The organism is Bradyrhizobium sp. PSBB068, from assembly GCA_016839165.1.
Lineage (GTDB): Bacteria > Pseudomonadota > Alphaproteobacteria > Rhizobiales > Xanthobacteraceae > Bradyrhizobium.
Genome location: CP069300.1, coordinates 6,728,445 through 6,959,130 on the forward strand (window position 1 = coordinate 6,728,445; position 230,686 = coordinate 6,959,130).

A 230,686-nucleotide genomic window follows, 5' to 3' on the forward strand; every position below is an offset into this window, starting at 1 on the left:
ATTGATCCGAACACCGGCGTGGTATCGGTCGCCGACCCCACCAAAGTCAACTACGTGACCAGCCCGGGTCACGCCTACACCATCACGGTTCAGGCGAACGACGGCATAGCGACGAGCTCGCAGAGCTTCGTCATCGCGGTCACTGACGTCGCGCCGTCGACGCCGGTCGACAGCAACGCAGTCCCCAACAAGATCGCGGAAGGAGCCGCCGCCGGCACACCGGTCGGCATCACGGTAGTCGCGGCCGACATGAATGCGGTGACCTACAGCCTGACCGGCGATAGTTCGGGCGGCGGCTTCAAGATCGACCCCAACACCGGCGTGATCACCGTCGCCGATCCCAGCAAGATCGACTACACGACCGCTCCCGGTCACGCCTACACCGTCACGGCGACGGCAAGCGACGGCACCCTGTCCAGCTCACAGACCTTCACGATCGCGGTGACGCTGGGCGCCGCCACGCACTTTGTCGTGAGCATCCCGGCCAACGGCACAGCGGGGACGCCGGGCTCGGTCACCGTTACCGCGCTCGATTCCCTGAACCACGTCGTCACCAACTACACCGGCACGGTTCATTTCACGTCAAGCGACGGCCACGCCGTGCTGCCGGCCGACGTCACCTTGACCAACGGGGTCGGCAGCTTCAGCGAGACGCTGGATACCGCCGGCAGCCAAACGATCACGGCGACCGACACGGTCGATCACACCGTCACCGGGACGTCGAATGCCGAAATCGTGACGCCGGGCGTCGCCACGCATTTTTCTGTCAGTCTCCCCGCCAATGGCACAGCAGGGACGCCGGGCTCGATCATCGTCACGGCGCTTGATGCCTTCGGTAATGTCGCCACCGGTTATACAGGAACCGTCCACTTCACCTCGACCGACGGCATTGCCGTGTTGCCGGCTGACACGACGCTGACCAACGGGGTCGGCACCTTCAGCGAGACGCTCGATACCGCCGGCAGCCAGACCATCACCGCGACCGACACGGCGCACGGTGCGATCACCGGCACCTCGAATACCGAGACCGTGAAGGGGGGCGCCGCCACGCACCTTGTCGTGAGCATTGCCGCCAACGGTGCGGCGGGGACGCCCGGCACGGTCACCGTCACCGCGCTCGACGCCTTCGGCAACATCGCTACCGGCTATTCCGGCACGGTGCACTTCACCTCGACCGACGGCCACGCCGTGCTGCCGGCCAACATGACGCTGACCAATGGCGTCGGCAGCTTCAGCGAGACCTTCGAGACCGTCGGCAACCAGACCATCACCGCGACCGACACGGTCAGCGCGGGCATTACCGGCACCTCGAACCCGGAAACAGTGGCGCCGGGGCCTGCGACCCATTTCACGGTGAGCATCCCGGCCAACGGAACCGCGGGCACGGCGGGTTCGGTCACCGTCACGGCGCTCGATGCCGGCAACAACATCGTCACCGGCTATTCGGGCACCGTGCACTTCACCTCGACCGACGGTCAGGCGGTGCTGCCGGCCGACGTGACGCTGACCAACGGGGTCGGCACCTTCAGCGAAACCCTCGATACCGCCGGCAGCCAGACCATCACCGCGACCGACACGGTCCACAGCACGATCACCGGCACGTCGAACGCCGAGACGATCACGGCCGGCGCCGTCACCCATTTTGCGGTGGCCATCCCGGCCAACGGAACGGCCGGTTCGGCCGGTTCGGGCACGGTGACCGCACTCGATGCCTTCAACAATGTCGTCACGGGTTATTCGGGCACCGTCCACTTCACGTCGACCGATGCCGCCGCCGTGCTGCCGGCCGACATGACGTTGACCAACGGCATCGCCACCTTCAGCGAGACCTTCGATAGCGCAGGCAGCCAGACCATCACCGCGACCGACACGGCGCACGGTGCGATCACCGGCACCTCGAATACCGAGACCGTGAAGGGGGGCGCCGCCACGCACCTTGTCGTGAGCATTGCCGCCAACGGTGCGGCGGGGACGCCCGGCACGGTCACCGTCACCGCGCTCGACGCCTTCGGCAACATCGCTAGCGGCTATTCCGGCACGGTGCACTTCACCTCGACCGATGGCCACGCCGTGCTGCCGGCCAACATGACGCTGACCAATGGCGTCGGCAGCTTCAGCGAGACCTTCGAGACCGTCGGCAACCAGACCATCACCGCGACCGACACGGTCAGCGCAGGCATTACCGGCACCTCGAACCCGGAAACAGTGGCGCCGGGGCCTGCGACCCATTTCACGGTGAGCATCCCGGCCAACGGAACCGCGGGCACGGCGGGTTCGGTCACCGTCACGGCGCTCGATGCCGGCAACAACATCGTCACCGGCTATTCGGGCACCGTGCACTTCACCTCGACCGACGGTCAGGCGGTGCTGCCGGCCGACGTGACGCTGACCAACGGGGTCGGCACCTTCAGCGAAACCCTCGATACCGCCGGCAGCCAGACCATCACCGCGACCGACACGGTCCACAGCACGATCACCGGCACGTCGAACGCCGAGACGATCACGGCCGGCGCCGTCACCCATTTTGCGGTGGCCATCCCGGCCAACGGAACGGCCGGTTCGGCCGGTTCGGGCACGGTGACCGCACTCGATGCCTTCAACAATGTCGTCACGGGTTATTCGGGCACCGTCCACTTCACGTCGACCGATGCCGCCGCCGTGCTGCCGGCCGACATGACGTTGACCAACGGCATCGCCACCTTCAGCGAGACCTTCGATACCGCAGGCAGCCAGGCCATCACCGCGACCGACACGGCGCACGGCGCGATCACCGGCACCTCGAATACCGAAACCGTCGCGCCGGGCGCCGCCACGCATTTCGTGGTGACCATCCCGGCCAACGGCAGGGCGGACGTTCCAGGCACCGTCACAGTCACCGCACTCGACGCCCACAACAACATCGCCACCGGCTATTCCGGCACGGTGCACTTCACCTCGACCGATGGCCACGCCGTGCTGCCGTCCAACATGACGCTGACCAACGGCACCGGCACCTTCAGCGAGACCTTCGGAACCGCCGGCAGCCAGACCATCACGGCGACCGACACGGTGAGTGCCGCCATCACCGGCACTTCGAATTCGGAAACGGTGGCGCCTCCGGACGCCCCGCCGGTCGTCACCGCGGGCCACACCCTGAACTACCTCGAGGCCCAGCCCGCGACGGCAATCGACCCGGCATTGACCGTCACCGATTCCGACTCGGCCAATCTGACGTTTGCGACCGTCCAGATCACCGGCAACTATTTCGCCGGCCAGGACGTGCTCGCCTTCAGCCCCATTGGTGCCATCACCGGGGCGTTCGATGCCGTGCACGGCACGCTGACGCTGACCGGCAACGACACGGTCGCGCACTATCAGGCGGCGCTGGATGCGGTGACCTATTTCAACACCAGCAACAACCCGTCGGCCCTGGCCCGCACGGTCACCGTCATCGCCAGCGACGGCATCGTCGACAGCACGCCAGTGACCGACACCATCAATGTCACGCCGGTCAACAACCCGCCGGTGGTGACGATCGGCGCGATCACCAACTTCAGCGAGCCGCCGGTCGGCACGCCGACCACGAGTTCCATCCCGGTCACGATCGCTCCCAACCTCACGGTTACAGACGTCGACAGCACCAATTTGATCAGCGCGACCTTCGTGCTGAACGACCTCAAGCCTTCTGACGCGCTCTCGATCGCGGGCCACGCCGGCTCGAGCGGCGACATCGGCAACATCCACTTCGCCATCACCAGCACGGCCACCACCGAAACCGTCACGCTGACCGGCACCGACACGATCGCGCACTACAATGCCGTGCTCGATGCCGTGCAGTTCAACAACACCGGCGAGCCCCCCGATACCACGGTGCGCTCGTATACCGTGACCGCACAAGACGATGGCGGCACCGCCAATGGCGGTCACGATACCGGTTCGGCGAACGCAACCCAGACCGTCACCGCGATCGACGATCCGCCAACCGCGACCGTGCCGTCGGATTCGTCGGTCGGCACCGCGTTCTCGCACACCAACCTCGCGATATCGGGGCTCTCGGTCGGCGACATCGATTCCGCAGGCCGCAATGAAACCGCAACGATCACGTCCAACCACGGCGCGTTGATCTTCGACACCACCGGCCTTGCCAGTTCCACCAACAACGGCAGCCACAGCGTTACGCTCACCGGCACGATCGCGCAGCTCAACACCGCGCTGGCAACGCTGAACTACAACAGCGACAGCGGTTTCACCGGCTCGGACACCGTTACGCTGAATATCAACGACAACGACCACACCGGCACCGGCGGCCCGCTCACGTCGGGACCGCAGAGTTTCCACGTCGGCGTCGTCCCGCATGTGTTCTACATCGACAACTCGGCCACCACGAGCCACAACCTCGGCACCCAGGCCGACCCGTACACCTCGATCGCGGCCTTCAACGCGGCGAATCCGGCAGGCGCAGGCGACTACGTCGTGCTCGAACACGGCACCGGCACCTACAGCGAAGCCAACGGCATCAGTCTCGCCAACGGCGTCAATTTGATCGGCGGCAGCCATCCGCTGCAGTTCACCAATCCGGTGACCGGCGCAACGGTCACCGCCAATGTCGGTTCCGGCACCGATCCGGTCATCCAGGTCACCGGCGCTCACAACGGCATCGACCTGCTCGGCACCACGGGCCACACCATCACCGGCGTCAACATCGATACCTCGGCCTCGACCGGTATCGGCATCAGCGACGACGGCAACAATGTCGGCACCGTCACGATGTCCGACATCACGGTCAAGACATCCAGCGGCGCCGGCTTGAGCTTCACCCATGGCGGCACGATCACCGTCACCGGCAGCAACAACACCATCGCGTCCACGACCGGCACCGCGCTCGATGTCGAGCACACCAACATCGGCGCCGGCAATCTCACCTTCAAGAGCATTTCCGCGACAGGCTCGTCGGGCAGTGCCGGCATTATCCTCGACACGACAGGAACGGCCGGCGGGCTGCATATCACCGGCACCGGGAGCGCGGGTTCCGGCGGCACCATCAACAACAAGACCGGCGCGGATATTCTCACCGGCACCGATGCCGGCGGGCAAACCACGTCGGGCACCGGCGGAACGGGTATTTTCCTGCACAACACCGCCAACGTGTCGTTCACCGACATGTCGCTGCACGATTTCAGCAACTTCGCGATCTACGGCAACAACGTCACCGGATTCACCTTCGCCAGCGGCAGCATCAGCGGCGTCAACGGCACCAATAATGCGGGGAACCAGGAAGAGAGCAGCATCCGGTTCGACAATCTGCTCGGTACCTCGTCGATCACTGGGTCGAGCATTTCCGGCGGCTTCGACGAGAATGTCGACCTCTACAACACCAGCGGCACGCTGAACCGCCTGACGATGGATAGCGACACGTTCGGCTTGGTCGGCTCCGCCGGCAACGACAACGTCCGCGCGCAGGTCTTCAACTCCGCGACGGCCAACTATACGCTGACCAACAGCACATTTGCCGGCACGCGAGCCGACTTCATCGCGATGGTTGCCAACAACAATTCGTCGATGGACGCCGTGGTCCGGAGCAACACGTTCCACAACGGCGAAACCATCGTTCCGGGCGGCGGAACGGCGGTCCATATTGCCAGCGGATCCGGCGGCAACGTCTCCGCCGCGACCACCACGTTCGACATCTCGCACAACATCCTGACCGACGGCGGCGCCAACGCCTTCGACACCGCGGGCATCTTCGTTTCCAAGGGCCAGGACAACGGCACCATGTCCGGCACGATCGCCAGCAATCAGATCGGCCCCGCTCAGGTGAACTCGAATTCCGACGGCATCTTCGTCCGCACCGCCGGCAATGGCAGCCTGACCACGCTGATCCAAAACAACACCATCACCGGCGTCGGCGACAATGGCATCCATCTACAGAACAACGACGGCAGTTCGACCCTGAACGCCACGGTCTACGGCAACTCGGTGTCGTCCCCGACCTCGACCAATCCGTTTGCGGCCATGCTCGTCGACAATGGCGCCACCGCGGGCCCGCCCGCCGACACCAGCACGACGAATATCGTCATCGGCATGGGCCCCGGCGGCACCGGCAGCAAGAACACGCTGAACCACAGCTCGCTCTACGCCACCGACGTCGAGCTGAGCAACTTCGGCAGCAGCACCCATCTGAACCTTTCGACGAACGGTTCGACGGCGAACAATCCTGCTGGCGTGATCACCGCCGACAACAGCAGCACCACGGGCGGCATCACCGTCGACACCACGGGCGGCAACGGCTTGACGACGCTGGTCTCGACGCTGCCGGCGCTTCCCGCGGTGGTCGCACCGCTGCTTGCCGAGGCGGGTGGCGTCGAGGCATCCAATCCCACCACGGGCGAGATGCACCTGACGCAGGATGAGCTCACCTCGGTGGTGTCGGCGGCGATCGCGCAATGGGCGAGCGCAGGCGCCAACGCGACGCAGCTCGCCCTGCTGCATGCCGCGACCTTCAGCATCGCCGACCTCTCCGGCCAGATCGTCGGACAGGAAGGCGCCGGGCATATCACGATCGATACCGATGCCGCCGGCCGCGGCTGGTTCATCGACCCGACGCCTGCTGACAATTTCGAGTTCACCCACGCCGTCAACGCTGCCGGCACCGATCTCCTGACCGATCCGTCGAGCGCCGCGGCCGGTCATCTCGATCTGCTGACCACCGTGGTGCACGAGCTCGGTCACGTGCTCGGCCTGCCCGATTCCATCTCGCCGTCCGATGCCAGCAGCCTGATGTATATCGGCCTCTCCGACGGCGAGCGCCGACTGCCCACGGCTACGGATGTCGCTCAATCCAACCTGGCGTTGCAGAAGGCCATGCCGGCACAAGACACGACGACCTCGGGTCAGCAGACGACGACGGTCAACGTGAGCAATGGGGATAGCTTCGACTTCTCGTCATTGACCAAGACGTCGTCGCAGACCACCACAAACCATGTGGACCCGATCGCGAACACACAGACCTTGTCCGATCTGTTCAGCGGGCTTTCCAATGCCGCGCCCCCTTGGTGGGTCGGCCACGAGGCGACGTTCGCCGCCATGGGCGGAACGCCGACCGATCACCTCCAGACCCATCACGATCTGGTGGTTTGATCGAACGCCGCGGCGACTCGAACAATGCCTGCCGGACCATCCGGCAGGCGTTTCGATCTTGATCGGATCGCATACGCATCGATGCGGGTTGCGAAAGCTCCACGTCATCGCGACGACATCCATGTGTCACGCATCTAAACAAAAAATCACAGAACTCATATGATCGTTGAGGTTGCACTTGGCGCAAAACACGCTATCGTGCATTTCGCTGTCGCACGACCGCATTTGCCTTGCATTTTATTCATTGCATCACTGACGAGACAGATCGTCTGACGGAGGATCGATGTCCCAGCCGTTTCTCTCGGAAATCAAGATGATGTCGTTCAGCTTCCCGCCGAAAGGCTGGGCGTTCTGCAACGGTCAGCTGATGCCAATCAACCAGAACCAGGCCTTGTTCTCGCTGCTCGGCACGACCTATGGCGGCAATGGCCAGACCACCTTCGGGCTGCCCAATCTGCAAGGCAAGGTGCCGATCCATATGGGCTCCGGCTTCACGCTGGGCCAGACCGGCGGCGAGACGACGCACACGCTGACGACCTCCGAGATGCCGCAGCACCCCCACATCTTCCAGGGCACGACCAACCCCGCCGACAATGCGGTGCTCACCAACAATCTGATGGCGCAGTCGGCCAATCTCTACACCACGCCCAGCAATCTGACGACGCTGGTCGGGAGCACCGTCGGCAATGCCGGTGGCTCGCAACCTCACGAGAACATGCAGCCCTACCTCACGCTCAGCTTCTGCATCGCATTGCAGGGCATCTTTCCCTCCCAGACCTGAAGGACGCCCATCATGAGCCAGCCCTACGTCGGCGAAATTCGGATGTTCGGCGGCAATTTCGCGCCGGCCGGTTGGATGCTTTGCCAGGGACAGGTCGTGCCGATCGATCAGTACGACACCTTGTACAATTTGATCGGGACCACCTATGGCGGAGACGGCCAGTCGACATTCGCGCTGCCGAACCTGCAGGGCCGCCTTCCGATGCACCAGGGCGCTGGCTTCGTCATGGGGCAGACCGGGGGCGTCGAACAGGTGACGCTGATCACCCAGCAACTGCCCGTCCACAACCACCCGATGGCCGCATCGCTGAACAATGCGACCGGCAACACGGTGACCGGCAATGTCGTGGGCAGTGTGGGCGCGACCCAGATCTATCGCGAGGCCCCGGCCGCCTCTGCGATGGCGAACCAGGCGTGCACGTTCGTCGGCGGCAACCAGCCGCATAACAACATGCAGCCCTACCTTTGCATCAACTTCATTATTTCACTGTTCGGCGTTTATCCGAGCCAAACCTAGGACGGGACCATGTCTGATCCATTCTTGGCCGAGATCCGCATATTCCCGTTCAATTTTGCGCCCAAGGGATGGGCCTTCTGCAACGGCCAGCTGATGCCGATCTCGCAGAACACCGCGCTGTTCTCCTTGCTCGGCACCACTTACGGCGGCGACGGCAGGAGCAACTTCGCGCTGCCCAACATGCAGGGCAATTCGCCGATGCAGCAGGGGCAGAGCATCACCGGCTCCTCCTACATCCTGGGCGAGAACGGCGGCACCCCCTCCGTGACATTGCTGCAAAGCGAAATGCCTCAGCACAACCATCCGATTCAAGGCAATATCAATCCGTCGGATCTCGCCACGCCCAGCCCGGCGCGATCGCTGGCGCGCGCGAACCCGGGCCAAGCCTACACGGCAACGCTGAGCAACATTGCGCAGTTCGCGCCGGCCAGCTCGATACTTCCGAACGGCGGCAGCATGCCCCACAACAATTTGATGCCCTATCTCACCTTGAACTTCTGCATCGCGTTGCAGGGCATTTTCCCGCCGCGCAGCTGAGCTGGACATGGCGGATGGCTTGAGCACAGATAGGGTTTCCGCGGCGTTCGGGTGGACACGCGCGGCGGATGCCGGCTTGACCTTCCGTCATATCACCGAAGCCGACCTGCCGTTCCTCGCGCGGCTCTACGCCTCGACCCGCACCGAGGAACTGGCGGTCACCCCGTGGAGCGCGGAGCAGAAGGCCGCCTTCCTCGCCATGCAATTCCAGGCGCAGCACGCGCATTACCAGCAGCATTATCCGACCGCCGACTGGCTGGTGACGATGCGCGGCGGCGAGGATGTCGGCCGTCTCTATCTCGACCGCTGGCCGAGCGAGCATTGCGTCATCGATATCGCCTTGCTGCCGGAATATCGCGGATCCGGCCTCGGCGGCGCGCTGATGCGCGACCTGCTCGACGAGGCCGCCGCGGCCGGCAAGGCGATGTCGATCCATGTCGAGAAGTACAATCCCGCGATGCGACTCTATCGCCGGCTCGGCTTCGTGACCGAGGAAGACAAGGGCGTCTACGACCTGATGCGCTGGCGCGCACCGGAAGCTCCCGGCGGTCAGGTGAAGACCGCCTGATAGCCGTTGCCGTCTTCGAGCGGGCCAATCGGCACCAGGAAGATGTCGATCACGCCGAGCGCCGGATGCCGCACCGGATAGATCGCCTGCGGCAGCCAGGCCCCCTTCGGCCCCGCGAACAGCAGCGAGAACGCGCCGCCCGGCCGGCCGCTGTTGCCCGCGGGCTCGACCTTGGCGAGCTTCAGCACCACCACGCGATCCGCCGCCCGCAACTCGAACCCGGCATCCTGGTACGGCGTGAAGTCATCAATATGCAATTTCGCGAGATCGACGGTGGTCATGCGCACGTCCTTGTTGCTGTCGACGTGTAACACACGTCGCGACGATACCGTCAAGGCTTCTGCCGTGCTCTCTCGCGGTCATTCCGGAGTTGCTCTCTCCCTCGTCATTCCGGGGCGACGCAAAGCGCGTCGCACCCGGAATCCATTTCACCAAAAGTGATGCGGCCCGATGGATTCCGGGCCCTCGCTTCGCGAGCCCCGGAATGACGGGAGGATAGAGGGGCGGCCCTTGCGCGACGCTGGAGCCACAATCCCGTTCATCACCGAATGCGGTGGCTATGGGTCCTGGCTTTCGCCAGGACGACGGCGGTGGATGCGGAGCCTCCGACCGTGCCACCGAGGTCCCTGATGACGACCCCGATTTCCTCCGCTAACCTCCACCCAAACGACCGCCGGCAAGGCGGACCATTTTGAGGGAGAGGCGCGTGCATCGAGGCCGTGTCGTATTCGGCGCCATGGACGAGGTCGTGTTCGGGCGGCCCGCCCGTGAGGCCGTCGTCGAGCAACTGGACCGGCTGGGCGCGCAGCGCGCGTTCCTGATGGTGTCGGGCACGCTGAACCGCGACACCGACGAGATCGAGAAAGTCCGCGCGGCGCTCGGGTCCCGCTGCGTCGGGACCTTCGACAAGATGCCGGCGCATACGCCGCGCGCCGCGGTCATCACGGCGACGGAACAGGCGCGCGATGCGCAGGCCGATCTGATCGTCACCATCGGCGGCGGCTCGATCACCGATGGCGCCAAGGCGGTGCAGCTCTGCCTCGCCAACAATGTCACCACATCCGACGGCATCGATGCGATTCGCACCCGTGGTGGCGTCTCGCCCGAGATGAATTCGCCGGCCGTGCGCCAGATCAGCGTGCCGACCACGATCGCCGGCGGCGAGTTCTCGTCGATCGCGGGCGTCACCAACGAGGTCAAGCGGCAGAAGGAGATGCTGCGCCATCCGCTGGTGATGCCGCGCGCCACGATCCTCGATCCGGACCTGTCGGTGCACACGCCGGACTGGCTGTTTCTGTCGACCGGCATCCGCGCGGTCGACCATTGCGTCGAGGGCATCTGCTCGCGCGAGGCGCATCCTTACGGCGATGCGCAGGCGCTGAAGGGACTTGAGATGCTGGCGGCCGGCCTGCCGCGGGTGAAGGCCAACCCGAAGGACATCTCGGCGCGGATGGATTGCCAGATCGGCACCTGGCTCTCGACCGGCCCGCTCGCCTCCGGCGTTCCGATGGGCGCGAGCCATGGCATCGGCTATGTGCTCGGCGCCGAGTTCGACGTGCCGCATGGCTACACCTCCTGCGTGATGCTGCCGGCGGTGATGCGCTGGAACAAGCGCGACAATGCCGGCCGGCAGGCGCTGGTCGCCGCCGCGATGGGGCGTCCGGGCGAGGACGCAGGCGACGTGCTCGACCACTTCATCCGCGATCTCGGCATGCCGCGCAGCCTGGCCGAGGTCCGTGTCGGCCCTGAACATTTCGACCGCATCGCGGCGGGTGCGATGCGCACGCCCTGGGTGCCACGCAACCCGCGCAAGATCGACGGTCCATCGCAGGTTCGCGAGATTTTGCTGATGGCTGCCTAGGGCATGATCAAGTTGCGAGTGAGGGGGAAATAAAGCTCAATGTATACCGGCAAGCATGCTTACCTGCGTCCGCTGCAACCCGCCTTCATCATGGCCGGGACCGGCGAGATCGTCACCTATCGCGAGTTGGAGGCGCGCAACAACCGCCTCGCCCATCTGTTCCGCAACCGCGGCATGAAGCGGCTCGACCATTATTCGATCTTCATGGAAAACAACAACCGCTACCTCGAGGCCTGCGGCGCCGGCGAGCGCGCGGGCCTCTATTACACCTGCGTCAATTCCTACCTCACCGCGGGCGAGCTCGCCTACATCCTGACCAACAGCCAGTCGCGAATCCTGATCACCTCGAAGCTCAAGCTCGACATCGCACGCGAGGCACTCAAGGAGTGCCCGCAGGTCGAGCTCTGCATCGTGGTCGACGGCGACAGCGAGAGCGATCGCATCGTCGGACTGCGAGAAGCCACCGCAGGACTGCCGGCAACGCCGATCGCGGACGAATATGCCGGCACCGCGATGCTCTATTCCTCAGGCACCACCGGCCGGCCCAAGGGCATCGTGCGGCCGCTGCCGGAGCAGCCGCCGTCGCAAAACCTGCCGCTGTTCGATTTCCTGACCAAGCTCTGGCACTACCGCGAGGGCATGGTCTATCTGTCACCAGCGCCGCTCTATCACTCGGCGCCGCAGGCCGCGGTCAATCTGACCATCCGGATGGGCGGCACCGTCGTCATCATGGAGAGCTTCGATCCCGAACGCTATCTCGCGCTGGTCGAGAAGTGGGGCATCACCCACAGCCAGCTGGTGCCGACCATGTTCTCGCGCCTGCTGAAGCTGCCCGAGCAGGTGCGCACCCGCTACGACCTGTCGACGCTCGAGATCGCGATCCATGCCGCTGCGCCCTGCCCGGCGCTGGTCAAGGACGACATGATCAAGTGGTGGGGGCCGATCATCCACGAATATTACGGCGCGACCGAAGGCCTCGGCTTCACCGCCTGCAACAGCGAGGAATGGCTCGCACATCGCGGCACCGTCGGCAGGGTCCTGCTCGGCGACCTGCATATCCTCGACGAGAACATGCAGCCCTGTCCGAAGGGCACGCCGGGCACGGTGTGGTTCAAGACCGCGACGCCGTTCGAGTATTTCAACGATCCGGCCAAGACCAGCGAGGCGCGCTCGGCCGACGGCAGCATGAGCACGGTCGGCGACGTCGGCTATGTCGACGACGACAACTTCCTCTACCTCACCGATCGCGCCACCTTCATGATCATCTCCGGCGGCGTGAACATCTATCCGCAGGAATGCGAGAACCTGCTGATCACCCATCCCAAGGTCGCCGACGCCGCGGTGTTCGGCGTGCCCAATGTCGATCTCGGCGAGGAGGTGAAGGCGGTGGTGCAACCGGCCGAGGGCATCGCGCCGGGGCCGGAGCTCGCCGAGGAGCTGATCGCGTTCTGCAGCCAGTCCTTGTCGCGCCAGAAGGTGCCACGCTCGGTGGATTTCGAAGCCGAGCTGCCGCGGCTGCCGACCGGAAAGCTCTACAAGCGCCTGCTGCGCGACCGCTACTGGGGCAACAAGACCTCGCGGATCGTGTGAGCCGAGCGATGCGGCTGACGACGCTGATCCGATCGGGCACGCGCCGCCGCGCGACGGACTCGCCCCTCGCGCTGATTTCGCGCTATGCTCCGGGATTGCAAGCCAGCTTCGCCGGAGGCCGCCATGCCGTCGCCCCAGCCGCGCGAGCCGGAGCCGGTGCAGGCCGGCAGGCTCGAATTCACTGCCGCCGAGATTGGCGCGCTCGCCCACCTCTATCGCGGCGAGGTCTACCGCAGCACAGTCTGGCGCACCCGCCTCGACAGCTCGACCAACTGGGCTGTTGTCACCACCGGGATCGCGCTGTCCGCGACCTACAGCAATGCGGAGGCATCGCCTCTGCCGATGGTGCTGGTCGGCCTGCTGGTGACGGTCTTCCTGCTGTTCGAGGCGCGACGCTACCGCTACTTCAATGTCTGGCGTGCCCGTGCCCGGCTGCTCGAAACCGATTTCTACGCGCCGATGATCCGCGGCGAAGACCCATCGCCGAATGCGGCCTGGACCGAGCTGCTGGCCAACGACTATCGCCGCCCCAGCTACCACATCAGCTTTGCCCGCGCGGTCGGCCGGCGGCTGCGCCGTACCTACGGCTGGATTTTCGCGATCCAGGCCATCGCCTATTACGGCAAGCTGGCGATCCATCCGCTGCCGTTGGTGGCGGTGACCGACATCTGGGACCGCGCCTCGATCGGGCCGCTTCCGGGAGCCATCGTGGTCCTTGCCGGCGTCGCCTTTCATTCGAGCTGGGCGCTGTTCGCCTTCGTCACGCAGCGCATTGAGGTCGCCGAACGACGCACACGGCACAATCTGATCGCAATGGGTTGAGATGCAGCGGGCCGCGTTGCCGGTGGCGGGGTTTTGCCCTAACCTCGCTTCAACAAGAAAAATCAGGGAGGAGCTGCCGATGGACGTGATCCCACTGCGCGAGGGGTTTGGCGCCGAGCTGCGCGGCGTGACGCTGTCAGACGTTGCCGCCAGCGATGCGGCCTACGCGGCGGTGCGCGCAGCGTTCGAGGAACATTCGGTGCTGGTGTTTCGCGACCAGGAGGTCAGCGACGACGTCCAGCTCGCCTTCTCGCGCCGCTTCGGTCCGCCCGAGACGACCAAAGTCGGCTCGATGGGCACCGGCTCGCATTTCGTGATCCTCTCGACCTTCGGGCCCGACGGAAAGGTGGTGCCGTCGGATCACCGACAGCAGCTGCGCGCCAAGGCCAACCAGCTCTGGCACACCGATTCCTCCTTCAAGCGCGTGCCGGCGCTGACCTCGATCCTGTCCGCGCGGATCATCCCAGAACATGGCGGCGAGACCGAATTCGTCTCGATGCGGCTCGCCTTCGAGCGGCTCGACAAGGACGTGGCGAGGCGGCTGGAGAACTCGTTCGCCTGGCATTCCTACGCGCATTCGCGCAGCAAGGTGGCCGCCGGGCTCGCGACGACGGAGGAGGTCGACGCGCTGCCGCCGGTGTGCTGGCGCATGGTCTGGCGCAATCCGGTCAACGGCCGCGGCGCGCTGTATCTCGCCTCCCATGCTTACGGCGTCGAGGGCATGGATGCCGATGCCGGCAAGGCGCTGATCGAGCAATTGACCGAAGCGGCGACCGCGCCCGGCGTCAGCTATCTGCATCAATGGAAACAGGGCGACGTCGTGATGTGGGACAACCGCGCCACCATGCACCGCGGCCGCCCCTGGCCGGCGCATGAGGGCCGCCTGATGATCCGCACCACCATCTCGGCGACCGACGCCGATGGTGTCGCCAACATGCAACTCCCCTCGCCGCAGGCGACGGAGTGAAGCGAGTGGTGATGCGACACCGCCATCTTGAGGAGCGCGAAGCGCGTCTCGAAGGATCGACGGCCCGGCTGGTGGCCGTGCATCCTTCGAGGCTCGCTCCGCTCGCACCTCGGGATGACGGGAACGAGCCAACCGCGACACTAGCAATCGGCGACAAACTGTCGCTGATTGCAGTCAGCTTCACGCCACACGCTTCAGCGTTAGCAATCAAATTCCAACAGAGACTCGTCACCACATAGCAGAACGGCCGGAGTTCCACATCATCAGACCCAATATTCCCGGTCCCCGGGAATTTTATGGTCAGTTGTCATCCGAATTGCCAATCCCTTCGTGACCCTCGCCGGTTGCCCGACAGCCTCACCGTGGTATCGTCGATGCCAATCGGCCATTGAGACCGAAATTCGTGGAGGGGACCATGCGGAGCGTGCAAGCGCTGGCCGTCGCGGTGTTATCTGTGCTGACCGTCGGCGACGTTTCACGCGCAACCGAGCCGAAATCCGGCGGCATCTTCAGGATCTATCACCGCGATAGTCCCGGCAGTGCCTCGATCCACGAGGGCGCGACCTATTCGGTGAACATTCCGTTCATGCCGATCTTCAACAATCTCGTGATCTTCGATCAGCATGTCGCGCAGAACAGCACCAGCACGATCCGGCCGGAGCTTGCCGAAAGCTGGGCCTGGAGCGGCGACAACAAGACGCTGACCTTCAAGCTGCGCAAGGACGTGAAGTGGCATGACGGCAAGCCGTTCACGTCGGCCGACGTGAAATGCACCTTCGACATGCTGATGGGCAAATCGCCGCAGAAGTTCCGGCAGAACCCGCGCAAATCCTGGTACGATCAGGTCGACGAGGTCACGACCAACGGCGATGATGAAGCGTCGTTCAAGCTGAAGCGGCCGCAGCCGGCGCTGCTGTCGCTGCTCGCCTCGGGCTATTCGCCGGTGTATCCCTGCCACGTCTCGCCGGCGGAGATGCGCACCAAGCCCGTCGGCACCGGGCCGTTCAAATTCGTCGAGTTCAAGGCCAACGAATCGATCAAGCTCACCAAGAACCCGGATTACTTCAAGAAGGGCCTGCCCCATCTCGACGGTATCGAATTCACCATCATCCCGAACCGCTCGACCGCGATCCTCGGCTTCGTCTCCGGCAAGTTCGACATGACGTTCCCGACCGAGGTCTCGATCCCCCTGCTCAAGGACGTCAAGTCGCAGGACCCAAAAGCGGTCTGCGTGGTGGAACCGAACAACGTCTCCACCAACATCATCATCAATTCAACCGCCCCGCCGTTCGACAATCTCGACATCCGCCGTGCTTTAGCGCTGGCGCTCGATCGCAAGGCGTTCATCCAGATCATGTTCGAGGGCCAGGGCGACATCGGCGGCACCATGGAGCCGGCGCCCGCCGGCCTGTGGGCGATGCCGAAGGAGATGCTCGAATCGATTCCAGGGTATGGGCCCGACGTCGAGAAGAACCGCGAGGAAGCCCGCAAACTGATGCAGAAGGCGGGCTATGGTCCGGACAAGCATCTGCAGATCAAGGTGTCGACCCGCAACATCGCGGTCTATCGCGACCCCGCGATCATCCTGATCGACCAGATCAAGAGCATCTATATCGACGCCGAGCTCGACGTGGTCGACACCGCGCAATGGTTCCCGAAGATCGCGCGCAAGGACTATTCGCTCGGCCTCAACCTCACCGGCAACGCCGTCGACGAGCCCGACCAGTCGTTCTACGAGAACTATGCCTGCGGCTCGGAGCGGAATTACACCAACTATTGCAACAAGGACATCGAGAAGCTGTTCGACCAGCAGTCGGAAGAGACAAACGTCGACAAGCGCAAGAAGCTGGTCTGGGAGATCGACAGGAAGCTGCAGGAAGACGTCGCGCGGCCGATCATCTTCCATGCTCGCACCGGCACCTGCTGGAAGCCCTACGTGAGGAATGTCACGATCATGTCCAACAGCTCCTATAACGGCTACCGTTACGAAGACGTCTGGCTGGACAAATAAGCCACAAGCGAGATCAGGGAGAGAGCCAGGGTGTTTGCCTATATCGTGCGGCGGCTGTTCCTGATGCTGGTGACCCTGTTCGGGATCTCGGTCATCATCTTCGTGCTGCTGCGCGTCGTTCCCGGCAACATCGTCGATATCCTGTTCGATGCTGCCGGCTTCGTCGATCCCGCCGACAAGGCCAATCTGGAGCGCGAGCTCGGGCTCAGCCAGCCGATCGTGATCCAGTATCTGCACTGGATCGGCGGCCTGCTGCACGGCGATCTCGGCTATTCCTATGTCTCGGAGAAGCCGGCGCTGGAGGAGATCCTGCCGCGGATTCCGATCACCGCGCGGCTCGCGGGCCTGGCGCTGCTGTTCTCCGCCTCGATCGGCATTCCGCTCGGGGTGATCAGCGCGGTGCACCAGGGCTCCAAGCTCGACTACGCGCTGCGCGTCGTCAGCCTCAGCGGCCTGTCGCTGCCGTCGTTCTGGCTCGGGCTGTTGATCCTGATGGCCTCGGTCTCGCTGTTCGGCACCATGCCGATCTTCAATCCGAACCCGAAGACCTGGCTCGAGGCGTTCAGCATCTATGCGGTGCCGGCGATGGCGGTCGGCTTCCGCAGCGCGGCGCTGACCATGCGCATCACCCGCTCCTCGATGCTGGAGATCCTGCGCCAGGACTATATCCGCACCGCGCGCGCCAAGGGCGCCTCCGAGGCTTCCGTCAACTATCACCACGCGCTGAAGAACGCCGTGCTGCCGGTCATCACCGTGATCGGCATCGAGGCCGCGTTCCTGATCGGCGGGCTGATCGTAACCGAGACCGTGTTCAACATCCCCGGCATCGCTCGCTTCCTGGTCGAGGCGCTGCGCTGGCGCGACTATCCGATCGTGCAGAACCTCGTGATGTTCATCGCCGTCGTCGTGGTGGTCGTGAACTTCATCGTCGACATGATCTATGCGGCGGTCGACCCGCGTATCCGGTTCGGAGACTGACCTGATGGCGTCGATCAATTTCGACAGCGAATTGCGACGCGCCGGAGCCAACGCCACCGGCGGCTGGGGGCGGCTGGCCTTCCTCGCGCAGCGGCATGTGCTCGGCACGATCGGCCTGATCATCATGCTGCTGTTCGTGCTGACCGCAATCTTCGCCAATGTCATCAGCCGCTACGACCCGCTCACCGTCGATTCCACGCACCGGCTCGCCGCGCCCTCCGCGCTGCACTGGTTCGGCACCGATTCCTTCGGTCGCGATGTCTGGAGCCGCATCATCCATGGCGCGCGAATCTCGCTTGCGGTCGGCATTGGCTCGACGACGCTCGGCGCCACGCTCGGCGTCATCGTGGGCCTCGCCTCGGGTTATCTCTCCGGCTGGGTCGATCTCGTGTTCCAGCGGGTGACCGACATCCTGCAATCGCTGCCGCTATTGGTGCTCGCGCTTGTCATGACCGCCGCGCTCGGCCCGTCACTGCCGAACGTGATCCTTGCGATCGCCATACCCTTGATCCCGACCGTGGCGCGCGTGATCCGCGCCAACACACTGGCGCTGCGCGAGCAGCCGTTCGTCGAGGCCGCCAAATCGATCGGCATGAGCGATATGCGGATTGCGCTGCGCCACGTGTTGCCCAACACCATCGCCCCCCTGATCGTGCTCGCCACCGCGCAGCTCGGCTCGACCATCCTGACCGAGGCGTCGCTGTCGTTCCTCGGCCTCGGCATTCCCGAGCCCTATCCGTCCTGGGGCCGCATGCTGTCGGAATCTGCCGCCGAATATGTCCGCACCGCGCCGTGGCTCGTGATCTTCCCCGGCATCGCGATCAGCCTCGCCGTGTTCGGCACCAACCTGTTCGGCGACGCGCTGCGCGACATCCTGGATCCGAGGCAGCGCGGCTGATGAGCGAGACGATTGCGGCAGAGATGGTTCTCGACGTGAAGAACCTGCAGACGGTGTTCTTCACCAATTCCGGCCTATTCCGCGCGGTCGACGACGTCTCGTTCTCGGTCTGCCGCGGCGAGACGCTGGCGATCGTCGGCGAGTCCGGCTGCGGCAAAAGCGTCAGCGCGCTCTCGATCATGCGCCTGGTGCCGGATCCGCCCGGCCGCATCGTCGGCGGTTCGGTGACGCTCGAGGGTACCGACCTCCTGAAGCTCGACGATGCCGCGATGCGCGGCATCAGGGGCAACCGCATCTCGATGATCTTCCAGGAGCCGATGACCTCGCTCAATCCGGTGATGCGGATCGGCGACCAGATCATCGAGGCGGTGCGGCTGCATCAGAAGGTGAGCAGCAAGGAAGCTTGGAAGCAAGCCGTCGACATGCTGCGGCTGGTGCGCATTCCGGAGCCCGAGCGCCGCGCCCGGGAATATCCGCATCAGCTCTCCGGCGGCATGCGCCAGCGCGCCATGATCGCGATGGCGCTGGCGTGTCGGCCGGCGCTGCTGATCGCGGACGAGCCGACCACCGCGCTCGACGTCACCATCCAGGCGCAGATCCTGGCGCTGATCGTCGATCTGCAGCAACGGCTCGGCACCGGGCTGATCCTGATCACCCACGATCTCGGCGTCGTGGCGCAGACCGCGCAGCGCGTGATCGTGATGTATGCCGGCAAGAAGGTCGAGGAGGCGACGGTTGAAGCTCTGTTCGAGACGCCGCAGCATCCCTACACGCGCGGCCTGATGGCCTCGATCCCCGCGGTGCCCTCGCCCGACCGGAGCGAGGACGTGCGGCTGATCGAAATCCCCGGCATGGTGCCGTCGCTGACAAGGCTGCCGCCGGGTTGCGCCTTCGCGCCGCGCTGCAAACTCGCGGTCGACCGCTGTCGCCAGGAATATCCGCCGCTCGATGAGGTCAAGAGCAATCACTGGGCCGCATGCTGGCGCGCCGGCGAGATGGCGAAGGCGTCATGACCGAGCAGCGCCCGCTCCTTGAGGTCACTGACCTGGTCAAGCACTACCCGGTGCGCGGCGGCGTGCTGCGCCGGCAGGTCGGCACCGTACACGCGGTCGACGGCGTCAGCTTCGCACTCGGCGCGGGCGAGACGCTCGGCCTGGTCGGCGAATCCGGCTGCGGCAAGTCGACGGTCGCGCGCACCGTGCTGCGGCTGGTCGAGCCGACCAGCGGCGCGATCAGGCTCGATGGCGAGGACATCGCGCCGCTCAGCAAGTCGGCGCTGCGGCCGTACCGCCGTTCGATGCAGATCGTGTTCCAGGATCCCTTCGCGTCACTCAACCCGCGCATGACGGCGGGCGACATCGTCGGCGAGCCTCTCACCGTGCACGGCCTCGCGCGCGGCGTAAAAAAGCAGGATCGGGTCGCGGAACTGTTCCAGCAGGTCGGCCTGCGGGCCGACCAGATGAAGAACTTTCCGCATCAATTCTCCGGCGGCCAGCGCCAGCGCATCTGCATCGCGCGTGCGCTGTCGCTCGGGCCGCGGCTGATCGTCTGCGACGAGCCGGTCTCCGCGCTCGACGTCTCGATCCAGGCGCAGGTGATCAATCTGTTGATCGACCTGCAGCGCCAGCAGAACTTTTCCTATTTGTTCATCGCACACGACCTCGCTGTTGTCGCCCATATCAGCCACCGCGTGGCCGTGATGTATCTCGGCCGCATCGTCGAGATCGCCGACAAGCACGAGCTGTTCGCCAACCCGCGCCATCCCTACACCCAGGCCCTGCTCGCCTCGGTGCCGATCGCCGACCCCAAGGCGAAGCGTTCCGCACCGCTGATCGACGGCGACGTGCCGAGTCCGATCAATCCGCCGCCCGGCTGCGCCTTCCACACCCGTTGCCGCTACGCCATCGATCGTTGCAGGACGGAGCGCCCAGGATTGCAGGCGACCGGCGCGAGACATCAGGTGGCCTGCTGGCTGAATGATGGAACGGGGCGCGACGAGTAACTCAGCCGTCGTCCCGGCGAAGGCCGGGACCCATACGCCGCGGCCATGGAAACCGGCAAGCGGCCGGAGATCGTGCCGCCAACCAACATTCGTGGTTATGGGTCCCGGCCTTCGCCGGGACGACACCTGTTATGCGGCAGCCTCGATCTCCACCACGATCTTGCCCGTCGTGACCTGTTCGCCCTCGGCGACATCGATCGACGACACCGTGCCCGCGATCCCTGCGGTGTGGACATGTTCCATCTTCATCGCCTCCAGCGTCATCACCGGCTGGCCGGCCGCGACCTTGTCGCCAGCCTTCACCAGCACCGCGACGACCCGGCCGTTCATGGCAGCACGCACCATGCCGTCGCCGCCGGCGACTGACGCACTCTCCGGTGGCGCAAGCGTGAGGTCGCGGGCCGACAGCATGACGCCGCGATGCAAGACAAAGAGCCGATCGCCATCGCGCAGGAATTTAGCCTGCTCCATCAGGCCATCATGGTGGAAGCGGATGCTGTCTTGATCGAGCTCGTCGATCACGAAGCTGAAGCGATCGCCGTTGCGGCTCGTGAGGTAGTTCCCGTCGCGTTCGCGGACGATCTCGATCTCCTGCACGCCATGGCCGAGATCGATCCGCAAGCCGAGCGGGAATGTCGCCGACAGCGACCGGCCGCGCTGCCATGGCGGCGCATGCGGATGGGTGACGTAGAACAGCAGCGCCGCAAGCGCGAGGTCGCTGCCGCGATCGGCCCGCGGCGCCAACAGCGCATCACGGTTGTCGCCGATGAAGGCCGTGGTCGCCTCGCCCTTGGCGAAGACCGGATGACGCAGGCAGTCGATCAGGAAACCTTGATTGGTGGTGACGCCGAACGCCGTGACCTGCTCCAGCGCGCAGATCAACTTGCCGCGCGCCTCGTCTCGGGTCGCGCCGTGGCTGATGACCTTGGCGATCATCGAATCATAGAACGGCGGGATCTCCGAGCCGGATTGCAGCGCATGCTCGACACGGATGCCGTCAGGCATCTGCCAGCGCGCCATCGTCCCGGATTGCGGCATGAAGTCGTGCGCGGCATCCTCCGAGCACAGCCGCACCTCGATGGCGTGCCCGGAGAAGGTGACGTCCTCCTGTCTCACGCCGAGCGGCTCGCCCCTGGCGACACGGAGCTGCAGTTCGACCAGATCGAGCCCGGTGATCGCCTCGGTAACGGGATGCTCGACCTGAAGCCGCGTGTTCATCTCCATGAAGTAGAAATTGCCGGCGCGGTCGAGCAGGAACTCCAGCGTGCCGGCGCCCTCGTATCCGATCGCCTTGACCGCCTGCACCGCGACCGCGCCCATCAGCGCGCGCAGCTCCGGCGTCACCGCGGGCGACGGCGCCTCCTCGATCAGCTTCTGGTGCCGCCGCTGCACCGAGCAATCCCGCTCGCCGAGATGGATCGCATTGCCATGGCGGTCGCCGAACACCTGGATCTCGATGTGGCGCGGATCGACGATCGCGCGCTCGAGGATCACATTGGGGTCGCCGAACGCGCCCTGCGCCTCGGATCGCGCGCTGCGCAGCGCATCCGGAAACGCCGCGGCGTCCGCGACCAGCCGCATGCCGCGGCCGCCGCCGCCGGCCACCGCCTTGATCATGACGGGGAAGCCGATTGCCTTCGCTTCCGCCAGCATCGCGGCATCGCTCTGGTCGGCGCCCTGATAGCCGGGCAAGCAGGGCACGCCGGCCTTTTGCATGATGTCCTTGGCGCCGGCCTTGTTGCCCATCGCAAGGATCGCTTCCGGCGACGGGCCAATGAACACCAGACCCGCATCGCGGCAAGCCTGCGCAAAGTCTTCGTTCTCGGCGAGGAAACCGTAGCCGGGATGCACCGCGGCGGCGCCGCTTGCCTTGGCGGCCGCGATGATCGCGTCGATCTTCAGATAGGATTGCGCCGGCAGCGCCTCACCGATCCGCACCGCCTGGTCGGCCTCGCGCACATGCAGCGCGTCGCGGTCGGCGTCAGAGTAGACCGCGACGACGCTGTAGCCGAGCCGCCGCGCCGTGCGCATGATGCGCAGCGCGATCTCGCCGCGGTTGGCGATCAAAACCTTGAAGAACGGCGTCCGCTTCACGATGGTACCGCTCATGGCCGCGCCACCGAGAACTGCATGCGCTGCGGGGTCCGCGCCTCAGCCTCGCGGCAGATCGAAAGCACCTCCGACAGCACCGTCCGCGTATCGCGCGGATCGATCACACCGTCGTCGAGCACGCGGGCGCTGGTCGAGAACACGTCCATTTGGCTGTCGAACACACCGGTGATCTGCGCCTTCATGGCGTCCAGCTTCTCCTTTTCGATCGGCTTGCCGCGCCGCGCGGCCGCCGCCTCCGTGACGATCGCCATGGTTTCGGCGGCCTGCTCACCGCCCATCACGGCGGTCTTTGCATTCGGCCAGGAGAAGCAGAACCGCGGATGGAAGCCGCGGCCGCACATGCCGTAATTGCCGGCGCCGAACGAGGCGCCGCAATACAGCGTGATCTGCGGCACCGTTGCCGAGGTTACCGCCTGGATCATCTTGGAGCCGTGCTTGATCATGCCGGCCTCCTCGTAGGCGCGGCCGACCATGTAGCCGGTGGTGTTGTTCATGTAGAGGATCGGTGTGCGCGACTGGCAGCAGGCCTGGATGAAATGCGTCGCCTTGTTGGCTCCGGGCACATCAAGCGGGCCGTTGTTGGTGATGATGCCGATCGCTTGGCCCTGGATGCGGGCATGACCGCAGACCGTGGCAGGTCCGTAATTGGCACCGAACTCGGTGAAATCGGAATCATCGATGAAGCGCGCGATCGCCTGGCGCATGTCGACGGGTCGTTTGTGATCCATCGGCATGATGCCGAGCAATTCCTCGGCGTCGTAGCGCGGCGGCTTGAACGCGGCAGGTTCTGGGCTCGGCCGGTCCCATGGCAGCTTGGCCATGATCTCGCGCGCGATGCGCAGCGCATCGCGGTCGTCCTCGGCTAGATAATCGCCAAGTCCCGAGACTTGGGTGTGCATCTCGGCGCCGCCGAGTTCTTCCTCGGTCGCAATCTCTCCGGTGGCGGCCTTGAGCAAAGGCGGTCCGGCAAGGAACGCGCGGGTGCGGCCACGCACCATCACGATGTAGTCGGAGAGCCCGGTCTGGTAGGCACCGCCCGCGGTCGAGGAGCCGTGAGTCACGGTGACGACGGGCAGCCCGGCCGCCGACAGTCGCGCCAGATTGCGGAAAATGTTGCCGCCGCGGACGAAATCCTCCACGCGGTAGCGCAGCAGGTTGGCGCCGGCGCTTTCGACCAGCTGCACATAGGGCAGCTTGTTCTCCAGCGCGAGCTCCTGCACCCGCAGCGTCTTGTCGAGACCGTAAGGTTGCAGCGCGCCGGCGTCGATGCCGGCATCATTGGCGCTGACCATGCAGCGGATGCCGGAGACGAAGCCGATGCCGGCGACCAGTCCGCCGCCGGGCACGCTCCTGTCGGCATCAGCCACATCGAACATGTAGCCGGCGAGCGTCGACAATTCGAGGAAGGGCGAGCCGGGATCGAGCACCAGCGCGACGCGCTCGCGCGGCAGCAGCTGGCCTCGCTTGTGGAAGCGATCCTTGGCGGCGGCGGAGGCCGTGCGCGTGCGCTCCTCCAGCCCGCGCATCCGTGCGATCAGCGCCAGCATGCCGTCGCGATTGCCCTGGAATGTGTTGCTGCTGGTGGAAATCGTGTTCTCGATGATGGCCACTAGGCGCGCTCCACAAAATGCCCGCTATACTGCTGCCGCAGTTCGACCTTGCGCAGCTTGCCGGTCGCGGTCATCGGCATCTCCTCCAGGATACGCACCAGCTTCGGCACCTGGAAGCCGCCGAGATGCTTTCGGCAATGCGCCTCGATACCGGCCTCGTCGGCGACCGCACCGGGCTTCAGCTTGACGAAGGCTGAGACCGCCTCGCCCCATTGCGGATGCGGCAGCCCGACCACGGCTGCGTTCTGCACGGCGGGGTGCGCGAGCAACGTCTCCTCGATCTTGACGGAGGCGACGTTCTCGCCGCCCGACTTGATCATGTCCTTCTTGCGATCGAGGAACAGCACCTCGCCATTGGCATCGATCAGGGCAACATCGCCGGTATGATGCCAGCCAAACTTGCGTGCCTCCTCGGTCGACTTCGGGTCCTTGTAGTAGCCCATCATCACGTTGGGGCCGCGATGCACCAGCTCGCCGATCTCGCCGCGCGGCAACAGATTGCCGTTGTCGTCCATGATCGCGGTCTCGTTGACAACAAGCGACTCGCCCCAGTAATTGCCGAACCGGTCGAGCTGCACCTCCGGCCGCGACATCGTCGTCGCCGGATACATCTCGGTCTGGCCGCTGGTCAGCACGAAATTCGGACAGAGGTCGGCGATGGCACGCTCGAGCAGCGGCTTGCCCATCGGCGCCATGGTGTAGATGCAGCAGCGCAGGACCGACAAATCGTATTCGCGCCGGCGCGGATGATCGAGGATCGCCTGGTACATCAAGGATAGGCCGACGAACACCGTGAGCCTGTCGCGGACGATCGCCTCCATGCAGACCACCGGATCGAAGCCGCGCATCAGCGCCATGCGACCGCCGACCGAGAGATAACTCAGCAGCAGCACATGGCCGGCGCAATGGAACAACGGAAACTGCCCGGTGATCCCGTCATGACGCGACAGCTGCATCTCGATGCAGTTGCTCATCACGGCCATGACCACGGCAAGGTGACAATGCATCGCGCCCTTTGGCCGCGACGTCGTGCCTGACGTGTAGATGATCATGGCGAGATCGCGGTCATTGATCTCGATCTCCGGCTCGATGTCGGACTGCCCTTCCAGCAGGCCGTTGAATTCCTGCAGTCCGGTCTTGCCCGCGTTGCCAGCCAGGTCGACCGCGATCATCTCCATGCCGCGCGCCTCCAGCGCGGCGCGCCGGTCGGCCTGGGCATGGAGGTTGTCGTCGATGATGGCAAAGCGGACTTCGGCATGGCCGAGGATGTAGTCCATGTCCGCCGGGCCGAGCATGGTGTTGATCGGCACCCAGACCAGGCCGGCGCGGTGGATGCCGAACAGCGCTTTGACGAACTCGACGGAGTTGTTGCAGATCGTCGAGATCTTCTCACCCGGCTTCAATCCACGCTGCACCAGATGGTTGGCGAAGCGATTGGCGTCGCGTTCGAGCTCGGTGAAGGTGACCTGTCTGCCGCCATCGGTCAGCGCGACGCGATCCGGAAACCGCCGCGCGGCGCGCTTCAGCAGATCGCCGATCGCGACCCGCCCGATGCGGCCTGGGCCCGTGACGCCGCCGGTTGCTGCGAGATTGTCCATGCCTTGCTCCTTGCTCGCTGTCATTCCGGGGCAGCCCGAAGGGCTGAGCCCGGAATCCATGGCGCCAAAGGACGTGCGGCCTGATGGATTCCCCGATGCGCAATTGCGCATCTGAGTTTCACGCTCCGCGCGCCCCGGAATGACGTCAGTGCCTGACCCCGAAAATCTGCCGCGCCTCCGCCGGGCTCGCGATCTCGCGGCCGGCGCGGCGGGCGCAGGCGGCGAGCCCTTCGACGAGCTGTCCGTTCGACGTCACCTTGGTGCCGTCGCCGAGATAGAACGTATCTTCCAGCCCGCTGCGCAGATGGCCGCCGAGATCGGCGGCGCGCTGGTGCAGCGGCCAGATCTCGGCGCGGCCGATCGCGGTGACCTGCCAATGCGCCTCCGGCGCCTTCAGCTTCAGGAGGATCGGCAACAGCTCCGGATCGGCCGGCATACCCGAGGCGACCCCCATGACGAAATTGTATTCGAGCGGGCCGGAATACATCCCGGTCTGCCGGTACATGCCGACGCAGCGCACGATACCGACGTCGAAGCATTCGAATTCCGGGATGGTGCCGGCCGTCTTCATCACGTCGAGATAATCCTGCACCTTCTCGACCGCGTTATCGAACATCATCGGCGGCCAGGCCCAGGTGTTGTCGGCCTTGACCTTCAGATAATTCAGCGAGCCGGCGTTGCAGGCGGCGATCTCCGGCTTGGTCTCGCGCACGCAGTCGAGCGCACCCTGATAATTCGGACCCGAGGTGCCGGTGGTGTGGTTGATGATCACGCCGGGGCAGGCCTCGCGGATCGCCTGCTGGATTTCCTTGCTGACGCCGACGTCCCAGGACGGCAGATGGCCCTTGTTCGGCTCCTGCTGACGCAGATGAATGTGCATGATGCTGGCACCGGCGTTGAACGCGGCCTTGGCCTCGCGCGCCATCTGCTCCGGCGTCACCGGGACATTGTGCTGCTTCGGGTCGGTAAGCACGCCGTTCAGCGCGCAGGTGATGACGGCCTTGTCGCTCATGGGTCTCTTGTCCGCTTTGCAGTGCACGTGCGCTGCTGATTTTCCCATGATGAGAAATTTGCCGACCGGCCATCTTGCGTTGACTGGCTGTGTCGATGCGCTCACGACACAATCCGCCATCAGCCGGTTAACACAAGACGCCACGCCCACGTGACGCGTAGCCTTGCTGCAAAGCAAAGCGGCGCAACAAGCCGGCATCACGGGGAGAACGACATGGTCTCGATCAACCGGCGCACCTGGCTGACCGGCGCGGCAGGTGCGGGACTTGCCGCAGTCGGAGGTCTCAAACCTTCGTTCGCCGAAGACATGCCCGGCGTCACCGCGACCGAGATCAGGATCGGCAGCACCACTTCACTCAGCGGCCCGGTGTCGGCGCTCGGCGTGCAGGCGCGCTGCCAGGAAGCTTATTTCAAGATGCTGAACGAACAGGGCGGCATCGCCGGCCGGCAGATCAAGTACATCTATTACGATGACGCGTTCAATCCGGCGAAGACGGTCGAGCAGGTGCGCCGCCTGATCGAGAGCGACAATGTCGCCTTCCTGTTCAACATGCTCGGCACCGCGCCGAATTCGTCGGTCGTCAAATACATCAACGCCGCCAGGGTGCCGCATCTGTTCCTGTCGGTAAACGGCGACAAATGGGGCGACTACAAGACCTATCCCTGGACCATGGGCTTTGCGCCAAGCGCGCGGACCGAGGCACAGGTGTTCGTCAAATATGCGCTGAGCCAGCACAAGGACGCGAAATTCGCGGTCCTCTACCAGAACGACGATCTCGGCAAGGATTTCGTTGCCGGCGCAAGGGACGTGCTCGGCGAGCGGTTCGCGACGTCGGCCGTCGTGGCCTCGCACGAGGTCACCGATCCGACCATCGATTCCCAGATCGTCGCGCTGCGCGGCGCCAATCCCGACGTGCTGATCTCGGGCACCACGGCAAAGTTCTGCGCGCAGTCGATCCGCAAGATCTATGAGCTCGGCTGGAAGCCGATGCATTTCATCGCCAGCGGCGCGGCATCGATCTCCTCGACCATTGCGCCCGTCGGCCTCGACAAGTCGCAGGGCACGATCTCGTCGGCTTATGTGAAGGACGTCGCCGATCCGGCCTGGGCCAATGATCCCGGCGTGAAGGATTTCCTCGCCTTCATGGCGAAGTACTTTCCCGACGGCAACCCGAAGGAGGGCTACAGTCTCTACGCCTACACGGTGGCGCAGGTGCTCAAGATCGTGCTCGAGCAGTGCAAGGGCAACTTCAGCCGCGACAACATCATGGCGCAGGCGAACAATCTTAGAGATGTCGAAGTGCCGACGCTGTTGCCCGGCATCAAGGTCAACACCAGCCCGACCAATCATCACCCGCTGCAGCAGCTGCAGCTGCAACGGATCGAAGGGCCCGGCTGGCTGCGGTTCGGCGAGGTGATCCAGGGCGCGAATTTGTAAGGGTAGAAAATCCCAGGTGTCGTCCCGGCGAAAGCCGGGACCCATACCGCGTGATCTATCGATGGATCGGGATGGCAGACACCTGTCGAACCGACAGGCTATGGTGGTTATGGGTCCCGGCCTTCGCCGGGACGACAGCGGAGCTACGTCAGCGCGCGCTCCTGCCCCGTCCGGTAGATCGCAAGATCACGCGAGCCGGAGAAGATCGCGCGCGGCTTTAAGCCATAGAAGCGGCGGATCGAGTGGCTGAAATGGGTACTGTCCGGATAGCCGATATCCTGCGCGAGATGCGCGAGGTTGATGTCCTGGTTGGCGAAATGCAGCAGATGCCGCGCCCGCTTCCAGGCGCGGAAGGAACGGAACGAGATCCCGGTCTCCTCCTTGAACAGATGCAGGAAGCGCGACGGCGAAAGCCCGGCCTCGGCGGCGCAGCCTGCCGCAGTCACCGGCTCGCCGGAGAACTGCCCGATGCGGCCGATCGCGCGCACGACGCGCGGATCGAGCACGCGCTGCGGCAGCGCGTCACCGAAGCACATGGTGTCGAACTCGGCATTGGCGATCGCGTCGCGATGCTGCATCTCGCCGAGCGTGGCATAGGCGTTGCGAATCCGGTTCGCAAACAAATGAGAATCGGGTCCCTGCAGGCGGCGGGCGACGGCTTCGAGCGTACCGTCAGGCACGCTTTCCGGCTCGATCGCGACGCAGATCGCCGAACGATATTCGCTGGTGATGGTGTGGCGGAGGTTCGGCATCGTCACCGCGAGTTCGCCGTGGGATTCACGGCCCTCGCTGGTCGACAGATGCAAGCCATCGCGGATCGCGACATAGACATGGAATGCGCCGGGACAGCGTTCACGCGGGCGGCCGAGCAGCCCGGCATAGAACACCCGTTCCGGCGTAATCAGCATCCGGTGGCCGGACTGCTGCTGGCCGGATTTCTGGCACTTCGCGTCCACGATCGCGTCCATGGCGGTTCCTCCTCGCGCGGCTCTTGGGGCCGCTGCGGCCGAACCACCATAGCGCAAATTGGCGGCCTGTCACCGACGCGCTGGATCAATTCCCGGACACATCGACGCTGGCGCGGTCAAGGCCGCGCCCGCGGCGCAACATTCTGTTCCTGCCCGGCTTTCTGCTCCGATGCCACCGCGCGCTTGTAACCGTCGCGCTGCTGCAGCCGCGCCCAATAGGCCGCGACATTCGGCCCGAAATCCTTGGCAAGGCCGATATTGCTGGCAAGCCGGAGCGCATAACCATTGGCGATGTCGGCGGCCGTGAAGCGTTCCGCGCAGAGGAATTCAGACTTGGCGGCGGCGGCTTCCACTGCACGCAGGCGGCCCAGGAACCATTTTGCATAGTCACCCGAAACCTGCGGGTTGCGCCGCTCTTCCGGCTCGAGCTGGCTGTAGCGGAGCACCAATGTCTGCGGAAAGGTCAGCGTTGCATCGGAAAAATACATCCAGTTCAGGAACGCGCCATAGGCCGGCTCGTCGATGCCCACGATCAGCGGCGTCGGGCCATGTTTGGTGCCGAGATAATGACAGATGCCGGAGGACTCCGTCATCCTGGTCTCGCCATCGACCATGAACGGGATGGTGCCGAGCGGATTGATGCCGAGATATTCCTTGGCGAACACCCGCGGCGGGAACGGCAGCATCTTCAGCTCATAGGGCAGCCCGAGCTCCTCCAGCATCCACAGCGGGCGGAACGAGCGCGCGGCGTCGCAGTGATAGAGCGTGATCATCAGGCGTTTCCCTTCTTCAGGCCAGGCAGCGTGCCCATCATCTTGCACAATACCATGAGCATCACCTCATCAGCGCCGCCACCGATCGAAGTCAAGCGGCTGTCGCGATAGGCCCGGCTGACCGGGGTCTCGTTGGTGAAACCCATGCCGCCCCAATATTGCAGGCAGGCGTCGGTGAGTTCGCGGCCGAGCCGGCCGGCCTTCAGCTTGGCCATGGTCGCGAGCCGCGTGACATCCTCGCCCGCCACCAGCGCCTCGGCCGCGCGGTAGATCAGCGAACGCAAGAGCTCGACCTCGGTCTGCATCTCGGCGAGCTTGAAGTGCACCACCTGGTTGTCGAGGATCGAGCCGCCGAACGCCTTGCGATTGCGCGTGTAGTCGATGGTCGCGTTGATGATGAATTCATGCGCCTTCAGGCAGGCGGCCGCGCCCCACAGCCGCTCCTCCTGGAACTGGATCATCTGGTAGGTGAAGCCCTGGCCCTCCTCGCCGATCCGGTTGCGCTTCGGCACCCGGACATTGTCGAAGAAGATCTGCGCGGTATCGGACGAGCGCATGCCGAGCTTGTCGAGCTTGCGCGCGACCTGCACGCCCTTGGTCTTCATCGGCACGCAGATCAGCGACTTGTTGCGGTGGACCTGGCCGTCGCTGGTGTTGGCGAGCAGGCAGATCCAGTCGGCCTGGGTGCCGTTGGTGATCCACATCTTGCCGCCATTGATGACATAGTCGTCGCCGTCGGAGCGGGCGCTGGTCTTGATCGAGGCAACGTCGGAGCCGGCGCCGGGCTCGGACACGCCGATGCAGGCGACCTGGTCGCCGGCGATCGCCGGCACCAGGAATTCGCGCCGCACCTCGTCTGAGCCGAACCGCGCCAGCGCCGGTGTCGCCATGTCGGTCTGCACCCCGATCGCCATCGGCACGCCGCCGCAGGTGATGGCACCGAGCTCCTCGGCCATCATCAGCGCATAGGAATAATCCAGCCCCTGGCCGCCGAACTCGACCGGCTTGTTGAGGCCGAGGAAGCCGAGATCGCCGAGCTTCTTGAACAGCTCATGCGCCGGGAAGATATCGGCCTTCTCCCACTCGTCGACATGGGGATTGATCTCGGCCGCGATGAATCTTTGCAACGCGCGGCGCGGTTCGTCGTGGTCGGCGGTGAAGAGCATGGTCGTTGTCCATCCTTTCGTCATTCCGGGGCGGCCGCGAAGCGGACGAGCCCGGAATCCATTTCACATCGAATCTGTGGCCTGATGGATTCCGGACTCGCGCTACGCGCGCCCCGGAATGACGGTGGTTGAGTGAGAGGCATTCACAGCCCCATCTGCCTCGACGCGAGATCCTTCATGATCTCCTCGGTGCCGCCGCCGATGGCGTTGACCTTGACCTCGCGGTAGATACGCTCGACCTTGATGCCGCGCATGAAGCCGGCGCCGCCGAAGATCTGCACCGCCTCGGAAGCGCAGTGCGCCATGGTCTGCGTGGCCTGGTTCTTCATCATGCAGATCTCGGCGACCGGGCTTTCGCCCTGGCCGAGCCGCCACGCCAGCATTTCCAGCATCGCCTGCGAAACCGCGACCTTCTGCGCCATGTCGACGATCTTGTGCCGGATGACTTGATGTTGCGCGATCGGCTTGCCGAAGGTCTTGCGCTCCTTGGCATAGGCGATCGCTTCGTCGAGGCAGACCCGCGCATACGCCGTGCAGCTTGCCGCCATGCCCATGCGCTCGCTGTTGAAGTTGTACATGATCTGCTTGAAGCCCTGGCCCTCCTCGCCGATCAGGTTCTCGACCGGCACGCGGCACTCGTCGAAATGAAGCGTCGCGGTGTCCGATGCCCACCAGCCCATCTTCTTCAGTTTCGTACGGGAGAGGCCCGGCGTATTGCCCTCGATCAAGAGCAGGCTGACGCCGCCGGGGCCCTCGCCGCCGGTACGGACCGCGACCGTCAGATAGTCGGCGCGCATGCCCGAGGTGATGAAGGTCTTCTCGCCGGAAACAACATAATGGTCGCCGTCGCGCCGCGCCCTGGTGCGCAGGCTCGCGACATCGGAGCCGCCGCCCGGCTCGGTGATCGCAAGCGCCGAGATCTTCCTGCCGGCGAGCACCTCCGGCAGCACCCGCGCCTTTACCTCGGGGCGGGCGGCGCGGGCGATCGGAGGCGAGCCGATGGTGTGGCTCATCAGGCTCGCGGAGACGCCGCCGGCGCCGGCGCGTGCCAACTCCTGCGAGGCCACGATCTTCATGAACTGGTCGGCGGCGGTCCCGCCATATTCCTCGGGAAAACCGAGCCCGAGCAGCCCGATCTCGGATGCCTTGGCGTACAGCTCCCGCGGAAACTCGCCCTCCTCATCCCATTGATGGGCAAAAGGCTCGATTTCCCTGGCCACAAAGCGCCGCATCACCTCGCGAAAGGCCTCATGCTCGCCGGTGTAGAACGGGTTTGCCATCCGCGTGCTCCGTTGATTCCCGGGCTCAGACGATGTCCGGATTTTTCCCTGTTCACTTGCGTCGAGTGGCTGTCCGGGGGAGCGGGTTTCCATCTGGCCGCCCCCAGCCACTAAACGCAAGACAGTATCCCGATAGCCCCCCTCCACTGCCAATCTGTGGCATCAATCGAGCCAGGAACAGGCGGCGCAAGACTGCCGTTCCGGAGGAGGGACACGTGCCGGTTCGCTACTACGACTGGATCGCGCATCATCGCCGGCGCACGCCGGACAAGACGGCGCTTGTCGATCTCGCAAGCGGACGCCGCTTTGGCTATGCGGAGCTCCACGACCGCGTGTCACGGCTTGCCGCCCATTTGCGCGACGGCCTGAAGGTCGCGCGCGGCGACCGCGTCGCGGTGCTGGCGCTGAACACCACGGATACGCTGGAGGTGCAATTCGCCTGCTTCCGGATCGGCGCGGTCTTCCTGCCGCTCAACACCCGCCTCACGATTCCCGAGTTGCGCTACATCACCGGCGACGCCTCCCCCAAGGTGATGATCCATGACGACGACCTCGCCGAGACCGCGCTTGCGGTCGCCAAGCTCTGCGATGTCGCCGCGACCGTCCGGCTCGGCCCGGGCGGCGCCTATGAGGCCGGCATCGCGGCGGCCAAGCCGCTCGAGCGGTTCGAGGAGGTCACGCTCGATGACATCTCGACCATCATGTACACCTCGGGCACCACCGGCCAGCCCAAGGGCGCGATCATCACGCATGGGATGACGTTCTGGAATTGCGTCAACCTCGGCGGCCCCGCCTATATCTCACCGGCCTCGGTGCTGCTGACCGTGCTGCCGCTATTCCACACCGGCGGACTGAATTGCTACACCAACCCGGTGCTGCATGCCGGCGGCACCGTGCTGATCATGCGCGCCTTCGATCCCGGCGAGGCGCTGAAGCTGATCGGCGATCCCTCACAGGGTATCAACGTGTTCTTCGGCGTGCCCGCGATCTACCAGTTCATGGCGCAGCATCCTTCGTTCGCCACGGCAGATTTCAGCCGCCTGATGATCGGCGGCGTCGGCGGCGCGCCGATGCCGGTGCCGTTGCTCAAGACCTGGGAGGCGCGCGGCGTCGCGCTGCAACAGGGCTACGGCATGACCGAGACCTCACCGGCGGTGATGGTGCTCGACCGCGAGGATGCCGCACGCAAGGCGGGTTCGTCCGGCAAGCCGGTGCTGCACACCGAGGTCCGCATCGTGCGCCCCGACGGCAGCGATGCCGCGATCGGCGAACTCGGCGAGCTCTGGGTCAAGGGCCCGAACATCACGCCGGGCTACTGGAACCGGCCGGACGCCAACGCTTCCTCGTTCACCGACGGCTGGCTGCATACCGGCGACGCCACGCGGATCGACGAGGAGGGCTTCTACTACATCGTCGACCGCTGGAAGGACATGTACATCTCCGGCGGCGAGAACGTCTATCCGGCCGAGGTCGAAAGCGTGCTGCATCAACTGGCGGCCGTGGCCGAAGCCGCCGTGATCGGCATCCCGAACGAGCAATGGGGCGAGGTCGGGATGGCTGTGATCGCCGTGAAGCCGGGCCATACGCTGACGCCCGCCGAGATCCACGCGCATTGCCAGGCCAATCTGGCGCGGTTCAAATGCCCGCGCCTGATCGAATTCATCGATGCTCTGCCGCGGAATGCGACAGGCAAAATTCATAAGCCGACGCTCCGGCAGCAATTCGGCCAGCCGAAGCCAACTGATACTGCCGCATGATCGGGGGACGCGAGTTACGTCTCCGTGGCCATGTCGAGAGTTGCCCGTGACCGTCTGCCGGGACCGGCCATGGGTTCGTTGCGTTGAGTCCCCACCAAATAGATCGAGGAAATTGCCTTTATGAAAGCCACAAAACTGTCGCTGCTGGCCGCCGCCGCGGCGCTCTGCCTGCTCTCCACCCAGGCCGCCTTTGCGCAAAAGAAGTATGACACCGGCGCCTCCGACACCGAGATCAAGATCGGCAATGTCGAGGCCTATAGTGGTCCTGCCTCTGCCTACGGCGTCATCGGCAAGACCGAGGAAGCCTATTTCAAGATGATCAACGATCAGGGCGGCATCAACGGCCGCAAGATCAACTGGATCTCCTATGACGACGGCTACTCGCCGCCGAAGACCGTGGAGCAGATCCGCAAGCTGATCGAGAGCGACGAGGTCTTCCTGGTGTTCAACGCCCTGGGCACGCCGACCCAGACCGCGGTGCAGAAGTATCACAACGCCAAGAAGGTGCCGCAGCTGTTCCTGGCCACCGGCGCCAGCAAGTGGAACGATCCGAAGGATTTCCCGTGGACCATGGGTTTCCAGCCGAGCTACCGCGTCGAGGCGCGGATCTTCGGCAAGTACATTCTCAAGGCCAAGCCGGATGCCAAGGTCGTGATCTTCTATGCCAATGACGATTTCGGCAAGGACTACCTGGTCGGCCTCAAGGAGGTGCTCGACAAGTCGTCCGTCAAGATCGTCGCCGAGGAAAGCTACGAGACAACGGAGCCGTCGATCGATTCCCACATCGTCAAGCTGAAGGACACCGGCGCCGACGTGTTCGTCAACATCTCGACGCCGAAATTCGCGGCACAGGCGATCAAGAAGATCGCCGAGCTCGGCTGGAAGCCGATGCATGTGATGACCGACGTCTCGATCTCGATCGGCGCCGTGATGAAGCCCGCCGGCCTTGACGCCTCCGAGGGCGTGCTGTCGGCCGGGTACCTCAAAGACGCCTCCGATCCGCAATGGAAGAATGACGAGGGCATGAAGAAGTTCATGGCTTTCGCCGAGAAGTACCTGCCGGGCGCCAATCTGTCCGACGCCAACCTGGTCTATGGCTACGCCGCGGCGCAGACCATGGTGCAGGTGCTGAAGCAGGCCGGCGACAACCTGACGCGTGAGAACGTGATGAAGCAGGCCGCCAGCCTGAAGGATTTTGCGCCGGACACGCTGATCCCCGGCATCCGGATCAATACCAGCGCGACCGACTTCGCCCCGGTCGAGCAGCTCAAGATGATGCAGTTCAAGAACGGACAGTGGGAGCTGTTCGGCGACATCATCAGCGCCGAGACCGGCGGCTAGCGCTACATGCCGACGAGCTGGCAATATCGCGAGGCCGCCCATCCGGGCGGCTTCGTTGTTTTGCGACTCTCTCACCGTCACCCTGAGGAGCCGCGAAACGGCGTCTCGAAGGGTCGACGGCCACCAGCCGGGCCGTGCATCCTTCGATGACGGGGCTAATTCTGTTGACGTTAGCCCGGCAGGAAGATCGCAAACGGCTCGTCGATCGTGCGGCGCAGATGCTCGCGATAGAGGGCGTAGCTGGCATCGTCAGCCGACACCCGGCCGAGGCTCGGCTTCGGCACGTTCTTGATCGGCAGGAATGCGATCGGCGCGGCGACCGGCGTCAGCAGCGAGCCGCGGCCGGCAAGCAGCGTCGTGATGATGCCGTACATCTCACCGGAATTGCGCGGGCGCGAGACCGTGATCACGCGATGCTGGCCGTGCCTGTTGGTCACGAGATAGACGAAACCCGATTCATTGGGCACCGCGACCTCGCCATACTGGGTGTAGTCGGCATCCTGCCGCTCGCCCTCGCGGAAGCCGAGCGATGACGACGCCTCGTCCCACGCGATCTCCGTCCGATAGGCATAAACTGCGCCTTGCTCGCCGAACGACGGCCGCACCGTGATGTAAGCCCCCTCGATCCGCGCCACCGCGCGGCGCGAATAGGAGCCGAGGCTGTCGGGTGCGATCCCGCCATTGGCGGGGGCGGCTACCGTGATCGCCTCCGGCAGCTTGCGCAGGGACACACCGAGCGCCTGTTCAAGCCGCACCGTGGTCGCGAGCGTGAACGGGCGGCGGCCGCCGAGCACCTTTTCCAGCGTCGACACGCTGAGCTTGGCCTGCTCGGCCAGGGTCTGCCGTGAGATTCGGCGGCGCGCGATTTCCTCGCGGATGGTCTCCGCGACCTGCTGGCTCTGCTCGGCGGAAAGCTGCTTGTCCGGCGTCGACATCGGGTTCCTGCGCTGATTCCTCGTGAACCTGCGCAGTCTAGCAGACCGGACAATCCATCACAAAACCGCACAAAACCGCCTTGGACGGCGGCGGGCCGCGCCGGACGGCGGCCGATCATTGCCGATCATTCTGCTCGCGCCAAAACCGCCGTTCTCCATGATCGCGAGGCAGCGAAAGTCTCGCTCGGGAGTGACGACAATGACGATTTACGATGCATGTGAGAGCAGTCCGCAGATCCGCCTGTCGCGCCGGATGCGCATTGCGCTGTTCTTCCTGGTGGAAAGCGTCGCCGCGCTGGTGATCGGCTTTGCGGCGCTGTTCGTGAGTTTCGATCCGGTGTGGTCGGCCGAACTGCCGCAGCAGGCGGTGTTGCGGCCGAGCGATGCACGCTCCGGCTCGCTGCTGTTCAAGACCGACGACGGCTATAGGGAAGCATTGAGGCTCGGCGTCGATGTCGATCTCACGGTGTCGGGCCCGACCATCCGCGCCCGCGTCACGCAGATCTTCCGCAATCCGACCAAGGACTGGGTGGAGGCGACCTATGTCTATCCGCTACCGTCCGGCGGCGCGGTCGATACGCTGAAGATGGTGGTCGGCGATCGCGTCGTGGTCGGCGACATCAGGGAGCGGCAGCAGGCCCGCGCGATCTACGAGCAGGCCAAGCAGAACGGCCAGAAGGCTGCGCTCACCGAGCAGGAGCGGCCGAACATCTTCACCAACTCGGTCGCCAATATCGGTCCGGGTGAAACCGTGCTGGTACAGATCGAGTATCAGGAGCCGGTGCGGCAGAACGGCAACGAATTCTCGCTGCGGGTGCCGATGGTGGTCGGCCCGCGCTACAATCCGCGCCCGGTGGTGCAGAGCGTCGACCTCCGTGCCGATGGCAACGGCTGGGGCGCCACCACGACCGATCCGGTGCCGGACCGCGACCGTATCACCTCGCCGGTGCTTGATCCCGCCGCGAATGCGTCCATCAACCCGACCAACATCACGGTTCACCTCAACGCCGGCTTCCCGCTCGGCGAGGTGAAGAGCCATTTCCATCAGGTCAGGATCGACAGCCCCGACAGCACCACGCGCGTCGTCAAGCTCGCCGAAGGCCCGGTGCCGGCCGATCGCGATTTCGAGCTGAGCTGGAAGCCGGCTGCAGAAAAGGCGCCGTCGGTCGGGCTGTTCCGCGAACATATCGGCAGTTCCGATTATCTGCTGGCCTTCGTCACCCCGCCATCGGTGGAGCAGGCGCAACAAAAGCCGTTGCGGCGCGAAGTGATCTTCGTGATCGACAATTCCGGCTCGATGGGCGGCACCTCGATCATCCAGGCCAAGGCAAGCCTCACTTACGCGCTCGGCCGCCTGCAGCCGACCGATCGCTTCAACGTGATCCGCTTCGACGACACCATGGACACCCTGTTCCCTTCGCCGGTCGCGGCCAACAGCGCCAATATCGGCAATGCGACATCGTTCGTCAGCGCGATACAGGCCCGCGGTGGCACCGAAATGGTGCCGGCAATGCGCGCAGCGCTGTCCGACACCAACCATGACGACGCCGACCACGTTCGCCAGGTCGTGTTCCTGACCGACGGCGCGATCGGCAACGAGCAGCAATTGTTCGAGACCATCAGTGCGCTGCGCGGCCGCTCGCGGATCTTCATGGTCGGCATCGGCTCCGCGCCGAACACCTATCTGATGACGCGCGCCGCCGAACTCGGCCGCGGCACCTTCACCCATATCGGCTCGGTCGAGCAAGTCGACGAGCGTATGCGCGACCTGTTCGCCAAGCTGGAGAATGCCGCGGTGACCACGCTCTCCGCAAAGTTCTCCGATGCCGCGGCCGACCTGACGCCGTCAGCGCTGCCCGACATCTATCGCGACGAGCCGCTGGTGCTGGCCGCGAAGCTCGACAAGCTCGCCGGCTCGATCGAGATCAAGGGCCGCATCGGCGACCGCCCGTGGAGCGTGACGCTGCCGGTCGCGAACGCCGCCGAAGGCAAGGGCCTCTCGAAACTGTGGGCGCGCCGCAAGATCGCGGATGCCGAAGTCGCACGCACCACGCGGCAGCAAAGCCCTGAAGACGCCGACAAGACCATCCTTGCGCTGGCGCTGGCGCATCAGATCGTCACGCGGCTGACCAGCCTCGTCGCGGTCGACAAGACGCCGAGCCGCCCCGAAGGCGAGCCGCTGAAGCTTTCCGAGCTGCCGCTCAACCTGCCCGCCGGCTGGGACTTTGCAAAGGTGTTCGGCGAGCGTCCAAGCCTGCCGGCCGCGCCGACCGAACGCCGCGCCGACGCAGGCGACGGCAAGCTGCAGCTCGCTGCGCTGAAGCGCTCACCGGTCGCAACGCAAGGTCCCGGCACCATCCAGCTGCCGAAGACCGCGACCGATGCGGAATTGAAGATGATCGCGGGTGTGATCCTGCTCACGGTCAGCCTTCTGCTTCTGGTGTTCAACCGGCGTCAGACGTCACCCCAATGACGTCCGATGAAAGGAGCAGGTGCCCCCCGACCTCCTCCTTTCCAAGAGCGCGCGCGGCCTTCCCACCCGTCCCCCAGGGGCCGCGCGCGTCACTTCTTCCTCAGCCGTCATCGCGAGCGGCGCAAGCAATGACGAGGAAAATGAAGATGCGCCGCTTCATCCTGCCGCTCACCTTCGCCCTCATCGGCCTGATCCTGTTCGGCCAGGGCAGCTATATCCACGCCAAGGCGCTGGTCGCGCAGGTGCTGCTGGAGCGCGCCTTTGCAAAGAGCATCGAAACCGGCCTGCCCGTGAAGCCATGGCACTGGGCCGATACCTGGCCCGTGGCCAGGATCGAGGTGAAGCGGCTGCACGTGTCCACGATCGCGCTGGCGGGCAGCAGCGGCCAGGCGCTGGCGTTCGGCCCCGGTCATGTCGAGCAGAGCGTCGACGCCGGCGAGCGCGGCGTCGCGGTCTACTCCGCGCATCGCGACACCCATTTCCGCTTTCTGAAAGATGTCACAATCGGCGACGAGATCGACATCACGCGAAGCGACGGCAAGACGTTTCGCTACCGGGCCGACCGCAGCGCGGTCGTTCGCTTCGATCAATCCGGTATCGATCCTATCACGGATCAACATGAACTGGTGCTGTCGACCTGCTGGCCGTTCGACGCACTGACATCGGGGCCCGAGCGTTATCTGTTGCACGCGCCCCTGATCGAACAGGGTTCCTGATCCACATCAATTTCGCCTGCCGGGATATCGCGCGCGACGCCCTGACTTGCGCCAGCGTGAGTTGCTACCCCCTTTCCCTCGCCATAAAAACAATGAAAAATCATCTCCTGCGGTGACGCACCGTGGGCCAGAGGAAACAAGCAGAACAAGGATAAGGGCAGGCTCCATGGAAGCTATCGCACGCACCGCGTCTCATCCGTCCCACAAATGGGCGCCGCCTGCTGACGCCAGCGACATCGTCAAGAGCATCCATGCGATGCTGCACCCGCGCAACATCGTGCTGGTCGGCGCCACCGACAAGCCCGGCAACTACGCCGAGCGGATCTGGAACAACCTGGTCAAGTACAAATATGCCGGCGGCCTCTATCCGATCAACGCCAAGCGCGAGATGATCTGGGGCGTCACCTGCTACAAGGATTTCGCCAGCCTTCCCGAAAAGCCCGACCACGTGCTGGTGCTGGTGCCGGCCCGCTTTGCCGTGCAGGTAATCCGCGACGCGGCCGCCGCCGGCGCGCGTTCGGCAACCATCGTCACCTCGGGTTTCAGCGAATTGCAGGACGAGGAGAGCCAGCGCCTTGCGGCCGAGCTGAAGCAGGCGATCAAGGAGACCGGGCTTGCAGTCACCGGTCCGAATTGCCTCGGCAATCTCAGCGCCGGCGAGAATTTGTTCACCAATATCGACGACCGCATCGTCACCATGGAGCAGGGCGCGGTCGCGATCGCCGGCCAGTCCGGCGCCATCGTGATGGCGATCCGCCAGGCGCTGGAGGATCGCGGCGTCGGCGTCGGCTACATGGTCACGACCGGCAATGAATCCGGTCTCGAGACCCCGGATCTGATGAGCTATTTCGCGGCCGATCCGAGCATCCGCGTCATCGTGGTCTATCTCGAAGGCGTCAGGAACACAAAGGTGTTCCGCGACGCCTGCAAGGCCGCACGCGCCGCGGGCAAGCCGGTGATCGCGCTGAAGCTCGGCGCCTCCGAAGGCGGCCGCGCCGCCGCGATGGCGCATACCGGCGCGCTGGCCGGCTCGATCGAGACATTCGACGCGATCTCGACCCGCGAGGGCGTGATCCGGGTGCGCGGACTGGATGAACTGATCGAAACCACCGAGTGCTTCGTCCATGCCGATCCGCCGAAGGGCAATCGGCTTGCGGCCGTGTCGCTCTCCGGAGGCAAGCGCGGACTTTTGATCGACGCATTCTATTCCGCCGGGCTGAACTTCGCGCCGCTGAGCCCGAACGCGTCCGAGCAGCTGGCGAAGATGCTCGGGCCCGGCAGCATCGTCGGTAACCCGCTCGACGCCGGCTTCGCCGCGGTGGTCGACCCGTCCGTCTACATGAAGTCGATCAAGATCATGATCGACGATCCCGACACCGACATCGTCATCATCGATGCCGAGCTGCCCAAGGCGCCGCACGAACTGCGCGAGCGCAATCTGCGCATCGTCGACGAGATGGCGGGCCACGCCAACAAGCCGGTGATCTATATCAGCGCGATGTCGATCGGCTTCACCGACTTCACCAAGGGACTGCGCAAATCGCTGCCCAATATCGCCGTCCTGCAGGGCCTCGACCGCGCGGTCGGCGCGATCAAGTCGCTGATCGAATATGCCGGCCTGCGCAAGGAGGTGCCCGACATCGTGTCGAGCTCGAAGGCGTCGGCGCGCGCGATGTTGGAGAAGGCGCTGAAGGCCGCCAACGGCGCTGCCGCGCTCGACGAGGTCGCCTCCAAGCAGCTGCTCAAGGCCTACGGCATCCCGATCTCGAAGGAAGCGGTCGCGCAGACCGCGGCCGATGCCGCAAAGATCGCCAAGCAGATCGGCTTCCCGGTGGTCGCCAAGGTGGTCAGCCCCGACATCCTGCACAAGTCCGACATCGGCGGCGTCGTGCTGAACCTCGCCAATGCGGCCGAGGTGAAGAAGGCGTTCAACGACATCACCGCGCGGGTGAAGAAGCTGAAGGGCAAGCCGAAACTCGAAGGCATCCTGATCGCGCAGCAGGTCAAGGCCGACCTCGAGCTCGTGGTCGGCGCCTCGCTCGATGCCGAGATGGGCCCGGTGGTGCTGTTCGGCACCGGCGGTGTCGATATCGAGCTGATGAAGGACGTCGCGCTGGCCGGCGCACCGCTCGATGCCGCCGAGGCAAAGCAGCTGATCGGCAAGACCAAGGCCGGCGTCAAGATGAAGGGCTATCGCGGCAAGCCCGCGCTGCACGAGCCGTCGGCGGTGAAGGCGCTGGTCGGGCTCTCCAATTTGATGGCCGACGCCAACGGCCGCATCGCCTCGATCGACGTCAACCCGTTCCTGATCAATAGCAAGCTCGGCGTCGCCGTCGACGGACTGATCGTGCTGAACAACGCCGCCGCGAACAAGGCGGTGGGGCATTAGGCTTCGCTGCACACTCTTTGTTTCGTCATCCTAGGGTGCGAGCGGAGCGAGCCGCGAAGGGTGAATCGGCCGCAGTGGGGCCGTTCATCCTTCGAGACGCGCAACGCGCTACTCAGGATGACGGAATTGAAAACGCGCTAGAAGCTCGCGCCCCATTGCAGCGCGGTCTGCATCAGCCAGTCGCGATAGAGCGTCAGCGGTGTCACGCCGGTGATGCCGCCGCAGCCGGCGGTGCCGTTCGGACCGGTGGACCAGCTCACCACGCCGACGATGACGGGCCCGCCCGGCTTGTCCTCGAACACGGGCGCGCCGGAATCGCCGGTGCAGGCCCCGAGCCCGTCGCGCACGCCTTGTCCGACCGGATCGACGAGACGGATCTGCAGCGTGCCGGGCTTGCCGCTCGCGATCAGTCCGGCGACGCGAATGCTGCCGCCGCTCTTGCCGTCGCCGCGCACGGTGACGCCGACGCCCGCGACGGTGAAGCGGCCGCCGACCTGGATCGGAATGTTGGGCATGCCGAGCGCGGCCGGCGCCTTGCCTGCGACCGGTGCCGTAAGCTGCAGCAGCGCCACGTCAGCGGTCGCGACATGATCGGTCATCGCCTGCATCCGGAAGCCGGGATGAATCGCAACCGTCTTGACGTCCTGCAGCTTGGGCTGCCGGTCCGCACCGTACTCGACGATCTTGTAGTCGGCACCGGGCTGGACGCAATGCGCCGCGGTCAGCACGACCTTCGGCGCGATCAGCGCACCGGTGCAGAAATTGCCGCGCGAACCAACGATGGTGACCACCGCGCGCGCGACACCGTCGGTCGACGGCGCGCCGCCACCGACGATCGCGAAGGCCGGCGTTGCCATCAACAGGGTCAGAAAGGCTGTCGCTCGAATCAAGCTCGTCATGGAACCCCGTCGATCTGTTTCGGAATTGAGCACCGAGGCGCGGCATTGCGTCGCTCACCCTCGGCTTCGGAGAACACGCATTCTTGTACAGAGCATCCGGGCCTTCACGCGTCAATTATCTAAATATCTAGTCGACGATGACTACGGCGTTGAACTCGCCGCCAGATTTGCTGCAGCACCTTGGCGTCCACACGTATCGTATCGTCGCCTTGCCGCAACGTCCGACACGTCGTATCGTGCGTCGCTGTCAGCACGACGCACGAATGTGAACTGCATCTCTTGATCCCGCGTGGATCAGGGCCGTAATTTCGGCCAGATAACAACACAACCTCTGGCAGCATACCGCATACTTACCTTCATGACTTTCTGGATGCCGGTGCCGTCGACCACCAGACAGACGGCTTTTCCATCCGCCATTTCGTTGAGTTCGAGGATAATGATGAGGATCGCGGTCGTCACGCCGATCAGGCTGTTCAGCGAGGGGCTTACCTCGAGTTTCCGAAACCACGCGGAATTTGCCGTCGAGGCGGCGGTTTCCGATCTTGCCGGCCTGCGCGCGACCCTCGGGGCCGGTGGCGTGAATGTCATTCTGATCGATGTCACACAGGGCATCGATCTCGACGAGGTGCGCGTGATTGCGAGCGAGTATTCCGACATCGCCCTGGTCGCGCTCGGTCTCAACGAAGACCGACGCGACGTGGTTCGCTGCGGTCGCGCCGGGTTCAGCGGTTACATTTCCCGGAATGCCAGCTTCGACGAGCTCTGTCGCGCGCTGTCGGACGTGGCATCAGGGCGGCTTGCCTGCAGCGCCGAGATTTCCGGCGGCCTGCTGCGCGCGCTGTTTTGCATGGACCGCCAGACGGATACGATCGACACGGACCAGGGACTGACGCCCCGCGAAAGCGAGGTTCTCAAGCTGATCGGACAGGGCATGTCGAACAAGGAGATCGCACGCGATCTCAGTCTCAGCCTTGCGACCGTCAAGCATCACGTCCATCACGTGCTGCAGAAGCTCGGCCTGCCGCGCCGCGCGCAGGCGATGCGGCGGGTGCGGGAAGCGCCGTGGATCGCATCCTCGGCGCCGGCTCTCGATCGCCGCCGCGAGCTCGACTGACCCCAGCATCTTGAATTCCGTGTTCGGCCGGCCGCGGGAGCGTGACACTCCGGCGGCAGGGTGCCGCACGTCCTTGCGCATGCATGGACGGCGCGCCGCGCGATCGATCCCAACTAAATCCTTCGATCGATCTTTCGTACCGCGCGATCGATCTCGTGGATCGGTTCTGGATCGATTTCTGGATCGATTGATCCGCATCACCGGCTCGATCCTTTCTGATCCACCGCGGCGAATAGGCCTCTCGCCGCACACCTGCCACAACAGCGCCAACGCAACGACATGCCGCTCTTTTCGCTCGCTGCGTGAAAGCAATTTGGTGTGGAAGAGGATCGACTGCGTGAATTCGCGGCAGATCGGTCAGGAATGATTTCATGAATCCAGTTGCCGACATCGCTGGTCTGACTGCCTTGTGGCAGAGAACGTCGGGTGGCGACCCCGAGGTGAAGATCGCGATCATCGACGGCCCCGTCGATCTCAATCATCCCTCGCTCAGGCAGGCGCGTGTCGCCTTGGGCGGCGAGTTCGTCGCGCCGTCCTCGCCCACGATCCAGTCCGAGCACGGCACGCATGTCACCAGCGTGCTGATGGGCACGCCCGGCAGCCCGGTGCTCGGCGTGGCGCCGAATTGCAGCGCCACTGTGTTCTCGATCTATCGCGAGAATGCCGCCGGGCAGATCGTGCCCTCGTCGCAAAGCACCCTGGCGCTCGCGATTAATCAGGCGCTGGCCGTCGGCGCCGACGTCATCAACATCAGCAGCGGCCAGCAATCCACGACCGGACAGGCCGATCGCATCCTGGTCGATGCGGTGCGCGCCTGCGAGCGCGCCGGCAAGCTGATCGTCGCCGCCGCCGGCAATGACGGCTGCCGCTGCGTCCAGGTGCCGGGCAGCCTCTCGTCGGTGCTCGCGGTCGGCGCGTGCGATCTGGCCGGCAATCCGCTGGCGTTCAGCAATTTCGGCGACGCCTATCTCGAGAACGGCATCCTGGCGCCGGGCGAGAACATTGCCGGCGCCTCGCCGGTCCGCAATGTCAGCCTGCGCTCCGGAACGAGCTTCGCCGCGCCGATCGTCACCGGCGTCGTCGCGCTGCTGCTCTCATGCCTGCGCCAGAACGGACGCAAGGCCGATCCGCAAGCCGTCCGTGCCGCGCTGCTCGAAAGCGCGGCGCCCTGCCGCAACGACGGCAGCGCCTCGCGCTGTCTCGCCGGACGGCTCGACATTCCCGCGGCTGTCGCCGCCCTGCTTGGCGAGCAGGCGGACGCCGTCACGCCGTCGGGTGCCACGGCCGCGCCTCCCCGCTTCTGGGGAGTGTCCGCGCGCCCTTTCGTCCAACCATCATCCGCCGCTCAGCCAACTGCAACCAGAGAGGGTTCCATGGGAGATCTATCAGCAATGTCTGCACCATCGGCTCCGCGCATCTTCGGGCCGGACGGCTCGGTCCTGCGAAGCAGCGCCGGGATCATGCCAAGCGAGGCGCAGCCTGCCGCGCCGGCAGCACCTGCGGCCATGGCCGTCCCCGTTGATCACGGTATCGTCGCCGCACCGATCGCGGCGCCCGCGCCGTATCCGTATCACGCACCCCATGCAGGCGGCGACATGGTCTGGATGCCGGCACCGGCGCCGCAGATCGTCATGCCGCAGATGATGATGCCGCAGATGGCGATGCCGACGGCCGGCATGATGCCGCAAACCTGGCTGCAGCCGCAGCAATTGCCGGCGCTGATGCCGAGCAACGCGCTTCCCGTCGCAATGCCGCAGGCGCTGCCGATGTACGAAGCGCCCGCGGTCCGGACCAGCGAGAAGAGCTGCGGCTGCGGCGGCGGCATGCGTCCGCAGAGTGCTGCGGCCGAATCGACCGGTCAGCTCGCTTTCCCGATCGGCCGGCTGTTCTACGATTTCGGCAAGGAAGCCCGGCTCGATTACTTCGTGCAGGCGATCGCCAACTGGCGCGACAGCCTGGTCGGACGCGGCGATCCGGCATTCGGTCCGGATCGCGATCACTCCGGCGATACGTCGGCGCCCTACAATCCGGCGATCATGGCGCGCTATCTGCTGAACCAGGCCGAAGGCGAGACCGCGACACCGGCCGGCGCCGGCAACAACTTCCCGGATGCCGACGCCATCACCTGGACGATGACGATCGATTCGATCCCGATCTACGCGATCAAGCCGCTCGATGTGTTCGGTCTTGGATTCTTCGCCGCGCTGATCCTGGCGCTTTGGCACCAGGAAGTCTCGCACGATGATCCAGCGACGACCCGCACGGTAGTGACCGCGACCGCGGCCGTCGCCGACGACGCGCGGCCGGCGCCGCGGCCGGCATTCCCGCCACCCGGCGGCGTTGCGCGGGTTTCGATGGCCGGCTGGGTCGACAGCACCAACACGACCAAGCTGCTCAACGGCACCGTCGTGCCGACGCTGGTGACCGATTGGCGCGGTTTCTACCAATGGGATCTGTTCACGCTGTTCGGGCCACTGCCCTGGCCGGACGGCGCGGAAGGCTTCCTCGAGCGGATCTACAACGAGTTCCGCAATGTCGGTCTCTCTCCGCAGGACCGCGCGCTGAACTATTCCGCGATGAATGCCTACAACACGCGGAAGATCTTCATCGACGCCGCCAAGAAGGGTCTGCGGCTCGATACCGTCGAGGTCGACCAGAGCGTCATCTGCCGCCCCGACTCGATTTGCCACGACGTGACCTACCGCTTCTTCAATCCGACGCAGGTCCTGACCCAGGCGCGCGAAGTCTATCAATACACGATCGACGTCAGCGACGTGGTGCCGGTGGCGGTCGGGCCGCTGCGGCAGTGGCAGGTCTATTGACGCGATTGCTCCTCTGCGTCCGGAGGAGAGCAGAACGTGGCGCGAATTTGCGTCACGTGGTCCAGGGGATCGACGCGATGAGCGATCCCCTGGGCGACGTCCAGCGACGGCTGCCCCGGTCGGTGCCTACCTCCCGTAGTTGCCGTCAATTCAAACCGAAAGAAGGAGCTGAACATGTACGCAAGGAACGACTTTGAGACCTTCGGCAGCGTGCGTAGCCCGATCCAGTGTGAGGGCATCGAGCGCGGTCCGAAGCGGATTGCCGAAGTGGCGACCAACGGGTCGGTCAACCCGCAGGGTTGGCAGGACATCGTCGGCGGCGTCGTGCAGGCGCTGCCGGGCGTCCTCGGTGCTTTCGGCATCTGATCGCCAAACTCGGGGCCCGGCGCTGTCGGGCCCCACCCCACCTCGAGGAGGCCGACATGATGCAGAAGTCCACTGCCAGGAGCCCACAGCAACAACAGCAGAACGGTCGCCGGATCGAGCCCTCCGGAAAGATCGTCGTGTCGTCGGTCGTGAGCCACGCCTCGTTGCTCGCTGCGATCAGCGACCGCAACCCGATCATCGCCAAACGCACCACATCCGACGAGGACCAATCCTGACGTCCGAATCCTGAAATCGTCGTCATCACCCAACCTATGGAGCCGATGCCATGGCAAGAACGCCCCGCCAATCCGGATCCGGCAATGCCGCCCCGCCGCCGGCGGAATCAACAGCCTCAGCCGTTGCCGAAGCACGGCGCCCGCTGGAAGCGGCCGTTGTCGCCCGTCCGAAGATCGCCACCACGCCCGCGCCGCCGACCACGCCCGCCTACATGGCGCCGCCGCAGGGCCCCGGCGCCCCGCAGCAGATGCGCCATGACGGCTCGCCGAGCTCGGAGGAGAGACTTAACACCGCGATGAAGATCCTGCTCGATCCGACCGCCCGCGCGCTGCCGAGCAAGGTCTATTCCGGACAGGCGCGAAACTGGACCCGCCGACCGTGACCGTTTGAGCGCGCCGAGCCGCGCGTCGATCCGCTACCCGGATATGCAACGGCCCGCCCGATCCGGCGGTGCGGCCGTTGCCGCCCGTCGGAGGACAGACATGGACCAGAACAGTAGTCCCCCTCGCATCAATCTGCAGCGCGCGGCCTGCACATTTGCAGGCCTCGGAACACTCCTGTTTCTCGCGGCCGGCACCATGCGCTGGGCCGGCGGCTGGGCATTCCTCGCCGAGATCACGATCGGCGGACTGATCACCGAGGCCTGGCTTGCGAGGCACGATCCGGGACTGCTGGCGGAGCGGCGCACCGCGCGCGGCCAGGCCGGCTGGGATCGCGTCATCACGTCGATCATGCCGCTGTTGTGGCTGACATGGCTGCCGCTGATGGCGCTGGATGCGGTGCGCTACCAGACATCGCTCGTCCCCGTCTGGCTGCAATGCGCGGGCGCGGCGATGATCGCGGCGTCGTTCTACGTCGTCTACCGGACCTATCGCGAAAACAGCTACGCCGCGCCGGTGGTGAAAATTCAGCGCGAGCGCGGGCACGCCGCGGTGACCACGGGGCCTTACGCCTATGTACGCCACCCGATCTATGCCAGCGGCCTGCTGACCTATCTCGGCACGCCGCTGCTGCTGGGATCCTGGTGGGGCCTCGCCATCGTGCCGGTGATGATGGCGTTGCTCGGCCTGCGCTCCATGATGGAGGAACGGATGCTCACCGCCGAGCTCGACGGCTACGCCGAATATCTCACCCGCGTGCGCTATCGCCTGGTTCCGATGGTCTGGTGAGCCCGTTCCACGTGGCGGAGTTTGCCGCAAACTGGCGGCTTGCCTGATCGGCGCCAATTCCAATAAAGAAGGCGCAAGGCGCGTTTCCCTGTCTTCGGCCAAGCGGCCGGACGACCCGAGGCGAAGCCGCCGCTTTGCAACGGGCAGGACTGTGATGATCGAGGCAGTGATCTGGGATTTCGGCGGCGTCTTGACCACCTCGCCGTTCGAGGCCTTCGCGCGCTATGAGACCGAGCGCGGCCTGCCTGTCGACATCATCCGCCGCACCAACGCCGCCAACCATCTCGACAACGCCTGGGCCAAGTTCGAACGCGCCGAGATCGGCATCGACGCATTCGATGCGCTGTTCGCGACGGAATCGAAGGCGCTCGGCGCCGAGGTCCGCGGCAAGGACGTGCTGCCGCTGCTCTCCGGCGACCTGCGCCCGGAAATGGTCGAGGCGCTGAAGCGCATCAAGGCGAAATTCAAGACGGGCTGCATCACCAACAATCTGCCATCGAACGCCATCGGCAGCCACAGCGGACGCACGCTCTATGTCGCCGAGGTGATGGCGCTGTTCGACCATGTCATCGAGTCCGCGAAGATCGGCCTCCGCAAGCCCGATCCACGCATCTACCGGATGATGCTGGAGACGCTGCAGGTGAATCCTGGCAACTGCGTCTATCTCGACGACCTCGGCGTCAATCTGAAGCCGGCGCGCGAGATGGGCATGACCACGATCAAGGTCGCGAACGCCGCGCAGGCGATCTCCGAACTCGAAGCGGCGACCGGCCTCACGCTGAGGTGAAGCGGGTTCTGCGCCTATTCACGCCGCATTCAGGCGACGGCTTCTAGTTCTCGGTCTCCCCTGGGGTCACGGCGCGCTGGTGAAATCGCAATGTGATCCCTTTCCTGGTCTGAGCAGGACGTTCCGGAAAACCGACGTCCAATTCTCCTGATCATGCCCGCGGAGGCACATCCCATGAAACGTCTTGTCGTCGCCCTTGTCTCGGCCGGCTCGCTGCTGGTCTCGGCCGCAGCGTTCGCGCAGTCAACCTCAAGCCCCGCAGCGGCGCCGACTGCGGCTCCCGCACAAGAGAGCACGGCGGCAGCCCCCGTGCCCGGCGCGAAGCGCGCGGCCTGCCAAAGCGCGGCGAAGGCGTTGAAGGGTCAGGAGCGGCACGACCAGATGCAGCTCTGCATGGCGCAGGCGCATCTCGACTGCCTGAAGCAGGCGATCGACCAGAAGATCGTCGGCCCGCAGCGCAAGGATTTCGTCAAGAGCTGCGCGAGCTGAGGGCGAGCAGCTTCCGGGGTATTGCGCTCGGCGGAATACCCCGGAACCATGCGCTAACTCCAACCTTGGAGCCATGCCGTTGCGGGCCAAACGAGCCTTGTGCTTTGCCCGCAACGAGCGCAGAACAGGTCCGAGTTCAAGGCAAATTCGGAGCTGATCCTCGTGGCTGACACCAGGCCCACCGCCTCGATCGAGGCTGTGGAAAGCGGCCTCGCCGCACAAGGCTACATTGCGAGCCGGCAGATCGCGACCGCGGTCTATCTGTCGCAGCAGATCGAGAAGCCGATCCTGGTCGAAGGCCCCGCCGGCGTCGGCAAGACCGAACTGGCGAAGGCGATCGCCGCCTGGCGCGGCATGAAGATGATCCGCCTGCAGTGCTATGAAGGCCTCGACGAGGCCAAGGCGCTGTATGAGTGGAAATACGCCAAGCAGCTGCTCTACACCCAGATCCTGAAGGACAAGCTCGGCGAGGTGCTCGGCGGCGCGCAGTCACTGGCCGCAGCGCTCGACCAGCTCCACACCTTCGGCGACGTGTTCTTCTCCAAGGAATTCGTCGAGCCGCGGCCGCTGCTGCAGGCGCTGGAGCAGCCCGCCGGCTGCGTGCTGCTGATCGACGAGATCGACAAGTCGGACGCCGAATTCGAATCGCTGCTCCTGGAAATCCTCTCCGACTTCCAGGTCACGATCCCCGAACTCGGCACCGTCTCCGCGGTGGCGCCGCCGACCGTGATCCTGACCTCGAACAGCGAACGCGATCTCGGCGATGCCTTGAAGCGGCGCTGCCTGCATCTGCATATCGGCTTCCCCGAGCAGAAGCTGGAGGAGCGCATCGTCGAGAGCCGGGTGCCCGGCATCTCGCAGACCCTGCGCAAGCAGATGGTCGGCTTCATCCACGAGATCCGCTCGCTTGACCTGAAGAAGCTGCCGTCGGTCAGCGAGGCGATCGACTGGGCGCGCGTGCTGGTGCTGCTGCAAGCCAGCGAGCTCGACCACGAGATCGTCAAGGACACGCTCAATGTGCTGCTGAAATACGAGGCTGACATCGAGGCCGCGACGCCGCAGATCTCGTCCTTCATCGCCAAGGCGTCGCGCCAGGGCGTCTTTAGCTAAATCAACATGCGCGAGAACCTGCATCGCTTCTTTCGTGCGGCGCGGGGAGCCGGGGTCCGGGTCTCGCCCGCCGAAAGCATCGATGCGATGCGGGCGGTCGCCCAGGTCGGCTTCAACGATCGCGACATTTTGCGCGACACGTTCCTGCTGACGCTCGCCAAAACCCAGGACGAGAAGCGCGCGCTCGGTGAATGCTTCGACCTGTTCTTCAGCCAGCCCGAGCCGCAGCAGGAAAGCGCCGAGCAGAACAGGACCGACGACAACGGCGAATCCGGCGCCAACCCGTCGGCAGACGAGCATGGCGACACCTCGGGCGGAGCGGCCGACGCCGATGTCGGGCCACTGGCGCAGATGCTGCTGTCGCAGGACCGCGCCGCGATCTCGACTGCGATCGCCAACGCCTCCGGCGCCGCCTCGCTGCCCGACATCCGCTACTTCACCCAACGCGGCATCTTCCAGACCCGCATCCTCGATGCGATGGGCATCCAGCGCCTGCGCGACGACATCGACGAGCAGACCACGCGCAATCCTGCGCTCGCCGAGCGGCTGCAGGACGCGCTCAACGGCCTGCGCGGCACGGTTCGCGATGCGGTCTCGCAGGCGCTGCTGCTCTACGGTCGCGAAGAGGCCGAAAACCTGCGCAACGAGATCCTGCGCAATGCGCCGCTGGCGCGGATCGAGCCGCGGCAGGTCGAGCAGATGCGCGCGCTGATCCGCCAGATCGCGCGGCGGCTGCGCGAGCGCTATTCCAAGCCGCGCAAGCGGCAGCGCCGCGGCCATCTCGACGTCCGCCGCACGCTGCGCCGGAATGCGGCCTGGGGCGGCGTGCCGTTCCTCACCGCTTGGAAGCGCAAGCATCGCGACCGGCCGAAGATCGTGGCGCTGTGCGACGTCTCGGGCTCGGTCGCCCGCGTCTCGGACTTCTTCCTGCTGCTGATCCACAGCCTGCACGAGGTTGTCGACGACGTCCGCTCCTTCGCGTTCTCCGGCCATCTGATCGAGGTCAGCGACATCCTGGAATCAAACTCGCCGGAAGAGGCGATGAAGGAGATCATGTCCAAGGTCGGCTTCGGCTCGTCCGACTACGGCAATTCCTTCGCCGATTTCGAGGACAATTGGATGAGCGCGATCACGCCGCAGACCACCGTGATCGTGCTCGGCGACGCCCGCAGCAACAATCTCGATCCGCGCGCCGACATCCTGCGCCGGATCGGCGAGCGGTCGAAACGGCTGGTGTGGCTCAATCCCGAAGGCCGGATGGTCTGGGGCTTCGGCGATTCCGAGATGCCGCGCTACGCGACCTTCTGCACCGTGGTGCGCCAATGCGCGACCGCCCAGCAGCTCGAGCGCGCCGTGTCGGATATCGTCGCGACGTATCAATAGGCCGTCCGGTCCGCAACGCCTAGATGACGAGCGATTCGGTGTGGAACAGCCACCCGACGAATGCAGCCAGCATCAGCGCGATCGACGCTGCGACGCTGACCAGCTTGATCGTCGTAATCGCCTTCAGGGCCGAGACGGACCGCGCCGCCGCATCAGGATCGCCGCGCAGCAGCAGCCATGCCAGCAGACAATCCTCGATCAGGTCGCTGAGCAGATACACCGCCGGCACGACCAGGCCGAGCCACGCCGCGGACGGATAGATCTGGGTGAGCCAGTGCGATGATGCGGCGCCCATCGCACCCGCCAGCGCCAGCATGACGATGAGATCGAACGGGAACAGGATCGGGAAGACATACTTCATCCGCAGATCGGACTGCACCAGTGCCCCGAGCTGGTCGCCGCTGTAGCTCAGCGTCTTCTCCGGAAAGCGGGTGCTGAATCGGTTGGCAAACACGCGATCGGAATAGCTGCCGACCCACCAGAACAGTCCGAACGCACCCATCACCAGTCCCGCGAGAATGATCGTCACGAGAGCTTGATGGCTCATGCCGATCCGTTCCTGTCGATGATGAGGAAGCTGCGGCAACCCGCAGGCAAAATGATCGCGCGCACCAGCGAAGTCCCGAACGGGAGGAAAATGTCAACGCACCACAGCAATTATTGAAGTTGAGATTCCCACCTTTTCCAAGGTGTTGCAATTGAATTCTACGGATATCGCCAAGCGCGACTATGCAGCTGGTGCCAATGGCCGCGATCGGATCGGGCGGCGCGGCATCGGCGGCGTTCACACCGCGTACACAGAACCGTCTTCAATTGAAGATTGAATCTGCCGCGCATCCTGCCCTACATAGGAACCGCGAACTTTCACGGCGACCGCGGGGAAACGGATGCCGAAGGATATTGTGATTTTGTGCGACGGCACCGGCAACGAGATCGGGGCCAATATTTCCAACGTGTTGAAGCTGTTTCGTGTCGCCGACAAGGATGGCCGGCAGCGAATCTACTATCATCCGGGCCTCGGCACGATCGGCCTGCAGAACAGCTGGGGCCGTTTCAAGCAGGAGGCGCGGGGCCTGTTCGGGCTAGCCTTCGGCGCCGGTCTCGACAAGGATACGCTCGACGCCTACCAGTTTCTATGCCGGCTCTGGGAGCCCGGCGACCGGGTCTGGATGTTCGGCTTCAGCCGCGGCGCCTACACGGTGCGCGTGCTCGCCGCCTTCGTCCATGTGATGGGGCTGTTGCCGGTCGACCAGCTCGACCTTGCTGGCTATGCCTTCGGCACCTACAAGAAGGCCAGCGCCGACGCCCAGAAATCCGACGGCACGTTCGACGAAGCGCCGCTGAAGGAAGCCTGGCATTTCAGCCAGATCGCCGGCGGCCGCAACATCGACATCGAGTTCGTCGGCGTCTGGGACACGGTGGCCTCGATCATCGTGCCGCGGCAGGACGATTTCCTGTTCGACATGCAGACGCTGCTGTTCACCCGCACCAATTCCAGCGTCAGGCGCTTCCGCCAGGCGATCTCGATCGACGAGCGCAGGCGCATGTTTCGCCTCAACTACTGGAAGGAGCCGCAGAAGTTCCGCTCCGATCCGTTCGATCCTTCGACGGCGGTCGAGCAGGACATCCGCCAGGTCTGGTTCGCCGGCGTGCATTCCGACGTCGGCGGCGGCTATCCGGAGGACCAGAGCGGGCCGTCGAAGTTTCCGCTGATCTGGATGCTCGAGCAGGCCAAGGCCGCTGGGCTGCACATGGATCAAGCACTGATCGATCATCTCGCCTGGGGCACCCCGTTGCCGCCGCACAGCCATGACTATGTGCCGCCGAGCGCAACGGCCCCGCTGCACAATTCGCTGACTGCCGCCTGGGAGATCCTGGAGTGGATTCCAAAGCGCGACAAATGGAAGGAATGGCCGGAGCGGAAATCCTTCCTCGGCTTCTATCTGCCGCGGGGCGAGCCGCGGCCGATACCGGAAGGCGCGACCATCCACGCCTCGGTGCTGGAGCGGATGCAGAAGGATCCGGCCTACCAGCCGATCAACTTGCCGAAGACCTACAATGTCGAGCCAATGACGCCGGCACCGCCGCCACCAACTGCGACAGCCTGAAGATACCGCTCGCGGAGTGACGCTGGACAAGGAGCTGGCGCCGAACGGCGCTGGAACTGTGACGCTCGCCGCCGCGCCAGCGATCGCGGCAATGCCTGCGATGATCCGCTGTTGACCGGCCCAACCTGAATTGAGTCCTGAATTGAGTTTGCTGTCGGGACGTGTATTAACACGTTTCGTTCCGGTATCGTTCGCCCGGACGAGTTCGATCACCGCCTGTTGCCCCCCAGGAAATTCCGGGGAAATCGCAAGGGATCATGACCGCCCAGCCCGCCCCCGATCGCACATCCGATCCGTCTCGCGACGCGCGGTCCGTGCTCAGTTCCGTGTTCGGCCTGTCGGGCTTCCGCGGCGCGCAGGAGAAGATCGTCCGCCACGTCACCGCGGGCGGCAATTGCCTGGTGCTGATGCCGACCGGCGGCGGCAAGTCGCTGTGCTACCAGCTGCCGTCGCTGCTGCGCGACGGCTGCGGCATCGTGGTGTCGCCCCTGATCGCATTGATGCGCGACCAGGTCGCGGGCCTGACCGAAGCCGGCGTCAACGCCGCGGTGCTGAACTCGACGCTGTCCTATGAGGAAGCCTCCGAGGTCGAGCGGCGGCTGATCGCGGGCGATCTCGATCTGCTCTATGTCGCGCCGGAACGGCTGCTGACGCCGCGCTGCCTCAATCTGCTCGGCCAGGCGCAGATCGCGCTGTTCGCGATCGACGAGGCGCATTGCGTGTCGCAATGGGGCCACGACTTCCGCCCGGAATATATTGGCCTGTCGGCGCTCGCCGAGCGCTTCCCCAAGGTGCCGCGCATCGCGCTGACCGCGACCGCGGACGCAATGACGCGGAAGGAGATCGCCGAGCGGCTGTCACTCACCGACGCGCCGGAGTTCGTCGCAAGCTTCGACCGGCCCAATATCCGCTACGAGATCGTCGACAAGCAGAATGCGACCACGCAGCTGAAGAACTTTATCAGGGAACGCCATGCCGGCGACGCCGGCGTGGTCTATTGCCTGTCCCGCGCCAAGGTCGAGGACGTCGCGGCGGCGCTCAGCGAGGCCGGCATTGCCGCGCTGCCCTATCATGCCGGGCTCGATGCCGGTGTGCGTGCCCGCCATCAGGACCGCTTCCTCAACGAGGACGGCATCGTGATCGTCGCCACGGTTGCGTTCGGCATGGGCATCGACAAGCCCGACGTGCGCTTCGTCGCGCATCTCGATCTGCCGAAGAGCATCGAGGCCTATTACCAGGAGACCGGACGCGCCGGCCGCGACGGCAAGCCGTCGGCGGCGTGGATGGCCTACGGCCTCTCCGACATCGTGCAGCAGCGCCGCATGATCGATGAGTCCACCGGCTCGGATGCCTTCAAGCGCGTCTCGATCGGCAAGCTCGACGCGCTGGTCGCACTCGCCGAGACGGTGCATTGCCGGCGGCAGCGGCTGCTCGGCTATTTCGGCGAGACCAGGACCGAGCAAAGCTGCGGCAATTGCGACAACTGCCTGACGCCGCCGCGGGTGCGCGACGGCAAGGTGCTCGCGCAGAAGCTGTTGTCCTGCGTCTATCGCACCGGGCAGCGTTTCGGCGCCATGCACCTGATCGACGTGCTGGTCGGGCGGCTGACCGAGCGGGTCAAGCAGTTCAACCACGACCAATTGTCCGTGTTCGGCATCGGCCGCGAGCTCAACGAGAAGCAGTGGCGCGCGGTGCTGCGGCAGCTGGTGGCGATGGGCCATCTGCGCGCCGACAGCGACGCCTTCGGCGCGCTGAAACTGACCGACAGCGCCCGCGGCGTGCTGAAGGGCGAGACCGCGGTGATGCTGCGCGAGCAGCCGGAAGGCGCGCGCAACCGCGCGGTGCGCGGCAAGTCGCGCCGCGGCGAGCTCGTGCCCGCAGCCGACAGCCCGGGCGGGGTCGCAAACCCCGCGCTGCATGCGGCGTTGCGCGCCTGGCGTTCGGAGATCGCGCGGGCGCGCGGCGTGCCGGCCTATGTGGTGCTGCACGATTCGACCATCGACGGCATCGCCGCGATGCGTCCGGACACGCTGGGCGACCTGCGCAACATCGCCGGCATCGGCGACAAGAAGCTCGAGCACTATGGCGACGAGCTGATCCGGATCGTGCGTGGGACGGAGGGCTGATCTGACCTCGTCATGTTCTCTTCGTGGTCATTGCGAGGGGCCCGCGACAAAATATCGAAAACAACCCCATGCAAAGCAGCAGGCAGCCGCCGGCACCCGAAAAAGCGCTTGACGCGTCGGGCAACTCAGTGGTATTTTCTATTATTCCGAAATATTGCCAGCGCCCACGATGCAGTAGCTAAGTCGTCGTCGAGCGGCCCGATCACCTCTCAACGCGACAAGGGGCGTTCCCGGTTGGCCCAATAGGGACACTGCGGACAAACCTCCCCTTGGGGATAGTCAATCCCCTCCTCATGCGGACACCCCATCATCGTCGGCACCGAGGCAACCGTGCGCACGTCCTCCGCTCGAAGGAAAGTTGCGATCTCCTCCATGATCGCCGGATCATGGCGAACATCGCCGGTTTCAGAGAACCATCTGCGCAATGCGAAGGGAGGCGCTCCCTCCGCGGTGACCACCGCGACGGCGACCTTACTGGCGCGAAGGTTGTCGGGTCCATAGAATGCCACCGTGCCGACCAGATAGCCCCGAAAACCTGATTTGCTCTTCTTTTCCAGCCACTTCTGTGGCTTCCATCCGAGTTTCATGGCTATTTCTTTGCGGGCGACGATCGGACGACAGTATGCAATCTTCTTGGATCGCACGACCTCAAGAGGCCTGTTTGGACGCCAAAAGTTTAGCAAAGTTACGCTTCGCCTTATGGCGCGTCATGAGATCGGCGAGGTAGACCGAATGTTGAGCGGCTCCGTGAAGCCGTCTCATCCGCTTGATCATGGCGCATGCGTCGACATAATTGCCCTGTCCACCCATCGCAACTTTGCGTTCCACCAACCGGGCGTAGGCCTTCGATGCCTCGGCGGGGAGAGCCGCTTCGCTCGCCTCGGCGAGCTCTTTCATGACGATTTCGCGGCATCCGTGCTCACTGACAGCCACCCATGCGTCCGCAAGCAATCCCTCTGCCAGCAGCACGCGAACAAGAACGTCGGCCACGCCGAATATGCCCCATTCCGCTTGCCGGCGAGACTTTTCGGCTCTGCCCCTCAGTGCGGCGAGGGCCTTGTCGCGGACGAGGACCTGAGCCTCGCGATCGCCGGCGGTGGATTTCAATCGCTGATATAGCTCTACGCTGGGCTCCCTGACGAACTGCTTCCAGAGCAATCCGTTGGCATCTTCGCCTCGTCCATTGCGCTGAAGGAGACTGCAGGCAAAGAAAACCAGATCCCTGTCTGGCTTATCCTCGAATTTCCAAAGCCCCTCTTCGGCCCATTTCAGCGCCTCCTGTTCCCTTCCGTGGTCCAGGCACACCTGAGCGACGTCGAGATACCTATGCGCGGTTGATAGATCACTCGCTCGAATAGCGATGATCCCATCAATATCCTGGTCTCGTTCGGCGAAACGCTCCATCATGGTTCGGAGCGCATATTCTGCGCTGGACCGAATCTCCGTTCGTCTCCCTCGCCCGGATTTCACCTTCTGCCATGCCTCGGTTGCGAGTCTGCGATATTCTGCAAGCCCGGCCGCGCCGAGGACGTCTGAATAGGTCTCACTTGCGCCAAAGAAGAAATCCCAGTCGGAGTCGACTTCGCGCTTGAACAGCGTCCTCGCCAACTCGATAGGCTCAGGCTTCGACTGCTCGCAAGCCGCAAGGTGAATTGCGCAGGCCCGCGCGTAGCAAGCTCCTCCACCGCCATCGGAATCATCAACCTTGGCCAAGGCCTCATCCATTCGCGCAAAGAAATGTTCGAGCAATTCGAGGACAAGCGATGCTCGCCTGCGTTCGAGCAGAACCGAGATGCGATCAAGAACGCGGTCAATTTCACGAGCCCACTCACGCATTCCGCGATATTCGACGGTGCCACGGACCCGCGTCACGTCTGTGATGGCTTTCTTGAGTTGTGCAGCCAGCGTGGCATCGTCGGCGGTGTCGAGCGCGGCCGATAGCTCCAGCTCCCCAAGCAGCATGGGATCGCGCCGGACGAGTTCGAGAACCATCTCGACAAGACGATCGACACCCTTTGAGCGCAGATGGTCACGAAGCTTGCCAAGTCGGCTCGAGGCCTGGGCAAACGCACCCGGTTCCAGGTTGTTGACAGTCAAGGCAACCGCCGTCAGATGCTTGCAGAAGCCCCAATCGGCAAATGCCTGGCATGTACAAACACCGGAAAAACTCTTGCCTCGTCCGGCCAACTCGCAGCGATAGAATTCGGTACCGGACACCTGCGCGACCACGCGGGTCTCGTCGATGGTTATGACCTCCACGCGGCCATCCGCGTGATAAGCGCAGCCCCGAGCGAAGACTTTTTCACCAGCGACCTCCTGCAACGCAGCCATATCGAATCGATCGGTCCGAACCACGGCTTCAACGTCGGGGGCCGATCGCTTTCGGGGGCGCACCATATTCACAGCCTGTCGCTCTCGGGAGGTCGATCGCCACAATATATCCGACCGCACCAGCCCAGACGAGATTCGAAAAGCCGTCCAGAACGCAGAGAATGACGACCGCCGCCAGTTCGGCCATCCCCGCCGCATGTCCGCGCAACCTGAGGTCCCGTCTGCCGACCTGTTTCGCCATCCGCCACTGCTGCTGTTCGTGGCGTCACACAACTTCTCCCAACTCGCCTATGCTGTGGATGAAACTGTTCCCGTCGCTGCGCAGGGTCCAGCGCCTGGAATGAGGCAGCACCCGGATACCGCAGCCCTTCGCCCCGCGGCATAGGAGCCATACCCGGCCCGGCCACGCATGCGCTTGCGGGCCGTGCCGCGCTCGCCCTAATCTTTGCATTGCCCGCCCAACGAGGCGCGGCCAAGACATAACGACGACAGAGGGAAGAGACGGGCCATGATTCAGCAGAGCCCTCAGGAGAGCGCCGCGCGCACAACTGCGCGCCCTGCCGAAACTGGAACGTTCGATGCCGTGGTGATCGGCGCCGGGTTCGCCGGCATGTACATGCTGCATCGGCTGCGCGGGCTCGGCTTCACCGCGCGGGTCTATGAGGCAGGCGGCGGCGTCGGCGGCACCTGGTACTGGAATCGCTATCCCGGCGCGCGTTGCGACGTCGAGAGCCTGCAATACTCCTTCTCGTTCTCCGAGGAGCTCGACCAGGACTGGAGCTGGTCGGAGAAATATTCTCCGCAGCCCGAAATTCTCGCTTACGCCAACCACGTCGCCGACCGCTTCGACCTGCGCAGCCAGATCGTGTTCAACACCCGCGTCATCGCGGCGACCTTCGACGAGCAGGCAGGGAGCTGGCTGATCGAGACCGATCGCGGCGACAGGGTGAGCGCAAAATTCTGCATCATGGCGGTCGGCTGCCTGTCGGCGCCGAACCGTCCGGCCTTCACCGGCATGGCGGATTTTCGCGGCCCGATCTATCACACCGGCGAATGGCCGCATGAAGGTGTCGATTTCACCGGCCTGCGCGTCGGCGTCATCGGCACCGGCTCGTCGGCGATCCAGTCGATCCCGATCATCGCGCAGCAGGCCTCCGAGCTCACCGTGTTCCAGCGCACCGCGACCTGGTCTGTTCCGGCATGGAACGAGCAATTGTCACCGGAATATCTCAGGGAAGCCAAGGCGCATTATCCGGAGCTGCGCGCGAAAGCGCGTGCGCGCCCGACCGGCTTCTATTTTCAGTTCAACGCCCAACCCGCATTGCAGGCGAGCGAGGACGAGCGCGAGCGGCTGTATGAGGAAGCCTGGCAGCGCGGCGGCCTGCCCTTCCTCGGCGCGTTCGGCGACCTGCTGTTCGAGAAGGCCGCCAACGACACCATCGCCGATTTCGCGCGCGAGAAGATCCGCGGCATCGTCAAGGATCCCGCCACCGCCGAGCTGCTGTGCCCTCGCAACGTGTTCGGCTGCAAGCGGCTTTGCGTCGATACCAACTATTTCGAGACCTACAATCTGCCGCATGTGAAGCTGGTCGACGTGTCGACGACGCCGATCGAGCGCTTCACCACCGAGGGCATCGTGGTCGACGGCACCGAATACAAATTCGACGCGATCGTCTCCGCCACCGGCTTTGCCGCCATGACCGGTTCGTTCGACAAGATCGCGATCACCGGCCGCGGCGGGCAGACGCTGGCCGAGAAATGGCGGGCCGGCCCGCGCGCCTATCTCGGCCTCGCCTCGGAGGGTTTTCCGAACCTGTTCATGATCACCGGTCCCGGCAGCCCGTCGGTGCTCGCGAGCATGATCCAGGCGATCGAGCAGCATGTCGACTGGCTGGCGGACTGCCTTGGCCACATGCGCGACATCGGCGCCGACACGATCGAGGCGGTCCGCGACGATGAGGATGCCTGGGTCGCCCATGTCAACGACGTCTCCACGGTCTCACTGCGCTCGACCTGCAGCTCCTGGTATGTCGGCGCCAACATCCCGGGCCGTCCCCGCGTGTTCATGCCCTATATCGGCGGCTTTCCGATCTATGTGCAGAAGTGCAATGAGGTGATGAACTCGGGCTATGAGGGCTTCGTGCTGCAGGGCGGACGCAACGGCAATGCGCCGCCGCAGGTCCGCTTCACCGGGCGTTGGCAGGTGCCGCTCGACATCGAGGTGATCTCGCCGGCCGCGGTTGCCGCCAGGCGCGTCCCGGTGGTCTGAGCCGCAAGCGGTATCCGCGCCGGGATTGCGCATGATAGTGTCGCGCCGGCTCGCGTCGCATCGCGCGCCGCACGGGGGACGATGGCCGATACGGCATTGCAGGGATTGGTCGAGCGGATCGGCGCGGATCACGTCGTGCGCCGGCTTGGGCTCGAGGCCGCGCACGAGAAGCAACTGATCGGCCAGGGCACGCTGGTGTTCAATGTCGAGAACTGGCGCCTGGCGCCGTGGGTCGTCACGACTGCGCTCAAGCTGGTCGGCCTCCATGGCCGTGCGCGGCGCAATGCCGACCGGGTCGAGGTGCGGCGCAATCTGGTGATGTCGCCGCGGCTGCCGGCGGCCTTCGACGGCTTCACCATCCTTCACCTCAGCGATCTCCACGCCGACATCAGCCAGGGCGCGATGCGGCATCTGGCAGACATCGTGCGCTATCTGGCTTGCGACATCTGCGTGCTGACCGGCGATTATCGCGGCAAGACGTTCGGCTCGTTCGAGACCAGCCTCGCGCTGATGAAAGACGTCTGCGCGCGGATCAAGCGGCCGCTCTACGGCATCCTCGGCAATCACGACAGCATCCGCATGACGCCGGCGCTGGAGGCGATGGGCATCCGGATGCTGTTCAACGAGCACGAGCCGATCACGCGCGACGGCGCGACGATCCATCTCGCCGGGATCGACGACGCGCATTTCTACCGCACCGACGACATCGCAAAGGCTGCCGCGGCGATCCCGCGCGAGGCGTTCTCGATCCTGCTCGCACACACCCCGGAATCCTATCGCGCGGCTGCGGCGGCCGGCTTCGACCTGATGCTGAGCGGCCATACCCATGGCGGCCAGCTCTGCCTGCCCGGCGGCGTCGCGATCAAGCTGGAGGCGCGGCTGCCGCGCCGGATGGGCAAGGGCGCCTGGCGCTTCGGCGAACTCGCCGGCTACACGTCGACCGGCGCCGGCACCAGCCTCGCGCCGGTGCGGCTGAATTGCCCGGCGGAGATCACGGTGCATACGCTGCGGCGGCTCGGATGAGCTCTGATACTCCTGCCCTAGGTCGCAGGCGCGCATTGCTAAAATATCGAAAACAACACATGCAAAGTAGCTGGCGAGTTGCCGGCCCCTCGCGGGAAAAACCTGTGGCACGCGATCGCGAATGGAACTGCCTCCTCACAGGAGGCGGAGGGTTCGAGCACGATCTCTCTTCCGAGCAGCTTGTTCATGCCCAAGAATACAGTGCAAGATGCTTGAGCGGCTAGGTATGGAAGATTCCATTAACCATAACGCGCTCGGATCAATCTGCTGTATCTGGCTTCGGCTTACCCCACGGCCAAGGCTGAGGTTTCTCGGGCTCGGGCTCGGGCGCGGGCGCGGATAAAGGAGGAGATGGAAGGTAACCGACCGCCGCGCACGGCATCCTGGTCAGCCAATAGCCGTGCGGCCGGAGCCGCACGAACCGATCCTGCATGCGCCAGAGCATCGTACTGAACACCATCTCGGGGTCTTTCCCCTGGATTGTCATCCCATCCCGCGTGACCGCCTTGAATAACTCGTCACGGGCCATCGGGCGGCCGTTTTGAAGTAGAACCTTTTCCGCCTTATCCCCAACCATATGGCGCGGTGGGTTGAGTAGCCGCAGGCGCGGCGCGGGCGAGGGAGTTTTCTGAAGTTCGAGCGGTAGCTCTGAGGGGTATGATTGGAACACCGCGTAGTCCGCGATAAAGGTCTTAATCCTCTCTAACTCCTTACGTTTTTCTTCGATCTGTGCTTGCAATTGATTAATGGCGGCCGCGATCTCGTCTCGCCGCTTCTCAGCGTTCTGTAGCGCGGTATCAGCCACGGATGTTCCTCCTGTGTTCTAATTCGAATGGTATAACGCGCGGATGGTACATTCAAGAACGTTGTATGCGGGGCTGAATCGTGATTAACTGTGAGCAGTCGAATCCTATTCCGGAAACGACTACGGCCACCCGCTCGGGTGGCCGTGTGTGGCTCTGACACCAACCAGCGTAGCTCGACGCCGGGAGAAGATCGAGGAAGTCGTGTCGTTTTACCTGCGCTTCGGCAGAGAAATGGAGAGGGCTGCCACCCGTCTCCAGCCGAGGCTCGGAATATGCCCGACTACCGGGGGGCGGAGAAATCCGCCCCCTTTTTTAGTATGTAAGGTTTTCTCAGGCAAAAGTCAAACTGGATTTAGCGATTTTTGCTGCGAATCCAATATCTTAGCTTAAGAGTCAAAACCTAATTGTTTACAATTGGTTAAGAATCACATCGCCAGCGACTTTGCGCTACATTCCTAGCGATTTCCGCTCGCCGTTCTGGGGATGCTTTTCAGCTGTGGCCTTGCTGACCTCAAGGCTCCGCGACGAGCTAGAGCGACGGCAGCCGGGGTCGTCTCCGACGTCTCGGCTTTGCCGCGAGGCGGCGCGCTATTGCGGCTCCCGAACCGAAGACGGCGCCGGCTCATCCGGATCGCTGAACCAGTAGTGGGATGCGAGGGCGTGGACACCGACGCCGATCAGGAAGATGCCGGCGTACAGCTCGATGGTGTGATTCAGCCCCAGCAGACGGGCCCGCAACACCGCGCCCTGCCCCTGGCAGGTCCAGAACCAATGCCCCACGGCGACGATGCCAAGGCCAAGCGCGGCGATGGCCCGGCCGGCCGCATTCATCATCCTCACGCGATGGTCTCCCGACTCGCCCGGTCCGGACAGAATATCGGGAGAAGATGACTCCGACCTTACTCGTGCAAATGCAGCGCGTAGTCCGGTGAAGCGCAGCGTAATCCGGGCTACGAAGCCATGAAATCAGAAGCCCCGCCGGCCTCAGCCGTTGCGGAAGGCGTAGGCGTAGCCGTTGAGCGCCGGGGCGCCGCCGAGATGGGCATAGAGCACCTTGGATCCGGCCGGGAAGAAGCCCTTCTGCACCAGGTCGATCATGCCCTGCATCGACTTCCCCTCATAGACGGGGTCGGTGATCATGCCTTCCAGCCGCGCGCTGAGACGGATCGCCGCCTTGGTCTCTTCCGACGGCACGCCATAGGCGGGATAGGCGTAGTCCTCGATCAGCACGACATCGTCCTTGACGATGTCGCGGCCGAGCTCGACGAGCTCAGCCGTGTTCTGCGCGATCGACAGCACCTGCGCCTTGGTCTGCGCGGGCGTGAACGAACCGTCGATGCCGATCACGTTGCGCGCGCGGCCATCGGCGGCGAAGCCGACCAGCATGCCGGCATGGGTCGAGCCGGTCACCGTGCAGACGACGATGTAGTCGAACTTGACGCCGAGCTGGCGCTCCTGCGCGCGCACCTCTTCGGCAAAGCCGACATAGCCGAGCCCGCCATATTTGTGCACGGAGGCCCCGGCCGGAATGGCGTAGGGCTTGCCGCCGGCCGCCTTCACCTCCTCGATCGCCTGCTCCCAGCTCTTGCGGATGCCGATGTCGAAACCTTCGTCGACCAGGCGGACGTCGGCGCCCATCACCCGCGAAAGCAGGATGTTGCCGACGCGGTCATAGACCGCATCCTCGTGCGGCACCCAGCTTTCCTGCACCAGCCGGCACTTCATGCCGATCTTGGCTGCGACCGCTGCAACCATGCGGGTGTGGTTCGACTGCACGCCGCCGATCGAGACCAGCGTGTCGGCGTTGGAGGCGATCGCGTCGGGGATGATGTATTCGAGCTTGCGCAGCTTGTTGCCGCCGTAGGCGAGCCCGGAATTGCAATCCTCGCGCTTGGCATAGAGTTCGACCTTGCCGCCGAGATGCTTTGACAGCCGATCGAGCTTCTCGATGGCGGTCGGCCCGAAGGTGAGCGGATAGCGCGCGAATTTTTCCAGCATGCTGGCGTCCTCTTTGGTGGTCCGAAACGGCGGCAATCTTTATCACCCTCGACGCGAAAGGTGCGCTCTAACTCGGCAGGTGAAATCGCCCAAGATTGCGCAATTTCTCACCGATGCTAATATTTCTCTCGAAATATCCGACAAAAATGAGAGATTCTTCCATGCCCGCCGAGCTCGACCGCATCGACCTCAAGATGTTGCGATTGCTGCAGAAGAATGGCCGACTCAGCAATGCCGAGCTGGCCGATCAGGTCGGCGTCAGCCCCGCGACCTGCCATCGCCGCACGCAGGCGCTGTTCGACGAGGGTTATGTCAGCAGCGTGCGCGCCATGGTGGCGCCGCGCAAGCTCGGCAAAGGCACGCTGGTCATGGTCGGCGTCGTGCTCGACCGCTCGACGCCGGAAAGCTTTGCCAGCTTCGAGCAGGCGGTGGCGAAACTGAAATGCGTGCTCGACTGCCACCTCGTCGCCGGTGACTTCGACTACTTCCTCAAGATCCGCGCCGGCGACATGGAGGATTTCAACCGCATCCATGGCGACCAGCTGATCGCACTGCCCGGCGTGCGGCAGACCCGGACCTTCTTCGTGATGAAGGAGGTGGTGGACAATGCGGCGCTGGAGTTTTGAGCCTGCACCAGCGGCCGCCCATGCTGACGCGCGTCATCGGCTCCGGTCTTATCCGTCACGTCGAGCGCCGAAATCGCGCCCTGGCACGAAGCGGAGGTAAGCTGCAGGATCCGCCCGGCTCACCGAGAAGAGTAATCCTTTCATCCGACTTGATGGGGCGTGCAAACGAGCGCAGTCTTCCCAGGAATCTCCACGGGGTTGCTGGCGGGGGAGGTTCATCCGCGGGTGACGGCTCATGAACGCCACGGCGATGAAATTGGTCATAGCGTTGGTGGCACTTGCCGCCGCCGGCACGGCCGTTTTCGTGTTTGGCGTCCGCCAAAGCCAGCAAATTCCGGGCACGGGCACGCCTTTGATGGCGGCGGCGCCATCCGCGCCGGGGGCTCCCGCACGAGACCAGCGCCAGGCGGCGTTGGCGAAGGTGCAGACCGACACCGCAGCCCTGGCCGACGCGCTCGCAGGACCGACGCCGGCACCTGATGGCAACACGTTGCCGGAGTTCGACGTCGTCAACGTCGAGCCGACCGGCGAGACCGTCGTCGCCGGCCGGGCGCTGCCTGATGCGACGGTGGAATTGCTGCGCAACGGCGAGGTGTACGATCGCGCGGTGGCGGACAAATCCGGCCAGTTCGTCATGGTCCCGCGCCCGCTGCCGCCGGGAAACCACGACCTGACCCTGCGCATCATGCGTGACGGCAAGCAGGTGACCTCGAAGCAGAGCGTGGCGGTGGCGCTCGAGGCCGCGGCAAGGGAGCGTCCGATGGTGGCGCTGATGACCCCGGACACGCCGGTCCGGGTGCTGTCGCAACCCGGCGCCACGGCATCGGCTGCGGGGAAGATGGCTATTGAGGCGGTCGAGACCGAACCGGGCGGCAAACTCCATGTGAGCGGTCAGGCCGCTCCCGGCGCGACCGTCAGGCTCTACCTCAACGGCAGCCCGATCACGTCTGCCACGGCCGACCAGACGGGACGCCTCTCGGTCACGATCAACAAGGGCGTGACGCCCGGCGACTATCGGATCCGGCTTGACGAGGTCGACCCCGGTTCCGGCAAGGTCCGCGCGCGTGCCGAGGTGCCGTTCAATGTTCCGGACACGACGACGACGGCATCGATCCCGGCGTCGGCAGCGTCGTCCACCGGTGCAGGCACGGTCACGCCGCAGCTCGCGACGGCAGCCACCACCGCTTCTGAAGCGAGCTCGCCGTCCACGGTGATCGTGCCGAAGATCACCACGACCACCGTGACCCGCGGCGACAGCCTGTGGCGGATCAGCCAACGTGCATTGGGCACCGGGCAACGCTACGCGGTGATCTATCGCGCCAACTCGCAGCAGATCCGCAATCCGAACCTGATCTATCCGGGCCAGGTCTTCGTTCTACCGACACGGTAAGGCCGGAACGCCGCCAGGCCAGCGCGGCAACACCATTTCACCGAGGCCATGCTAAGGACGCAGAGGCCGGGTGAACGGCCTGCGCGCGACAAACCCCAGATCTGGCGTAGCCGTGCGCGCCACCCTAGATGAGCCCGCATGCCCCACCCCGCCCTCGAGGATTTCGTCGCCGGCCACCAGCGCCTGTTCGTCCTGACCGGGGCCGGCTGCAGCACCAATTCCGGCATTCCCGATTATCGCGACAGCGACGGCAACTGGAAGCGGACGCGGCCGGTCACGATCCAGGCATTTCTGGGGGAGGCGACGACGCGGCAGCGCTATTGGGCGCGCAGCATGGTCGGCTGGCGGCGGTTCGGCCGGGCGATGCCGAATGGTGCGCATCGCGCGCTGGCAAACCTGGAGCAACAAGGGCGTTGCGAGCTGCTCTTGACCCAGAATGTCGACCGCCTGCACCAGGCTGCGGGCAGCCGGCGCGTGATCGACCTGCACGGCCGGCTCGACGTGGTGCGCTGCCTCGGCTGCGGCGCCACGATGCCGCGCGAGCGGTTTCAGGGCGAACTTGCACGGCTGAACCCTGCCTGGCTCGCGCTCGATGCCACTGATGCGCCCGATGGCGACGCCGATCTCGAGCAGGATTTTTCGTCATTCGTGGTGCCGGCCTGCGAGGTCTGCGGCGGCGTGCTGAAACCCGACGTGGTGTTCTTCGGCGAGAACGTGCCGCGCGACACGGTCGCGTCGGCACAATCCCATCTCGAGCAGGCCGACGCGTTGCTCGTCGTCGGCTCCTCGCTGATGGTCTATTCCGGCTTCCGCTTCGTCCGGATGGCGGAGCAGCGCGGCCTGCCGATCGCCGCCGTCAATCTCGGCCGCACCCGCGCCGACGAGCTGCTGACGCTCAAGGTCGAGGACCAGTGCGAAGCGGCGCTGGCGTTTTTGCTGTAGTTGGCTGCGCTAACGGTTCGTCACGCCCGATGGCGCGGCGATTTGGCCATCGGCAGGTTGGCGTTCCAGTGGGTCCAGCTGACGCTGGCGAGGCTGCCGAGATCGGTCGCCAGCGGGCGGCGGGTGCGGCGCTCGTACTCGGCGATGCAGCGGCCCGATTCACCGATCTTGCGCTGCAATTCGTCGATCGTCATCTGGGTCGCGCGGCCGCAATTGGCCTTGCCGAGTTGATCGACCTCGATCTGCTTCAGCGCCGCACGCAGCTTCTTCAGCTGCGCGCGCTGCCAGGCAATGTGACTGTCGCTGTCTGCCGTCATGTGGCCGCCACCATCTTTGATCGTTGCACGCCGTTGGGAACCTCGATGTCGACCTCGAGCATCGAGACGAACTTGCCGCGATCCATCCGGACCACGACCTTGTCGGGATCGACGTCGATATGCTTGGACACCACGCTCAGGATTTCCGAACGGAGCGTTTCCAGAAGATCGGGCGCACCGCTCCGGCCGCGCTCATGCGACAGCAGGATCTGCAACCGCTCCCGCGCGACGGGCGCTGATGCAGCGCGGCCGCCGAACAGCCGCATTACGTTCATCATGCCGCCCTCCGTCGCAGCAGCCGGTCCATCAGCCCCTTGCGCTCGACCGGCACGATCATCTCGACTTGCTCGCCCATCAGGCGTCGCACCGCGTCGGTATAGGCCCGCGCCGGCGCGCTGCCTGCGGCGTTCAGCGTGACCGGGCAGCCGACATTGGAGGCGCGCAGCACGTCCTGGCTTTCCGGAACGATGCCGAGCAGCGGCGTCGCAAGGATCTCCAGGATATCGTCGATCGACAGCATCTCGCCGCGCGCGGCGCGGCTGGCGTCATAGCGGGTGACCAGCAGATGCTTCTCGACCCGCTCGCCGCGCTCGGCGCGGACCGTCTTGGAATCCAGCATGCCGATGATGCGGTCGGAGTCGCGCACCGACGACACTTCCGGGTTGGTGACGATGATGGCCTCGTCGGCGTAGCGCATCGCGAGCGTGGCGCCGCGTTCGATGCCGGCCGGGCTGTCGCACAGGATCCAGTCGAACTTGGTCTTGAGGTCGGCGATCACGCGCTTGACGCCCTCTTCGGTCAGCGCGTCCTTGTCGCGGGTCTGTGACGCCGGCAGCAGCCAGAGATTTTCCAGCCGCTTGTCGCGGATCAGGGCCTGCGGCAGTTTTGCAACTCCCTGCACGACGTTGATCAGGTCGAACACGACCCGCCGCTCCGCGCCCATCACGAGGTCGAGGTTGCGCAGGCCGACGTCGAAATCGATGACGACGACATTCTGGCCCATTTGCGCGAGCGCCGCGCCAAGCGCGGCGGTTGAGGTCGTCTTGCCGACCCCGCCCTTCCCAGACGTCACGACCAAAACCTTGGCCATTCTCTCTCTCCTTGTAGTCAGTCGGTCAGTTCAATGGTGTGATGCGCAGCATTTCGCCCTCGAGCCACGCCTGGGCGGGCCGGTTGCGCAGGCTGTCGGAAATGTCATCCGCGGTCTGGTAGTAGCCGTCGATGGCGAGCAGTTCGGCCTCGATCCTCTGGCAGAAGATCCGCGCCGCCGAATTGCCGTTGATGCCGGCCATCGCGCGGCCGCGTAGCGTGCCGTAGACATGGATCGAGCCGCCGGCGACGATCTCGGCGCCGGAGCCGACCGAGCCGAGCACGGTGACGTCGCCTTCGGCAAACACGATCGACTGGCCGGAACGGACCGGGCTCTCCAGCAGCAGCGACGGCAGCTTGCCCTTGTCCTTGTCTTTGTTCTTTTCCTGCGCCGGCGGCGCCTTCGGCTCGACATGGGTGATCGCGCAGGCGCGGCCGCCGGTCAGCAGCGGCGGCATGTTGGCGCCGAGCTTCGATTCGTCGACCCCTTCGATGCCGAGGATGCGGATGTTGCGTTCGGCGAGGCTGCCGATCAGATGCGCGATCGCGGCCTGGCTGAGGTCGACCGCTGAGAGGTCGAGCACGACGGGCTTGCCGGCGAAGAAGCCGGGCGATTTCGCCAGCGTCACGTCGATCTCGGCGAGCCACGACACGACCGGCACGACCGGCGAGAAAACGAACGCAACATAGGAGCGCCCGCGCATGCGGACCTGCTGACGTGCGACCTGTTGAGTTGCGTCCATCGCCCCTGACTCGGTTGTCTTGTCGAATGGTTAACAATCGACCCGCATGGTTAACCAAAGGTTAACAGGGCTGGGTGTTTTCACGGATTTGAAACAGATGGCAGTTTGGCTACGCTCTCCCAAGCTGCGGAGCGCTGACGAACACAACTGCAAATGTGCGCCGACGAAGCTCAAGCAACTGGAGGCTCGAGAAGACCCGGGGCTCCGCGAACCAAATTTGAGCTGGATCAAATTTCACCGGACCGGCTCACTGACAATGACGCCCGCGTTCGCAGGATCATGTCATGGCCAAGTCGCGCTGGACCGAGATTTTGCGCTGCCCGAAGTGCCCGCGCACGGGGTGCGCCGAGCTTTGCGAGATCGGCCCCTTCCGCAATCGAATCGAGCGCGTCTCGGAGGATTTCGAGATTCGCACCGACGAGCGGGGCAATGATTTCCAATGCAAGTTTTGCAAATTGCCAGCCCTGCCATAGCTGCGGATGCTCTCAATTGCATCCGCCGCTGTGGCATTCGCGCCGACTGTCAGCCAGACGACGCTGGTCAACGCCTCCCCGACGGCGCTCGCTCGGCCTGAACGGATGCATCGAACACCGCGCGGCATGACGGGCTGAGCTGCTCGACCTGCGCCGCCATGCAATCCCTGATCTTGCTGCGGTTCGGGATGTAGGCGCCGCAGAGCCGCATCGCGTCGCCCATGCAGGCCTGGCGCTGCATCGATTCGTTCGGGTCGGACTGAGCCAAGGCGGGCGTCATGGCTGGCGCCATCGTTGCGGCGACGAACACGAGGGCAAGGCGAAGTTTCATGGATCACTCTCTCACTGGCGGTTGAAGGGTCGTCGAGACCGAGGTCACGACTGCGGTTTGCGGCCGTTGCCGGCGGCGGGTTCGCCGTCGTGCGACGGCGGAAGGTGCAGAAGCGTTGCGATCGTGGTGTCGAGCAGTTGCGCCCATGCAGTCTCGGGATCGATCTCGGGCGCGAGCCGGCCGAGCAGCGTCGGAAAAGTCGGCGGCTGGTTGAGTGCGGCATTGAGCAACGCGAAGAACAGCGCCGGATGGCTGCTGCGGATGATGCCCGCCGCGATGCCGGCCTGAAACAGCTCGCGCGCACTCTCATAGGCCGGACGCAGCAGCTTCTCGGTCACCCGCGTGGAGCGCTCAGGCGTCTCCGCAGCATGGCGAACCACGAAATTCCTCAGCTGCGGATGCGCCGCATAGAACGTGGCGATGGTGATGATGAGAGCGCGAAGCCGGTCACCGAGCGATCGGCTGGTATCGGTCGCGATCGCATGCACTTCGGTCATCACAGGCAGCGCGAGCACGACGATGCGATCGAGGCAGGCGTCCCACAGCGCGGCCTTGTTGCCGAAATGGACGCGCACGAGATTCGGCGCGACGCCGGCCGCCGCCGCGACGCTGCGCAGGTCGGCGCCGTCGAAGCCCTGGGCCGCAAAGGCCTCGGTCGCCGCGATCAGCAGCGCCTGGCGGCCATCCGGCATGTCCTTGCTGCGGCGTCCCTTGGGCCGGGACATGGGCGCGATTGCTGCTTTGCTGGTATCGATCATCGTTCGCTTTATATGTTCGATCGTACATATAAGTGCAGAGATCGACCGTTCAAGGGGGGCTGACGAAGCGAATTATGCTCAGAAACCCTTTTAAAGTCAGTGACTTGGTTCAAACACCCCTTGGTTATCGCCGAACCGGCCGAGCCCGAACGAAAAAGGTCGGCGTCGATTGACGCCGGCCCAAGCCATCGCGTGCTCTCGCGAGGCAAGACGGGAGCCCTCGAGCTCGGAGGCCCAGGTCTTCCCGATCTGCTTCACGACGCTGTCCGGCAGCAGCGCCTGACCTTCGGACGACATCGAAGTTCGAAACGGCAAGGGATACCGCTGTTCGCGGTCCGCTCTTGAGCGTGATGGAACGTCGCGACGGAGCCTATTCCGCCTTGATGTTGGCCGACTTGACGATCGGCCACCATTTCTCGACCTCGGCGGCTTGATGGTCGCGCAGCGCGGCGGAGCCCTGTTTGTCCGGCGGCGGAATCTCCTGCCCGAGTTCGGCGAAGCGTTGCCGGACGGCGGGCTCCGCGAGTGCCGACATCACCGCCTTCGACAGCGTCGACACGATATCGGCGGGCGTGCCCTTCGGCGCCCAGATGCCGTGCCAACAGGCGATATAGAGACCCGGCAATCCGGCTTCATCGACGGTCGGAATATCGTCTGCCGATGCGAGGCGCGACGATGCCGTCACCGCGAAGGCTTTCACGGTCCCGCTCTTCACCTGCGGCAGCGAGTTCGAGGCCTGGTCGAACATGATGTCGATATGCCCGGCCATCAGATCGTTCAGCGCGGGGCCGGCGCCGCGATACGGCACGAAGGAGAAGTTCGTAGCCGTCAGCTGCTGGAAGAACACGCCTGCGACATGCGCGCCCGAACCCGGGCCCGCGGTACCTGCTGTCGCCTTGTCACCATTGGCCTTGAGCCAGGCGATCAGCTCTTTCAGATTCTTCGCCGGCAGATCGGGCCGGCCGATGATCAGCTGCGGTCCACTCGCGATCAGCGCAACGGGAGCGAATTCGCGCACGTCGTATTGCAGCTGATAGATCGCACCGTTGAGGCAATGCGTACCCCAATGCCCGATCGTGATCGTGGAGCCGTCAGGCGCCGCGCGCGAGGCGCGCAGCCCCGCGACGGTGCCCGAGGCGCCGGTGACATTCTCGATGATGACGGGATGGCCGACCGCATTACGCATATATTCGGCGAGGATCCGCGCCAGCACATCGGTCGGCCCGCCGGCGGCGAACGGCACGATCATCGTGATCGGGCGTGCCATGGTTTCGGCGCGCGCGCGCCCCGATGCCAGCGGCAGCGCAGCCGCGCCGAGCACGAGCCGCAGCAATGGCCGGCGAGACATGTTGGGCATGTGCGTTCCCCCTCGTGCTTGTCATAGAGCCCTGCGCCTGCAAGCTCCAGCCCTTCGACGTGGCCCGGTCCAGCATGAATTGCGCGGTCGCGCGGCCGGCGCTGCGGATCGCCGGGACCCGGACATCGCATTGAATGTCGGCCATCATCCGCGCCGGGCTGCGGAATAACGGCCTTCTGCCGGCATCTTTGTGGCGGTCGGCGCTCATCGACGGGTCCCGGCCCGATGGCGACAGGGTCGTTTCCGCATGCTAACGTACATCGAAGGTTATGGCGCGACGGTATGACGGGCATGGCAGTGCAGACTGACCCCGTGTTGTCCACTCAAGTGATGCCTCCCTTTGAGCGGGCTTGTCGCGCTGTCCTTGCTGCTGACGTAGTTGGCTACACCCGACTGATGGAAGCGGCCGAGCTCGAAACCCATCAACGCTATCGCACGCTCCGGGTCGAAGTCACCGATCCGACCATCGTCTCTCATCGCGGTGAAATCGTGAAGAACACCGGCGACGGATTTCTCGCGGTCTTCGAGAGCCCGCTGGATGCCGTCGAATGCGCGATCGAGCTGCAGCAGGAAATCCTGGCTCGAGAGAGCCAGCACTCTCCCGAGCGCCGTATCGCATTTCGCATTGGCATCCATTGGGAGCCCGTGATCTTCGATCTCGACGACGTCTACGGAAGCGCGGTCAATATCGCCGCGCGTCTACAGACGACGGCGCCGGCAGACGGGATCGTGGTGTCGTCGGCCGTGCTCGACAATCTTGATGGCGCCGGAGATCTGAAATTCGACAGTCTCGGCGACCTTCGGCTGAAGAACCTGACCCGAGCTGTCCCCGCGTTCTCGCTGCGATTGCCGGGGGTGGATCGCGGCGCGGCAGTGGGGTTCGCGAGCCCGCCCTCCAGACGCGCAAAGCTGCCCTCAATCGCCGTCCTGCCGCTCGTCAGTCTTTCAGACGACCCCGGCGATAATTATTTTGCCGAGGGATTCGTCGACGACATCATCGCGACGCTCAGCAATATCAAGCATCTCCTGGTCGTTGCCCGCGGATCGACCATGATGATCGACCGCCGCGCCGTCGATTACGGAACAGTGGCCGGCGAACGACTTGGTGTGCGGTATTTGCTCAGTGGCAGCATCCGCCGGGCCGGCGGTCGAATCCGGCTCGCTGTCGAGCTCGGTGACTTGTCGACGGCATCGGTCATATGGGCGGAAAAGTACGAAACCGATATCGAGCATATCTTCGGCGTGCAGGACGAAATCGCCCTCATGATCGTGGGTCGCATCTCGACGCATGTGCACCAGGCCGAGGTGAAGCGCGCGCTGCGGAAGCGCCCGCACAATCTGAACTCGTACGATTACTTTCTGCGCGCGCTTGATCTGCTCTACAAGCTGGACTTCGCCAGCTTTTCGATGGCGCGGACGCTGCTGGAGCGGGCGCGCGAAGAGGACGACGGCTATGCGGCGCCCTATGCGTTTTCGGCGCGCTGGCACATGCTGAACATCGCCGAGGGCCGGTCGACCGATCCCAACGCCGAGATCGCCGAGATCATCCGGCTATCCAATTGCGCAATCGAACGAGATCCATCCGACGCGCTGGCCCTTTCACTGCAGGGACACGCGCGCAGTGCGTTTCATTTCGACTATGACACGGCCCTGGACTGCTTTGACCGCGCGCTTGCCGCATCGCCGAACAATCCCTGGGCATGGATGTTCAGCAGCGCAACATACGGCTTCATCGGCCAAGCGACGTCAGGAATCGAACGAGCCGAACGCGCCATTCGGCTGTCCCCGCTGGATCAACAAGCCTTCACCAGTTACTCGCGGCTCGGCCAGAATCATTATTTGAACGGTACCTATGAGGAGGCCATTCGCTGGTCGCGAAAGGCACTCAGCCTCAATCCGCGATACGGAAACGCGATCCGGATCGCCGCGGCAAGCCTCGTGGCGGTCGGCAGGCATGAGGATGCCACGTTGTTGGCAACACATCATCGATCGGTTCTGCCGCATTTCACGGTGTCTGATTACGCGCCGCGTTGCCCTTTCAAGGCGGAGCAAGCTTCACTTTACGTACAACGGCTGGAAGCCGCCGGACTTCCTGTCTGAATTTGGAGCGTCTCATTGACAAGATGATTATTGGAGCTGGGAGGTCGCGATGCAGTTTCATGTATTTGATGGCGGCGGGGACGGTGGCGGAGACGGTGGTGGCGATGGCGGCGGAGATGGCGGGGGAGGCGGCGGTCAAAGTTATGGCGCGGGCGGAGCCTATATGGGTTCGCCACCAGCACAGGGCGCACCTTTCCTGATCTTCGATCCGCTGGGCGGTGAAATCTGCGAGAAGGACCTCGATTTCAAGGTGGTTTTCCCCTGGTCGGGGTGGGAGCCCGACCTGTTTGGCGTGATCGCGCTGGCTGAGTTCGGGCAGACCAATTGGCGTCGCTCCATTCGAGCTCCGGATCCGCCCCATCGTCATGCGGATATTTTTACCGAGATCGATCAGTTGGCTGCAATGGCGCGCGACGAGCGCCCTCGCCTGATCGGTGAAATTCTCGATCAGAATGCCCGACTGCGCGGCTATTTTGCCGAAGTCCTGATGATGTCGGCGTGGTCGCATCCGAACTCGCTCAAGATCATCGAGATGGCGATCCGGGTTGCCCAGATGGTGGCGATCGACTTCAAGCTCCGGTTCAATCGGGCTCGGCCGCAACAGGTCTGTCCCGCTCTCGTTCCCTTGATCAATTCGCCGGGGCACGCCTCGTTTCCGAGCGCGCATTCGCTGGAAAGCCACCTGATCGCCCTGGCGCTTGCGGAGATCCATCCCCGACACACCAGGCGGATGCTCGTCGCATTGGCCGATCGCATCGGGCGCAACCGCGAGGTGGCAGGCGTCCACTACCCGAGCGATACCCACGCGGGAAAGGTGATTGCCCACCAGGCGTTCGAGCTCCTCAAGGACTGTCCGACATTCAAGGCGGTGTCGGCCGAGGCCAAGCGTGAGCCTGGCAAGGCCGGGACGCTCGTCCTGCCGCCCGGACGTTCGGCCTCCAAGAAGACGCGGGGGAAACGATCGTGACACCGGCAGCAGACCAAACGGCTTCACTCGTGAACGCGACATGCGTCCCGATCAAACTGCCCCCGTTCAGGCGATCGAGGTGGCGCCTGCTCGACTTCAAGAACGAATACCAGGAAAAGACCAACTGGTGCTGGGCCGCCGTCGCGGCCAGCGTCGCCCATTTTTATCGTCCCGCCAGCAGGGTGACCCAATGCGACATTGCGAACGGACAGCTGGGCCGAAGTGATTGCTGCGCGGGCGACAAGGACGCCTGCAATGTCTACGGCTACTTGATGTCCTCGCTGTTCCGCGTCGGCCATTTCAGGAAATGGACGGCGCGCCGTTCCGCGTCCTTGCGAGAGACCGAGGAAGAGATCGGAGGCAGGCGCCCGCTATGCGTGCGCATCGTCTGGAATGGCGGCGGAGCCCACCTGGTCACGATCAAGGGTTACTCCGCGGCGGTCGGCGTGCCCGCGCAAGATAACTACGGCCTGGCGATTGCGGACCCTTGGTGGGGCCTCTCGGATATCGACGCCGCGCAATTTCCGCGCGGCTATGTCAACTGCGGCACCTGGACGGACACATACTACACCAGGAGGGCAACGGCATGACGATTCCGGCAGCTGACCTTCCCGACGATGCCCGCGACGCCGTCCTTGCCGGCATGGCCAGACGGGCGCGCACGCGGGGCTTTGCGACGCCCAAGCTCAACTTCGCGCATCGCAATCATCCCGAAGACCTGCAGCTTTGCGCACCGCATCGCATGGCGTTGCTGCCGTTGAGCGCGTTGCGCCGTCTGGCGGGGCCTGACCGGTGCACGGCCAAGGCTCCAGCCGCAAATGAGCTGCCGGCACTCAGTTCCGTAGCAACCATCCTCGGCTGGCGGTTTCTCATCTATGACAAGAATGCTCTTGAGCCGATCGCCGCAGCTCATGCCGTCTTCACCGACCAGGGCGGCTATCGATTGGCCGAACTGAACGAGGGACCATACGTAACCAACTTTCCCAAAGCGCTTCAGGCACCCGCCGTGCGTCGCGCGATCTCATTCGACAGTGACGATGACGAACCTTGTGAGCCGCTGTTGCTGCTCGCTCCGGCCATTTACTTTGCCGGACTGTGGATCCGATATCAGGACAGCCGCAAGGACTTCATCCGGCCGATGGACTCCTCCCTCCTGCCGGCCTTTGCCAACGCGAAACCTGCAGAGGTGCTCGCCGTCCTGCTTCAAGCATCGCTTGCAGTTCCAACCGACGGCGCTTCGGCAGGGTGACACCCGCAGCCCAGCACAACTCGGCGAGTGAACGGCAAGAACCATTCGTTGCGCGGCGACAGCGCATCGCCCGCCCCTGGATGCCGATCAGCTCCGCCTTAAGGCCCGATGAGAATAGGTTGAGCTGGAACGGCGTCGAAAGTTCACCTCTCCCTTGGGAGAGGTCGATTTGCGCAGCAAATCGGGTGAGGGGCTGCGGTCTATCGAGAGAGCAAGAGCCCTCACCCGGATTGCTGCGCAATCCGACCTCTCCCCACTGGGGAGAGGTGAAGCGAGACCGCGCCAAGCCGATTCAACCAAAACTCATCCCGCCTTAGTCATCGAACTCGCACGAAAGCGTCATCCCGCCGTCAATTGACGGCGACAAGTTGTCGCGGCCAGCGCTGGCAATTCCAATTCAACGGAAACAGAGAGGGGCAATTTCATGCGTTGTTTTCATAACAATTTCTTGTCGACTGCCGCGATCGCGGCGACCATGCTCGCTTGCGGCGTCGCAGTGGCGCATGCGGACGATGACGATGGGCATTCGCGGCGACATGGCTACAAGCATGTCCTGCTGATCAGTGTCGACGGCATGCACGCCGTCGATTTGAAGCGTTGGGTCGAAAGCCGCCCCGGCGGCAACTTCGCCCAGCTCACCGGCAAGGGCGTCGTCTATCCGAACGCCTACACCACCGCGCCGTCCGATAGTTATCCGGGCATGCTCGCGCAGGTCACTGGCGCCACGCCGAAGGGCGGCGGCCTGTTCTATGACGACAGCTATGATCGCACCGAGTATCCGGCCAAGGCCTTCTACACCAGCCAAAATCTCGCGGACCCCGGTTGCGTGAAGCCGGCAGGCACCGAAATCACCAACTTCGAGGCACTCGACAAGACCTACGATTATTCCAGCGGGCTGGTTGCCGACTACACCGCCGGCGGCACGCTCGGTCAGGTCCATACGCAGCTCGATCCGGATCACATGCAGCGCAAGCTGGTGAACGGCCAGTGCGTCCCGGTCTATCCGCACGAATACGTGCGCACCAACACGATCTTCGAGGTCATCAAGCAGGCCGGCAGGCGCACGGCGTGGTCCGACAAGCATCCGGCCTATGAGGATCTGGCGGGCCCATCCGGCAAGGGCCTCGACGAGCTGTTCACGCCCGAGATCAACTCGCAGGACACGATCGACAAGGGCGCCAAGCCTGGCGACGACTACACCAAGAGCTTTGTCGGCGTCCGTTCATACGACTCGCTGAAGGTGCAGGCGGTGTTGAACTGGATCGACGGCTACAACGGCACGCGAACGCAGCATCAAGGCGTCCCCGCGATCTTCGGCATGAACTTCCAGGCCGTCAGCGTCGGCCAGAAGCTTGCGAAGGCCGGCAACGCCGATACCGACAAGTCGCTGGTCGGCGGCTATGCCGACGCCAAGGCGACGCCCGGCAATGCGCTCACGCAGCAATTCCAGTTCGTGGACGATGCGCTCGGCAAGTTCATCAACGAACTCAAGGCGCAGAACCTCTACGATTCGACGCTGATCATTATCAGCGCCAAGCATGGCCAGTCGCCGATCAACCTCGCGGACCGCGTGGCGATCTCCGACTCGCTGTACAGCAAGGCGCCCGGTTTCGGCGCCAACGGCTTCGAGATCTGCGATGACGCGGCGCTGGTCTGGCTGTCGCCGGAACTGCAACAGGCGACCAATCCGGCGACCGGCAACCCCTACTATGCCGACGCCAAGGCCTACATTCTGGCCCATGCTGCCGACCTGCATATCCAGAAGCTGCTCGATCGCGATGAACTGACCAAGCTCTATGAGGATCCGTTCCACAACAGCCGGGTGCCGGACTTCATCGCCATCACCGATCATGGCGTCATCTGCACCGGCGGCAGCAAGCTTGCCGAGCATGGCGGCTTCTCCAAGGACGATCGCAATGTCCTGCTGCTGGTCTCCTCGCCCCGCATCAAGCATGCGAGGACGAACGAGGAGACCACCTTCACCACCCAGATCGCGCCGACGATCCTGCGTGCGCTCGACCTCGATCCGCGCAGCCTCCAGGCGGTTCGCGAAGAAGGCGTCGAGGCGCTGACGCTGAACGAAGACGCCGAGCGGTTCTGACCGCCACGGCGCAACGCACCGAAGGCCTGCACCGGCCCATCGTGACCGGGCAGGCCGGACGGCCTCGTCCCATCTATCGGCGCCCCGCGCACGGGGCGCCGATTTCCGGATCATGCTCTGGAGCGTTTTCGAGCGAAGTGGATACCGGTTCGCGTGAAGAAAACGCGTCAAAACAACAATCTAAGGCGCGATGAGTTTTGGTTGAATCGGCTTGGCGCGATCTCGGTCCACCTCTCCTCGTCGGGGAGAGGTGCACCTTCGACGCCGCTCCATCTCAAGCTAACTTCATCATGCTGTAGAGCCTCGTTCCGATTCAATCGGAACGGAATAGGCTCTAGGCAGGAAAGCAGGCCGCCGGCGTCAACGTGAACGGAGCCAAGATGGCCGGCGCGCATCGTCTGCGGGCTCAGGAGCCGAACTTCGCTCGCAGCATGGGGCCAAGCAGGTTCGAGTAGTCGTCCGTCCAGAGTGCGCTGGCCGGGTCCGGCGACATGGCGATCCAATGCTGTGCCGCCGCGCCGGCATCCTCAGCCGTGCGCGCAAGCATCACCACCCGGGACGCCGTCCTGAGCGTGGTCATGACGTCGCCCGTGGGATGCCCTTCCTTGAACAGTGCGATCAACCCCTGGGACTGCGCGACATTCGCCATGATCGGCGCCAGATCGAGATGGCGGTTGGAGATATGCACCAGAATGACGCCGTGCGGCGTCAGCTTCGACAGATAGCCGGCGATCGCTTCACGGGTCAGCAGGTGGACGGGAATGCCGTCGGACGAGAAGGCGTCCAGCACGATCAGGTCGTAGCGCTCGGGTGAGGCCTGCAGCGTGAGACGCGCATCGCCGAGCACGAGGTCGGCCTTGGGTGCGCAGCGCGAGAGGAACGTGAAGAATGCGGGATTGCTCGCGATCCTGATCACCTCGGGATCGATCTCGAAGAAACTCCACTCCTCTTCGCCGCGCAGGTAGCATGCGAGCGAGCCGGTGCCGAGGCCGACGACCGCAACCCGTTCGAAGCCGTTCTTGAACCTGTCGTTGGCGCCGCGTGCCGCCGCGATCCCTTCGGCCAGCGGGCCGCCCGGATAGTAGTAGCTCTGAGGCTCGGGCGCTCCCGCGACCGGCGTGCCATCCTCGTTACGCAACCGCTCTGCGCCATGCATCGTGTTGCCGTGGAACAGCAGCCGCGCGCTGCCGTCCGAGAGGTCGACCACGGTATGGACACCGAAGAAGCTGCGCGCGGTCTCGATCGGGGCCATGCCAGGACGCCAGAACGTCGTCAGCATCAGGCCCGTGATCGCCAATCCGGCGAATGACACCGGCCGTTGTCGCAGGAAGAGCATGCAGGCCGTGAGCAGGATCAACAGGGCCTTGAACGGAAACTCCAGCGAGGCCGGCAGCTGCAGTTTGGTGACATACCAGACCATGGCGAGCGCGATCGCCAGCGCCAGCCATGGCGAAGCCTTCGTCAGCGCCCGGCGCGCACCGCCTGCGAACATGCCCGGCAGTGCCAGCAGCGCGAGCGCGATCAGGATCGGATATTCGTAGTTGCCGGAAAAAATCTTCGGCGCCAGCAGTCCGGCGAAGGCGCCGCCCAGCACGCCCCCGAATGAGGTGCACAGGAAGAACTCCGTCAGGCGTTGCGGGTGCGGGCGCCGGGCGTAGAGTTCGCCATGGCAGAGCAGCGTCAGCAGCGTGAACACGACGAGGTGGAGCGCGATCGTCGTCAGCCAGAACACCTTGGCGCCCACGAGACTGATCGCAAGTGGGGCCACGGCGAACGGAACGAGCCACGCCACGGTCGCGTGGCTGATCCACGGCCGATCGCGGAACACGACAACGAAGGTGAACAGATAGAGCGCCAGCGGAATGACCCACAGAAACGGGGTTGCCGCGACGTCGGTCGTCAGATGCGCGGTCACCGCGATGACCAGCCCGGATGGAATAGCCGCAAGCGCGATCCAGCGCAGCCGGTCGGTTGCGCTGACGATCGACGTCTGCGGCGTCGGCGCCGCGCCCGTCACGCCATTGCCTCGTCCCAGGACGAAGGCGACTGCCGTGACGAGGAGCGCGAAGACCGCGAAGCCGACCGACCAAGCGCCCGCCTGCATTTTCAGCGTCAGCAGCGGCTCGACGACGACGGGATAGGCAAACAGGGCCGCGAACGAGCCGAGATTCGACGCGGCATAGAGCACGTAGGGATTGCTGGCCTCGCGATGGCCGCTCGCGGCGAACCAGCTCTGCAGCAAGGGTGCGCTGGCCGACAGCGTGAAGAACGGCAGGCCGATCGACGCAGCGAACAGCCCGAACAGCCAGAGCGCCGTTCCATCTGCCGGCGGCGCCCCCCAATTCGGCGCGATCGCGATCGGCAAGGTCATCGCCGTGACGGCGAGCAGGAGCAGATGAACCAGCCCCGCGCGCTGCCGCCCGAACAAGCGGCCGAGCAGATGGGCATAGGCATAGCCGGCAAGCAGCACGGCCTGGAAGAACACCATCGCCACCGACCAGACCGAGGGCGCACCGCCGAGCTTCGGCAGCACCATTTTCGCAAACATCGGCTGGATCAGGAACAGCAGCAGCGCCGACAGGAGCAGCGTCGCCACGCTGAGGATCGGCAGCAGGCGCGTATCATCGACAGAACGCGCCGCCTCGGGAGGCGTTCGATCTGGCGCATTCTCGACGACTGACATCCGCTCGTTCCGGCAATCCCGCCGCGCAGGGTAGCTTCGCCCCGCTTAAACAGGCGTTAAGCGGAGCTCGGGAACGAGATCGACACATCACGGTATGCGCATCGGCGGCGAAGCCGCATTCCGTCGGTATGTCGGCACACCCATGCAGGGTTATCCCACTACCGGCGCATCGAGACAGTGGCGAGAAGACCGGAGAGCAGCGAAGCAGGCTATTTTGAGCGATGGCGGAGAGAGTGGGATTCGAACCCACGGTACGGTTTCCCGCACACACGCTTTCCAAGCGTGCGCCTTAAGCCACTCGGCCATCTCTCCGGGAGGCCTCTCTTGAAGGGCTGAGGCGGATTTTGCAAGGGAGCGCGGGGTCGAACCGCGAAATTTCCCCAACGGATTGAAAATATTGGGTAAATTCTCGGCAACGTCGGCCGCGCGCGGGGCCATCGCAGACGGCTCTTGCCAGCGCCGGCGAGTGGCCGGCGCAAATCAAGCCGATTGGCCCGCCTCCATCATTCCCCTCTGTGCCATTGCACAGCCCAAGGCGCTCAGGGAAGGCCGACAGTCGCTCAGTGATATCGCGCGGCAAAATCCGCCGCGCGGCGCGGCCACAGGGATGTTGGCTCGGGCAGCGCTGCGGCTCCGGCATTGTGCGTATCCTGCAGCGCCTCGATGAAATCGGCGAACCATTGCTGGATGGTGCCGCCGTTGAGCTTCTCCATCATGGCTTCCCAGCGCATCCGCCGCTCGGTCAGCGGCATTGCCAGCGCGGTCGCCAACGTGCGCGCCATGCCGTCGATGTCGTGCGGATTGACCAGCAGCGCGGCGTCGAGCTCGTTCGCCGCACCGGCGAATTTCGACAGCACCAGCACGCCGGGATCGGCCGGGTTTTGCGCGGCGACATATTCCTTGGCGACGAGGTTCATGCCGTCCTGCAGCGGCGTTACCACGCCGACCTGCGCGGTGCGGTAAAGCCCTGCGAGCACGCCCTGGCCGAAGCCCTTGTTGAGATAGCGGATCGGCGTCCAGTCGACCTCGCCGTGCACGCCGTTGACGTCGGTGACGAGCTTCGCCACCTCGCTGGCGAGATTGCCATAGGCCTCGATCGCGCCCCGCGAGGGCGTTGCGATCTGCAGCATCGACGCCGATCGCTTCAGGTTCGGATACAGCGACCACATCTTGTCGAACGCCTTGATGCGGTTGACGAGGCCCTTGGAATAGTCGAGCCGGTCGACGCCGATCGCGAGCTTCTCGCCGTTGAGGCTGCGCCGTAGCCGCGTCACGTCGGGATGCGTCATCGCCTTGGTGGCCTGCTGCGCGAACTTGCCGGGATCGATGCCGATCGGAAATACCGCGGCCCGGGTGCGGCCGAACGACGAATTGATAATGCCGTCGCGCACCTCGAAATCGAGATCGTGCTGCACGTAGCTGAGGAAATTCTCGCAATCCTCGTCGGTCTGGAAGCCGATCAGGTCGTAAGACAGCATCGCCTCGATCAGCTCACGGTGATTGGGCACGCCCGCGATCACCGCGCGCGCCGGCCACGGCGTATGCAGGAAGAAGCCGATCGGCTGCGTGACGCCGAGGTCGCGCAGTTCGGCGCCGAGCGCGAGGAAATGATAGTCCTGGATCCAGAACACGGAATCCGGCTTGCGGAAACGCAGCAGCGCGCGCGCCATGAACGCGTTCACCGCGCGATAGCTCGCGTAGTCCTCGTGCGAAGCGCGAATCAGATCGGCGCGCGAATGCATCGCGGGCCACAGCGCCGAATTGGCAAAGCCTTCGTAGTAGCCGCCATAGTGCGCGGCCGGCAGATCGAGCATCGCCAGCGCGCCCGCACCGAGAGCTTCGACCTCTGCAAAAGGTTCCTTGTGGTTCCCGTCGCGGACCCGTCCGCTGGAACCAACCCATATTGCCCCTGTCTTTTCCACCACCGGCAACAATGCCGCAGCAAGCCCCCCCGTCATGGGTTCATTGGGTTTTCCGCGCGAAACGCGGTTCGATACGACGACGAGGTTCACCAGGTCCCCTCCTGTTGGTCAACTCGCGTATTAACAACCATTCATCAAGATGGTTCCTGATCAAGGAATCTCCCAAATGAAACCAAATTCTGGCGAAGACGCATGGAACTCGCGGGAACTCGCGAAAAGAAAAATTCATGCGAGGCAAACGCCACGACGCAAAACAACCGCATTCGATTCGAGCGCGCGACATAGTTGATTTGGTTAGGACAGATTGACGTCCCTATCATCGTCGAGCAGCCGCGCGAGGAACGCGCGCACATCGCTCGGGCCTTCGAAATGTCCGTCGACGCCGAGCGCGTGACGGCCGACGGAGAATGCGAGACCGTTGAAGTCAGGCATGATCGCGAACACCGTCTCATCGGTGACGTCGTCGCCGATGAAGAACGGGCGGCGTCCCCTGAACGGCTCATGCGTCATCAATTGGCGCACGCCGGTCGCCTTGGTGAAGCCGGAATGCTTGATCTCGCAAACGCTCTTGCCCGGCAGCACCTCGATCGGCGCATTCGGCAGCTCGGCGCGGATCAGCGAAACCGCTTCATAGATCGCCTTCTCCGCCTGCGGCGCGAGGCGATAGTGCAGCGCCAGCGAGTAACCCTTGTCCTCGAGCAGAATGCCGGGGCTGAGCTTTGCGATCGCGGCGAGGCGGCGCTTCAATTCCTTGTCGAGCGGCGGCGCGTGCGCGGCAACCGCCTCGCTGTCCGGCTGCAGCCGCATCTCGGCGCCATGGCCGCCGATCGCGGGGAATGCTTCGGGCGCGAAGATCAGGTCGATGTCGTTGAGCGAGCGACCGCTGACCAGCGCCAGCGCGCCGCCGGTGCGGTCATGCAATTGCTTCAGCGTGGCCGCGAGCTCCGGCGGCACCCAGACCTCGCGCGGGGTCGGGGCGAAATCGAGCAAAGTGCCGTCGATGTCGAGCAGCACCGCGGTCCGATCCAGCGGCGGAATCAGCGACGCCGGCGCCGGCATGCTGCCGGTCGTCCCGCGAGGTGCGATTTTATCATCAGGCGGCATTTCGGCCAATTCATGCTTCGTCATAGTCTACTCCACAAATGCCAATGGCCGCGCGACGGATTCGAGCGATTTTCGCTCGGCCGCGACGGCGTAGCGCCATGCGACGGCTGCGGCGGCGATCATGAGTGCCGACCCCAGCAGGTAGCCGGCGAACACGCTGTTGCGCGATCCGGTGTCGATCAGCACGCCGAACAGCGCCGGTCCGATCACGCCGCCGATGCCGGTGCCTACGGCATAGAAAACGGCGATGGCAAGCGCGCGGACCTCCAGCGGAAACGTCTCGCTGACGGTGAGATAGGCGGCGCTCGCCGCCGGCGAGGCGAAGAAGAAGATCACCATCCAGGCGATGGTCTGGGTCTGCGCGCTGAGCACGCCGATCGAGAACAGATAGCCGGATAGCGCAAGCAGCACGCCCGAGGCGCCATAGGTCAGCACGATCATGGTGCGGCGGCCCAGCGTGTCGAACAGGCGGCCGAGCAGCAGCGGCCCGAGGAAATTGCCGGCGGCGAAGGGCAGGATGTACCAGCCGACATTGCTGGCCGCGATGCCGAAGAAATCGGTCAGGATCAGCGCGAAGGTGAAGAAGATCGCATTGTAGAAGAAGGCCTGCGCGGCCATCAGCGTGAGCCCGACCAGCGAGCGTTGCCGGTAGGTCAAGAACAGCGTCGCCGCGACCTCGCGCAGCGGGGTGTGATCGCGCATCTTGAGCTTGATCTTCTCGAAACCTTCACTCGGCTGTTCGTGGCCGAGCACGGCTGTCTCGATACCGCCGACGATCCTGTGGGCCTCCTCGGGGCGTCCATGGATCATCAGCCAGCGCGGGCTTTCCGGGATCCACATCCGCATCAACAGCACGACGAGGCCGAGCGCCGCGCCGGTGAAATAGGCGATCCGCCAGCCATGATCGGGCGCAAGCAACGCAGGGTCGAGCAGCACGATCGCGCTCACCGCGCCGATCGCAGCCCCGATCCAGAAGCTGCCGTTGATGACGAGATCGGTCCAGCCGCGATAGCGAGCCGGCACCAGCTCCTGGATGGTCGAGTTGATCGCGGTGTATTCGCCGCCGATGCCGGCGCCGGTGAGAAAGCGAAACAGCGCGTAGCTCGCGACATTCCACGACAGCGCGGTCGCGGCGGTCGCCGAAAGATAAACCGCGAGCGTGATGAAGAACAGCTTCTTGCGCCCGATCCGGTCGGTCAGCCAGCCGAAGCCGAGCGCGCCGAGCACGGCACCGGCGAGATAGGCGCTGCTGGCAAGGCCGACGTCGGCGTTGGAGAAGCTCATCGTCGGGCTCTCCTTCAGCGCGCCCGACAGCGCCCCGGCCAGCGTCACTTCGAGCCCATCGAGAATCCAGGTGATGCCGAGTGCCAGCACAACGCGGGTGTGAAAGCCGCTCCAGCTGAGGCTGTCGAGACGAAGCGGAATCGAGGTCTCGATGATGCGGTCATCGCCCGGCACGGCGGCAGCCACACCCTCGTGCGTCGTCGCAGAGCTCAATCGTGTCCGCTGCAGTGTCATCAGTATGGACCAATGAGAAAAACCCCGGAACGTTGGGTTCCAAGGTTCTATCTCCCAGGATTGCGGCAAACGGTGTGCCCGCCACGCGACGTCAACGCCGCAGGCTAGCTGAGGTTCCCGCAATGCGGCATGGGAATCGGGATTACGGCACGCCGTTCTCCGTCGTCGTCCCGGCGAATGCCAGGACGCATACGCCGCGGCCTTCGCAAGGGGCGAGCGGCGAGTTGCCGGCACACCAACGAACAGTGGTGGTTATGGGTCCTGGCTTTCGCCAGGACGACGGTGGATAGACCGGCGTGCTTACGCCGCGCGGATGTTCGCCATGAAGCGATCGAGCTCCTCGCGCAGCCGCGAACTCTCGACCGACAGCGAACGCGCCGAGTTCAGCACTTCCTCGGAGGCGGCTCCGGTCTCGGCCGCACCGCGGTTGACCTGGGTGACGCTGGATGCGGTTTCCTGGGTGCCTTGCGCGACGTTCTGAACGCTGCGCGCGATTTCCTGCGTTGCCGCGCTCTGCTGCTCGACCGAGCTTGCAATGTTGGTCGCGATCCCGGAGATCTGCCCGATCGTGCCGCCGATCTCCTTGATCGCGGCAACCGATTCCTGCGTCGCGGCCTGCATACCCGTGATGTGGGTGGAGATCTCGTCGGTGGCTCTCGCGGTCTGGCTCGCCAGCGACTTCACCTCGGAGGCAACCACCGCGAAGCCGCGGCCGGCATCGCCCGCGCGCGCGGCCTCGATGGTGGCGTTCAGCGCCAAGAGATTGGTCTGCTCGGCGATCGCCGTGATCAGCTTGACCACGTCGCCGATCTCCTGCGCGGCGCGCGAGAGCTTGCCGATCCGCGCATCGGTCTGCTCGGCCTGGCGCACCGCGGAATCGGCGATCTGGCTGGATTCCTTGGCGCGGCGGCCGATCTCATCGACGGACGCGGACAATTCCTCGGTCGCAGACGCCACCGACTGCATGTTGCTGGAGGCCTCCTCGGAGGCGCCGGCGACCTGGCTCGACAGATTCTGCGTGGTCTCCGCGGTCCGGGTCAGGGTACCGGCCGCGGATTCGAGCTGCACGGCGGACGCCGACACGTTAGAGACGATCGAGCCGACGGCGGATTCGAATTCGTCGGCGAAGCGAATGAGCTCCGCGCGCCGCGCGGTCGCGCTGGCCTTGTTCTGCGCTTCCTGGGTCGCGGCGTCGCGCTCGGCCTTGGCGACCGCCTGGACCTTGAACTCTTCCACGGCACCGGCCATCTCGCCGAGCTCGTCGCGACGGCCGAGGCCCGGCAGCACGACGTCGAAATTGCCCGCCGCGAGCTCGCGCATCGCCGCGCACATCGCCGCGATCGGACGCGAAATGCCCTTGCCGAGCAGGAATGCCCAGCCAAGTCCGAGCACGAAGCTGCCGGCCGCGAGCATCAGGATCAGTTGCTCAGTTTCACCGATCATCGCGTGCGATTCGGTTTCGAGCCGCTTCTGGTCGGCGAGCAGATCGGACTTCATCGCCGCCGCGCCCTGGCTGATCGCGGCCGCGGATTCCGTCATCTCGACCGTCAGCTCGTCGATCGACTTGGCATTCGCGATCAGCTTGGCGAGCGCCTCGCGGTATTCCTCGAGCAGCGCGGTGATGTCCTTCACGCTCTGGGTGATCCGCTCGTCCTTCGAGCTGATGCCCTTCACCAGATTGTCGGCGAATTTCAGCCGGGCAAGTGCGCTGGAGGCGACGGTCTTGTCGCCATTGACGACGAAGCTGTTGACCGCGCCGGTGATCGACTGCAGCTGGTCGGCCACCTTCTTGGCGCCGAACTGGATCGATTGCAGCTCGGAATCGTCGGCGTTGCTCGGCAGATCATCGAGCTTGTAGCGCATCGAGGTTGCGCTGCGGGTCAGCTTGTTCTGCGCGATCTGCGCACTGTCGTCCTTGATGCGGACGATCTCGGCAAAGATCTTGGTGAAGGCGCGGAATTCACGCTCCAGCCTGGTGATCTGGTCGAGCCGGGCCGGATTGGTGGTGCCCTTCATCGACGCCGTGATGGCGTCCTTCAGGCTGGCCTCGGCGGCGAGTGCGGCCTTGGCGTCATCCTCCTTGCCGGTCGCGACGTAGTAACGCGCCAGCGAACGGTAGGAGATCAATTCGCGATCGATGTTGCGGGCCAGATCGGCTTCCGCGACGCTCTGGCGATAGGAGCCGACGCCGGCGGAGACCCGCTCGAAGCCCAGATAGGCGAAGCCCATGGTGGCTGCCGACAGCGCCAGCGTGACGGCAAAGCCGAGCATGATCTTGGCGCGGAATCGGAGGGTTGGGAGTCTGATCGAGAGCGATCGCTTCAGTCCCGGCATTCCAACCCCCGTCTTCATTCTGAAAACCACGCGGGGTCCGGCGGCAACCCGCCCCAGTCCCCGGAGGGCAAAACTAAGGCAGAATCGATAAGGCCCGGTAAATGGGCAGCAATTCGCCCCGTAGTGATCCGGTACTACCTTGGTCGGCCCAAACCGAAGATTGACGCGTGGCGGCAGCCCGATAGTTTAGAATGGATCAAGCCTGACCCTGCCCGGGCCAGGAGAACACATCGGGAGGTGTCCCATGTCATCGCGTCGAGCGGCGCCGTTGGCGCTTGCGGCGAGCACGGCTGCCGGCGAAGTCGCCCGGCCAATGACATTCCCCCTCACGACCTAAGAGATAAAGGCTGGCTGGATCGCGAACCATCGCGGCATGGCCCGGATGCCCTTGAGACCCGCGCGGGCAGAACCAGCCGCGCCAAGAAAAGCAACAGATTCTGGTCAGGGAGAACGCCTTTGGCGAAGCAGAACGGCAGCGCCGCCGACAGCATTGTCGTGGTGCAGGCAAAGACCAACGGGCCGCGGGAAGCCGCCGACGAGATCGCGCGCCAATTGGCGGCGGCCGATCTCGCCATGCTCGTGGTGTTCGTGTCACCGTTCTATGACCCGCAACAATTCATTGCCGAGTTGTCCGGCCGGATGCCCGAGGTGCCGATCTTCGGCTGCACCACGGCCGGCGAATTGTCGCCTGGCGGCTGGGACGAGGACAGCGTGGTCGCGATGGGCTTTGACGCCGCCGATTTCGTCATCGCCGCCCGGCCGCTGTTCGATCTCGCGACGTTCCGGGTCGATCATGGCCGCTCGATCTGCACCGAGTTGCAGAGCGAATTCGCGCAGCGCACCGAGCATTGCGATCACACCGACGAGTCCTTCGGGCTACTCTTCATCGACGGCATGTGTCAGCGCGAGGAAACCATCATGTCGGCGATCTACGCATCGCTCGGCGACATCCCGGTGGTCGGCGGCTCCGCCGGCGACGGCCTGCGCTTCGAGAAGTCCTGGGTCTTCCACGGCGGCGCGGCCCATACCGACGCCGCCGTCCTGATCCTGATCCGGACCCGGCTGCCGTTCCGCCTGTTCAAGTGCGACCATTTCGAGCCGACCTCGACCAAGATGGTGGTGACCGAGGCCGACATCGAGCACCGCATCGTCAAGGAGTTGAACGCCGAGCCGGCCGCGCTGGAATATTCCCGCGCCGTCGGCCTCAGCGACAACAAGCTCGAACTGTTCTCGTTCGCGGCGCATCCGGTCCTGGTGCGCGTCGGCGGTGCCTATTACGCACGGTCGATCCAGCGCACCAATCCCGACGGATCCCTGCAATTCTTCTGCGCCATCGACGAAGGCATGGTGCTGACGGTGGCGCGCGAGCGCGATCCGATCGACGTCACAAGCCGCCTGCTCAAGGAGCTGACCGAGGATCTCGGCGAGGTCTCGATGTTCATCGGCTTCGAATGCGTGCTGCGCCGGCTCGACGTCGAGCAGCGCCAGCTTTCCCGGGAGATGTCGGAACTCTATCGCCGCAATAAAGTGATCGGCTTTCAGACCTATGGCGAGCAGTATCGCTCCATGCATGTCAACCAGACGCTGACCGGCATCGCCATCGGTAAGCGCGCTGTCGCGCCGCAATGACCGACAGCAAGACCACGCGCATTGCGGCCCTCGAACGCGAAGCCGAAAAGCTGCGCAAGATCAACGCGGCGCTGATGTCGCGCGTCGAGCGCTCCACCGACCAGCAGCTCAACGCCTTTTCCCTGTTCGAGACCGCGATCGCGCTCGACCAGCAGGTGCGCGACCGCACCCAGCAGCTCAAGCAGGCGCTGCAATCGCTGGAGAAAACCAATGGACGCCTGCTGCAGGCCAAGCAGCAGGCCGAGGCGGCAAGCTCGCTGAAGTCGTCGGTGCTGGTTTCGGTGACGCACGATTTGTTGCAGCCGCTGAATGCGGCACGGCTGACGCTGTCCGCGCTGACCGAAACGGCGACCGAGCCCAAGAGTGTCGCGCTGACCGACCAGATCGACCGTTCGCTCGCGACGCTCGAGGACATGCTGCGGACACTGCTCGACATCTCGAAGCTCGATGCCGGCGTGCTCCGGCCCGAATTCGGTCCGGTCGCGATCGCCTCGCTGTTCGAGCCGCTGGAACAGGAATTCGTGGCGACTGCCGCCAAGCGCAACCTCGACTTCCGGATCATGCCGTCGTCGGCGGTGGTCCGCTCCGATCCGCTGATGCTGCGCCGGATCCTGCAAAACCTCTTGGCCAATGCACTGCGCTACACCCAGCGCGGCACCGTGCTGATGGGATGCCGCCTCAAGGGCGACGATATCTGCATCGAGGTGCACGACACCGGGCCGGGCATCCCGGAAGCCCAGCGCGAGGCGATCTTCGTCGAATTCCAGCGCGGCGACGCCGGCGCCGGCGACAAGGCCGGCATCGGGCTCGGCCTTTCGATCGTGCGCCGGTTTGCCGACCTGCTCGGCCATGACATCAGGCTGCGCTCGCGCGCCGGCAAGGGCTCGGTGTTCTCGGTCACCGTGCCGCGCACGTTTGATCCGGTAGCGATCCCGGTGCGCGAGCAGGCCAGCGTCGACTATCGCTATGGCGGCATGGAGGGTGCGAAAATCCTGCTGATCGAGAACGACCTCTCCAGCGCCGAGGGCCTTGCTCATCTGCTGGAGAAATGGGGCTGCGACGTCGCGGTGACGATCTCCAAGACCGAGGCGCTCGAGCGTATCCACGCGCTCGACGGCGTTCCCGACGCCATCATCGCCGACCTGCATCTCGACAACGGCGAGACCGGCATCCAGGCCGTCGACGTGATCCGCGGCGAGATCAACGCCAAGGTGCCGGCGATCATCGTCACCGCCGACTACTCGGCCAAGGCAGCCTCCGACGTGTCGGCCTTTGGCCACGAACTCCTGAAGAAGCCGATCAAGCCCGCCGAGATGCGCTCGCTGCTGTCGTTCCTGCTGGCGGCGGAGCAATCGGGCCCGCGGCTATGACCAGAGCGTTTGCGAACGACCTGGATACCGGTTCGCGTGAAGTAAACGCGTCAAGACAACAAACCTGGAACCCCGTTCCGATGCGATCGGAACGGAATAGGCTCAAGGGCCTGATGAGATCAGGTTGAGCTGGAACGGCATCGAAGTTCACCTCTCCCTTGGGAGAGGTGAAGGAAGACCGTGCCAAGCCGATTCAACCAAAACTCATCCCGCTTTAGGCGCCGTGCGACGGCGGCGCCGCCGTCACCGGCGCATGGTCGTGCTTGCCGAAGTCGAGTTTCGACAGCGCGATGATGGCCTCGGTCCGGCTGCGCACGCCGAGCTTCCGCAAAATCTCCGAGACATGCACCTTTACGGTGGTGACCGAGATATCGAGCTCATAGGCGATGTGCTTGTTCTGCAATCCGCGGCAGATCATGTCGAGCACGCGCAGCTGCTGGGCGGTGAACTGGCCGAGCTGCTGCACCAGCTCCCTGGTCTCGGCCTGGGCTTTCCGCGCGGCAGCGGCGTCGCGGAAGCGCGTCGGCAGGCACACCTCGCCTTCGAGGATGCCGCGCAGCAGGCGCGCCAGCTCGACCTTCGGCGTCGACTTAGGAATGAACCCGGAAATGCCGAGCGAGATCGCGCCGCCGATGATCCGGGAATCGTCATGCGCGGATACGATCACCAGCGCGCTGCGCGGCGCCGCGGCCCGCACCCGGTAGGCCCCGAGCAGGCCCGTGGTCCCCGGCATCGACAAATCGAGCAGGATCAGATCGAGGCCATCGCGCGCGGCGATCACGTCAAGCGCGCCATCGATCGAGGTGGCCTGCAATACCTCGGCATCGGGAAACTCGGCCCCGATCACGCCGATCAGGGCAGCACGGAACAGCGGATGATCCTCGACGATCAGCAGTCGAGGCGCACCCGCCTTGCCGAGCGGCGGCTCGCCCGCCAGGGGCACGGTCGTGGTCAACGCTGCGCCGCCCTCCCTCGGATCGCTGATGACAGCCATTGTGCGCACGACGTTATCTCAAAGCTGACCGGCAGCCTATAGGGCGCACCCCGGATGCGTTCGCCGTGCAGTGCAGCAAGGCTAAAGCATGATCCGGAAAAGTGCGAAGCGGTTTTCCGAAAGATCATGCTCAAACAAAGGTCTAAAGCGCGATGATGATTCAACCAAATCTCATCGCGCTTAGGGCGCCTTTTCGGCCTTCGCACCCAGGCCGGCTTCAAGGGCGGGAAGCGGAATCTTGCCGAGCTCGATGATCGCCTTGTTGCGGCTGAACAGCTTCAGCTTGCGCAGGATCTCGGTGACATGCGCCTTGACGGTGGATTCCGCGAGCTTGAGTTCCGATGCGATCTCGCGGTTCTGCAAGCCGCGGATGATCAGGTGAAGGACACGAATTTGCTGCGGGGTCAGCTTCTGAATCCGCTCGCGCAGCGTCCGCGCCGTCTCGGACTGCTCCAGCGCGCCGACCGCGACGAAATCCCGCGGCGCCGAGACCGATCCGCTCAACACGCGTGCGATCGCCTGCGACAATTCGCCGAGCGAGGTCGATTTCGGCAGATAGCCGACCGCGCCCATTTCCAGCGCCTCGCGGATGGTGTGCTTGTCCTCCTCGCTCGAGACGATGGCGATCGGCAGCCGCGGATGGCGATCCCTGATCTTCTGGAAGCCGGAAAAACCGACGACGTCGGGCAGCAGCAGATCGAGCAGCGCCAGATCGATATTCGGCTCGCTGGCAAGGATGCCCAGCGCACCCTTGATCGAGGTCGCCTCATAGATCCGGGCATCGGGATGCGAGATGCGGATGGCGTTGCCAAGCGCCTCTCCGAACAGGGGGTGATCGTCGATGATCAGGAACCCCATCATGAGGACCCTCGCATTGGTATTTGCCGATGGCCGCTTCTAGTTCGACCCGCCGGTATCCTGCACGCTCTGCAGATAGGCATATACGTTTCTGAGCTCGTCGTCGCTGAAGACATCCTTCCAGGCCGGCATGCCCTTGGCCGGCCGCCCGTCATGGACGGTCTTCCAGAATGTCGATTCCATGTCGTCAGCATAGCGCTTCTTGAGCAGCCTGAGATCGATCTTTCGCTCGGCCTGGACCGCGTCCGGACCGTGGCAATGAGCACAGGTGCCATTGAAGACCTCCCGGCCCGCCTTGGCGTCTCCCTTGACTTCGCCGGTGGTCGCGGCGGTCTGAACCGGCTTCTCGGCAGCAGTCGCCTGCCCGATCGTGACCGGCTCGCTTGCTCCGGCGGACGAGGTGGTCGCCTGGCCGAACTTCACCGGGGCGCCGTTCGGCACGCCATATTTGGCAAACAGGGCGTCGATGTCCCCCTGCAGCGACGGCAGCACGCCGTCGACCTCATCGCGCAGCGCGCCGGACGCCTTGGCGAAGCCGATCGCGGTCGCCCAGAGCAGGCCGTCGCCCTCGGTCGAGACGATCTGATATTTGTCGCCGTAGCTGGTCTTGTTGAGCCAACCCGCCACCGGTGCCCAGATGAAGGCGATGTCCACCTTGCCCTGGTCGAGGGCCGCCATGCCCTCTTCCGGGCTCAGCACGGTGACCTTCTGGATGTCGTCGCGCAAAGCCAGCAGGTTCTGCGGCGTCGACTGATACTGCACCGCAACCCGCAACCCCTTGAGGTCGTCGATACCGGCGAGCTTGCGATCCGTGGCGCCGACCAGCGCATAGCCTTCATGGGCGATCGGCTTCGAGAAGATCACCGCCGGGCCCATGAAATCGTCGATCAGCGGCAGGCCGACCATGGCATCGCAATGCTTGCTGAGCAGCGTCTCCCGCACCGTGCGCTTGCCGAAATAGGACTTGTACCAATTATAGCTCACCGTGCGGCCGAGCTTTTGCGCCACCGCCTGGCCGATCTCGAGATAAAGGCCCGGCTTGCCCGGTTCGTCGCTCGAGAACGGCAAGTTGGTCGGATCGGCGCAGAGCCGTAGCGACGGCCTGGCCTCTTCCGCGCCGGCCGACAGGGCCGGCGCCAACAATGCGGCGGAGAGCAGCACGGTCCGGATCGCCATCCTCAACTGTACGCTACGCGTTGAGCTCGGCACGTCATTCGACTTGATGCCAGTCGCCTTCATGCAAGTCGCCTTGATGCAAGACACGGACAATGCTGCCTCCTTGCGACGGTCGTTACTGCAGGGCGAACACGAAGAGCGAGCCGCCTTCCGGCGCCGCGGCGACCATCTGCTTGCCGATGTCACCGAGGAAGGCCGGCAGCGCCGCGGTGCGTCCGACCACGATCGCGACATACTGCTTGCCGTCGACCGAATAGGTCACCGGACCGGCACCAATGCCGCTGCCGAGGTTCTTGCTCCACAGCACCTTGCCGTTCTTGGCATCGATGGCACGGAAGTCGCCGTGCAGATTGCCGGAGAACACCAGATTGCCGCCCGTCGTCAGCGTGCCGCCGTTGAAGGGCAGGTCCTCCTTGATGCTCCACACCTTCTTGTTGGCGATCGGATCCCAGGCCACGAGCTCGCCGAGGAAGCCGCCGGGACCCGCCTTGGTCGGGAATTCGGCGCCGAGATAGAACACGCCGCGCTTGTAGTTCACGTCGGAGACCGACCAGTCCATGCAGACATTGTTGGTCGGGATGTAGACGAGACCGGTCTGCGGGTTGAACGACATCGGCTGCCAGTTCTTGCCGCCGATCAGGTTCGGGCAGATGTCCTTGGCGGGATGGCCGGGGCCCGGACGCTTGTCCGGATCCTCTTCCGCCCGCATCGTGTTGATGTCCCACTTCTTGGCCCAATTGGCGAAGACGTACTTCTCGGCCGAGATCACCTTGCCGGTCTCGCGGTTGGCCACGAAGAAGAAGCCGTTGCGATCCGCCTTCATCAGGACCGGCGTCTCGGCGCCCTTGATCTTCAGGTCGGCGAGCAGCAGCTCGTTGACGCCGTCATAGTCCCAGGCGTCGGCCGGGGTGCCCTGGATGTGCCACTTGATCTTGCCGGTGTTGGGATCGATCGCCAGCGTCGAGGCGGTGTAGAGGTTGGTCAGCTTGCCGAAATTGCCGTCGCCGGTGGAGCGCACCCCGGTATTCCACGGCCCCGGATTGCTGGTACCCCAGTAGACGGTGTCGGACTTGGCGTCGTAGGAGCCGACCAGCCAGGCGGCGCCGCCGCCATGCAGCCCGGTATCGCCCTTCCAGGTGTCGCTGCCGGGCTCGCCCGGCGCCGGCACCGTGAAGGTCTGCCAGAGCAGCTTGCCGTCCTTGAGGTTGAAAGCCTGCAACGCGCCGCGCACACCATATTCGCCACCGCCGAAGCCGGTGATGACCTTGTCGCGGACGATGAGCGGCGGCGAGGTGATGACCGAGCCTTGCTTGTAGTCGACGACCGTCGAGGTCCAGAGCTCCTTGCCGGTTTCGGCGTCGAGCGCGGTCAGCTTGCCGTCGAGCCGGCCGACGAAGATCTTGCCGTCGGCATAGGACACGCCGCGATTATTGACGTCGCAGCAGGCGTATTGAAGCACGTCATCCGGAATGTCGGGCTGCCAGGTCCATTTGCGGGCGCCGGTCGCGGCGTCGATCGCGTAGACGTATTTCGGACCCCACGAGGTCGAGACATACAGGTTCTTGCCGATCACGACCGGCGACGATTCGTTGGAGCGCAGCGAGGCCAGCGACAGCGAGTAGACCAGTTGCAGCTTGCCGGCGTTCTCGGAATTGATCTGCTTCAGCGGGCTGAAGCGCGTATTGCCGTAATCGTGGCCGGCGATCGCCCATCCGTTCGGATCGGACACCGCCTTTGCAACGGAATCATTCGCATTCGACGCAGTAATTCCTGCCATCACCATGGCGACCAGCGACACGCCGGCAAAGAAAATCCCGCTCCTCAGCTTCATTGGCTTCCTCCAATATGGTTTCGTTGCCGCGATGGATGCATCGCGCGCGCGTCTCACTACCCAATTCGTGAACCAGCGATCTTCGGTCGCTATGTCGCGATGAAAATGCCAGCTACGCTTTTTTGTCGTTATAGGCGGAAGGTAGTAGCAATCGCCGCGGCGGTTTTTGATATGCCGCAAACCAGACCAGCAGGCGGAGAACCCGTTGCGCTGCCGCGCAATTTCGTCGCGCCGGAGCACGCCGAAAGCAGCTTGCAAATTGCCCATTGAACGGCTGCCTGCTAGGATCGCAGCCACAGCCCGGAGCCTTCATGACAGGGCCGCAACTACGACTTTGATCGCGGTTACGACCCACATGAAGCGTGGTCTACTGGGCCCATAACGAAGCTATTGGGAGAAACGCGTGTCTACAGTCAAACTGACGGTAAACGGCAAGGCGGTCTCGGTCGACGTCGAGGACCGAACCCTCCTCGTGCACCTGTTGCGCGAAAATCTGAACCTCACCGGCACCCATGTCGGCTGCGATACCAGCCAGTGCGGCGCCTGCGTCGTCCATGTCGACGGACGGGCGGTCAAATCCTGCACCATGCTGGCCGGCCAGGCGGCTGGCTCCAACGTCATCACGATCGAAGGCCTTGCCAAGGGCGACGAGCTGCACCCGATGCAGGCGGCGTTCCGCGACAATCACGGCCTGCAGTGCGGCTATTGCACCCCCGGCATGATCATGTCCGCGGTCGACATCGTGCACCGCCATGGTGGCAAGCTCGACGAGGAAACGGTTCGCCACGAGCTCGAAGGCAACATCTGCCGCTGCACCGGCTACCACAACATCGTCAAGGCGGTGCTCGACGCTGCCGGCCGCATGAAGGTGGCGCAGGCCGCCGAATAGCGCGCTACGCACCGCACACGATCAAGCTCATCACCGCCGGTCTCGATGGAAACGGCGGCAATTCGAATCTCCGGTCGGGAGGACCAGACCATGGGTGTTGAAGGAATTGGCGCACGCGTCGTGCGCAAGGAAGATCGCCGGTTCATCACCGGACAAGGACGTTACGTCGACGACGTTAAAATGGTCGGCATGAGTTACGCTCACTTCATCCGCAGCCCGCATGCCCATGCCAAGGTCAAGGGCATCAACTCGGCCGAGGCCATGAAGATGCCCGGCGTGATCGCGGTGCTGACCGGGCAGCAGATCGTCGACGACAAGGTCGGCAATCTGATCTGCGGCTGGGCGATCACCTCGAAGGACGGTTCGCCGATGAAAATGGGCGCATGGCCGGCGATGGCGCCGGAGACCGTGCGCTTCGTCGGACAGGCGGTCGCGGTGGTGATCGCCGAGACCAAGAACCAGGCCAAGGACGCGGCGGAAGCCGTCGTCGTCGATTACGAGGAGCTTCCCGCCGCGGCCGACATCAAGGCCGCGATCAAGCCCGGCGCACCGCAGCTGCACCCCGAGGCTCCCGGCAACATCGTCTATGACTGGCATCTCGGCGACGAAGCCGCGGTCAAGGATGCATTCAGCAAGGCGGCCAACGTGGTGACGCTGGACCTCACCAACAACCGCCTGGTGCCGAATGCGATGGAGCCGCGCGCAGCGGTCGCGCATTACGACCAAGCCGAGGAGCACTACACGCTCTACACGACCTCGCAGAACCCGCACGTCGCCCGCCTCGTGCTGTCGGCGTTCTACAACATCGCGCCGGAGCACAAGCTGCGCGTGATCGCGCCCGACGTCGGCGGCGGCTTCGGCTCCAAGATCTACATCTATCCGGAAGAGATGGTGGCGCTGTGGGCCTCGAAGAAGGTAGGTCGCCCGGTGAAGTGGACCGGTGACCGATCGGAGGCCTTCCTCACCGACGCGCATGGCCGCGACCATGTCTCGAAGGCGGAGATGGCGTTCGACAAGGACAACAAGATCCTCGGCCTGCGGGTGAAGACCCACGCCAATTTCGGCGCCTACATGTCGCTGTTCTCCTCGGCGGTGCCGACCTATCTCTACGCGACGCTGCTATCGGGCCAGTACGTGATCCCGGCGATCTATGCCGAGGTGATCGGCGTCTACACCAACACCACGCCGGTCGACGCCTATCGCGGCGCCGGCCGCCCCGAAGCGAGCTATCTGATCGAGCGCATGATGGAGACCGCGGCGCGGCAGTTGAAGGTCGATCCGGCCGAACTGCGCAAGAAGAACTTCATCACCACGTTCCCGTATCAGACGCCGGTCATCATGGCTTATGACATCGGCGACTTCCACGCCTCGATCGACGCCGCGATGAAGGCGATCGACTATGCCGGCTTCCCGGCCCGCAAGGCCAAGGCGAAAGCCAGTGGCAAGCTGCGCGGCATCGGCGTCTCCTGCTATATCGAGGCCTGCGGCATCGCCCCGTCGAAGGCGGTCGGCAGTCTCGGCGCCGGTGTCGGCCTGTGGGAATCGGCTGAAATCCGCGTCAACCCGGTCGGCACCATCGAGGTGCTCACCGGCTCGCACAGCCACGGCCAGGGCCATGAGACGACGTTCTGCCAGATCATCGCCGAGCGGCTCGGCGTGCCGATCAGCCAGGTCTCGATCGTCCATGGCGACACCGACAAGGTGCAGTTCGGCATGGGCACCTACGGCTCCCGCTCGCTCGCGGTCGGCGGTACGGCGATCGTGAAGGCGATGGAGAAGGTCGAGGCCAAGGCCAAGAAGATCGCGGCACATGCGCTCGAGGCGTCCGAGAGCGACATCGTGATCGAGAACGGCGAGTTCAAGGTCACCGGCACCGACAAGTCGATCGCGCTGCCGATGGTCGCGCTCGCCGCCTACACCGCGCACAACCTGCCCGACGGCATGGAGCCCGGTTTGAAGGAGACGGCGTTCTACGACCCGACCAACTTCACCTTCCCGGCCGGCGCTTACATCTGCGAGCTCGAAGTCGATCCCGGCACCGGCAAGACCTCGTTCGTCAACTTCGTGGCGGCGGACGATTTCGGCCGGCTGATCAACCCGATGATTGTCGAGGGCCAGGTTCATGGCGGTCTTGCGCAAGGCATCGGCCAGGCGCTGCTCGAAGGTGCGGTCTATGACGACACCGGCCAGCTCGTGACCGCGTCGTTCATGGACTACACCATGCCGCGCGCCGACGACCTGCCGTCGTTCCAGCTCTCCCACACCACGACGCTGTGTCCGGGCAATCCGCTCGGCGTCAAGGGCTGCGGCGAAGCCGGCGCGATCGGCGCCTCTGCTGCCGTGATCAACGCGATCACGGACGCGATCGGCAACAACAAGCTGGAAATGCCGGCGACGCCCGATCGCGTCTGGCACGCCATTCACGGTTGAGGGAGGATACGATGTACGAGACCAACTATCACCGCGCATCCTCGATCGACGATGCCGTGGCGCAGTTCGCCAAGGGCACGGACTCCAGGTTCCTTTCCGGCGGCCAGACCCTGCTCCCTGTGATGAAGCAGCGCCTCGCTGCTCCGTCCGACGTGATCGACGTCGCCAAGATCAAGGACATGATCGGCATCGACGTGTCCGGCGATACCGTCACCATCAGGGCCGCGACCACGCATTACGACGTCGCGCAAAGCGACGCCGTGCAGAAGGCGATCCCGGCGCTCGCCCATCTGGCGTCGATGATCGGCGATCCTGCCGTGCGTCATCGCGGCACGATCGGCGGCTCGCTCGCCAACAACGACCCGGCGGCGGACTATCCGGCGGCGGTGCTGGCGCTCGGCGCCGTGGTCAAGACCAACAAACGGTCGATCCCGGCGGAGGACTTCTTCAAGGGCCTGTTCACGACGGCGCTCGAGGATGGCGAGATCATCACCGCCGTGTCGTTCCCGGTCCCCGCCAAGGCCGGCTATGCCAAGATGCGGCACCCGGCCTCGCGTTTCGCGCTGACCGGCGTGTTCGTCGTCAAGACCAAGGCGGGTGACGTCCGCGTCGCCGCGACCGGCGCCTCGCAAAGCGGCGTCATGCGGGTGGCGCCGATCGAGCAGGCGCTGAAGGCGAACTGGGCGGCCTCGGCGCTCGACAGCGTGACGATCCCGGCGAGCGGCCTGCTCGCCGACATCCACGGCTCGGCGGATTACCGCGCCAACCTGGTCAAGGTGATGGGACAGCGGGCGGTGACCGCGGCCGGCTAGCCGCTATCCCTCCTGAACCCATGCAGACGGCGCGCAGCGATGCGCGCCGTTCGCGTTTTGCTGGCATTCCAGCCGAAAGAGCTTGCCACGTCCCCCATTAGGCGAGAGAATTTAGCTAATCAGCTAATTAAAAATACCGTCAGACGGGCGGCCCCGGGGAGAGGACTTAATGAGGTTCGGCAGCACCACTTGCCACGGCCCCCAATCGCCGGACCGGACTTCTGACATCGAGCCGGCGTGACGCCCGGCGCGCCGATCCACAGACTCTTCGACCAGCTCCCTCACAGCAACAACGGAACAACAACGTGCTCGACAAGCCCGCCTCCCAAACCGCCGCTCGCACCTCGGGCCCGCTCACAGGCTTCCGCATCGTCGAATTCGCCGGCATCGGTCCCGGCCCGTTTGCCTGCATGCTGCTCGCCGACATGGGCGCCGAGGTCATCACGCTGGACCGGGTCGGCGCGGGCAAGAATTTGAAGGCGGTGGCGACCCGCGGCCGCAAGGTTATCGAGCTCGATCTCAAGAACAAGGCGGCGATATCAGAAGTGCTCGACCTGCTCAGCCATGCCGACGCGCTGATCGAAGGCTTCCGTCCCGGCGTGATGGAGCGCCTCGGCCTCGGCCCCGATGTCGTGCTCGGGCGCAATCCGAAGCTGGTCTACGGCCGCATGACCGGCTGGGGCCAGGAAGGCCCGCTGGCGAACGCCGCCGGCCACGACATCAACTACATCTCGATCACCGGCGCGCTCGCTGCGATCGGCACCAAGGAGAAGCCGGTGCCGCCGCTCAATCTGGTCGGCGATTTCGGCGGCGGCGCGCTCTACCTCGTGGTCGGCGTGCTCGCCGCGCTGCTGGAAGCGCAGAAGTCCGGCAAGGGCCAGGTTGTGGATACCGCGATGTGCGACGGCGCGGCCTCGCTGATGTCGATGTTCTACGACATGGCGGCGCAGGGCCGCTGGAGCGGCGGCCGCGACCAGAATTTCCTCGACGGCGGCGCGCATTTCTACGGCGTCTACGAGTGCTCCTGCGGCAACTTCATCTCGATCGGCTCGATCGAGCCGCAGTTCTACGCGCTGCTGCGCAAGCATGCCGACCTGACCGACGCCGACTTCGACGCCCAGATGGACCGCAAGGCCTGGCCGGCGCTGAAGGCGAAGCTGGAAAAGGTTTTCAAGAGCAAGTCGCGCGCCGACTGGTGCAAGATCATGGAAGGCACCGACATCTGCTTCGCGCCGATCCTCACCATGGAGGAAGCGCCCAAGCATCCGCACATGGCGGCCCGCCAGGTGTTTGTCGAACGCCACGGCGTCACCCAGCCCGCCCCTGCACCGCGTTTCTCGCGCACGCCGTCCGCCATCCGTGAGCCGGAGTTGGCGAGCATTGGGGATGTGACGAGCGCGTGGAAGGCAGGGAAGTAATTTCGCTGTCGTCCCGGCGAAGGCCGGGACCCATAACCCCGGAAGGCCGTTGTTGCGCACGACCGTTCCGCGGGATTGATATCCGACACACGCGATAGATTCCGCGGTATGGGTCCCGGCTTTCGCCGGGACGACACCTTTTGTTGTGCGCTACATAGCACGCTATGCTGTGCTCACGCCGCGTGGTCGACCTTGAGCACGCCGCGGCGGATCTGGTCTTCCTCGATCGATTCGAACAGCGCCTTGAAGTTGCCTTCGCCGAAGCCGTCGTCGCCCTTGCGCTGGATGAATTCGAAGAAGATCGGCCCGATCGCATTCGCCGAGAAGATCTGCAGCAGCACCTTGGTCTGGCCGCCGTCGACCACGCCCTCGCCGTCGATCAGGATGCCGTTGGTCTTGAGCCGCGCGACGTCCTCGCCATGCTTCGGCAGGCGGGCATCGATCCGCTCGAAATAGGTGTCGGGTGGCGACGGCATGAACGGCAGGCCGTCCGCACGCAACCGCTCGACCGTCGCATAGATATCGCGGGCGCCGCAGGCGACGTGCTGGATGCCCTCGCCGTGATAGATGTTGAGGTATTCCTCGATCTGCCCGGAATCGCCGGCGTCCTCGTTGATCGGAATCCGGATCTTGCCGTCCGGGCTGGTCAGCGCGCGGGAGAACAGGCCGGAGGCGCGGCCCTCGATGTCGAAGAAGCGGATCTGGCGGAAGTTGAACAGTTTTGCATAGAAACCGGTCCAGACGTCCATGCGGCCGCGATGGACGTTGTGGGTGAGGTGATCGACGTAATAGAGGCCCGAGCCGGCGGGACGCGGATTGACGCCGCCGAGCCAGTCGAACTCGGCATCATAGGCCGAACCCTTGGCGCCATAGCGGTCGACGAAATAGAGCAGGCTGCCGCCGATGCCCTTGATCGCGGGCACATCCAGCGTCTTCTCCGCGGACGACACATCCGCCGGCTCCGCGCCAAGTGCGATCGCACGCTCATAGGCGTGCTTGGCATCGACCACCCGGAACGCCATCGACGGCGCGCACGGGCCGTGCGCGGCGACGAAGTTGAAGCCGTGGCTGCCGGGCTCTTCATTGACGAGATAGTTGATGTCGCCCTGGCGGTAGACCGTGATCGCCTTGGTCTTGTGCCGGGCGACCGCGACAAAGCCCATCAGCTTGAACAAGGCGTGCAGCTCAGCCGGATTGGGATGGGCGTATTCGACGAACTCGAAGCCGTCGGTGCCCATCGGATTGTCGTCGGTGATTTCGGCTGGCGGCGCATCGTGCGGAAACGGACCCATGGCGGTAACTCCCTGATTTGCCTAGGGATCAGTCTCCGTCACTTGCTGCGCAACGTGCGTGCAAAATAGGGCTTGTTTTGCTAGTATCGCGCACGATTTGTGCATGAAATGGATATTCGGTGCATGCCAGAAGTCGACGCCTTCGACCTCAAAATGCTCGCCGCGCTGCAGGATGACGGCCGGCTGACGAACCAGCAGCTGGCCGACCTGATCGGTCTGTCAGCCTCGCAATGCTCCCGGCGGCGGATGCGGCTGGAGGAGGAGAAGGTGATCGCGGGCTACCACGCCGACCTCGCCGGCGAGGCGCTCGGCTTCGGCCTGATCGCCTTCATCCACATCACGCTGGCAACCCATTCGCCCGACAACGCCAAGCGGTTCCGCGAGCTGGTCAACCGGGTCGACGACATCCAGGAGGCCTATGCGCTGACCGGCGATGCCGACTACGTGCTCAAGGTGATGCTGCGCGACCTGAAGAGCCTGTCCGACATCGTCAACAACGTGCTGATGCCGCACCAGAGCGTCGCGCATGTGCGCTCATCGATCGTGCTCGACCGGCTGAAGGAGAGCACCAAGCTGCCGTTGAAAGCGTTACAAAGCTGACCTGGCACAAATCGAGGGAAATCCGTCATTCGCTTTCCCGGTCCGATCTGCGATCATTCCTTAACATCCGGCAAGAGAGGCGACGATGGCGCTGCAGCTGCGACCGAACTGCGAATATTGCGACAAGGACCTGCCGCCGAGCGCAACTGACGCCCGGATCTGCTCCTATGAATGCACGTTCTGTGCGGATTGCGCCGAGACCAAGCTCGGTAATGTCTGCCCGAACTGCGGCGGCGGCTTTGCGCCGCGGCCGATCCGCCCGGCCAAGCCCTGGCGGGCAGGCGTCTGCACCGTGAACCAGCCGCCGTCGGACAAGCGGGTGCATCTGAAATACAGTCTCGAGGACTGCGCGGCGCATACGGCGAGGCTGAAGGATATACCACCTGAACAGAGATAGCGCGCCTTACAAGTTCAATCCTGTTAGCAGGACCCATCTTCGGTGTCGCTAAGCTTGCGCGCACATCATCCAAGCTTAGAATAGCGAAGGAAGAATCCACAACCCTCCGGTGCATAAAGTGGCAAAAAGACAACGCGGCATCTCTACCGGCAAGCCACTTGATGCGGAAGACAAAGAACTATTCGATTCCGTCCGGGAGAGTGGAGTCAAAGCCACATGCTTCTTTAACAATAAGGGCGGCGTGGGAAAGACAACGCTCGTTGCAAATCTGGCCGCGGAACTAGCACTTAACTTTGGAGCGCGGGTTCTCGTCGTCGATGGCGATCCACAATGCAATCTTACTCAGTATGTTCTGGGTGAGGACGAATGGATCGATATCTATTCAGCAAATGACCCCACGTCCGTCTACAGCGTGATCCGGCCCCTTTCCCTAGGAAAGGGGTATGGCACCAGCCTACCTATCGTCAAAGCAGGAAATTTCGGCTTCGATATTATTGTCGGAGACCCACGCCTCGCACTGCAGGAAGACCTCCTTGCTCAAGACTGGCGCGATGCCAAAGCAGGCGGAATGCGAGGAATACGCACGACCTTTGTTTTTGCAGATGTGGTCGGAAAAGCGAAGGAAATGAACTATGATTTCGTGTTTTTCGACATGGGGCCATCGTTAGGAGCCATCAACAGATCGATTCTGTTAGCGATGGACTACTTCGTCGTTCCGATGGCCATCGATATTTTTTCACTTTGGGCCATAAGGAACATTGGTACGACCGTCGGAGTGTGGCAACGCGAACTTAAAACTGGGATTAGCTTGTCTGAGGACCCCTCTGAGATTCCAGCGGCCGATCAAGCTCGATCGCTACGATTCGTTGGCTACGTTACCCAACAACACAAAGAAAGGGGTGGGTCTGAGCCGGACCCTGCAGAGGAGAACGAAGCAACCAGAAAACGTATCGTGCAGGCGTACCAGGACATCAGCCAAAACTTCCCGGCTGAGATATCAGCTCACCTCGGCAAGTTCTTCGACGCGAAGAAAGTGGATCCTCACTTGGGTGATATTCGTCACCTCGGAAGTTTGGCTCCTCGATCTCAGAGTCAACATGCACCAATGATCTCCGTGCGGGGCACCGGCAGCTACACGCAGCTGCGAAAGCAGGCGCGAGACATCTATCGCGGGATAGCGATACGCTATCTAGAAAATGTTGTTGCGACCTGAGATTCGCGATGAGCGAATTTAATGCCGATCTTGTCGATGATCTCGCTCGCCGAAGAGTCGTTCTCTTTCTAGGTGCTGGAGTATCTGCGAGCGCCGCAACCCGTACGGGTGGAAGAATAAAGGGCTGGGAGGCCTTTCTCAACGAGATGAACGGCAAAGCCGGAGCCGCGGTCAAGGAACAGGTTACACGGCTCCTAGACCAAAAAGACTACCTGCTCGCGTGCGAAATCCTGCAGATGGACCTTGGTGAACGATGGGAACGCGAGATCGTGCAAGAATTCGGTCAAGCAGCGGAGCCCTCTCCACTCCATGAGGCGATAGTAGCGCTCGATCAGAGAATCATAGTCACAACTAACTTCGACAAGCTGCTCGAGATGTCTTGGCAAAGCAAAATAGGCTTTGCCACTCATTTCCCCCAGGTGATCACAGCTATCGACGCAAACATCTTCAACATCTTGAAAGATCAGTCAGGCAAATATCTAATCAAGCTTCACGGCACGATCGACGACGTACGAACCCTGGTCTTCTCGCGATCCGAGTATATCCGCATGGCATTCGGTAGTGCCGTGTATTCTGCCTTTCTGGAGACGCTTCTACTAAATTACACATTTCTCTTTATTGGTTTCTCCATGGACGATCCGGCGATTTCGTCTCTAATGGAGATGTATGCACTTCGTTACCCGAGAGCACGTCCCCACTACGTCATTTCTCCTGCGGGCTTGGAACCAAATATCATCGAGATAAATAAGCGCCTCCGAAAACTTGTGGTGATTGGCTACGACAGCTCTGACAACCACACAAAGCTGCCTTCGGTTCTTGGCGAGTTAGCAGGACTCATAAGGCCGAAGAGAAAAGAGATTGCAGCTGAGTTCTTGCTTCCGTGATAACTTCGTTCTATCCAGCGAACTCACTCCGCCGCGACGATCGTACCTTCGACTTCACCAAAGCCGACGCGGTAGCCGTCGCCCTGGCACCAGCCGCGCATGACAAGCGAGTCGCCGTTCTCGAGGAACGAGCGCGTCACGCCGTCGGCGAGCTCGACCGGCTCGGTGCCGTTCCAGCTGATCTCCAGCAGACTGCCGCGCTGGTGCTTCTCGGGGCCGGAGATCGTGCCGGACCCTAAGAGATCGCCGACATTCATCGCGCAGCCGCTGGAGGCGTGGTGCACGAGCTGCTGCACCGACGACCAGTACATGTATTTGAAGTTGGTGCTGCAGATCGTCTTCGCCTCGTTCATCGCACCGGCACGCAGGCCGACATCGAGCGCGAGATCGTAATTGTTCGGCCTCACCTGCTTCAGATAGGCCAGCGGCTCCGGCTGTTGCACCGGGCCCTGCATCCGGAACGGCTCCAGCGCCTCGCGCGTGACCACCCACGGGCTGATCGAAGTCGCGAACGCCTTGGCCTGGAACGGGCCGAGCGGCACGTATTCCCACTGCTGGATGTCGCGCGCGCTCCAATCGTTGAGGATGACGAAACCGAAGATCATCTCCTCGGCCTGCGCCTCGGTGAGCATCTCGCCCATCGCCGACGCCTGCCCGACGACAACGCCCATCTCGAGCTCGAAGTCGAGCCGCTTGCAGGGCCCGAAGCTCGGCACCTCTGCCGTCGGCGGCTTGAGCTGGCCGCGCGGCCGCTTCACCTTGGTGCCGCTCGCAACGACGGTCGAGGCACGGCCGTTATAGCCGATCGGCATGTGCAGCCAGTTCGGCTGCAGCGCATTGTCCTTGCCGCGGAACATGACGCCGACATTGGTGGCATGCTCCTTCGACGAATAGAAATCGGTATAGCCCGAAACCGCAAACGGCATATGCAGCTTCACGTCAGCCATCGGCACCAGCGCCCGCGCGCGCAATTCCCTGTTGTCGCGCAGCTCCGGATGATCCGAGCGGAGCAGCTCGCTGATCCGCGCCCGTGTCGCCGACCACACTTTCGGCCCGAGCGCCATGAACGCGTTGAGCGACGGCTGCGAGAACACGCCGAGCGGCCCGACATCGAGCCGAGAATCCTGCTCGAGCTCCCAGAGGTCGAGCACATAATCGCCGATCGCGACGCCGACGCGCGGAGCCAGTCCGTTCGCGGAGAACACGCCGTAGGGCAAATTCTGGATCGGAAAGTCGGACGTGGGCGCGACGTCGATGAAGGAGCGGAGTTTGGGGTCGTTGGGGTGGGGCATGGTCTCCTGCCGAAATAATTGACGCACTTTATCTCTCGTCATTCCGGGATGCGCCGTAAGGCGCAGGCCCGGAATCCATCAGGCCACGTGTCGCGCGGAGCAATGGATTCCGGGCTCGCGCTTCGCGCGCCCCGGAATGACGGCTGGCTACGGCCTGGTCGGATCGAACTTCTTCTCCAACCCCTTCCAGCAATCCGAGTAGTCATCCTGCAGCGTCGACGACGTCGCCGCATGCTTGGTCACGCGCTGCGGGAAACGCGTCTCGAACATGAAGGCCATGGTGCGGGTCAGCTTGACCGGCTTCAGCTCGCCGTTGCTGGCATGCTCGAAGGCTTCGCGGTCGGGGCCGTGCGGCAGCATCATGTTGTGCAGCGAGATACCGCCGGGCACGAAGCCCTGCGGCTTGGCGTCGTAGACGCCGTAGATCAGGCCCATGAACTCCGACATGATGTTCATGTGGTACCACGGCGGACGGAAGGTATTGTCGGCCACCATCCAGCGCTCCGGGAAGATCACGAAGTCGATATTCGCAGTGCCGGCGGTCTCCGACGGCGAAGTCAGCACCGTGAAGATCGACGGATCGGGATGATCGAAGCCGATCGCGCCGACCGGCGAGAAGGTGCGCAGATCGTATTTGTACGGCGCATAATTGCCGTGCCAGGCGACCACGTCGATCGGCGAATGCGGCAGCGTGGTCTTGAACAGCGCGCCGCCCCATTTCACGTAGAGCTCGGTCGGCGTGTCCTTGTCCTCGTAGGCGGCCACCGGCGTCAGGAAGTCGCGCGAATTGGCCAGGCAATTGGCGCCGATCGGGCCGCGCTCCGGCAGCGTGAAGGCACCGCCGTAATTCTCGCAGAGATAGCCGCGCGCCGGACCATTCGGGATCTCGACGCGGAACTTGACGCCGCGCGGGATCACCACGATCTCGCCCGGCTCGGCATCGATGCGGCCGAACTCGGTGACCAGCCGCAGATCGCCCTGCTGCAGCACGAACATCATCTCGCCGTCGGCATTGTAGAAATGCTGGTCGACCATCGATTTGGTGATGAGATAGACATGCGCCGCCATGCCGGCCTGGGTGTTGGCATCGCCCGCGGTGGTCATGGTCTGCACGCCCTGCAGGAAGGTCATGTCCTGCTTCGGGATCGGCGCCGGGTCCCAGCGCAGTTGCGCGATCGGCATATCGTATTCGTGGCACGGCGCGGTACGCCACAGCCCGCTATTTGCCTTGGCGAAGCGGCCGGAGTGCCGCACCGACGGACGGATGCGGTAGAGCCAGGAGCGCTCGTTGGTGCCGCGCGGCGCCGTGAACGGCGAGCCGGAGAGCTGCTCGGCATAGAGCCCGTAGGCGCAGCGCTGCGGCGAGTTGCGCCCCATCGGCAGCGCGCCGGGCAGCGCCTCGGTCTCAAAGCTGTTGCCGAAGCCGGACATGTAGCCCGGGGTCACTTGCCCCGAGCTGCGCACGATCTGATCAGGCGAGGTATTGATGTTCATGTCTATCCTCCTCCTTGCAAGGCGGCCCACATTTCCTGGTCGCGCTTGTCGGTCCAGATCACGGGATCGTCGATCCCGGATGCCTCGTCATAGGCACGTGAAACGTTGAACGGCAGGCAGTGCTCGTAGATCGCGAAGCTCGAGAATTTCGGATCCATCACCTCGCGCGTCGCCGCCATCGATTCCTTCAAGGAGCGGCCCTTGGCGACGGACGATTCGGCGGCGCCATAGAGCGTGGTGACGAAGTCGCGGGTCATCGCGATCGCATCACGCCCGGTCTCGAGGCCCTTCAGCGCATCGCCGCGGCCCGGCGCGATCGCCTTCGGATTGAAGGCGCGGATCTCGTTCAAGGTCATCGGCCATTCCCGCAGATGCGCATCGCCGCAATAGCAGGCCGAGTGGTATTCGATCAGGTCACCCGAGAACATCACCTCGGCATCCGGCACCCAGGCGACGATGTCGCCCGAGGTGTGACCGGCGCCGAGCTGCATCAGCCGCACCTCGCGCTTGCCGAGATAGATCGACATCTCGCCCTCGAAGGTCAGCGTCGGCCAGGTCAGGCCGGGAATGCTTGCCGCATCCTGGAACAGGCGCGGGAAGCGGCCGTATTCCGAATCCCAATCCTGCTGGCCGCGTTCCTCGATCAGCCGATAGGTCTCCTGCGAGGCCACGATGCCCTGCGCGTGATAGGCCGAGGCGCCGAGTACCCGCACCGCGTGGTAATGCGACAGCACGACATATTTGATCGGCTTGTCGGTGACGGTCTTGACCCGCTCGATCACCTTGTTGGCCATCGCGGGCGTCGCCTGCGCGTCGAACACCAGGCAGCCGTCCTCGCCGACGATCACGGCGGTGTTGGGGTCGCCCTCGGCGGTGAAAGCGTAGAGATCGGTGCCGATCTCGGAGAATGTGACCTTCTTCTCGGTGAGATCCGTGGTCGATGCGAAACCTTTGGCCATCAGTTCAATCCTGTCTTCATGCGCTCCCTCTCCCCGTTCTTACGGGGAGAGGGTTGGGGTGAGGGGCTGTCTCCGCGTAAACGGTGACAGATGCGTCCGCGGAAGCTCCCCCTCACCCGGAACGCATCTGACGATGCGTTCCGACCTCTCCCCGCAGGCGGGGCGAGGTGAAGCGGAAGCTGCCGTTCGATTTGAACCAAAATCATCCAGGCTTGGCCCGTGCTATTGTTGCTGCTGTTGCTGCTGCTGGCTCGCGTCCGGCATCCGCCGCTTCGCCAAAGCGATTGCCTCGCACAGCACGTCGAGATCGCCGATATGGTTGGCGAGCACCAGAACCAGCGCGGCATCTAGATCGGCGCTCTGCGCCTCGGTGAGGCCGCGATGCGCCTCGACGATGGCGCGGAAGGCGTCATCGGGCTTTGCGAAGTTCGAACTGGTCGACAGCGCCATCAGCAACACCTCAATTCAGGCCGGATGCGCGCGCCAGCGCCGCATCGAGCGCAGGCCGCGCCGCGTTGCGGAAGCGTGCCGCGACATAACCATCCGGCCGCAGCAGATAGGCGGTGCCGGGCTCAGCATCGTAGCGCTTGCCGGCAAGGCCGCGCGCATCGACCAGCCCGCCCTCACCGCCGACCCGGATAGTGCCGACGCCCTCGGGGACATCGACAGCCGTGCCATTGCCAAACTCCAGCAGCGTGAAGCGCGTCCCCTGCCTGATGAAAACATCGGTCAGATAGGTCGCACCACCGCCCTGCTCCGTCAGCGGCGCATCCAGCATCGAGGCGCCCGGCCGCGGGCCGCCGCGCCAATCGTCGCGATCGCCACTCGACAGCGGCGTGTCGTAGACCGACGGCACCGACAGCCGGCCGCCATTGACCATGCGCTTGCCGAACTCGGTATCCTCCGCGAGCGACAGCACGGCTTGCCGCAGCCGCGCCTCCTGCTTCGTCACCGGCGCCATGAAATCGGTCGAACGCGTGGACTCGCGGATGTTCTCGTCCGCCGCCGCGCTGCGCTCGATGTGGTAGCTCTCCAGCAGGCTTTCCGGCGACAGCCGCCGCAGCACGCGGTCGAGCTTCCAAGCCAGGTTCTCGGCGTCCTCGAGGCCTGAATTGGCGCCGCGGGCACCGAACGGCGAGACCTGGTGCGCGGAATCGCCGGCGAAGATCACGCGGCCGTGGATGAACCTGGCCATCCGGCGACACTGGAACTTGTACAGCGAAATCCACTCGAACTCGAACTTGTCATGTCCGAGCATGCGTTCGATCCGCGGCCGGACATTCTCCGGCTGCTTCTCGGCGATGGGATCGGCATCCGGATTGAGCTGCAGGTCGATGCGCCAGATGTCGTCCGGCTGCTTGTGCAGCAGCGCCGAGCGCCCGGCATGGAACGGCGGATCGAACCAGAACCAGCGTTCGGTCGGGAACGCCGCCGTCATCTTGACGTCGGCGATCAGGAACTGGTCTTCGAACACCTGGCCTGCGAACTCAGCGCCGACCATCTGCCGCAGCGACGAACGCGCGCCGTCGCAGGCGACGACGAACGAAGCATGCACCTGGTAGGAGCCTTCAGGCGTTGCGATGGTCAGCGCGACGCCGTCGTTGCGGCTCTCCAGCGCGATCACCTTGTTGCGCCAGCGCAGATCGATCTCGGGCAATTGCTCGACGCGGTCGACCAGATAGGCCTCGGCGTAGAATTGCTGCAGGTTGATGAAGGCTGGCCGCTTGTGGCCTTCCTCGGGAAGCAAATTGAACTGGTAGAGTTGCGAGGCGCCGTGAAAGATCTTGCCGACGCTCCACACCACGCCCTTCTCGACCATGCGGTCGCCGACGCCGAGGCGATCCCAGAACTCCAGCGAGCGCTTCGAGAAGCAGATCGCGCGCGAGCCTTCGCCGATCCGGTCGGCATCGTCGAGCAGCACCACGCGCTGGCCGCGCTGCGCGAGATCGATCGCGAGCGACAAGCCCACTGGCCCGGCACCGACCACGACGACCGGATGCTCCGCCACATTGGCGCCCGACCGCTCCTGGTCGGGGTGGCGGCGATAGCCGAACTGGGTTTTGGCCTGTGCCGAGTTGGCGTTTGCCATGCGTGACCCTGGATGTTCCCTTGCGCCGGCTTTTGGCTGCGGCTTGTGTGTGACTGGCTTGCGACCAGCATCTTGCGGGCCGGCCGCGACCTTGCTAAATTAGTCTCACTTGCAACTATCTTAAACCCCCAGTCGGGGCCGCCGTCAACTCAAATTGGAGGGATTTTTGGCTAGGACCTCTGCGAGCCAGCCTCCGATCCGGCAGCGCAGCGCCGTGGAAGCAGACACGCGCGACGATGCCGCACCGGCGAAGAAGCGCCTCGACCTGTTCCACTTCATGCCGTTCCGCCTCAACCGGGTGGCGGCCGAGGTGAGTTCGGCGCTGTCGAGCGAATATCAGGCGCGCTACGGCCTCGACATTCCGGAGTGGCGCGTGCTCGCCACGCTCGGTTTCCGCAGCGATCCCTGCAGCGCGCAATACATCGCGCACTGCACCCGCACGCATAAATCCACCATCAGCCGCGCAGTGTCGGCACTGATGGAGCGCGAGATCGTCGAGCGCGTCGAGAACGCGGACGACCGCCGCGAATTCCGCCTGCGGCTAACGAAGAAGGGCCAGGCGCTGTATGAAGAGCTGATCCCGCGGCTGTTGCGCAAGGAGCATGAGATCCTGTCCTGCCTGTCCGCGCAGGAACGCCGCGACCTCGGCCGCCTGCTCGGCAAGGTCGAGACCAGCCTCGAGCTGGTGCAGACCAGCGAAGAGGCCGACGCGAAAGACGTGTATTAGGCCACCCCCTCGTCATCCCGGGGCGACGCGCCAGCGTCGAGCCCGGAATCCATTGATCTACGGACCGTGCGGCCTGATGGCTTCCGGGCTCGTGCTTCGCACGCCCCGGAATGGCGGTGGAGGGAGCTACGCCTTGTCGATGTGCTTCGCGATCACAGGGAAATAATTATCCTTCGATCCCTTGTCGATCGCCTCCTGCAACACCGTACCGATCAGCTCGGCGCCGCGGATTGCGATGCCGGCGTCGGCGGCGAGCTCCAGCGCGTAGGACAGATCCTTCAGCGCATATTCGGTCGAGAACGCGCGCTCCGGAAATACGCCCGGCACGATTGCCTTCATGCCGTGGTTGCGCAGCGCGAAGCTGTCGGCGGAGCCTTTCGACAGGGTGTCCAGCAGCAGTTTTGGATCGACGCCGTTGTGCTTTGCCACCGCGACGGCTTCAGCCAGCGCGTTCACGGTCTCGAACAGCACCATGTTGTTGAGGATCTTGGTCACCTGGCCGGCGCCGACCTCGCCGCAATTGGTGACGTCGGTGGCAAAGCAGCGGATCAAGGGCTCGATCGCGGCATAGAGCGCGGGCACCGCACCGACCATCACGCTGAGCGTGCCGTCCTGCGCCGCCTGCCGGGTGCGCGCGATCGGCGCATCGGCCCAGGCCGCCCCCTTGGCCTTGAGCTGCCCGGCAAAGTCGCGGGTCTGGCTGACCGACGACGTGCCGAGATCGACCACGACCTGGCCGGCTCTCGCATGCTTCAGAATGCCGTCACCCTCGAACACCGCGCGCACATGCTTGGCGCTCGGCAGGCAGAGGAACAGCACATCGCTCTGCTTGATGACGTCGGCGACGGAGCCGGCGACCTCGGCGCCATCGGCGCGGAGCCGTTGCAACGGCTCGGCCGAAAGGTCGAATACGACGACGCGCTTCCCGCTCTTCTTGACCAGGTTGCGGCAAATCGGCTCACCCATCACGCCGAGGCCGATGAATCCGAGAGTCTTGGTGTCAGTCATATCGCTGCTTCTTTTTGACGTTTCTTGAGTGGTGGAGATGCGCCTCGCCCGATCGGCGAGGCTATTTCGCGAATGATCGCGACGGCGCCAGATGCAGCGCGAACGCATCGACCTTGTCGCTGGCGCGCGGATAGATCTCGCTGACGATCGGATCGTGGCCGGGGATGAAGCGGTCGGGATGGCCGGCGAGCCGCTCGACGGTCTCCCAGCCCTGCGCCATGTCGCCGACATTGTAGACGATCGGGAACGGGCTCTTCTTGTGCAAGTTCGCGTAGTAATGCGCGGCGTCCGACGCCAGAACGACAGGGCCGCGCGCGGTCTCGACCCGCACCACCTGCAAGCCGTCGGAATGGCCGCCGACGCGATGCACGGTGACGCCAGGCGCGATCTCGCCGTCGCCGGAATGAAAGGTGACACGCTCGCCATAGACATGGCGCACCATCTGGGTGACGTGTTCGATCGAGAACGGATGGCGCAGCATGCCGTTGCACATGCAGCGGCCGGTCGCGTAGCTCATCTCGCGTTCCTGCAGATGGAATTTGGCGTTCGGGAAGCGATCCAGATTGCCGGCGTGGTCGTAATGCAGATGGGTGACGATGACGTCACGGATCGCGTCGGCGCTGACACCGAAATTGGCCAGCGCATCGACCGGGTTGAGCGTCAGCTTGCGGGCGCGCGCCTTGGCCTCCTCGGCGTTGAAGCCGGTGTCGACCAGGATATCGCGGCCGTGGCCACGGACCAGCCAGACGAAATAGTCGAGATCCTGCGCCGTGGTGTCGTGCGGATCGGGGACCAGGAAATTGAGGTGCGGCGTGCGCGGCGACATCGTCGCATAGCGCAGGGCGTAGATTTCGTAGGCGTTTCCCATCGGTTTCGCTCTTGTTTGCGGTTGTGTTTTGAATGGCTTGCCGTCCCGAGCACAAAGCCATCGCCCTGCGCAAAGGTCAAACCGCGCGCAGTGCGACGAGCGCATGACAGGGGGCTGGAGCCACTGTGAGTGCAATCACACTATCGGTTCATAGGAACCGGCACCATGCCGCGATGGCGATGGCCGCCATGACCGGATGCTGTTGCACTGCGGTCTCGCGGCCGTCACGGCAATAAGCGATGCTGCGACAAGCCGTTGACGGGAGTTCGGCCGTGGTTTGATAATGGATTTTCGCTAGAGTAAGGTTCCCGGGGCGCAGGCCGAAAGCGGCGCCATTTCCATCGGAATGCCGCGATCTGGATTTGCCGCGATTATGAAAATCCGCCTTGCCTTGCTCGCCACGCTGATTTTTTCAATCGCGTCGCCCACCCTGTCCATCGCCGCCGGCGACCGTTTCGCGCTGGTGATCGGCAACGCCAAGTATCCGGACGCCGACGCGCCGCTGAAGGAGCCGGTCAATGACGCCCGCGACGTCGCCGACGAGCTCAAGCGCGATGGCTTCACCGTCGAGGTCGGCGAGAACCTGACCGGCGACGGCATGCACCGCGCCTTCGACCGGCTCTATGGCAAGATCAAGCCGGGCTCGGTCGCGCTGATCTTCTTCTCGGGTTACGGCATCCAGTCGAACCGGCAGAGCTACATGATCCCGATCGACGCCCAGATCTGGGCCGAGGCCGACGTCCGCCGCGACGGCTTCAGCCTCGAGACCGTGCTCGGCGAGATCAACAGCCGCGGCGCCGGGGTCAAGATCGCGCTGATCGACGCCTCCAGGCGCAACCCGTTCGAGCGCCGCTTCCGCAGCTTCTCGGCGGGACTCGCCCCTGTCATCGCACCCAACGGCACGCTGGTGATGTATTCGGCCGCGCTGTCGTCCGTCGTCTCGGACAATGGCAGCGACCGCAGCCTGTTCGTGCGGGAACTGCTGAAGGAGATCCGCACCCCGGACCTGATGGCGGAGGAAACGCTGAACCGCACCCGGGTCGGCGTGACCCGCGCCTCGCGGCAGGAGCAGGTGCCATGGATTTCGTCGTCCTTGGCTGAAGATTTTTCATTCATTCCGGGCGGCGCACCGGGAGCCCTGAGCGCTGCGCCCGCCCCCGCCGCAACTCCGTCAACTGAGGTCGCAACGGCACCGCCGGCTCCGCCTCCACCAGCCCCGCCCGCGGCAACGCCGACGCCGGCACCGGCGCCTCCTGCGGCAACCGCGCCGACACCACCGCCTGCACCGCCGAAGCCGTCAGTGGCGACCGCACCGCCGTCTCCGCCAAAAGCGCCGGAGATCGCACTGCCGCCACCCGCACCGCCTCCGCCCGTAGTGATCCAGCCCACGCCGGCTCCAGGCAATCCGCCTGCGCTTGCCGATGATCCGACGATCAAGAGCCTGAGCGACCGGCTGGGCAAGAACCCGGACGACGCGGCTGCGCTGTATCGCCGCGGCCAGGTCTATGCCAGCAAGGGTGCCTACGACCTCGCGGTGAAGGACTTCACCGATTCGCTGCGGCTGAACCCGAAGGATGTCGAAGCCTACAACAACCGCTGCTGGGTCCGCACCGTGATCGGGGACCTGCAGGCGGCGCTGAAGGACTGCAACGAGGCGCTGCGGCTGCGCCCGAACTTCGTCGATGCGCTCGACAGCCGGGGCCTGATGAACCTGAAGGGCGGGCAGAACAAGAACGCCATCGCCGATTTCGACGCCGCGCTGAAGATCAACCCGCGGCTGACCTCGTCGCTGTACGGGCGCGGCCTCGCCAAGAAGCGCAACGGCGCGGTGGCGGAGGGCGATCTCGACATCGCCAACGCCAAGGCGATGGACCCGAACATCGTCAAGGAATTCGCCGACTACGGCGTGCAATGACAGATCAGGCAAGGCCGGCCCGCGGCTCGAACCACGGATGAAATCGCGCGACTAATCAGAGGGTACGTGCCGGGCAGCGATGCCGGCAAAATCGATCTGACACGTTGCATGGAACCGCGCCAGCCTGCGCAGGAGGGACCGAGATGTTCAAGCCGTCGGCGAAGGCCGCAATCCTTTCAGTCGTGACCGTCGGCGCCATGCTGTCATTCGACATGGCGGTCGCCCGCGCCGGTGACAACGTCACCGAGGACCAGATCATCAAGGCGCTGACGCCCGAGAAGAAGCCGCTGACCCGCGGCCTCTCGGTCGGCCCGCAGACCTCGCCCGGGCTGAACGCCGACCAGGCCAAGTTCGTGCAGAGCGTTCGCGGCCGCGCCACCCGCTCGCTGTCCTCGACCGAACGCGAGGAAATCGCGACCATCGTCCAGGACAAGCCGAAGATCGATCTCGAGATCAACTTCGACTACAACTCCGCCGACATCAGCGCGAAGTCGCTGCCCTCGGTACAGGCGCTCGGCCGCGCCCTGACCAATCAGGATCTGAAGGGCTCGACCTTCGTGGTCGCAGGTCACACCGACGCGGCCGGCGGCGAGGAATACAATCAGGGCCTCTCGGAGCGCCGCGCCGACGCCATCAAGCGCTATCTCGTCGACAAATACGGCATCAGCGGCACCGACCTGGTCACCGTCGGCTATGGCAAGAGCAAGCTCAAGGACCCGAGCCACCCGATGGCGGACGTCAACCGGCGCGTGCAGGTCGTCAACGTCGAAAACAAGGACACCGCATCCAAATGATCCGGATGTGATGGGCGGTGGCGCGGCTCCTTTTTGAGGTTACAATGCGTTCCGCACCCCGGCGGGGCGCATTTGCTTTTGGGCCAATACTTCTGGGCCAAGCTCCGAAGCATCCCTCAGACGAGCGCCCAAGACAATCACTGTCATGACGCGCCAAGTTCCGGATTGATCAGGCGATGAACTTTTCCCAATACCTCAAGCCTGCGCTCGGCACCGTGTTTTTCCTGGCGCTGGCCATCGCCTACTACGCATTCGAGCACCGCTCCCATCCGGAGGAGAAGGAGACGCCCGGCCAGGCGCTGGTCGTGGTGACGAAATCGACCAATGCCTGCTTCTCCGACATGGTCCGCGTCACCGGCTTCATCGTGCCGCGCCGCGAGGCACAGGTGAATGTCGACCAGGACGGCTCCAAGGTCACCGACGTGCTGGTCCGCGAGGGCGACACCGTGACCGAGAACCAGGAACTGGCGCGATTGACCCCGCCGCCGCAGCAGGCGGCTCAGGGCAATGCCAAGCCGCTCGTGCTGCGCGCGCCGGCGGCCGGCCTCGTCACCGAGGTGCGCACCGCGCCCGGCGCACCGGCCTCGCCGCAGGCTCCCCCGATGTTCAAGATCTCGGTCAACAACGAGATCGAGCTCGACGCCGAGGTGCCGGGCTTCCAGCTCCTGAAGCTCAATCCGGGCGCCAATGTCCGGATCAGCCGCGACGACGCACCCGACATCGTCGGCAAGGTTCGCCAGATCTCGCCGCAGATCGACCGCGCCACCCAGCTCGGCCACGTCCGCATCACCATCAACAACAATCCGACGCTGAAGGTCGGCATGTTCGCGCGCGCCAATATCGACGCCAAGCGCTCCTGCGGCGTCGCGGTGCCGCGCACGGCGATCGACCGTCTGACCTTGCAGGTGGTGAAGGGCAACACGATCGAGACCCGCAGGGTGCGCGTCGGACTGACCTCCGACACCTCGACCGAAATCCTTGATGGCCTCGACGTCGGCGAAATCGTCGTGGCCGATGCTGGCACCTCGCTGCATGACGGCGACCAGATCAAGACCATGTTCGCCGAAGAACTCGATCGCACGCGATCACGGTAATCGGACACATCAATGGCTTTGAACATCTCGGCATGGTCGATCCGGAACCCGCTTCCCTCGATCGTCTTCTCGATCATCCTGCTGGTGCTGGGCTGGGTCTCCTTCACCAAGCTAGCCGTGACGCGACTGCCCAGCGCCGACATTCCGGTGATCTCGGTCGCGGTCTCGCAATTCGGCGCCGCCCCCTCGGAACTTGAGTCGCAGGTCACCAAGACGATCGAGGACGGCGTCTCCGGCGTCGAGGGCGTGCGCCACATCTCCTCCTCGATCACCGACGGCCTGTCGGTGACCACCATCCAGTTCGCGCTGGAGACCAATACCGACCGCGCACTCAACGACGTCAAGGATGCGGTCACCCGCGTGCGCGCCAACCTGCCGCAGAACGTCACCGAGCCTCTGATCCAGCGTGTCGATGTGATCGGCCTGCCGATCGTGACCTATGCGGCGATCTCGCCTGGCAAGACGCCGGAGCAGCTCTCTTACTTCGTGGACGACGTGGTCAAGCGCGCGTTGCAGGGTGTGCGCGGCGTCGCTCAGGTCGAGCGCATCGGCGGTGTCGAGCGCGAGATCCTGGTCTCGCTCGATCCCGACAAGCTGCAGGCAGTCGGGCTCACCGCCGTCAATGTCAGCCAGATCCTGCGCGGCACCAATGTCGACGTCGCCGGCGGCCGCGCCGAGATCGGCAAGAACGACCAGGCGATCCGCACGCTGGCCGGCGCCAAGACGCTGAACGAGCTCGCGGGCACCATGATCCCGCTGTTCGGCGGCGGCGAGATCCGGCTCGACGATCTCGGCACCGTCACCGACACCATCGCCGACCGCCGCACCTTCGCTCGCTTCAACGGCGAGCCTGTGGTGGCGCTCGGCATCAAGCGCTCCAAGGGCGCCAGCGACGTGGTGGTCGCGGCCGCGGTGCAGAAGCGGATCGACGCGCTGAAGGGCGCTTATCCCGACGTCGACCTCAAGCTGATCGACACCTCGGTCGAGTTCACCAAGGGCAACTACTTAGCCGCGATCTCCACCTTGTTCGAGGGCGCAATCCTCGCCGTGATCATCGTGCTGCTGTTCCTGCGCGACATCCGCGCCACGATCATCGCCGCGGTCTCGCTGCCGCTGTCGATCTTCCCGGCGTTCTGGGTGATGGACCTGCTCGGCTTCTCGCTCAACCTGGTGTCCTTTCTCGCGATCACGCTGTCGACCGGCATCCTGGTCGACGACGCCATCGTCGAGATCGAGAACATCGTCCGCCACATGCGGATGGGCAAGACGCCTTATCGTGCCGCGCTCGAAGCCGCCGACGAGATCGGCCTTGCAGTGATCGCGATCTCGCTCACCATCATCGCGATCTTTGCACCCGCAAGCTTCATGTCCGGCATTGCCGGCCAGTTCTTCAAGCAGTTCGGCATCACCGTGTCGGTGCAGGTGTTCTTCTCGCTGCTCGCAGCACGCTTCGTGACGCCGATGCTGGCGGCCTATTTCCTCAAGCATCATGACCACGACGACCCACCGCCGGGCCGTATCCTGCGCAGCTATCACAGCCTCGTCGCCTGGTCGGTGAAGCACCATTACGTCACCGTGCTGATCGGCTTTGCGGTGTTCGCCGCGTCGATCTGGAGCATCACGCTGCTGCCCCAAGGCTTCCTGCCCGCGCAGGACACCGCGCGCTCGCTGCTGGCCATGGAGCTGCCGCCCGGCTCGCAGCTCGCCTATACCGAGAAGGTCACCGAGGAGATCGTGGCGCGGCTGCGCAAGCGGCCCGAGGTGCGGAGCGTGTTCGTCGACGGCGGCCGCGTGCCGCCGGGCATCCAGGAGGTGCGCCGCGCCGCGCTGATCATCAACTACACGCCGAAGGCGGACCGCAAGATCACCCAGCGCGAGCTCGAGCTGTCGATCAGCAAGGAGCTCGATAACGTCCCCGACATCCGGTTCTGGTTCCTCGACGAGAACGGCCTGCGCGCGATTTCGCTTGTGGTCACGGGTACCGACAGCAACATCGTCAACAACGTCGCGAGCGAACTGGCGACGCAGATGAAGCGGATTCCGATCATCGCTAACGTGATCTCGGAGACCGCGCTCGATCGGCCAGAGCTGCGCATCCGTCCGCGCGCCGAGCTGGCGGCGCGGCTCGGCGTCTCGACCGAGAGCCTGTCGCAGACCATCCGCGTCGCGACCATCGGCGACGTCGGCCCGGCGCTCGCGAAATTCGACGCCGGCGACCGCCAGGTGCCGATCCGCGTCCAGCTCGAGGACAATGCGCGCAGCGATCTGCAGATGCTGGAGCAGCTGCGCGTGCCGCTCGGCCTGCGCGGCGAGCGCGGCGGCGTGCCGCTCTCCGTCGTCGCCGACATCCAGCTCGACCAGGGCCCAACCAGCATCAACCGCTACGATCGCGAGCGGCAGGCCACCGTCGCGGCCGACCTCGTCGGCAATGCCGCGCTCGGCGATGCCACCAGGCTGATCTACGACCTGCCGGTCATGAAGAGCCTGCCGAAGGGCGTCAAGGTCAGCCCGTCCGGCGACGCCGAGAGCCTCGCCGAACTGTCCGACGGCTTCGCCACCGCGATCACCGCCGGCCTGATGATGGTCTATGCCGTGCTGGTGCTGCTGTTCGGCACCTTCCTGCAGCCGATCACCATCCTGTTCTCGCTGCCGCTTTCGATCGGCGGCGCGATCGGGGCGCTGCTCCTGACCGGCAAGCAGCTCACCACGCCGGTGTGGATCGGCATCCTGATGCTGATGGGCATCGTCACCAAGAACGCCATCATGCTGGTGGAGTTCGCGGTGGAGGCGATCCGCGACGGCAAGGCGCGCGAGGAGGCCATGATCGACGCCGGCATGAAGCGCGCCCGGCCGATCGTGATGACCACGATCGCGATGGCCGCCGGCATGATGCCGTCAGCGCTGGCGTTCGGCGCCGGCGGCGAGTTCCGCTCGCCGATGGCGCTCGCGGTGATCGGCGGCCTGATCTTCTCGACCGTGCTGTCGCTGGTGTTCGTGCCGGCGATGTTCATGGTGATGGACGACATCGGAGGCCTGATCTGGCGCTTCGGCAAGCGGCTCGTGGTCTCGCATGCCGACCACGAGCTGACCCCGAGCGAGCCGAACGCCGACGAGAGCAAGCGGCAGGGCGGCCCGCCGAGCGTGATCTCACCCGCGGCGGAGTAAATCAGGTCCGCACTCCCGAAGTTGCGAGCCAGCTGCACTCCCGGTGTGGTAGAGTAGCTGCCTTTCAGGCCGGAGAGGAGGGCTCCCGATGACAGACCGCGAAGCAATCCATCGCTTGATCACTGAGGCATATGCCGCGCGCAACAAGGGCGACATCGATGAGCTGATGAAAGCATTTGGCCCCGGCGCCAGTTTCGAACTGGTTGGTGACAAAGAGGCTCTTCATCTGACCGGCGCCGTCGAGGGGCACGCGAATGTCCGGCAGGCGCTGTCGGATTTCATCACGGCGTTCCAGTTCGTGGATCGCAAGGTCACGAGCTTCCTCATCGATGGTGACCGCGTCGCCGTGCACTCGACCATCACGGTCCGCTTCATTCCGAAGGACATCACGGTCACGACGGAGGTCGTCGATCTCTTCAGGATCGAGAACGGCAAGATCGCCGAACTCGTCGAGTTCGGCGATACGGCACTCCTGAAGCAAATCACGTCACCCTAGCGGTCGGGTCAGTAGAGCCGCGTGCGATAAGCCTCTTCCATCGCCTTCTCGGCGACCTCGACCTCGATCGCGGCGGTCTGCTCGGCGATGATCCGGCCGAGTGTCGGGAAGCTGTTGCGTTCGACCTGCGCAGCGGGGCTCCACAGCTTCGAGCGCATCAGCGCCTTGCCGCAGTGGAAGTAGACTTCATCGACATGCACCTTGAGGCCGATGACCGGCGTGACGTTCTGCACCGTCAGCGGGGTCAGCAGATCCGGCTCCTGCGAAATCTCCGCCCGCCCGTTGATGCGCAGCGTCTCGTTGATGCCCGGCACCATGAAGATCAGCCCGACCCCGGGCGAGGCGATGATGTTGCCGAACGTATCGACCCGGTTGTTGCCGCGCCGGTCCGGGATCAGCAGCGTCTTGTTGTCGATCACGGAGACGAAGCCGGGCGCATCGCCGCGCGGACTGGCATCGGCATGGCCGTTGCCGTCGCTGGAGGCGATGACGAGGAACGGCGACAGCGCGATGAAGTCGCGGCAGAACTTGTCGAGATGGTGGAGGACCTTCTTCTCCGCGAGCGGGCTCACCTGCCCGAAATGCCCGCGAAGATCCTCCTGCGACTTGACCGGCGGCTTGCCACCCGCGCCCTGCTGATCCATGGCGAATCTCCCGTTCCCATTCCTCGCACCGAGGTAGAATGCTGGAACAGCATAGTCCAGACCGCCAAAGCGCGCATCCATCGGCGCCTCCGCCGCGATGCCGAGTGCGGCGCCGGCCGATATCTGCACGGCCCATCCTTGAATGGCATTGAGGTCGGCGAATTCGCGTCACGTGGTCGCGAAACGCAAAACCCCTGCGGTCAACGGGAAAGAGACCGCAGGGGTTTGCAGGTGGATGGCGTGAGGCCAGCAAGGCTGGGTGTCACCCCAAGGACCGGCACCGCAATGAAAGCGATAGCGGCCAAATCATGCAAGCACGTCTTTTAGGCAGGACTGCGACAACATTCGCAGGCAGAGCGCGCGAGAGAATCAAATCCTCGCGCACGCGTTGCATGCGATCCGCCTGGCTTCCCGTTCGTCGCGTTCGTTGCGCGAAGCCATTGCTCGCTTCGCTCGAAAACGTTTCTAATCGTTGCGCGCGACCGCCGTCAGCTTGGTCATGTTGTGCAGCATGATCCGGCCGCGTTGCAGGTCGACGATGCCGTCCTTGCGCCAGGTCTGCAGCTGCCGGTTGACGCTCTCGCGCGCAGCGCCGACGAAGATGCCGAGTTGTTCCTGCGAGATGTGCACCTCGGAACCGAAATCCTCGGCCAGCGCGCAGAGCCGGCGTGCGAGACGGACCGGCAACGGCTGCAGCACCGATTCCTCCATCCGCTCGCTCTGCCAGCGGATGCGCTGGCACAGCAACGCGATCAGCCTGACCGCGACCTTCGGCTCGCGCTCGAGGAAGCCGAGGAAATCCTCCCGCCGCAACACGAACAATTCAGTGGGCTCGCCCGCGGTGGCATCCGCGGTGCGATCCTGGCCGTCGAGGACGGCGACTTCGCCGAACAGATCGCCGGATCCCATGAAGTTCAGTGTGAGCCGGGCGCCATCGGAGGCGCCGGTTTCGATCCTTATCTGGCCGCGGCGGACCCCGAACAGGGCATCGCCGGGATCGCCTTTCTGGAACAGCACCTCGCCGGTGGCGAGCTGCCGGGTGTGGCAGAGGCCCGCAAGCCGCTGCAACTCGTCCGCACCGAGATCGGCGAACATCGGGTTCATCTTCAGAATGACCGCAAATTCGGCCTGTTTGCTCATTGTATTGCCTTCCAAATCCATCCGAGCGGTCCCCTGACGCCCGGTTAGCAAAAATCACCCTCATAAGAGTGTGTGAGAGGTCACATAAGTTCATGCTGGTAACGGATTATTTTTCCGACCATTGCAGCGAGGTCCGGTTTGCGGGGTAATCTCGCGCGATCGGCCGTGTCTCGCCGCGGCGGAACCCTGCTTGCGCGGCCTGGAACGACGACATGAAAGCACTGAAATTCGCCGGGGCCGCCATCGTCGCCGTGATCGCGATCGTCGCCCTGGTCGCCGCGGTCGGGATTCCGTCGTCCTTCGTGACGTCCGCCATCACGGAGCGGGTCGAGCGTGAGACCGGCTACCAGCTCAGCATCAATGGCGGCGTCAGGATTAGCCTCTGGCCGGCGGTCAATCTGACCCTCAGCGATGTCGTGTTGCAGGGCCCGCGGGAGCGCGAGGCCGACGACCGGTTCGCAGCAAGCCGCGTCGCAGCTGAAATGACGCTGTCGAGCCTGTGGTCGGGCCGGCCCGAGATCACCGACCTCGTGATAGAGAAGCCGGTGGTCAATCTGCCGTTGCAGCGCGAGCGCACCCGTGACCACAATCCGCCGGCGAAGTCGTCCGCGTCCAATGGTGGCAACATCACGATCCGGCATGTCGGCATCACCGGCGGCACCATCGTGTTCTCCAATGTGCGCGACCGGGTCGAGAACCGGATCGAGGCACTCAAGGCGGACATCTCGATCGGCGCTGACCGCAAGATCGTCGTCACCGGTGACGCGCGCACGGGCGACAGCCAGCTGAAATTCGAGATCCGCGCGACCGCGCCGCAAGCGCCGCTGGAACGCCAGAACGTGCCGGCCGAATTCACCATCGATGCGCCCGGCCTGTTGCCCGCGGCGATCAAGGCGAACGCGGAAGCGCGGCTGAACGGCACGGTGTTGATGTTCAACGGCGTGTCCGGCACGCTCGGCGATGGCGGCTTCACCGGCTGGGCCTCGGTCGATTTCGCCAGCAACAAGCCGCTGGTGAAGCTCGATCTCGATTTCCAGCGCATCTCGATTGCGATGCCGCCGGATCAGCCCGGCGCAACGCAGCCGCCGGGCACCAACAGCTGGAGCAACGCGTCGATCGATCTCGCTGGGCTCAATTATGTCGACGCGCAAGCGCGCATCTCGGCGGCAGAGCTCGTGATCGGCGACGGCCGCTTCGCGCAGGCTGCGATCGAGGCGTCGGTCGACAGCGGCGTGCTGAAGGCCAAGCTCGCCAATCTCGGCGCCTATGAGGGCACCGCCAACGGCGACGTCACGATCGACGCGAGGAGCACAACTCCGACCTACACGCTGCGGCTCGACCTCGCCGGCGTGCGGGCGCTGCCGGTGCTGAAGAGCCTCGCCGAGTTCGACAAGCTCGACGGCAGGATGCAGGCCAAGGTCGCGCTGACCTCGCAGGGCACGAGCGAGCGCGCCATCGTCGGCAATCTCGGCGGCACCGCCTTCGTCGTTTTCCAGGACGGCAAGATCCTCGGCCTCAACGTCGCGCAGATGATCCGCAACCTCACCACCGGCACATTGTCGGGCTGGCAGCAGGGTGAGGCGCTTTCGACCGATCTCAGCCAGCTCTCGGCCTCGTTCAAGCTCGACAAGGGTCAGGCGGTGACCACCGACCTCAATTTGATCGGGCCGCTGGTGAAGATGAGCGGGGTCGGCACCGTCGACCTCAACACCCGCCAGCTCGGGTTCCGGGTCGAGCCGCAGCTGGTGATGACCACCGAGGGCCAGGGCCGCGCCGGCAATCCGGTCGGCCTCGGCATCCCCGTGATGGTCGAGGGGCCCTGGGTCAGCCCGCGGATCTATCCGGAGATGCAGGGCATCCTCGACAATCCCCAGGCCGCCTATGCCAAGCTCAAGGAGATGGGCAAGGGACTGTTCGGCGCGAATGGCCAGGCGCTGAGCCAGCAGGGGATCAGCCAGGGCCTCAACGGGCTCACCAACCTCCTGAACGGCGCGCAGGCCGGTGGAAACGGCGCGCAGCCCGGCACCGGCCAGGCTCCGGGCGGCGCCGGCCAGGGCAATCCGCTCGGCGGGCAGCTCGGCGACACCATCGGGAACCTGCTGCAGCAAGGCCTCTCCACCCTCAATCAAGGCAACGCCGCACGCCCGAGCCGCAGCCTCGCCCAGCCCACCCCGGACGCACCACAGGCCGCCGCGCCACCGCCGCCCAATCCTCCGCCGGCCGACACCGCCGAGCGGCGCGACAACCCGGCGATGAACGACGTGCTGCGGCAGCTGTTCAATCGCTGATATTCCCGCATACTCGCTGTCGTCCTGGCGAACGCCAGGACCCATTACCCCGAATGGTGGCTATGGCGCCGCGCAGGGGCCGCGATCCCGCTCATCATGGATGACGGTGGTTATGGGTCCTGGCTTTCGCCAGGACGACGTGGATGGAGTATGCCGCCTACTGCGCTTCCGCTGACGGCTCCCCTTCCAACTCAAAACCTCCTATCCACGGCTAACCATGGGGCCCGACGAGCCGCCCCGCCCTGCCGATCCGTGCTAAACAGCGCAGGATACAGCGGCGCACCCGATGGATTGGAGGGGACGGACGAGGCTGGATGAACGGGGCTACGGACAAGGGCAAGAACTGGTTCCTGCGCGGCGGCCTGTTCGCCAAATACGTGCTCGCGCTGGTCGGCCTCGTCGTGTTCGTGCTGGCGGTCAACGGCGCGCTCGAGACCTGGATCAGCTACCGCGGCATCAAGAGCACGCTGACGGACGCGATGAGCGAGAAGGCGGACGCCACCGCCAAGCACATCGAACAGTCGATCTCCGATCTCGAACGCCAGATCTCCTGGGTGACCCGCGCCTCCTCCAACACGCTCGAGCTGCGCCGCGCCGACTATGCCCAGCTGCTCGGCCAGGTGCCGGCGGTGAGCCAGCTCACGCTGATCAACGGCCAGGGCCGCGAGGTGCTGCGGCTGTCGCGCCAGACCGTCACGGTGAACTCCAACACCGACCTCTCCCGCGACCTGCGCTTCACCGAGGCGGTCCAGCGCGGCACCGCCTACGCGCCGGCGTATTTCCGCGACGAACGGCCGTATATGTCGATCGGTGAGCAACATTCCGGCTTCAATGCCGGCGTCACCGTCGCCGAGATCGACCTGCGTTTCCTCAACGACTATTTCGGCGATTCCCAGGTCGGCCGCACGGCCTATGCTTATGTCGTCGACGCCAAGGGCCGCGTGCTGGCGAGTTCGTCGAAGGGCCCCGAGGTCGGCAAGGACCTCGCCGCGCTGCCGCAGGTCGCCGCAGTGCTGTCCGCGGACGGCCGGCCGATCGCCTCCGGCAAGGACGTCGACGGCAATGCGGTGCTGACGACAGCGACATCGGCGCCGAACCTCGGCTGGCACGTGTTCTATGAGCAGCCGACGTCGCAGGCGCTGTCACCGATCCGCGACCAGCTGGTGCGCATCGCGCTCCTGATCGCGCTCGGCCTCGTGGTCGCGATCATCGCCGGCACGATTCTGGCGCGGCGCATGCTGGTGCCGATCACGGCATTGCGTACCGGCGCGCGGCGTCTCGGCGCCGGCGACTTCGGCCACCGCATCAAAGTGAAGACCGCGGATGAGCTGGAGGAGCTCGCCGAGCAATTCAACAGCATGGCCGGGCAGCTGGCCGAGACCTACTCCGGCCTCGAGGCCAAGGTGCAGGAGCGCACCCGCGACCTCGCGCAATCGATCAACGAGCTGAAGGTGCTGGAGGAGGTTGGCCGAGCGGTGGCCTCCTCGCTCGACCTCAACGCCGTGCTGCCGACGGTCGCCGCCCGCGCGCTCGAGATCACCCATGCCGACGCCGTGCTGATCTATGGCTATGACGCCGCGCAACGCGCATTCACTCTGACGCAATCGATCGGCATCGACAGCGAGGCCGAAGGCCATCATCGCGCGATCGACGCTGATAACAGTCCGCTCGGCGAGGCCGCCGCGAAGGGCGAGCCGCTAGCGTTCCCGGATCTCGCTACCAGAGCGTTTTCGAGCGAAGTGGATACCGGTTCGCGTGAAGAAAACGCGTCAAAACAAGAATCCCAGCCCGAGCACCCGCTGCGCGATGTCGTGGTCGGCGCCGGCTTCCACTCGGTGCTTGTGGTGCCGCTGGTCGATCAGCAGGGCGTGCTCGGCGCGCTGGTGGTGCTGCGCAAGGCGGCCGGCGATTTCCCCGCGGGCCTGATCGGCCTGATGAAGACCTTCGCGCACCAGGCGGTGCTGGCGATGCGCAACGCGCGGCTGTTCACCGAGGTCGACCAGAAGAGCCACGCGCTGGAAGCAGCCAATTCCACTGTGCGCGAGCAGGCCGACAAGCTCAAGCAGCAGACCGAGCAGCTCACCGACTGGAACAAGTCGCTGGAGGCCCGGGTCGAGACCCAGCTCGGCGAGATCGAGCGCATCCGCAAGCTCGAGCGTTTCCTGGCGCCGCAGGTGGCGCAGCTGATCGCCTCGTCGGACAATCCCGAGGGCCTGCTCGAGAGCCACCGCCGCGAAGTCACGGTGGTGTTCTGCGATCTGCGCGGCTTTACGGCCTTCACCGAGGCGACCGAGCCGGAAGAGGCCATGAACGTGCTGCGCGAATATCACGCGGCGCTCGGCCAGCTGATCTTCAAATATGAGGGCACGCTCGACAAATATGCCGGTGACGGCGTGATGATCCTGTTCAACGCGCCGATCCAGCTCGCCGACCACACCGCGCGCGCCGTGCGGATGGCGGTGGAGATGCGCGACACCGTCGGCCCGCTGACCGAGAAATGGCGCAACCGCGGGCATAGTCTGGGGTTCGGCATCGGCATCGCGCTCGGCTATGCCACGCTCGGCCAGGTCGGCTTCGAGCAGCGGCTGGAATATGCCGCGATCGGCAGCGTCACCAACCTCGCCTCCCGCCTGTGCGGCGAAGCCAAGGCGGGCCAGATCGTGGTGAGCCGCCGCGTCTACGGCATGGTCGAGGCTTTCGTCGAAGGCCGCGCCATCGACGACCTCGTGGTGAAGGGCTTCAACCACCCGATCCTGGCGGCGGAGATCCTCAGCTGGAAAGGCGAGCCGTCAGCGGAAGCGGCGGCGGAGTGAGGCGCGTCACGGAACCGCTCCCGTGCCCGCCTTGTTTTCGCGCCAAACGGGTATATATTACCGCCGTTCGATTAGCCGTTGCGCCTTGTTGAATGGTCCCATCGGCCTTCCTCCAAAGACATCGCCAGTTGAATTGGTGACGCGTCCATCACGCGAAACGTCTGCTTTGGAGAAGAGACATGGCAACAGGTACTGTGAAGTGGTTCAACGGCCAGAAGGGCTTTGGTTTCATTCAGCCGGATGACGGCAGCAAGGATGTGTTCGTTCACATCAGCGCCGTCGAGCGCGCCGGTCTGTCGGGCCTCGCCGAAGGCCAGAAGGTGTCGTTCGAGCTGAAGACCGACAAGATGCGTGGCAAGACCAGCGCCGAGAATCTTCAGCTGGCCTGAGTTCGCATTCGCGCATGATGTTCGCATCAGCGCTCCGCGCTTGTCGCAGCAATCATGCCGCAGCGTCATTCCACGGATGTACTGGAGTGACTGCCAGGCCCGCTCGATCTGCACAGGTTGGGCGGGCCTTGGCGTATTTGAAGCAAGGATGACCATGGCCACCCGAACGTCGCCTGCTCCCACCCCCGAAAGCCGGGCGCGCGCCGAACGCCAGCGGCTTGCGGCCGAAGAGGGCGCCCGCGCCATGGCCGATGTCGAGCGCGAGGCAATCGCCGTGCGCCGGAACATGGAGCGCCTGCGCGCGCTGCGCGAAGCCCGCGATGCCGATGCCGATGCCGCGGCGCAGATCGAAACACCGACAGCCGCCAAGCCAACGCCCACACGACGCGTCAAGCGCATCGTGCGCTGACGGACTGCCGCGCGTGGCGGCGGCGGCGGAGTAAGCGGCACTCTCTCCCCACGTCGTCCTGGCGAAAGCCGGGACCCATAATCACCGCTATTCGTGCCGAGAGGGATCGTGGCCCCAGCCACGCGCCGCAACCACCATTCGGGGCAATGGGTCCTGGCCTGCGCCAGGACGACAGCGAATATGCGGCCCCGATTCTGATTTGACCCATCTCACACAGAAGAGGGCGCAGGAGAAGGCCGATGCGGCGCAGCCGGCTGGTTCGCCAGCGCCGCATCTGGTATTCAGGAGGCCCTCATTTTGGGAATAGTTTGCCGATGATTTCGTGCCTCAAGCAGTGGATGGGTTTCGCTTCCGTCTTCGCTCTTCGAGCTACGACGGACACATCGCTCTACCCATCCTACGGACTGCGCGCTTCGGTGGTGGCCGCCTCCGCGCTGCTTCTGCTAGCGGCCGCTCCCGCATCCGCCGCGGGCGAAGCCGACACGTTGCCGAAGGGCGCGGCGGTGACGGTGCTGAAGGCCTCGAAATACTGCTTCGGCAATATTGTCGAGGTCTCGGGTATCGTGCTGCCGCGCGACGAGCAGCAGGTGCGGCCGGATCGCTTCGGCTTGAAGGTTGCGGAGGTGAAGGCCGATCCCGGCGACACCGTCACCGCGGGCCAGGTGCTGGCGCGGCTGACCGACGGCACGAACGCGATCAACCTCACGGCGCCGGTGGCGGGCACGATCTCGGGCTCAACGGCGATCGTCGGCGCGCCGGCCTCGGGCAAGGACGCGCTGTTCTCGATCATCGCCAAGAGCGAATACGACCTGGTCGGCATGGTGCCGACCCGCGACATCGCCAAGCTGAAGACCGAGCAGACCGCGCGGCTGAAGATATCAGGCGCCGGCGAGATGGATGGCAAGGTGCGGTTGATCGCGCCGACCATCGAGCCGAACAGCCAGCTCGGCCAGGTGTTGGTGGCGATCGGCTCGAACCAGCGGCTGCTGGTGAATTCGTCCGGCCGCGCCCAGATCAAGACCGGGCAGAGCTGCGGCGTCGCCGTGCCGCTGACCGCGATCCTCTATTCCACCGCCGGCACCGTGGTGCAGGTGGTGCGCGGCGGCCGCGTCGAGACGCGGCGGGTCGAGACCGGGTTGATGTCGGCCGGCCAGGTCGAGATCCGCGACGGCATCCAGGAAGGCGACATCGTCGTCGCCCGCGCCGGCGCGCTGCTGCGCGAGGGCGATCCGGTGCGGCCGGTGGGCGCCAGCGCCGACGCGAAGTGAGTGGGCACCGGATAAACGGTGTCGTCCCGGGCAAGCGAAGCGCGACCCGGGACCCATAACCACCAATGTGAATTGTCTTGAAGCGCTGTGGCCTCAGCGCGCTTCAACAACGCAGCCCTGTGGTTATGGGTCCCGGCTTTCGCCGGGACGACGTGGGGAAAGAGCCCGACCTCAGCCGCCGAGCTTGATGTCTTCCAGGAGCGAGGACGACACGCTCGGCACCTGCTCGCCTTCGCTCGCGCGCGAGATCGCGACGCGGGTCTTGTTGAAGGCGGTCTCTGCGCCGGCCTGGGCGTTGAGGTTGTTGATCAGCTCCGAGACCAGCACGCTGTTGGCGCCCTTGCCGTCGTCGGCGACCTTGCCCGGCGTCGCCGAGGTCAGCACGATGGTGTTCTCCGGCGGGCTGATCGGCGCGAGGCCGTGCGAGAAGGCGCGGAAGCGGCGTTCATAGGGATTGCGGCGCGACGCATCGAGCACCACGAGTTTTGCTTTGGCGCCGCGCTCCTTCATCGCATCGAGCACGGACTCGACGCTGACGCCGGTGCGCCTGACGTCGGCTTCCTTCCAGATCGTGGCATCGACCGGGATCATGTAGCTCTCGCGGCCGACCTGCACACCATAGCCGCCGAAGAACAGCATCACGACGGTGTCGGGGCGGATCTTGGCTTTCATGCGCTCGACCGCGCGGAACATGTCGTCCTTGGTGGCATCCTCGACCACGTCGACGTCAAAGCCCTCGTGGCGCAGCGCGGACGACAAGGTGCGGGCATCGTTGATCGGCTGGGCCAGCGGCGCCGATGCGTCCGGGTAATGGCCGTTGCCGATGATCAGTGCGAGGCGGGAGGCACCGGACGGGATGCTGCCGGTGGTGCCGGCGGCGACGGCGCCCTTGGGCGACTCGAACATGCGCTTGTTGAGCGCGGCATGGGCGCCGATCGCCAGCGACACCGTGCCGGCCACCGCCACACAGACGGCGATGCTGCGCCGGGAAAGTTGAAGCTGCCTAAGGTTCATAGCGTTCCTAGTCCCAATCTTTATCCCGATGGCGTTCGAGCGAAATCGCGCCAGTTAGTCGCGTCAGTGACGATCAGGTGTAATGGGGTTGAGGTGTCTGTGCCGTTGAATTGAGCTCAATTTGCGGCGCCGCAACAAACACTCCCTTAACCCGGACGGGCGGCCGGGGCAACCCGGTTTGCCGCACCCTGCCGCCCGGCACAGGCCATTGACGCCGTTAAAATCCCGTTACGTGATCTCCGTCACATTTGTGTTCTGTATGGATTCATGTAGCTTTCCAAAGGCTTGCGAGTTTGGGGGAGAACCGGAGGAAACACCGTCGGGGACGCCGGCGTTAACCGGTTCCGCGGGAAAGGGATTCATGAGCCTTCACGAGATCGCCGGAGCCGTGTGCCGGTCGCTGGCCGTCAGGAAGGACGGCCCGTCGCTTTACGACGTTTGCGACCCCGTATTGCAGGCCTATCGCGGCGGCGATCCCCATCTCGGAAAGTTCTACCGGACGGCGCTCGGCAATCCGCCGCTGCGCGCGCTGCTCCGCCGCACCGGGCTGCCCGCGCTGCAGGACCCCGACCGCCTCGCCGGGCTGCGCGCGGCGCTCACGCAGGCTCGCGACGCCGTGGCGCCGGACTGGGCCGCGATCGGCGCCCCGGTCGCTGCCCTGATGGACGGCATCGCCGTGCGCCACCCTGCCCCGCCGGCCGCCGCCGCGCCGGCACGCCCGCCTGCGATCGCCGAGATCGATCGCGCGATCCGCAGGACGGCTGCGCATCTGCTCGGATCGTTCGCGACAAACGGCTTCATCCCGACCTACGCCGCGTTCAACCTGATCGGCGATGCCGACATCGGCGGACGCGAGATGCTGATGGCGCTGACCGGGCTGAACGCGCGCGGCTACAAGAACTCGACCTTGCTGTTCAGCCTGGCGCGGATCTTCATCGCGCATTCGCCGGCGCGCGCGCTGATCAACCCGCCATGGCGCGGCATCGCCGAGCCGATGTGGGAGCCGGTGCAGATCCGCCACCGATCGGCCTATTACGACGCATTCTTCACCGAAGCGCTGCTCAGCTTTGTCGAGACCGGGCTGGCGTCGCCGGATGAAGCCGGCGCGGCGCGGCGCGCGATCGCCGAGATGGTGGACTTCTGCCTGAAGACCAGCGCCGAGGAGGTGCCATCGCATGACGGCTCGAACGTGCGCGTCATCACCGCGCTGGCACCGGGCCGGCATCCGCGCTTCTCGCGCTTCTTTGCCCAGATCAAGCAGGACCTCGGCTTCGGCGTCTACGTGCCCGACTGCGACACCACGGCGTGCGCGTTCTCGGCCGCCACGCAAGCCGGCTGCGACGATCCGATCCTCGCGCAGCCGCTCGTGGATTTCTACCGCGGCTACCAGGTGCGATCGGGCGCCAACGAGCCTGTCGTCACCGTGCCGCTGAACGACAACATCGACTATGAGGGCGGCGTCGTCACCTGGATCGACAACCTTAGGGGCGAGCGGCCCTATGGCAACGACCTCGACCCGACGCTGAACCTCGACATCCTCGAGGTCTCGTTCCGCAACCTTGCCCGTTGGCAGATCATCGAGACGCCGCAGCGGCTGGAGACGGTGCATCGCATCATCGCCTTCCAGGAGAGGTTGGTCGAAAGCGGCGCGTTCAGGAATCCGCGCTCGCACATCTATTATCTGCCCGAGCTCTACTCGGCCTATTTCGGCCGCTGCTATGCCGCGTTCATCGCGCTGCCGCTGGCGGCGCAGCGCGTGATCGATCCCGGCAACGTGTTCGCGCTGATCCGCGCCCGCGTGCTCGGCTATGTCCAGGGCGAGCTGATCACCCATGAGATGAACCCGTTCGATGCCGCGCTGGCGCTGATGGCGCTGGCGCATCTTGGCGCCGAGGTCGCGAGCTTCACGCCGGCGCTGCACTGCATCGTGCAGGGCCTCGGCGAGGGTGGCAGAAAGGGACCCTACAAGGCCTATGAATGGAACAAGATGAAGACGCCGACACGGATACTGGTCGGCGGGCCGGAGGTGACGTCAGCGTTCGTGCTGATGGCGCTGGCGCTGGCGAGGAAGCGGATGGCTCATTCATAATCGGATGACGCGAAGTTGAGACTGGCGGAAACACGACAGCACTGGCACGGTTGCCCAATTGCCCGCACAATCGTTGGGCACTGAACGCCAAGAACCTGGCCGGGAAACGCCGATGCTGAAGACGCTGCTCACTGCTGGCCTGTTGCTGTCGCTGCCGACGCTGGCGGTCGCCGCCGACATCACCGGCGTGCCGAAGATCCGCGACGGCGACCAGCTCATGATCGGCAGCGTCAAGATTCGGCTCGGCGGCATCGACGCGCCGTCGACCGACCAGCTCTGCCTCAATACCAAGGGCGAGCGCTGGACCTGCGGCGTCGCCGCGCGCGACGAGCTGATCAAGCATGCCGGCAACAAGAGCTGGACCTGCCATGCCCGCACGGTCGATCGCCGCGGCCGCACCATCGCGCGCTGCGAGGTCGATGGCGAGGACATCCAGAAGTGGATGGTCAGCAATGGCTGGGCGCTGGCCTTCACCCGCATCTCGCGTGACTACGAGCCGGATGAGAAGGAGGCGCGCGAGGCCAAGGCCGGAATGTGGCAGGGCGCGTTCATTGCGCCGTGGGACTGGCGCGTGCGCAACAAGAAGACCCCCGTGCTCGGCGCCGCGAAAGTGCCGGAGAGTGCACACTCGATCCTGCTCGCCTCCGCTTCCGGTCCGGTCGCGCCCTCGCCCGACTGCACCATCAAGGGCAACGTCAACCGTTCCGGCGAGTGCATCTTCCACCAGCCGAGCAGCCGCTGGTACGCCAAGATCGAGATGAAGATCTCCAAGGGCACGCGCTGGTTCTGCTCGGTCGAGGAAGCCGAGGCCGCCGGCTGCCGCGAGACGCGGCGTTAGGGCGCTGACTGAGGCTCGACTTCGACAGAATGAGACTCGAACGCAACCGCATTGGCAGTGCGCACCCTCTCCCGCTTGCGGGGGAGGGCTGGGGTGGGGGTCTTGCCACGAGCGATACTCATCGCGTGGAGACAGCCCCCACCCGGATTGCATCTTCGATGCAATCCGACCTCCCCCGCAAGCGGGAGAGGTGAAGGACCACGGCATGACCGATCTCGAGATCAACCTGCTTGCGCCGCGCCGTCGCAAGCGCCTGCGCTATCTGCAGCTGCTGCTGTTCGTGCTCGCCACCTATTTGATCGCGGCCTATCTGGTGCTGCCGGCGCTGTGGACGCATCACGAGCATCAGAAGGGCCTCGCCAATTTGCCGATGGTGACCCGCACCGCGCAGGGAATTCCCGGCGACCCGATGAATGTCGGGCTGATCGGCGACGTCAGGGACGTCGTCTGCGCGATGCACGAGGCCGGCTGGTTTCCGGCCGATCCGGTGACGCTGAAATCCTCGATCGAAATCGTGGGTTCCGTGCTGCTCGATCGGCCCTACAGGGATGCGCCGGTGAGCAATCTGTTCTATCTCGGCCGCCGCGAAGACCTCGCCTTCGAGCGCCCGGTCGGATCGAGCGCGGATCGCCGCAACCATGTCCGGTTCTGGAGGGTGCTAGACCAGGGCCAGGAGAAGCGCCCGGTGTGGCTGGGCGCTGCGACGCTCGACCGCGGCGTCGGCATCAGCCACTACACCGGCGCGGTGACCCATCACATCGCACCCGATCTCGACGCCGAACGCGCCCTGCTCGTCGCCGACCTCGAGTCCGCCGGCATGGTCACCGCGAAATACCAGGTCACCGGCATCGGCCCGACCTTCAACGGGCATAATGGCGGCGGCGACCTCTATTACACCGACGGCGAAATCTGGGTGCTGCGGCTGGTCGAAGCCTGCAGCAAGAACCACGGCGCCGTCGCACAGATCCCGAGCCCCGCCGCGACCGAGTTCAAGGACCAGATCTGGCGCGCGGTGATGGAATCGATCGGCAAATAGGACGCGTGCCCCGCGGTTTTGGAAACGCTGGATTGCTTCGCCCGGCTCGCAATCCGCAGTGCGATGGAATATCCTCTCCGCTTGACCCCTCAGACGCATGATTTGCGTTGCTTTACCCAAAAGGAACAGGACGATGACCGTTCGCGCGGGCCGGGAATTTCTGGCCATCCCCGGGCCCACAACGATGCCTGATCAGGTGCTGCAGGCGATGCACCGCCCGGCGCTCGACATCTACTCCAGCGAGATGGTCGAACTGACCGAGAGCCTGCTGCGTGATCTCTCGAACCTGTTCGCCACCGCGGGCAAATCCTACATCTACATCTCCAACGGCCATGGCGCCTGGGAGGCGACGCTCTCCAACGTGCTGTCGCGCGGCGACAAGGTGCTTGTGCTGGAGAGCGGGCGCTTCGCGATCGGCTGGGGCATGGCGGCTGCCGCGATGGGCGCGGAGGTCGAGGTGCTGAAGGGCGACTGGCGCCGCGCGATCCGCCCGGCCGAGGTCGAGGAGCGGCTCAAGCGCGACAAGGAACACAAGATCAAGGCAATCCTCGCGGTGCAGATCGACACCGCCTCCGGTGCGGTGAACGACATCGAGGCAATCGGCAGGGCGATCAAGGCGGCCGGCCACCCCGCATTGTTCATGGTCGACACCGTCGCCTCGCTCGGCTGCATGCCGTTCGAGATGGACAAATGGTATGTCGACGTCGCAATGAGCGGGTCGCAGAAGGGCCTGATGACGCCGCCCGGCCTCGGCTTCGTCGCCGCCAGCGATCGCGCCTGGGATGCGCACAAGAAAGCCAATCTGCGCACGCCCTATTGGGACTGGACCGAGCGCGAGGGAAGCGAGCACTACCGCAAATATGCCGGCACCGCGCCGGTGCACCTGTTGTTCGCGCTGCGCGAGGCGATCAACATGCTGCACGCCGAAGGCCTGCAGAACGCCTTCGAGCGGCACCGGCTGCTCGGCGAGGCGGTGCGCCGTGCGGTTGCGGTCTGGGCGGAGGGACAGGTGCTCGGCTTCAACATCGCCGAACCCACCGAGCGCTCCAACACCGTGACGACCGTGACCGTGAAGGGCGCCGATCCCGCCGCGATCCAGCGCTATGCCAAGGAGAAATGCGGCGTGGTGCTCGGCACCGGCATCGGCGATCTGCAAGGCCAGGCCTTCCGCATCGCGCATATGGGCCACGTCAATGCGCCGATGATCCTCGGCACGCTCGGCGTCGTCGAGGTCGCGCTGACCGCGTTGAATATCCCGCACGGCAAGGCCGGCGCCGACGCCGCCATCCAGTGGCTCGGCGAGAACGTGAAGGCGTAGGCCGAGCGCAGGCAGCCGGTATCCTGAGGCACCGGCGGGGCCACACGCTCCGCTGTCGTCCCGGCGAAAGCCGGGACGACACTGAGTGTTTGGCGTCGCTGGTGAATGATCCGCTCACAAGGACGACGGGATGCCGTGCATGCAACGCATTGCTAAGGCCCCAACACTTTTCGTCGTCATCGTTTTCCGCTTTACTGCCGGCAACAGCCGGGCACGGATCCCTGCGACAAAACAAAATGGAGGGATCGCTTGGCATCGGTGGAATTGCGCGGCCTGGTCAAGCGGTTTGGTTCGTTTGTCGCGGTTGACGACGTCTCCCTCACGATCGATCACGGCCGGCTGGTCTGCCTGCTCGGGCCGTCCGGCTGCGGCAAGACCACGACACTGCGGCTGATCGCAGGCTTCCTTGAACCGTCCGACGGCGAGATCCGTGTCGGCGACCGCGTGGTGTCGTCGAAGGCGCGCACGCTGCCGCCCGAGCAGCGCAACATGTCGATGATCTTCCAGAGCTACGCGCTGTGGCCGCATATGACGGTGGCCGAGAACATCGTCTATGGCCTCCGTTTGCGCAAAATGGACCGCGACACGATCGCGAAGAAACTCGCCGCGATCCTGGCGACCACCAAGCTGGAACCGCTGGCGCAGCGCTATCCGGGCGAGTTGTCCGGCGGCCAGCAGCAGCGCGTCGCGCTGGCACGGGCGCTGATCGTCGGCCCCGAGACGCTGCTGCTCGACGAACCCTTGTCCAATCTCGACGCCAATCTGCGCGAGGAGATGCGGTTCGAGATCCGCCGCCTGCACGACGAATATCGCTACACCACGGTCTATGTCACCCACGATCAGTCCGAAGCAATGACGACCGCCGACCTCATCGCTGTCATGAATGCCGGCAAGATCGACCAGCTCGGCAGCCCGGAGGACATCTACGCGCGGCCGGAATCCGAATTCGTCGCGCGCTTCATCGGCGCGGCCAATGTGATCAAGGGCACCGCACGCGATGCGACCCATGTCGAGTTCGGCGGCACGATACTGGAAGTGGTCGGGGCGAGGCTCACCGCCGGCCAGGGTGCGCCGGTCGCGATCCGCCAGCATGAGATCCAGCTCTCGACCCGGCCGCCCGCCGCAACGCAGAACACGCTCAAGGCCATCGTGACGCGGCAGGTCTATCTCGGCATGAACCGCGACTACATGGTGGAAACACCAGACGGCACCTCGCTGCGGGTGACCACGCCGACCGAGACCGCGGTCGAGAAGGGGCGCGAGGTCTGGCTGAACTTGCCGCCCGAGCGCTGCCGGGCGCTCAGCCGATAACGAGAAAGAAACCGAGGGACGCGATGCGGAAGCAAATCTCCAGACGCCAAGTCCCGAAAAGTTCTGCGGCGCTTGCACTCGGCAGGATATTCGCGTCGCACGCGATGACCGAAGAGATCAAGACGCGCTATGCGCGGCTGTTTCGGGTGTGAGGATGCCATGTAACTTTCACGATCGTCATTCCGGGGCGCGCGCAGCGCGAGCCCGGAATCCATTTCTCCACCTGCGCCTGCGGCCCGATGGATTCCGGGCTCGCCGCTTCGCGGCGCCCCCAGGTGCGCAATTGCGCACCGAGAATGACCGGGAGAGAGGCTTCACATGACAACCGTCACCACCTCCCCCTCCGCAAAACCGCGCATCGACTGGACGCGCCCCGTGCTGTGGCTGTTCGCTGCGCTCCTCGTCCTGCTGATCCTGCTGCCGTTGTCGTGGCTCGCGGTGTTCGCCTTCACCGACAAGAACCGTCATCCAACGCTTGCGAATTTCGTCACGCTGTTCAGCAATCCCGACTTCCTCGATCCGCTGCTGACCACCGCGATCATCGCCACGACATCGGCAGTGATCTGCTGCATCGTCGCGGCGCCGATCAGCTGGCTGGTGTCGCGCACCGACATGCCGGGGCGGCAGATCATCCGCGCGCTGGTGACGGCCTCGTTCGTGACGCCGCCGTTCCTCGGTGCGGTCGCCTGGGAGTTGCTGGCGGCGCCGAATTCGGGGTTGCTCAACCAGCTCTATCGGCTGTTCGCCGGCGAAGACGCCGATGCGCTGTTCAATATCTATTCGATGACCGGGATCATCTTCGTGATCTCCTGCTACACCTTTCCGTTCGTGTTCGTGCTGGTGGCCAATGCGCTCGACACCATGCCGGGCGAACTGGAAGACGCCTCCGCGATCCTCGGCGGCAACGCCTGGACCACGGCACGGCGGGTGACCATCCCGCTCGCGCTGCCGGCGCTCGTCGCGGGCGCGTTGATCGCCTTCCTGCAGGCGATGACGCTGTTCGGCTCGCCGGCGATCCTGGCGCTGCCGGCCGGCTTCCACACCATGACGACCAAGATCTGGAGCCTGTTCCAGTATCCGCCGAAGCTCGAGCTCGCAGCCGCCGCCGCGGTGCCGCTGCTGGTGCTGACCATCCTGCTGCTGCAGGGCCAAAAGGCGCTGCTCGGCCGCCGCGGCTATTCGGTGATCGGCGGCAAATATGGCGCGCCGCGCCGGGTCGAGTTGCGCGGCTGGCGCTGGGCTGCACTCGGCTTCTGCCTCGTGGTGCTGCTCAATCCAGTCTTCCTACCCTATCTCGCGCTGCTCAACGCCGCGTTCTCGCCGAACGCGACCACGCTGGTGACGCCGTCGACGGCCACCCTGCACAACATCGTCTTCGTGTTCACCGAGCTGTCGTCGACCCAACTCGCGCTGAAGAACACCGTGATCCTCGGCACCGCAACGGCGACGATCGGCACCATCCTGGCGCTCGTCATCGCCTATGTCACGACACGCAAGGTGATCGCCGGCCACCGCCTGCTCGGCTTCCTCGCCACCGCGCCGGTCGCGGTCCCCGGCATCGTGCTCGGCGTCGGCCTGTTCCTGAGCTACACGCGGCGGCCCTTCGTGCTCTACGGCACGCTGTGGATCCTGCTGCTGGCGTTCCTCACCATCAATCTGCCTTCGGCCTACCAGCAATTGCAGGCGGCGTTCGCGACCATCCATCCCGAACTCGAGGAAGCGAGCCGCATCCTCGGCGCGACCCGGTTGCAGGCGCTGCGCCAGATCACCGCCCCCTTGCTCCGCACCGGCGTGATCGCGACCTGGTGCTTCATCTTCATCGGCGTGATGCGGGAACTGTCGGCCGCGATCGTGCTGTTCACCTCACAGACCAAGGTGCTGTCGGTCCTGATCTTCGATCTCAACGAAGGCGGCGACCTCGCTGCGATCGCGGTGCTCGGCATCGCGATGCTGGTGATCACCTTCGCCGTGGTGCTGGCGGTGAACCAGATCCCGATGTCCGGCGGCAATGCGGGCGCGAAGCTGCGGAACGGGTAGGACGCCCAGTCCGCGTGCGCGCGGACGGGCGCACCATCTGGCAATCGCCACATTCATCCCGATATAAAGCGGAACCCCGCACCATGAGGATCTTGTGACCCAATCGACCAAGCCATCGCCCCCCGTTGCGCCGCGCCGGCCGCATTCCTTCACCACCCACGGCATCACGGTGACCGACGACTATGCGTGGATCAAGGATCCGAAATGGCAGGAGGTGCTGCGCGATCCCTTGATCCTCGATCCTGATATCAGGACCTATCTCGAAGCCGAGAACGGCTACACCGAGAGCCTGCTCGGCCATACCGACGGCTTGCAGAAGCAACTGGTCAAGGAGATGCGCGGACGGATCAAGGAGGATGATTCCAGCGTGCCGTCGCCGGACGGCCCGTTCGCCTATTTCAGGAAATTCCGCGAAGGCGGCCAACATGAGCTGTTCGCCCGCACGCCGCGCGACGGCGGCGAGGCGCATGTCGTGCTGGACGGCGACGCGCTGGCGAAGGACCATAAATATTTCAAGTTCGGCAGCAGCCGGCATTCCAATGACCACCGCCTGCACGCCTGGAGTGCCGATACCAAGGGTTCGGAGTATTTTTCGATCCGCGTGCGCGACTGGGCGACCGGTGGCGATCTCGACGATCTCGTCGAGGAGACCGACGGCGGCGTGGTCTGGGCCGCGGATTCCAAGAGCTTCTTCTACGTCAAGCTCGACGACAATCACCGCCCGATGCAGGTGTGGCGGCACAGGCTCGGCACCAAGCAGGCCGACGACATCCTGATCTATGAGGAGCAGGATGCCGGCTGGTTCACCCATCTGCACGAGAGCGCCAGCGGCCGCTTCTGCGTGATCGCCGGGGGCGACCACGAGACCTCGGAGCAGCGGCTGATCGATCTCGCCAATCCCGACGCGCCGCCGCGCCTCGTCGCGGCGCGCGAGGAAGGCGTGCAATATTCGATCGCCGACCGCGGCGACGAGCTGTTCATCCTGACCAATGCCGACGACGCCATCGACTTCAAGGTCGTCACCGCGCCGCTCGCCGCGCCCGCGCGTGCCAACTGGCGCGACCTGATCCCGTATCGCGAGGGCGTCTATGTGCTCGACGTCGAGCTCTATGCCGGCCACATGGTGCGCTTGGAGCGCGCCAACGCGCTGCCGGCGATCATCATCCGCGACCTCAGGAGCGGCGAAGAGCACGCGATCGCCTTCGATGAGGCGGCTTATTCGCTCGACACCATGGGCGGCTACGAGTTCGAGACCACGAATCTGCGCTTCGCCTATTCATCGATGACGACGCCGTCGGAGGTCTATGACTACGACATGGCGACGCGGACCCGTGTCTTGCGCAAGCGCCAGGAGATTCCGTCCGGCCACAACCCGGCTGACTACGTCACCACGCGCATCATGGCGACCTCGCATGACGGCGCGCAGGTGCCGGTGTCGATCCTGCATCGCAAGGATTTCGTGCGCGACGGCAAGGCGCCGCTGCTGCTCTATGGCTACGGCTCCTACGGCATGGCGATGCCGGCCTCGTTCGCGGCCAACCGGCTGTCGCTGGTCGACCGCGGCTTCGTCTATGCGATCGCTCATATCCGCGGCGGCGCCGACAAGGGCTGGGGCTGGTATCTCGACGGCAAGCGCGAGAAGAAGACCAACACGTTCGACGATTTTGCCGCGGCCGGCCGGGCGCTGATCGAGACGAAATATACGGGCGAAAAAACGCATCGTCGGCCATGGCGGCTCGGCGGGCGGCATGTTGATGGGCGCCGTCGCCAACCGCGCCGGCGAGCTGTTCGCCGGCATCGTCGCCGAAGTGCCGTTCGTCGACGTGCTCAACACCATGCTCGACGACACCTTGCCGCTGACGCCGCCGGAATGGCCGGAATGGGGCAACCCGATCGAGAGCGCGAAGGATTTCCGCACCATCCTGTCCTATTCGCCCTATGACAACGTCGCGGCCAAGGACTATCCGGCGATCCTCGCGATGGGCGGGCTCACCGATCCGCGCGTGACCTACTGGGAACCGGCGAAATGGATCGCCCGGCTGCGCGCCACGATGCGCGGCGGCGGCCCGGTGCTGCTGCGCACCAACATGGGCGCCGGCCACGGCGGCGCCTCCGGCCGCTTCAACCGCCTCGACGAAGTCGCGATCGTCTATGCGTTTGCGTTGTGGGCGGTGGGGATGGCTGAGAAGGCGGAGGTGTAAGGCACCTTAGCCCGGCTACCCCCCCATCGTCGTCCTGGCGAAAGCCAGGACCCATACCGCGTGATCTTTCGAGCAAGGAAGTCGCAGTACCACGGCACATCCGGTCTTCGCCAAACTTCTCCCTGTGCTTATGGGTCCCGGCCTTCGCCGGGACGACGGCGGAATGCGCGGCGATCGCTCGTCGACAGCGACGGGGAATGTGGGGTGAGACCTACCGCCCCTTCGCCTTCCGCCAGACCGCAAAATCCTGCAGCGTCTGCTCGTCCGTCGCGGGATAAAGACCGAAGATGCCGCGGCCGTTCTGGACCTGCTCGGTGACGAAATCCTCGAACGCGGTCATCTCGAAGGTCTCGTCCGCGATCTCGTCGGCGAGGTGGGCCGGGATCACGATGACGCCGTCGCTATCACCGAGAATCACGTCACCGGGAAACACTGGCGCGTCGCCGCAGCCGATCGGAACGTTGATCTCGATCGCCTGATGCAAGGTGAGATTGGTCGGCGCGCTCGGCCGGTGATGAAACGCCGGGAAGCCGAGCCGCGCGATCTCGGCCGAGTCGCGGAAGCCGCCGTCGGTGACGACGCCGGCGCAGCCGCGCTTCATCAGCCGCGTCACCAGGATCGCACCGGCCGACGCCGCGCGCGCATCCTTGCGGCTGTCCATCACCAGCACCGCGCCCACGGGACAATCCTCGATCGCCTTGCGCTGCGGATGCGCACGATCGCGGAATACCTCGATCGTGTTGAGATCCTCCCGCGCCGGCATGTAGCGCAGCGTGAAGGCCTCGCCGACCATGGTCGGCTGATCCGCGCTCAGGGGATGCACATCCTGGATCATCTGGATGCGGAAGCCGCGCTTGAACAGCGCGGTGGCAACGGTGGCGGTGGAGACGGATTTCAGCTTGTTGCGGGTGGTGTCGCTGAGTTTGGGCATGGCTACGTTGCTCTCTCTTCTTTCGTCATTCCGGGATGGCCCGCAGGGCCAGGCCCGGAATCCATCAGGCCGCATAGCTTGAGGAGAAATGGATTCCGGGCTCGCGCTTCGCGCGCCCCGGAATGACAGGGACTAGTAAATCGACGGCTCGCCCACCGGCTTGCCGAAACCGGTCTCGAGGAAATCGAAGTCGCAGCCTTCATTGGCCTGCTTGATGTGCTTCGAGAACATCCAGCCATAGCCGCGCTCGAAGCGCTTTTCGGGCTGCTTCCATTCGGCACGGCGCTTCACCAATTCCGCCTCCGGCACATCGAGATCGATGGTGCGCGCGGCGACGTCGAGCGTGATGCGGTCGCCGTTCCGAACCAGCGCCAGCGGGCCGCCGATAAAGGATTCCGGCGAGACGTGCAGGATGCAGGCGCCGTAGCTGGTGCCGCTCATCCGCGCATCCGACAGCCGCACCATGTCGCGCACGCCCTGCTTCACGAGCTTGGTCGGGATCGGCAGCATACCCCATTCCGGCATGCCCGGGCCGCCCTGCGGGCCGGCATTGCGCAGGATCAGCACATGATCGGCGGTGACGTCGAGATCGGGATCGTCGACTGCCTTCTTCATCGACGGATAATCGTCGAACACCAGCGCAGGCCCGGTGTGCTTGAGGAAGCGCGGATCGCAGGCTGACGGCTTGATCACGCAGCCGTCGGGCGCGAGATTGCCCTTCAGCACGGCCAGCGCGCCTTCCCTGTAGATCGGGTTGTCGACGGTGCGGATGACGTCGTCATTGTGGACTTCGGCGCCCGCGATGTTCTCGCCGAGCGTCCTGCCCGTGACGGTGATGCAATCGAGATGCAGATGCGGCCTGATGCGGTTCATCAGGCCGGGCAACCCGCCGGCGTAGAAGAAATCTTCCATCAGATAGAGGTCGCCGCTCGGCCGCACGTTGGCGATGACCGGCACCTTGCGGCTCGCGATCTCGAAATCATCGAGCGAGATGTCCTGGCCGGCGCGGCGCGCCTGCGCAATCAGGTGGATGATCGCATTGGTCGAGCAGCCCATCGCCATCGCGACCGCGATCGCGTTCTCGAAGGCTTTTCGGGTCTGGATCTGCTGCGGGGTCAGATCCTCCCACACCATCTCGACGATGCGGCGGCCAGCCTCCGAGCTCATGCGGATATGGTTGGCATCGGCCGCGGGGATCGACGAAGCGCCGGGCAATGTCATGCCGATGGCTTCGGCGATCGCGGTCATCGTCGACGCCGTGCCCATCGTCATGCAGGTGCCGTAGCTGCGGGCGATGCCCGCTTCCATGTCGACCCAGTCCTTGTCGGAGATTTTTCCGGCGCGGCGCTCGTCCCAATATTTCCAGGCATCCGAGCCGGAGCCCAGCGTCTTGCCCTTCCAATTGCCGCGCAGCATCGGACCGGCCGGCAGGTAGATCGCCGGCAGATTCATGCTGGTGGCCCCGAGCAGCAGGCCGGGCGTGGTCTTGTCGCAGCCGCCCATCAGCACCACACCGTCGACCGGATGGCCACGCAGCAATTCCTCGGCATCCATCGCCAGCATGTTGCGGTAGAGCATCGTGGTCGGCTTCAGCAGCGATTCCGACAGCGACAGCGCCGGCAGCTCGAGCGGAAAGCCGCCGGCCATCAGCACGCCGCGCTTGACGTCGTCGACCCGGCTCTTGAAGTGCATGTGGCAGGGCTGCGCATCCGACCAGGTGTTGATGATCGCGATCACCGGCCGGTCGCGCCACTCCTCCGGCGCGTAGCCCATCTGCATCGCGCGCGATCTGTGGCCGAAGGCGCGCAGGTCGTCGGGCGCAAACCAGCGCGCGCTGCGCAATTGATCGGGAGTCTTGTTCTTTGTCGTCATCGCCATGTACTTCGATATTGCGGGGTCTCGACGTTGCTCGCACGCGCGCGGCCCCCGGCGCGTATGCCCTGCGCCACGCATATACAGGATTTCCTGACATGTCGTCCCGCGCCCGGCGCAGACGTGCCGTTCGCCGGGCGTGCACCGCGCAGCCTCCGCAGCGCGGAAGCCGGAGCGTAGGCCGGCCTTGACCAGCCTCGGCTTACTTCTGCTGCGCCGTCATCACGATGCGGACCAGATCGGCGGCATTGCGCGCACCGAGCTTCTTCATGATGTTGGCGCGGTGATCCTCGATCGTGCGCGGGCTGATCCCGAGGTGGCGCCCGGCCTCCTTGTTGGAGGCGCCCGCCGTGAATTGCTCGAGCACCTCGCGTTCGCGGCGGGTCAGCGGCTCCCGCCCCGGGAAATGCAGCGTCGCGATGCGCGACGCCGAAGTCTCGGCCTGGCGCCTCGTATAGGCGTCGATCGCCTCATTCAGGCGGCTGACGATCTCGTTGCCGCGGAACGGTTTCTCGATGAAGTCGAGCGCGCCGTTCTTGATGGCGCTGACCGCCATCGCGATGTCGCCCTGGCCCGAGATCATGAAGATCGGCGCCGGATAATCCTCGCCGTGCAACTCCCGCAGGATATCGAGGCCGGATTTGCCGGGGATATGCACGTCGAGCAGGATGCAGGCCGGCGTCCTGCTGCGCGCCACCGCGAGCAGCGCGGCGCCGTCCGCAAAGCAGATCACCTTGTAACCGGCGGTCGACAGGACCACGGAAAGCGTCTCACGAACGGCGGGGTCGTCGTCGACTACGAAAATTTCCCCGCGAGGAGCGCCATTCTCAACCATATGCATCGTCCATCAGTGGTGAAATGTGCCGCCCAGACTGCACAAGACCTAACTCGACCATCTCGATCAATGGACCAGTATTTGTACGGGACGTCCGCTTAACGCACAAGTAGCACCACAGTCCCTAAAAGTGACGGCAGTGGAGAAACATGCATGGAAAATGCAGCGGCGGACAGCGTTGCGGTGTGCCTGGACGAGGACAGCGATCCCTACCGCCTGATCGTGACGGACCTGGTCGCGCTGATCGGCCATGTCCAGGCGAGCCTGCGGCTGATCGAGGCGGCGATCGCCCGGGAGGCATTTCTGGCCGAGCAGGACGCCGCCGCCAATGTCTTCGTGCTCGACGACGTCACCCCGCGCTACGCGGCGGCCTCCACGGCCCTGAAGGCCTGCGACACCGGCCTCGGCATGGCGCTCGATCGGCTGCGCGAGCCAGACGCCCCGGCGCGTTTCCTGAACTGACCAGCCGGACCGGCCAGCGCCGAGTTCGGCGACATCATGCAGATTGTGCCTGCGAGCCCCAACTCTCGAGGCAACGACCCGTTCCAGGTTCGGATTGGCGGCCGACGTTGCCCTAACCAGCCGGGGCAAGCCTTCCTGCTATCAGGCCCTGACCCGCTCGTCGTCGGCGCCTGAGCGCCGCTTGCTCGGCTTGCCCTTGAGGAAGCTGATGTCCATCTCGGTGCCGTTGACGCGGACCAGTTCGCAGCGGCGATAGGCGAGCCCGGTCGAGGACAGCAGCAGGAAGAACTCCTTCAGGTTGAGCCCCTGAATGGAACCTTCGACGGTCAATGCCGCGTCATTGTCGGAGATGGCGTTGAGCTGACAGTCGCGCCGCCAGGTGCCGTCGATGGCCATGATGCAGACATCGACGCCCCGGCTGAAGGTGACCCGCTCGATGGATTTGCCGTCGTCCGTCATCGTTCAGTATCCGACCGCCATGGCAGGCCGCGGCATCGCAAGCGGCGCCCGCACTCCGCTCGGCCGGTACAGGCCACGCCGCTCGGGAAGCGGCTTGAACGTGTCGGTCAGGCCGACCACGGTTTCAGCGGCGCCGAGCACCAGGAAGCCGTCGGCCTCCATCAACCGGGCGAGACGGTTGAAGATGTTGATCTTGGTGTCCTGGTCGAAATAGATCAGCACGTTGCGGCAGAAGATCACGTCGAAGGTGCCGAGCTGGGAGAAATCGTGCAGCAGATTGAGCTGACGGTGCTGCACCATCGCGCGCAACTCGGGACTGACCTGCCAGAATTCACCCGACTGCTTGAAATACTTGACCAGCAGTTGAATCGGCAGCCCGCGTTGTACCTCGAACTGGCTGTAGATGCCGGCCTTCGACTTCTCCAGCACCTCCTGCGACAGATCGGTCGCGACGATCTCGACCCGCCATCCGGCCAGCGCCGCGCCCATCTCCTTGAGGCACATCGCCAGCGAATAGGGTTCCTGGCCGGTCGAGCCGGCGGCGCACCAGATCCGGACGCTGCGGCGCGCAGCCCGCGCCTTCAATATATCGGGCATGATGGTGTCGCGGAAATGGTCGAACGGCACCTTGTCGCGGAAGAAGAACGTTTCGTTGGTGGTCATGGCCTCGACCACCTGGACGGTGTGGGTCGACGAGCCGGCCTTGATCTTGGCGACCAGGTCGGGGATGCCGGACAGGCCGCATTTGCGCGCCAGCGGCAGCAGGCGGCTCTCGATCAGATATTGCTTGTCCGCGGACAGATCGAGACCGGAATGGTCCTTCAGGAGCTTACGCAGATACTCATAGTCGGGGGGCGTCACGGGAGCCTCGCAAAGGCAAAGGGTGAAACTGGGTGTCAGGCTTCGGCGGACGCATCGAGCGCCAGCAGACCCACTTCCTGGAATTTCGCGATCACGATGTCCTTGTCGAACGGCTTCATGATGTATTCGTTGGCGCCGGCATGCAGCGCCCGCGAGATATGGTCGATGCCGTTCTCGGTGGTGCAGAACACCACTTTCGGCACGTCACCGCCCGCCATGCGGCGGAGCTGCACGAGGAACTCGAAGCCGTCCATCACGGGCATGTTCCAGTCGAGCAGCACCGCGTCCGGCATCGCCTGCTTGCAGGCCTCGAGCGCGACCGCGCCGTCCTCCGCCTCGACGACGGTGAACTCCATTCCTTCGAGGATACGGCGCGCGATCTTTCGCACCACTCCGGAATCATCGACGACAAGACATGTCTTCATGTGTTGGCCTCCTTGTAGAATCCGCCGTCTCCGCGGCGGAGCGTTACGCTGCAGCAGCTGTTCTGGGCACCAGTTCAAGCACGCGATCGACATCGAGTACGACCATGAGCTGGCCGTCGAGGCGATGGACGCCGCCGGCGAGCTTGGCCATGCGGGGATCGAGATTGACCGGGTTGTCCTCTCGGCTGTCGTCGGGCAGCCGCAGCACCTCGCCGATCTGGTCGATCAGGAGGCCATAGGATTCGCCGCGCTGGTCGACGCCGACCGCCATCGGCTTGCCGTCGTCGGCCTTCGGCAGCCCGAGCCGGGCGCGCATGTCGACCACGGTGACGATGCGGCCGCGCAAATTGAGCACGCCGGCGATCTCGCTGGAGGCCAGCGGCACCCGCGTCAGCCGCTCCGGCATGAACACATCCTGCACCCGCGAGATCGGCAGCCCGAACAGCTGCCCGCCGATCACAGCGGTGACGTACTCGGCCATCGCGCCTTCACTGGTCTCGGTCTTGGTCATCAATGCTGTTTCCTTCAAGCGGCGCGCCGCAACTCTGCGGTCTGCTCTTTCAGCGCCGCGATCAGCCCGGGACGGTCGAACTTGGCGACATAGTCGTGGAAGCCGGCTTGCCGGCCGCGCTCGATTGCCGCCGGCGACACCATCGCCGACAGCGCGATGATCGGCAGCTGGTTCAGATTGTGGTCAGACCGGATGTTCTCGGCGAACTCGAAGCCGTTCATCTCGGGCATCTCGATGTCGGTCAGCACGACGTCGAAGGCCTGCCCCGAGCGCAGTGCGGCGAGTCCCTCCTGCGCGCCGCCCGCGGTCCGCACCTTGTAGCCGGCAGCCTTCAGCACCGGCGCCAGCATGTTGCGGAAGAATGCGCTGTCGTCGACCAGCAGCACCGACTGCGCGCTGGCCGACGGACGCATCTCCTTGCGCGAGAACCAGTCGGCGAACGCCATCGGCAGGAAGTGGCCGACGTCGATCACCTCGGTGGCCTGGCCCTTGATCACGGCCGAGCCCAGAATGCCGTCCTGGCTGCCCGCGACCTCGATGTTGAGCTTTTCCTCGACGATGTCGATGATCTCGTCGACCACGAGCCCCATCGAGCGGCCGTCGTCGGCGAACACCAGGATCGGCTGCGACCCCTGCGCCTGCACCTCGACGCCGGCCATCTGCACCAGCGGCATCAGCTGCTCGCGGTACTGCACCATGTAGCGGCCGTTCGAGAGCTCGATCTTGTCGGTTGCGATCTCCTCCAGCCGCGTGACGAGGCCGAGCGGCACCGCCTTGGGCTGCGAGGAGCCGGCGCGGAACACCAACAGCGAGGTCAGCTGCTCGCCGCTCGCGGCATGGGCGCTCGCATTGTCGTCGGCCATGTCATGGGCCGAGGAGCCGGAGGCGCCCAAGGCTTTCGCGATGCCGTTGGGGTCGATGATCATGATCACGGCGCCATCGCCCAAAATGGTGTTGCCGGAGAACATGTCGATGTGCCGCAGTTTTGTGGACATCGGCTTGACCACGATCTCCTCGGTGTGGAACACGCCGTCGACCACGATGCCGAAGGTCTGGCTGCCGACCTGCGTCACCACGATGAAGCCGTTCTCGGCATCGCTGGTGGTGGTGGCGCCGTCGTCGATCCTCAGCAGCTTCTTGAGATGGATCAGCGGCAGCAGCTTGTTGCGCAGCCGCAAGACCGCGGTGTCCTTGATCCGCTCGATGCGGTGCTCGGAGTTGGCGCGGGCCCGCACCAGCTCGACCACGGACAGTTGCGGAATGGCAAAACGGTCGCCGCCGGCTTCCACGATCAGGGCGGAGACGATCGCCAAGGTCAGCGGGATCTTGATGGTGACACTGGCGCCCTCGCCGGCCACGCTCTTGATGTCGATGGTGCCGCCGATCTGGTCGATATTGGTTCGCACCACGTCCATGCCGACGCCGCGGCCGGACACCGAGGTCACCTGCGCCGCGGTCGAGAAGCCCGGCGCGAAGATGAACTTGTGGATCTGGGCCTCGGTCATCTTCTCCAGTTCAGCCTCGGTGACGAGACCGTTCTGGAGCGCCTTGGCCTTGATCCGCTCGGTGTTGAGCCCGCGGCCATTGTCGGCGATGCAGATGATGATGTGGCCGCCTTCGTGATAGGCACTGAGGCGGATGGTGCCCTGCTCCGGCTTGCCGGCGGCGAGGCGCTCGGCGGTGGTCTCCAGCCCGTGATCGGCGGAGTTGCGCACCATGTGCGTCAGCGGATCCTTGATCAGGTCGAGCACCTGGCGGTCGAGCTCGGTGTCGGCGCCGTGCATCTCGAGCTCGATCTGCTTGCCGAGTTCGCCGGAGAGGTCGCGGACGATGCGCGGCAGCTTCTGCCAGGCATTGCCGATCGGCTGCATCCGCGTCTTCATGACGCCTTCCTGCAGCTCGGCAGTGACGTTGGAGAGCCGCTGCAACGGCACCTTGAACTCGGTGTCCTCGTTGCGGCGCGAGATCTCCAAGAGCTGGTTGCGGGTCAAGACCAGCTCGGAGACCATGGTCATCAGGTGTTCGAGGGTGTCGACGTTGACCCGGATCGACTGGTTGGCGATCTTGTCGCCTTCCTGGACGTCTTCGGCGGCGGCCTTGCGCGCCGGCTTCTTCGCAGCTTCAGCCGGCTCGGCGGCGGGGGCTGCGGCAACGACCTTCGCGGCAGGCGCCGGCGCAGGTGCGGCCACTTCGGTCTCGGTCTCGCGGAAGGCGCGCTCGAGCTCGTCGAGCGAGACCTCGCCCGGACGCAAGGGGCGCTCCAGCGTCTGCACCACCAGCGTGCCTTCGGCCATATCCGCCTGCACCGACGGCGCTTCGACCACCGGCACATCTTCTTCGGCAGCGGCATCACCGGCGGCCATTGCCGCCATGCCGCGCTCGACCATCGCTTCCAACTGATCGATCAGATCGCGGTCGTTGCCTTCGGGCTCGGCCTCGGTCGCCTCGAGGCCGGCCAATATCTCCTTGATGCGGTCGATCGAGGACAGGATCAGCGTCACCGCTTCCGCTCTCACCGGCATGCCGTCGCGGAATTTGCCCATCAGGGTCTCGCCGGCATGCGCCAGCGCTTCCAGCCGCGGCAGCCCGAGGAAGCCGCAGGTCCCCTTGATCGTGTGCACAAGGCGGAAAATGTTGTCCAGGATCTTCGCGTTGTTCGGATCCTGCTCGAACTGCACCAGCTGGTTGTCGACCGTATCCAGGCTCTCGCTGCTCTCCGTCAGGAACTCGCGCAACAGATCGTCCATGGATAGGCCCCCTCAAGGTGCTGCGGAACGCTCGCATCGCATCGATAACTTGGCGGGCTTCACAGCGACGTTAATTTTGCCGTCCGTGCAAATACGGACGAGGAGTCCCGCGATGCATCGCAACGTCACGGCCGGTCTCGCACGGGCAGGCCTTACCACCCGAACGGGAAAGAGGCCGTTCCACCGGTCGTCGCAATTTGAATCAAATGGAATCGCAGAGCCGCTAAGCCGAGCGAAACACTCGCGCCACGGCATCGGCCTGCATCAAAGCCCGATCGCCCTTTGGTTGAAGTCCGCGGACCGGTCGATCACGCGCAAAGCAAAGGCGGCGGGGTTGCCCCCGCCGCCTCGATATCAGTTGTCTGTTGCGGCTACGCTTAGCGGAGCAGCTGCAGCACGCTCTGCTGCGACTGGTTGGCCAGCGCCAGCGCGGACACCGCGATCGACTGGCGGGTCGACAGCGCCTGGCTGTTGGCCGCTTCCTCGTTGGTGTCGGCCAGCGTCAGGTTGGACGAACCGGTCTGCAGCACGTTGATCAGGTTCTTCGAGAAGTCCTGGCGGATCTGCACGATCGACAGGTTCGAACCGAGGGTCGAAGCCTGGGTGCGCAGCAGGCCGCTCGCGCTGTTCAGCGTCTTCAGCGTGGCGTTGGCCGAAGCGTTGTCGATGAAGTCCGTGCCGGCGGTCAACTTGGTGAGGTTGAGGCCGGAGGCGTTGAAGGTCACGCCCTGGATCTTCAGCGTCGAGGTGCCCGTCTCGTTGAAGGTCAGCTTGAGCTGATCGCCGTTGAGCAGGTTGATGCCGTTGTACGAGGCATCCTGGGCGGTCGTGGTGATCTGGTCCAGGATGTTGTTGTACTGGCTGACCAGGTTGGCGCGGTTCGCCAGCCCGTTCGGATCCTGCACCGGGGCGCTGCCCGTCAGACCGTTGAACAGCTTGCCTGAACCGGCTGCCGTGCCACCGATCGTGCCGATCGTCGACGAAGCAGCATCGTTGGTGGTGCTGATGGTGAGCGCACCGCCCGCGCTGAGCGAGGCCTGCAGGTTATTGGCTGCCAGCGCGGTGTTCAGATCGTTGAGGGACTTCACCTGGCCGGCGCCGCTGCCAAACGTGATGTTGGTGGCGGTGCCGTTGCCGGTCGGGTTGATCGTCAGCGTCAGGCCATCGAGCGGTGACGGCGTTGCCACGGTGCGGGCCTTGGTGGTGGCCGTAAGACCAAAGGCGGCCAGCCCCGAACCGGAGATGTTGAGATCCTGGTTGATGCCAGTGCTGATCTGGAGCGCGCCGGCCGACACGGTGGAGGCGGTGGCCGCGCCCGTGATGCCGTCGATCGCGGTGAGCAGGTCGCCGACCGTCAGGTTGCTGCCGGTGCCGGTGCCGAGGGTCACGTTGCCGGACGCATCGGTCGTCGAGGTGGTCTGCGAGGTCGAGAACGTGATCGACTTGCCATTGACGCTGATCGTTCCGGTCGGGGTCGCCGCCAGCGTATCGGAGTTGGCCGCGCTGACGAGCTTGGTGGCGGCCGTGATCGGCGCCGGCGTCGTGAGGTTATTGTTGACGACCGTGCCGGCGAGAATGGCGTTGCTGTAGGTCGCGGTGCCGCGGATATCGGCGGCGGTGGCACCGGTGATCGTGGCGGTCGTCACCTGCGATTTCTGCGAATAGCCGACGGCAGCCTGCAGGGCCTGGTTGGCGACCGACTTGGCGCTGTCGACGAGCTTCTGCAGCGAGGTGATGCCAGTGTTGGCGGCCTGCAGCACCTGCACGCCGTTGCCGATGCCGTCCAGCAGATTGTTGATGTCGCTGGCGCGGTTGTCGAGCGACTGCGCCGTGAAGAAGTTGGTCGGGTTGTCGAGCGCAGTGTTGACCTTCTTGCCGGTGGACAAGCGGTTCTGCGTGGTGGCGAGCAGATCGGCCGTCGACTGCAGCGAAAGCAGGTTCTGACGGACCGATGACGAAAGGACGATGCCGGACATACTGGTACCCTTCTGGATGAACACGATTGACGCGACGCCGTAAATTTCGCACGGCGACCGGTGCCACACTGGTCCGTCCGCGCTACCCGTTCGTTAAAGGGCTGCTCCGTACAAATACCCAGAACGGCCCTTGCCGGTAATTCTACGGCCGCCGCGCAGACGCGCGGCCCAGCCGACTTTGTCCGTCGTCGGATCGACGACGTGACGGTGAATTTGTCTCCGCATTTGCAGGACTTGCCGCATGCTCACGCTGCCGGCTGGCGGCTTCGAAACCCGGAATTGCAATCGTCGAAGACACGCGCCTGGTCTGCATCAGAGTTAATGGAAATCAATAAATGCGAGACAATGTCGCAACCGTACCGGCCGGATTGCGTGTCGTACGAATCGCTTCGATCGCCGCACGGACCGGCGTGATGCCGACCGTCTGCCCCCTAGAGGGTATAAGGTTCGCACTACAACCCTTGTGCTATTGGACAGGCAAGCTATGGTCGCACTCAACACGCCAAGAGTAGGTGATGCGAGACTGTAGTGCTCCCGCCCTCGGCAGGAGCTCCAATGTCCGCGGTAACGCGCCCGCCCAATCGTCTGTTGCAAGCACTTCCCTCCGCGGAATACGCGCAACTTCATCCTCTTCTGGAAACCGTCGAATTGACCAAGGAGACGGCGCTGGCCGATGCCGGCGCGCCGGTGCAGCGGGTTTATTTTCCGCACGCCGGCGTGGTCTCGATGATGGTCAATCTGTCCGACGGGCAATCGGTTGAGATTGCAACCATCGGTCGTGACGGTATCGTCGGTGCATCCGCCGCCCTGCACGAGCGGCCGCCGCTCGCCGACGCCATTGTCGTCGTGCCGGGCACGGCATCGGTGATGCGGGCGGAGGATTTCCGTGAGGCAGCCAATCGCAGTGCAGAATTCCGCACCCTGGTTGCGCTCTATGAGCAGGCGCTGATGGCGCAGACGCAACAATCCGTCGCCTGCAACGTCTCGCATCCGGTGGAGGCGCGGCTGTCACGCTGGCTGCTGCGCGCACGCGACCTGTGCGGCAGCGAGGCGTTGCCGCTGACCCAGGAGATGCTGGCGCAGATGATCGGCGTCCGGCGCAATGCGGTCTCGATCGTCGCACACGGGTTTCAGCAGGCCGGCATCCTGCGTTACAGCCGCGGCCATATCGAAATCACCGATATCGACGGCCTACGGAAGGCGGCGTGTGAATGCTATGCCACGGTCAAGGCGCACACCACACAGTTGATCGGGCCGGAAGACTGAACGGAACACAAACGCGCGTGTTCTGCGATAGGTGTATCTATTGGAACCAGGACGTGCTTCCATTGGAACCCAGTCACGCCCGAATAAGTTGCATGAACGACAGGCCACAGGCATCGGCCATTGGTGCCCAGAGACAAACTTTGCCGGCAGGCAGGAGGTTGCTTTGGATACGGTTCCGCGATCGCCTAACGGCTTCCTGTCCTCGCTGTCGGCGAGCGACTTTGACCTGATCCGGCCGCATCTGCGGACGGTCGACCTTGCAGCCGATTCGGTCCTGACCGAGACCGACGAGATGCTCACGCGGACTTACATGCCGCACAAGGGCGTGATCTCGCTGGTGGTCAAGCTGGCACGGGGCGAGCGCGTCCAGGTCGCAATGGTCGGCCGCGACAGCATCTTTGGCGCATTTGCTCCGCTCGTCGAGAGCCGTGTCTTGAACAATGCCACGGTGCTGGTGCCCGGCCGCGCCTCAACGGTCGAGCTCGAACCGTTCCGCGCGGCTGCCGGCCAGAGCCCGACGCTTCGTACCATGCTGCTCCGGCACGGGCTCGCCGTCTATGCCCAGATCCAGCAGACGGCGGGCTGCAACGCCGCGCATACCGTGGAGTCGCGGCTGGCGCGATGCCTGCTGCACATGCGCGATCTCTCGGGCAGCAACAAGATCATCCTGACACAGGAGGCGATGGCACAGATGATCGGCGCGCGCCGCAACAGCGTGTCGCTGGTCGCGCATACCTTGCAACAGGCGAGGTTCATTCACTACAGCCGCGGCCACATCGAGATCACCAACCCGGACGGCCTGATCAGGACCGCGTGCGAATGCTACGCCGCGGTCAAGGCACAGTATGCCGGGCTGCTGAGTTGTGTGGAAACCAGCGGCTAGGGTTTCGATTCGAGCGGTCACCGCTTCGCTCGAAAGCGCGCGCTCCGTCGCGCAAGCCGTACTTCTACGGCGTGGGATTTTCACCGTCGGATAACGCTGCTTCCGCAAAGTCGCGTGGACGCACGGGGGAGCCGATGTTCACGTACGAGACGACCGACCGGAAGGAAGCCCGGCGCTTCCGTATGGCCCAGTTCAACGGCCGGCCTGCTACGATCAGGTCCGCCGGTGCGACGGTCACCGGACGGGTGCGCGCGATCGTCGAAAGCAACGCCGGCGCGACGGCAGCATGGGTGGTCACGATCGTTCCGGACGAGCCGAAGACGGCCGCCCGCGCCGCGCGGCGCGCGCCGCGGCTGCGCTTTGCCACGGAAGACGATGTCTGAGAACCGGGTCTCCGCTCAGGCGGAATGCAATAGCGCCTTGCGGACCAGATCTGCGGTGTTGCGCGCACCGAGCTTACGCATGGCCTCGGCACGATGGCTCTCGAACGTGCGCGGGCTGATGTTCATCCGTAGCGCGCCCTGCTTGTTGGAATAGCCGTCGCTGATCAGGCTGAGCACCTCACGCTCGCGCTTGGTCAACGGCTTGCGGCCGGCCTCCGGTGCGAACATGACATCGGGTGATCGGGCAGCTGCCGGCTTGTCATCACCCGGCGATCTAACGTCGCCGGCCGGAACGGCATTCGGATAGAGATCCGAAATCTGCTTCAGCATCGCAGACACCCGCTCGGTCTGCTCGAGCGCGTTCTCGATCACCTGGCGCAGATAGACCCCGTTGCCGGGCGCCTGCGCGAACTGCTGACTGTGCTGTTTGAGCTCGTTCATATAGAGCAGCAGCGCCGTCACCGGGCCATTGAACTGCCGGACGATCGCCGCGCTGGCCTCCCCGGTCGCCTGCGATCGTGGCGGTGCGGCCCCCTGAAGCTCAAGCGGCTGCGTCTCGAGCGTCGCGGTTCCACCCGGCCATGCCGGAAGGCGCGCCTCGGCTCGATTGTCATGTTGCGTCATAAGTATGGTTTACCGAAGGTGAACTTGTGGCCGCGTTAACACGGGACTCCGTAAAACTACGGGTGACGCAACTGTGACCTCGGGCCCCGACCTGCCAAGCAGGCGCAGATTACCGCTGATTTGGCAATGAATGTCGCATATTTGAGTCGAATGACAGTATTCTTACGGGACGGCAGGCCGCCTGTGCCTCCATATCCCTGCTGGTGGGAAGTTAAGGGCTCCGCGGGCGCATCCGCGTCCCGCGTTTCGGGCTGCACGAGCCAGGCTCCGCGCCGTCCCCCGGACGTCAGGAGCGGCGGAGCCGCAGGAATTTCTGCAGGAACCGCCCCGAAATAACGAACCTGAACCACCAATACGCCATTCGCCGGGTCGACATTGATCTCCCCTCCGGGCATCGGGATCGCATCGGCTTACCGCACGCCGGGACGCGTTCGTATGAGGCGGATCACATCGGCCCAAGGGGCGGCGCGTGCGTGGGCGTCGGGTCAGGCGAATGTCAATTTACAGCTCGGTCCGGCGCCGCGATGATCACAGCCTCTCGACCAACAACAAACGGGCGCGACAATGAAGCGAGGGCGGAGCGGGCCGATTGGATCCCGGATGACGATCGCGACGCTGGCCGCGGCGCTGCTGTTCGGCGCCGCTGCACAGGCCCAGACCACGCGGACCGGCGACGCAGCGCCGCCACAAGACAACGCGATCATGGTCAGCATCTTCTTCAAGCATGATCAGTCACGCCCGCTCGCCGAACTCAATGCGCAGCTCGAGCGGCAGGGCTTCTACAAGGCGTTTCCGCCGGAAGGTGTCGAGGTGGTCAGCTGGTACGTGATGATGGGCATCGGCCAGGTCGTGACCCTGCGACTGCCGCCGTCGCGGCTGCGCGAAGTCAACCGCGTGATCGAGAACAGTGCCTGGGGCGCCTATCGCACCGAGTTCTATCCGACCTACGACTACAAGGCGGTCGGGGCCGACAAGCACGATAGGGCAAAGTGATGCGGCATGGGTCCGCAAGAGACTTGCCGCCCCATTGGTATCGCTATTTGCTCGCCGCGTTGATCGCGTGGTGTGTGCTCGCTGGCAGACCAGTGCATGCGACCGACGACGGCGTGAGCGAACGCGCTGCGCTTTACGAGGAATCCAGCACCGATCCAACCGGCCAAAGGCTCGTCGGTTCGGCGGTCTGGCGGGTCGATCCAGCCAAATCAGACACGCAAGCCGGCGACGTCACCGTGCGCGCGATCGCCGAATTTCCCGGCAAATTCCGTTTATGCATCTCGCTCGGTCGCAACTCCGACCCGACCTTGCCGGCGAATTACCTGTTCCGGCTGACTTTTGTCCCCTCGCCCGGCTTCAGTGGGCGCGCAATCATTCACCTCCCGGGCATGCTGATGAAGTCTGGCGAACAGGCGCGCGGCACGCCGCTGCAGGCGCTCGCGGCCAAGGTGGTCGACAACATCTTTCTGGTGGCGCTGTCGAACGTCGATGCCCAGCGTAACGCCAACACGCTGCTGCTGAAGGAGCGATCGTGGTTCGATATCCCGGTGATTTACGCCGACCAGCGACGCGCGATCATCGCCATCGAGAAGGGGATGTCAGGACAAAAGGCGATCGACGCCGCCATCGCGGCTTGGGAGGCATCTCCCGGTGGCCCTGTCGCGCAGCAACCCTCGAGCCACGGGGACGACGAGGCCAGCACATGCGTCGCCCGGGTCGCCATGTCGACGCAGTAGATCGGCGGCAGCGCAATCGCGCCCGACGTCATCGCCCTGCCGGGTGATCGTCAAGCGTGGGCGCGCGTACGCTGGCTCAGCCGTTTCGCCAGGATTTTCAAATCCTGGCTGCGCCCGCTGCACAGCAGACGGGCGAATTCGTCGGGATCGATGGAGGCAGGCGGAAAATCGGCTGAACTGCGTGCGATGCGGCGTAGCCAGGTCAATCGGAAGAGACGCTTGAGCATCTTCATGGTTGTTAGCCCCGATGAGCGTCTGTGTTAAATCGCGGTAACGAAAATTGGTTCCGTCCCTTGTGGTCGCCCGGCGCAAATTTTGGTTCAATGCTTTCAGGCGAGCAGCGCCTTGCGCTGTTGGACGCGCGCTATCGATTGCCGCACCGCGGTCTGATCCAGCGATCCGTCCTGCACTGCACCCGCGACCGCCGCGGCGATGCCCGCCATCGCCTGCTCCTGGTCGAACAAATTGTTGCCGATGCAGATCATGTCCATGCCGGCGGCGATCGCCCGCAGGCTGGCCGCGCTGGTGCCGAGCGCCTTCTGCAGCCCCTGCATCTGCATGTCGTCGGTGATCAACAGCGTCTCGGGCAAGCGGCGGCGAAGCCGGCCGATCCCGGCCGGTGACAATGTCATCGGATGCTGCGCGTCCCATTGGCGCACAATGGCATGGCTGACCAGCACCGAGTCGCCGAAAGTATCCGGGGCCAACGCGTAGAACAGCTCTTCCTGTTCCGGCCGCAGCGCGTCGGAAATGTCCATGAATTCCAGATGCGAATCGACGTGCGCGCCGCCGATCCCCGGATAATGCTTCAGGCAGAGACCCACGCGGGCTTGCCGCGCCGCGGCGTCGACCAGGCGGCCATTGGCCTCGACCTCGCCGAGATCGGACGAATAGGATCGCTTGATCCTGCCGATATTGGGATTGTCGGAATTGTAGTCGACGTCGATGACCGGCGCGAAATTGTAGCGGATGCCGAGCCGGCGCAGCTCGCCATAGCTGGCAGCCAGGATCGCCTGCCTGTCCGCCATCGCAAGCCGATTGAAATCCTTGGCGCTCGGCAGCGGCTGGAAGCCCAGGCTGTCCTTGAGCCGGCGCACCCGCCCACCCTCCTGGTCGATGAAGACCAGCGGCTGCGACGGCAGCGCTGCGATCTCGGCGCAGAGCGACTGCACCTGCTCGGGCGAAGCGATGTTGTTGTCGTATTGGCGGGTCTGGCACGAGTAGTCGAACAGGATCACGCCGCCGAGCCCGAATTGCGCGGCAAAGTCCTTCAGCCAGGCCGGGATGACCCTGCCGTAGAAGCCGAGGATGAAAAGTTCGCCGACGGACATCGCCGCTCGCTCCACCGCATGCGCATGGAATCAGCCCGCGCGCTTGCGGAATAGCACGTTGCAGCAGCGGTATGAATATGACGCAAGCCATGGCGCGACTGCGTTCCCCGTGCTCGCGTCCCTATGTTAAGACACGCCGGCACGCCTCACTCGCGTCTGCCACGACACAAGAAACTTCGGAAACCGCCCATGACCGCACCTTACGTCCCGCAAATGGCCCTTTACCGCGATTGGCTGAAGGAGACCCGCGGCCTTGCGTTTGCGGATTTCGAGGCGATGCGGCGCTGGTCGGTCACCGACATCGACGCGTTCTGGCAGAGCGTCTGGGATTATTTCGACCTGCGCTCGCCGACGCCGCATTCCGCCGTGCTTGCCGACCGCAAGATGCCCGGCGCATTGTGGTTTCCCGGCGCTTCGGTGAATTATGCACGCCAGGTCTTCCGTCATGTCGGGCCGGCGCATGCGGCCGGCCTGCCGGCCCTGATTGCGAGCGGCGAAGACGGCAGGCTTTCGGAGACCAGTTGGCCCGAACTGCAACGCAAATCGGCGGCGCTTGCGCTGCATCTGAAGGCCAGGGGCGTGCGCGCCGGCGATCGGGTCGCGGCGTACTTGCCGAATATCCCCGAGACCATCATCGCGTTTCTTGCGACCGCCAGTATCGGTGCGATCTGGAGCGTCTGCGCCCCCGACATGGCGGCACCAGCGGTGATCGACCGCTTCAAGCAGATCGAGCCGAAAGTGCTGATCGCCTGCGACGCCGTAACCTATGCCGGCCGGCGCCATGACCGGCAAAATGTGATCGAGGATTTGCGACGCGCGTTGCCGACAGTCGAACATGTCATCCTGCACAGCGACGCGGCACCGTCGGAGACACGACTATCCACCATCCTCGCGGGCCAGGGCCCGACGATCGACGCCTTCGAGCCGGAATGGCTGCCGTTCGATCATCCGCTATGGATCGTCTATTCCTCGGGCACGACCGGATTGCCGAAGCCGATCCTGCACAGCCATGGCGGCATCATCGTGGTGGCGCTGCCGCTCTCGACGCTGCACAACGACGTCGGCTGCAGCTATCAGCCGAACTCGTTCGGCGAACGCTTCCACTGGTACTCCTCGACCGGCTGGATCATGTGGAACTGCCAGGCCAACGGCCTGCTCAACGGCACCACCTGCTGCATCTTCGACGGCAGCCCCGGCGGCACCAAGGACAAACCCGACTGGACCACGCTGTGGCGCTTCGTTGCCGATGCCAAGGCAACCTTCTTCGGCGCCGGCGCGGCGTTCTTCGCCAATTGCACCAAGGCCGAGATCGACCTTGCCGCCGTCGGCGACCTCTCCGGCCTGCGCACGCTCGGCTCGACCGGCTCGCCGCTCTCAGCCGACACGCAGGCCTGGTTCAACGAGCGCTTCGCCGCGCTGTCGAAGACGAACGGCAACACAGCGCAAGCCGACATGTGGTGGGCCAATATTTCCGGCGGCACCGATTTCGCCGGCGCGTTCATCGGCGGCAATCGCGAACTGCCGCAGACGCCGGGCATCATGCAATGCCGCCTGCTCGGCTGCGCGGTGGAAGCCTTCGACGAACAAGGCCGCGCCGTGATCGGCGAGGTCGGTGAGCTCGTCTGCACCGAGCCGCTGCCCTCGATGCCGCTGCGTTTCTGGAATGACCCCGGCAATGCGCGCTATCTGTCGAGCTATTTCGAGACCTACCCCGACAATTTCGACGGCTCAGGCCGCGGCCCGGTGTGGCGGCATGGCGACTGGCTCAAGATCGAACCCGACGGCTCCTGCGTGATCTATGGCCGCAGCGACGCCACCATCAACCGCCATGGCCTGCGGATGGGCACCAGCGAACTCTATTCGGCGATCGAGGCGCTGCCCGAGGTGCTGGATTCGATGGTGGTCGACCTCGAATATCTCGGCCGCGACAGCTACATGCCGCTGTTCGTGGTGCTGCGCGAGGGCGTTGTCTTCGATGCCGCGATGAAGGCCAGGATCAACCAGGCAGTCGAAGCCGGATTGTCGCGCCGCTTCCTGCCCAACGACATCTTCGTGGTGGCGGAGATTCCGCGCACGCTGTCCGGCAAGAAGCAGGAGCTTCCGGTCAAGAAGCTGTTGCTCGGCCACCCCGTCGAGAAGGTCATCAACCGCGATGCGATGGCCAATCCTGGATGCCTCGACTGGTATCTCGATTTTGCGAGGAGCTACTTGAGCAAGCAGGCCGGCGCAGCGTGAGCGCAGCTAAAGCGCGATGAGATTGGGCTGAATCGTCATCGCGCTTTGGTTCATTGTTTGAGCATGATCTTTTCGGAAAACCGCTTCGCACTTTTCCGGATCATGCTTTAGCGCGGCCCGCTGCGCCATGGCGGCGGCGCAAGCGCGGCGTGCAGCTGCTCGACGAAAGCCTGCGTGCGTCGGGCGCGGCCGCCGCGCCCGGGATTGAGCAACGCGACGATGTCGGCCGACGGCAGGCGATGGTTCGGCAAGACACGGATCAACCGGCCGGCGGCGAGATCCTCGGCGACATCCCACTCCGACCTCACGATCAGGCCGTGATGCGCCAGCGCCCAAGTCTTCACGACCTCGCCGTCATTGCTCGACAGCATCGGCTCGATCCTGACCACATCAGGCTCCGACGCCGCGCGCTTGCGGGAGAACCGCCACAGCGTCACGTCCTCCTCGTTCTCGCGCAGCGCGATGCACTGATGCGAGCGCAAATCCTGCGGGCGCGCCGGCGTTCCCCGCCGTTTCAGATAAGCCGGTGAAGCACACAGATACCGTTCGTTCGGCGCGAGGCGCAGCAAGCGCAGCGTGGAGTCCTTCAGCGCACCGATGTGGATCATCACATCCCACGCACGCACCGCGGCACGGCCCGGCCGATCGGACAGTTCGAGCTCGACCGACACCTCGGGATGACGTGATCGGAAGGCGGCAACGACCGGGGCGATATGGCGCCGTCCGAAGCCGAGCGGCGCAAGCACCTTCAGATGGCCGGCGATGGTGCCGCGACGCGCCTGCAGTGCTTCGGTCAGCTCCGTCGCGTCGTCAAGCAGCGTGCCGCCGCGCAGCACCAGCAGCTCGCCCTCATCGGTCAGCGTCAGCCGCCGGGCCGAACGGCTGACCAGTTGAACGCCCAAACGCTGTTCGAGGCTCTGTAGCCGCTGCGAGACCGCCGACGGCGTCACGTCGAGCGCTCGCGCCGCGGCCGCGAGCGACCGGGCCGCAGCGATGGCCATGAAGAAGCGGATGTCGTCGGTCGATATCATTAAGTCCAGACTTAATATAACAATGACATTCGGTAAATTGTACTTAGCATTGAAACGGCTAGTCTCGCCGGATGTCATCAGCCCCTGCCTCGAACGCACCGCATCCGCTCGCCGGGATCGACACGCCCTGCCTGGTCCTCGACGAAGACCGGATGCTGCGCAACATCGCCCGCCTGAAGACGCGGCTGGCGCGGCTCGGAGTGCCGCTGCGTCCGCATCTGAAGACCGCGAAATCAATTCCGGCGGCGCGCGCCGTGATGGACGGCCCGGGCGGCCCGGCCGCGGTCTCGACCTTGCAGGAGGCCGAGGCCTTTGCCGCTGATGGCGTCACAGACATCCTCTATGCCGTCGGCATCGCGCCGCAGAAGCTCGATCGCGTCGCCGCGCTGCGGCGGCGGGGCGTGGACCTCTCCGTGGTGCTCGACAGCGTGGAGCAGGCGGCCGCCGTCACCGCGATGGCGCGCATGACGGGCGACCGCATTCCGGCGCTGATCGAGATCGATTGCGACGGCCATCGCGCCGGTCTGGGCACGAACGACCCGCTGCTGGTCGAGATCGGCCGCGCGCTGCATCAGGGCGGCGCTGAGTTGCGCGGCGTCATGGCGCATGCGGGGGAATCCTATTCCTGCCGCAGCGTGGCGGCGCTCGAGCAGGCCGCCGGGCAGGAGCGCGCCGCCGCGGTAGGCTGCGCCGAAGCGTTGCGCGCGGCCGGACTGCCCTGCCCCGTGGTCAGCGTCGGCTCGACGCCGACGGCCCATTTCGCGCGCCGGCTCGAGGGCGTCACCGAGGTGCGCGCCGGCGTGTTCGTGATGTTCGACCTGGTGATGGCCGGGATCGGGGTCTGCGCGGTCGACGACATCGCATTGTCGGTGCTCGCGACGGTGATCGGCCATCGCGCCGACCGCGGCTGGACCTTCGTCGACGCGGGTTGGATGGCGCTGTCGCGCGATCGCGGCACCGCGAAGCAGCCGGTCGACCAGGGCTACGGCATCGTCTGCGACGTCGATGGCCGGCCCTATCCCGACCTCATCGTGACCGAGACCAATCAGGAGCACGGCATCATCGCGCTCCGTCCCGGCAGCACCGCGCCGCAGGTTGCGCTGCCGGTCGGCGCGAAGGTGCGGATCCTGCCCAACCATGCCTGCGCCACCGGAGCCCAGCACGACCGTTATCATGTCGTCGCTGCGGGCGCCGACACCGTCAGGCAATGGGAGCGGTTTCGCGGATGGTAGCAGACGGAGCGCAGCCCATGAAACGAGCCTATGACGCCGTGTTGTTCGACCTCTTGACCGCGCTGCTCGACAGCTGGACGCTTTGGAACAAGGTCGCGGGCTCCGACGAGGCCGGGCTGCGCTGGCGCGCCGAGTATCTCAAGAACACCTATGCCACCGGCCGTTATCGCCCCTATGAGGATCTGGTCGGTGAAGCGGCACACAATGTCGGGCTGCCGTTCGAACGGGCCGAAGAGCTTGGCGCACGCTATGCGGAGCTCGATCCCTGGCCCGAGGCTCGCGATGTCCTGCGAACGCTGCACGAGGCCGGTGTCGCGCTCGGCGTCGTGACCAACTGCTCGGAGCGGCTCGGCCACATCGCCGCCGATCGCCTCGGTATCCCGCTCACGGTGTTCGTGACGGCGGAGCGCGCGGGCTACTACAAGCCGCAGCCGCAACCCTACCAGCTCGCGCTCGACGAATTGCCGGTCCCCGCAAATCGATGCCTGTTCGTCGCGGGATCGGCCTATGATCTGTTCGGAACGGCACGTGTGCACTTGCCGACTTGGTGGCATAATCGAGCCGCAATGAACCTTCCGGAAGGGGCGCCCGCCCCGATCATGGTTCGTGACAACCTTGCGACCCTGCCGGCTTTCGTGCTTGGACGAGACCTGTCCGGCCCGCCCCTTGAGGACTGAATCGAGATGCCTTCACCCAGCTACGTCGACCCGCTGAACGGAAAGCTCTACCCGCTGGATATCCCGCGCTGGTGCTCCGACGAAGGCAAGCCTTTGCTCGTCACACCGCTGCCGGGCATCTCCCGCGACGAGGTCGAGCGCGGGACGCGGTCGCTGTGGCGCTACCGCGCCGCGCTGCCGGTCGAGATCAGGCAACCGATCACGATGGGCGAAGGCTGCACGCCCGCCGTCGAGAAGGCGTGGGGCGATCTGCGGCCGCATTTCAAGCTGGATTGGTTCAATCCGACCGCAAGCTTCAAGGATCGCGGTACCACGGTGATGCTGTCGTTGCTGCGCCAGCTCGGTGTCGATGCGGTGCTTGAAGACAGCTCCGGCAATGGCGGCGCGTCGGTCTCGGCCTATGGCGCGGCCGGCGGCATGCGGGTGAAAATCCTGGCGCCGGCGACGACGTCGCCGATGAAGGTGGCGCAGATGCACGCCTTCGGCGCCGAGGTGCAGCTGGTGGAAGGCCCGCGCGAGGAATCCGAAGCGGAAGCGATCCGGCAGTCGAAGCAGATCTTCTACTCCAGCCACAACTGGCAGCCGTTCTTCCTGCAAGGCACCAAGTCGCTGGCCTATGAGATCTGGGAAGACTTCGGCTTCACCGCGCCCGACAACGTCATCATGCCGGTCGGCGCCGGCAGCAGCCTGCTCGGCTGCTACATCGGCTTCAAGGAACTGCTCGCAGCCGGGCAGATCACGCGATTGCCGCGGCTGTTCGCCGCGCAGCCGCTCAATTGTTCGCCGGTCGATGCGAGCTTTTCCGCCGGCGTCGACACGCCGGTCGATCGCGAAGTCCGCAAGACCATCGCCGAAGGCACCGCGATCAGGCATCCGCTGCGGCTGAAGCAGATGATCGCTGCGCTGAAGGAGAGCGGCGGCGGCACGGTCGCGATCCCCGAAGACGGCATCGTCGCCGCATTGAAGCGACTGGCGTTGACCGGCCTGTTCGTCGAGCCGACCTCGGCCTCGGCGGCCGCCGCGCTCGACGTCCTGAAGGCGCGCGGCGCGATCCGGCCGACGGAACGCACCGTCGTGATCATCAGCGGCACCGGGATCAAGGCCGCAGGACTGATCACGGAGCTGCTCGGCAGCTAAAGTACGATGAGATTGGGTCGAATCGTCATCGCGCTTTAGCTCTTTGTTTGAGCATAATCTTTTCGGAAAACCGCTTCGCACTTTTCCGGATCATGCTCTAGTCAGCCGGCCATCGCTCCCGCGACGGCCGCGCACGCCGGCGAAGCGTGCGCGCGGCCGATATTGTCGAGGAACTGCCGCACGCTTTCCTGCCAGGTAAAGGTCAAAGCGTGGGCGCGGCATTTCTCGCGCGGTACACGCAGCGCGCCGAGTGCCGCTCGGCGCAGGTCATCATCGAGGCACCCGCAGCCTGATTTGCCGATCACGTCGAGCGGCCCCATCACCGGAAACGCGGCGACCGGCACGCCGCAGGCCAGCGCCTCGAGCAGCACCATCCCGAACGTATCGGTCAGGCTTGGAAACACCATGACGTCGGCCGACGCGTAGACATCGGCGAGCGCCCGCCCGGTCCGCGTGCCGAGGAAATGAACCTGCGGAAACCTGGTCTGCAGGCTGCTGCGCAGCGGGCCATCCCCGACCACGACTTTCGAACCCGGCAAATCGAGACCGAGAAAGGCATCGAGGTTCTTCTCGACCGCGACGCGGCCGACATAGAGGAACACCGGCGCCGCGAAGGCAAGCGGCCGCTCGACGCGCGGACAGAACAGCTCGGCGTCGACGCCGCGCGACCATGGCATCAGCTTGCGGAAGCCATGCGCCTTCAGCGCCTGCTCGAGCGACGGCGAGCCGACCATGATGCCGTCGCCGCCATTGTGGAAACGGCGCAGCGCCGCGTAGCTCCACCGCAACGGGACCGGCAGCCGCGCCGCGAGATATTCCGGAAACCGGGTGTGATAGCTGGTCGTGAACGGATAGCCGCGCGTCTGGCAGACGTGCCGGGTGATCCAGCCGATCGGGCCTTCGGTCGCGATATGCACCGAGTCCGGGCGAGCAGCGGCAATCGCACGCTCGATCCGCCCGATCGACGGCAGCGCGAGCCGGATCTCCCGATAGCCGGGCAGCGGCACGGTGCGGAAATCAGCCGGCGTGAGAAAGCTGATATCGGCGCCGAGCGACGGCGCTTCGCTGGCGAGATACTCGAGCGAGCGGACCACACCATTGATCTGCGGACGCCAGGCGTCGGTCGCCACCAGCACGCGCATCACGCGACCGCCTCCACGAGCGGCGCGAGGCCCGCCGCGTTCGACGCCGGCTGCGGATCCGTCCATCGGACGATTTCAAACTGCCCGTCATAGCGCTCGACCACGCCCGTGCAGGACTCCACCCAGTCCCCGGTATTGATGTAGCGCACGCCGAATTCGTCGTGCATCGCCGCGTGGTGGATGTGACCGCAGATCACGCCCTGAACGTTGCGGCGCCTGGCCTCGGAGGACAGCACCTCCTCGAACCGGCCGATGTGGTTGACCGCATTCTTGACCCGCAATTTCGCCCAGGACGAAAACGACCAATAGCCGAACCCGAACTGGCGCCTGATCCGGTTGAGCCAGACATTGGAGGCCAGCGCGGCCCGGTAGCCGACATCGCCGATCAGCGCGAGCCATCGCGCATGCCGCACCACGAGATCGAAATGATCACCGTGAACGACGAGATAGTCGCGGCCGTCGAGGCCACGATGGATCGCGCGTTCGACGACCTCGACGCCGCCGAACGCCGCGCCGGCATAGTCGCGCAGAAATTCGTCGTGATTGCCGGGGATGTAGACCAGGCGTCGGCCCCGTTGCGCGAGCTCGATCAGCTCCCGCACGACGGCATTGTGCGCCGTGGGCCAGTACCAGCTCGACCGCAGGCACCAGCCATCGACGATGTCGCCGACCAGGAACACGGTTTCGGCATCATGGTGCCGAAGAAAGTCGATCAGCCGCTCGGCCTGGCACCCCCTGGTTCCGAGATGGACGTCGGAGATGAACAGGCTTCTGACCTTGACGACATGCCGCGACGAGAGCCGCACTGCGCCGGCACGGTCGCCGTGTCCCCGAAGCCGGACATCTCGATCGGCCTCACTGCCGTCGCGCCGGAATGCCGTCGCCATGGCCTCGGCCAATCCAGCGAGAACCCTGGTGATATCGCGGCTGGCGCATCGCCGGAAGATCGAGCGATGCCAATAGATGCCTGCCGCGAGAACCAGCAGCGCGAACTCGGCCGTGCGATATCGCCCGCCGGACGCTGCGACACCGAACTGATAGCTCGCAGCCAGGACCAGCAGCGCGGCGGCTGCGCTTTCGAGGGTGTGCGAACTCGGCCGCAGGCGGGACAACACGACTCTCATGCACCTTCCTCCATCGGCAAGCGTGAGGGGAGCGCGAGCGGCTCCGCGAAAGGCCGCGGCGCGAGCGAGCGCTTGTAGAAGCGGAATCCAACGAAGAGCGCGACTTCCACGGCGATCAGGACGACCACCACCCAGAATCCGAGGCTGACCGGATCATGGCCGCTGCCGCGCAGCGCATAGCCCAGGCTGAGGAACGGCATGTTCCAGATCACGGTGCCGATCGCGGTCGCCATCACGAAGGCGCGCGGCTCCAGCCGCAGCACGCCGGCGGGCAGCGCCAGATAGATCCGCACCGTGGGCAGGGTCTGGCCGATCAGCGTCACCCAGAAATGATTGCCGCGATAGGCATCGGTGAGCTGCTGGTAGAGCGACGGCCGCAACAGCACGAATTTGCCGAAGCGCGCCACCAGCGCTTCGATGCGCCGCGAGCCGAGCGCGCGCCCAAGGCCGTACCAGCCGATCGCGCCGATGACCGATCCGGCGCTGGTCGCCAGGATGGTCATCGCGAGTGTCGCGCCGTCGGGGATGGTCATTCCGAGCAGCATCAGCAGCACGTAGGACGGCAATAACGGGATGAACTTCTCGGCAACGGCGAGGCAGCCGACGCCGACCAGGCCGAAGTGCAGAAACATCGCGATCGTGCTCGACGTGTCCATGCTGCCTCGTTCAAGCGTGAGGGTGACGGCGGCTGATCCGGTACACGGACGCCGGCGGCAGGTTGCGGAACGTCTGCCCGATGCAGCTCGCCTGCAGATCGAGGCGATCCAGGACCGCGTCCGACACGGGACAACGCAGGCCATAAGTGATCTGGTAGAACGCACCGTCGGCGCGGAGATAGCGGAAGGCGGCATCGAGGATCGTCGTGACCTTCTCCGGCGGCATGATGAGAAGCCCGAGCCCGCTCACGACGGCGCCGACCGGCGCCCCTTCGAACAGCCTCTCCCTCCACAGCCAGGCCGCGTCCATCCAGAGCACCCGGGCGCCCGGGAAGCGCCGCTGCAGCAGCGGGATGAACTCGGAGCCGTACTCCACCAGCGTCAGATCCTGCTGCCTCACGCCGCGCTTCAGCAGCGCGCGGGTGAAGACGCCGGTGCCGGGACCGAGCTCGATCACCGGACCGGCGTCCGCCATGATCTCCTGCACCATGAGGGACGAGATGGCGGGCCCGGACGGCGCCACCGCGGCGACACCGAGCGGATTGCGCACCCAGGCGCGGAAGAACGGCAGGATGTCAGCGGCCGACATGCTGGAGCTCCCGCACGATGGGCGCGTTGCGCATCTCGCGCCGCGGATTCGTTAAAGCCATTTACGTATCTTTCGCATTGCAGGTGCCACCATCGTGTGGAGGAAGCGCCCGCCGGTTGAGCGTCGTGTCGGTCGGTGACGGGACGATTCGACCCGCTCCGATGGAGCCCTCTGTCTCATGCGAAGCTTGCGGCAGCCTGTCGCGAACGGGCGCGCGTGCGAAATTTCGCTCCGCGACGCATTGGCGCGGAGCAAACCGCAAGGTTGCCGCAATGAATCGGACATAAAGCCGGCAGACCAATGACGAACCCGATACAGGGATGAAGGTGACGAATGCGCGTGCTGTTGGTGGAGGACCAGCCGGAAATGGTCGCAGCGCTGCGTGCGGCACTCGCGCGTCACGACATGCTGGTGGATCACGCGCCTGATCTGTCGGAAGCCGAGGCGATCGCCGCCGCAGGAAGCTACGATGCGATCGTGCTCGACCGGCAATTGCCTGACGGCGACGGGCTGTCGCTGATTCCGAAACTGCGCGCCAGCGGCAACACCGTGCCGGTGCTGGTGCTGACCGCCCGCGGCGAGCTCGCGGACCGGGTCACGGGCCTTGACAGCGGCGCGGACGATTATCTCGGCAAACCGTTCGCGTTCGAGGAACTGCTGGCACGGTTGCGCGCGCTGCTGCGCCGGCCCGCCAATGTGCAGCAGCACGCCGCGCGGATCGGCCGCCTGTCGTTCGACTTCACCCATCGCGAGGCCAGTGTCGACGGGTGCCCGCTGGAGATGCCGCGTCGCGAACGGCTGGTGCTCGAGACGCTGCTTCATCGGATGGGGCGCATGGTGCAGCGTTCCGCGCTGATGGAGGCGGTCTACGGCCTCGACGACGACGTGCAGCCCAACGCGCTGGACACGCATGTGTCGCGTTTGCGCCGCCGGCTCACGGAGGCCGACGCCGGCGTCACGATCAACGGGGTTCGTGGCCTCGGCTACGTGCTGCGGGAAACGCCGTGAGCGTGCTGCGACCACGATCCCTGACCTGGCGACTGGTCGGGCGCCTCGCGGGCCTGCAGGCGGTCACGTTGACGCTGCTGATTCTGCTGATCGGAGCCGCCGCGATCGGGTTGCTCCGGGCGGGGCTCTTGATCGGCGAGTACGAAGGCAGCACGCTCGATACGTTGCGGGACGCCGTCACCCGCGATGAAGCGGGCGGATTGGCGCTACGCGCAACGCCGGAGCTCGCCGCTCTGCGCGCGGAGCACGCCGACCTCTGGTTCGTCATCCGCGACGGCGAGGGGCACCAATTGTCCGAAGGCACGGTGCCCGCGGAATTCGCGCCGATCGCATCGAGCCTCGATCATGTGAGCGAGGCGCGGCTCAAATGGAACGCGGCGGAAGTCACGCGCCCGGCGGGTCTCGTCAAATGGGTCGACACCTCGGCGGGACGGATCCAGATCCTGACCGGCACGTACGGCCAGCTCTCGATGTGGCGCGCGCTGGAGAGCACCCCGCTGCTGTTCCTCAACATGATACTGCCGATCATCGTGCTGATGACGCTGGCGACGCTGGTCGCGACCCCGTTCGTGGTGCGCCGGGCCATGACGGGTCTGGCGCAAGTCGCGGCGCAGGCCGAACGCATCGACATCGACCAGCGCGGCGTGCAGCTGCCGCTCGACAAGGTGCCGATCGAGATCACCCCGCTCGTCAAGGCGATCAATGCTGCGCTCGACCGCCTCGACAAGGGTTACGAACGCCACCGCCGCTTCCTCGCCGATGCCGCGCACGAGCTGCGCACACCGATCGCGATTCTTTCGACACGGGTCGCCTCACTCGAACCCGGACCGGAGAAGACCTATCTGCTCGAAGACGCCACCCGGCTCAGCGTCATGGCCGGCCAGCTCCTGGACTTGCAACGGCTGGATCAGCAGGCCGACACGTTCGCCGCCATCGACCTCGTCGCGGTCGCGCGGCAGGTCGTGCTGGATCTCGCACCGCTCGCCTTCGCGGCCGGCTACGAGATGTCGTTCGAGCACGAGGACGAGACCACTGTGATGAACGGCGATCAGACCTCGATCGAGCGTGCGCTCACCAATCTGGTACAGAACGCCATCGACCACGGACGGCGGCGCGGCACGATCCTGGTTCGGGTCACGGCGGCGGGCCTGATCGAGGTCTGCGACGATGGCGACGGCATTCCGCCCGACGAGCGCGAGCAGATCCTGGAGCCGTTCCGCCGGCTGCATCCGGGCGGACGCGGCGCCGGCCTCGGCCTCGACCTGGTGCAGAACATCATGCGCCTGCATGGCGGCCGGATCGAAGTCGATCAGGCGCCGTCCGGCGGCGCCTGCATGCGGATGGTGTTTCCGAAGGTGCAGCCGTCCCGTTGATCGGGCAGAGATGGCTGCGGCAGGCGGCACAAAAGCGCGATGCGATTGGGTTGATCGTCATCGCGCTCTTGCGGATCAGGGCCTAACCCGCCTTGCGCAGCCTGAGGGATTCGTAGAACGCCGTTTCGAAGTTCATGTAGCCGATGAACGACGTCGGATCACCGAAGGGGAGGATCTGCGTCGCCCAGTAGCCGCCGAAACCGTTCTGGCGATCGATCCAGTAGAACAGATTGGCGAGACCGGCCCAGCCGAGCGCGCCGGCGGGGCGGCCGGTCGGCGCCTGCTCGTCATTGATCATGAAGCTCAGCGCCCAGGATTTCGACTGGCCGGGGAAGAATTCGGCGTCGTTGGCGAGCGAGGTGATCACGCCGGTGATCGCAGTGACCTTGTTGTTGCCGAGATGGTTCTTCTCGGCCATCCGCACCGTTTCGGCCTTGAGGACGCGGCCATGCTCGCCGGCGCCGTCATTCAGCCACATCCGGATGAAGCGCATGTAATCGCCGATCGTGCCGTAGAGCCCGTGGCCGCCCATGTGGATTTCCGGATTGGCCGGCAACTCGAAATCCATCGGCGTGAGCGAGCCGTCGGCATTGCGGGCGTGGATGCTGGCAAGCTTGCGGCGCATCGCATCGGTGAGCTCGAACGTGGTATCCCGAATGCCGAGCGGTTCGAAGATCCGCGTCTTGAAGACCTCGCCGAGCCGCCTTCCGGTGATCGCCTCGACGATCTGGCCGCACCAATCCATGTTGGTGCCGTATTCCCAGCGCTCGCCGGGATCGAACAGCAGAGGTGTCATCAGCGAGGCCTTGGACGCCGTGATGACGCTCGGCTGCCCCTTCTCCTGCGCAAGGCGGTTGTAGGTGTGATTGATGAAATCGTAGCTGAGGCCTGCACTATGGACCATCAGCATGCGGGTGGTGATGTCGCGCTTCGGCGCACGGAGGCGTGGCTCGCCCTTGTCGTCAAAGCCCTCGATGACCTGAAGCCTGCCGATGTCGGGTGCGTAGGTCTTGGCCGGCGCGTCGAGATCGAGCTTGCCTTCCTCGACGAGTTGCAGAACGGCGGTGCCCGTGATCGCCTTGGTGGTCGAGAAGATGGCGAACACGCTGTCGGTCGTCATGTCGGCCGGCTGGTCGAGCCGGCGTTTGCCCGCGGCGCCTTCGTAGATGTTGCGATGCCGGTCGGTCACCATCGCAACGACGCCGGGGACGCGTGGATTTGACGTCACGACGCCATCGAGAATTGCATCTGCTGCCGCACTGAAATTCGCGCTCATTGTCTTCCTCCAAATATTCTTGTGATGTTGACTTGCGTAGCCCGGATGGAGCGAAGCGAAATCCGGGGTTGGCAGTCGGTGTCACTGGTCCCGGATTACGCTTCGCTCCATCCGGGCTACCAAATCCGATCGCGATCGGGCCTACTGCATCGCGAAGCCGCGATAGCCGCTCGCGGCGACCTCGTCACATTTCTGGCGGTAGGTGCCGACACCGCCGCAATAGGACAGCACGCGACGCGGCTTGCCCTCGACATTCGAGCCGAGATACCAGGAGTTGGTCTTGGCGATCAGGGTCGCGTTGGCGGTCTCATCGTGATGCGCCACCCACTGATCCTCGATATCCCTGGACGGCTCGATGACGTTCAGGTTGTTGCCGCGCATGTACTTGATGCAATCGTCGATCCACTCGACCTGCTGCTGCAGGCAGGTGGTCATGTTGCAGAGCGCGGCTGAAGGCGCGAGCGGCACCGCCGTCGTGAACAGGTTCGGATAGCCGTGGACCTGCAGCCCCATGGTGGTGCGGATATCGCGGCCCCAATCCTCCTTCAGCGAACGGCCGTCGCGGCCGCGGATGTCGATCCGCGTCAACGCGCCGGTGCCGGCATCGAAACCGGTTGCCAGGATGATGACGTCGAATTCATGCGCCGTGCCATCTGCGGTCTGGATGCCCTCGGGCGTGATGCGGGCAATCGGGTTATCCTTGACGCTGACGATCTCGACATTGGGCCGATGGAAGGCCTCGAGGAAATTGCTTTCCAGCGGCACCCGGTGCGTGCCGAAGCCGTAGTCCGACGGAATCAGCTGCTCGCACAGTTTGGGATCCTTGATCCGCTCCCGCATCTTCGCGCGCACGAATTCGGTGATCTCGGCGTTGACGGATTCGTCGAAGAACAATTCGGCGAAGGACGACACCCACAATTTGAGCGATCCGTCGTTCCAGCAATCCTCGACCACCTGGCGGCGCTGCTGCGGCGTCAGGTCGGCCCAGGCATGCTCGAAGTCGAATTCGAAGCCGGTGAACGTCTTCGGCAGCCGTTCGGTGAGGAACTTGAACTTCGACTTGTAGGCTTCGGCGTCCGCCGCATCCCATTTCGGGTTCTTCATCGGGATGATGTATTGCGGGGTGCGGATGAAAACCTTGAGATGACCGACTTCGCCGGCGATCGACTGGATCACCTGGATCCCGGTCGCGCCGTTGCCGACCACGCCGACGCGCTTGCCGGCGAGTTCGATCGGCCCCTTCGGCCAGCGCGCGGTGTGGAACAGCTTGCCCTTGAACGTCTCCTGTCCCGGGAACGACACGTGCGGGGCCGAGAGCATGCCGCAGCAGGTGACCAGGAACTGGGTGTCGATCACTTCGCCCTTGTCGGTCGTGACCTGCCAGCGCTGCGCCGCCTCGTCGAAATGCGCGCTTTTCACCGTGGTCTCGAACTGGATGTCCTTCTTGAGGTCGAGACGGTCGGCCACATAGTTCAGCCAACGCTCGATCTCGGGCTGTCCCGGAAACCGCTCGCTCCAGCTCCAGCCCTTGTAGAGCTCCTCGGAGAACAGATACTGATAGGTGTGGCCTTCGGAATCGAAGCGCGCGCCGGGATAACGGTTCCAGTACCAGGTGCCGCCGACGCTCGATCCTGCGTCAATAGCCCTGACATTCAGGCCCTGCTCGCGCAGGCGGAACAGTTGATAGAGGCCCGCGACGCCGGCGCCGATCACCACGGCGTCGAGTTTAGATGTCGCGTGCACGCCATTGCTTCCATTGGACCTGGTTGCGGTCGCGGTCATGGTTTCCTCCTGTGTGGTGTCTCGCCCGCTCCTTCCCATCCGCTGCATCGCGGGATGACGGTGCGTTGCGCCAATTTCGTCCTCGGCGGCATCGGTGGGGCTGCCGGAACGCACCGGAGGCTATGGCCCTTGCGGCATGCGGGGCTTGGATGAAACCGACAATCTCTGGAACGCGGCTGCAGGCGGCGCTCGGCCATAGGTCGCCTTGGCAAACCGTGAAAGCCGCCTATCCTGTGCGCAGCCGTCCGGCCAAGAAGAAGCCGTCAATCGCGCCGCGGATTCCAGGGAGGAGGCTCGCGCGATGGGCCAGTTGATCACGGTCGAGGAACTGCCGCGCTACGCTCCCGGCGAGCTGAAGCTGGATAGTACGCCGGTTGGCCGCAACGATTTCCGGCTGCGGATATTCCGCTATGCGCCATCCGACATCTGGGTCCCGCCGTCGGAGAACTACCTCGTCGTGATCTATCGCGACGGCGTCACATCGATGAACCGCCGCGTCACCGGCGCTTGGAAGCAGGATCATGTCGGCCGCGGCGTCACGACGCTCTTGACGCGCGCCGAGCCCTCGAACTGGCGCTGGCAGCACGACATCGAGGTCAGCCATTTCTACATCTCGCCGACGCTGATGACGAAGACCGCCAGCGAAGCGTTCGACCGCGACGCCGAGACGGTCGAGCTCCACGATCTGCTCAAGGTCGAGGATCCGATGCTGACCTGGATCAACGACCAGATGGTCCAGGAAATCGCCGCGGGCGGTCCCGGCGGCCGGCTCTGCTACGACGCCCTGGCGCTGCAGGCCAGCGTGCACATCCTGCGCAAATACGCCGCGATCGAGTTCAAGATGCCCTGCGCGCAGGGGCGCTTTCGCCCAGCGCACGCGCGGCTGATAGAGGACTATGTCGAGCAGAACATCTTCCGGAACATCACGCTGGAGGAGCTCGCGAACATCTGCAATTGCACGCCGGTGCAGTTCGCGCGCAAGTTCCGCGTCCATTACGGCATGCGCCCGCACGCTTATGTGCTGCGGCGCAAGGTCGAGCATGCCTGCCAGCATCTGCGCAGGGACCGCGTGGCGCTGAAGGAGATCGCGCTGCTGGCAGGCTTCGCCGACCAGAGCCACCTCAATCGCGTGTTCCGGCAGCACATGAACGTGACGCCGGCGGAGTACCGCCGGCAGGTCTGCGAGACCAAGCTCGAGGCGTGAGATCGCGACGCTAGCCAGCGATCGGCCTACGCCTACACCGGCGGCGGATTGATCCGGGCAAAGCCCTCCTGGATCCGGTAAGGGTAGTAGGGATAGGCCGGCATCACGGCGCTTGCCTTGTCGAGACGCGCGATCTGGTCCGGCGAGAGCGACCAGCCGACCGCACCGAGATTGTCGCGCAGCTGCGCCTCGTCGCGCGCGCCGATGATCACGGATGACACGCTCGGGCGGGTGAGCAGCCAGGCGATCGCGATCTGGGGCACGGTGCGGCCGGTCTCCGCGGCCACGGCGTCCAGCGCATCGACGATCGCGTAAAGCTTCTCGTCGTCGACCGCCGGCCCGAACTTCGCGGTCTCATGCAGGCGGCTGTTGTTCGGCAGCGGCTGGCCGCGCCTGATCTTGCCGGTGAGGCGGCCCCAGCCGAGCGGGCTCCAGACCAGCGCACCGACGCCCTGATCGAGCGCGAGCGGCATCAGCTCGGATTCATAGTCGCGGCCGACCAGCGAATAGTAGACCTGGTGCGCCACATAGCGCGGCCAGCCGTGCCGCTCTGCGATCCCAAGCGACTTCATCAGATGCCAGCCGGAGAAGTTCGAGGCGCCGACATAGCGCAGCTTGCCGGCCCGCACGAGCGTGTCGAGGGTCGACAGCACTTCATCGATCGGCGTGAAGGCGTCGAAGGCGTGAAGCTGCAACAGGTCGATGTAATCGGTGCCGAGCCGGCGCAACGCGGCGTCGACCGCGGCGACGAGGCGATAACGCGACGTGCCCGCATCGAGCGGGCCGTCGCCCATCGGCAGGCCGGTCTTGGTCGAGATCAGCACCTTGTCGCGGCGGCCCTTGATCGCGGCGCCGAGGATCTCCTCCGATGCGCCGTTCGAATAGACGTCGGCGGTGTCGAACAGATTGACGCCGGCCTCGAGGCAGATGTCGATCAGCCGCCGCGCCTCGCTGGCGTCGCTGCGGCCCCAGGCGGAAAACAACGGTCCCTGGCCGCCGAAGGTGCCGGTGCCGAAGCTGAGCACGGGGACTCTCAAACCCGACGTGCCGAGATTGCGATATTCCATGGTCGTACTCCTTGTGATGCCAATCATTCCGCCGGACACTGCGCGGCCAGCACAGCGGGCCGATCAAGCCGCAGGCTCCACAGCGCGAGCAGCAGCCCGATCGCGGTGATAACGGCCGCAACCAACGGCAGTGCGCCGAGACCAAGACCGCGATCGATGGTGACGCCGCCGGCCCAGGCGCCGAGCGCATTGCCGAGATTGAACGCCGCGATGTTCAGGCTGGACGCCAGCGTCCGGCCCTCGGCGCCCGCGGCTTCGAGCACGCGAAGCTGCAGCGGAGCGACAGTTGCAAACGATGCGATGCCGAGCACGAACAAGAGCGCCACAGCCAAGGCCTTGATCGAGACCACCGCCGCCAGCGCGACGAGGACTGCGGCAAGCCCGCCGAGCGACACCAGCAGTGCACGCGCAAGCCCCTTATCGGCGAGCCGACCGCCCGCGACATTGCCGATCGCAAGGCCGGCGCCGAACACCAGCAGGATCGGCGACACCGCGGCGTCGGAGAATCCGGTGAGCCGCGTCAGGATCGGCTGCACATAGGTGAAGACCGCGAACAGCCCGCCAAAGCCGAACACCGTCATCGCGAGCCCGAGTAGCACCTGCGGGCGGCCGAGCACGGCGAGTTCCTCACGCAGCGGCGCCGGCTTGTCCTTGGCGCCGACATGGCCGGGCACCAGCACCGCGAGCACGATGAAGGCGACCACGCCGATGACAGCCACCGCCCAGAAGGCCGCGCGCCAACCGAGCATCAGGCCGAACCAGGCTCCGAAGGGCACGCCGAGCAGGGTCGCGACCGTGAGGCCGATGAACATCGTGGCGATCGCCGACGCCCTCTTGTCTTCCGGGACCAGGCTGGTCGCGACCACCGAGCCGACGCCGAAGAAGGTGCCGTGCGCCAGCGAGGTCAGGATGCGCGCGGCCATCAGGAGGTCGTAGTTCGGCGCGACCGCGCAAGCCGCGTTGCCGAGCGTGAAGATCGCCATCAGCGCCAGCAGCACAGCCTTGCGCGGCATCTTGCGCGTCGCGAGCGTCAGGATCGGCGCGCCGACGAACACGCCGAGCGCATAGCCGGAGATCAAGAGGCCCGCCGCGGAGACCGACACATGCATGTCGGCGGCGACCTGCAGCAACAGTCCCATGATGAGGAATTCGGTGGTGCCGATGCCAAAGGCACCGGCGGTCAAGGCAAGGACTGCGAGAGGCATGTGTCGCTCCGGAGGGTAAGGATTCCGCAATGCGAGATAGCGGCCCGGGCGAGGAAGGATTAGAATGGCCGAAATCCAATCATTTGTGACGTGAATTCAAGATGGCTCGTACCGACACCAACCGCTCCGGCGAAATGGACGTGTTCGTCCGCGTCGTCGACCTCGGCGGTTTCACCGCCGCCGCGAACAGCCTGCGCCAGACGCCGTCGGGCGTCAGCAAGCTGGTGTCGCGGCTGGAGACGCGGCTCGGCACAAGGCTGGTCAACCGCACCACGCGCAAGCTACAGCTCACCGAGGAAGGCCAGGCGTTCTATCAGCGCGCGCAACGCATCCTCGCCGACATCGACGAGGCCGAGCGCGAGGCCGCCTCCTGCGTGCCGCGCGGCCATCTCACCGTCAACAGCAACATCCCGTTCGGCATGCTGCATGTGATGCCGCTGCTGCCGCGCTTCATGCGCGAGCATCCCGACATCACGCTCGACGTCGTGCTGACCGACACGCTGGTCGATCTGATGCAGGCGCGTGCCGATGTCGCGATCCGCGCCGGCCCGCTCGGCGCCTCGCGGCTGATCGCGCGCAAGCTCGGCACCAGCCGCATGGCGGTGGTTGCCGCGCCGTCCTATCTCGCCCGCCACGGCATCCCGAAGACGCCGGCCGACCTCGCCGCCCACCGCGGCATCGGCTGGACCTTTCCGCGCAGCATCCGCGGCTGGCCGTTCCGCCGGGCTGAAAAGATCGAGGAAGCATTGCCGCCGCCGGTCGCTCGCGCCAGCGACGGCGAGACCGCGCGCCAGCTTACGCTCGGCGGCATCGGCGTCGCGCGGCTGGCACTGTTCCATATCGGCCCCGACATCGAAGCCGGGCGTCTGGTCCCGGTGCTGCAAAACCTCAATCCGGGCGACCGCGAGGACATCCACGCGGTCTATGTCGGCCACGCCGGTCCGCTGCCGGCACGGGTGCGCGCCTTCATCGATTTTCTGGCAAGCAACATCCGGATCGGCGATCCGGCGCTGCGGCGTGGCGCGGACGGGAAATGGAAGATCGTGGGCGACAAGTGAGCATGCGATGACGAACGAAATCCCGGTCTTCCAGTCCGTCACCGAGTCGATCCGCATCGCGGCGCGGCCCAAGCATGTGTGGGACGCGATCCTGGATCCCAAAGCGGGCGAGACGTGGCGCAACGCACATTTCACGACGGACTGGCAGATCGGTGCGCCGATCGAGATCGAGGCGGAGATCGGCGCGAAGCACTATCGCGACAAGGGCCGAGTCATCCGCATCGAGCCGCCAATGCTGCTCGCATACTCCTATTGGTCGCAGGTCTCCGGCCTGCCCGACGTTCCGCAATCCTATGCGACTGTTATGATGACGCTCACGACCGACGGCGGCGAGACGGTGCTGACCGTAACCCAGCAGGTGCCGCCGTCACCGATCCGCCGCAGGAACGGATGGGAAATCGGCTCCGAGTAAGGCGCGAAGCACGTCGCGTTCTATTGGCGCATGACTCTTCCACGCCTGAAGCAGGTCGTCGAGCAAGGACGTGCCGTGCCATAGCGTGACCTAGACCCGTTTCAGCAGAAAGAGCTGCGTGATATAGGGAAACACCACCTCGTCGGCGTCACCGAGACCGGCCTCACGCAGGATGTCATCGGTCTTCTTGCGAAGGGCCGCCTTCTCCGTATCAGGAAGATTGGCGACATAGCTGGTCGATGTGACGCGCTCGAAGACGTCCTGGCGCGCCATCCGGTGCGGATGGTCCTGCACGATTTCCTTCTCGAGCACGAAGCGGGCATCGTTCAGGATCCAGCGCCAGCGTCCCGAGCGTTGCCGGGGCGTGTCGCCGGCGTAGCCTTCAATCATGGCGGACAATGCGTGCACCCATGGCGCACGATCATCCCTGTTGTTCCAGACCAGCGCCAGCGTGCCGCCGGGATGCAGCAGCCGTGCGATCTCGGCGACCGACGCCTCGTTGTCGAACCAGTGGAACGACTGGGCGCAGGTCACGAGATCGACGCTGCCGGTTGCAAGACCGATCGCATCGGCGCGGGTGTTGATGACCTCCACCCTTGCTTCCTGCGCCAGCTTGGCCGACATTTCGGCGACCGGTTCGACCGCAACCAGACGCGTGGTCGCGGGCAGATGCTGCAGCAGCAGGCGGGTGAACTTGCCGGTTCCGGCGCCGAGATCAACGACACAGCGCGCGGCCTGAAGCGGCAGTGCGGCGACGATCTCCGCGGGGTAGCTCGGCCGGCCTGCCTCGTAGGCGGCGACCGCGACGCGATAATTCTTGGCTGTAGGGTTCAGTGTCATTGTGCGTCTCCTGCGAGCCAGCTTTCGGCGATGAAATCTGCCGACGGTATAGAGCAGCGCCTGCGCGGGACCGGAAGGGCGCGTCGATACAAAATTCGCTGAAGCCCCCTCACCTTTGCGTCAGCGCCGGCGGCAGCATCCACGCCGCAGTTCCAGGTTGCAAGTTGCGATTGGCTGAACCACAGTCCTTGCAGGCGGACACGGTCTTTTGCGCTTGCACGACAAGCCCGGTCCCTCTTGCGCACCGGAGTGGCCATGCAGCGATCCAGGGCAGTCCTTATCACAGCCATCGTCTACGCCTTGATCGGCCTGGTCCTCGCGGCGGGCGGAATCTGGCTCGCCGCCCTGGGCGGCTCCATCTTCTACATCGTCCTCGGCGTCGGCGTCCTCGCCACGGCGGCGTTGCTGCTGATGCAGCGGCGCTCCGCGCTATGGCTGTTTGCGATCGTGCTGGTCGGCACGCTGGCGTGGGCTGTGCACGAGGTGCGTCTCGACTGGTGGCCGCTCGCGGCGCGCGGCGACATCATCTTCCCGATGGCACTCTGGCTGCTGACGCCGGTGATCGTTCGCGCCCTGATTCGAGGCGAGCCTATGTCCTACGCGCGCGCGACAGCGCCGCTCTGGATCGGCGTCGTGGCATCAGCTGCCGTCCTCGTGGCCGCGCTGCTTTCGAGCTATCACGACATCAACGGCACGATTGCCGCATCCGGGCCTGCCGTGCCGCAAAGCGAAGCCGACCCGCAGCCGGACGGCGACTGGCGCGCCTATGGCCGCACGCAGTTCGGACAACGCTATTCGCCGCTCAAGCAAATCACACCCGACAATGTTGGCAAGCTCAAGGTCGCCTGGATCTTCCGCACCGGCGACGTGGCGACGCCTGAGGATTCCGGCGAAACCACCTTCGAGGTCACCCCGATCAAGGTGCGCGACACGCTCTATCTCTGCTCGCAGCATCAGGTGCTGTTCGCGCTCGACGCCAGGACCGGCACCGAGCGCTGGCGCTACGACCCCAAGCTCGTGCACAACAAGACGTTCCAGCACATGACTTGCCGCGGCGTCTCCTATCACGAGACCGCGCAGGGTGCCGTCGACTCCGGCGGCAGCCCGGCGCCAGCCGAGTGCCCGCGGCGGATCTTCCTACCGGTCAATGACGGCCGCATGATCGCGCTCGATGCCGACAGCGGCAAGCTGTGCGACGGCTTTGCCGATCACGGCATCCTCGACCTCCAGCAGGGCATGGGGATCAAGACCGCGGGCTTCTTCGAGCCGACGTCACCGCCGGTCGTCAGCGACAGGATCATGGTCGTCGCTGCCGCGGTGATCGACAATTATGCGGTCGAAGTGCCGTCCGGCGTGATCCGCGGCTTCGATGTCTATACCGGCAAACTGGTCTGGGCCTGGGATTCCGGCGCGGCTGACGAGAATGCATTGCCATCCCCGACGCGGCATTACACCAACGGTTCGCCGAACTCCTGGATCACCGCCTCGTTCGATCCGAAACTAAATCTGGTCTACATCCCGACCGGCAACAACGGGCCAGACATTTGGGGCGGCAATCGCGATGCTTTGGTCGAGCGCTATTCGAGCTCGATCGTCGCGCTCGATGTCAATACCGGCAAGCGCGCCTGGTCGTACCAGACCGTGCATCATGACCTCTGGGACATGGATGTTCCCTCACAACCGAGCCTGGTCGACGTCACCACGGCCAAGGGCGTCGTTCCCGCGATCATCCAGCCGACCAAGGTGGGCAATATCTTCGTGCTCGACCGCAGGACCGGCGAATTGATCGTGCCGGCGCCGGAGCGTCCGGTGCCGCAGGGGCCCGCGCCCGGCGACCGCAGCGCGCCGACGCAGCCGTTTTCCGAACTGACGTTCCGGCCGGAGGCGAAGCTGACCGGCGCCGACATGTGGGGCGGCACGATCTTCGATCAGTTGCTGTGCCGGATCATGTTCCACCAGCTTCGTTACGAGGGCACCTTCACACCGCCGTCGTTGCAAGGCACGCTAGTCTTCCCCGGCAATCTCGGCATGTTCGAATGGGGCGGCATCGCGGTTGATCCCGTCAGGCAGATCGCGATCGCCAATCCGATGTCGCTGCCGTTCAGGTCGAGGCTGATCCCGCGCGGCCCGCAGAATCCGCCGGCGCCGACCGCCGAGAAGCCGGTCGGCAGCGAAGTCGGGACGCAGCCGATGTACGGCACCCCGTTCGGGGTGGACATCTCGAGCTTCCTCTCGCCGCTGTCCGTGCCGTGTTACCGGCCGCCATGGGGCTCGATGGCGGCGATCGATCTCCGGACGATGAAGATCGTCTGGCAGCATCCCAACGGCACGATCCGGGACACCACGCCGCTGCCGCTTCCGTTCAAGATGGGCGTTCCGATGCTGGGCGGCCCGATCACGACCGCCGGCGGCGTCGCGTTCTACACCGGGACCTACGAGTACACGATCCGCGCCTACGACGTGCGCGACGGCAAGGTGCTGTGGGAAGACCGCCTGCCCGCCGGCGCGCAATCGACGCCGATGAGCTACGAAGCGGACGGCAAGCAGTACGTCGTCACCGCGGCCGGCGGCCACGGCTCGTTCGGCACCAAACGCGGCGACTACGTCATCGCCTACGCATTGAAGGATTGAACCGGGGAGCGTCGTCATGCGCGCGTCGTCCCGCAGCCGAGCGAGACATCCGACGGCGATCTATCTTTGGCTGGGCATCGCGGCGATGTCGGCCTGTGCAGGCGGCGACGTCGCGCATGCGGCCGATCTGACCACGCCCGGCGCAGCGGCCGCGCCCGCACCTGTTCCCTGGCTGCTCGGCGACTGGAACGGCGCGCGCACCCGCCTGTCGAATGCGGGCATCGACTTCCAGTTCGGCTACACCAGCGAGGTCGCCGGCAACGCAACCGGCGGTCAGCGGCGTGATGCGGCCTACACCGATCAATGGACCTTCGGCACCACGTTTGATCTGGCAAAGCTCGGTGTCGTGCCCGACGGCACGATCCAGGTCACTTGGACCGACCGCAACGGCAGCAATCTGAGCGACGACGCGCGGCTCGGCACGCTACAGCAGGTGCAGGAATTGTTCGGACGCGGCCAGACGCTGCGGCTGACGCAGTTCTGGTACGACCAGAAGTTCATCGGTGACCTCATCGACTGGAAGATTGGACGGATCACCTTCGGCGAGGACTTCGCATCTTTCGCCTGCGATTTCCAGAACCTGACCTTCTGCGGCGCGCAGCCCGGCAACCTGGTCGGCAACTACATCTACAATTGGCCGGTCAGCCAATGGGCAACGCGACTGAAGTTCAACCTACCGGGCTTCGGCTATTTTCAGTTCGGCGTCTATGACGCCAATCCGAATTATCTGAATGTGTCGCAATCGGCGCTTCCGGTGTTCTATTCGGGGTCGACCGGCCTGCTGATCCCGGCCGAGATCGCCTGGCTGCCGAAGTTCGGCAATCTGCCGGGCAGCTACAAATTCGGCGGCTGGTACGACACGTCGACCGCCCCCGATGTGGTCACCGATATCAATGGTAGTCCGGCCATGCTCAGCGGCCAGCCCCTGCTGCAGAGCCGCGGACGCTACGGCGGCTATGTCAGCTTCGTTCAGCAGGTGATCCGCTCGTCGCAGGTCAGTTCCGCGGGTGCGCTGAGCCTGTTCTTCAACGCGACCATGGCCGATCGCCGCACCGCGACCACCGATTATCAGATCGCGGGTGGTCTGACCTACACCGGACCTCTGCAATCCCGCCCCGAGGACGACATCGGATTTGCAGTCGGCACCACCCATGTCAACGGCCGCATCGCTTGGTCGGAGGAACTGCAGAATCTGGCCGGCCTCGGTCCGGTCGCGGTCCAGGGCAATGAATACGTCATGGAACTCTACTACACCTACCGGCCGCTGGCCGGCCTGCAGGTGCGGCCGAACATCCAGTATGTCGTCGATCCCGGCGGCACCAGCAGGAACCCGAACGCGCTGGTGTTCGGTCTGAAGACCGTGGCGAATTTCTGAGGTCGCGCGTGAAGTCATTGTCATTCGCCGGATCGTGAATTTTGCGCGCTCGGCAAGGGTTGGCAAGCCCGGCCAAAGCCGCTAAAGGTCCGCCCCCTTTCACACCAAATCCCGAGCATGACATGTCGAGCGCTCCGCCCGCCGTCTCGATTGGCGTCGATTTCGGCACCAGCAACACCGTGGTCGCGCTGTCCGATGCCGACGGCCGTGTCGAGGCTGTTCGCTTCGAGCATGGCGGCCGCACGCATAGCGTCTATGTCTCCGCGCTGTGCTTCTGGGAGGAACGGCCCGGCGCCGGCCTGCATCCGCGCGCCGAGGGCGGGCCGTGGGCGATCGAGCAATTCCTCGAGGGACGCACGATCCATCGCTTCATCCAGTCGTTCAAGACCTTCGCGGCAAGCTCGGCCTTCAACACCACGCAGATATTCCGGCAGCGCTACAAGTTCGAGGATTTGCTCGCCGCGTTCCTGCGCACGCTGACGCGCCATGCCGGCGAAGGGTTCGATTTGGGCGCCCCGACCATCATGGTCGGCCGCCCGGTGAAATTTGCCGGCGGCAATCCCAATGACGAGCTCGCGATGCAGCGCTACCGGGCCGCGTTCGAGCGGCTCGGCGCCGGCCATGCGCGCTATGTCTACGAGCCGGTCGGCGCGGCGTTCTCCTTCGCGCGCAGCCTCGATCACGATGCGACCGTGCTGGTCGCCGATTTCGGCGGCGGCACCAGCGACTTCTCCGTGATGCGCTTCTCGCGCCAGGGCGGCGTGCTGCGCGCCGAGCCGCTGGGCCATTCCGGCATCGGCATCGCCGGCGACACGTTCGACTACCGCATCGTCGACCACATCGTGTCGCCGCGGCTCGGCAAGGGCACCAACTACCGCTCGTTCGACAAGGTGCTGCCAATCCCCAATCACTATTATTCGAGCCTCGCGCGCTGGCACCAGCTCGCGATGATGCGGGGCAACGGCGATCTGCGCGAATTGCAGCAGCTGGCGCGCACCGCACTCGATCCGGCGCCGCTGCACGATTTCATCACCATCGTCGACCACGATCTCGGCTTCGCGCTGTACCGCGCCGTCTCCGACACCAAGGTCGCGCTGTCGAGCCGCGACCGCGTCGAGTTCCGCTTCGCCCGCGAAGGCATCGATATCGGCGCCACCGTGACGCGCGACGAATTCGAATCCTGGATCGCCGACGACATCGAACGGCTGGGCGCGACGGTGGACGAGGCGCTCGCGAAATCCGGCATCACCGCGCGCGACGTCGAGAAGGTGTTCCTGACCGGCGGCACCTCGTTCGTGCCGGCGGTGCAGCGGCTGTTCGCGGAACGCTTCGGCGAGGCGCGATTGACCTCGGCGGACCAGTTCGAATCGATCGCTTATGGTCTCGCCTTGATCGGCCACACCCCCGATCCCGACCGCTGGACCTTCGCCGAAGCCGCCTGACGTTTTGCTTCACGCCTTGATGCCGGCGCAATACGCGACTAAAGCTGATCAATCATCAACTCGAGAGGATGCCGACGGCCATGGATTTCATCCGGACAGCAACGCCCATCAGCCTTGCCCACCGGGATATCCATCGCCATGCCAGCATCGATCACGCTCTCGAATCTGACCCTGTCCGCGCCTGACGGCCGGGTTCTCCTTTCCAACATCGATCTCAGTTTCGGCCCTGAACGGACCGGCCTTGTCGGCCGCAACGGCATCGGCAAGACAACGCTGCTCGGCCTGATCGCAGGCCGGCAGGCGCCGCAATCCGGTGCCGTCGCGGTTCAGGGACGCGTCGGGATGCTGCATCAGACGGTGCAGGTGAGGCCGGACGAATCCGTCATCGACCTGTTCGGCGCCCGCCGCGCATTGGCAGCGTTACGCCGTGCGGAGCAGGGCCTTGCGAGCGCAGAGGAGCTCGCGGATATCGACTGGACGCTCGACGATCGCATCGCGGCCGCGCTCGCGCGCGTCGGACTGAATGACGTGCTCGACACCCCGCTGGCGATGCTGTCAGGGGGACAGGCCACAAGGGCGCGCCTCGCTGCGTTGACCTTCGCGCAGCCCGATTTCCTGCTGCTCGATGAGCCCACCAACAATCTCGACCGCGCAGGACGCCAGGCGGTGATCGACCTGCTCGTCGGTTGGCGGCAAGGCGCCATCGTCGTCAGCCACGATCGCGAGCTGCTGGGGACCATGGATGCGATCGTCGAACTGACCTCGCTGGAGGCCCCGCGCTATGGCGGCAATTGGAGCCAGTACCGCGCGCGCAAGGCGATCGAGCTGTCGGCGGCACGACACGATCTGGATGATGCCGAAAAACGCGTCGCCGAGATCGACCGCAAGACAAGGGAAGCCACCGAGAGGAAGGCGCGCAAGGACGGCGCCGGCGCGAGGAAGCGGGCCAAGGGCGACCTGCCGCGGATCGCCGCCGGGCTGCGCAAGAACCGCAGCGAGGACAGCGGCGGCGAGACGGCCCGGCTCGCCGAGCGCAGGCGAACACAGGCAAGCGAGCTTGCCGCCGCAGCGCGGCAGCGCATCGAGGTGCTGCAACCGTTCTCGGTGCAGCTGCCGTCGACGCATCTGCCGGCGGGCAGGATAGCGCTGCGCATCGAGGCCGCCGATGCCGGCCACAGCGCGGACGCGCCGATCCTGCGCGGCCTCACCTTCTTCATGTCGGGTCCGGAACGCGTCGCGATCACAGGCCCCAACGGCGCCGGCAAGACAACGCTGCTCAAGCTCGTCAGCGGAGAGCTGACCGCGTTGCGCGGCACCGTCGAGGTGATGACCCGATTTGCGATGTTCGATCAGTCGGTCAGCCTGCTCGATGCCAAGGCCTCGATCCTGGACAACTTCCGCCGCATCAACCCGGATGCCGGCGAGAACGCCTGCCGGGCCGCGCTGGCGCGCTTCATGTTTCGCGCCGACGCGGCCCTGCAGACCGTCGCGGACCTGAGCGGCGGCCAGCTGCTTCGTGCCGGCCTCGCTTGCGTCCTGGGCGGGCCAACGCCGCCACCGCTGCTGATCCTCGACGAGCCGACCAACCATCTCGACGTTGACTCGATGGAAGCGGTCGAGGCCGGGTTGCGCGCCTATGACGGCGCCTTGCTGGTCGTCAGCCACGATGAGGCCTTCCTGGAGGCGATCGGGATCACCCGCAGGTTCGAGATCGGCGGCCGGCTCCCGCCAAAATAACGAAAACAACCCCATGCAAAGCAGCCGGCGGCCACCGCGACCGCCTGAGCGGCGGTCAATTGGCGCAATATCCTCCGGGCAAAAATTCGCAGCGCATGTCACGTTTCGACGCGCTGCCTTGTCTTAGCCTCTGCAATGGCAGCAGCAGAGGACAGCATGCATCCTATCGGAACCGGCGGCGGTCGCACCCTGATCGCGATCATCTATCATAGCGCGTATGGCCACACCCGGCGCCAGGCGGAGGCCGTCTGGTCCGGCGTCGGGGATGTCGATGGCGCGGAGGCCCTGTTGGTGCCTGTGGAGGACGTGGAACAGAATCGGGATTGTTTGCTGGATGCTGAAGCATTTATCTTCGGCACGCCGACCTACATGGGCGCGGCGTCCGCGGCCTTCAAAGCGTTTCAGGAAGCAACCTCGGGTGCGGTGATGTCCAAGGGCTATCGCTGGAAAGACAAGCTCGCGGCCGGCTTCACCAATTCGGGGGCCCACGCCGGCGATAAGCTCTCCACCTTGATCCAGCTTGCCCTGTTCGCCGCCCAGCACGGCATGCATTGGGTCAATCTCGACCTGCCGCCGGGCAACAACTCCGCATCGGGATCAGCGGCCGATCCGAACCGGCTGGGGTTCTGGCTCGGCGCCGGCGCGCAGTCGAACACCGACGAGGGTGCCGACACTGCGCCGCCTGAATCTGATCTCGCGACCGCGCGCCACCTCGGACGGCGCGTGGCGACGACGGCAATTCAGTTCGCGCGTGGCCGTGAGGCGACTGCCGCGGCCATTCGGGCGGCGTCATGAAAGAGGCGGCTGAAACCGCGGCAGCCGAGATGTTCGCCGATCTGCGGCCACGGCTGATCCGGCTGGCCTATCGGATGCTGGGCTCGGTGGCCGACGCGGAGGACGTCGTGCACGATGCCTGGCTGCGTTGGCTCGCCGCCGATCGCGACCGGATGCGCGATCCCAGGGCCCTGCTCTACACCATCGTCACCCGCCTATCCCTGAACGAATTGAAATCCGCGCGGCGCCGGCGCGCTGCCTATGTCGGACCGTGGCTGCCCGAGCCGTTCTTCGATCCCGAGCAGGAGGAGACCGCCGACGATCTGATACTGCCGTTGATGATCGCGCTGGAGCGGCTGTCGCCGTTGGAACGGGCAGCCTTCCTGCTGCATGACGTCTTCGGAATGGAGTTCGACGCCATCTCCGAGACGATCGGACGCGAGGCCGCGACCTGCCGCAAGCTCGCCAGCCGAGCCCGCGCGCATATCCACGATGCCAGGCCGCGATTCGTGGTCGGCGATGAAGAAGGCCTGCGGCTGGCCAATGCCTTCTTCACTGCGACCAGGACCGGCGACCTCGCCGCATTGCGCGCGATGCTCGCCGAAGATGTCGTGGTCTACGCCGACGGCGGTGGCCGGGTCCCGGCACCTGTTCGACCGCTGGTCGGCCTCGAAGCGGCGATGGAGCGGTTCGCGGGGCTCGCTCGCCTGTTCGTTGTGCATCCCTCACGCTTGATCCGCTACGCAACCATCAACGGCTTGCCCGGCTTCATCACCATCGAGGATGGCCTCGTTCAAACGACCGCCCTGCAGATCGAGAACGAACGGGTCGTTGCGATCTTTGTGACTCGCAATCCCGACAAGCTGCACAACATCCCCGATGCGACGGAATTGATCGCACCTCCCGCGCGGCCGCATTGACGCGCAGAGAGCGCAACGGGGCCGCCACCACGACACGCACCGAATGATCTTCCTCGCCGACGCTCTCAGCGTCGAAGCAAGTTGCTCTCACGATCAATGCTTCGAACGGTGAAGGTCGTTTGAATAATGAACAGCCGAGCACGCGTCGCCTTGGGGCAGGTTGTAGGCGCGGTGCTCGGCTGTCAGGCCGCGCGGCGGTGCGGCCATCCCCGCAGGCTTCACTCACCCCCATGAGCGAGGCCGCCGGAGTCAGATCTCGCCGGTTGCTAAATCCGCGCTGTCGAATGGAGTGCGTTTCGCCAAAGGGCAAATGCGACGAAGCCGGCCAGCAGCACAAAGCCGCCACCGGCCGCGATCAATAGATGCGCGAACGTCATTTGGAACATCCCAATTGTGAAGCATCATGCGGCACGCGATGCGCCGCAATCTGGCAATCAAATGCACTTCAGAAATTGATTTGCCCCGCCGGCCGCCGCCGGACAGCCCGAAAGGTGGCTGGCACTGCGCTCTGCCCACCCTTCGATTTCAGAGAGGCCGTCGAGCCACTCGGCTCTCGCCTCTCATTGTGCGGTTCGTCACACCGCTCAACCGTCACGAGGATAATCGATAAAATTTTACTGACAATCGAAAGGAAAAATTAAGGTTAATGACGTGCGGCCGCTCCGATTGGCTCGTTTCGCCGAGAGCCGCTTTTGTCACGATGGAACGCGGCTCCCAGTCGCGCTCGCGAGGCGCTGGCGTGCGGGCCCGTCAGCGAGGTGAAGCCGCTTCAACGGTCTCCTCATCGCGGGATGGCGCAGCTGCCGATGTCATTGCGGGCAAAGCCCTTCATCCCTCGACGACTCGTTCGGTATGCGGTTGTCGCCCGGCTTACGGGAGCGAGTATCAAGATACCAAAAGAGTGCCACCTCGTCGGCCGTGTCCGAACCCAGTTCGCGATAGAGAAATCGATCGTAGCCGCCGAGGACAAAGCCATAGCGCTGGTAGAAGCTGCAAGCTGCGACGTTGTTGGATTGGGTCTCCAACCGGATCGCTCCCAGCCCTTTGTCACGCGCCCAATCGACAATCCGATCCATCAACGCGCTAGCCAATCCTCGTCGGCGAAATGATCGGGCCACTGCGAAATCATCGACCATGGCGCAGCCGTTCCATCCCAGGCTGGCGGTGATGTATCCGGCGAGATTTCCCGCTTCGCTTGCCAGGAACAGCACCTTGTCGGTGCCGTCGCATCGTTCAAACAGCGCATCGTCCAGCCCATAGGCTTTATGCCTTTGCGAGAGCGGCTCGACGCGCAACGGCACCGCATCGAACGGCTCTACGACGATACGATCAATCTCGAAGGAAAAATCGACGTCCTCAGCCGATCTTGGGAGCGCGTCCGCGCGAATGATTTCCATGTCGCTCAGGATATGGGGGTCGCGCAGGAGAAAGCCAGCGGATCACTATTGATGCGGATCGTCGCTGTTCATGTGCCCGGCAATCCCGACAAGCTGCAGAAGGTGCCGCAATGGCAGCAGCAGAGGACACCATACACGACGTCGGAACCGGCGACGGAAACGCCCGGATCCCGATCGTCTATCATGGCGCCTACGCACCCTACTCAGCTCAACAACCTGGTGCCGGCAAGTGCCGGCAGAGGCAGCTGGCAACCGGCTACGCTATTCTCGACATGACGGGTCAAGCCGATCGTCAACTTCGGTCGTCATCACCGAACCGTCCGCCTCGAACAGCCCAACCGCTCCGCACGGCGAAGTCGAAACGTCGAAGTCGAGCGGCCCGCAAGTAATCATGCAATAGTCGTAGGCCGAGCGCTGATCGTTTCCCATCAGAAACTGATAATGGATCTGCATGAAGTTGAAGCGATGACGTTTGAAGCGCATCGGACTGACCATCGAATGTATCTGGACGCGCCGAATCCTCGGGCGGCAACCCGGATGGTCTCGACTGACACGTTTCAGGGTGACGGGGTCGAAGCGATAGAAGCTGATTGCGTCATCTCGTGCCTGGTATTCGACCCAGTCTATCGCTGGCGTTCCGGCCACGAGTTGCGCCGCTTCCCGTATTTGCCCCCCCATCGGATGTAGCGAGAATTTAGGTATAGTGGCGCCGACCGTGAGAATGCATAGCTTGGGTCCGCACGCTTCGAGCGGAGGATCCGATTTCAGCGCGCGCGCGACCGCCGCAATTGTGAGCGCCGCACCAAGGGAATGGCCAATAATCAGAACTTCATCAACTTCTGCGGCCCGAACCGTTCTTGCTATCAGGTCCGCAAAAGCGCCGAGCCGCTTATCAAGTTCGCTCTTCCGCCCGTAAAGAAATTGGTGGGAGAAAATGGCATCATCGAGAATGTGATTTATCCTGCGCCTTGGTCCAATCCAGAGCATCGCGCCGACGAAGATGGCAAGCGACAAAAAAAATCCAACCAGCAATTCTATCCAAAATGTCGCGTGTATGAGCCTGATCAACAGATATGACAGCCCAACGCTGCAAAATGCGATCAGCAGCAAACAGCAATATGGAAACATGAAAAAGAGAGCGTACTTCCAGCTTGCGATCGCGTATCTGAATATCGTTCCCGTTACGATGAAATCGAACAGCGCTTTCAACGATTGAACGAGGCGAGACACGAAGCCGACTTTCGCGTCGCACCGGATGAGATCATCCCAGCGGAGCATTTCGAAGGTGGAGTGAGTTTTCCAGTTCGGCCCCCACGCTTCCAGGCTGCATGAAGCACTAATTGCAGAAGTGCTCGATAATTCCGACAGCCGTGAGGAAGCGCCCCAAATCTTTTGGAAGCTCGAGAGCGACCGCCGCAAGCGTTCGACCTGCTCTTCGGGGGTGATTGGATCGTAACCACCGATATGGAAGACGTGCCGCCGCTGGATCATCTAGGCAACTCGATTTCTGGAAAGAAATTGATCGGCATCTGTTCTGAAAAACGGAATTTTGCGGATGATTAGCGCCTCCTCGTTGCCCGCCGGTCCTTGGTGAACCTGACGTGGATGATGCGGACTTTGACCTGTAAAATTACCACTTCGTCCGCGGGGTGGCACTCGTTGAGTTTGGCCTTGAGCAAAAAAGTGCGGCGTCCTTTGGCGGCATTGACGTGGAGGGCCCTGATGGTCGCGGCACGTCGATCGCTCTTCGTGTGGCAGATACGCGACAGTGAGGCAATTGTGCGCCTCAACGCGCTTTTCAAGCCGTTCATGAATTGCCACGATTCCCGAGTCTGATTTAATGCGACTAGACCTGAGGGTGAGGATTCTGAAGATGGAGAGAGTGCGGCACAGCGCAGCGCTGATTTGCGCCGGCTTGATGATTGTTTTTGCAAGCAGCTTGTTTTTGAACAACGGGGCTCAGGCGAAGCCCGGAACGAGGGTTGCGCTGAGATCGATCAGTTCGCCCGCTCGCATGCCGTCTTCTACGGCGCACGTTTACTTGTTCCGCGGACTACTGAACGTCTTTTCGTTGGGCATGGACAGCCTTGCCGCCCAGCTGCAAGCGGCTGGCGTTGCCGCAGTTGTTGCAAATCATACCCAATGGCGAAGCGTCGCCGACGACATCATCGAGAGATATAGGGCAGGCCAGCGCGGGCCTATCATCCTGGTGGGGCACTCTCTTGGTGCAGATGCCGTGATGTCGATGGCAGAGTACCTTGGTCAAATGGGCGTGCCCGTTGCGCTGGTTGTTCCATTTGACGGAACATCGTCGCATATGGCATCGGCCAATGTCGGGCGCGTTCTGAATCTGTACAAGAGTGAAAGCGTTCGAATCGGTCGCGGACCCGGTTTCCGGGGGGAGCTGACAAATTTTTATGTTCGTGACGTAAACATCACTCACTTTAACATCGATAAGGACCCAGCGTTGCATAACATGGTGCTACGAAAGGTCCGCTCAATCGGATCGGCTGTCGCGCACCCACGAAGAAATCAGGGGCCTTCGAACCTGGTTTCACCTGCAGCCCGGGCTTCGACCACTTCCTAGCATACCACCCGAAAGACCATTTGAAGTTGGTGTTGACGCAAGGTGTGAGGCTTAGATTAGGTCCTTGAAGGAGCCCGGTGTCGGTGTTGTTTTCTTGAGCACTTCAAGCCGGAGAGGGACTCAGTGACGCCATTCAGAAAACTCTCAATCGCGATCGCCCTGTGTTGCGCGGCGACCGTGTGCGCAGCCTTCTCCAAGCCGATTCACATCGTGGCAGTCGGCGCAAGCAACACCCAGGGCTGGTACGTCGGGAAGCAAGGCGCCTACCCGGCCAAGCTGGAGGCCTTGCTGAGAGAAAAGGGCGTCAACGCGACCGTCGCCAATGCCGGAGTGCCCTTTGACACCACCGCCGGGATGCTCAAGCGCATTGACAGCGATGTGCCAAAGGGGACCGACATCGTCATCTTGCAGCCTGGAGGCAACGACAGGCGCTTCCTCGTCACGAAGGAGCAGCGGGCGGCCAACATCGCGGCGATGGAGCGGCGGCTCCGTGATCGCGCCATCAAAGTCATTTTGTATGACGAAGACATTCCTGCGCAGTACTACGCTTTCGACCTCATTCACCTCACGGATGCGGGGCATGCCTTCATAGCGTCGCAGTTGCTCCCGCGCGTGTTGGAGATAGACCGGAGGGCCACCGTGGCTTCGCCGCGCGCGAGATAGAAAAAGCCTTTCCGTGCCGGCGTCGTGCTATCCGGCAACGGTGCAAACCCGGCAACGCATCCGCCCGGGATCCAACCTGTCGGACTGCCAACTAATCGCTGGAAACGACCCGCAAGCGCTGTATGATTGGTTGATGCCGGTCTGTGGACCTGTTTCTGTCAGATCCTGGACGCTCGCCAAGGATGGCACCCTTTCGATGATCGGCGAAGATGCGGCGCCAGCGACACAAGCGCGTGGTCCACGATGACGCCCGATATTGCCAAGTTCGTGTTCGTGATGATGGCGGTCGGTTGGTATCTCATCCGCTACAGACACGCGCGTCGAGCTCGCCGTGAAAAGGTCACGAGGAGCGCCCGAGGCTGGCGCGAAAACACCCTGCTGCTGATATCGCTCACGGGTCTTGGCATTGTGCCACTCATCTACACCGCGACGGCCATGCCTCATTTCGCATCATACGCCTTCCGGCCGGCTCAAGCCTGGCTGGGTGTTTTGGTCGCGGTTGCGGCGCTGGTCATGTTCCGGCTGACTCACCGAGCCCTTGGTCGGAATTGGTCCGTAAGCCTCGACGTGCGGGAGAATCATCGCCTGATCACAGACGGTATTTATCGGAGAATTCGCCATCCGATGTATACCGCGTTCTGGCTCTGGGCTGTTGCTCAGGCATTGCTGCTCCCCAACTGGGTGGCTGGTTTCGCTGGCCTGATCGGATTTGGAACCTTGTTTTTCGGGCGGATTGCCAAAGAAGAGCAGATGATGGTGGACACCTTCGGCGACGAGTATCGCCAGTATATGGCCCGGACCGGACGCCTTTTGCCGCGGCTTTTCTGAACCGGCTTGCAGGCTGCTCTCGCCGAACTCACGTCCGGATACACACGCAAAGCGACAGCCCCGTGCCGTTTTTGCCACACTCGGCAAGGAAACGACCGCGCGAGCACCAGCTTTGCGAGAGCGTTAATTACGCCATCGCCGTTAGAGGGTAATCTGTTCATATTGACGCTACCCATCTTGGAGATCACGATGCTGAAGTTCCTGGTTGCTGGAGTTGCGACATTCGGTTTCATGGCTGCTGTCAGCGCGGCAGACCTCCCCCACCCGCAGCCGGTTGCGGAAACGGCTCCGATTGGCAAGGCACCGATCGGCAAGTATCCGGTTGGCAAGTCCCCCGTCGGCAAGTACCCGGTCGGAAAAGCTCCTGCTCCGATCGTGACGAAGGGATAGCTCGGGCAGCAAGGCGCTGCTTGGGATTGACTACCCTTGTGAGGGCTTGAACGTGCCAGAATCCAACCGGAAACGGAACGGCTTGCGGTTGCTTGCCGGAATTGGTGTCATTGTGGCTTCCATGACTTTGGAAGCCGGCATCGGTCATGCGCAGCAATTGGCGGCGCAATCGGATCAAGCGCCGCTGCCGCAGGACAAGCCGCGCAAGCCGTCGACGAGAGCGGTTGTGGCAGCGGCCGTCGCTGGTCCGAACGGTCCCGCCTCCGAAGCAGCCGCGAAGCCGGCTCGAAGGGCTTCAGTCAAAGGGCCATACTACGTCGACTTTCGTGCCCGCACGGCGGCTTCCTATGGGCATGCGTTTGTCTGGTACGGCAAGACAAGCGAAAAGCAGGTCGAGGTCGCGGGGCTGCATCCGGCAGGCGATGTCCTGCCTTATGTGCTGGGACATCTGACTTGGGTGCCCTCCGAAACCGGAGCAAGTTACGGTGACCTCGACGAGCAGTATTTGACGGCCAGCTATCGCGTTTACCTGAGTGAGGCCGACGCGAAGAAGGTTTTTGCGTATATCAAGCACCTCCAGGCGACCTCGCCTGTTTGGAATGCGGAGACGACCAATTGCACGGCCTTTATTGGTCGCATCGCCAACTTCATGGGTCTGAAAGCTCCATTCCATTTGTTGAAGCCTGAGGAATACGTGAACCAGTTGAGAGAGTTGAACGGCGGACGCCAAACGGCGCAGTTGGCTGCTTCGGATCAATAGATTTCTCGCCCGGCTTCATCACCATCGAGGACGACCTTGTCCAAGCGACCGCCTTGCAGGTCGAAGGCGAGTGGATCGTTGCTGTTGTGCGACCCACAATCCCGACAAGTTGCAGAACGTGCCTGAAGTGACGGGATGGCGAACTGACCGTTCAGCGCACCCGATAGCGATAGACGAGATCGTCGGGGTCTTCGCGCGGCGCCGACGGATCGAGCACACCGCCCAACCGCTTCGCCACCGCAGCCGACATCGCATTGTCCGGCGCCATGTAGCTGACGAGCGTCGAAAGCTTCAGCGTCGCAAACGCCCAGTCGCGCAATGCACGCGCCGCTTCGGTGGCGTAGCCATGCCCCTCATGCCCGTCATAGAGCAGCCAGCCGAGCTCCTGCTCCGGAAACAGCGGCCCGTGGTTGATGCCGACCTGGCCGATGCACTGCTTCGACGCGGTGAGTTCGATCATCAGCGCGCCATGCCCGAACAGGCGCCAGCACGCCAGATCGTGACAAAACATCCCCCACGCCGCGCGGACATCGAACGGCCCGCCCATGCCGGCGGAGCGCGGCGAGGCCAGGAACGCGAGGTAAGCGGGGAAGTCATCGATCGCCTGCGGACGAAGCGTCAAACGAGCGGTGCTGATGGTTGGAATGTCAGTGGTCATCGGCTTGTCGTCACGCGCCGCGGACCGGGTCACGGCCAGCCGCGGTCTCCTGCTCCGGCACAGCCGGATAGCTCTGGCGGGTTCGGATCGGGCGAAGGGTGGCGGAGAGGGAGGGATTCGAACCCCCGATAGGCTTGCACCTATGCCGCATTTCGAGTGCGGTGCATTCAACCACTCTGCCACCTCTCCGATGGCCCGGGTGATTTGCGCCACCCGCGGTCGGGGCGTGTTCTAGGCGAGGATGACGGGACAGACAAGGCGCTGCAATAATATTTCCGTCACCGGCGCATGGCGCGGCCGAAGCAGCGCCATGACGGGAGAAAGTGCGCGGAAACAACGCGCTAGCGGGACACCTCGCGCGCGGTCAGCGCACGGGCGAGCCGGAAGCAGCAGGAGCGGACCATGGATCATGCAACGATTCGAGCCAACGGCGCGGCGTTCCACGTCGTGCGGACCGGCCGCGGCAAGCCGCTGCTGCTGCTGCACGGCTGGCCGGAATTCTGGCTGACCTGGAAGCCGGTCATGGCGCGGCTCGCCGACCGCTACACCCTGATCGCGCCCGACCTGCGCGGCTTCGGCGACAGCGACAAGCCGACGGGCCCTTACGGCCCCGATCAGCATACCGACGACATGCTGGCGCTGCTGGACGCCCTCGGCATCGACAGGGCCGGTGTGGTCGGCCACGACGTCGGCGGCGCGGTGATGCAGCCGCTCGCCCGCAAGGCGCCGGACCGCATCGCCGGGCTGTTGTTGTTCGATTTCGTCTATCCCGGCATCGGGCCACGGATGGCCGCGCCGGACCGGCTGAATCACATCTGGTACCAGTCGTTCCACCAGATGGAGATGGCGCCCGCGCTGGTCGGCGCCAGCCGTGAAAACTGCCGCACCTACATCGGCCATTTCCTGCGCAACTGGACGCATCGCAAGGCCGCGTTCGACGACGTGATCGAGGACTTTGCCGACAATTTCTTCAAGCCGGGCAACCTCGCCGGCGGCTTCGCGCATTATCGCGCGTCGCATGCGGGGCGCGTCAAGATGATGCAGGGCGAGGCGCCCGCGCTGCCCCCGATCACGGTGCCGACCTGCATCCGCTGGGCCGAGCACGACCCGCTGTTTCCTTACTCATGGACCGACCGGCTGGGCGAGACCTTCTCCAACCTCGATCTCGCGATGTTTCCCGATGTCGGGCATTTCCCGCATCGCGAGGACCCCGATCGCGCAGCCGCCGAGATCGCAGGGTTCTTCGAGCGGATCAATTGGAGGTGAGAGAATGGTGGGACCGCCAGGACGCGACAAAAACTGGCGGTCCCGTGCCGCTTCTTAATATTGCAGGCCGGGAAGTGCGGCTTCGCCGGTCGGCGGGAGCGACACGGTCCACGGTAGCGGCGCCCGCTGGATCGGCAACGCGAAGCCGATCTTAACCTAACCGGTCAACCTTACCGCGCGATCCCGGGCCGTATGACCACGGATGAAATCTTCAGGCGTCGGCCTTCTTGGCTTTTTTGGTCTTCTTCTCGCCATTGTCGCCATCGTCGTTCTTGGCCTTGTCGGCCTTCTTGTCGTCCTTGCCGTTGTCTTTCCTGCGATTGGTGTAGCGGGCATTGCCGAGTCCGGTTCCGATCGTCAGCACGCCCCAGCGCGTGACATCCTGCATGAAAGGGACCTCGGCCAGCCCCTGCGCCACGCCGTCATTGTGCATCACGATCGCGGTATCATGATCGCCGATCTGCGGAATCGCCTCGACCAGGCTCGCCGGCAGGTTGAACTTGCTGCTCTCCCAATTGCCCGGCAGGTTCTGCGCGCCCTTCTCGATTCCGCCGTCCTCCTTGATGACGCCGGGACAGGCGATGCCGATGAACGGCGCGAGCCTGAGATTCTCCTTCTCGGCGGCGGCAATCAGATCCTTCAGCATCTTCACCAGCCGCTTCACCGCGCCTTCGCGCGTCGGCTCGTCATCGGCATGGCGCCACAGCTCCGACTTCCAGACCGTCGCCTTGGAGAGATCGGGCGCCTTCTTCCAGCGCGTCTCGACGACACCGCAGCGGATATTGGTGCCGCCGATATCGACCGCGAGCACACCGTCATGGGCCTCGAAGATCCACGACGGCGCCAGATGCAGCGTGCCGATCAGCCCGGCATCATCGGGATGGAAGCGGATCGGCACCAAATCGACCTTGAAGTCCTCCGACTTCAGGATGATGTCGGTGCGCGCGATCGCGAGTTCGCCGAGCCTGGAGTCGCGGAAGCCGCCGCCGACCACGATGCGCTCGGTCTTGGCCCAGGCCTTGGTGTTGAGGAAGCGCCGCGTCACGTAGGCGAGCTCCTGGGCGAACTCCTCGATCGCGCTGTGCACGACCGCGGAGGCTTCGGTGTCGTCGCCGACCAGCATCTCGTCGAGCTTCTTCTTGCTGATCTTGTCGGACGGCTCGTCGCCGAACGGATCCTCGCCGGATTTGCGCAGCGGCTTGCGCCAGCGATCGAAGATCTTGCGGAACGCGCCCTTGGAGGCGCGATCGCCGAGAAAGCCCTCGTCGTCCTTCAGCTCGATGTTGAAGCTGTCGATATCGACGGAGGGCAGCCGCGCGGCACCGTGGTGCGCGATGCCCGTGGTCAGTCCGGTGTCGTCAGCCATTCGCCTGCCCGCTTGAGGTTCCGTCAGACAACTGCGGGGAACCCAAATGGTTGCGTCCCGCGCGGCGGCGTTCGGCCGGGCGCGGGACGCAATCTCGCAAAGACCGCAGAATAGTCTCAGGCGGCCGTTACCCCGTAGCGCGCTGCGGGGACGCTGCGCGACAGGTTCGGCATCAGCTTCTGGCGGGCAGCCTCATAGGCCTGCCAATCGGCGGCCTCCGGCAGCGACGGCACGGTGAAGACCTCGCCCTGGTCGAGGCCGGCGAGCGCGGCATCGACCATGTCCTCGGCCTTCATCACGATCTCGCCGGGCAGATGAGCGATCGGCGTGCCGGCGATGTCCCAGAACTCGGTGGCCGTGGCGCCCGGCAGCACCGCCTGGACCCGGACGTTCTTGTCCTTCAGCTCGTGCTGCAACGAGTGCGTCAGCGCCAGCACGAAGGCCTTGCTGCCGCCGTAGACGCCGTTGAGCAGCTCCGGCTGCACGCCGACCACCGAGGCGATGTTGACGATGGTGCCGCCGCCGCGCGCGACGAATCCCGGCACCGCGGCATAGGTCAGGCGCATCAGCGCATCGACATTGAGCGCGATCATGTCGCTCATCTTGTCGACGTCGGATGCGAGCAGCGGCGCGGTGGCGCCGACGCCGGCATTGTTCACCAGCACGCTGATGCCGGCATTGTCGCGCAGAATGGCTTCGATCCGCGACACGTCACCGCGCTTGCTGAGGTCGGCGGCAACGATCTCGATCGATCGGCCTGTCTCCGCCGCGAGACGCTTGGCGAGCCCGTCGAGGCGCTCGCGGTTACGTGCGACGAGGATCAGATCGTAGCCACGCCGTGCGAGCCGGTCCGCATAGATGGCACCGATTCCGGACGACGCACCGGTCACGAGCGCCGTTCCTTTGGCTGACTTGGTCATGTTGGTCTCCTGTTTGACCCTGGGCGGCCGGTTTTGGCCGCTGATCAGGTTCTACAGGTCCCCTTGCATGTCTCAAATGTCATATATACACCTTTTTAGGACATCGATTTCACGTCGGAGGGTTCCATGCAGGAGATCGGCTTCGTCGTTTTTCCGGAATTCCAGGTGATGGGCTTCACCGCCATCACTGCGTTCGAGGTCGCCAATCTGATCGCAGGCGACCCCTTCTATGAGGTCACGCTGCTGTCGGAGCATGGCGGCCCGGTGCGGTCATCCGCCGGTTTCAATGTCGAGACCGAAGCTTTCGGCGCGCGCAGCTTCGACACGCTGTTCATCGGCGCCGGCCACGAGCTGCATCCGGCGTCGCCGAAGCTGACCGGCTTCATTCGCCGCGCCATGACGGAGTCGCAGCGGATTGCCGCGCCCTGCATCGGCGCCTTCTCGCTGGCTGAAGCAGGCCTGCTCGATGGCCGGCGCGTCTCGACGCATTGGCAATTCGCCGCGGAATTGCAGGCAAGATTTCCGAAGCTGAAGGTCGATCAGGACCGCATCTACATCGTTGACGGGCCGATCTGGACCTCCGCCGGCATGACCGCGACGATCGACCTGGCGCTGGCGATGATCGAGCATGATCTCGGCGTCGAGGTCGCGCGCTCGGTGGCCCGCAAGCTCGTGGTCTATCACCGCCGCACCGGCGGCCAGTCGCAGTTTTCCGCGCTGCTCGAGCTCGACCCGAAATCCGACCGCATCCAGAACGCGCTGCACTACGCCAAGACGCATCTGCGCAACGAGCTGTCGGTGGAGGAATTGGCCGAGGTGGCGCGGCTTAGCCCGCGCCAGTTCAGCCGCGCTTTCCGCGCCGAGACCGGCCAGTCGCCGGCCAAGGCGATCGAGCAGCTGCGGGTCGAGGCCGCCCGCGAATTGATCGGCGACGGCCGCCATTCGATGGACGAAATTGCCATAGAGACCGGCTTTGCCGACCGCGAACGGATGCGGCGGGCGTTCCTGCGGGTGCTGGGCCAGCCGCCGCAGGCGATCCGCCGCCACGCGCGGGTCGCGGCACAGACCGCGGCCTGAGCCGCCAATCCGGGCCGAAATCGCGCCAAACCCTTCATCTTTGGCCGGTTTTTGCCCGGCTTTACCTTGACTCTGCGTCGTTTGCGGCTATAAGTCCGCCCATCCGGCGCGGGGATTTCTCGCGCCGATTGTTTTTGTGCGAACCATTTGGGAATTCATTCCCTTCGCGCAGAACACATAACCCATAGCGACTGAACAAAAAGCCGACCCGGGCGATCTGTCCGAGGCCGGAACCGAACACGAAGGAATCAAACGATGTTCGCAGTCATCAAAACCGGCGGCCGGCAGTACCGTGTCGTTCCGAATGATGTACTCGAGATTGGCAAGATCGCCGGCGATGTCGGCACGATCGTGCAGCTAGGCGAAGTTCTGGTGCTCGGCGGTGACACGCCGGTGCTGGGAACGCCCACCGTCGCGGGCGCGACCGTTGCAGCCGAAGTGCTGCAGCACAAGCGCGGCGCCAAGGTGATCGCGTTCAAGAAGCGTCGCCGCAAGAATTCACGCCGCAAGCGCGGCTATCGCGACGAGCTCACGGTGCTTCGCATCACCGAGATCCTCGCCGATAACGCCAAGCCGACCATCGGCCCGCGGCCGAAGAAGGCAAAGGTCGAAGCGCCCGCCGAGGCAGCCGAATAGGCCGTTCGCGGGCACGCGCAAAAAGGTGATCGTCGCGTCTTCAGATGTGAAGCGTGACAAAACGTGAAATGATTCCGTCAAGGAATTGATCTAGAGATCAAAGCGAAGTCGGAGACGAGCTATGGCTCATAAAAAAGCAGGCGGTTCATCGCGCAACGGACGTGATTCCAAGGGCAAGCGCCTTGGCATCAAGGCGTTCGGCGGCGAGCGCGTGATCCCCGGAAACATCATCGCGCGTCAGCGCGGCACCACCTGGCACCCCGGCCTTAATGTCGGCATGGGCACCGATCATACTCTCTTCGCCAAGGTCGAGGGTCATGTCGAGTTCCGTGCCAAAGCCAATGGCCGCACATTCGTATCGGTTATCCCGATGGCGCAGGCGGCCGAGTAGACGGTGGACACACATGAGTCCGCCGGGTCCTGTTGAACCGGCGGAGCAGCAAAGAGCTCCAAGGGGAGGCGGGATGACCGGCCTCCCCTTTTTGTTGCGCGCGATCCGGTTCGACCGCGCGTGACGTTCCAAGCGTTGCGTACCAATTGTCGCATCACAGGAGCTCGACATGTTGCAGGACATCCCGACGCCGACCTTGCGCGAGGCAAGAGCTTGCGTCCTCGAGACCGAACGGCTGACATTGCGCAAGCCGACGCTCGCGGACGTAAAAGCAATCGCACGCCTCGCCAATGATCGCCGCATCGCGGAGAACACCCGCCGCCTGCCGCATCCCTATACCCAGGACGACGCCATCGAATTCGTGCGCGCGCTCGGCGCCGGCGGCCGCGAGACCGTTTTCCTGATCGAGAACAATCACACGCCGGTCGGCATGGTCGGCATCGACTGGCGCGAGGAGACATCGGCCGAGCTCGGCTACTGGCTCGGCGTCGATTATTGGGGCCAAGGCTTCGGCACCGAGGCCGCGCGCGCCGTGATCGATTACTACTTCGAGGAATTCGATCTCGACCAGCTGATCGCGGGCGCCCGCGTCGTCAACCCGTCGTCGCGCAACATCCTCGAGAAGTGCGGCTTCCAGTGGAGCGGCGTCGAGCTGCACCGCTTCGAGGCGCTGGGCTCGTCGAGCCCGGTCGATGCCTTCCGCCTGTCGCGCGGCGTCTGGACCTCGCTGAAGCGCTGGAACAGCTCGAAGCGGCGGGAGAGCTGAAGGCTCGATCCACAACAACGTCGTCGTCCCCGCGAAGGCGCTAGGGCATGCACAGATCTCTGAGGGACCATCCAGCGGCTGCGGCGTGGAAGTATTGCAGGCCGTGTTTCATAGTGATGGGGCCCGGCGGTTTGGACGATGGATAGCCGTCCCAGCCGCCGAGCCGGCCGATAATCCAGGCGGCCCAAGCGAGGCTGTCAGGCGGGTGCGGGTTTCTCAGCCGCTTGCTTTGGGCTTCGAGGTTGCGATTGAGGGCGGCAAGTGTAGCGACTTCCCCAGCATTGAAGGCAATTCGGACAGACTGGTTGTCGCGACCATCGCGCGCCTGCACAAGCTGAAGGGAGATGACTGCCGCCTTGGCCGCGATCGCGACCAGCTTGAGAAGCCGCTCGGCGGTCCCGATCTGACTGTCTTCGAGCTTGAGGCCTTGTGTCTTCAAGATGCGGAAGAACTGCTCGATCAGCCACCGCCGCTTGTACCATTCGATAATGCGCCAGGCCTCTTCTGCATTCGTCACCGGATGCGTGGTGAGCAGCCGCCAGTGCAGCGGCTCGATCCCGGCCTGCGGCTCGATCTCGCGCACATCGACCAGGATCAAGGGTAGGCTTTTCGGCAGATGGCGCAGGAACTTGGTTTGCGGTCGGGCCAGTTCGACGGCGCCGAAGCGCAGATCGAGAAGCGCAGCCCGCTCAGGCCGTTGTGCTCGCGCAGGCAATACGATGGTCCGTTGTTCGATGCTGGTCATGGCCTCGCTGGCCGCATACAGGCCACAGCCATCCGCCAGCTTGCGATCATGCATGCTCCGGGCAATGACGTGGAACTGGTGTTCTGCGGCGCAGGCGTAGAGCGCGAAGATGTCGCTCTCGCGGTCGCCCAGCATGGTCACCATCGCAGCCTTCGCCAACAGCGGCTTGGCTGCCAGAGCGGTCGCGATCCAGCGTTGCGATTCTTTGTCCTTCAGATCGCGATTGTCGTGCGAGACGGTGCGGCGGCCCTGGCGGGTCCAGATCTCGCCGTGCAACAGGCCAAGGCAGCAGCCGCTTTCCGCGTCTGCGGCCAGCATCGGGTGCAGCAACACCCCGCGGGTGTTGCCATGACCGATCTCGCCCAAGCCACGCCGGTTTTGTGCCTTGGTGGCAAAATTGATCTCGCTGGTATCCTGGATCGCCAGCACATGGCGGCCTTCGGCCGCCATTACCGTACCATCGCTCCAGCTTTCGATTATCCGCGTCGTCGTCACCTTGGCATTGCCGAGAAAGCGGTTGAAGCGCACCTCCCGGGCACGCATGCCTCCTGCCAGCCGTCGCAGGCAGACATCCTTGCCCGCGACCATGCATTCGACGAGCGCCGCCCCCCTTTATCGAGGCGGAGATCCCCGAACCGACCTAATGACCAGTCAATTTGCGCCAGCATGTCGACACCTCCGCCAAAGCCGAAGTGCCGCAATATGAATCACACGAAATACCGATTCGGGAATCCCCACCCAACTAGATGTGTGCATGCCCTAGCGCGAAGGCGGGGACCATAATCACAAATGGTCGCTGTTCGGCCGCGCTGCGGCTCCAGCCTGTGCCGCAATCAGCATCGGTGGTTATGGGTCCCGGCCTTCGCCGGGACGACAACGCGGTTAGGCCGGCGGGTTCACCGCGGAGTCAGGTCGCCCGAGCTGCTGCTCGCGCACGAAGATGTAGAGGCCGGCCGCGATGATGATGGCGGCGCCGACGATCGTGGCCCAGGACGGCACGTCGCCAAACACCACGAAGCCGAAGATCACCGCCCAGACGATCATCGAATATTGGTACGGCACCACCACGCTGGCCGGCGCGAGCTTCAGCGACCTGTTCACACAGAGCAGCGCCGCGACCGAGATGATGCCGGCGGCGAAGAACAGCACGAGGCTGCCGGCCGATGGCGTCACCCAGCCGAACGACGACAGCACGAGGCCGAGGATGAAGGTGCCGCCGAATTGCGACGTCGCCAGCACGATGTCGGGCGTTGCGCGCAGCGAGCGTGTGATCAGCATCAGCACGGCAAACGACAGGCTGCCGCCGAGCGCGATCATCGCCGGCCAGCTGATGGTCTGCGCGGATGGCCTGAGCGCGATCAGCACCCCGCAGAAGCCGACCAGGATCGCGGTCCAGCGCCGCCAGCCGACATGCTCGCCGAGCAAGAGGCCCGACATCGCGGTGACGAAGATCGGTCCGGCCAGATAGTAGGTGATGACGTCGGCAAGCGGCAGATAGACCGTCGCCAGGAAGAACGCCGCGACCTCCACGGTCGATAGCGTGACGCGCAGCAATTGCAGCCACGGCCGCTCCAGATGCCGGAAATCCGCGCGCCGCTTCCACACCATCGGCAGCAGCACCAGCAGCGCCGCGCAGGCGCGCAGCCACAGCAATTGCCCGACCGAGTAGGTGGCGACGATGAATTTGCCCATCGCGTCGCCGACCGAGAACATGAAGATCGACAGCAGCATCAAGCCGATGCCGGCGAGCCGCGCCGATCGATCGTCGTAGGAGGACAGTTTTGCGAACAGGCTCATTGTTGTCTTGTTATCGCCGCCACTTGAGTCGGACAGGTCCGAACGCCGGTTTTAGCGAGGTGGCCGTGCAGGACAACCCCGGCGCGGGCATATCGAACCAATTGTCGCAGTGCCGCAGCTGCGCTACGGCTGGGCCAGCACGTCAAGAAACAGAGCAGGAAACGCCGCATGAGCGACTTCGACCCCACCCAGCATCGCATGGTCCCCGCGCAGCGCTGGTTCGAGGATTTCGTGCTCGGCGAGCGCTTCGTGATTCCGAGCCGGACCCAGACCTCGGCCGTGTTCGCGGCGTTCCAGACCGCAAGCGGCGATACCCATCCGATCCATTACGACGTCGAGTATTGCCGCAGCCGCGGCATGCCTGATTTGCTCGCGCACGGCTTCCAGACCCTGGTGCACACCGCGCCCGGCGCAGGGCTGTTTCCCTATGTCGTGGAGGAATCGCTGATCGGCTTCCTGGAACAGTCGAGCAAGTTCCTCAAGCCGGTCTATGCCGGCGACACCATCTACCCGGCGCTGGAGGTGATCGAGCTGTCACCGGGCAAGACCACCGGCGTCGTGACGCTGCGCTCGACCGTGTACAACCAGCGCCGCGAGTTGGTGCTGGAAGGAATGCAGAAATTCTTGGTGCGGCGGCGGCCGAGCTAGCAGCATGGTGAGATTAGGTCGAGCTGGATCGGCGTCAAAAGTTCACCTCTCCCTTGGGAGAGGTCGATTTGCGCAGCAAATCGGGTGAGGGGTTGCGGTCTATCGAGAGAGCAAGAACCCTCACCCGGCGCTTCGCGCCGACCTCTCCCCGATGGGGAGAGGTCGACCGAGACCGCGCCAGCCGATTCAACTAAAACCCATCCCGCTTTCGCCGGGGCCGCAAAAAGGCTCGAAAATTAAGGCTTTTCGCCAAAGTCAGGGCCTTTCCGGGTTGCCGCAGCGGCCACCCTGCCCTAACTAGAGCACACCGGTGCTGATGAAATCAGGACCGCTGTGCTCTCGATTCTCGTTTTGACGCGTTTTCTTCACGCGAACCGGCGACCACTTCGCTTGAAAACGCTATAGTTGAAATCATGAAATTCCTCGATGAAGCCAAGGTCTATATTCGCTCGGGCGACGGCGGCAATGGCTGCGTCGCGTTCCGGCGCGAGAAGTTCATCGAGTTTGGCGGCCCCTCCGGCGGCAATGGCGGCCGCGGCGGCGACGTCATCATCGAGTCCGTCGACGGGCTGAACACGCTGATCGACTACCGTTATCAGCAACACTTCAAGGCCCAGAAGGGCACCAATGGCATGGGCAAGGACCGCCATGGCGCCAACGGCAAATCGATCGTGCTGAAAGTGCCGGTCGGCACCCAGGTGTTCGACGAGGACCGCGAGACCCTGCTGCACGACTTCACCGAGCTCGGCGAAAAATTCGTGCTGGCGACCGGCGGCAATGGCGGCTTCGGCAACGCGCATTTCAAATCCTCCACCAACCGCGCGCCGCGCAACGCCAATCCCGGCGCGCCGGGCGAAGAGCGCTGGATCTGGCTGCGGCTGAAGCTGATTGCGGATGCCGGCCTGGTCGGCCTGCCCAACGCGGGCAAATCGACCTTCCTCTCCGTGGTCAGCGCGGCGCGGCCGAAGATCGCCGACTATCCCTTCACGACGCTGCATCCGCAGCTCGGCGTGGTGAATTACGGCGGCCGTGAATTCGTGCTCGCCGACATTCCCGGCCTGATCGAGGGCGCGCATGAAGGCGCCGGCCTCGGCGATCGTTTTCTGGGCCATGTCGAGCGCTGCCGCGTGCTGCTGCATCTGATCGATGCGACCTGCGAACATGCCGGCAAGGCCTACAAGACCGTGCGCACCGAGCTCGAAGCCTATGCGGGCCAGCTCGCCGACAAGATCGAGATCGTCGCGCTCAACAAGATCGACGCGGTCGCGCCCGACGAGCTGAAGAAGCAGAAGGACCGCCTCAAGCGGGCCGCGAAGAAGACGCCGCTGCTGCTGTCAGGCGCAACCGGTGAAGGCGTGCAGGACGCGCTGCGTGCGCTGGTCGAGGTGATCGGCGAGGCGCCGGTGTCCAACAAGGCCAAGGGCGGCCAGGCGGAGCCGTGGGCGACGCCGGTGCCGCAGGGTTGACGGCAACCAGACCTCCCATGCCACCTCGTGGCACCTTTTGCTTCCACCTTCCTGCCAGACCGAACCCATGAAACGCCCCGCGCTCAAGAACTTTCGCCGCATCGTCGTCAAGGTCGGCTCGTCGCTGCTGGTCGATTCGCAGGCCGGCGAGGTGCACGCCTCCTGGCTCGCGGCGCTGGTCGAGGACATCGCAAAGCTGCACAAGCGCGGCTGCGAGGTCATGGTGGTGTCGTCGGGCTCGATCGCGCTCGGCCGCAGCCGCCTGAAGCTGCCGCGCGGCCCGCTGAAGCTCGAGGAGAGCCAGGCTGCCGCAGCCGTCGGCCAGATCGCGCTGGCGCGGATCTGGTCGGAGGTGCTCGGCCATCACGGCATCGGGGCCGGACAGATCCTGGTGACGCTGCAGGACACCGAGGAGCGCCGCCGCTACCTCAATGCGCGTTCGACGATCGCCAAGCTCTTGGAATGGGGCGCGGTGCCCGTGATCAACGAGAACGACACCGTCGCCACCACAGAGATCCGCTACGGCGACAATGATCGTCTCGCCGCCCGCGTCGCCACCATGGCGAGCGCGGATCTCTTGATCCTGCTGTCCGACATCGACGGTCTCTACACCGCACCGCCCGCGGTCGATCCCGATGCGAAGCTGATTCCGGTGGTCGAGAGCATCACCTCGGAGATCGAGGGCATGGCCGGCTCGGCCGGCTCCGAGCTGTCGCGCGGCGGCATGACCACCAAGATCGAGGCAGCCAAGATCGCGACCACCGCCGGCACCCACATGCTGATCGCCTCGGGCAAGATCGAGCACCCCCTGCAGGCGATCGCTGACGGCGGCCGCTGCACCTGGTTCCTGACCCCGGCCAATCCCGTCACCGCGCGCAAGCGCTGGATCGCGGGCTCGCTGGAGCCGAAGGGCACGCTGACCATCGATGCCGGCGCAGTGGCCGCGCTGCGCGCCGGCAAGAGCCTGCTGCCGGCCGGCGTCGTCAGGGTCGACGGCCAGTTCGCGCGCGGCGATGCCGTGGTGGTGCGCGGCCCCGACACCCATGAGATCGGCCGCGGCCTCGTCGCCTACGACGCCGAGAACGCCGAGAAGATCAAGGGCCGCTCCTCGCCTGACGTGATGGCGATTCTGGGCATCAGCGGCCGGTCCGAGATGATCCACCGCGACGACCTCGTGATCGGCCCGGCAGGCGCGATCCCGGCCAAGTAGGGCCAAATAGAGCACTGAGTAGGCCATTGGCCGAGCGGGCGGCCTGCCGCCCACCTGCCATGCCGGTTCCGCGCCTCGCCACTCCCTAATTGCCATGCTAGAACATGGCCTTATTCCAAAGCTGGGACTTCCATGAGCGCCCCCCTGAAGGCGATCGACGGCAACGCCGATCTCACCGCCCTGATGACCGACCTCGCCGCCAAGGCGCGCGCCGCCGCGCGCGTGCTGGCGCTGGCGCCGCCGGAGCAGAAGAACCGGGCGCTCGCCGCGATCGAACGCGCGATCCGCGCCAATGCGCCGGCCATTCTCGCCGCCAATGCCGAGGATGTCGCCGAGGCGCGCGCGGGCGGCATGACCGCGGCCTTCGTCGACCGCCTGACGCTGACGCAGGCGCGCGTCGAGGCCATGGCCGATGGCGTCGCAACCGTGCGCGAGATCATCGATCCGGTCGGCGCCGTCACCGAAAGCTGGCAGCGGCCGAACGGCATGACCATCGAGCGCGTCCGCGTGCCGCTCGGCGTCATCGGCGTGATCTTCGAGAGCCGTCCCAACGTCGCCGCCGACGCCGGCGTGCTGTGCCTGAAGTCCGGCAACGCCGTGATCCTGCGCGGCGGCTCCGACAGCTTCCGCTCCTGCCGCGCGATCCATCAATGCCTGGTGCAGGGCCTGCGTGAAGCCGGCCTGCCCGAGGCCGCGATCACGCTGGTGCCGACCCGTGACCGCACAGCCGTCGGCCTGATGCTGACCGGATTGAACGGCGGCATCGACGTGATCGTGCCGCGCGGCGGCAAGAGCCTGGTCGCGCGCGTCGAGGCGGAAGCGCGCGTTCCGGTGTTCGCGCATCTCGAAGGCGTCAACCACATCTACGTCGATGCCAGCGCCAGGCTCGATATGGCCAAGTCGGTCGTGCTGAACGCCAAGATGCGGCGTCCCGGGGTCTGCGGCGCGGTCGAGACCCTGCTGATCGATCGCAACGCAGCCGCGACGAAACTCAAACCGCTGGTCGAGCTGCTGATCGACGCCGGTTGCGAGGTGCGCGGCGACGACATCGTGCAGGGCGTCGATGCCAGGGTGAAGCCCGCATCCGACGAGGACTGGACCACCGAATACGAGGACGCGATCATCTCGGCGAAGATCGTCGACAGCCTCGACGCCGCGATTGCGCATATCCAGAATCACGGCTCGCATCACACCGATGCGATCGTGACCGAGGATGCCGCAGCCGCGCAGCGATTCCTCAACGAGGTCGATTCGGCGATCGTGCTGCACAACGCCTCGACCCAGTTCGCCGATGGCGGCGAGTTCGGCTTCGGCGCGGAGATCGGCATTGCCACCGGCAAATTCCACGCCCGCGGGCCCGTCGGCGCCGAGCAGCTGACGAGCTTCAAGTACCGTGTCCACGGCTCCGGGCAGACACGGCCGTGATCATTGTCGCACGCGCACGGTAGACCCTTGCAGCAAGCTTCCACCGTGCCGTTGTCCGCGGCCCAGGCGCTTCCGTTCTACACCAACGGCATGCGCATCGGGCTGCTCGGCGGCTCGTTCAATCCGCCGCACGCCGCGCACCGCGCCATCAGCCTGTTCGCGCTGAAGCGCCTGCAGCTCGACCGCGTGTGGTGGCTGCTGACGCCGGGCAATCCGCTCAAGAACCATGACGGCCTGCATGCGCTCAACGAGCGCGCCGCGGCGGCGCGCCGCGTTGCCGACGATCCGCGCATCGACATCTCTTGTCTCGAAGCTGTCATTGGCGTCAGCTACACTGTCGACACGATCATCCACTTGCGCCGTCGTGTCTCCGGCGTGCACTTTGTCTGGATCATGGGCGCTGACAATCTCGCGCAATTTCATCGCTGGAAAGATTGGCGGCGCATCGCGTCCGATGTGCCGATTGCCGTGATCGACCGACCACCCCAGAGCTTCCGCGCCCTTGCCGCACCGGCGGCGCAGGCGCTCTCGCGCTATCGCATGCCCGAAAATCAGGCGACACGGCTGGCCGATCAGCAGGCGCCGGCCTGGGTGTTCCTGACAGGAATGAAATCCAATCTGTCTTCGACCGGACTGCGGAACCCGGACGGGAGCTGGAGAACGGCGTGAGGCGTAAAAGGGTTACTGGAATATTGAAACCATTAACCCCACATGCCTAATATGGTGCGTGGGGCCGAGGATTCGGCAGCCCGCGATACAGTGAAAGGAATGGTCCCTGGCCACATCTGTATTGTCAAAGTCTGTTTTACCCAAGGTTCCAAAGACTGCGCGTAAAACATCGACGAAAACCGCGGCCTTGCAGGCGCAACCGGACGCTGCCGAACTGAACGCTGCCAAACCGGATGCCGACAAGACGCTGAGCCTGGTCCTCTCTCGCCTCGATGACATGAAGGCGGAAGAGACGATCACCATCGACCTTCGCGGCAAATCCGCATACTCCGACTACATGATCATCACCACCGGCCGGGCCAACCGGCACGTTGGTGCGATCGCGGAGAATGTGACGAAGAGCCTCAAGGAAAACGGGGTCAAGAACATCCATGTCGAGGGCTTGCCCAATTGCGACTGGGTGCTGATCGATTCCGGCGATGTGATCGTTCACGTGTTCAGGCCTGAGGTGCGTGAGTTCTACAATCTCGAGCGGTTGTGGACTCAGAACCCGGCAGTCGCGGCGGTCTAACGGGTATCGAAGCCGATGCGAATCGGCTGCGGCGCAGCTAGTCTGCGCTGATGCGTCTCGTCGTGATCTGCATCGGCCGCCTGAAACAGGGCCCTGAACGGGAGCTCGCCGAGCGTTACCGCGAGCGCTTCGAGGATATCGGCCGCAAGCTCGGCTTTCGCGGCCTCGAGGTTCATGAAATTCCGGAGAGCCGCGCGCGCGACACCGCCGCGCGTATCGCGGAAGAAGCCGCGGCGATCTCCGCATTGCTGCCGGAAAAGCATATGCTGGTCGCGCTCGACGAACGCGGCAAGAGCATCGACAGCGCAAGCTTTGCGCAGCAGCTCGGCCGCTGGCGCGACGAGGGGGCTGCACATACTGCCTTCGTGATCGGCGGCGCCGACGGACTTTCGCCTGAATTGCAGCGCAAGGCTTCGTTGCGTATTGCATTCGGCTCCGCGACCTGGCCGCATCAAATGGTCCGCGTCATGCTTCTGGAACAGATTTATCGGGCCGCGACCATTTTGGCCGGCCATCCCTATCACCGCGCGTGACACGGTGACGGACAGACAAAAGCGCTGAACAGCTCGGATGCAGCACAAGCGAGACCAGCTCTTCGATCTTCGCGCCACGCGACGACGCTGGCTGTCCTTCCTGCTGCCGCCGTCGATTGCGCTCCTCGTCGCTTCGGCACATGCGCAGGCCCCATCACCGACGCCGCAGCCGGCGCAACAAGCCGCCACGACCGCAACATCCCCCGACGACGCCATCAAGCAGCGTGAGCAGGAGCTCGAGGCCGCGCGCGAGCAGCAGCGCAAGGCGACCGAGCTGCAGGACAAGCTGAAGGCCGACATCGCCGCGATCGGCCAGGACCGCAGCAAGCTCAACCAGCAGCTGATCGATATTGCCGGCCAGGTGCGCAGCGTCGAGACCCGTATCGCGGATGCCGAGGCACGCCTGCAGCCGCTCGACGGCCGCGAGCGCGAGATCCGCACCTCGCTCGATTCACGTCGCTCTGACGTGATCGAGGTGCTGGCGGCGTTGCAGCGCGCCGGACGACGCACCCCGCCGGCGCTGCTGGTGCGGCCCGAGGACGCGCTGCAATCGCTGCGCACCGCGATGCTGCTCGGCGCCGTGGTGCCGGAATTGCGCGTCCGCGCCGAGAAGCTTGCCGCGGATCTCGGCGAACTGGTCGCGCTGCGCAAGACCATCTCGACCGAGCGCGACGCACTGGCGGCCGACCGCGACAAGCTGCGGGAAGACCAGACCCGCCTGGCGGCGCTGGTCGACGAGCGGCAGCGGCAGCAGAGCGCGGCCGAAAAGGACATGGAGACCGAAGGCGCGCGCGCCATTGCGCTGTCCAAGCAGGCCGACAATCTGCAGGGCCTGATCGCGAAGATGGAGCAGGACCTCAAGAGCGCGGCCAAGGCTGCCGCCACCGCCAGCCTCCAGGGAGCCCCGGCGACCGTTAACGGTAAGCCGAATTTGGGAGCGTTGAAGGATCCGGCCCGCATGAGCCCGGCGGTCGCCTTCGCCTCGGCCAAAGGCCTGTTCTCCTATCCCGTGAATGGCACCAAGATTCGCGAATTTGGCGGTTCCGACGGCGCGGGGGGCGTACAAAAAGGCATTTCTTTGGCAGCCAAACCGGGCGCGCAGGTCACAACCCCGTGTGACGGCTGGGTTGTTTACGCCGGTCCTTTCCGCAGCTATGGACAACTCTTGATCCTCAATGCCGGGGGCGGGTATCATGTCCTGATCGCCGGGATGGAGCGTATTTCGGTAAACATCGGCCAGTTTGTACTCACGGGGGAGCCGGTTGCGACGATGGGATCGACATCCCAGGTTGCATCCATTCTCGCGACCAATGCGAGCCAGCCAGTGCTCTATGTCGAGTTCCGGAAAGACGGCACTCCAATCGATCCAGGTCCATGGTGGGCCGCAAATGAAGGCGAAAAGGTTCGCGGATGATGCGCAAGACTTCGGTAATTCTCCTTAGCGCCGCCACCGGCGCGGCCCTGACGCTTTTCGTCACGCAGCCCCGCGCCGTGCTGATGGGATCGAGCGCGCGCGCCGCGACGTCGGACACCTACCGCCAGCTCAATCTGTTCGGCGACGTGTTCGAGCGTGTGCGCAGCGACTATGTCGAGAAGCCCGACGACTCCAAGCTGGTCGAATCCGCGATCTCGGGCATGCTGTCCGGCCTCGATCCGCATTCGAGCTACATGGACGCCAAGAGCTTCCGCGACATGCAGGTGCAGACCCGCGGCGAGTTCGGCGGCCTCGGCATCGAAGTCACGATGGAGGACGGCCTGATCAAGGTGGTCTCGCCGATCGACGACACCCCGGCCTCGAAGGCCGGCATCATGGCCAACGACATCATCACCACACTCGACGACGAGGCGGTGCAGGGCCTGACGCTGAACCAGGCCGTCGAGAAGATGCGCGGTCCGGTCAACACCAAGATCAAGCTCAAGATCATCCGCAAGGGCCAGGACAATCCGATCGACGTCACGCTGGTGCGCGACAACATCCGCGTCCGCTCGGTGCGCGCACGCGTCGAGGCCGACGACATCGCCTATATCCGCATCACCACCTTCAACGAGCAGACCACCGAAGGCCTGAAGAAGGAGGTCGCCAATCTGCAGGGCCAGATCGGCGACAAGCTGAAGGGCTACATCATCGACCTGCGCAACAACCCCGGCGGCCTGCTGGAAGAAGCGGTGACCGTGTCCGACGCCTTCCTCGAGCGCGGTGAGATCGTCTCGACCCGCGGCCGCAATGCCGAGGAAACCCAGCGCCGCACGGCGCATCCCGGCGACCTGACCAAGGGCAAGCCGGTCATCGTGCTGATCAACGGCGGCTCGGCATCGGCCTCCGAAATCGTCGCCGGTGCATTGCAGGACCACAAGCGTGCGACGCTGGTCGGCACCCGCTCGTTCGGCAAGGGCTCGGTGCAGACCATCATCCCGCTCGGCTCGGGCAACGGCGCGCTGCGCCTCACCACCGCGCGCTACTACACGCCGTCGGGCAAGTCGATCCAGGCCAAGGGCATCGTGCCCGACATCGAGGTGCTGCAGGACGTGCCGGAAGAGCTGAAGGCGCGCACCGACACCAAGGGCGAGGCTTCGCTGCGCGGCCATCTGAAGAACGACGGCGACGAGAAGACCGGCTCGCAGTCCTACGTCCCGCCGGACGCCAAGGACGACAAGGCGCTGAAGATGGCCGACGACCTGCTGCACGGCATCAAGTCGACCGCGAACACCACGCCGGCGCCGGCCGCCCCGTCCGGTGACAAGGCGCCCGGCGACAAGGCCGCCGCCGACAAGCCGGCCAACAAGTCCGCGAACTGATCCGATCCAATCGACCAGGCGAACAGGGCGGCCCTCGGGCCGCCCTTTCTGCTTTCGGCATCCACCACTGTCCGTGCATTGCCGGGGCGGCCGGCGCGCGGGAAAGCACCGCATCGTGCTATCGTTTGCGCTGTTGATTCGGGGAGGGTCATGGCAGAGGCGGCCGACGAACTGAGCACGCCGCTTGGGCAGCAGACCGTGGGCAGGACGCGCCGTTTCCGCCTGCCATTCACGGCGATGCAGGCGCTCGCCGTGCTGCTGGGGCTCGTGCTGGTCGGCTTCGTCGGCGTTGCGCTGTTCAACGACAACCCGCTCGGCGGCGAGCCGATGGCCCGCATCACTCTGCGCAATCCCCCACAAGCCGCTCCTGACGACAAGCAGGCCCCGGCGGGCCAGGCGACTGAGCCGGCGGTCAAATCCGTCGCGAAGACGCCGGCTGCCGCCAGCGACGCCAAAACCGTCACCATCATCGACGGCTCCAGCGGCAAGCGCCAGGATGTCGTGATCGGCGCCGGCGATCCGGCCGAGAAGGCTGACGGCGACGCACCGCCGCCGCTCGCGATGTCCGGTATCGATCCGCGTCTGCTGGAAAAGTCGCGCTACGGCATGATCCCGGCCGTCGCCGACGGCCTGAAACCGTTCACGGTCTATGCGGCCGAAGCCGACCGCGCCAAGGCGGCCCGGATGCCGGTGGTTGCCGTCGTGGTCGCCGGCCTCGGGGTCGGCGCCGCCAAGACCACTGACGCCATCATGAAGCTGCCGCCGGCCGTGACGCTGGCCTTCACGCCCTATGGCGCCGACCCCGGCAAGCTCGCGGAACGCGCCCGGGCGCAACGCCATGAGATCCTGCTGCAGATCCCGATGGAGCCGTTCGACTATCCCGACAACGATCCGGGGCCGCAAACCCTGCTGACCACGCTCAGCGGCGAACAGAACCTCGACCGGCTCTATTGGCACCTCAGCCGCCTGCAGGGCTATGCCGGGATCGCCAATTTCATGGGGGCCCGGTTCGTCGCGTCCGATCCCGTGATGCAGCCGATCGTGCGTGAAGCCGCCAAGCGCGGCCTCAGCTATTTCGACGACGGTTCCACCCCGCGCAGCGTCGCGCAGACCCTCTCCGCCGGCCAGTCGCTGCCGTTCGCGAAGGCCGATTTCGCCATCGACGCGGTTCCGACCTCGGCCGAGATCGACCGCGCCCTGGTCAAGCTGGAAACCATCGCCAAGGAACGCGGCACGGCCGTGGGCGTCGCCTCGGCGCTGCCGGTCTCGATCGAGCGGCTCGGCGCCTGGCTCAAGACACTGGACTCCAAGGGCATCATGCTTGTGCCATTGACAACGGCGATGCTGAAATCAAAATCGGGCTAAAGATCAATCTGTTGGTGCAGCATGACCTAGCCGGGGGGCCGGGTCTGATGGCATCGGGAAATGCGAGGTAGCGGCAGCATGGCACGTTATGAGGACCTGCCCTATCGAACCTGTGTCGGCATCATGTTGCTCAATACGGCCGGACTGGTCTTCATCGGACGCCGCGCCGGCGGCATCGAACATGTTGACGACGCGCATGTCTGGCAGATGCCGCAAGGCGGCGTCGATCCCGGCGAGGATACGTTTCAGGCGGCGCGACGCGAACTCTATGAAGAGACCAGCATCAAGTCGGTGGAGAAGCTCGGCGAGGTCTCGGACTGGCTGATCTATGACATCCCGCGCACCGTCGCGGGCCGCGCCTGGAAGGGCCGCTACCGCGGCCAGCGGCAGAAGTGGTTCGCATTGCGCTTCACCGGCAACGAGAGCGAGATCAACGTCGCCAACCCCGGCGGCGGCCACAAGGCCGAGTTCATCACCTGGCGCTGGGAGCCGATGAAGAATCTGCCGGAGCTGATTGTGCCGTTCAAGCGGCCGGTCTACGAGCGCGTCGTGAAGGAATTCGCCGCTCTGGCTGCCAAATAGACCCACGACGTACCAACCGAGATGTCATCAGAGAAACCCTATCGGCCCAATGTGGGCATCGCGCTGTTCAACGCGGCTGGACGCGTGCTGATCGGCCACCGGATCAAGGACGACGGTCCGGAGATCGTGTTGCCCGGCCTCGAATGGCAGATGCCGCAAGGCGGCATCGACGACGGCGAAGATCCACGCCAGGCCGTGATGCGCGAATTGTGGGAAGAGACCGGCGCGGTCAACGCCGACTATCTCGGCGAGACCGACTGGATGACCTACGAATTCCCGGCCTATGACGGGCCGTCCTCGCACCGGCTGGCCAAATTCCGCGGCCAACGGCAGAAATGGTTTGCGCTACGCTTCACCGGACGCGACGAGGAGATCGATCCGCTGACGCCGCGCAACGGCCAGCCCGCGGAATTCGATCAATGGCGCTGGGAGCGCCTCGATCGCGTCGCCGATCTTGTGGTGCCGTTTCGCCGCGACGTCTATCGCGCGGTCGCGACCAGATTTGCGGAATTCGCCGGCTGAATCCGCCGCGCGTCGCCCGGCGTCATGCCATAGGTCGCGCGGAAGACACGATAGAACGTCGCGATGCTGTCGAAGCCACACGCGAACGCGATCTCGTCGATGCCGCGCTCCTGCGTGGCATAGAGCAGCCGCCGCGCTTCATTCAGCCTCGCCGCCGTCAAGGTCCGCGCGAACGACAGGCCGGTCGGCTCGAACAGCGCATGCAGTTGCCGCAGCGAGATGCCGAGTTCGGTGGCGACCGCGGCCGGCGTCAGCGAGGCGCGATGCAGATCGCGCAGCAGGATTTCGCGCGCGGCATGGAGATGGCCCGCATGCAGCGCGGCACGGATTTCATCCTGGCGCGGCCGCAGGCGCCCGCGCGCGAGCAGCGCCAGGCGCACCATATGCGTCACTTCGCCGGCGAACTGCCCGGCTCGTACCGGATCGCGCGTCATGGCGCGGAACATGGCGCCGACCAGCCGGGTCAGGCGCGCATCACGCGCCAGCGCGACCGGCGGCGCATCCTCGATTCGCGCGCCGAGTAGAAGCTCGTCGGTGACCGGGATCTTGAGGCTGAAGAAATGAAACCCGTCGTTCCGTTCGGGCGTCGAGAAATACGGGAGATTGGAGTGGCCGAACACCAGATCACCATTGTGCACGAAGTGAACGCGATCGCGACCGATGTTCAGGTACCCGGGGCCGCGCACCTGCCAGGCGAGTTGCAGGCTGTTGCTCGGCACCCGCGCAATGTCCGATGAGGTGCGGCTGACCCGATAGGAGGATGCCGACATTTCCGCCAGCACGGCACCGCCCACCGGCGTCGCGGAAAAGTGCCCGCGGAAATCGGGCCGCTTGTCGCGCTCGAGCTCGATCGTGACCCCGAACAGGCTTTTGCCGCGCACGTCGCACCAGTGTTCGAAACGGTCCTGGGGGCGGAGCGCATCGGTGGAGAAGGTCAGCACAGTATCTTCCGTCATGTCCGGGGAGAAATCGCGACGCGATCGGGCCAGCTCGTCGTCGTGCCGCAGCTTGTCATGGCCGCACGGTCCTTGCTGTAAGCTGCTTCACACTGTTCGGATTGCACCCTTGTGCGGCGTTTGTCGCGCTCTGCTCGTTCTCGATGTCGTCCGCGAAGATCTCGGCGACCTTGCGCGTCAAGAATACCAGGCCGCGGAACCCAAATAAGCGCGGCAGAATGCCGCCAGACGCCCGTGGGTGCAACAAGCATTCAACGCCCGCCAGGGCGTGGCGAGCGTTGAAATCGTTTGAGCCTTCGCAGGCGATAATTGAAAAACGTGAGCTATTTCACAGGCAGAGCCGGCTCACCCGGCGCAATGGCGCGATCGCTGGTCGGCAACCGCGCCTTAGTGCATAGCGGTCGCGTTGAGCTCGTGCTGGATGCTCTTGAAGTGATCGAGCCGCTCGATCGCGTGGTCGAGCTCGGAGCCTTCCTTCTCGGAAAGCTTCTCCTGCATCTCGTTGATCGTCTCGGCGAACTTGGCGCGATCGAGATCCGCCAGCGCGGTCGCGACATCGGCGAGCACGGTGAGGCCCTTGTCCGACACTTCGGCAAGACCGCCGAGCACGATCACCTTCTCGCGCTTGCCGGCGGTCGTGATCGTCAGGATGCCCGGGCGAACCGTGGCGACGACCGGAGCGTGCCCGGCGAGCACACCGAAATCACCCTCCACGCCGGGGACGTCAACCTGATCGACCTCGCCGGAGAAGGCGAGCTTTTCGGGGGAGACGAGATCGAAGTGGAAGGTTGCCATGGTCTTTCCGTTCTTTGCGCTGTCACCCGCGGGCTTGACCCGCGGGTCCATCAGTCAAAATACTTCTCGTGCGATGGATCGCCGGATCAAGTCCGGCGATGACGACATCTCGAAGCTTAGGCCGCCTCGGCGGCGAGCTTCTTGCCCTTCTCGACGGCTTCTTCGATGGTGCCGACCATGTAGAACGCCGCTTCCGGCAGATGGTCGTACTTGCCCTGGCAGAGATCGCGGAAGCCCTTGATGGTGTCGGCGAGGTCGACGAACTTGCCCGGCGAGCCGGTGAAGATTTCGGCGACGTGGAACGGCTGCGACAGGAAGCGCTCGACCTTGCGGGCGCGAGCCACCGTCAGCTTGTCCTCTTCCGACAGTTCGTCCATGCCGAGAATGGCGATGATGTCCTGCAGCGACTTGTAGCGCTGGAGGATCTGCTGGACGAGGCGCGCGGTGTTGTAGTGCTCTTCACCGACCACCAGCGCCGACAGCATGCGCGAGGTCGAGTCGAGCGGGTCCACCGCCGGATAGATGCCCTTTTCCGAGATCGCGCGCGACAGCACCGTGGTGGCGTCCAAGTGCGCGAACGAGGTGGCGGGCGCCGGGTCGGTCAAGTCGTCGGCCGGCACGTAGATCGCCTGCACCGAGGTGATCGAGCCCTTCTGGGTGGTGGTGATGCGCTCCTGCAGCGCGCCCATGTCGGTCGCGAGCGTCGGCTGATAACCCACCGCGGAAGGAATACGGCCGAGCAGCGCCGACACTTCCGAACCCGCCTGGGTGAAGCGGAAGATGTTGTCGACGAAGAACAGCACGTCCTGGCCCTGGTCGCGGAAGTGCTCGGCGACGGTCAGACCGGTCAGGCCGACGCGGGCGCGGGCGCCGGGCGGCTCGTTCATCTGGCCGAACACCAGCGCGCACTTCGACTTCACGCTCGGGTCCGGATTGTGCGGATCGGCGTTGACCTTGGATTCGATGAACTCGTGATAGAGGTCGTTGCCTTCACGGGTGCGCTCGCCGACGCCGGCAAACACCGAGTAACCACCGTGCGCCTTCGCGACGTTGTTGATCAGCTCCTGGATCAGCACGGTCTTGCCGACGCCGGCGCCGCCGAACAGGCCGATCTTGCCGCCCTTGGCGTACGGAGCCAGAAGGTCGACGACCTTGATGCCGGTGACGAGAATTTCAGCTTCGGTCGACTGATCGGTGTAGCTCGGCGCTTCCTGGTGGATCGCGCGCACGCCTTCGGCCTTGATCGGACCGGCTTCGTCGATCGGCTCGCCGATGACGTTGATGATGCGGCCGAGCGTGCCTTCGCCGACCGGAACGCGGATCGGCTCACCGGTGTCGGTCACTTCCTGGCCGCGCACCAGACCTTCGGTGATGTCCATCGCGATGGTACGGACGGTCGATTCGCCGAGATGCTGGGCGACTTCGAGCACCAGGCGGTTACCGCCGTTCTTGGTCTCGAGCGCATTCAGAATCGCCGGAAGATGGCCTTCGAACTGCACGTCGACCACGGCGCCCGTGACCTGGGTGACGCGACCGATCTGGTTGGCTGCTGTAGCCATGGACTGTTCTCCTTCGAAATCTGCCTTAGACCGCCTCAGCGCCGGAGATGATTTCAATCAGCTCCTTCGTGATCTGGGCCTGACGGGTTCGGTTGTAAATCAGGGTTTGCTTGCGAATCATCTCGCCGGCATTGCGGGTCGCACTGTCCATCGCGCTCATCTGGGCGCCGTAGAACGAAGCATTGTTCTCCAGCAGCGCGCGGAACACCTGCACCGCGAGGTTGCGCGGCAGCAGGCTGCCGAGGATCTCGTCCTCCTCGGGCTCGTACTCATACGAGGTGGACGGAGCCGCATTGGCGGCAGGCGCGGCCACCTCGAGCGGGATGATCTGCTGCGCGGTCGGGATCTGCGCGATCACCGACTGGAAGCGCGAATAGAACAACGTGCAGACATCGAACTCGCCGGCCTCGAACCGCGCCAGCACCTTCTTGGCGATGTCTTCGGCGTGGACGAAACCGATCTGTCGCACCGAACGCAGGTCGAGGTGCTCGACGATGCGGCTGTCGAACGTCCGCCGCAACTGCTCGTAGCCCTTGCGGCCGACGCAGAAGAACTTGACGTCCTTGCCCTGCGCAAGCAGCGACTGCGCCCGCTCGCGCGCCAGGCGCACGATGGCCGAGTTGAAGGCGCCGGACAGGCCGCGCTCACCGGTGCAGACCAGCAGCAGGTGGACCTGGTCCTTGCCGGTGCCGGCGAGCAGTGCCGGAGCGCCGGGCGAGCCGTTGGCCGCGGCGGCGATATTGGAAATCACCGCATCCATCTTGTTGGCATAAGGCCGCGCCGCTTCGGCGGCGTTCTGCGCGCGGCGCAGCTTGGAGGCTGCGACCATCTGCATGGCCTTGGTGATCTTCTGCGTCGCCTTGGTCGAGGCGATGCGGACCCGCATGTCTTTTAGTGACGCCATTCTTCGTTCACCCCGGCGATCCGACCATGATGGTCAGATCGCAAGCCTCCGTTCGTCACGCCCGGCGTTCGAGCCGGACGGCGCCCCATTCGTTATGCAAACGTCTTGGCGAAGCCGTCGACCGCCGACTTCAGCTTGGCGGCACTGTCGTCAGACAGGTCGCGGCTGTCGCGGATCGCATTGAGGATATCGACATGCTTGCCGCGCAGCAGCGACAGCAGACCATCCTCGAAAGCCTTCACCTTGTTGAGCGGAAGCGCATCGAGATAGCCGTTGGTGCCGGCCCAGATCACGCAGACCTGCTCTTCCATCTTCAGCGGCGAGAACTGCGGCTGCTTCAGGAGCTCGGTCAGGCGCGAGCCGCGGTTGAGCAGACGCTGGGTCGAGGCGTCGAGGTCGGAGCCGAACTGCGCGAACGCCGCCATTTCGCGGTACTGCGCGAGCTCGCCCTTGATCTTGCCGGCGACCTTCTTGGTGGCTTTGGTCTGCGCCGAGGAGCCGACGCGCGACACCGACAGACCGACGTTCACGGCGGGACGGATGCCCTGGAAGAACAGATCGGTTTCCAGGAAGATCTGGCCGTCGGTGATCGAAATCACGTTGGTCGGGATGTAGGCCGACACGTCGTTGGCCTGGGTTTCGATGACCGGCAGCGCCGTCAGCGAGCCCAAACCATGATCCTTGCCGAGCTTGGCGGCGCGCTCGAGCAGGCGGGAGTGGAGATAGAACACGTCGCCCGGATAGGCTTCGCGACCCGGCGGGCGGCGCAGCAGCAGCGACATCTGGCGGTAGGCGACGGCCTGCTTCGACAGATCGTCATAGATGATCACGGCGTGCATGCCGTTGTCGCGGAAGTATTCGCCCATCGTGCAGCCGGTGAACGGCGCGATGTACTGCATCGGCGCTGGATCGGACGCGGTCGCGGCAACGACGATCGAGTATTCCAGCGCGCCCTGCTCTTCGAGCACCTTGACGAACTGCGCAACCGTGGAGCGCTTCTGACCGACCGCGACATAGACGCAGTACAGCTTCTGGCTCTCGTCCGGCTGGGCGTTGAGCGGCTTCTGGTTCAGGATGGTGTCGAGCGCGATCGCGGTCTTGCCGGTCTGGCGGTCGCCGATGATCAGCTCGCGCTGGCCGCGGCCGATCGGGATCAGCGCGTCGATTGCCTTCAGGCCGGTGGCCATCGGCTCGTTCACCGACTTGCGCGGAATGATGCCGGGCGCCTTGACGTCGACGCGCTTGCGTTCGGTCGCCTGGATCGGGCCCTTGCCGTCGATCGGGTTGCCGAGCGCGTCGACGACGCGGCCGAGCAGGCCCTTGCCGACCGGCGCGTCCACGATGGCGCGGGTGCGCTTGACGGTCTGGCCTTCCTTGATCTCACGGTCGGCGCCGAAGATCACGATGCCGACGTTGTCGGTTTCGAGGTTCAGCGCCATGCCGCGGGTGCCGTTCTCGAACTCGACCATTTCACCGGCCTGAACGTTGTCGAGACCGTAGACGCGGGCGATACCGTCGCCGACCGACAGCACCTGGCCAACTTCGGTGACTTCGGCTTCCTGGCCGAAATTCTTGATCTGGTCCTTGAGGATCGCAGAAATTTCTGCGGCGCGGATGTCCATCAGCCTGCCTCTTTCATCGCGTTCTTGATCGAATTGAGTTTGGTGCGAAGCGAACTATCCACCATCCGGCTGCCGAGCTTGACCACCAGGCCACCAATAATGGAGGGATCGACCTTCACGTTGAGCGCGACGTCCTTGCCCGTCACTGATTTCAGTGCGGCCTTCAGCGCGTCGAGATTCTTGTCACTGAGCTCTTCGGCGACGGTGACTTCCGCACTCGCCTCGCCCTTGAACTTCGCCACCAGCGCGCGATAGGCGCGGATCACATCGGCCACGGCGAACAGCCGGCGATTGGCAGTAAGCACCTTGAGGAATTTTGCCGAGGTACCGGCGATGCCGGCCTTGTCGAGCACCGCGGTCAGCGCCTTCAACTGGGCGTCGGCGGCAAACACCGGGCTGCGAACGAGGCGCTTCAGATCGGCGCTGTCATTGAGCATGGCCTCGAACTTGTCGAGGTCGGCCCTCACTTGATCGACGGATTGCTCGTCGCGCGCCAACTCGAACAGGGCCGTTGCGTAACGACCGGACACTCCCGAAACGGACGGATCTTCAGCAGCCACGTGCTCGCTCTTTTTTGCTGTCAAATCCGCAAGGGAAAAACCGTCGCCACCAAAGCAGCGCCTAGCGATCCAAGCCCTTGGAATTCAAGCGGGACTTCGATTTTCGACCGGCACAGGACGTGCCGGGACCGTTAAAATCGCGGCTTTGCTAACATAGCAATCGCGCAGGTGCAACATGACGGCATCGTGAGAGCCGCCTTGTCGCATGCGGTTTTCGACGGCCGCCGCGGACGCGCGAATCAGAAAAATTCGGGGTGCGGAAATCCGGCGCAGCCAGCTTCGATTCGCATCCCCCGATTTTGTTCCATCGCAATTTGCATGAGCCTATGGGCTCACGCGCAAGGAACCCGCCGCGAGCCGTCGTTTCATTTCGCGATTACTTACCGAAATCTTACAATCAGGCAGATATTCAGTATTCACAGGTATTCATATCGTTAAAAATTCGTTAACGGCCAAGGTTACGGAACCTCGATTGAATACCCCAAAGCGGTAACAAGATATTTCAGCCCGAGACAATCGGGATTTACTGCCCAATTCGTGCCTCATTGCGCAACCAAACGGCTTTGGTCAACGAAGGGACGGGGGTTCCACTTGCCGCGTTAGCGGCAATACTGTCTGAGGGTCTTATCAATGTCGAATATCAAGAAGGCGGCGGGCAACGTAACCCGCTCGCGTACGGCGCTTGCGTTTGTTGCCGCAACGATGCTGGTCGGGGGAAGCGTGACCGAGGCGTCCGCGAAGTCCAGGCACCATCGCCACCACCACCATCATCATCACCAAGCCCGCGCCGAAGGCTCGTCCTGGCGCGACGCCAATGCGTCGGTCCAGTCGTCCGGTGGCCACACGTTCTCGGGGATGGCCTCCTTCTACGGCAATGAGTCGGGCAGCCGCACCGCGTCCGGCCAGCGCTTCAACCAGAACGCCATGACCGCGGCCCATCGCTCGCTGCCGTTCGGCACCAAGCTCCGCGTCACCCATGGTGGCCGCAGCGTCGTCGTCACCATCAATGATCGTGGCCCATTCGTCCGCGGCCGCGTGCTCGACCTCTCCACCGGCGCTGCCCGCGCCATCGGCCTGACCGGTGCGGGCGTCGGCCGCGTCACCGCCGAGGTCATGTCGTAACGCTCTTTGTTTGAGCATGATCTTTTCGGGAAACCGCTTCGCACTTTTCCGGATCATGCTCGAACGCCTTCAGTAAGCGTTGCGTAGCGTACCGGCCGCGAGGCCTGCTTCGCGCCAAACTGCCTGCCGTCGCCAATGACGGCAGGCTTTTTCTTTCCGTCATTCCGGGGCCAGAAGCCTACAAAAAGCTCTGCGGATCGACGTCGACCTCGAGCTTCAGATTGCCCTTGGTCTTCGGGCCGGCCTCCAGCCATTCGCGCAGATATTGCGACAGGTCGACATTGCGCAGCGACTTCACCAGCAGGCGGAAGCGGTAGCGACCCTTGAGCACGGCCAGCGGCGCCTCGGCGGGACCGAGCACCTGGATCCGCTCGTCGAGCGGCGCCACCGCGGCGAGCTTGCGGGCAAATCCTTCCGCCGTCGGACGGTCGCCGGCGGAGACGATCAGGCTCGCCAGCCGGCCGAACGGCGGATAGCCGGTGCGCTCGCGGATATCGATCTCGCTGGCGTAGAACGCCTCGCGGTCGTTCGCGATCAAGGCCTTGATGACCGGATGCTCTGGCTGGTGGGTCTGCAGATAGCCGACGCCGCGGCCCTGCTCGCGGCCGGCGCGGCCGACCACCTGGTTCAACAGCTGGAACGTGCGCTCGGCGGCGCGCGGATCGCCGTTGCTGAGGCCGAGATCGGCGTCGATGACGCCGACCAGATTGAGCCGCGGGAAATTGTGCCCCTTCGCCACCAGCTGGGTGCCGATGATGATGTCGACGCGCCCCTCGGCGATCTCGTTCAATTCGCTGCGCATGGTCTCGATCGAGGTGATCAGATCGCTCGACAGCACCATGGTGCGGGCCTCGGGAAAGATGCTGGCGGCCTCCTCCTGCAGGCGCTCGACGCCGGGGCCGACCGCGACCAGCGATTCCTCGGCCGCGCAATGCGGGCAGATGTTCGGGCGCGGCATCGAGAAGCCGCAATGGTGACAGACCAGCCGCTGCCGGAAGCGATGATCGACCAGCCAGGCGTCGCAGATCGTGCAGGCGAAGCGGTGGCCGCAGCCGCGGCACAGCGTCAGCGGCGCATAGCCGCGGCGGTTGAGGAACAGCAGCGCCTGCTCGCGGCGCTCGATCGCGTGGCGAATCTGCTCGGCCAGAACCGGCGAGATGAACCGCCCACGCGGCGGCGGGGCGCGCCGCATGTCGATCGCTTCGATATGCGGCATGTGCTGGCCGCCGAACCGCGACGGCAGCGCGACGCGCTGGTAGCGCCCCTTGCGCGCATTGACCTCACTCTCGACCGACGGCGTCGCCGAAGCCAGCACGATCGGGATTTTTGCGATATGAGCGCGGACCACCGCCATGTCGCGCGCGTGATAATGCGCGCCTTCGTCCTGCTTGTAGGCCTGGTCGTGCTCCTCATCGACGATGATGAGGCCGAGATCGGCATAGGGCAGGAACAGCGCCGAGCGGGCGCCGACCACGACCGGCGCCTTGCCCTCGGAGATCGCCGCCCAGTTGCGCGCCCGGGTGCGCGGCGTCAGCTCGGAATGCCATTCCAGCGGCCGCACGCCGAAGCGCTGCGCGAAGCGGTCGAGGAACTGGCCGGTCAGCGCGATCTCCGGCATCAGGATCAGCGTCTGCTTGCCGCGGCGGATATTCTCGGCGATCGCCTCGAAATAGACCTCGGTCTTGCCCGAACCGGTGACACCGTCGAGCAGCGCGACGTGAAAGCTGCCGCTCGCCGCCAGCGTCCGCAGCACGTCGACCGCGCTGCGCTGCTCGCGTGAGAAATCCGGTTGCGCATAGGAGGGATCGGGCACCGGCGGCGCGGCCGGCGGCGGCATCGCCTCGACCGTCAGCGTGCCTTCGTCGACCAGGCCGTCGATCACGCCGGAGCTGACGCCGGCCTCGCGCGCCGCCTCCGACTTGCCGTGCAGCAAGCGGTCCGACAGCACTTCGATCACCCGCCGGCGCGCCGGCGTCAGGCGCTGCGGCGGCTCCCCGACCAGGCGGACGCCGAGCCGCGTCCGCTCCGGCCCGAGGTTCTCGCCCATCCGCAGCGTCATCCGCAGCACCATACCGCGCGCCGACAATGTGTAATTGGAGACCCAGTCGACCAGCTGGCGCAGCTCCGCCCTGAGCGGTGGAACATCGAGCTTCTCGCTGACGTCCTTGAGCCGGTTGTGCAGCCGCGGATCCGGCCTGGCATTCTCGGCCCACACCACCGCGACCACCTCGCGCGGCCCGAGCGGAACAGAGATCACATCACCCGGCGCAAGCTCCATGCCGCGCGGCACGCGGTAGGAATAGGTCTGGTTCAGCGCCACAGGCACCAGCACGTCGACGACACGCGTCGTCGTTACGGAGGCTGAGCTGGGGCGCGTGGCGTGGTCCATTGAATCAGAAACCCTGAACCCGACCGGGCTAGCACCGCTTCGCTCTCTTAGCGAACGGTAAACGAAGGCAGTGCGATATAATCAGGAGATTAGCAGCGCCAATAGCCCTCTACAGATGGCCCGGACCGATCAGCCCATCCAACCGCTCGAGCTCGACTGCGCCGATGCCACGGTGACGCAGGAGATGACGCGCTGGCTGTCGCATCTGCGCGCCGAGCGGCGGCTGTCGCCGAAGACGCTCGAGGCCTACGCCCGCGACGTGCGCCAATGCCTGGCCTTCCTGGCCGAACACTGGGGCGCGCGCGTGACGCTTGCGGCCTTCTCCGCGCTCGAAGCGAGCGATGTCAGAGCCTTCATGGCGATGCGCCGCGCGGACGAGATCGGCGGGCGATCGCTGATGCGGGCGCTGGCCGGCTTGCGCTCGTTCGGACGCTTCCTGGAACGCGAAGGCAAGGGCAAGGTTGGCGCACTCTCGGCGATCCGCGCGCCGAAGGTGGCAAAGAGCCTGCCGAAGCCGATCCACATGGACGCGGCGAAACGCCTTGCCGACGCCGACGAGCGCGCCGGCGAGGAGCGCGAGACCTGGATCCTGATGCGCGACGCCGCCGTGATGGCGCTGCTCTATGGCTCGGGCCTGCGCATCTCCGAGGCGCTGGGGCTGAAGCGCCGCGAGGTGCCGAAGCCGGGCGAAGGCGACGTGCTGGTCGTGACCGGCAAGGGCAACAAGACCCGCATGGTGCCGGTGCTGCAGAACGTGCTGCAATTGATCGCGGACTACGCGGCGATCTGTCCGCACCAGCTCAGTCCGACCGGACCGATGTTCGTTGGCGCGCGCGGCGGCCCCTTGAGCCCGCGCATCATCCAGCTCACCATGGAGCGGCTGCGCGGCGCGCTCGGCCTGCCTGACAGCGCCACGCCGCATGCGCTGCGGCATTCCTTCGCGACCCATCTGCTCAGCCGCGGCGGCGACCTGCGTGCGATCCAGGAATTGCTCGGCCACGCCTCGCTGTCGACCACGCAGATCTACACCGGCATCGACAGCGAGCGCCTGCTTGAAGTCTATCGCTCCGCGCACCCGCGCGGCTGAGACGGCCGGACCTCGGTCCAGATTAGACGCCGGACTCCGGGCGCCGTCATGCTGCGTTCATCTTCATACGGATAACCACCAACTGCCGCCCCTTGCCTTGTGCACCGCATTCGGCAATCGTGGCACAGTCTCATTGGAGGGGAATCATGAGCGCACATGAAAGTATGGAGCACGCGGAGCATGCCGAGCATGCCTCGGGCGAGAACAAGAAGATCGCGCTCCTGATCGCCGTGATCGCGCTGTGCCTGGCGCTGTCGGAAACCCTCGGCAAGGGCGCCCAGACCGAATCGATCAGCAAGAACGTCGAGGCGTCCAACCTCTGGGCCTTCTTCCAGGCCAAGAGCATCCGCCGCACCTCGGTGCAGACCGCGGCCGAACAAGGCAAGCTGAACCTCGCGACCACTACCGACGAGGCGGCCAAGGCCGCGCTGCAGAAGCAGATCGACGACTGGCAGAAGACTGCGGCGCGCTATCGCTCGGAGCCCGAGACCGGCGAGGGTTCGGAGCAACTCTCCGAACGCGCCAAGCACGCCGAGCATGAGCGCGACGAGGCCACCGCGAAATATCATCACTTCGAGCTTGCTTCCGCCGCCTTCCAGATCGCCATCGTGCTGGCGTCCGCGACCATCATCACCAGCATCGCCGCGCTGGCCTGGGTGTCGGGCCTGGTGACGCTCGCCGGCATCGCGAT

General features: G+C 64.7%; 195 protein-coding genes, 2 tRNA genes and 2 pseudogenes (2 of these 199 only partly in view). 117 read left to right on the forward strand and 82 right to left on the reverse strand.

Going from position 1 to position 230,686, the window contains the following annotated elements; translation table 11 throughout:
* From JQ507_31240 to JQ507_31260, 5 genes are all read left to right on the forward strand, one after another.
* Positions 1–7,116: the 3' portion of a hypothetical protein gene (locus JQ507_31240; GenBank protein ID QRI69293.1), read on the forward strand. 333 nt of this gene lie to the left of the window's left edge; only the last 7,116 of its 7,449 coding nucleotides appear in the window; the start codon falls outside the window, past its left edge; the stop codon is at positions 7,114–7,116.
* A gap of 283 nt (positions 7,117–7,399) precedes the next feature.
* Complete coding sequence (locus JQ507_31245; GenBank protein QRI69294.1) at positions 7,400–7,897, forward strand: phage tail protein; 498 nt, start codon at positions 7,400–7,402, stop codon at positions 7,895–7,897.
* 12 nt (positions 7,898–7,909) lie between these two features.
* Positions 7,910–8,413, forward strand: coding sequence for a phage tail protein (locus JQ507_31250; GenBank protein ID QRI69295.1), 504 nt, complete (start codon positions 7,910–7,912; stop codon positions 8,411–8,413).
* Positions 8,414–8,422: 9 nt separating this feature from the next.
* Positions 8,423–8,950 (forward strand): phage tail protein, encoded by a 528-nt coding sequence (locus JQ507_31255; protein ID QRI69296.1) that lies wholly within the window; start codon positions 8,423–8,425, stop codon positions 8,948–8,950.
* Positions 8,951–8,957: 7 nt separating this feature from the next.
* Complete coding sequence (locus tag JQ507_31260) at positions 8,958–9,518, forward strand: GNAT family N-acetyltransferase (protein ID QRI69297.1); 561 nt, start codon at positions 8,958–8,960, stop codon at positions 9,516–9,518.
* Here the strand turns inward: JQ507_31260 and JQ507_31265 are convergent.
* Positions 9,500–9,805 carry a hypothetical protein gene (locus tag JQ507_31265; protein QRI69298.1) on the reverse strand — a complete coding sequence of 102 codons (306 nt, stop codon included), beginning with the start codon at positions 9,803–9,805 and terminating at the stop codon, positions 9,500–9,502. The genes JQ507_31260 and JQ507_31265 overlap by 19 nt on opposite strands.
* 419 nt (positions 9,806–10,224) lie before the next feature.
* On the opposite strand from JQ507_31265, the gene JQ507_31270 reads away from it, so the two are divergent.
* The 9 genes from JQ507_31270 (at position 10,225) to JQ507_31310 (ending at position 20,647) form a co-directional block, all read left to right on the forward strand.
* Positions 10,225–11,379, forward strand: a complete 1,155-nt coding sequence (locus JQ507_31270; GenBank protein QRI69299.1) for an iron-containing alcohol dehydrogenase — start codon at positions 10,225–10,227, stop codon at positions 11,377–11,379.
* 39 nt (positions 11,380–11,418) lie between these two features.
* Positions 11,419–12,969 carry an AMP-binding protein gene (locus tag JQ507_31275; protein ID QRI69300.1) on the forward strand — a complete coding sequence of 517 codons (1,551 nt, stop codon included), beginning with the start codon at positions 11,419–11,421 and terminating at the stop codon, positions 12,967–12,969.
* Between the two features lie 84 nt (positions 12,970–13,053).
* On the forward strand, positions 13,054–13,791 hold the full coding sequence (locus JQ507_31280) for a DUF2270 domain-containing protein (GenBank protein ID QRI69301.1): 738 nt from the start codon (positions 13,054–13,056) through the stop codon (positions 13,789–13,791).
* A gap of 79 nt (positions 13,792–13,870) precedes the next feature.
* Positions 13,871–14,758, forward strand: coding sequence for a TauD/TfdA family dioxygenase (locus JQ507_31285; GenBank protein ID QRI69302.1), 888 nt, complete (start codon positions 13,871–13,873; stop codon positions 14,756–14,758).
* Between the two features lie 415 nt (positions 14,759–15,173).
* A complete protein-coding gene (locus JQ507_31290) occupies positions 15,174–16,769 on the forward strand; it encodes an ABC transporter substrate-binding protein (GenBank protein QRI69303.1) in 1,596 nt (531 codons plus the stop codon).
* A 30-nt stretch (positions 16,770–16,799) separates the two neighbouring features.
* On the forward strand, positions 16,800–17,747 hold the full coding sequence (locus JQ507_31295) for an ABC transporter permease (GenBank protein QRI69304.1): 948 nt from the start codon (positions 16,800–16,802) through the stop codon (positions 17,745–17,747).
* A 4-nt stretch (positions 17,748–17,751) separates the two neighbouring features.
* Positions 17,752–18,645 (forward strand): ABC transporter permease, encoded by an 894-nt coding sequence (locus JQ507_31300; protein ID QRI69305.1) that lies wholly within the window; start codon positions 17,752–17,754, stop codon positions 18,643–18,645.
* Positions 18,645–19,658, forward strand: a complete 1,014-nt coding sequence (locus JQ507_31305; protein QRI69306.1) for an ABC transporter ATP-binding protein — start codon at positions 18,645–18,647, stop codon at positions 19,656–19,658. The genes JQ507_31300 and JQ507_31305 overlap by 1 nt, the downstream gene beginning before the upstream one ends.
* Entirely contained in the window at positions 19,655–20,647 is a 993-nt protein-coding gene (locus tag JQ507_31310; protein QRI69307.1) for a dipeptide ABC transporter ATP-binding protein, read from the forward strand. The genes JQ507_31305 and JQ507_31310 overlap by 4 nt, the downstream gene beginning before the upstream one ends.
* Before the next feature lie 129 nt (positions 20,648–20,776).
* Here the strand turns inward: JQ507_31310 and JQ507_31315 are convergent, their stop codons facing one another.
* The 4 genes from JQ507_31315 to JQ507_31330 form a co-directional block, all read right to left on the reverse strand.
* Positions 20,777–22,756: an acetyl-CoA carboxylase biotin carboxylase subunit gene (locus tag JQ507_31315; GenBank protein QRI69308.1), complete on the reverse strand. Its 1,980-nt coding sequence runs from the start codon at positions 22,754–22,756 to the stop codon at positions 20,777–20,779.
* Positions 22,753–24,369, reverse strand: a complete 1,617-nt coding sequence (locus tag JQ507_31320) for an acyl-CoA carboxylase subunit beta (protein ID QRI69309.1) — start codon at positions 24,367–24,369, stop codon at positions 22,753–22,755. The genes JQ507_31315 and JQ507_31320 overlap by 4 nt, the downstream gene beginning before the upstream one ends.
* Positions 24,369–25,967, reverse strand: coding sequence for an AMP-binding protein (locus JQ507_31325; protein QRI69310.1), 1,599 nt, complete (start codon positions 25,965–25,967; stop codon positions 24,369–24,371). Before JQ507_31325 ends, JQ507_31320 begins: the two co-directional genes overlap by 1 nt.
* A 145-nt stretch (positions 25,968–26,112) precedes the next feature.
* Positions 26,113–26,979 (reverse strand): 3-keto-5-aminohexanoate cleavage protein, encoded by an 867-nt coding sequence (locus JQ507_31330; GenBank protein ID QRI69311.1) that lies wholly within the window; start codon positions 26,977–26,979, stop codon positions 26,113–26,115.
* A 213-nt stretch (positions 26,980–27,192) separates the two neighbouring features.
* Between JQ507_31330 and JQ507_31335 the strand changes: the two genes are divergently transcribed.
* Positions 27,193–28,416 carry an ABC transporter substrate-binding protein gene (locus JQ507_31335; GenBank protein QRI69312.1) on the forward strand — a complete coding sequence of 408 codons (1,224 nt, stop codon included), beginning with the start codon at positions 27,193–27,195 and terminating at the stop codon, positions 28,414–28,416.
* A 143-nt stretch (positions 28,417–28,559) separates the two neighbouring features.
* On the opposite strand, the gene JQ507_31340 is transcribed toward JQ507_31335, so the two are convergent.
* From JQ507_31340 to JQ507_31355, 4 genes are all read right to left on the reverse strand, one after another.
* On the reverse strand, positions 28,560–29,384 hold the full coding sequence (locus tag JQ507_31340; protein QRI69313.1) for a helix-turn-helix domain-containing protein: 825 nt from the start codon (positions 29,382–29,384) through the stop codon (positions 28,560–28,562).
* Positions 29,385–29,500: 116 nt separating this feature from the next.
* Positions 29,501–30,157: a glutathione S-transferase family protein gene (locus tag JQ507_31345; protein QRI69314.1), complete on the reverse strand. Its 657-nt coding sequence runs from the start codon at positions 30,155–30,157 to the stop codon at positions 29,501–29,503.
* Positions 30,157–31,323 (reverse strand): acyl-CoA dehydrogenase family protein, encoded by a 1,167-nt coding sequence (locus JQ507_31350; GenBank protein ID QRI69315.1) that lies wholly within the window; start codon positions 31,321–31,323, stop codon positions 30,157–30,159. Before JQ507_31350 ends, JQ507_31345 begins: the two co-directional genes overlap by 1 nt.
* A 143-nt stretch (positions 31,324–31,466) precedes the next feature.
* Positions 31,467–32,603, reverse strand: a complete 1,137-nt coding sequence (locus JQ507_31355; protein ID QRI69316.1) for an acyl-CoA dehydrogenase family protein — start codon at positions 32,601–32,603, stop codon at positions 31,467–31,469.
* A 215-nt stretch (positions 32,604–32,818) separates the two neighbouring features.
* Between JQ507_31355 and JQ507_31360 the strand changes: the two genes are divergently transcribed.
* Both JQ507_31360 and JQ507_31365 read left to right on the forward strand, forming a co-directional pair.
* Entirely contained in the window at positions 32,819–34,360 is a 1,542-nt protein-coding gene (locus tag JQ507_31360) for a long-chain fatty acid--CoA ligase (protein QRI69317.1), read from the forward strand.
* A gap of 120 nt (positions 34,361–34,480) precedes the next feature.
* Positions 34,481–35,701, forward strand: coding sequence for an ABC transporter substrate-binding protein (locus tag JQ507_31365; protein QRI69318.1), 1,221 nt, complete (start codon positions 34,481–34,483; stop codon positions 35,699–35,701).
* A gap of 170 nt (positions 35,702–35,871) precedes the next feature.
* Here JQ507_31365 and JQ507_31370 read toward each other — a convergent pair whose 3' ends face one another.
* Complete coding sequence (locus tag JQ507_31370) at positions 35,872–36,636, reverse strand: helix-turn-helix transcriptional regulator (protein QRI69319.1); 765 nt, start codon at positions 36,634–36,636, stop codon at positions 35,872–35,874.
* Between the two features lie 199 nt (positions 36,637–36,835).
* On the opposite strand from JQ507_31370, the gene JQ507_31375 reads away from it, so the two are divergent.
* The 3 genes from JQ507_31375 to JQ507_31385 all read left to right on the forward strand — a co-directional run bounded on the left by JQ507_31375 (position 36,836) and on the right by JQ507_31385 (position 42,214).
* Entirely contained in the window at positions 36,836–39,109 is a 2,274-nt protein-coding gene (locus tag JQ507_31375) for a marine proteobacterial sortase target protein (GenBank protein ID QRI69320.1), read from the forward strand.
* A 146-nt stretch (positions 39,110–39,255) separates the two neighbouring features.
* Positions 39,256–39,825, forward strand: coding sequence for a class GN sortase (locus JQ507_31380; protein QRI69321.1), 570 nt, complete (start codon positions 39,256–39,258; stop codon positions 39,823–39,825).
* Positions 39,826–39,991: 166 nt separating this feature from the next.
* The gene (locus tag JQ507_31385) at positions 39,992–42,214 is read left to right on the forward strand and encodes an acetate--CoA ligase family protein (protein QRI69322.1); all 2,223 of its coding nucleotides are present in this window, start codon (positions 39,992–39,994) and stop codon (positions 42,212–42,214) included.
* A gap of 137 nt (positions 42,215–42,351) precedes the next feature.
* Here JQ507_31385 and JQ507_31390 read toward each other — a convergent pair whose 3' ends face one another.
* Positions 42,352–43,113, reverse strand: coding sequence for a trypsin-like serine protease (locus tag JQ507_31390; protein ID QRI69323.1), 762 nt, complete (start codon positions 43,111–43,113; stop codon positions 42,352–42,354).
* Positions 43,114–43,552: 439 nt separating this feature from the next.
* Here JQ507_31390 and JQ507_31395 point away from each other — a divergent pair, with 439 nt between their 5' ends.
* The 10 genes from JQ507_31395 to JQ507_31440 all read left to right on the forward strand — a co-directional run bounded on the left by JQ507_31395 (position 43,553) and on the right by JQ507_31440 (position 52,590).
* Positions 43,553–44,227, forward strand: coding sequence for a response regulator transcription factor (locus tag JQ507_31395; GenBank protein QRI69324.1), 675 nt, complete (start codon positions 43,553–43,555; stop codon positions 44,225–44,227).
* A 371-nt stretch (positions 44,228–44,598) separates the two neighbouring features.
* Positions 44,599–47,049 carry a S8 family serine peptidase gene (locus JQ507_31400; protein QRI69325.1) on the forward strand — a complete coding sequence of 817 codons (2,451 nt, stop codon included), beginning with the start codon at positions 44,599–44,601 and terminating at the stop codon, positions 47,047–47,049.
* A 174-nt stretch (positions 47,050–47,223) separates the two neighbouring features.
* Positions 47,224–47,415, forward strand: a complete 192-nt coding sequence (locus tag JQ507_31405) for a hypothetical protein (protein ID QRI69326.1) — start codon at positions 47,224–47,226, stop codon at positions 47,413–47,415.
* A gap of 56 nt (positions 47,416–47,471) precedes the next feature.
* Positions 47,472–47,651 carry a hypothetical protein gene (locus JQ507_31410; GenBank protein QRI69327.1) on the forward strand — a complete coding sequence of 60 codons (180 nt, stop codon included), beginning with the start codon at positions 47,472–47,474 and terminating at the stop codon, positions 47,649–47,651.
* A 50-nt stretch (positions 47,652–47,701) separates the two neighbouring features.
* Positions 47,702–48,034, forward strand: a complete 333-nt coding sequence (locus JQ507_31415; protein QRI69328.1) for a hypothetical protein — start codon at positions 47,702–47,704, stop codon at positions 48,032–48,034.
* A gap of 100 nt (positions 48,035–48,134) precedes the next feature.
* Complete coding sequence (locus tag JQ507_31420; protein ID QRI69329.1) at positions 48,135–48,821, forward strand: isoprenylcysteine carboxylmethyltransferase family protein; 687 nt, start codon at positions 48,135–48,137, stop codon at positions 48,819–48,821.
* A 154-nt stretch (positions 48,822–48,975) separates the two neighbouring features.
* Positions 48,976–49,608, forward strand: a complete 633-nt coding sequence (locus JQ507_31425) for an HAD-IA family hydrolase (GenBank protein ID QRI69330.1) — start codon at positions 48,976–48,978, stop codon at positions 49,606–49,608.
* A 174-nt stretch (positions 49,609–49,782) separates the two neighbouring features.
* The gene (locus tag JQ507_31430) at positions 49,783–50,097 is read left to right on the forward strand and encodes a hypothetical protein (protein QRI69331.1); all 315 of its coding nucleotides are present in this window, start codon (positions 49,783–49,785) and stop codon (positions 50,095–50,097) included.
* A gap of 162 nt (positions 50,098–50,259) precedes the next feature.
* On the forward strand, positions 50,260–51,207 hold the full coding sequence (locus JQ507_31435; protein ID QRI69332.1) for a MoxR family ATPase: 948 nt from the start codon (positions 50,260–50,262) through the stop codon (positions 51,205–51,207).
* Positions 51,208–51,213: 6 nt separating this feature from the next.
* Entirely contained in the window at positions 51,214–52,590 is a 1,377-nt protein-coding gene (locus tag JQ507_31440) for a VWA domain-containing protein (GenBank protein QRI69333.1), read from the forward strand.
* Between the two features lie 19 nt (positions 52,591–52,609).
* Here JQ507_31440 and JQ507_31445 read toward each other — a convergent pair whose 3' ends face one another.
* The gene (locus JQ507_31445; protein QRI73594.1) at positions 52,610–53,095 is read right to left on the reverse strand and encodes a hypothetical protein; all 486 of its coding nucleotides are present in this window, start codon (positions 53,093–53,095) and stop codon (positions 52,610–52,612) included.
* A 382-nt stretch (positions 53,096–53,477) separates the two neighbouring features.
* On the opposite strand from JQ507_31445, the gene JQ507_31450 reads away from it, so the two are divergent.
* Entirely contained in the window at positions 53,478–54,698 is a 1,221-nt protein-coding gene (locus tag JQ507_31450) for a DUF2235 domain-containing protein (protein ID QRI69334.1), read from the forward strand.
* A gap of 257 nt (positions 54,699–54,955) precedes the next feature.
* Positions 54,956–56,824, forward strand: coding sequence for a DNA helicase RecQ (gene recQ, locus JQ507_31455; protein QRI69335.1), 1,869 nt, complete (start codon positions 54,956–54,958; stop codon positions 56,822–56,824).
* A 209-nt stretch (positions 56,825–57,033) separates the two neighbouring features.
* On the opposite strand, the gene JQ507_31460 is transcribed toward recQ, so the two are convergent.
* Positions 57,034–57,411, reverse strand: a complete 378-nt coding sequence (locus tag JQ507_31460; GenBank protein ID QRI69336.1) for a hypothetical protein — start codon at positions 57,409–57,411, stop codon at positions 57,034–57,036.
* A gap of 61 nt (positions 57,412–57,472) precedes the next feature.
* The gene (locus JQ507_31465) at positions 57,473–59,155 is read right to left on the reverse strand and encodes an acyltransferase (GenBank protein ID QRI69337.1); all 1,683 of its coding nucleotides are present in this window, start codon (positions 59,153–59,155) and stop codon (positions 57,473–57,475) included.
* A gap of 508 nt (positions 59,156–59,663) precedes the next feature.
* On the opposite strand from JQ507_31465, the gene JQ507_31470 reads away from it, so the two are divergent.
* Positions 59,664–61,424, forward strand: coding sequence for an NAD(P)/FAD-dependent oxidoreductase (locus JQ507_31470; GenBank protein ID QRI69338.1), 1,761 nt, complete (start codon positions 59,664–59,666; stop codon positions 61,422–61,424).
* An 81-nt stretch (positions 61,425–61,505) separates the two neighbouring features.
* Positions 61,506–62,447, forward strand: coding sequence for a metallophosphoesterase (locus tag JQ507_31475; GenBank protein QRI69339.1), 942 nt, complete (start codon positions 61,506–61,508; stop codon positions 62,445–62,447).
* A gap of 259 nt (positions 62,448–62,706) precedes the next feature.
* On the opposite strand, the gene JQ507_31480 is transcribed toward JQ507_31475, so the two are convergent.
* From JQ507_31480 to JQ507_31490, 3 genes are all read right to left on the reverse strand, one after another.
* A complete protein-coding gene (locus JQ507_31480) occupies positions 62,707–63,252 on the reverse strand; it encodes a hypothetical protein (protein QRI69340.1) in 546 nt (181 codons plus the stop codon).
* Positions 63,253–63,841: 589 nt separating this feature from the next.
* Positions 63,842–64,084 carry a hypothetical protein gene (locus JQ507_31485; GenBank protein ID QRI73595.1) on the reverse strand — a complete coding sequence of 81 codons (243 nt, stop codon included), beginning with the start codon at positions 64,082–64,084 and terminating at the stop codon, positions 63,842–63,844.
* A gap of 153 nt (positions 64,085–64,237) precedes the next feature.
* A complete protein-coding gene (locus JQ507_31490) occupies positions 64,238–65,251 on the reverse strand; it encodes a 1-aminocyclopropane-1-carboxylate deaminase (protein ID QRI69341.1) in 1,014 nt (337 codons plus the stop codon).
* A 161-nt stretch (positions 65,252–65,412) separates the two neighbouring features.
* Between JQ507_31490 and JQ507_31495 the strand changes: the two genes are divergently transcribed.
* The 3 genes from JQ507_31495 to JQ507_31505 all read left to right on the forward strand — a co-directional run bounded on the left by JQ507_31495 (position 65,413) and on the right by JQ507_31505 (position 68,209).
* Positions 65,413–65,877: an Lrp/AsnC family transcriptional regulator gene (locus tag JQ507_31495; protein QRI69342.1), complete on the forward strand. Its 465-nt coding sequence runs from the start codon at positions 65,413–65,415 to the stop codon at positions 65,875–65,877.
* Positions 65,878–66,112: 235 nt separating this feature from the next.
* A complete protein-coding gene (locus JQ507_31500; protein QRI69343.1) occupies positions 66,113–67,267 on the forward strand; it encodes a LysM peptidoglycan-binding domain-containing protein in 1,155 nt (384 codons plus the stop codon).
* 138 nt (positions 67,268–67,405) lie between these two features.
* Positions 67,406–68,209 carry an NAD-dependent protein deacetylase gene (locus JQ507_31505; GenBank protein ID QRI69344.1) on the forward strand — a complete coding sequence of 268 codons (804 nt, stop codon included), beginning with the start codon at positions 67,406–67,408 and terminating at the stop codon, positions 68,207–68,209.
* Between the two features lie 20 nt (positions 68,210–68,229).
* Here JQ507_31505 and JQ507_31510 read toward each other — a convergent pair whose 3' ends face one another.
* From JQ507_31510 to minC, 4 genes are read right to left on the reverse strand one after another with little or no spacing between them, the layout of a single operon-like run.
* On the reverse strand, positions 68,230–68,526 hold the full coding sequence (locus JQ507_31510; protein ID QRI69345.1) for a hypothetical protein: 297 nt from the start codon (positions 68,524–68,526) through the stop codon (positions 68,230–68,232).
* The gene (minE, locus tag JQ507_31515) at positions 68,523–68,801 is read right to left on the reverse strand and encodes a cell division topological specificity factor MinE (protein QRI73596.1); all 279 of its coding nucleotides are present in this window, start codon (positions 68,799–68,801) and stop codon (positions 68,523–68,525) included. Before minE ends, JQ507_31510 begins: the two co-directional genes overlap by 4 nt.
* Positions 68,801–69,616, reverse strand: a complete 816-nt coding sequence (gene minD / locus JQ507_31520; GenBank protein ID QRI69346.1) for a septum site-determining protein MinD — start codon at positions 69,614–69,616, stop codon at positions 68,801–68,803. Before minD ends, minE begins: the two co-directional genes overlap by 1 nt.
* Positions 69,617–69,641: 25 nt before the next feature.
* Positions 69,642–70,358, reverse strand: coding sequence for a septum site-determining protein MinC (gene minC, locus JQ507_31525; protein QRI69347.1), 717 nt, complete (start codon positions 70,356–70,358; stop codon positions 69,642–69,644).
* Positions 70,359–70,642: 284 nt separating this feature from the next.
* On the opposite strand from minC, the gene JQ507_31530 reads away from it, so the two are divergent.
* Positions 70,643–70,831: a hypothetical protein gene (locus JQ507_31530; protein QRI69348.1), complete on the forward strand. Its 189-nt coding sequence runs from the start codon at positions 70,643–70,645 to the stop codon at positions 70,829–70,831.
* Between the two features lie 67 nt (positions 70,832–70,898).
* Here the strand turns inward: JQ507_31530 and JQ507_31535 are convergent, their stop codons facing one another.
* From JQ507_31535 to JQ507_31545, 3 genes are all read right to left on the reverse strand, one after another.
* Positions 70,899–71,162: a hypothetical protein gene (locus tag JQ507_31535; GenBank protein ID QRI69349.1), complete on the reverse strand. Its 264-nt coding sequence runs from the start codon at positions 71,160–71,162 to the stop codon at positions 70,899–70,901.
* A gap of 44 nt (positions 71,163–71,206) precedes the next feature.
* Positions 71,207–71,854: a TetR/AcrR family transcriptional regulator gene (locus JQ507_31540; protein ID QRI73597.1), complete on the reverse strand. Its 648-nt coding sequence runs from the start codon at positions 71,852–71,854 to the stop codon at positions 71,207–71,209.
* Between the two features lie 436 nt (positions 71,855–72,290).
* Positions 72,291–73,277, reverse strand: coding sequence for a tripartite tricarboxylate transporter substrate binding protein BugD (locus tag JQ507_31545; GenBank protein ID QRI69350.1), 987 nt, complete (start codon positions 73,275–73,277; stop codon positions 72,291–72,293).
* 291 nt (positions 73,278–73,568) lie between these two features.
* Between JQ507_31545 and JQ507_31550 the strand changes: the two genes are divergently transcribed.
* From JQ507_31550 to JQ507_31570, 5 genes are all read left to right on the forward strand, one after another.
* A complete protein-coding gene (locus tag JQ507_31550; protein ID QRI69351.1) occupies positions 73,569–75,377 on the forward strand; it encodes an adenylate/guanylate cyclase domain-containing protein in 1,809 nt (602 codons plus the stop codon).
* 49 nt (positions 75,378–75,426) lie between these two features.
* Positions 75,427–76,344, forward strand: coding sequence for a phosphatase PAP2 family protein (locus tag JQ507_31555; GenBank protein QRI69352.1), 918 nt, complete (start codon positions 75,427–75,429; stop codon positions 76,342–76,344).
* A complete protein-coding gene (locus tag JQ507_31560) occupies positions 76,341–76,934 on the forward strand; it encodes a hypothetical protein (GenBank protein QRI69353.1) in 594 nt (197 codons plus the stop codon). The genes JQ507_31555 and JQ507_31560 overlap by 4 nt, the downstream gene beginning before the upstream one ends.
* Complete coding sequence (locus JQ507_31565; GenBank protein QRI69354.1) at positions 76,931–77,593, forward strand: hypothetical protein; 663 nt, start codon at positions 76,931–76,933, stop codon at positions 77,591–77,593. The genes JQ507_31560 and JQ507_31565 overlap by 4 nt, the downstream gene beginning before the upstream one ends.
* A gap of 424 nt (positions 77,594–78,017) precedes the next feature.
* Positions 78,018–79,694, forward strand: a complete 1,677-nt coding sequence (locus tag JQ507_31570) for an alkaline phosphatase family protein (GenBank protein QRI69355.1) — start codon at positions 78,018–78,020, stop codon at positions 79,692–79,694.
* 406 nt (positions 79,695–80,100) lie between these two features.
* Here JQ507_31570 and JQ507_31575 read toward each other — a convergent pair whose 3' ends face one another.
* The 6 genes from JQ507_31575 to JQ507_31600 all read right to left on the reverse strand — a co-directional run bounded on the left by JQ507_31575 (position 80,101) and on the right by JQ507_31600 (position 89,255).
* Positions 80,101–82,377, reverse strand: a complete 2,277-nt coding sequence (locus JQ507_31575) for a fused MFS/spermidine synthase (GenBank protein QRI69356.1) — start codon at positions 82,375–82,377, stop codon at positions 80,101–80,103.
* A 222-nt stretch (positions 82,378–82,599) separates the two neighbouring features.
* A tRNA-Ser gene (locus tag JQ507_31580) sits at positions 82,600–82,689 on the reverse strand.
* 248 nt (positions 82,690–82,937) lie between these two features.
* Entirely contained in the window at positions 82,938–84,389 is a 1,452-nt protein-coding gene (locus JQ507_31585; protein ID QRI69357.1) for a trehalose-6-phosphate synthase, read from the reverse strand.
* Positions 84,390–84,593: 204 nt separating this feature from the next.
* Complete coding sequence (gene otsB, locus JQ507_31590) at positions 84,594–85,427, reverse strand: trehalose-phosphatase (GenBank protein QRI69358.1); 834 nt, start codon at positions 85,425–85,427, stop codon at positions 84,594–84,596.
* A gap of 3 nt (positions 85,428–85,430) precedes the next feature.
* Positions 85,431–86,900 carry an MFS transporter gene (locus JQ507_31595; GenBank protein ID QRI69359.1) on the reverse strand — a complete coding sequence of 490 codons (1,470 nt, stop codon included), beginning with the start codon at positions 86,898–86,900 and terminating at the stop codon, positions 85,431–85,433.
* A gap of 321 nt (positions 86,901–87,221) precedes the next feature.
* Positions 87,222–89,255 carry a HAMP domain-containing protein gene (locus JQ507_31600; protein QRI69360.1) on the reverse strand — a complete coding sequence of 678 codons (2,034 nt, stop codon included), beginning with the start codon at positions 89,253–89,255 and terminating at the stop codon, positions 87,222–87,224.
* 456 nt (positions 89,256–89,711) lie between these two features.
* Here JQ507_31600 and JQ507_31605 point away from each other — a divergent pair, with 456 nt between their 5' ends.
* Together JQ507_31605 and JQ507_31610 are read left to right on the forward strand one after the other, a co-directional pair.
* Complete coding sequence (locus tag JQ507_31605) at positions 89,712–90,884, forward strand: FIST C-terminal domain-containing protein (GenBank protein QRI69361.1); 1,173 nt, start codon at positions 89,712–89,714, stop codon at positions 90,882–90,884.
* Entirely contained in the window at positions 90,881–92,254 is a 1,374-nt protein-coding gene (locus JQ507_31610) for a response regulator (GenBank protein QRI69362.1), read from the forward strand. The genes JQ507_31605 and JQ507_31610 overlap by 4 nt, the downstream gene beginning before the upstream one ends.
* 214 nt (positions 92,255–92,468) lie before the next feature.
* Here JQ507_31610 and JQ507_31615 read toward each other — a convergent pair whose 3' ends face one another.
* The 4 genes from JQ507_31615 to JQ507_31630 form a co-directional block, all read right to left on the reverse strand.
* A complete protein-coding gene (locus JQ507_31615; GenBank protein QRI73598.1) occupies positions 92,469–93,209 on the reverse strand; it encodes a response regulator transcription factor in 741 nt (246 codons plus the stop codon).
* 219 nt (positions 93,210–93,428) lie between these two features.
* A complete protein-coding gene (locus tag JQ507_31620) occupies positions 93,429–94,109 on the reverse strand; it encodes a response regulator transcription factor (GenBank protein QRI69363.1) in 681 nt (226 codons plus the stop codon).
* Positions 94,110–94,145: 36 nt separating this feature from the next.
* Positions 94,146–95,345, reverse strand: coding sequence for a transporter substrate-binding domain-containing protein (locus JQ507_31625; protein ID QRI69364.1), 1,200 nt, complete (start codon positions 95,343–95,345; stop codon positions 94,146–94,148).
* A gap of 52 nt (positions 95,346–95,397) precedes the next feature.
* Complete coding sequence (locus JQ507_31630; protein QRI73599.1) at positions 95,398–97,065, reverse strand: PQQ-dependent dehydrogenase, methanol/ethanol family; 1,668 nt, start codon at positions 97,063–97,065, stop codon at positions 95,398–95,400.
* A 451-nt stretch (positions 97,066–97,516) separates the two neighbouring features.
* On the opposite strand from JQ507_31630, the gene JQ507_31635 reads away from it, so the two are divergent.
* The 4 genes from JQ507_31635 to JQ507_31650 all read left to right on the forward strand — a co-directional run bounded on the left by JQ507_31635 (position 97,517) and on the right by JQ507_31650 (position 102,662).
* Positions 97,517–98,002, forward strand: coding sequence for a (2Fe-2S)-binding protein (locus JQ507_31635; protein QRI69365.1), 486 nt, complete (start codon positions 97,517–97,519; stop codon positions 98,000–98,002).
* Between the two features lie 90 nt (positions 98,003–98,092).
* The gene (locus JQ507_31640) at positions 98,093–100,432 is read left to right on the forward strand and encodes a xanthine dehydrogenase family protein molybdopterin-binding subunit (GenBank protein ID QRI69366.1); all 2,340 of its coding nucleotides are present in this window, start codon (positions 98,093–98,095) and stop codon (positions 100,430–100,432) included.
* An 11-nt stretch (positions 100,433–100,443) separates the two neighbouring features.
* Positions 100,444–101,244, forward strand: coding sequence for a xanthine dehydrogenase family protein subunit M (locus JQ507_31645; GenBank protein QRI69367.1), 801 nt, complete (start codon positions 100,444–100,446; stop codon positions 101,242–101,244).
* A gap of 305 nt (positions 101,245–101,549) precedes the next feature.
* Positions 101,550–102,662 carry a CoA transferase gene (locus JQ507_31650; protein ID QRI69368.1) on the forward strand — a complete coding sequence of 371 codons (1,113 nt, stop codon included), beginning with the start codon at positions 101,550–101,552 and terminating at the stop codon, positions 102,660–102,662.
* Between the two features lie 173 nt (positions 102,663–102,835).
* Here the strand turns inward: JQ507_31650 and hppD are convergent, their stop codons facing one another.
* Positions 102,836–103,954: a 4-hydroxyphenylpyruvate dioxygenase gene (hppD, locus tag JQ507_31655; GenBank protein QRI69369.1), complete on the reverse strand. Its 1,119-nt coding sequence runs from the start codon at positions 103,952–103,954 to the stop codon at positions 102,836–102,838.
* A 123-nt stretch (positions 103,955–104,077) separates the two neighbouring features.
* On the opposite strand from hppD, the gene JQ507_31660 reads away from it, so the two are divergent.
* The 4 genes from JQ507_31660 (at position 104,078) to JQ507_31675 (ending at position 107,048) form a co-directional block, all read left to right on the forward strand.
* Positions 104,078–104,554 (forward strand): Lrp/AsnC family transcriptional regulator, encoded by a 477-nt coding sequence (locus tag JQ507_31660; GenBank protein QRI69370.1) that lies wholly within the window; start codon positions 104,078–104,080, stop codon positions 104,552–104,554.
* 85 nt (positions 104,555–104,639) lie between these two features.
* The gene (locus JQ507_31665) at positions 104,640–104,951 is read left to right on the forward strand and encodes a DUF1272 domain-containing protein (GenBank protein ID QRI69371.1); all 312 of its coding nucleotides are present in this window, start codon (positions 104,640–104,642) and stop codon (positions 104,949–104,951) included.
* Positions 104,952–105,069: 118 nt separating this feature from the next.
* Positions 105,070–106,164, forward strand: coding sequence for an AAA family ATPase (locus JQ507_31670; protein ID QRI69372.1), 1,095 nt, complete (start codon positions 105,070–105,072; stop codon positions 106,162–106,164).
* Between the two features lie 8 nt (positions 106,165–106,172).
* The gene (locus tag JQ507_31675) at positions 106,173–107,048 is read left to right on the forward strand and encodes an SIR2 family protein (protein ID QRI69373.1); all 876 of its coding nucleotides are present in this window, start codon (positions 106,173–106,175) and stop codon (positions 107,046–107,048) included.
* A 23-nt stretch (positions 107,049–107,071) separates the two neighbouring features.
* Here JQ507_31675 and fahA read toward each other — a convergent pair whose 3' ends face one another.
* The 5 genes from fahA to JQ507_31700 all read right to left on the reverse strand — a co-directional run bounded on the left by fahA (position 107,072) and on the right by JQ507_31700 (position 112,882).
* Positions 107,072–108,340, reverse strand: a complete 1,269-nt coding sequence (gene fahA / locus JQ507_31680; GenBank protein QRI69374.1) for a fumarylacetoacetase — start codon at positions 108,338–108,340, stop codon at positions 107,072–107,074.
* A gap of 147 nt (positions 108,341–108,487) precedes the next feature.
* Complete coding sequence (locus JQ507_31685; protein QRI69375.1) at positions 108,488–109,834, reverse strand: homogentisate 1,2-dioxygenase; 1,347 nt, start codon at positions 109,832–109,834, stop codon at positions 108,488–108,490.
* Between the two features lie 2 nt (positions 109,835–109,836).
* A complete protein-coding gene (locus JQ507_31690) occupies positions 109,837–110,793 on the reverse strand; it encodes an MBL fold metallo-hydrolase (protein ID QRI69376.1) in 957 nt (318 codons plus the stop codon).
* A gap of 222 nt (positions 110,794–111,015) precedes the next feature.
* On the reverse strand, positions 111,016–111,243 hold the full coding sequence (locus tag JQ507_31695; protein ID QRI69377.1) for a DUF2783 domain-containing protein: 228 nt from the start codon (positions 111,241–111,243) through the stop codon (positions 111,016–111,018).
* Between the two features lie 10 nt (positions 111,244–111,253).
* Entirely contained in the window at positions 111,254–112,882 is a 1,629-nt protein-coding gene (locus JQ507_31700) for an FAD-dependent oxidoreductase (GenBank protein ID QRI69378.1), read from the reverse strand.
* 166 nt (positions 112,883–113,048) lie between these two features.
* Between JQ507_31700 and JQ507_31705 the strand changes: the two genes are divergently transcribed.
* On the forward strand, positions 113,049–113,609 hold the full coding sequence (locus JQ507_31705; GenBank protein ID QRI69379.1) for a MarR family transcriptional regulator: 561 nt from the start codon (positions 113,049–113,051) through the stop codon (positions 113,607–113,609).
* A gap of 126 nt (positions 113,610–113,735) precedes the next feature.
* Here JQ507_31705 and JQ507_31710 read toward each other — a convergent pair whose 3' ends face one another.
* Entirely contained in the window at positions 113,736–114,617 is an 882-nt protein-coding gene (locus JQ507_31710) for an NAD(P)-dependent oxidoreductase (GenBank protein QRI69380.1), read from the reverse strand.
* 61 nt (positions 114,618–114,678) lie between these two features.
* Entirely contained in the window at positions 114,679–115,485 is an 807-nt protein-coding gene (locus tag JQ507_31715; GenBank protein ID QRI69381.1) for an N-acyl homoserine lactonase family protein, read from the reverse strand.
* Between the two features lie 373 nt (positions 115,486–115,858).
* Between JQ507_31715 and JQ507_31720 the strand changes: the two genes are divergently transcribed.
* From JQ507_31720 to JQ507_31740, 5 genes are all read left to right on the forward strand, one after another.
* Complete coding sequence (locus JQ507_31720; protein ID QRI69382.1) at positions 115,859–117,400, forward strand: caspase family protein; 1,542 nt, start codon at positions 115,859–115,861, stop codon at positions 117,398–117,400.
* Positions 117,401–117,543: 143 nt separating this feature from the next.
* The gene (locus JQ507_31725) at positions 117,544–118,194 is read left to right on the forward strand and encodes an OmpA family protein (GenBank protein ID QRI69383.1); all 651 of its coding nucleotides are present in this window, start codon (positions 117,544–117,546) and stop codon (positions 118,192–118,194) included.
* A 176-nt stretch (positions 118,195–118,370) separates the two neighbouring features.
* Positions 118,371–119,288 (forward strand): efflux RND transporter periplasmic adaptor subunit, encoded by a 918-nt coding sequence (locus JQ507_31730; protein ID QRI69384.1) that lies wholly within the window; start codon positions 118,371–118,373, stop codon positions 119,286–119,288.
* Between the two features lie 12 nt (positions 119,289–119,300).
* Positions 119,301–122,453: an efflux RND transporter permease subunit gene (locus JQ507_31735; GenBank protein QRI69385.1), complete on the forward strand. Its 3,153-nt coding sequence runs from the start codon at positions 119,301–119,303 to the stop codon at positions 122,451–122,453.
* Between the two features lie 88 nt (positions 122,454–122,541).
* Positions 122,542–122,949 carry a nuclear transport factor 2 family protein gene (locus JQ507_31740; protein QRI69386.1) on the forward strand — a complete coding sequence of 136 codons (408 nt, stop codon included), beginning with the start codon at positions 122,542–122,544 and terminating at the stop codon, positions 122,947–122,949.
* Positions 122,950–122,957: 8 nt separating this feature from the next.
* Here JQ507_31740 and JQ507_31745 read toward each other — a convergent pair whose 3' ends face one another.
* Together JQ507_31745 and JQ507_31750 are read right to left on the reverse strand one after the other, a co-directional pair.
* Complete coding sequence (locus JQ507_31745) at positions 122,958–123,593, reverse strand: pyridoxamine 5'-phosphate oxidase family protein (GenBank protein QRI69387.1); 636 nt, start codon at positions 123,591–123,593, stop codon at positions 122,958–122,960.
* Positions 123,594–124,058: 465 nt separating this feature from the next.
* Entirely contained in the window at positions 124,059–124,733 is a 675-nt protein-coding gene (locus tag JQ507_31750; protein ID QRI69388.1) for a Crp/Fnr family transcriptional regulator, read from the reverse strand.
* A 212-nt stretch (positions 124,734–124,945) separates the two neighbouring features.
* Between JQ507_31750 and JQ507_31755 the strand changes: the two genes are divergently transcribed.
* The 5 genes from JQ507_31755 (at position 124,946) to JQ507_31775 (ending at position 131,900) form a co-directional block, all read left to right on the forward strand.
* Positions 124,946–127,021 carry an AsmA family protein gene (locus tag JQ507_31755; protein QRI69389.1) on the forward strand — a complete coding sequence of 692 codons (2,076 nt, stop codon included), beginning with the start codon at positions 124,946–124,948 and terminating at the stop codon, positions 127,019–127,021.
* 314 nt (positions 127,022–127,335) lie between these two features.
* The gene (locus JQ507_31760; protein ID QRI69390.1) at positions 127,336–129,834 is read left to right on the forward strand and encodes a HAMP domain-containing protein; all 2,499 of its coding nucleotides are present in this window, start codon (positions 127,336–127,338) and stop codon (positions 129,832–129,834) included.
* 179 nt (positions 129,835–130,013) lie between these two features.
* Positions 130,014–130,223: a cold-shock protein gene (locus JQ507_31765; GenBank protein ID QRI69391.1), complete on the forward strand. Its 210-nt coding sequence runs from the start codon at positions 130,014–130,016 to the stop codon at positions 130,221–130,223.
* Between the two features lie 154 nt (positions 130,224–130,377).
* Positions 130,378–130,632, forward strand: coding sequence for a hypothetical protein (locus JQ507_31770; GenBank protein QRI73600.1), 255 nt, complete (start codon positions 130,378–130,380; stop codon positions 130,630–130,632).
* A 338-nt stretch (positions 130,633–130,970) separates the two neighbouring features.
* The gene (locus JQ507_31775; GenBank protein ID QRI69392.1) at positions 130,971–131,900 is read left to right on the forward strand and encodes an HlyD family efflux transporter periplasmic adaptor subunit; all 930 of its coding nucleotides are present in this window, start codon (positions 130,971–130,973) and stop codon (positions 131,898–131,900) included.
* Positions 131,901–132,071: 171 nt separating this feature from the next.
* Here JQ507_31775 and JQ507_31780 read toward each other — a convergent pair whose 3' ends face one another.
* Complete coding sequence (locus JQ507_31780; GenBank protein QRI69393.1) at positions 132,072–132,914, reverse strand: caspase family protein; 843 nt, start codon at positions 132,912–132,914, stop codon at positions 132,072–132,074.
* 361 nt (positions 132,915–133,275) lie between these two features.
* Here JQ507_31780 and JQ507_31785 point away from each other — a divergent pair, with 361 nt between their 5' ends.
* The 7 genes and pseudogenes from JQ507_31785 to JQ507_31815 all read left to right on the forward strand — a co-directional run bounded on the left by JQ507_31785 (position 133,276) and on the right by JQ507_31815 (position 143,744).
* A complete protein-coding gene (locus JQ507_31785; GenBank protein QRI69394.1) occupies positions 133,276–135,003 on the forward strand; it encodes a hypothetical protein in 1,728 nt (575 codons plus the stop codon).
* Positions 135,004–135,115: 112 nt separating this feature from the next.
* The gene (locus tag JQ507_31790) at positions 135,116–135,841 is read left to right on the forward strand and encodes a thermonuclease family protein (GenBank protein QRI69395.1); all 726 of its coding nucleotides are present in this window, start codon (positions 135,116–135,118) and stop codon (positions 135,839–135,841) included.
* A 205-nt stretch (positions 135,842–136,046) separates the two neighbouring features.
* On the forward strand, positions 136,047–136,877 hold the full coding sequence (locus JQ507_31795) for an LssY C-terminal domain-containing protein (GenBank protein QRI69396.1): 831 nt from the start codon (positions 136,047–136,049) through the stop codon (positions 136,875–136,877).
* 133 nt (positions 136,878–137,010) lie between these two features.
* The gene (locus JQ507_31800; GenBank protein QRI69397.1) at positions 137,011–138,195 is read left to right on the forward strand and encodes an aminotransferase class V-fold PLP-dependent enzyme; all 1,185 of its coding nucleotides are present in this window, start codon (positions 137,011–137,013) and stop codon (positions 138,193–138,195) included.
* 249 nt (positions 138,196–138,444) lie between these two features.
* Positions 138,445–139,506 carry an ABC transporter ATP-binding protein gene (locus tag JQ507_31805; protein QRI69398.1) on the forward strand — a complete coding sequence of 354 codons (1,062 nt, stop codon included), beginning with the start codon at positions 138,445–138,447 and terminating at the stop codon, positions 139,504–139,506.
* A 318-nt stretch (positions 139,507–139,824) separates the two neighbouring features.
* Positions 139,825–141,543: an iron ABC transporter permease gene (locus JQ507_31810; protein ID QRI69399.1), complete on the forward strand. Its 1,719-nt coding sequence runs from the start codon at positions 139,825–139,827 to the stop codon at positions 141,541–141,543.
* A 94-nt stretch (positions 141,544–141,637) separates the two neighbouring features.
* Positions 141,638–143,744, forward strand: a pseudogene (locus JQ507_31815) (S9 family peptidase).
* Between the two features lie 211 nt (positions 143,745–143,955).
* Here the strand turns inward: JQ507_31815 and JQ507_31820 are convergent.
* The 3 genes from JQ507_31820 to JQ507_31830 form a co-directional block, all read right to left on the reverse strand.
* Complete coding sequence (locus tag JQ507_31820; protein ID QRI69400.1) at positions 143,956–144,675, reverse strand: ribonuclease activity regulator RraA; 720 nt, start codon at positions 144,673–144,675, stop codon at positions 143,956–143,958.
* A gap of 132 nt (positions 144,676–144,807) precedes the next feature.
* Complete coding sequence (locus JQ507_31825; GenBank protein QRI69401.1) at positions 144,808–146,547, reverse strand: dihydroxy-acid dehydratase; 1,740 nt, start codon at positions 146,545–146,547, stop codon at positions 144,808–144,810.
* A 202-nt stretch (positions 146,548–146,749) separates the two neighbouring features.
* A complete protein-coding gene (locus tag JQ507_31830) occupies positions 146,750–147,382 on the reverse strand; it encodes a response regulator transcription factor (GenBank protein QRI69402.1) in 633 nt (210 codons plus the stop codon).
* 153 nt (positions 147,383–147,535) lie between these two features.
* On the opposite strand from JQ507_31830, the gene JQ507_31835 reads away from it, so the two are divergent.
* Positions 147,536–147,844: a hypothetical protein gene (locus JQ507_31835; protein ID QRI69403.1), complete on the forward strand. Its 309-nt coding sequence runs from the start codon at positions 147,536–147,538 to the stop codon at positions 147,842–147,844.
* Positions 147,845–147,985: 141 nt separating this feature from the next.
* Here the strand turns inward: JQ507_31835 and JQ507_31840 are convergent, their stop codons facing one another.
* The 6 genes from JQ507_31840 to JQ507_31865 all read right to left on the reverse strand — a co-directional run bounded on the left by JQ507_31840 (position 147,986) and on the right by JQ507_31865 (position 154,823).
* The gene (locus JQ507_31840; GenBank protein QRI69404.1) at positions 147,986–148,303 is read right to left on the reverse strand and encodes a PilZ domain-containing protein; all 318 of its coding nucleotides are present in this window, start codon (positions 148,301–148,303) and stop codon (positions 147,986–147,988) included.
* 3 nt (positions 148,304–148,306) lie between these two features.
* Entirely contained in the window at positions 148,307–149,164 is an 858-nt protein-coding gene (locus JQ507_31845; GenBank protein ID QRI69405.1) for a protein-glutamate O-methyltransferase CheR, read from the reverse strand.
* 35 nt (positions 149,165–149,199) lie between these two features.
* Positions 149,200–149,589: a response regulator gene (locus JQ507_31850; GenBank protein QRI69406.1), complete on the reverse strand. Its 390-nt coding sequence runs from the start codon at positions 149,587–149,589 to the stop codon at positions 149,200–149,202.
* 43 nt (positions 149,590–149,632) lie between these two features.
* Positions 149,633–150,103 carry a chemotaxis protein CheW gene (locus JQ507_31855; GenBank protein QRI69407.1) on the reverse strand — a complete coding sequence of 157 codons (471 nt, stop codon included), beginning with the start codon at positions 150,101–150,103 and terminating at the stop codon, positions 149,633–149,635.
* Positions 150,104–150,114: 11 nt separating this feature from the next.
* Entirely contained in the window at positions 150,115–152,847 is a 2,733-nt protein-coding gene (locus JQ507_31860; protein ID QRI69408.1) for a hybrid sensor histidine kinase/response regulator, read from the reverse strand.
* A 377-nt stretch (positions 152,848–153,224) separates the two neighbouring features.
* Complete coding sequence (locus tag JQ507_31865; protein ID QRI69409.1) at positions 153,225–154,823, reverse strand: flagellar protein; 1,599 nt, start codon at positions 154,821–154,823, stop codon at positions 153,225–153,227.
* Positions 154,824–155,411: 588 nt separating this feature from the next.
* On the opposite strand from JQ507_31865, the gene JQ507_31870 reads away from it, so the two are divergent.
* The 3 genes from JQ507_31870 (at position 155,412) to JQ507_31880 (ending at position 157,355) form a co-directional block, all read left to right on the forward strand.
* Positions 155,412–156,089 (forward strand): Crp/Fnr family transcriptional regulator, encoded by a 678-nt coding sequence (locus tag JQ507_31870; protein ID QRI73601.1) that lies wholly within the window; start codon positions 155,412–155,414, stop codon positions 156,087–156,089.
* Between the two features lie 163 nt (positions 156,090–156,252).
* Complete coding sequence (locus JQ507_31875; protein QRI69410.1) at positions 156,253–156,972, forward strand: Crp/Fnr family transcriptional regulator; 720 nt, start codon at positions 156,253–156,255, stop codon at positions 156,970–156,972.
* 134 nt (positions 156,973–157,106) lie between these two features.
* Positions 157,107–157,355 carry a hypothetical protein gene (locus tag JQ507_31880; GenBank protein QRI69411.1) on the forward strand — a complete coding sequence of 83 codons (249 nt, stop codon included), beginning with the start codon at positions 157,107–157,109 and terminating at the stop codon, positions 157,353–157,355.
* Positions 157,356–157,370: 15 nt separating this feature from the next.
* Here the strand turns inward: JQ507_31880 and JQ507_31885 are convergent, their stop codons facing one another.
* The gene (locus JQ507_31885; protein ID QRI69412.1) at positions 157,371–157,979 is read right to left on the reverse strand and encodes a helix-turn-helix transcriptional regulator; all 609 of its coding nucleotides are present in this window, start codon (positions 157,977–157,979) and stop codon (positions 157,371–157,373) included.
* A gap of 564 nt (positions 157,980–158,543) precedes the next feature.
* Here JQ507_31885 and JQ507_31890 point away from each other — a divergent pair.
* The gene (locus tag JQ507_31890) at positions 158,544–158,972 is read left to right on the forward strand and encodes a hypothetical protein (protein ID QRI69413.1); all 429 of its coding nucleotides are present in this window, start codon (positions 158,544–158,546) and stop codon (positions 158,970–158,972) included.
* A 47-nt stretch (positions 158,973–159,019) separates the two neighbouring features.
* Positions 159,020–159,709, forward strand: coding sequence for a hypothetical protein (locus tag JQ507_31895; protein QRI69414.1), 690 nt, complete (start codon positions 159,020–159,022; stop codon positions 159,707–159,709).
* Positions 159,710–159,759: 50 nt separating this feature from the next.
* Here the strand turns inward: JQ507_31895 and JQ507_31900 are convergent, their stop codons facing one another.
* The gene (locus JQ507_31900; protein ID QRI69415.1) at positions 159,760–159,942 is read right to left on the reverse strand and encodes a hypothetical protein; all 183 of its coding nucleotides are present in this window, start codon (positions 159,940–159,942) and stop codon (positions 159,760–159,762) included.
* Between the two features lie 96 nt (positions 159,943–160,038).
* The gene (locus JQ507_31905) at positions 160,039–161,040 is read right to left on the reverse strand and encodes a glycoside hydrolase family 3 protein (protein QRI69416.1); all 1,002 of its coding nucleotides are present in this window, start codon (positions 161,038–161,040) and stop codon (positions 160,039–160,041) included.
* Positions 161,041–161,229: 189 nt separating this feature from the next.
* Between JQ507_31905 and JQ507_31910 the strand changes: the two genes are divergently transcribed.
* A complete protein-coding gene (locus tag JQ507_31910; protein QRI69417.1) occupies positions 161,230–163,275 on the forward strand; it encodes an acetoacetate--CoA ligase in 2,046 nt (681 codons plus the stop codon).
* A gap of 107 nt (positions 163,276–163,382) precedes the next feature.
* Here the strand turns inward: JQ507_31910 and JQ507_31915 are convergent, their stop codons facing one another.
* On the reverse strand, positions 163,383–164,306 hold the full coding sequence (locus tag JQ507_31915) for a LysR family transcriptional regulator (GenBank protein QRI69418.1): 924 nt from the start codon (positions 164,304–164,306) through the stop codon (positions 163,383–163,385).
* Between the two features lie 71 nt (positions 164,307–164,377).
* Between JQ507_31915 and JQ507_31920 the strand changes: the two genes are divergently transcribed.
* Genes JQ507_31920 through JQ507_31930 form a run of 3 tightly spaced genes read left to right on the forward strand, consistent with a single transcriptional unit; the run spans position 164,378 to position 167,352 of the window.
* Positions 164,378–165,538 carry a DSD1 family PLP-dependent enzyme gene (locus JQ507_31920; protein QRI69419.1) on the forward strand — a complete coding sequence of 387 codons (1,161 nt, stop codon included), beginning with the start codon at positions 164,378–164,380 and terminating at the stop codon, positions 165,536–165,538.
* 17 nt (positions 165,539–165,555) lie between these two features.
* A complete protein-coding gene (locus JQ507_31925; GenBank protein ID QRI69420.1) occupies positions 165,556–166,215 on the forward strand; it encodes an HAD-IA family hydrolase in 660 nt (219 codons plus the stop codon).
* A gap of 6 nt (positions 166,216–166,221) precedes the next feature.
* Positions 166,222–167,352: a threonine synthase gene (locus JQ507_31930; protein QRI69421.1), complete on the forward strand. Its 1,131-nt coding sequence runs from the start codon at positions 166,222–166,224 to the stop codon at positions 167,350–167,352.
* 101 nt (positions 167,353–167,453) lie between these two features.
* Here JQ507_31930 and JQ507_31935 read toward each other — a convergent pair whose 3' ends face one another.
* The 4 genes from JQ507_31935 to JQ507_31950 form a co-directional block, all read right to left on the reverse strand.
* Complete coding sequence (locus JQ507_31935) at positions 167,454–168,497, reverse strand: glycosyltransferase family 1 protein (protein ID QRI69422.1); 1,044 nt, start codon at positions 168,495–168,497, stop codon at positions 167,454–167,456.
* Entirely contained in the window at positions 168,494–169,381 is an 888-nt protein-coding gene (locus JQ507_31940; protein QRI73602.1) for a UDP-2,3-diacylglucosamine diphosphatase, read from the reverse strand. The genes JQ507_31935 and JQ507_31940 overlap by 4 nt, the downstream gene beginning before the upstream one ends.
* A 233-nt stretch (positions 169,382–169,614) precedes the next feature.
* Positions 169,615–170,274 (reverse strand): DedA family protein, encoded by a 660-nt coding sequence (locus JQ507_31945; protein ID QRI69423.1) that lies wholly within the window; start codon positions 170,272–170,274, stop codon positions 169,615–169,617.
* 10 nt (positions 170,275–170,284) lie between these two features.
* Entirely contained in the window at positions 170,285–170,863 is a 579-nt protein-coding gene (locus tag JQ507_31950) for a methyltransferase domain-containing protein (protein QRI69424.1), read from the reverse strand.
* Between the two features lie 333 nt (positions 170,864–171,196).
* Between JQ507_31950 and JQ507_31955 the strand changes: the two genes are divergently transcribed.
* Positions 171,197–171,871 (forward strand): response regulator transcription factor, encoded by a 675-nt coding sequence (locus tag JQ507_31955; GenBank protein ID QRI69425.1) that lies wholly within the window; start codon positions 171,197–171,199, stop codon positions 171,869–171,871.
* A 5-nt stretch (positions 171,872–171,876) separates the two neighbouring features.
* On the forward strand, positions 171,877–173,244 hold the full coding sequence (locus JQ507_31960; protein ID QRI73603.1) for a HAMP domain-containing histidine kinase: 1,368 nt from the start codon (positions 171,877–171,879) through the stop codon (positions 173,242–173,244).
* 82 nt (positions 173,245–173,326) lie between these two features.
* Here the strand turns inward: JQ507_31960 and JQ507_31965 are convergent, their stop codons facing one another.
* Positions 173,327–174,520, reverse strand: a complete 1,194-nt coding sequence (locus tag JQ507_31965; protein QRI69426.1) for a beta-lactamase family protein — start codon at positions 174,518–174,520, stop codon at positions 173,327–173,329.
* 141 nt (positions 174,521–174,661) lie between these two features.
* A complete protein-coding gene (locus JQ507_31970; protein QRI69427.1) occupies positions 174,662–176,302 on the reverse strand; it encodes an NAD(P)/FAD-dependent oxidoreductase in 1,641 nt (546 codons plus the stop codon).
* A 301-nt stretch (positions 176,303–176,603) separates the two neighbouring features.
* Here JQ507_31970 and JQ507_31975 point away from each other — a divergent pair, with 301 nt between their 5' ends.
* Positions 176,604–177,506, forward strand: a complete 903-nt coding sequence (locus JQ507_31975; GenBank protein QRI69428.1) for a helix-turn-helix transcriptional regulator — start codon at positions 176,604–176,606, stop codon at positions 177,504–177,506.
* Positions 177,507–177,538: 32 nt separating this feature from the next.
* Here JQ507_31975 and JQ507_31980 read toward each other — a convergent pair whose 3' ends face one another.
* Both JQ507_31980 and JQ507_31985 read right to left on the reverse strand, forming a co-directional pair.
* Complete coding sequence (locus JQ507_31980) at positions 177,539–178,573, reverse strand: aldo/keto reductase (protein QRI69429.1); 1,035 nt, start codon at positions 178,571–178,573, stop codon at positions 177,539–177,541.
* A 23-nt stretch (positions 178,574–178,596) separates the two neighbouring features.
* The gene (locus JQ507_31985) at positions 178,597–179,778 is read right to left on the reverse strand and encodes an MFS transporter (GenBank protein ID QRI69430.1); all 1,182 of its coding nucleotides are present in this window, start codon (positions 179,776–179,778) and stop codon (positions 178,597–178,599) included.
* Between the two features lie 101 nt (positions 179,779–179,879).
* On the opposite strand from JQ507_31985, the gene JQ507_31990 reads away from it, so the two are divergent.
* Positions 179,880–180,836 carry a LysR family transcriptional regulator gene (locus JQ507_31990; GenBank protein QRI69431.1) on the forward strand — a complete coding sequence of 319 codons (957 nt, stop codon included), beginning with the start codon at positions 179,880–179,882 and terminating at the stop codon, positions 180,834–180,836.
* 7 nt (positions 180,837–180,843) lie between these two features.
* Positions 180,844–181,332, forward strand: a pseudogene (locus JQ507_31995) (SRPBCC domain-containing protein).
* A gap of 6 nt (positions 181,333–181,338) precedes the next feature.
* Here the strand turns inward: JQ507_31995 and JQ507_32000 are convergent.
* Positions 181,339–182,088: a methyltransferase domain-containing protein gene (locus JQ507_32000; GenBank protein QRI69432.1), complete on the reverse strand. Its 750-nt coding sequence runs from the start codon at positions 182,086–182,088 to the stop codon at positions 181,339–181,341.
* A gap of 255 nt (positions 182,089–182,343) precedes the next feature.
* Between JQ507_32000 and JQ507_32005 the strand changes: the two genes are divergently transcribed.
* The 6 genes from JQ507_32005 (at position 182,344) to JQ507_32030 (ending at position 190,967) form a co-directional block, all read left to right on the forward strand.
* A complete protein-coding gene (locus tag JQ507_32005; protein ID QRI69433.1) occupies positions 182,344–184,719 on the forward strand; it encodes a glucose/quinate/shikimate family membrane-bound PQQ-dependent dehydrogenase in 2,376 nt (791 codons plus the stop codon).
* 16 nt (positions 184,720–184,735) lie between these two features.
* Entirely contained in the window at positions 184,736–186,094 is a 1,359-nt protein-coding gene (locus tag JQ507_32010) for a carbohydrate porin (protein ID QRI69434.1), read from the forward strand.
* Positions 186,095–186,216: 122 nt separating this feature from the next.
* Positions 186,217–187,536 carry an Hsp70 family protein gene (locus tag JQ507_32015; GenBank protein ID QRI69435.1) on the forward strand — a complete coding sequence of 440 codons (1,320 nt, stop codon included), beginning with the start codon at positions 186,217–186,219 and terminating at the stop codon, positions 187,534–187,536.
* Positions 187,537–187,674: 138 nt separating this feature from the next.
* Positions 187,675–189,273, forward strand: a complete 1,599-nt coding sequence (locus JQ507_32020; GenBank protein QRI69436.1) for an ABC-F family ATP-binding cassette domain-containing protein — start codon at positions 187,675–187,677, stop codon at positions 189,271–189,273.
* Between the two features lie 156 nt (positions 189,274–189,429).
* Positions 189,430–190,068: a flavodoxin family protein gene (locus JQ507_32025; GenBank protein ID QRI69437.1), complete on the forward strand. Its 639-nt coding sequence runs from the start codon at positions 189,430–189,432 to the stop codon at positions 190,066–190,068.
* Positions 190,065–190,967 (forward strand): sigma-70 family RNA polymerase sigma factor, encoded by a 903-nt coding sequence (locus JQ507_32030; protein QRI69438.1) that lies wholly within the window; start codon positions 190,065–190,067, stop codon positions 190,965–190,967. Before JQ507_32025 ends, JQ507_32030 begins: the two co-directional genes overlap by 4 nt.
* Positions 190,968–191,776: 809 nt before the next feature.
* On the opposite strand, the gene JQ507_32035 is transcribed toward JQ507_32030, so the two are convergent.
* Positions 191,777–192,364: a GNAT family N-acetyltransferase gene (locus JQ507_32035; GenBank protein ID QRI69439.1), complete on the reverse strand. Its 588-nt coding sequence runs from the start codon at positions 192,362–192,364 to the stop codon at positions 191,777–191,779.
* Between the two features lie 261 nt (positions 192,365–192,625).
* Entirely contained in the window at positions 192,626–193,855 is a 1,230-nt protein-coding gene (locus JQ507_32040; GenBank protein ID QRI69440.1) for an alpha/beta hydrolase, read from the reverse strand.
* Positions 193,856–194,237: 382 nt separating this feature from the next.
* Here JQ507_32040 and JQ507_32045 point away from each other — a divergent pair, with 382 nt between their 5' ends.
* The 5 genes from JQ507_32045 (at position 194,238) to JQ507_32065 (ending at position 197,592) form a co-directional block, all read left to right on the forward strand.
* Positions 194,238–194,951, forward strand: coding sequence for a hypothetical protein (locus tag JQ507_32045; GenBank protein ID QRI69441.1), 714 nt, complete (start codon positions 194,238–194,240; stop codon positions 194,949–194,951).
* A 177-nt stretch (positions 194,952–195,128) separates the two neighbouring features.
* Positions 195,129–195,614, forward strand: a complete 486-nt coding sequence (locus tag JQ507_32050; protein QRI73604.1) for a hypothetical protein — start codon at positions 195,129–195,131, stop codon at positions 195,612–195,614.
* A gap of 243 nt (positions 195,615–195,857) precedes the next feature.
* A complete protein-coding gene (locus JQ507_32055) occupies positions 195,858–196,442 on the forward strand; it encodes an isoprenylcysteine carboxylmethyltransferase family protein (GenBank protein QRI69442.1) in 585 nt (194 codons plus the stop codon).
* A 189-nt stretch (positions 196,443–196,631) separates the two neighbouring features.
* Positions 196,632–196,832, forward strand: a complete 201-nt coding sequence (locus JQ507_32060; GenBank protein QRI69443.1) for a hypothetical protein — start codon at positions 196,632–196,634, stop codon at positions 196,830–196,832.
* Positions 196,833–196,884: 52 nt separating this feature from the next.
* Positions 196,885–197,592, forward strand: a complete 708-nt coding sequence (locus JQ507_32065; protein ID QRI69444.1) for a hypothetical protein — start codon at positions 196,885–196,887, stop codon at positions 197,590–197,592.
* Positions 197,593–197,743: 151 nt separating this feature from the next.
* On the opposite strand, the gene JQ507_32070 is transcribed toward JQ507_32065, so the two are convergent.
* Both JQ507_32070 and JQ507_32075 read right to left on the reverse strand, forming a co-directional pair.
* Positions 197,744–198,283 carry a GNAT family N-acetyltransferase gene (locus JQ507_32070; GenBank protein ID QRI69445.1) on the reverse strand — a complete coding sequence of 180 codons (540 nt, stop codon included), beginning with the start codon at positions 198,281–198,283 and terminating at the stop codon, positions 197,744–197,746.
* A gap of 66 nt (positions 198,284–198,349) precedes the next feature.
* A tRNA-Ser gene (locus JQ507_32075) sits at positions 198,350–198,439 on the reverse strand.
* Between the two features lie 213 nt (positions 198,440–198,652).
* On the opposite strand from JQ507_32075, the gene JQ507_32080 reads away from it, so the two are divergent.
* Positions 198,653–199,516 carry an alpha/beta hydrolase gene (locus JQ507_32080; protein QRI69446.1) on the forward strand — a complete coding sequence of 288 codons (864 nt, stop codon included), beginning with the start codon at positions 198,653–198,655 and terminating at the stop codon, positions 199,514–199,516.
* A 211-nt stretch (positions 199,517–199,727) separates the two neighbouring features.
* Here JQ507_32080 and JQ507_32085 read toward each other — a convergent pair whose 3' ends face one another.
* Both JQ507_32085 and JQ507_32090 read right to left on the reverse strand, forming a co-directional pair.
* Entirely contained in the window at positions 199,728–200,882 is a 1,155-nt protein-coding gene (locus JQ507_32085; protein ID QRI69447.1) for an ROK family protein, read from the reverse strand.
* Between the two features lie 116 nt (positions 200,883–200,998).
* Complete coding sequence (locus tag JQ507_32090; protein ID QRI69448.1) at positions 200,999–201,802, reverse strand: SDR family oxidoreductase; 804 nt, start codon at positions 201,800–201,802, stop codon at positions 200,999–201,001.
* A gap of 126 nt (positions 201,803–201,928) precedes the next feature.
* On the opposite strand from JQ507_32090, the gene JQ507_32095 reads away from it, so the two are divergent.
* The 4 genes from JQ507_32095 to JQ507_32110 all read left to right on the forward strand — a co-directional run bounded on the left by JQ507_32095 (position 201,929) and on the right by JQ507_32110 (position 204,672).
* The gene (locus JQ507_32095) at positions 201,929–202,879 is read left to right on the forward strand and encodes a GlxA family transcriptional regulator (protein ID QRI69449.1); all 951 of its coding nucleotides are present in this window, start codon (positions 201,929–201,931) and stop codon (positions 202,877–202,879) included.
* Positions 202,880–203,134: 255 nt separating this feature from the next.
* Positions 203,135–203,515 (forward strand): 50S ribosomal protein L21, encoded by a 381-nt coding sequence (gene rplU, locus JQ507_32100; protein QRI69450.1) that lies wholly within the window; start codon positions 203,135–203,137, stop codon positions 203,513–203,515.
* Positions 203,516–203,636: 121 nt separating this feature from the next.
* Entirely contained in the window at positions 203,637–203,906 is a 270-nt protein-coding gene (rpmA, locus tag JQ507_32105; GenBank protein QRI69451.1) for a 50S ribosomal protein L27, read from the forward strand.
* A 169-nt stretch (positions 203,907–204,075) separates the two neighbouring features.
* Complete coding sequence (locus tag JQ507_32110; GenBank protein ID QRI69452.1) at positions 204,076–204,672, forward strand: GNAT family N-acetyltransferase; 597 nt, start codon at positions 204,076–204,078, stop codon at positions 204,670–204,672.
* A 40-nt stretch (positions 204,673–204,712) separates the two neighbouring features.
* On the opposite strand, the gene JQ507_32115 is transcribed toward JQ507_32110, so the two are convergent.
* Together JQ507_32115 and JQ507_32120 are read right to left on the reverse strand one after the other, a co-directional pair.
* On the reverse strand, positions 204,713–206,005 hold the full coding sequence (locus JQ507_32115; GenBank protein ID QRI69453.1) for an IS4 family transposase: 1,293 nt from the start codon (positions 206,003–206,005) through the stop codon (positions 204,713–204,715).
* A 294-nt stretch (positions 206,006–206,299) separates the two neighbouring features.
* A complete protein-coding gene (locus tag JQ507_32120) occupies positions 206,300–207,214 on the reverse strand; it encodes a DMT family transporter (GenBank protein ID QRI69454.1) in 915 nt (304 codons plus the stop codon).
* Positions 207,215–207,382: 168 nt separating this feature from the next.
* On the opposite strand from JQ507_32120, the gene JQ507_32125 reads away from it, so the two are divergent.
* The 12 genes from JQ507_32125 (at position 207,383) to JQ507_32180 (ending at position 219,001) form a co-directional block, all read left to right on the forward strand.
* Positions 207,383–207,862, forward strand: coding sequence for a MaoC family dehydratase (locus JQ507_32125; protein ID QRI69455.1), 480 nt, complete (start codon positions 207,383–207,385; stop codon positions 207,860–207,862).
* A gap of 413 nt (positions 207,863–208,275) precedes the next feature.
* A complete protein-coding gene (gene obgE / locus JQ507_32130) occupies positions 208,276–209,328 on the forward strand; it encodes a GTPase ObgE (protein ID QRI69456.1) in 1,053 nt (350 codons plus the stop codon).
* Positions 209,329–209,395: 67 nt separating this feature from the next.
* Positions 209,396–210,538, forward strand: coding sequence for a glutamate 5-kinase (locus JQ507_32135; GenBank protein QRI69457.1), 1,143 nt, complete (start codon positions 209,396–209,398; stop codon positions 210,536–210,538).
* 132 nt (positions 210,539–210,670) lie between these two features.
* Positions 210,671–211,963: a glutamate-5-semialdehyde dehydrogenase gene (locus JQ507_32140; protein QRI69458.1), complete on the forward strand. Its 1,293-nt coding sequence runs from the start codon at positions 210,671–210,673 to the stop codon at positions 211,961–211,963.
* Positions 211,964–212,008: 45 nt separating this feature from the next.
* Positions 212,009–212,632 (forward strand): nicotinate-nucleotide adenylyltransferase, encoded by a 624-nt coding sequence (locus JQ507_32145; GenBank protein ID QRI73605.1) that lies wholly within the window; start codon positions 212,009–212,011, stop codon positions 212,630–212,632.
* A 187-nt stretch (positions 212,633–212,819) separates the two neighbouring features.
* Positions 212,820–213,203: a ribosome silencing factor gene (rsfS, locus tag JQ507_32150; GenBank protein QRI69459.1), complete on the forward strand. Its 384-nt coding sequence runs from the start codon at positions 212,820–212,822 to the stop codon at positions 213,201–213,203.
* 50 nt (positions 213,204–213,253) lie between these two features.
* Entirely contained in the window at positions 213,254–213,736 is a 483-nt protein-coding gene (gene rlmH, locus JQ507_32155) for a 23S rRNA (pseudouridine(1915)-N(3))-methyltransferase RlmH (GenBank protein QRI69460.1), read from the forward strand.
* Between the two features lie 37 nt (positions 213,737–213,773).
* On the forward strand, positions 213,774–215,150 hold the full coding sequence (locus JQ507_32160; protein QRI69461.1) for a peptidoglycan DD-metalloendopeptidase family protein: 1,377 nt from the start codon (positions 213,774–213,776) through the stop codon (positions 215,148–215,150).
* Positions 215,147–216,532: a S41 family peptidase gene (locus JQ507_32165; protein QRI69462.1), complete on the forward strand. Its 1,386-nt coding sequence runs from the start codon at positions 215,147–215,149 to the stop codon at positions 216,530–216,532. The genes JQ507_32160 and JQ507_32165 overlap by 4 nt, the downstream gene beginning before the upstream one ends.
* 150 nt (positions 216,533–216,682) lie before the next feature.
* Complete coding sequence (locus JQ507_32170; GenBank protein QRI69463.1) at positions 216,683–217,897, forward strand: divergent polysaccharide deacetylase family protein; 1,215 nt, start codon at positions 216,683–216,685, stop codon at positions 217,895–217,897.
* Between the two features lie 78 nt (positions 217,898–217,975).
* Positions 217,976–218,479, forward strand: a complete 504-nt coding sequence (locus JQ507_32175) for an RNA pyrophosphohydrolase (protein QRI69464.1) — start codon at positions 217,976–217,978, stop codon at positions 218,477–218,479.
* A gap of 21 nt (positions 218,480–218,500) precedes the next feature.
* A complete protein-coding gene (locus JQ507_32180; GenBank protein QRI69465.1) occupies positions 218,501–219,001 on the forward strand; it encodes an RNA pyrophosphohydrolase in 501 nt (166 codons plus the stop codon).
* Here JQ507_32180 and JQ507_32185 read toward each other — a convergent pair.
* The 6 genes from JQ507_32185 to JQ507_32210 all read right to left on the reverse strand — a co-directional run bounded on the left by JQ507_32185 (position 218,959) and on the right by JQ507_32210 (position 225,397).
* Positions 218,959–219,942 carry a helix-turn-helix transcriptional regulator gene (locus JQ507_32185; protein QRI73606.1) on the reverse strand — a complete coding sequence of 328 codons (984 nt, stop codon included), beginning with the start codon at positions 219,940–219,942 and terminating at the stop codon, positions 218,959–218,961. The two genes, JQ507_32180 and JQ507_32185, sit on opposite strands and share 43 nt — an antisense overlap.
* Positions 219,943–220,344: 402 nt before the next feature.
* Complete coding sequence (locus tag JQ507_32190) at positions 220,345–220,752, reverse strand: F0F1 ATP synthase subunit epsilon (GenBank protein QRI69466.1); 408 nt, start codon at positions 220,750–220,752, stop codon at positions 220,345–220,347.
* Positions 220,753–220,868: 116 nt separating this feature from the next.
* Entirely contained in the window at positions 220,869–222,311 is a 1,443-nt protein-coding gene (gene atpD, locus JQ507_32195; GenBank protein ID QRI69467.1) for a F0F1 ATP synthase subunit beta, read from the reverse strand.
* Between the two features lie 25 nt (positions 222,312–222,336).
* Positions 222,337–223,215, reverse strand: coding sequence for a F0F1 ATP synthase subunit gamma (locus JQ507_32200; protein QRI69468.1), 879 nt, complete (start codon positions 223,213–223,215; stop codon positions 222,337–222,339).
* Between the two features lie 92 nt (positions 223,216–223,307).
* Entirely contained in the window at positions 223,308–224,837 is a 1,530-nt protein-coding gene (locus JQ507_32205; protein ID QRI69469.1) for a F0F1 ATP synthase subunit alpha, read from the reverse strand.
* Positions 224,837–225,397 (reverse strand): F0F1 ATP synthase subunit delta, encoded by a 561-nt coding sequence (locus JQ507_32210; GenBank protein QRI69470.1) that lies wholly within the window; start codon positions 225,395–225,397, stop codon positions 224,837–224,839. The genes JQ507_32205 and JQ507_32210 overlap by 1 nt, the downstream gene beginning before the upstream one ends.
* A 630-nt stretch (positions 225,398–226,027) precedes the next feature.
* On the opposite strand from JQ507_32210, the gene JQ507_32215 reads away from it, so the two are divergent.
* Positions 226,028–226,519 carry a septal ring lytic transglycosylase RlpA family protein gene (locus JQ507_32215; protein QRI69471.1) on the forward strand — a complete coding sequence of 164 codons (492 nt, stop codon included), beginning with the start codon at positions 226,028–226,030 and terminating at the stop codon, positions 226,517–226,519.
* Between the two features lie 178 nt (positions 226,520–226,697).
* On the opposite strand, the gene JQ507_32220 is transcribed toward JQ507_32215, so the two are convergent.
* Positions 226,698–228,908, reverse strand: coding sequence for a primosomal protein N' (locus JQ507_32220; protein QRI69472.1), 2,211 nt, complete (start codon positions 228,906–228,908; stop codon positions 226,698–226,700).
* A gap of 115 nt (positions 228,909–229,023) precedes the next feature.
* Between JQ507_32220 and JQ507_32225 the strand changes: the two genes are divergently transcribed.
* The gene (locus JQ507_32225; protein QRI69473.1) at positions 229,024–229,995 is read left to right on the forward strand and encodes a tyrosine recombinase XerC; all 972 of its coding nucleotides are present in this window, start codon (positions 229,024–229,026) and stop codon (positions 229,993–229,995) included.
* A gap of 146 nt (positions 229,996–230,141) precedes the next feature.
* Positions 230,142–230,686: the 5' portion of a DUF4337 domain-containing protein gene (locus JQ507_32230; protein ID QRI69474.1), read on the forward strand. 46 nt of this gene lie beyond the right edge of the window; the window shows 545 of its 591 coding nt (coding positions 1–545); its start codon is at positions 230,142–230,144; its stop codon lies off the right edge, out of view.

Excerpts from the sequence above, each read along its gene's own strand:
- JQ507_31245 (QRI69294.1), top strand. The coding sequence starts at position 7,400 with ATGTCCCAGCCGTTTCTCTCGGAAATCAAGATGATGTCGTTCAGCTTC.
- JQ507_31250 (QRI69295.1), top strand. The coding sequence starts at position 7,910 with ATGAGCCAGCCCTACGTCGGCGAAATTCGGATGTTCGGCGGCAATTTC.
- JQ507_31255 (QRI69296.1), top strand. The coding sequence starts at position 8,423 with ATGTCTGATCCATTCTTGGCCGAGATCCGCATATTCCCGTTCAATTTT.
- JQ507_31260 (QRI69297.1), top strand. The coding sequence starts at position 8,958 with ATGGCGGATGGCTTGAGCACAGATAGGGTTTCCGCGGCGTTCGGGTGG.
- JQ507_31275 (QRI69300.1), top strand. The coding sequence starts at position 11,419 with ATGTATACCGGCAAGCATGCTTACCTGCGTCCGCTGCAACCCGCCTTC.
- JQ507_31280 (QRI69301.1), top strand. The coding sequence starts at position 13,054 with ATGCTCCGGGATTGCAAGCCAGCTTCGCCGGAGGCCGCCATGCCGTCG.
- JQ507_31285 (QRI69302.1), top strand. The coding sequence starts at position 13,871 with ATGGACGTGATCCCACTGCGCGAGGGGTTTGGCGCCGAGCTGCGCGGC.
- JQ507_31290 (QRI69303.1), top strand. The coding sequence starts at position 15,174 with ATGCGGAGCGTGCAAGCGCTGGCCGTCGCGGTGTTATCTGTGCTGACC.
- JQ507_31300 (QRI69305.1), top strand. The coding sequence starts at position 17,752 with ATGGCGTCGATCAATTTCGACAGCGAATTGCGACGCGCCGGAGCCAAC.
- JQ507_31305 (QRI69306.1), top strand. The coding sequence starts at position 18,645 with ATGAGCGAGACGATTGCGGCAGAGATGGTTCTCGACGTGAAGAACCTG.
- JQ507_31310 (QRI69307.1), top strand. The coding sequence starts at position 19,655 with ATGACCGAGCAGCGCCCGCTCCTTGAGGTCACTGACCTGGTCAAGCAC.
- JQ507_31315 (QRI69308.1), bottom strand. The coding sequence starts at position 22,756 with ATGAGCGGTACCATCGTGAAGCGGACGCCGTTCTTCAAGGTTTTGATC.
- JQ507_31325 (QRI69310.1), bottom strand. The coding sequence starts at position 25,967 with ATGGACAATCTCGCAGCAACCGGCGGCGTCACGGGCCCAGGCCGCATC.
- JQ507_31330 (QRI69311.1), bottom strand. The coding sequence starts at position 26,979 with ATGAGCGACAAGGCCGTCATCACCTGCGCGCTGAACGGCGTGCTTACC.
- JQ507_31335 (QRI69312.1), top strand. The coding sequence starts at position 27,193 with ATGGTCTCGATCAACCGGCGCACCTGGCTGACCGGCGCGGCAGGTGCG.
- JQ507_31340 (QRI69313.1), bottom strand. The coding sequence starts at position 29,384 with ATGGACGCGATCGTGGACGCGAAGTGCCAGAAATCCGGCCAGCAGCAG.
- JQ507_31345 (QRI69314.1), bottom strand. The coding sequence starts at position 30,157 with ATGATCACGCTCTATCACTGCGACGCCGCGCGCTCGTTCCGCCCGCTG.
- JQ507_31350 (QRI69315.1), bottom strand. The coding sequence starts at position 31,323 with ATGCTCTTCACCGCCGACCACGACGAACCGCGCCGCGCGTTGCAAAGA.
- JQ507_31355 (QRI69316.1), bottom strand. The coding sequence starts at position 32,603 with ATGGCAAACCCGTTCTACACCGGCGAGCATGAGGCCTTTCGCGAGGTG.
- JQ507_31365 (QRI69318.1), top strand. The coding sequence starts at position 34,481 with ATGAAAGCCACAAAACTGTCGCTGCTGGCCGCCGCCGCGGCGCTCTGC.
- JQ507_31370 (QRI69319.1), bottom strand. The coding sequence starts at position 36,636 with ATGTCGACGCCGGACAAGCAGCTTTCCGCCGAGCAGAGCCAGCAGGTC.
- JQ507_31375 (QRI69320.1), top strand. The coding sequence starts at position 36,836 with ATGACGATTTACGATGCATGTGAGAGCAGTCCGCAGATCCGCCTGTCG.
- JQ507_31380 (QRI69321.1), top strand. The coding sequence starts at position 39,256 with ATGCGCCGCTTCATCCTGCCGCTCACCTTCGCCCTCATCGGCCTGATC.
- JQ507_31385 (QRI69322.1), top strand. The coding sequence starts at position 39,992 with ATGGAAGCTATCGCACGCACCGCGTCTCATCCGTCCCACAAATGGGCG.
- JQ507_31390 (QRI69323.1), bottom strand. The coding sequence starts at position 43,113 with ATGACGAGCTTGATTCGAGCGACAGCCTTTCTGACCCTGTTGATGGCA.
- JQ507_31395 (QRI69324.1), top strand. The coding sequence starts at position 43,553 with ATGAGGATCGCGGTCGTCACGCCGATCAGGCTGTTCAGCGAGGGGCTT.
- JQ507_31400 (QRI69325.1), top strand. The coding sequence starts at position 44,599 with ATGAATCCAGTTGCCGACATCGCTGGTCTGACTGCCTTGTGGCAGAGA.
- JQ507_31405 (QRI69326.1), top strand. The coding sequence starts at position 47,224 with ATGTACGCAAGGAACGACTTTGAGACCTTCGGCAGCGTGCGTAGCCCG.
- JQ507_31410 (QRI69327.1), top strand. The coding sequence starts at position 47,472 with ATGATGCAGAAGTCCACTGCCAGGAGCCCACAGCAACAACAGCAGAAC.
- JQ507_31415 (QRI69328.1), top strand. The coding sequence starts at position 47,702 with ATGGCAAGAACGCCCCGCCAATCCGGATCCGGCAATGCCGCCCCGCCG.
- JQ507_31420 (QRI69329.1), top strand. The coding sequence starts at position 48,135 with ATGGACCAGAACAGTAGTCCCCCTCGCATCAATCTGCAGCGCGCGGCC.
- JQ507_31425 (QRI69330.1), top strand. The coding sequence starts at position 48,976 with ATGATCGAGGCAGTGATCTGGGATTTCGGCGGCGTCTTGACCACCTCG.
- JQ507_31430 (QRI69331.1), top strand. The coding sequence starts at position 49,783 with ATGAAACGTCTTGTCGTCGCCCTTGTCTCGGCCGGCTCGCTGCTGGTC.
- JQ507_31440 (QRI69333.1), top strand. The coding sequence starts at position 51,214 with ATGCGCGAGAACCTGCATCGCTTCTTTCGTGCGGCGCGGGGAGCCGGG.
- JQ507_31450 (QRI69334.1), top strand. The coding sequence starts at position 53,478 with ATGCCGAAGGATATTGTGATTTTGTGCGACGGCACCGGCAACGAGATC.
- recQ (QRI69335.1), top strand. The coding sequence starts at position 54,956 with ATGACCGCCCAGCCCGCCCCCGATCGCACATCCGATCCGTCTCGCGAC.
- JQ507_31460 (QRI69336.1), bottom strand. The coding sequence starts at position 57,411 with ATGAAACTCGGATGGAAGCCACAGAAGTGGCTGGAAAAGAAGAGCAAA.
- JQ507_31465 (QRI69337.1), bottom strand. The coding sequence starts at position 59,155 with ATGGCTGCGTTGCAGGAGGTCGCTGGTGAAAAAGTCTTCGCTCGGGGC.
- JQ507_31470 (QRI69338.1), top strand. The coding sequence starts at position 59,664 with ATGATTCAGCAGAGCCCTCAGGAGAGCGCCGCGCGCACAACTGCGCGC.
- JQ507_31475 (QRI69339.1), top strand. The coding sequence starts at position 61,506 with ATGGCCGATACGGCATTGCAGGGATTGGTCGAGCGGATCGGCGCGGAT.
- JQ507_31485 (QRI73595.1), bottom strand. The coding sequence starts at position 64,084 with ATGAATGCGGCCGGCCGGGCCATCGCCGCGCTTGGCCTTGGCATCGTC.
- JQ507_31490 (QRI69341.1), bottom strand. The coding sequence starts at position 65,251 with ATGCTGGAAAAATTCGCGCGCTATCCGCTCACCTTCGGGCCGACCGCC.
- JQ507_31495 (QRI69342.1), top strand. The coding sequence starts at position 65,413 with ATGCCCGCCGAGCTCGACCGCATCGACCTCAAGATGTTGCGATTGCTG.
- JQ507_31500 (QRI69343.1), top strand. The coding sequence starts at position 66,113 with ATGAACGCCACGGCGATGAAATTGGTCATAGCGTTGGTGGCACTTGCC.
- JQ507_31505 (QRI69344.1), top strand. The coding sequence starts at position 67,406 with ATGCCCCACCCCGCCCTCGAGGATTTCGTCGCCGGCCACCAGCGCCTG.
- JQ507_31510 (QRI69345.1), bottom strand. The coding sequence starts at position 68,526 with ATGACGGCAGACAGCGACAGTCACATTGCCTGGCAGCGCGCGCAGCTG.
- minE (QRI73596.1), bottom strand. The coding sequence starts at position 68,801 with ATGAACGTAATGCGGCTGTTCGGCGGCCGCGCTGCATCAGCGCCCGTC.
- minD (QRI69346.1), bottom strand. The coding sequence starts at position 69,616 with ATGGCCAAGGTTTTGGTCGTGACGTCTGGGAAGGGCGGGGTCGGCAAG.
- minC (QRI69347.1), bottom strand. The coding sequence starts at position 70,358 with ATGGACGCAACTCAACAGGTCGCACGTCAGCAGGTCCGCATGCGCGGG.
- JQ507_31530 (QRI69348.1), top strand. The coding sequence starts at position 70,643 with ATGGCCAAGTCGCGCTGGACCGAGATTTTGCGCTGCCCGAAGTGCCCG.
- JQ507_31535 (QRI69349.1), bottom strand. The coding sequence starts at position 71,162 with ATGAAACTTCGCCTTGCCCTCGTGTTCGTCGCCGCAACGATGGCGCCA.
- JQ507_31540 (QRI73597.1), bottom strand. The coding sequence starts at position 71,854 with ATGCCGGATGGCCGCCAGGCGCTGCTGATCGCGGCGACCGAGGCCTTT.
- JQ507_31545 (QRI69350.1), bottom strand. The coding sequence starts at position 73,277 with ATGCCCAACATGTCTCGCCGGCCATTGCTGCGGCTCGTGCTCGGCGCG.
- JQ507_31550 (QRI69351.1), top strand. The coding sequence starts at position 73,569 with ATGGCAGTGCAGACTGACCCCGTGTTGTCCACTCAAGTGATGCCTCCC.
- JQ507_31555 (QRI69352.1), top strand. The coding sequence starts at position 75,427 with ATGCAGTTTCATGTATTTGATGGCGGCGGGGACGGTGGCGGAGACGGT.
- JQ507_31565 (QRI69354.1), top strand. The coding sequence starts at position 76,931 with ATGACGATTCCGGCAGCTGACCTTCCCGACGATGCCCGCGACGCCGTC.
- JQ507_31570 (QRI69355.1), top strand. The coding sequence starts at position 78,018 with ATGCGTTGTTTTCATAACAATTTCTTGTCGACTGCCGCGATCGCGGCG.
- JQ507_31575 (QRI69356.1), bottom strand. The coding sequence starts at position 82,377 with ATGTCAGTCGTCGAGAATGCGCCAGATCGAACGCCTCCCGAGGCGGCG.
- otsB (QRI69358.1), bottom strand. The coding sequence starts at position 85,427 with ATGACGAAGCATGAATTGGCCGAAATGCCGCCTGATGATAAAATCGCA.
- JQ507_31600 (QRI69360.1), bottom strand. The coding sequence starts at position 89,255 with ATGCCGGGACTGAAGCGATCGCTCTCGATCAGACTCCCAACCCTCCGA.
- JQ507_31610 (QRI69362.1), top strand. The coding sequence starts at position 90,881 with ATGACCGACAGCAAGACCACGCGCATTGCGGCCCTCGAACGCGAAGCC.
- JQ507_31620 (QRI69363.1), bottom strand. The coding sequence starts at position 94,109 with ATGATGGGGTTCCTGATCATCGACGATCACCCCCTGTTCGGAGAGGCG.
- JQ507_31625 (QRI69364.1), bottom strand. The coding sequence starts at position 95,345 with ATGAAGGCGACTGGCATCAAGTCGAATGACGTGCCGAGCTCAACGCGT.
- JQ507_31630 (QRI73599.1), bottom strand. The coding sequence starts at position 97,065 with ATGGTGATGGCAGGAATTACTGCGTCGAATGCGAATGATTCCGTTGCA.
- JQ507_31640 (QRI69366.1), top strand. The coding sequence starts at position 98,093 with ATGGGTGTTGAAGGAATTGGCGCACGCGTCGTGCGCAAGGAAGATCGC.
- JQ507_31645 (QRI69367.1), top strand. The coding sequence starts at position 100,444 with ATGTACGAGACCAACTATCACCGCGCATCCTCGATCGACGATGCCGTG.
- hppD (QRI69369.1), bottom strand. The coding sequence starts at position 103,954 with ATGGGTCCGTTTCCGCACGATGCGCCGCCAGCCGAAATCACCGACGAC.
- JQ507_31660 (QRI69370.1), top strand. The coding sequence starts at position 104,078 with ATGCCAGAAGTCGACGCCTTCGACCTCAAAATGCTCGCCGCGCTGCAG.
- JQ507_31665 (QRI69371.1), top strand. The coding sequence starts at position 104,640 with ATGGCGCTGCAGCTGCGACCGAACTGCGAATATTGCGACAAGGACCTG.
- JQ507_31675 (QRI69373.1), top strand. The coding sequence starts at position 106,173 with ATGAGCGAATTTAATGCCGATCTTGTCGATGATCTCGCTCGCCGAAGA.
- fahA (QRI69374.1), bottom strand. The coding sequence starts at position 108,340 with ATGCCCCACCCCAACGACCCCAAACTCCGCTCCTTCATCGACGTCGCG.
- JQ507_31685 (QRI69375.1), bottom strand. The coding sequence starts at position 109,834 with ATGAACATCAATACCTCGCCTGATCAGATCGTGCGCAGCTCGGGGCAA.
- JQ507_31690 (QRI69376.1), bottom strand. The coding sequence starts at position 110,793 with ATGGCCAAAGGTTTCGCATCGACCACGGATCTCACCGAGAAGAAGGTC.
- JQ507_31695 (QRI69377.1), bottom strand. The coding sequence starts at position 111,243 with ATGGCGCTGTCGACCAGTTCGAACTTCGCAAAGCCCGATGACGCCTTC.
- JQ507_31700 (QRI69378.1), bottom strand. The coding sequence starts at position 112,882 with ATGGCAAACGCCAACTCGGCACAGGCCAAAACCCAGTTCGGCTATCGC.
- JQ507_31710 (QRI69380.1), bottom strand. The coding sequence starts at position 114,617 with ATGACTGACACCAAGACTCTCGGATTCATCGGCCTCGGCGTGATGGGT.
- JQ507_31715 (QRI69381.1), bottom strand. The coding sequence starts at position 115,485 with ATGGGAAACGCCTACGAAATCTACGCCCTGCGCTATGCGACGATGTCG.
- JQ507_31720 (QRI69382.1), top strand. The coding sequence starts at position 115,859 with ATGAAAATCCGCCTTGCCTTGCTCGCCACGCTGATTTTTTCAATCGCG.
- JQ507_31725 (QRI69383.1), top strand. The coding sequence starts at position 117,544 with ATGTTCAAGCCGTCGGCGAAGGCCGCAATCCTTTCAGTCGTGACCGTC.
- JQ507_31730 (QRI69384.1), top strand. The coding sequence starts at position 118,371 with ATGAACTTTTCCCAATACCTCAAGCCTGCGCTCGGCACCGTGTTTTTC.
- JQ507_31735 (QRI69385.1), top strand. The coding sequence starts at position 119,301 with ATGGCTTTGAACATCTCGGCATGGTCGATCCGGAACCCGCTTCCCTCG.
- JQ507_31740 (QRI69386.1), top strand. The coding sequence starts at position 122,542 with ATGACAGACCGCGAAGCAATCCATCGCTTGATCACTGAGGCATATGCC.
- JQ507_31745 (QRI69387.1), bottom strand. The coding sequence starts at position 123,593 with ATGGATCAGCAGGGCGCGGGTGGCAAGCCGCCGGTCAAGTCGCAGGAG.
- JQ507_31750 (QRI69388.1), bottom strand. The coding sequence starts at position 124,733 with ATGAGCAAACAGGCCGAATTTGCGGTCATTCTGAAGATGAACCCGATG.
- JQ507_31755 (QRI69389.1), top strand. The coding sequence starts at position 124,946 with ATGAAAGCACTGAAATTCGCCGGGGCCGCCATCGTCGCCGTGATCGCG.
- JQ507_31760 (QRI69390.1), top strand. The coding sequence starts at position 127,336 with ATGAACGGGGCTACGGACAAGGGCAAGAACTGGTTCCTGCGCGGCGGC.
- JQ507_31765 (QRI69391.1), top strand. The coding sequence starts at position 130,014 with ATGGCAACAGGTACTGTGAAGTGGTTCAACGGCCAGAAGGGCTTTGGT.
- JQ507_31770 (QRI73600.1), top strand. The coding sequence starts at position 130,378 with ATGGCCACCCGAACGTCGCCTGCTCCCACCCCCGAAAGCCGGGCGCGC.
- JQ507_31775 (QRI69392.1), top strand. The coding sequence starts at position 130,971 with ATGGGTTTCGCTTCCGTCTTCGCTCTTCGAGCTACGACGGACACATCG.
- JQ507_31780 (QRI69393.1), bottom strand. The coding sequence starts at position 132,914 with ATGAACCTTAGGCAGCTTCAACTTTCCCGGCGCAGCATCGCCGTCTGT.
- JQ507_31785 (QRI69394.1), top strand. The coding sequence starts at position 133,276 with ATGAGCCTTCACGAGATCGCCGGAGCCGTGTGCCGGTCGCTGGCCGTC.
- JQ507_31790 (QRI69395.1), top strand. The coding sequence starts at position 135,116 with ATGCTGAAGACGCTGCTCACTGCTGGCCTGTTGCTGTCGCTGCCGACG.
- JQ507_31795 (QRI69396.1), top strand. The coding sequence starts at position 136,047 with ATGACCGATCTCGAGATCAACCTGCTTGCGCCGCGCCGTCGCAAGCGC.
- JQ507_31800 (QRI69397.1), top strand. The coding sequence starts at position 137,011 with ATGACCGTTCGCGCGGGCCGGGAATTTCTGGCCATCCCCGGGCCCACA.
- JQ507_31810 (QRI69399.1), top strand. The coding sequence starts at position 139,825 with ATGACAACCGTCACCACCTCCCCCTCCGCAAAACCGCGCATCGACTGG.
- JQ507_31820 (QRI69400.1), bottom strand. The coding sequence starts at position 144,675 with ATGCCCAAACTCAGCGACACCACCCGCAACAAGCTGAAATCCGTCTCC.
- JQ507_31825 (QRI69401.1), bottom strand. The coding sequence starts at position 146,547 with ATGACGACAAAGAACAAGACTCCCGATCAATTGCGCAGCGCGCGCTGG.
- JQ507_31830 (QRI69402.1), bottom strand. The coding sequence starts at position 147,382 with ATGGTTGAGAATGGCGCTCCTCGCGGGGAAATTTTCGTAGTCGACGAC.
- JQ507_31835 (QRI69403.1), top strand. The coding sequence starts at position 147,536 with ATGGAAAATGCAGCGGCGGACAGCGTTGCGGTGTGCCTGGACGAGGAC.
- JQ507_31840 (QRI69404.1), bottom strand. The coding sequence starts at position 148,303 with ATGACGGACGACGGCAAATCCATCGAGCGGGTCACCTTCAGCCGGGGC.
- JQ507_31850 (QRI69406.1), bottom strand. The coding sequence starts at position 149,589 with ATGAAGACATGTCTTGTCGTCGATGATTCCGGAGTGGTGCGAAAGATC.
- JQ507_31860 (QRI69408.1), bottom strand. The coding sequence starts at position 152,847 with ATGGACGATCTGTTGCGCGAGTTCCTGACGGAGAGCAGCGAGAGCCTG.
- JQ507_31865 (QRI69409.1), bottom strand. The coding sequence starts at position 154,823 with ATGTCCGGCATCGTCCTTTCGTCATCGGTCCGTCAGAACCTGCTTTCG.
- JQ507_31880 (QRI69411.1), top strand. The coding sequence starts at position 157,107 with ATGTTCACGTACGAGACGACCGACCGGAAGGAAGCCCGGCGCTTCCGT.
- JQ507_31885 (QRI69412.1), bottom strand. The coding sequence starts at position 157,979 with ATGACGCAACATGACAATCGAGCCGAGGCGCGCCTTCCGGCATGGCCG.
- JQ507_31890 (QRI69413.1), top strand. The coding sequence starts at position 158,544 with ATGAAGCGAGGGCGGAGCGGGCCGATTGGATCCCGGATGACGATCGCG.
- JQ507_31900 (QRI69415.1), bottom strand. The coding sequence starts at position 159,942 with ATGAAGATGCTCAAGCGTCTCTTCCGATTGACCTGGCTACGCCGCATC.
- JQ507_31905 (QRI69416.1), bottom strand. The coding sequence starts at position 161,040 with ATGTCCGTCGGCGAACTTTTCATCCTCGGCTTCTACGGCAGGGTCATC.
- JQ507_31910 (QRI69417.1), top strand. The coding sequence starts at position 161,230 with ATGACCGCACCTTACGTCCCGCAAATGGCCCTTTACCGCGATTGGCTG.
- JQ507_31915 (QRI69418.1), bottom strand. The coding sequence starts at position 164,306 with ATGATATCGACCGACGACATCCGCTTCTTCATGGCCATCGCTGCGGCC.
- JQ507_31920 (QRI69419.1), top strand. The coding sequence starts at position 164,378 with ATGTCATCAGCCCCTGCCTCGAACGCACCGCATCCGCTCGCCGGGATC.
- JQ507_31925 (QRI69420.1), top strand. The coding sequence starts at position 165,556 with ATGAAACGAGCCTATGACGCCGTGTTGTTCGACCTCTTGACCGCGCTG.
- JQ507_31930 (QRI69421.1), top strand. The coding sequence starts at position 166,222 with ATGCCTTCACCCAGCTACGTCGACCCGCTGAACGGAAAGCTCTACCCG.
- JQ507_31940 (QRI73602.1), bottom strand. The coding sequence starts at position 169,381 with ATGGCGACGGCATTCCGGCGCGACGGCAGTGAGGCCGATCGAGATGTC.
- JQ507_31945 (QRI69423.1), bottom strand. The coding sequence starts at position 170,274 with ATGGACACGTCGAGCACGATCGCGATGTTTCTGCACTTCGGCCTGGTC.
- JQ507_31950 (QRI69424.1), bottom strand. The coding sequence starts at position 170,863 with ATGTCGGCCGCTGACATCCTGCCGTTCTTCCGCGCCTGGGTGCGCAAT.
- JQ507_31955 (QRI69425.1), top strand. The coding sequence starts at position 171,197 with ATGCGCGTGCTGTTGGTGGAGGACCAGCCGGAAATGGTCGCAGCGCTG.
- JQ507_31965 (QRI69426.1), bottom strand. The coding sequence starts at position 174,520 with ATGAGCGCGAATTTCAGTGCGGCAGCAGATGCAATTCTCGATGGCGTC.
- JQ507_31970 (QRI69427.1), bottom strand. The coding sequence starts at position 176,302 with ATGACCGCGACCGCAACCAGGTCCAATGGAAGCAATGGCGTGCACGCG.
- JQ507_31975 (QRI69428.1), top strand. The coding sequence starts at position 176,604 with ATGGGCCAGTTGATCACGGTCGAGGAACTGCCGCGCTACGCTCCCGGC.
- JQ507_31980 (QRI69429.1), bottom strand. The coding sequence starts at position 178,573 with ATGGAATATCGCAATCTCGGCACGTCGGGTTTGAGAGTCCCCGTGCTC.
- JQ507_31985 (QRI69430.1), bottom strand. The coding sequence starts at position 179,778 with ATGCCTCTCGCAGTCCTTGCCTTGACCGCCGGTGCCTTTGGCATCGGC.
- JQ507_31990 (QRI69431.1), top strand. The coding sequence starts at position 179,880 with ATGGCTCGTACCGACACCAACCGCTCCGGCGAAATGGACGTGTTCGTC.
- JQ507_32000 (QRI69432.1), bottom strand. The coding sequence starts at position 182,088 with ATGACACTGAACCCTACAGCCAAGAATTATCGCGTCGCGGTCGCCGCC.
- JQ507_32005 (QRI69433.1), top strand. The coding sequence starts at position 182,344 with ATGCAGCGATCCAGGGCAGTCCTTATCACAGCCATCGTCTACGCCTTG.
- JQ507_32010 (QRI69434.1), top strand. The coding sequence starts at position 184,736 with ATGCGCGCGTCGTCCCGCAGCCGAGCGAGACATCCGACGGCGATCTAT.
- JQ507_32015 (QRI69435.1), top strand. The coding sequence starts at position 186,217 with ATGTCGAGCGCTCCGCCCGCCGTCTCGATTGGCGTCGATTTCGGCACC.
- JQ507_32020 (QRI69436.1), top strand. The coding sequence starts at position 187,675 with ATGCCAGCATCGATCACGCTCTCGAATCTGACCCTGTCCGCGCCTGAC.
- JQ507_32025 (QRI69437.1), top strand. The coding sequence starts at position 189,430 with ATGCATCCTATCGGAACCGGCGGCGGTCGCACCCTGATCGCGATCATC.
- JQ507_32030 (QRI69438.1), top strand. The coding sequence starts at position 190,065 with ATGAAAGAGGCGGCTGAAACCGCGGCAGCCGAGATGTTCGCCGATCTG.
- JQ507_32035 (QRI69439.1), bottom strand. The coding sequence starts at position 192,364 with ATGGAAATCATTCGCGCGGACGCGCTCCCAAGATCGGCTGAGGACGTC.
- JQ507_32040 (QRI69440.1), bottom strand. The coding sequence starts at position 193,855 with ATGATCCAGCGGCGGCACGTCTTCCATATCGGTGGTTACGATCCAATC.
- JQ507_32045 (QRI69441.1), top strand. The coding sequence starts at position 194,238 with ATGGAGAGAGTGCGGCACAGCGCAGCGCTGATTTGCGCCGGCTTGATG.
- JQ507_32055 (QRI69442.1), top strand. The coding sequence starts at position 195,858 with ATGACGCCCGATATTGCCAAGTTCGTGTTCGTGATGATGGCGGTCGGT.
- JQ507_32060 (QRI69443.1), top strand. The coding sequence starts at position 196,632 with ATGCTGAAGTTCCTGGTTGCTGGAGTTGCGACATTCGGTTTCATGGCT.
- JQ507_32080 (QRI69446.1), top strand. The coding sequence starts at position 198,653 with ATGGATCATGCAACGATTCGAGCCAACGGCGCGGCGTTCCACGTCGTG.
- JQ507_32085 (QRI69447.1), bottom strand. The coding sequence starts at position 200,882 with ATGGCTGACGACACCGGACTGACCACGGGCATCGCGCACCACGGTGCC.
- JQ507_32090 (QRI69448.1), bottom strand. The coding sequence starts at position 201,802 with ATGACCAAGTCAGCCAAAGGAACGGCGCTCGTGACCGGTGCGTCGTCC.
- JQ507_32095 (QRI69449.1), top strand. The coding sequence starts at position 201,929 with ATGCAGGAGATCGGCTTCGTCGTTTTTCCGGAATTCCAGGTGATGGGC.
- rplU (QRI69450.1), top strand. The coding sequence starts at position 203,135 with ATGTTCGCAGTCATCAAAACCGGCGGCCGGCAGTACCGTGTCGTTCCG.
- rpmA (QRI69451.1), top strand. The coding sequence starts at position 203,637 with ATGGCTCATAAAAAAGCAGGCGGTTCATCGCGCAACGGACGTGATTCC.
- JQ507_32110 (QRI69452.1), top strand. The coding sequence starts at position 204,076 with ATGTTGCAGGACATCCCGACGCCGACCTTGCGCGAGGCAAGAGCTTGC.
- JQ507_32115 (QRI69453.1), bottom strand. The coding sequence starts at position 206,005 with ATGGTCGCGGGCAAGGATGTCTGCCTGCGACGGCTGGCAGGAGGCATG.
- JQ507_32120 (QRI69454.1), bottom strand. The coding sequence starts at position 207,214 with ATGAGCCTGTTCGCAAAACTGTCCTCCTACGACGATCGATCGGCGCGG.
- JQ507_32125 (QRI69455.1), top strand. The coding sequence starts at position 207,383 with ATGAGCGACTTCGACCCCACCCAGCATCGCATGGTCCCCGCGCAGCGC.
- obgE (QRI69456.1), top strand. The coding sequence starts at position 208,276 with ATGAAATTCCTCGATGAAGCCAAGGTCTATATTCGCTCGGGCGACGGC.
- JQ507_32135 (QRI69457.1), top strand. The coding sequence starts at position 209,396 with ATGAAACGCCCCGCGCTCAAGAACTTTCGCCGCATCGTCGTCAAGGTC.
- JQ507_32140 (QRI69458.1), top strand. The coding sequence starts at position 210,671 with ATGAGCGCCCCCCTGAAGGCGATCGACGGCAACGCCGATCTCACCGCC.
- rlmH (QRI69460.1), top strand. The coding sequence starts at position 213,254 with ATGCGTCTCGTCGTGATCTGCATCGGCCGCCTGAAACAGGGCCCTGAA.
- JQ507_32160 (QRI69461.1), top strand. The coding sequence starts at position 213,774 with ATGCAGCACAAGCGAGACCAGCTCTTCGATCTTCGCGCCACGCGACGA.
- JQ507_32165 (QRI69462.1), top strand. The coding sequence starts at position 215,147 with ATGATGCGCAAGACTTCGGTAATTCTCCTTAGCGCCGCCACCGGCGCG.
- JQ507_32170 (QRI69463.1), top strand. The coding sequence starts at position 216,683 with ATGGCAGAGGCGGCCGACGAACTGAGCACGCCGCTTGGGCAGCAGACC.
- JQ507_32175 (QRI69464.1), top strand. The coding sequence starts at position 217,976 with ATGGCACGTTATGAGGACCTGCCCTATCGAACCTGTGTCGGCATCATG.
- JQ507_32180 (QRI69465.1), top strand. The coding sequence starts at position 218,501 with ATGTCATCAGAGAAACCCTATCGGCCCAATGTGGGCATCGCGCTGTTC.
- JQ507_32190 (QRI69466.1), bottom strand. The coding sequence starts at position 220,752 with ATGGCAACCTTCCACTTCGATCTCGTCTCCCCCGAAAAGCTCGCCTTC.
- atpD (QRI69467.1), bottom strand. The coding sequence starts at position 222,311 with ATGGCTACAGCAGCCAACCAGATCGGTCGCGTCACCCAGGTCACGGGC.
- JQ507_32200 (QRI69468.1), bottom strand. The coding sequence starts at position 223,215 with ATGGCGTCACTAAAAGACATGCGGGTCCGCATCGCCTCGACCAAGGCG.
- JQ507_32205 (QRI69469.1), bottom strand. The coding sequence starts at position 224,837 with ATGGACATCCGCGCCGCAGAAATTTCTGCGATCCTCAAGGACCAGATC.
- JQ507_32215 (QRI69471.1), top strand. The coding sequence starts at position 226,028 with ATGTCGAATATCAAGAAGGCGGCGGGCAACGTAACCCGCTCGCGTACG.
- JQ507_32220 (QRI69472.1), bottom strand. The coding sequence starts at position 228,908 with ATGGACCACGCCACGCGCCCCAGCTCAGCCTCCGTAACGACGACGCGT.
- JQ507_32225 (QRI69473.1), top strand. The coding sequence starts at position 229,024 with ATGGCCCGGACCGATCAGCCCATCCAACCGCTCGAGCTCGACTGCGCC.